The 207,878-nt window shown below is 61.2% G+C and carries 176 protein-coding genes, 22 pseudogenes and 1 other annotated feature; of the genes and pseudogenes, 110 read left to right on the forward strand and 88 right to left on the reverse strand.

What is annotated here, in order from left to right:
* A pseudogene (locus IPF36_RS14220) lies at window positions 1-404 on the reverse strand (polyhydroxyalkanoate depolymerase); the annotation flags it as partial.
* Window positions 405-925: 521 nt separating this feature from the next.
* Between IPF36_RS14220 and IPF36_RS14225 the strand changes: the two are divergent.
* The gene (locus IPF36_RS14225; protein WP_256376127.1) at window positions 926-1,213 is read left to right on the forward strand and encodes an ATP-binding protein; all 288 of its coding nucleotides are present in this window, start codon (window positions 926-928) and stop codon (window positions 1,211-1,213) included.
* A 109-nt stretch (window positions 1,214-1,322) separates the two neighbouring features.
* Here IPF36_RS14225 and IPF36_RS14230 read toward each other — a convergent pair whose 3' ends face one another.
* Together IPF36_RS14230 and IPF36_RS14235 are read right to left on the reverse strand one after the other, a co-directional pair.
* Window positions 1,323-1,724: a cupin domain-containing protein gene (locus tag IPF36_RS14230; protein ID WP_195428366.1), complete on the reverse strand. Its 402-nt coding sequence runs from the start codon at window positions 1,722-1,724 to the stop codon at window positions 1,323-1,325.
* 4 nt (window positions 1,725-1,728) lie between these two features.
* A complete protein-coding gene (locus IPF36_RS14235) occupies window positions 1,729-2,208 on the reverse strand; it encodes a carboxymuconolactone decarboxylase family protein (RefSeq protein ID WP_133093114.1) in 480 nt (159 codons plus the stop codon).
* A gap of 479 nt (window positions 2,209-2,687) precedes the next feature.
* Here IPF36_RS14235 and IPF36_RS14240 point away from each other — a divergent pair, with 479 nt between their 5' ends.
* Both IPF36_RS14240 and IPF36_RS14245 read left to right on the forward strand, forming a co-directional pair.
* The gene (locus tag IPF36_RS14240) at window positions 2,688-3,440 is read left to right on the forward strand and encodes an SDR family oxidoreductase (protein ID WP_133093115.1); all 753 of its coding nucleotides are present in this window, start codon (window positions 2,688-2,690) and stop codon (window positions 3,438-3,440) included.
* Window positions 3,441-3,478: 38 nt separating this feature from the next.
* Window positions 3,479-3,661: a hypothetical protein gene (locus tag IPF36_RS14245; protein WP_243736790.1), complete on the forward strand. Its 183-nt coding sequence runs from the start codon at window positions 3,479-3,481 to the stop codon at window positions 3,659-3,661.
* Between the two features lie 233 nt (window positions 3,662-3,894).
* Here IPF36_RS14245 and IPF36_RS14250 read toward each other — a convergent pair whose 3' ends face one another.
* From IPF36_RS14250 to IPF36_RS34630, 3 genes and pseudogenes are all read right to left on the reverse strand, one after another.
* Window positions 3,895-4,599 carry a dienelactone hydrolase family protein gene (locus tag IPF36_RS14250; RefSeq protein ID WP_195428368.1) on the reverse strand — a complete coding sequence of 235 codons (705 nt, stop codon included), beginning with the start codon at window positions 4,597-4,599 and terminating at the stop codon, window positions 3,895-3,897.
* Window positions 4,600-5,243: 644 nt separating this feature from the next.
* Window positions 5,244-5,471: pseudogene (locus IPF36_RS34625) on the reverse strand (hypothetical protein); the annotation flags it as partial.
* Window positions 5,464-5,655 (reverse strand): annotated as a pseudogene (locus IPF36_RS34630) (hypothetical protein); the annotation flags it as partial. The pseudogenes IPF36_RS34625 and IPF36_RS34630, both read right to left, overlap by 8 nt.
* Window positions 5,656-5,713: 58 nt before the next feature.
* Here IPF36_RS34630 and IPF36_RS14255 point away from each other — a divergent pair.
* The 9 genes from IPF36_RS14255 (at window position 5,714) to IPF36_RS14295 (ending at window position 12,989) form a co-directional block, all read left to right on the forward strand.
* Window positions 5,714-6,004, forward strand: a complete 291-nt coding sequence (locus IPF36_RS14255) for a response regulator transcription factor (protein ID WP_255519779.1) — start codon at window positions 5,714-5,716, stop codon at window positions 6,002-6,004.
* Window positions 5,988-6,185, forward strand: coding sequence for a response regulator transcription factor (locus tag IPF36_RS14260; protein WP_240746092.1), 198 nt, complete (start codon window positions 5,988-5,990; stop codon window positions 6,183-6,185). The genes IPF36_RS14255 and IPF36_RS14260 overlap by 17 nt, the downstream gene beginning before the upstream one ends.
* A 199-nt stretch (window positions 6,186-6,384) precedes the next feature.
* The gene (locus IPF36_RS14265; protein WP_255519767.1) at window positions 6,385-7,224 is read left to right on the forward strand and encodes a sensor histidine kinase; all 840 of its coding nucleotides are present in this window, start codon (window positions 6,385-6,387) and stop codon (window positions 7,222-7,224) included.
* 2 nt (window positions 7,225-7,226) lie between these two features.
* Window positions 7,227-7,871: a response regulator transcription factor gene (locus IPF36_RS14270; RefSeq protein ID WP_195428375.1), complete on the forward strand. Its 645-nt coding sequence runs from the start codon at window positions 7,227-7,229 to the stop codon at window positions 7,869-7,871.
* Window positions 7,872-8,097: 226 nt separating this feature from the next.
* The gene (locus tag IPF36_RS14275) at window positions 8,098-9,459 is read left to right on the forward strand and encodes a hypothetical protein (RefSeq protein ID WP_243736792.1); all 1,362 of its coding nucleotides are present in this window, start codon (window positions 8,098-8,100) and stop codon (window positions 9,457-9,459) included.
* A gap of 90 nt (window positions 9,460-9,549) precedes the next feature.
* Window positions 9,550-10,767, forward strand: coding sequence for a hypothetical protein (locus IPF36_RS14280; RefSeq protein WP_195428377.1), 1,218 nt, complete (start codon window positions 9,550-9,552; stop codon window positions 10,765-10,767).
* A 61-nt stretch (window positions 10,768-10,828) separates the two neighbouring features.
* The gene (locus IPF36_RS14285; RefSeq protein WP_092140914.1) at window positions 10,829-11,092 is read left to right on the forward strand and encodes a hypothetical protein; all 264 of its coding nucleotides are present in this window, start codon (window positions 10,829-10,831) and stop codon (window positions 11,090-11,092) included.
* A 41-nt stretch (window positions 11,093-11,133) separates the two neighbouring features.
* Complete coding sequence (locus IPF36_RS14290) at window positions 11,134-11,349, forward strand: hypothetical protein (RefSeq protein WP_133093121.1); 216 nt, start codon at window positions 11,134-11,136, stop codon at window positions 11,347-11,349.
* A gap of 509 nt (window positions 11,350-11,858) precedes the next feature.
* On the forward strand, window positions 11,859-12,989 hold the full coding sequence (locus tag IPF36_RS14295; protein ID WP_133093122.1) for an aromatic ring-hydroxylating dioxygenase subunit alpha: 1,131 nt from the start codon (window positions 11,859-11,861) through the stop codon (window positions 12,987-12,989).
* A 690-nt stretch (window positions 12,990-13,679) separates the two neighbouring features.
* Here IPF36_RS14295 and IPF36_RS14300 read toward each other — a convergent pair.
* From IPF36_RS14300 to IPF36_RS14320, 5 genes are all read right to left on the reverse strand, one after another.
* Window positions 13,680-14,063, reverse strand: coding sequence for a hypothetical protein (locus tag IPF36_RS14300; RefSeq protein WP_133093124.1), 384 nt, complete (start codon window positions 14,061-14,063; stop codon window positions 13,680-13,682).
* 104 nt (window positions 14,064-14,167) lie between these two features.
* Window positions 14,168-14,575, reverse strand: coding sequence for an Hsp20/alpha crystallin family protein (locus tag IPF36_RS14305; RefSeq protein ID WP_195428379.1), 408 nt, complete (start codon window positions 14,573-14,575; stop codon window positions 14,168-14,170).
* Between the two features lie 14 nt (window positions 14,576-14,589).
* Window positions 14,590-15,027, reverse strand: a complete 438-nt coding sequence (locus IPF36_RS14310; RefSeq protein ID WP_133093126.1) for an Hsp20/alpha crystallin family protein — start codon at window positions 15,025-15,027, stop codon at window positions 14,590-14,592.
* Between the two features lie 930 nt (window positions 15,028-15,957).
* Window positions 15,958-16,581, reverse strand: coding sequence for an NADPH-dependent F420 reductase (locus tag IPF36_RS14315; RefSeq protein ID WP_195428381.1), 624 nt, complete (start codon window positions 16,579-16,581; stop codon window positions 15,958-15,960).
* A gap of 14 nt (window positions 16,582-16,595) precedes the next feature.
* Window positions 16,596-17,348 (reverse strand): SDR family oxidoreductase, encoded by a 753-nt coding sequence (locus IPF36_RS14320; protein ID WP_195428384.1) that lies wholly within the window; start codon window positions 17,346-17,348, stop codon window positions 16,596-16,598.
* Window positions 17,349-17,465: 117 nt separating this feature from the next.
* Between IPF36_RS14320 and IPF36_RS14325 the strand changes: the two genes are divergently transcribed.
* The gene (locus IPF36_RS14325; RefSeq protein ID WP_135707095.1) at window positions 17,466-18,398 is read left to right on the forward strand and encodes a LysR family transcriptional regulator; all 933 of its coding nucleotides are present in this window, start codon (window positions 17,466-17,468) and stop codon (window positions 18,396-18,398) included.
* A 70-nt stretch (window positions 18,399-18,468) separates the two neighbouring features.
* Here the strand turns inward: IPF36_RS14325 and IPF36_RS14330 are convergent, their stop codons facing one another.
* On the reverse strand, window positions 18,469-18,975 hold the full coding sequence (locus IPF36_RS14330) for a phosphate-starvation-inducible PsiE family protein (RefSeq protein ID WP_133093130.1): 507 nt from the start codon (window positions 18,973-18,975) through the stop codon (window positions 18,469-18,471).
* Window positions 18,976-19,200: 225 nt separating this feature from the next.
* Here IPF36_RS14330 and IPF36_RS14335 point away from each other — a divergent pair.
* Window positions 19,201-19,527, forward strand: a pseudogene (locus IPF36_RS14335) (transposase); the annotation flags it as partial.
* A gap of 356 nt (window positions 19,528-19,883) precedes the next feature.
* On the opposite strand, the gene IPF36_RS14340 reads toward IPF36_RS14335, so the two are convergent.
* Complete coding sequence (locus tag IPF36_RS14340; RefSeq protein WP_346769569.1) at window positions 19,884-20,723, reverse strand: FadR/GntR family transcriptional regulator; 840 nt, start codon at window positions 20,721-20,723, stop codon at window positions 19,884-19,886.
* A gap of 178 nt (window positions 20,724-20,901) precedes the next feature.
* Here IPF36_RS14340 and IPF36_RS14345 point away from each other — a divergent pair, with 178 nt between their 5' ends.
* From IPF36_RS14345 to IPF36_RS14375, 7 genes are read left to right on the forward strand one after another with little or no spacing between them, the layout of a single operon-like run.
* Window positions 20,902-21,885: a D-glycerate dehydrogenase gene (locus IPF36_RS14345; RefSeq protein WP_133093131.1), complete on the forward strand. Its 984-nt coding sequence runs from the start codon at window positions 20,902-20,904 to the stop codon at window positions 21,883-21,885.
* Between the two features lie 38 nt (window positions 21,886-21,923).
* On the forward strand, window positions 21,924-23,384 hold the full coding sequence (locus IPF36_RS14350; RefSeq protein WP_133093132.1) for an NAD-dependent succinate-semialdehyde dehydrogenase: 1,461 nt from the start codon (window positions 21,924-21,926) through the stop codon (window positions 23,382-23,384).
* Between the two features lie 29 nt (window positions 23,385-23,413).
* On the forward strand, window positions 23,414-24,298 hold the full coding sequence (locus IPF36_RS14355) for an NAD(P)-dependent oxidoreductase (protein ID WP_195428386.1): 885 nt from the start codon (window positions 23,414-23,416) through the stop codon (window positions 24,296-24,298).
* A 21-nt stretch (window positions 24,299-24,319) separates the two neighbouring features.
* Window positions 24,320-25,396: a tartrate dehydrogenase gene (locus IPF36_RS14360; RefSeq protein ID WP_133093133.1), complete on the forward strand. Its 1,077-nt coding sequence runs from the start codon at window positions 24,320-24,322 to the stop codon at window positions 25,394-25,396.
* Window positions 25,393-26,406 (forward strand): hydroxyacid dehydrogenase, encoded by a 1,014-nt coding sequence (locus IPF36_RS14365; RefSeq protein ID WP_195428388.1) that lies wholly within the window; start codon window positions 25,393-25,395, stop codon window positions 26,404-26,406. Before IPF36_RS14360 ends, IPF36_RS14365 begins: the two co-directional genes overlap by 4 nt.
* The gene (locus IPF36_RS14370; RefSeq protein ID WP_133093135.1) at window positions 26,403-27,551 is read left to right on the forward strand and encodes a mandelate racemase/muconate lactonizing enzyme family protein; all 1,149 of its coding nucleotides are present in this window, start codon (window positions 26,403-26,405) and stop codon (window positions 27,549-27,551) included. Before IPF36_RS14365 ends, IPF36_RS14370 begins: the two co-directional genes overlap by 4 nt.
* Window positions 27,552-27,609: 58 nt before the next feature.
* On the forward strand, window positions 27,610-28,608 hold the full coding sequence (locus IPF36_RS14375; protein WP_243736793.1) for a tripartite tricarboxylate transporter substrate binding protein: 999 nt from the start codon (window positions 27,610-27,612) through the stop codon (window positions 28,606-28,608).
* Between the two features lie 389 nt (window positions 28,609-28,997).
* Here IPF36_RS14375 and IPF36_RS14380 read toward each other — a convergent pair whose 3' ends face one another.
* The 5 genes from IPF36_RS14380 to IPF36_RS14400 all read right to left on the reverse strand — a co-directional run bounded on the left by IPF36_RS14380 (window position 28,998) and on the right by IPF36_RS14400 (window position 35,565).
* Complete coding sequence (locus tag IPF36_RS14380; protein WP_133093137.1) at window positions 28,998-29,972, reverse strand: tripartite tricarboxylate transporter substrate binding protein; 975 nt, start codon at window positions 29,970-29,972, stop codon at window positions 28,998-29,000.
* 23 nt (window positions 29,973-29,995) lie between these two features.
* Window positions 29,996-31,681, reverse strand: a complete 1,686-nt coding sequence (locus IPF36_RS14385) for a dihydroxy-acid dehydratase (protein ID WP_195428390.1) — start codon at window positions 31,679-31,681, stop codon at window positions 29,996-29,998.
* Window positions 31,678-33,012 (reverse strand): FAD-dependent oxidoreductase, encoded by a 1,335-nt coding sequence (locus IPF36_RS14390; protein ID WP_195428392.1) that lies wholly within the window; start codon window positions 33,010-33,012, stop codon window positions 31,678-31,680. The genes IPF36_RS14385 and IPF36_RS14390 overlap by 4 nt, the downstream gene beginning before the upstream one ends.
* Before the next feature lie 104 nt (window positions 33,013-33,116).
* Complete coding sequence (locus IPF36_RS14395) at window positions 33,117-34,124, reverse strand: LacI family DNA-binding transcriptional regulator (RefSeq protein WP_133093140.1); 1,008 nt, start codon at window positions 34,122-34,124, stop codon at window positions 33,117-33,119.
* A 301-nt stretch (window positions 34,125-34,425) separates the two neighbouring features.
* Window positions 34,426-35,565 carry a hypothetical protein gene (locus tag IPF36_RS14400; protein WP_243736794.1) on the reverse strand — a complete coding sequence of 380 codons (1,140 nt, stop codon included), beginning with the start codon at window positions 35,563-35,565 and terminating at the stop codon, window positions 34,426-34,428.
* 916 nt (window positions 35,566-36,481) lie between these two features.
* Here IPF36_RS14400 and IPF36_RS14405 point away from each other — a divergent pair.
* From IPF36_RS14405 to IPF36_RS14420, 4 genes are all read left to right on the forward strand, one after another.
* Window positions 36,482-38,083 carry an FAD-binding oxidoreductase gene (locus IPF36_RS14405; RefSeq protein WP_133093142.1) on the forward strand — a complete coding sequence of 534 codons (1,602 nt, stop codon included), beginning with the start codon at window positions 36,482-36,484 and terminating at the stop codon, window positions 38,081-38,083.
* A gap of 28 nt (window positions 38,084-38,111) precedes the next feature.
* A complete protein-coding gene (locus IPF36_RS14410) occupies window positions 38,112-39,335 on the forward strand; it encodes a CaiB/BaiF CoA-transferase family protein (protein ID WP_133093143.1) in 1,224 nt (407 codons plus the stop codon).
* A gap of 62 nt (window positions 39,336-39,397) precedes the next feature.
* Window positions 39,398-40,381 carry a tripartite tricarboxylate transporter substrate binding protein gene (locus tag IPF36_RS14415; RefSeq protein WP_195428394.1) on the forward strand — a complete coding sequence of 328 codons (984 nt, stop codon included), beginning with the start codon at window positions 39,398-39,400 and terminating at the stop codon, window positions 40,379-40,381.
* Between the two features lie 175 nt (window positions 40,382-40,556).
* Window positions 40,557-41,579 (forward strand): substrate-binding domain-containing protein, encoded by a 1,023-nt coding sequence (locus IPF36_RS14420; RefSeq protein WP_135706582.1) that lies wholly within the window; start codon window positions 40,557-40,559, stop codon window positions 41,577-41,579.
* 507 nt (window positions 41,580-42,086) lie between these two features.
* Here IPF36_RS14420 and IPF36_RS14425 read toward each other — a convergent pair.
* From IPF36_RS14425 to IPF36_RS14440, 4 genes and pseudogenes are all read right to left on the reverse strand, one after another.
* On the reverse strand, window positions 42,087-42,377 hold the full coding sequence (locus IPF36_RS14425) for an excalibur calcium-binding domain-containing protein (protein WP_133093146.1): 291 nt from the start codon (window positions 42,375-42,377) through the stop codon (window positions 42,087-42,089).
* A gap of 119 nt (window positions 42,378-42,496) precedes the next feature.
* Window positions 42,497-42,897, reverse strand: a pseudogene (locus IPF36_RS14430) (IS110 family transposase); the annotation flags it as partial.
* A 71-nt stretch (window positions 42,898-42,968) separates the two neighbouring features.
* A complete protein-coding gene (locus tag IPF36_RS14435) occupies window positions 42,969-43,964 on the reverse strand; it encodes a 2-hydroxyacid dehydrogenase (RefSeq protein ID WP_133093147.1) in 996 nt (331 codons plus the stop codon).
* A 50-nt stretch (window positions 43,965-44,014) separates the two neighbouring features.
* Window positions 44,015-45,607 carry an aspartate:alanine exchanger family transporter gene (locus tag IPF36_RS14440; protein WP_133093148.1) on the reverse strand — a complete coding sequence of 531 codons (1,593 nt, stop codon included), beginning with the start codon at window positions 45,605-45,607 and terminating at the stop codon, window positions 44,015-44,017.
* Window positions 45,608-45,730: 123 nt separating this feature from the next.
* On the opposite strand from IPF36_RS14440, the gene IPF36_RS14445 reads away from it, so the two are divergent.
* On the forward strand, window positions 45,731-45,985 hold the full coding sequence (locus IPF36_RS14445) for a hypothetical protein (protein WP_195428396.1): 255 nt from the start codon (window positions 45,731-45,733) through the stop codon (window positions 45,983-45,985).
* On the opposite strand, the pseudogene IPF36_RS34635 reads toward IPF36_RS14445, so the two are convergent.
* A pseudogene (locus tag IPF36_RS34635) lies at window positions 45,945-46,151 on the reverse strand (H-NS histone family protein). The gene IPF36_RS14445 and the pseudogene IPF36_RS34635 overlap by 41 nt on opposite strands.
* 277 nt (window positions 46,152-46,428) lie before the next feature.
* Between IPF36_RS34635 and IPF36_RS14450 the strand changes: the two are divergent.
* The gene (locus IPF36_RS14450; protein ID WP_133093149.1) at window positions 46,429-47,757 is read left to right on the forward strand and encodes a TrkH family potassium uptake protein; all 1,329 of its coding nucleotides are present in this window, start codon (window positions 46,429-46,431) and stop codon (window positions 47,755-47,757) included.
* The gene (locus tag IPF36_RS14455) at window positions 47,747-48,445 is read left to right on the forward strand and encodes a TrkA family potassium uptake protein (protein WP_133093150.1); all 699 of its coding nucleotides are present in this window, start codon (window positions 47,747-47,749) and stop codon (window positions 48,443-48,445) included. The genes IPF36_RS14450 and IPF36_RS14455 overlap by 11 nt, the downstream gene beginning before the upstream one ends.
* A gap of 75 nt (window positions 48,446-48,520) precedes the next feature.
* Here IPF36_RS14455 and IPF36_RS14460 read toward each other — a convergent pair whose 3' ends face one another.
* Both IPF36_RS14460 and IPF36_RS14465 read right to left on the reverse strand, forming a co-directional pair.
* Window positions 48,521-51,265 (reverse strand): cation-transporting P-type ATPase, encoded by a 2,745-nt coding sequence (locus IPF36_RS14460; RefSeq protein WP_195428398.1) that lies wholly within the window; start codon window positions 51,263-51,265, stop codon window positions 48,521-48,523.
* A 322-nt stretch (window positions 51,266-51,587) separates the two neighbouring features.
* A complete protein-coding gene (locus tag IPF36_RS14465; protein ID WP_133093152.1) occupies window positions 51,588-52,028 on the reverse strand; it encodes a universal stress protein in 441 nt (146 codons plus the stop codon).
* Window positions 52,029-52,771: 743 nt separating this feature from the next.
* On the opposite strand from IPF36_RS14465, the gene IPF36_RS14470 reads away from it, so the two are divergent.
* Window positions 52,772-54,613, forward strand: a complete 1,842-nt coding sequence (locus IPF36_RS14470) for an alpha/beta hydrolase (protein ID WP_165971432.1) — start codon at window positions 52,772-52,774, stop codon at window positions 54,611-54,613.
* Window positions 54,614-54,735: 122 nt separating this feature from the next.
* Here the strand turns inward: IPF36_RS14470 and IPF36_RS14475 are convergent, their stop codons facing one another.
* A complete protein-coding gene (locus tag IPF36_RS14475; protein ID WP_133093153.1) occupies window positions 54,736-55,515 on the reverse strand; it encodes a slipin family protein in 780 nt (259 codons plus the stop codon).
* Window positions 55,516-55,999: 484 nt separating this feature from the next.
* Between IPF36_RS14475 and nhaA the strand changes: the two genes are divergently transcribed.
* Window positions 56,000-57,409, forward strand: coding sequence for a Na+/H+ antiporter NhaA (gene nhaA, locus IPF36_RS14480; RefSeq protein ID WP_133093154.1), 1,410 nt, complete (start codon window positions 56,000-56,002; stop codon window positions 57,407-57,409).
* Between the two features lie 306 nt (window positions 57,410-57,715).
* Here nhaA and IPF36_RS14485 read toward each other — a convergent pair whose 3' ends face one another.
* From IPF36_RS14485 to IPF36_RS14535, 11 genes are all read right to left on the reverse strand, one after another.
* Window positions 57,716-58,117, reverse strand: coding sequence for a hypothetical protein (locus tag IPF36_RS14485; RefSeq protein WP_133093155.1), 402 nt, complete (start codon window positions 58,115-58,117; stop codon window positions 57,716-57,718).
* Between the two features lie 96 nt (window positions 58,118-58,213).
* Window positions 58,214-59,386: a porin gene (locus tag IPF36_RS14490; RefSeq protein WP_133093156.1), complete on the reverse strand. Its 1,173-nt coding sequence runs from the start codon at window positions 59,384-59,386 to the stop codon at window positions 58,214-58,216.
* A gap of 187 nt (window positions 59,387-59,573) precedes the next feature.
* On the reverse strand, window positions 59,574-60,464 hold the full coding sequence (locus IPF36_RS14495; RefSeq protein WP_133093157.1) for a 4Fe-4S dicluster domain-containing protein: 891 nt from the start codon (window positions 60,462-60,464) through the stop codon (window positions 59,574-59,576).
* Window positions 60,457-63,456, reverse strand: coding sequence for a molybdopterin-dependent oxidoreductase (locus tag IPF36_RS14500; RefSeq protein WP_195428400.1), 3,000 nt, complete (start codon window positions 63,454-63,456; stop codon window positions 60,457-60,459). Before IPF36_RS14500 ends, IPF36_RS14495 begins: the two co-directional genes overlap by 8 nt.
* Before the next feature lie 19 nt (window positions 63,457-63,475).
* Entirely contained in the window at window positions 63,476-65,407 is a 1,932-nt protein-coding gene (locus IPF36_RS14505; protein WP_195428402.1) for an acyl-CoA synthetase, read from the reverse strand.
* 29 nt (window positions 65,408-65,436) lie between these two features.
* Window positions 65,437-66,477, reverse strand: a complete 1,041-nt coding sequence (locus tag IPF36_RS14510) for an alcohol dehydrogenase catalytic domain-containing protein (protein WP_195428404.1) — start codon at window positions 66,475-66,477, stop codon at window positions 65,437-65,439.
* Window positions 66,474-67,430 carry a fumarylacetoacetate hydrolase family protein gene (locus IPF36_RS14515; protein WP_133096736.1) on the reverse strand — a complete coding sequence of 319 codons (957 nt, stop codon included), beginning with the start codon at window positions 67,428-67,430 and terminating at the stop codon, window positions 66,474-66,476. Before IPF36_RS14515 ends, IPF36_RS14510 begins: the two co-directional genes overlap by 4 nt.
* 46 nt (window positions 67,431-67,476) lie before the next feature.
* The gene (locus IPF36_RS14520) at window positions 67,477-68,619 is read right to left on the reverse strand and encodes a VOC family protein (RefSeq protein WP_133096737.1); all 1,143 of its coding nucleotides are present in this window, start codon (window positions 68,617-68,619) and stop codon (window positions 67,477-67,479) included.
* Between the two features lie 81 nt (window positions 68,620-68,700).
* On the reverse strand, window positions 68,701-68,973 hold the full coding sequence (locus tag IPF36_RS14525; protein WP_195428406.1) for a hypothetical protein: 273 nt from the start codon (window positions 68,971-68,973) through the stop codon (window positions 68,701-68,703).
* A gap of 34 nt (window positions 68,974-69,007) precedes the next feature.
* On the reverse strand, window positions 69,008-69,823 hold the full coding sequence (locus tag IPF36_RS14530; RefSeq protein ID WP_218959587.1) for a helix-turn-helix domain-containing protein: 816 nt from the start codon (window positions 69,821-69,823) through the stop codon (window positions 69,008-69,010).
* Window positions 69,824-70,193: 370 nt separating this feature from the next.
* Entirely contained in the window at window positions 70,194-70,784 is a 591-nt protein-coding gene (locus IPF36_RS14535) for a TetR/AcrR family transcriptional regulator (protein WP_133096740.1), read from the reverse strand.
* Between the two features lie 713 nt (window positions 70,785-71,497).
* Here IPF36_RS14535 and IPF36_RS14540 point away from each other — a divergent pair.
* The 5 genes from IPF36_RS14540 (at window position 71,498) to purF (ending at window position 75,338) form a co-directional block, all read left to right on the forward strand.
* Complete coding sequence (locus IPF36_RS14540; RefSeq protein WP_133096741.1) at window positions 71,498-72,223, forward strand: cysteine hydrolase; 726 nt, start codon at window positions 71,498-71,500, stop codon at window positions 72,221-72,223.
* An 87-nt stretch (window positions 72,224-72,310) separates the two neighbouring features.
* A complete protein-coding gene (locus tag IPF36_RS14545) occupies window positions 72,311-72,541 on the forward strand; it encodes a DUF2798 domain-containing protein (RefSeq protein WP_133096742.1) in 231 nt (76 codons plus the stop codon).
* A 99-nt stretch (window positions 72,542-72,640) separates the two neighbouring features.
* Entirely contained in the window at window positions 72,641-73,111 is a 471-nt protein-coding gene (gene cynS, locus IPF36_RS14550; protein ID WP_133096743.1) for a cyanase, read from the forward strand.
* 282 nt (window positions 73,112-73,393) lie between these two features.
* Window positions 73,394-73,657 carry a hypothetical protein gene (locus IPF36_RS14555; protein WP_135706564.1) on the forward strand — a complete coding sequence of 88 codons (264 nt, stop codon included), beginning with the start codon at window positions 73,394-73,396 and terminating at the stop codon, window positions 73,655-73,657.
* A 223-nt stretch (window positions 73,658-73,880) separates the two neighbouring features.
* Window positions 73,881-75,338 (forward strand): amidophosphoribosyltransferase, encoded by a 1,458-nt coding sequence (gene purF / locus IPF36_RS14560; RefSeq protein ID WP_135707092.1) that lies wholly within the window; start codon window positions 73,881-73,883, stop codon window positions 75,336-75,338.
* 126 nt (window positions 75,339-75,464) lie between these two features.
* On the opposite strand, the pseudogene IPF36_RS14565 reads toward purF, so the two are convergent.
* Both IPF36_RS14565 and galU read right to left on the reverse strand, forming a co-directional pair.
* Window positions 75,465-75,662, reverse strand: a pseudogene (locus IPF36_RS14565) (hypothetical protein); the annotation flags it as partial.
* A gap of 51 nt (window positions 75,663-75,713) precedes the next feature.
* The gene (gene galU, locus IPF36_RS14570) at window positions 75,714-76,655 is read right to left on the reverse strand and encodes a UTP--glucose-1-phosphate uridylyltransferase GalU (RefSeq protein WP_195428408.1); all 942 of its coding nucleotides are present in this window, start codon (window positions 76,653-76,655) and stop codon (window positions 75,714-75,716) included.
* 215 nt (window positions 76,656-76,870) lie between these two features.
* Here galU and IPF36_RS14575 point away from each other — a divergent pair, with 215 nt between their 5' ends.
* The 7 genes from IPF36_RS14575 (at window position 76,871) to IPF36_RS14605 (ending at window position 85,617) form a co-directional block, all read left to right on the forward strand.
* Entirely contained in the window at window positions 76,871-77,008 is a 138-nt protein-coding gene (locus IPF36_RS14575; protein ID WP_195428410.1) for a hypothetical protein, read from the forward strand.
* A 58-nt stretch (window positions 77,009-77,066) separates the two neighbouring features.
* Window positions 77,067-78,863, forward strand: a complete 1,797-nt coding sequence (locus IPF36_RS14580; protein ID WP_195428413.1) for a right-handed parallel beta-helix repeat-containing protein — start codon at window positions 77,067-77,069, stop codon at window positions 78,861-78,863.
* A gap of 743 nt (window positions 78,864-79,606) precedes the next feature.
* Entirely contained in the window at window positions 79,607-80,602 is a 996-nt protein-coding gene (locus IPF36_RS14585; protein WP_133096747.1) for a GlxA family transcriptional regulator, read from the forward strand.
* Window positions 80,603-80,796: 194 nt separating this feature from the next.
* Window positions 80,797-82,176: an undecaprenyl-phosphate glucose phosphotransferase gene (locus tag IPF36_RS14590; protein ID WP_133096748.1), complete on the forward strand. Its 1,380-nt coding sequence runs from the start codon at window positions 80,797-80,799 to the stop codon at window positions 82,174-82,176.
* A gap of 39 nt (window positions 82,177-82,215) precedes the next feature.
* Entirely contained in the window at window positions 82,216-83,403 is a 1,188-nt protein-coding gene (locus IPF36_RS14595; protein WP_255519770.1) for a glycosyltransferase, read from the forward strand.
* Window positions 83,404-83,417: 14 nt separating this feature from the next.
* Window positions 83,418-84,455: an NAD(P)-dependent oxidoreductase gene (locus IPF36_RS14600; RefSeq protein ID WP_195428415.1), complete on the forward strand. Its 1,038-nt coding sequence runs from the start codon at window positions 83,418-83,420 to the stop codon at window positions 84,453-84,455.
* 220 nt (window positions 84,456-84,675) lie between these two features.
* Entirely contained in the window at window positions 84,676-85,617 is a 942-nt protein-coding gene (locus IPF36_RS14605) for a glycosyltransferase (protein ID WP_195428417.1), read from the forward strand.
* Window positions 85,618-85,623: 6 nt separating this feature from the next.
* On the opposite strand, the gene IPF36_RS14610 is transcribed toward IPF36_RS14605, so the two are convergent.
* From IPF36_RS14610 to IPF36_RS14625, 4 genes are all read right to left on the reverse strand, one after another.
* Complete coding sequence (locus IPF36_RS14610) at window positions 85,624-86,637, reverse strand: hypothetical protein (protein ID WP_195428420.1); 1,014 nt, start codon at window positions 86,635-86,637, stop codon at window positions 85,624-85,626.
* A 138-nt stretch (window positions 86,638-86,775) separates the two neighbouring features.
* A complete protein-coding gene (locus IPF36_RS14615; protein WP_195428421.1) occupies window positions 86,776-88,098 on the reverse strand; it encodes a lipopolysaccharide biosynthesis protein in 1,323 nt (440 codons plus the stop codon).
* Entirely contained in the window at window positions 88,040-90,280 is a 2,241-nt protein-coding gene (locus IPF36_RS14620) for a polysaccharide biosynthesis tyrosine autokinase (RefSeq protein ID WP_195428434.1), read from the reverse strand. Before IPF36_RS14620 ends, IPF36_RS14615 begins: the two co-directional genes overlap by 59 nt.
* Before the next feature lie 28 nt (window positions 90,281-90,308).
* Complete coding sequence (locus IPF36_RS14625; protein ID WP_133096754.1) at window positions 90,309-90,746, reverse strand: low molecular weight protein-tyrosine-phosphatase; 438 nt, start codon at window positions 90,744-90,746, stop codon at window positions 90,309-90,311.
* Between the two features lie 202 nt (window positions 90,747-90,948).
* Here IPF36_RS14625 and IPF36_RS34645 point away from each other — a divergent pair.
* From IPF36_RS34645 to IPF36_RS14635, 3 genes and pseudogenes are all read left to right on the forward strand, one after another.
* A pseudogene (locus tag IPF36_RS34645) lies at window positions 90,949-91,104 on the forward strand (group 1 glycosyl transferase); the annotation flags it as partial.
* Between the two features lie 144 nt (window positions 91,105-91,248).
* Window positions 91,249-93,147, forward strand: a complete 1,899-nt coding sequence (locus IPF36_RS14630) for an RICIN domain-containing protein (protein ID WP_195428550.1) — start codon at window positions 91,249-91,251, stop codon at window positions 93,145-93,147.
* Window positions 93,147-93,641, forward strand: a complete 495-nt coding sequence (locus IPF36_RS14635; RefSeq protein ID WP_167884637.1) for a hypothetical protein — start codon at window positions 93,147-93,149, stop codon at window positions 93,639-93,641. The genes IPF36_RS14630 and IPF36_RS14635 overlap by 1 nt, the downstream gene beginning before the upstream one ends.
* A 250-nt stretch (window positions 93,642-93,891) precedes the next feature.
* On the opposite strand, the gene IPF36_RS34650 is transcribed toward IPF36_RS14635, so the two are convergent.
* Together IPF36_RS34650 and IPF36_RS14645 are read right to left on the reverse strand one after the other, a co-directional pair.
* Window positions 93,892-94,326, reverse strand: coding sequence for a galactose oxidase early set domain-containing protein (locus IPF36_RS34650; RefSeq protein ID WP_368671152.1), 435 nt, complete (start codon window positions 94,324-94,326; stop codon window positions 93,892-93,894).
* A complete protein-coding gene (locus IPF36_RS14645; protein WP_133096758.1) occupies window positions 94,214-94,801 on the reverse strand; it encodes an SCO family protein in 588 nt (195 codons plus the stop codon). Before IPF36_RS14645 ends, IPF36_RS34650 begins: the two co-directional genes overlap by 113 nt.
* Before the next feature lie 210 nt (window positions 94,802-95,011).
* On the opposite strand from IPF36_RS14645, the pseudogene IPF36_RS14650 reads away from it, so the two are divergent.
* From IPF36_RS14650 to IPF36_RS14680, 7 genes and pseudogenes are all read left to right on the forward strand, one after another.
* Window positions 95,012-95,128 (forward strand): annotated as a pseudogene (locus IPF36_RS14650) (IS5/IS1182 family transposase); the annotation flags it as partial.
* A gap of 301 nt (window positions 95,129-95,429) precedes the next feature.
* Entirely contained in the window at window positions 95,430-96,230 is an 801-nt protein-coding gene (locus IPF36_RS14655) for a Crp/Fnr family transcriptional regulator (protein ID WP_195428446.1), read from the forward strand.
* A 280-nt stretch (window positions 96,231-96,510) separates the two neighbouring features.
* Complete coding sequence (locus IPF36_RS14660; RefSeq protein WP_195428449.1) at window positions 96,511-96,957, forward strand: hypothetical protein; 447 nt, start codon at window positions 96,511-96,513, stop codon at window positions 96,955-96,957.
* Window positions 96,950-97,969, forward strand: a complete 1,020-nt coding sequence (gene galE, locus IPF36_RS14665) for a UDP-glucose 4-epimerase GalE (protein WP_195428551.1) — start codon at window positions 96,950-96,952, stop codon at window positions 97,967-97,969. Before IPF36_RS14660 ends, galE begins: the two co-directional genes overlap by 8 nt.
* A gap of 212 nt (window positions 97,970-98,181) precedes the next feature.
* Complete coding sequence (locus IPF36_RS14670; protein ID WP_195428567.1) at window positions 98,182-98,328, forward strand: hypothetical protein; 147 nt, start codon at window positions 98,182-98,184, stop codon at window positions 98,326-98,328.
* A gap of 37 nt (window positions 98,329-98,365) precedes the next feature.
* Window positions 98,366-98,896: pseudogene (locus IPF36_RS35070) on the forward strand (DUF4158 domain-containing protein); the annotation flags it as partial.
* Between the two features lie 437 nt (window positions 98,897-99,333).
* Window positions 99,334-99,870, forward strand: coding sequence for a lecithin retinol acyltransferase family protein (locus IPF36_RS14680; protein WP_133096793.1), 537 nt, complete (start codon window positions 99,334-99,336; stop codon window positions 99,868-99,870).
* A 234-nt stretch (window positions 99,871-100,104) separates the two neighbouring features.
* Here IPF36_RS14680 and IPF36_RS34655 read toward each other — a convergent pair.
* From IPF36_RS34655 to IPF36_RS14695, 3 genes and pseudogenes are all read right to left on the reverse strand, one after another.
* Window positions 100,105-100,295 (reverse strand): annotated as a pseudogene (locus tag IPF36_RS34655) (ISKra4 family transposase); the annotation flags it as partial.
* Window positions 100,296-100,497: 202 nt separating this feature from the next.
* A complete protein-coding gene (locus IPF36_RS14690) occupies window positions 100,498-100,764 on the reverse strand; it encodes a DUF4148 domain-containing protein (protein ID WP_133096763.1) in 267 nt (88 codons plus the stop codon).
* A gap of 565 nt (window positions 100,765-101,329) precedes the next feature.
* Window positions 101,330-101,944, reverse strand: a complete 615-nt coding sequence (locus IPF36_RS14695; protein WP_368671148.1) for a sensor histidine kinase — start codon at window positions 101,942-101,944, stop codon at window positions 101,330-101,332.
* Window positions 101,945-102,381: 437 nt separating this feature from the next.
* Here IPF36_RS14695 and IPF36_RS14700 point away from each other — a divergent pair, with 437 nt between their 5' ends.
* The 12 genes from IPF36_RS14700 to IPF36_RS14755 all read left to right on the forward strand — a co-directional run bounded on the left by IPF36_RS14700 (window position 102,382) and on the right by IPF36_RS14755 (window position 111,123).
* On the forward strand, window positions 102,382-102,708 hold the full coding sequence (locus tag IPF36_RS14700) for a DUF2282 domain-containing protein (RefSeq protein ID WP_133096764.1): 327 nt from the start codon (window positions 102,382-102,384) through the stop codon (window positions 102,706-102,708).
* 96 nt (window positions 102,709-102,804) lie between these two features.
* Entirely contained in the window at window positions 102,805-103,314 is a 510-nt protein-coding gene (locus IPF36_RS14705; protein WP_218959589.1) for a DoxX family protein, read from the forward strand.
* A 43-nt stretch (window positions 103,315-103,357) separates the two neighbouring features.
* A complete protein-coding gene (locus IPF36_RS14710; protein WP_195428453.1) occupies window positions 103,358-104,785 on the forward strand; it encodes an NAD(P)/FAD-dependent oxidoreductase in 1,428 nt (475 codons plus the stop codon).
* Entirely contained in the window at window positions 104,778-105,560 is a 783-nt protein-coding gene (locus IPF36_RS14715) for a 3-hydroxybutyrate dehydrogenase (RefSeq protein ID WP_133096766.1), read from the forward strand. Before IPF36_RS14710 ends, IPF36_RS14715 begins: the two co-directional genes overlap by 8 nt.
* Window positions 105,561-105,569: 9 nt before the next feature.
* Window positions 105,570-106,631, forward strand: coding sequence for a patatin-like phospholipase family protein (locus IPF36_RS14720; protein ID WP_133096767.1), 1,062 nt, complete (start codon window positions 105,570-105,572; stop codon window positions 106,629-106,631).
* A 62-nt stretch (window positions 106,632-106,693) separates the two neighbouring features.
* Window positions 106,694-107,200, forward strand: a complete 507-nt coding sequence (locus IPF36_RS14725; protein WP_135706546.1) for a cupin domain-containing protein — start codon at window positions 106,694-106,696, stop codon at window positions 107,198-107,200.
* A gap of 47 nt (window positions 107,201-107,247) precedes the next feature.
* Window positions 107,248-108,273 (forward strand): YeeE/YedE thiosulfate transporter family protein, encoded by a 1,026-nt coding sequence (locus IPF36_RS14730; protein WP_255519771.1) that lies wholly within the window; start codon window positions 107,248-107,250, stop codon window positions 108,271-108,273.
* Between the two features lie 44 nt (window positions 108,274-108,317).
* Window positions 108,318-108,605 carry a DUF2282 domain-containing protein gene (locus IPF36_RS14735; protein ID WP_010812012.1) on the forward strand — a complete coding sequence of 96 codons (288 nt, stop codon included), beginning with the start codon at window positions 108,318-108,320 and terminating at the stop codon, window positions 108,603-108,605.
* A 22-nt stretch (window positions 108,606-108,627) separates the two neighbouring features.
* Entirely contained in the window at window positions 108,628-110,061 is a 1,434-nt protein-coding gene (locus IPF36_RS14740; protein ID WP_195428455.1) for an adenylate/guanylate cyclase domain-containing protein, read from the forward strand.
* Entirely contained in the window at window positions 110,058-110,363 is a 306-nt protein-coding gene (locus IPF36_RS14745) for a response regulator transcription factor (protein WP_368671149.1), read from the forward strand. The genes IPF36_RS14740 and IPF36_RS14745 overlap by 4 nt, the downstream gene beginning before the upstream one ends.
* Window positions 110,364-110,517: 154 nt before the next feature.
* Window positions 110,518-110,772, forward strand: coding sequence for a hypothetical protein (locus IPF36_RS14750; protein WP_195428457.1), 255 nt, complete (start codon window positions 110,518-110,520; stop codon window positions 110,770-110,772).
* Window positions 110,773-110,973: 201 nt separating this feature from the next.
* Window positions 110,974-111,123 (forward strand): hypothetical protein, encoded by a 150-nt coding sequence (locus IPF36_RS14755; RefSeq protein ID WP_165971540.1) that lies wholly within the window; start codon window positions 110,974-110,976, stop codon window positions 111,121-111,123.
* Window positions 111,124-111,238: 115 nt separating this feature from the next.
* Here the strand turns inward: IPF36_RS14755 and IPF36_RS14760 are convergent, their stop codons facing one another.
* Window positions 111,239-112,195 (reverse strand): AraC family transcriptional regulator ligand-binding domain-containing protein, encoded by a 957-nt coding sequence (locus IPF36_RS14760; protein ID WP_195428469.1) that lies wholly within the window; start codon window positions 112,193-112,195, stop codon window positions 111,239-111,241.
* 512 nt (window positions 112,196-112,707) lie between these two features.
* Here IPF36_RS14760 and IPF36_RS14765 point away from each other — a divergent pair.
* The 3 genes from IPF36_RS14765 (at window position 112,708) to IPF36_RS14775 (ending at window position 116,193) form a co-directional block, all read left to right on the forward strand.
* Entirely contained in the window at window positions 112,708-113,019 is a 312-nt protein-coding gene (locus IPF36_RS14765; protein WP_135706541.1) for a hypothetical protein, read from the forward strand.
* 9 nt (window positions 113,020-113,028) lie between these two features.
* Window positions 113,029-113,271, forward strand: a complete 243-nt coding sequence (locus tag IPF36_RS14770; protein ID WP_133096773.1) for a hypothetical protein — start codon at window positions 113,029-113,031, stop codon at window positions 113,269-113,271.
* 495 nt (window positions 113,272-113,766) lie between these two features.
* Window positions 113,767-116,193, forward strand: coding sequence for a lanthionine synthetase LanC family protein (locus IPF36_RS14775; protein WP_195428479.1), 2,427 nt, complete (start codon window positions 113,767-113,769; stop codon window positions 116,191-116,193).
* On the opposite strand, the gene IPF36_RS14780 is transcribed toward IPF36_RS14775, so the two are convergent.
* From IPF36_RS14780 to IPF36_RS14805, 6 genes are all read right to left on the reverse strand, one after another.
* Complete coding sequence (locus IPF36_RS14780; protein WP_165971541.1) at window positions 116,159-117,067, reverse strand: 2OG-Fe(II) oxygenase; 909 nt, start codon at window positions 117,065-117,067, stop codon at window positions 116,159-116,161. The two genes, IPF36_RS14775 and IPF36_RS14780, sit on opposite strands and share 35 nt — an antisense overlap.
* Window positions 117,064-118,248, reverse strand: a complete 1,185-nt coding sequence (locus tag IPF36_RS14785; protein WP_133096776.1) for a hypothetical protein — start codon at window positions 118,246-118,248, stop codon at window positions 117,064-117,066. Before IPF36_RS14785 ends, IPF36_RS14780 begins: the two co-directional genes overlap by 4 nt.
* 28 nt (window positions 118,249-118,276) lie before the next feature.
* Window positions 118,277-118,693: a hypothetical protein gene (locus IPF36_RS14790; RefSeq protein ID WP_133096777.1), complete on the reverse strand. Its 417-nt coding sequence runs from the start codon at window positions 118,691-118,693 to the stop codon at window positions 118,277-118,279.
* A 111-nt stretch (window positions 118,694-118,804) separates the two neighbouring features.
* Window positions 118,805-121,948, reverse strand: coding sequence for a lantibiotic dehydratase (locus IPF36_RS14795; protein ID WP_255519784.1), 3,144 nt, complete (start codon window positions 121,946-121,948; stop codon window positions 118,805-118,807).
* A gap of 5 nt (window positions 121,949-121,953) precedes the next feature.
* Entirely contained in the window at window positions 121,954-122,871 is a 918-nt protein-coding gene (locus tag IPF36_RS14800; protein ID WP_195428484.1) for a cupin-like domain-containing protein, read from the reverse strand.
* 87 nt (window positions 122,872-122,958) lie between these two features.
* A complete protein-coding gene (locus tag IPF36_RS14805) occupies window positions 122,959-123,288 on the reverse strand; it encodes a hypothetical protein (protein ID WP_133096780.1) in 330 nt (109 codons plus the stop codon).
* Between the two features lie 493 nt (window positions 123,289-123,781).
* Between IPF36_RS14805 and IPF36_RS14810 the strand changes: the two genes are divergently transcribed.
* From IPF36_RS14810 to IPF36_RS14840, 7 genes and pseudogenes are all read left to right on the forward strand, one after another.
* Window positions 123,782-124,090 (forward strand): hypothetical protein, encoded by a 309-nt coding sequence (locus IPF36_RS14810; protein WP_195428486.1) that lies wholly within the window; start codon window positions 123,782-123,784, stop codon window positions 124,088-124,090.
* A gap of 108 nt (window positions 124,091-124,198) precedes the next feature.
* Window positions 124,199-124,576: a hypothetical protein gene (locus IPF36_RS14815; protein WP_133096782.1), complete on the forward strand. Its 378-nt coding sequence runs from the start codon at window positions 124,199-124,201 to the stop codon at window positions 124,574-124,576.
* A gap of 12 nt (window positions 124,577-124,588) precedes the next feature.
* Window positions 124,589-125,077: a hypothetical protein gene (locus tag IPF36_RS14820; protein WP_195428488.1), complete on the forward strand. Its 489-nt coding sequence runs from the start codon at window positions 124,589-124,591 to the stop codon at window positions 125,075-125,077.
* Complete coding sequence (locus IPF36_RS14825) at window positions 125,074-125,997, forward strand: hypothetical protein (protein WP_195428490.1); 924 nt, start codon at window positions 125,074-125,076, stop codon at window positions 125,995-125,997. Before IPF36_RS14820 ends, IPF36_RS14825 begins: the two co-directional genes overlap by 4 nt.
* 161 nt (window positions 125,998-126,158) lie before the next feature.
* The gene (locus tag IPF36_RS14830; RefSeq protein ID WP_195428492.1) at window positions 126,159-129,140 is read left to right on the forward strand and encodes a hypothetical protein; all 2,982 of its coding nucleotides are present in this window, start codon (window positions 126,159-126,161) and stop codon (window positions 129,138-129,140) included.
* Between the two features lie 249 nt (window positions 129,141-129,389).
* Window positions 129,390-131,507, forward strand: coding sequence for a hypothetical protein (locus IPF36_RS14835; protein ID WP_195428494.1), 2,118 nt, complete (start codon window positions 129,390-129,392; stop codon window positions 131,505-131,507).
* 165 nt (window positions 131,508-131,672) lie between these two features.
* Window positions 131,673-131,981, forward strand: a pseudogene (locus IPF36_RS14840) (integrase core domain-containing protein); the annotation flags it as partial.
* On the opposite strand, the pseudogene IPF36_RS14845 reads toward IPF36_RS14840, so the two are convergent.
* A pseudogene (locus tag IPF36_RS14845) lies at window positions 131,899-132,455 on the reverse strand (transposase); the annotation flags it as partial. The pseudogenes IPF36_RS14840 and IPF36_RS14845 sit on opposite strands and share 83 nt — an antisense overlap.
* A 501-nt stretch (window positions 132,456-132,956) precedes the next feature.
* Between IPF36_RS14845 and IPF36_RS14850 the strand changes: the two are divergent.
* The 5 genes from IPF36_RS14850 (at window position 132,957) to IPF36_RS14870 (ending at window position 137,962) form a co-directional block, all read left to right on the forward strand.
* Entirely contained in the window at window positions 132,957-133,157 is a 201-nt protein-coding gene (locus IPF36_RS14850) for a DUF2188 domain-containing protein (protein ID WP_368671153.1), read from the forward strand.
* Window positions 133,158-133,737: 580 nt separating this feature from the next.
* Window positions 133,738-134,007, forward strand: coding sequence for a hypothetical protein (locus IPF36_RS14855; protein WP_133096788.1), 270 nt, complete (start codon window positions 133,738-133,740; stop codon window positions 134,005-134,007).
* A gap of 537 nt (window positions 134,008-134,544) precedes the next feature.
* Complete coding sequence (locus IPF36_RS14860; RefSeq protein WP_255519772.1) at window positions 134,545-135,822, forward strand: patatin-like phospholipase family protein; 1,278 nt, start codon at window positions 134,545-134,547, stop codon at window positions 135,820-135,822.
* A gap of 3 nt (window positions 135,823-135,825) precedes the next feature.
* The gene (locus IPF36_RS14865; RefSeq protein WP_165971482.1) at window positions 135,826-135,993 is read left to right on the forward strand and encodes a hypothetical protein; all 168 of its coding nucleotides are present in this window, start codon (window positions 135,826-135,828) and stop codon (window positions 135,991-135,993) included.
* A 547-nt stretch (window positions 135,994-136,540) separates the two neighbouring features.
* On the forward strand, window positions 136,541-137,962 hold the full coding sequence (locus IPF36_RS14870; protein WP_133094961.1) for a DUF2252 domain-containing protein: 1,422 nt from the start codon (window positions 136,541-136,543) through the stop codon (window positions 137,960-137,962).
* Between the two features lie 16 nt (window positions 137,963-137,978).
* On the opposite strand, the gene IPF36_RS14875 is transcribed toward IPF36_RS14870, so the two are convergent.
* The 10 genes and pseudogenes from IPF36_RS14875 to IPF36_RS14920 form a co-directional block, all read right to left on the reverse strand.
* Entirely contained in the window at window positions 137,979-138,923 is a 945-nt protein-coding gene (locus IPF36_RS14875) for a transporter (RefSeq protein WP_255519773.1), read from the reverse strand.
* A 267-nt stretch (window positions 138,924-139,190) separates the two neighbouring features.
* Window positions 139,191-139,517 (reverse strand): annotated as a pseudogene (tolA, locus tag IPF36_RS14880) (cell envelope integrity protein TolA); the annotation flags it as partial.
* Between the two features lie 188 nt (window positions 139,518-139,705).
* Window positions 139,706-139,849 (reverse strand): annotated as a pseudogene (locus IPF36_RS14885) (H-NS family nucleoid-associated regulatory protein); the annotation flags it as partial.
* 71 nt (window positions 139,850-139,920) lie between these two features.
* Entirely contained in the window at window positions 139,921-140,583 is a 663-nt protein-coding gene (locus IPF36_RS14890) for an RES family NAD+ phosphorylase (protein WP_195428497.1), read from the reverse strand.
* Window positions 140,580-141,137: an integrase gene (locus tag IPF36_RS14895; protein ID WP_133094959.1), complete on the reverse strand. Its 558-nt coding sequence runs from the start codon at window positions 141,135-141,137 to the stop codon at window positions 140,580-140,582. The genes IPF36_RS14890 and IPF36_RS14895 overlap by 4 nt, the downstream gene beginning before the upstream one ends.
* A 670-nt stretch (window positions 141,138-141,807) precedes the next feature.
* Window positions 141,808-141,922, reverse strand: a sequence feature (AL1L pseudoknot).
* Window positions 141,836-142,200 (reverse strand): annotated as a pseudogene (locus tag IPF36_RS14900) (transposase); the annotation flags it as partial. (Overlaps the previous feature by 87 nt.)
* A 478-nt stretch (window positions 142,201-142,678) precedes the next feature.
* The gene (locus IPF36_RS14905; protein ID WP_133094958.1) at window positions 142,679-143,482 is read right to left on the reverse strand and encodes a TauD/TfdA family dioxygenase; all 804 of its coding nucleotides are present in this window, start codon (window positions 143,480-143,482) and stop codon (window positions 142,679-142,681) included.
* Window positions 143,479-144,504, reverse strand: a complete 1,026-nt coding sequence (locus tag IPF36_RS14910; RefSeq protein ID WP_331251594.1) for a zinc-binding dehydrogenase — start codon at window positions 144,502-144,504, stop codon at window positions 143,479-143,481. Before IPF36_RS14910 ends, IPF36_RS14905 begins: the two co-directional genes overlap by 4 nt.
* A gap of 46 nt (window positions 144,505-144,550) precedes the next feature.
* A complete protein-coding gene (locus IPF36_RS14915; protein WP_133094957.1) occupies window positions 144,551-145,522 on the reverse strand; it encodes a tripartite tricarboxylate transporter substrate binding protein in 972 nt (323 codons plus the stop codon).
* 185 nt (window positions 145,523-145,707) lie between these two features.
* The gene (locus IPF36_RS14920; RefSeq protein WP_133094956.1) at window positions 145,708-146,769 is read right to left on the reverse strand and encodes a 3-keto-5-aminohexanoate cleavage protein; all 1,062 of its coding nucleotides are present in this window, start codon (window positions 146,767-146,769) and stop codon (window positions 145,708-145,710) included.
* Between the two features lie 325 nt (window positions 146,770-147,094).
* Between IPF36_RS14920 and IPF36_RS14925 the strand changes: the two are divergent.
* Together IPF36_RS14925 and IPF36_RS34660 are read left to right on the forward strand one after the other, a co-directional pair.
* A pseudogene (locus IPF36_RS14925) lies at window positions 147,095-148,183 on the forward strand (MFS transporter); the annotation flags it as partial.
* 191 nt (window positions 148,184-148,374) lie between these two features.
* A pseudogene (locus IPF36_RS34660) lies at window positions 148,375-148,770 on the forward strand (integrase); the annotation flags it as partial.
* Here IPF36_RS34660 and IPF36_RS14935 read toward each other — a convergent pair.
* The 6 genes from IPF36_RS14935 to IPF36_RS14960 all read right to left on the reverse strand — a co-directional run bounded on the left by IPF36_RS14935 (window position 148,765) and on the right by IPF36_RS14960 (window position 153,698).
* Window positions 148,765-148,926, reverse strand: a complete 162-nt coding sequence (locus IPF36_RS14935) for a hypothetical protein (RefSeq protein ID WP_165971479.1) — start codon at window positions 148,924-148,926, stop codon at window positions 148,765-148,767. The pseudogene IPF36_RS34660 and the gene IPF36_RS14935 overlap by 6 nt on opposite strands.
* Window positions 148,927-148,947: 21 nt before the next feature.
* Window positions 148,948-149,931: a tripartite tricarboxylate transporter substrate binding protein gene (locus tag IPF36_RS14940; RefSeq protein WP_133094964.1), complete on the reverse strand. Its 984-nt coding sequence runs from the start codon at window positions 149,929-149,931 to the stop codon at window positions 148,948-148,950.
* Between the two features lie 32 nt (window positions 149,932-149,963).
* Window positions 149,964-151,034 (reverse strand): cyclase family protein, encoded by a 1,071-nt coding sequence (locus IPF36_RS14945; RefSeq protein ID WP_018008385.1) that lies wholly within the window; start codon window positions 151,032-151,034, stop codon window positions 149,964-149,966.
* Between the two features lie 10 nt (window positions 151,035-151,044).
* Window positions 151,045-151,977 carry an NAD(P)-dependent oxidoreductase gene (locus IPF36_RS14950; protein WP_133094948.1) on the reverse strand — a complete coding sequence of 311 codons (933 nt, stop codon included), beginning with the start codon at window positions 151,975-151,977 and terminating at the stop codon, window positions 151,045-151,047.
* The gene (locus tag IPF36_RS14955) at window positions 151,974-152,672 is read right to left on the reverse strand and encodes an RraA family protein (RefSeq protein WP_135706523.1); all 699 of its coding nucleotides are present in this window, start codon (window positions 152,670-152,672) and stop codon (window positions 151,974-151,976) included. The genes IPF36_RS14950 and IPF36_RS14955 overlap by 4 nt, the downstream gene beginning before the upstream one ends.
* A gap of 117 nt (window positions 152,673-152,789) precedes the next feature.
* Complete coding sequence (locus IPF36_RS14960) at window positions 152,790-153,698, reverse strand: tripartite tricarboxylate transporter substrate binding protein (protein ID WP_243736877.1); 909 nt, start codon at window positions 153,696-153,698, stop codon at window positions 152,790-152,792.
* Window positions 153,699-153,853: 155 nt separating this feature from the next.
* On the opposite strand from IPF36_RS14960, the gene IPF36_RS14965 reads away from it, so the two are divergent.
* Entirely contained in the window at window positions 153,854-154,615 is a 762-nt protein-coding gene (locus IPF36_RS14965; protein WP_133094946.1) for an IclR family transcriptional regulator, read from the forward strand.
* Window positions 154,616-154,936: 321 nt separating this feature from the next.
* Here the strand turns inward: IPF36_RS14965 and IPF36_RS14970 are convergent, their stop codons facing one another.
* Window positions 154,937-155,683 (reverse strand): TetR/AcrR family transcriptional regulator, encoded by a 747-nt coding sequence (locus IPF36_RS14970; protein ID WP_133094945.1) that lies wholly within the window; start codon window positions 155,681-155,683, stop codon window positions 154,937-154,939.
* Between the two features lie 426 nt (window positions 155,684-156,109).
* Here IPF36_RS14970 and IPF36_RS14975 point away from each other — a divergent pair, with 426 nt between their 5' ends.
* The 7 genes from IPF36_RS14975 to IPF36_RS15005 all read left to right on the forward strand — a co-directional run bounded on the left by IPF36_RS14975 (window position 156,110) and on the right by IPF36_RS15005 (window position 164,174).
* The gene (locus tag IPF36_RS14975; protein WP_195428501.1) at window positions 156,110-157,510 is read left to right on the forward strand and encodes an aspartate aminotransferase family protein; all 1,401 of its coding nucleotides are present in this window, start codon (window positions 156,110-156,112) and stop codon (window positions 157,508-157,510) included.
* A 161-nt stretch (window positions 157,511-157,671) separates the two neighbouring features.
* Complete coding sequence (locus IPF36_RS14980) at window positions 157,672-158,691, forward strand: ABC transporter ATP-binding protein (protein WP_133094943.1); 1,020 nt, start codon at window positions 157,672-157,674, stop codon at window positions 158,689-158,691.
* 87 nt (window positions 158,692-158,778) lie between these two features.
* On the forward strand, window positions 158,779-159,801 hold the full coding sequence (locus IPF36_RS14985; protein ID WP_195428503.1) for an extracellular solute-binding protein: 1,023 nt from the start codon (window positions 158,779-158,781) through the stop codon (window positions 159,799-159,801).
* A gap of 54 nt (window positions 159,802-159,855) precedes the next feature.
* A complete protein-coding gene (locus IPF36_RS14990; protein ID WP_165971480.1) occupies window positions 159,856-160,677 on the forward strand; it encodes an ABC transporter permease in 822 nt (273 codons plus the stop codon).
* On the forward strand, window positions 160,674-161,459 hold the full coding sequence (locus IPF36_RS14995) for an ABC transporter permease (RefSeq protein WP_133094940.1): 786 nt from the start codon (window positions 160,674-160,676) through the stop codon (window positions 161,457-161,459). The genes IPF36_RS14990 and IPF36_RS14995 overlap by 4 nt, the downstream gene beginning before the upstream one ends.
* Window positions 161,460-161,813: 354 nt before the next feature.
* Window positions 161,814-162,953, forward strand: coding sequence for a porin (locus IPF36_RS15000; protein ID WP_133094939.1), 1,140 nt, complete (start codon window positions 161,814-161,816; stop codon window positions 162,951-162,953).
* Between the two features lie 531 nt (window positions 162,954-163,484).
* The gene (locus IPF36_RS15005; protein ID WP_368671150.1) at window positions 163,485-164,174 is read left to right on the forward strand and encodes a hypothetical protein; all 690 of its coding nucleotides are present in this window, start codon (window positions 163,485-163,487) and stop codon (window positions 164,172-164,174) included.
* A 519-nt stretch (window positions 164,175-164,693) separates the two neighbouring features.
* Here IPF36_RS15005 and IPF36_RS15010 read toward each other — a convergent pair.
* Complete coding sequence (locus tag IPF36_RS15010; protein ID WP_368671151.1) at window positions 164,694-166,151, reverse strand: hypothetical protein; 1,458 nt, start codon at window positions 166,149-166,151, stop codon at window positions 164,694-164,696.
* A gap of 203 nt (window positions 166,152-166,354) precedes the next feature.
* Between IPF36_RS15010 and IPF36_RS15015 the strand changes: the two genes are divergently transcribed.
* From IPF36_RS15015 to IPF36_RS15025, 3 genes are all read left to right on the forward strand, one after another.
* Window positions 166,355-166,984 (forward strand): Crp/Fnr family transcriptional regulator, encoded by a 630-nt coding sequence (locus IPF36_RS15015; RefSeq protein WP_255519774.1) that lies wholly within the window; start codon window positions 166,355-166,357, stop codon window positions 166,982-166,984.
* A gap of 456 nt (window positions 166,985-167,440) precedes the next feature.
* Complete coding sequence (locus IPF36_RS15020) at window positions 167,441-168,046, forward strand: YitT family protein (RefSeq protein ID WP_195428504.1); 606 nt, start codon at window positions 167,441-167,443, stop codon at window positions 168,044-168,046.
* Window positions 168,047-168,331: 285 nt separating this feature from the next.
* On the forward strand, window positions 168,332-168,958 hold the full coding sequence (locus tag IPF36_RS15025) for a tyrosine-type recombinase/integrase (RefSeq protein WP_133094936.1): 627 nt from the start codon (window positions 168,332-168,334) through the stop codon (window positions 168,956-168,958).
* A gap of 246 nt (window positions 168,959-169,204) precedes the next feature.
* Here IPF36_RS15025 and IPF36_RS15030 read toward each other — a convergent pair whose 3' ends face one another.
* Together IPF36_RS15030 and IPF36_RS15035 are read right to left on the reverse strand one after the other, a co-directional pair.
* Window positions 169,205-169,501: a hypothetical protein gene (locus tag IPF36_RS15030; protein WP_133098365.1), complete on the reverse strand. Its 297-nt coding sequence runs from the start codon at window positions 169,499-169,501 to the stop codon at window positions 169,205-169,207.
* Between the two features lie 655 nt (window positions 169,502-170,156).
* Window positions 170,157-171,347, reverse strand: a complete 1,191-nt coding sequence (locus IPF36_RS15035) for an MFS transporter (protein WP_133098366.1) — start codon at window positions 171,345-171,347, stop codon at window positions 170,157-170,159.
* A gap of 183 nt (window positions 171,348-171,530) precedes the next feature.
* On the opposite strand from IPF36_RS15035, the gene IPF36_RS15040 reads away from it, so the two are divergent.
* The 9 genes from IPF36_RS15040 (at window position 171,531) to IPF36_RS15080 (ending at window position 181,140) form a co-directional block, all read left to right on the forward strand.
* A complete protein-coding gene (locus IPF36_RS15040) occupies window positions 171,531-172,493 on the forward strand; it encodes a GlxA family transcriptional regulator (protein WP_133098397.1) in 963 nt (320 codons plus the stop codon).
* 129 nt (window positions 172,494-172,622) lie between these two features.
* Window positions 172,623-173,633 (forward strand): GlxA family transcriptional regulator, encoded by a 1,011-nt coding sequence (locus IPF36_RS15045; protein ID WP_133098367.1) that lies wholly within the window; start codon window positions 172,623-172,625, stop codon window positions 173,631-173,633.
* A gap of 365 nt (window positions 173,634-173,998) precedes the next feature.
* The gene (locus IPF36_RS15050) at window positions 173,999-174,160 is read left to right on the forward strand and encodes a hypothetical protein (protein ID WP_195428506.1); all 162 of its coding nucleotides are present in this window, start codon (window positions 173,999-174,001) and stop codon (window positions 174,158-174,160) included.
* Window positions 174,153-175,526, forward strand: coding sequence for an aromatic acid/H+ symport family MFS transporter (locus IPF36_RS15055; RefSeq protein ID WP_133098368.1), 1,374 nt, complete (start codon window positions 174,153-174,155; stop codon window positions 175,524-175,526). The genes IPF36_RS15050 and IPF36_RS15055 overlap by 8 nt, the downstream gene beginning before the upstream one ends.
* A 64-nt stretch (window positions 175,527-175,590) precedes the next feature.
* Complete coding sequence (locus tag IPF36_RS15060) at window positions 175,591-177,063, forward strand: amidase (RefSeq protein ID WP_255519775.1); 1,473 nt, start codon at window positions 175,591-175,593, stop codon at window positions 177,061-177,063.
* Between the two features lie 283 nt (window positions 177,064-177,346).
* Window positions 177,347-178,321, forward strand: coding sequence for a tripartite tricarboxylate transporter substrate binding protein (locus IPF36_RS15065; RefSeq protein WP_133098369.1), 975 nt, complete (start codon window positions 177,347-177,349; stop codon window positions 178,319-178,321).
* A 178-nt stretch (window positions 178,322-178,499) separates the two neighbouring features.
* The gene (leuC, locus tag IPF36_RS15070) at window positions 178,500-179,933 is read left to right on the forward strand and encodes a 3-isopropylmalate dehydratase large subunit (protein WP_195428508.1); all 1,434 of its coding nucleotides are present in this window, start codon (window positions 178,500-178,502) and stop codon (window positions 179,931-179,933) included.
* A complete protein-coding gene (leuD, locus tag IPF36_RS15075) occupies window positions 179,933-180,571 on the forward strand; it encodes a 3-isopropylmalate dehydratase small subunit (RefSeq protein ID WP_133098371.1) in 639 nt (212 codons plus the stop codon). Before leuC ends, leuD begins: the two co-directional genes overlap by 1 nt.
* A gap of 98 nt (window positions 180,572-180,669) precedes the next feature.
* Window positions 180,670-181,140, forward strand: coding sequence for an Lrp/AsnC family transcriptional regulator (locus tag IPF36_RS15080; protein ID WP_133098372.1), 471 nt, complete (start codon window positions 180,670-180,672; stop codon window positions 181,138-181,140).
* Between the two features lie 193 nt (window positions 181,141-181,333).
* On the opposite strand, the pseudogene IPF36_RS15085 reads toward IPF36_RS15080, so the two are convergent.
* From IPF36_RS15085 to IPF36_RS15130, 11 genes and pseudogenes are all read right to left on the reverse strand, one after another.
* Window positions 181,334-182,179: pseudogene (locus IPF36_RS15085) on the reverse strand (ISKra4 family transposase); the annotation flags it as partial.
* A gap of 266 nt (window positions 182,180-182,445) precedes the next feature.
* Complete coding sequence (locus tag IPF36_RS15090) at window positions 182,446-183,480, reverse strand: IS110 family transposase (protein WP_195428511.1); 1,035 nt, start codon at window positions 183,478-183,480, stop codon at window positions 182,446-182,448.
* A 102-nt stretch (window positions 183,481-183,582) separates the two neighbouring features.
* Window positions 183,583-183,657, reverse strand: a pseudogene (locus IPF36_RS34665) (H-NS histone family protein); the annotation flags it as partial.
* A gap of 85 nt (window positions 183,658-183,742) precedes the next feature.
* Window positions 183,743-184,621, reverse strand: a complete 879-nt coding sequence (locus IPF36_RS15095; protein WP_195428520.1) for a nucleotidyl transferase AbiEii/AbiGii toxin family protein — start codon at window positions 184,619-184,621, stop codon at window positions 183,743-183,745.
* Window positions 184,593-185,657, reverse strand: coding sequence for a type IV toxin-antitoxin system AbiEi family antitoxin (locus IPF36_RS15100; RefSeq protein WP_133098374.1), 1,065 nt, complete (start codon window positions 185,655-185,657; stop codon window positions 184,593-184,595). The genes IPF36_RS15095 and IPF36_RS15100 overlap by 29 nt, the downstream gene beginning before the upstream one ends.
* 213 nt (window positions 185,658-185,870) lie before the next feature.
* A pseudogene (locus IPF36_RS15105) lies at window positions 185,871-186,178 on the reverse strand (ISKra4 family transposase); the annotation flags it as partial.
* Window positions 186,179-186,352: 174 nt separating this feature from the next.
* Window positions 186,353-187,516, reverse strand: a complete 1,164-nt coding sequence (locus IPF36_RS15110; protein WP_195428524.1) for a Wadjet anti-phage system protein JetD domain-containing protein — start codon at window positions 187,514-187,516, stop codon at window positions 186,353-186,355.
* Window positions 187,513-191,184, reverse strand: coding sequence for an ATP-binding protein (locus IPF36_RS15115; protein WP_195428526.1), 3,672 nt, complete (start codon window positions 191,182-191,184; stop codon window positions 187,513-187,515). Before IPF36_RS15115 ends, IPF36_RS15110 begins: the two co-directional genes overlap by 4 nt.
* Window positions 191,174-191,860 (reverse strand): DUF4194 domain-containing protein, encoded by a 687-nt coding sequence (locus IPF36_RS15120; protein ID WP_133098378.1) that lies wholly within the window; start codon window positions 191,858-191,860, stop codon window positions 191,174-191,176. The genes IPF36_RS15115 and IPF36_RS15120 overlap by 11 nt, the downstream gene beginning before the upstream one ends.
* The gene (locus tag IPF36_RS15125) at window positions 191,853-193,283 is read right to left on the reverse strand and encodes a Wadjet anti-phage system protein JetA family protein (protein WP_133098379.1); all 1,431 of its coding nucleotides are present in this window, start codon (window positions 193,281-193,283) and stop codon (window positions 191,853-191,855) included. The genes IPF36_RS15120 and IPF36_RS15125 overlap by 8 nt, the downstream gene beginning before the upstream one ends.
* A gap of 334 nt (window positions 193,284-193,617) precedes the next feature.
* A complete protein-coding gene (locus tag IPF36_RS15130) occupies window positions 193,618-195,390 on the reverse strand; it encodes a hypothetical protein (RefSeq protein ID WP_255519776.1) in 1,773 nt (590 codons plus the stop codon).
* Between the two features lie 506 nt (window positions 195,391-195,896).
* Here IPF36_RS15130 and IPF36_RS15135 point away from each other — a divergent pair.
* Together IPF36_RS15135 and IPF36_RS34670 are read left to right on the forward strand one after the other, a co-directional pair.
* Window positions 195,897-196,124 carry a hypothetical protein gene (locus tag IPF36_RS15135; protein ID WP_022538141.1) on the forward strand — a complete coding sequence of 76 codons (228 nt, stop codon included), beginning with the start codon at window positions 195,897-195,899 and terminating at the stop codon, window positions 196,122-196,124.
* Window positions 196,125-196,502: 378 nt separating this feature from the next.
* Window positions 196,503-197,740, forward strand: a pseudogene (locus tag IPF36_RS34670) (NAD(P)/FAD-dependent oxidoreductase).
* Between the two features lie 150 nt (window positions 197,741-197,890).
* Here IPF36_RS34670 and IPF36_RS15150 read toward each other — a convergent pair.
* Window positions 197,891-198,649: a LysR substrate-binding domain-containing protein gene (locus tag IPF36_RS15150; RefSeq protein ID WP_195428535.1), complete on the reverse strand. Its 759-nt coding sequence runs from the start codon at window positions 198,647-198,649 to the stop codon at window positions 197,891-197,893.
* A 674-nt stretch (window positions 198,650-199,323) separates the two neighbouring features.
* Here IPF36_RS15150 and IPF36_RS15155 point away from each other — a divergent pair.
* From IPF36_RS15155 to IPF36_RS15185, 7 genes are all read left to right on the forward strand, one after another.
* Window positions 199,324-200,673 (forward strand): MmgE/PrpD family protein, encoded by a 1,350-nt coding sequence (locus tag IPF36_RS15155; protein ID WP_255519777.1) that lies wholly within the window; start codon window positions 199,324-199,326, stop codon window positions 200,671-200,673.
* Between the two features lie 101 nt (window positions 200,674-200,774).
* Entirely contained in the window at window positions 200,775-201,434 is a 660-nt protein-coding gene (locus IPF36_RS15160) for a GntR family transcriptional regulator (RefSeq protein WP_133098385.1), read from the forward strand.
* 580 nt (window positions 201,435-202,014) lie between these two features.
* Complete coding sequence (locus IPF36_RS15165) at window positions 202,015-203,271, forward strand: MFS transporter (RefSeq protein ID WP_133098386.1); 1,257 nt, start codon at window positions 202,015-202,017, stop codon at window positions 203,269-203,271.
* A 200-nt stretch (window positions 203,272-203,471) separates the two neighbouring features.
* Window positions 203,472-204,887, forward strand: a complete 1,416-nt coding sequence (locus tag IPF36_RS15170) for an amidase (protein ID WP_195428540.1) — start codon at window positions 203,472-203,474, stop codon at window positions 204,885-204,887.
* A gap of 21 nt (window positions 204,888-204,908) precedes the next feature.
* On the forward strand, window positions 204,909-206,105 hold the full coding sequence (locus tag IPF36_RS15175; protein ID WP_195428542.1) for a CaiB/BaiF CoA-transferase family protein: 1,197 nt from the start codon (window positions 204,909-204,911) through the stop codon (window positions 206,103-206,105).
* The gene (locus IPF36_RS15180; RefSeq protein ID WP_133098389.1) at window positions 206,105-206,896 is read left to right on the forward strand and encodes an enoyl-CoA hydratase; all 792 of its coding nucleotides are present in this window, start codon (window positions 206,105-206,107) and stop codon (window positions 206,894-206,896) included. The genes IPF36_RS15175 and IPF36_RS15180 overlap by 1 nt, the downstream gene beginning before the upstream one ends.
* A 57-nt stretch (window positions 206,897-206,953) precedes the next feature.
* Complete coding sequence (locus tag IPF36_RS15185; RefSeq protein ID WP_195428544.1) at window positions 206,954-207,832, forward strand: polysaccharide deacetylase family protein; 879 nt, start codon at window positions 206,954-206,956, stop codon at window positions 207,830-207,832.
* Window positions 207,833-207,878: the final 46 nt, after the last annotated feature.

Below are 207,878 nucleotides of genomic sequence, written 5' to 3' on the forward strand. Positions count from 1 at the left end.
TGCTCTGCCAATAAGGTTTCGACGACCTCGCGGAGCATGACGGCGTGATGCCCTGCCAGCGGCGCACAGACCAGCACAGCAGGTCTTGTATGGGAGGCGGCGGGGCCAAGAGCGACCGGATCCGGTGCGAAGCGCAATAGGCGGCAAAATGCCCGTTCCAGGACGACTTGCTCCACCACCGGGACGACGCAGCCGTTGCGCTCAATGGCTGCGATACCGAACCCCGGCTTGTCGTCGCTTTGTCCCAGACGGGACAGCATTTCGTAACCAGTGGCAAACATGTGAGCGCCCGGTATCTGCGACAGCGGGTTCTCATGATCGGAAAACGCGCTGGCCGCGTTCGCTGCCCACACAGCGAATGGCGCGAACATTGCGCGCTGATACTCCATGAACCGGTAGAGCATTGAAGCCTCCAAGGAAGTACACCGGCTGGAAAGCGGCACGACCAAGCTCGCACCGCGGAATCTCCACTGTGGAGGCCCCATACCTATGCGGGTGCCGGGCCTCTACCAGAGTTTCACTATAGGCGGCGGGGCAGATACTGCTGCAGTGCCAAAGATTGGTGAACCATCCAGGGCGGTAGATATCGGAGGTAGCAGCCCCATCATGGCGGTACCGCTTAGGTAGTCAAGGGCAGACTGGTCTCCGGAATTTCAAGGGTTCTGCCTCCTAGAACATCACCGGTACCTGCTAGGCGTTCCCGGGAGTACAAGATCGCGGCGAGCGCGTCGGCTATGCGTACGTTGCCACAACGGGGGCACGTAGGTCCCCTCTGGCGGTCATGCACGTGCATGCGATGTGCATTCCGGGCGGCATTAAAAATCGCCGTGGCGCGGGATGCAAAGTAAGTCTCCGTGTTCGTTCCCGGAACGAGCGATGCCCTGCCGATCGCGGCCAGCCATGACATGCGATTCGCACTAATCTGATCAACGCGCTCGAGGCAATGAACGGGGACAGCGATGATATCCGTGAACTGCGCATCAGCACCAGTCAGGCCGACGCTGGCTGTGTGGTTGTGACTGTTTGTGACCCGGGGCCGGGCTTTGCATCGCAAAACCCCGAGCAGGCGTTGGCACCGTTCTTCACGACCAAGCCGACGGGTCTCGGGATGAGGCTGTCGATCTGTCGTTCGATCATCGATGCGCACGGCGGCGAGCTGTCGATCGGCAATGGCGTGCCCCCATTGGATGATGATGCGGGACCTGCTCGCTGATCACGCTGTCGCAACAAGGAAACGCCGACGCTCGCGAGGACGAAGCGTCGGCACAGGAGGAAGAATCAGAATGCCTCAGGCGTGCACCGGCCCGGGAGAACGGCTGGCGCTACATCACCGGGGTGAAGATCGGCGCCCCCTGCTTTTTGATCAGCAGCACGACGAACTTCGCCGGCTTGGTGTTGCTGGCATTGCGCCCAACAGTGTGGAGATCGTCCGGGCCTTCATAGAAGGTTTCGCCCGCCTTGAGCGTGACTTCCTTGCCGCCCTTCACGCCCATCACAATGCTGCCTTCGAGCACGTAGACGAACGCGTGCGCATCATGACGATGCACAGGGTCGTAGGCGCCAGGCGGATACTCCACCGTGATCATTTCCACTTCCTTGCCCGGATAATCGGGCAATGCCGTCGTGGTCAGCGGTTTGACCACGACGTCCGGCGGCGCTGCGTGGGCCAGCTGCACCGACAGCGCCAGCAGCAGGCTTGCCGCCATCGCAATCATGCCTTTCATGGCATCACTCCAGATTGGCTTTGTCCAGTCCGAACGTCTTGTCAAAGGCGCCCGGCACCATGCGGAACGCTACGTTCAACCGGTTCCAGGTATTGATTGCGCCCACCAGGAAAGTCAGGTCGGACAGCTCCTTTTCGGAATACTGGGTGCGCACGCGCTCGTAGATATCGTCGGGCACACCTTCTGCGGACAGCCGGGTCAACGCTTCGGTCCATGCCAGCGCTGCGCGCTCGCGCGGCGAGAACAGCGTGGATTCGCGCCAGATCGCTACATGATGCAGCCGCAGTTCGCGCTCGCCGTGGATCTTCGCCGTCTTGATATGCATGTCGACGCAGAATGCACAACCGTTGAGCTGCGACGCGCGAATCTCGACGAGTCCGCGAACGTGTTCCTCGATCGTCGTCTTCGGGAACAGGCTGTTGAGCTCCATGAGCTTTTTTAACAGTTCCGGGGATTGCTGAAAGTAGTTGATGCGTTGAGCCATGATCACTCCTGCTAGGTTGGCGGGGATGCTCGCCGGACCTGCGCTGGATTGCTGCAGGCACCGCTTGGGAAGAATCGTAGCCTTCGGCCCGCGGCACCAGTAGTGCCGCCAAGGTACCCACTCTGTTGTCGCATCGACACCAATCGGAGCCAGCGTTGGCCAAAGCTGATCAGGGGCTCCTGCGGGTGGGTGCCAAGGCGGCGACGGATCCATCTATCCGATGAAATAGGAAGCAAGCGTCATGTCGTAATCGGCTTGAACAAGGTCTACCATTTAAGCCGAGCAAAGAACTTGTCATCGCAATCAGGCGTTCAACCATGCCACATGCAATCCGCGTTCGTCCAGAACCGGGCCCTTATCCATAGGGCATGATTGTTCCACAATGGCTTCATACGATGCGACGGTGACAGGCACGTTCAGTGATACCCCCCACACCAGGTGCGCAGCGCGTTCCTCTACCCTGATATGGAGAATCTGCCATGAAGATCGTTGTAATCGGTGGTTCTGGCCTGATCGGCTCACGTCTTGTCACGCTACTCAAAGAGGCGGGCCACACGGCAGTCGCCGCATCCCCGCGTACCGGTGTCAACACAGTGACCGGCGAAGGCCTAAGCCATGCACTGGTGAACGCGGATGTCGTCGTGGATGTGACGAATGCGCCGTCTTGGGAGCCGCAGGCGGTGCTCGACTTCTTCCGCACCTCGGCACGCAATCTCGGCAAGGCCGAGGTGGCTGCGGGGGTGCGCCATCACGTCGCGCTGTCGATCGTCGGCGCCGACCGCATGCCGGACAACGCGTATTTCACGGCCAAGGTTGCACAGGAAGCGGTGATCGACGCGGCCGGTGTGCCATACACGATCGTGCGCGCCACGCAGTTCATGGAATTCATCGGGGCCATCGCGGATTACGGTACGGATGGCGGCACTGTGCGCATTGGCGACGGGATGTTCCAGCCGATCGCTGCGGATGACGTCGCGGCGGCGCTTGCGCAGGTCGCGCTGGGGGCGCCGCTAAACGGCACCATCGACATCGCCGGACCGGACCGCGCGCCCTTCGCGCAGATCGTTTCGCGCTATCTGAAGTCGGTGGGCGACGCGCGCACCGTCGTGACGGATCCCGACGCGCGATACTACGGCGGCCAAGTCGAGGAACTGTCGCTCGTGCCGCTGGGCGATGCGCGGATAGGTCGCACCAGTCTCGATCAGTGGCTGGCGCGCGCTCATGTGAAGTGATCCATAAATTCGGCAGGTAGCTCGCGACGGAAGGCGCCGTGCTGAACCAACTCAACGGCGGACCACTTCGCACCTTCACGAAGGGGCAGAACTTCACCGATATGCCTGGCGACCGGCACGACGTCAGTGCCAACGCGAGCAAGACGGAGCCCGCCAAGCTGCTTGCGGTGTTCGTCGTGGACACGAATGAGACCGTGCTAACCACGCCATTGAAGCGTTAACAGAGCACAGCGCCTGATGTGTGCCGCGACTAACCCTTGCGAGGCGTACAGGTTTGTACGCCAAAGCCGAGGCCGGCGGGGAAAAGCAACCTGGATCATGGGCCAGATGGGACAGTTCCAGCACATCCAGTAAACGAAGCAATTGCCGGGGCGTATTTGCACCCAATGCAATCCACCCGTCAGTTGTTGCGCGTGCCGAGGCCGCGGACGGGATGCTTCCCGGCTGGCGATGATCAGCGCCAAAGGTGGCGCGCGAAGAACGTCAGCGTGCGGTCCCAGGCGACCTGCGCCCAAGCGGCGTCGTACTGGGTACCGGCGATGCGGCCGTCGCCGATGGCCTCCTCGTTGGCAAAGGCATGGTGCGCGAGGTAACGGTGGAACGTCGCGTCGACGCCGCCGGCGCGCAGCTTCTCCTCGAGCTTGTCGAAGTCCTCGGCCGCAAAAAACGCGTCCTGCGCGGCCGAGTGAACGAGCACCGGCACCTTGATATTGGCAGGATCGATCGCTTCCAGCGGCGGCATGCCGTAGAACGGCACACCTGCGTTCAGCTCGGGGATGGAGTTCAGCGACAGCAGTGTCAGCGCACCACCCATGCAGAAGCCGGTGATACCGATGCGGCTGCTCAGGGTGCCGAGGTACTGCACGGCGCCGCGGATGTCCTGCGCCACGGCGTCGCCGAAGTTCAGCTTGGACATCAGGTGGTGGGCCTCTTCCTGCTCGACCGTGCTGGCGCCGCGGTAGAGGTCAGGTACCAGCGCGTAGTAACCGGCACGCCCAAGGCGGTCGGCAACGCCGCGAATCTGGTTGTTCAGCCCCCACCACTCCTGGACAACGATGATGGCCGGGGCGCCGTCAGTGAGATCCGGCCTGGCAAGGTAGCCGTTGACCGACTGGCCGTCGGGACGGATGAACGAGACGGTCTGACCGATGTGTCGCATGATTGGCTGCTCCTGTCGTTTGCGGTGGACCAGATGGGCCGGATGATAGCGCAAGGGGGCGCTCCGGAATGCGCGGGCAGCGGCGCGCAGCGTGGCCAGCTCGCCGGTGGCGGCCTCGTTGGCCGCCTGCCAGATGGTCTGGACCGCCCCGGCCGCTGCTCGATCAGCGCTCAATGTCAGCTCGAGAGTGGCCGCCTACCACCCGAAGCACGTTACCTTCTGGCGTAACCTGCCGCGGAATGTCGTTGTATGTCAGCCTGCCGGGCCTTGCCCCTTGTGGCCGGCCGTAACGGTGAGATTTTCGCTACTCGAGGCGTCCGGCTGCTTGTTGCAGGAGGACCCACACGACTATTCTCCGGTTTGTGTGCCGATGGCTTCAGGTATTTCGTGGCGGAACTGCGCGCCTCCGGCGGGTTCCATACTTCTATGTAGCGCTCCCCGGCAAACGCCGATGTTGCAAGTACCATTGTTACCAGGCCGTACAGTAGATTCTTGGCCAATATCGTCTCCGCGTTGTGTTTTGGCGACCGCAGCAAGTCGGCTTCTGGTCGCACCGTATTCTCGCACGCCGGGCGCGAGCCAACTCGGGTGTTCGCCGGACGCGACAGCCTGTTCGTGCACGACCGGAGACGGTCCTTCAGCGCCGGAGGATTGTTCTTGACGATCTCCGCGTCGCGCGGCATCAAGAAATCGACCACGACGTCGATCGCTTCCCCGCCATCTCGCGTTGTGACCTGGCGAACCAGCTGGAAGCGCCGAAGCCCCTCGCGCTGCGCGTATCCATGGCATTAAAGAGCGCCGATCAAGGTCGCGTATTCGCCATCGCCGAGTGCTTCCGCATCTAGCCCTACGTCCACATCGAACTGCCCAATCCCGATCAATCAAGCCGTTGCGTACATTGCTGACGTGCCCCAGGCTGACTCCGGAGATTTCCGACAACTCGGTGACGCGCCAAGCACGGTCGGGCTCGCGCAGCATGGCGCGTAGAACCTGGGCCGACTTCGGCCTGAACAGCGACTTTAGTTCGCGTTGTTCGGCGGCGGGCTTGTCTGCCACCCACCCGGGGGGCTGCTATCTGCCAGAATTGCGGGCTTCATCCCGTCCCAGGCAACACATGCAGGCTCAAAGCATTCTCTCCGCCACGCTGACGCAGCGCGAACTTGAAGTCCTGGGGCTGATCGCATCCGGCATGAGTTGCCGCGCCGTTGCCGCTGCATTGCAGATCAGCGTGCTGACCGCCCGCAAGCATCGCAGCAACTTGCTGGCCAAGACGGGCTTGCGCAATGCGGCGCAGCTTGCCGCCTACGCGGTGGCGCACGGCTTTCGTCGATCTCGCGCGGCCCATCGAGGCGGCAATGGCGGCGCATCCGGCGGGCGTGCCACCGGCTGTGCTGACGCAGCGTGAGCGTGACATTGCGCAACGGGTAGCAGCGGGGCATACCAGCAAGCGGATTGCCAGGGAACTCGGCCTGAGCAACCTGACCGTGCGCAAGCATCGGGAGAACCTGTACCGGAAACTCGGCGTGGGCAATGCGGCCGGCGTGGCGATCTATTGCCTGCGCCATGGCCTCTGGCGCCATGAGTGAATCCCTGTGCTAACGGAGATACGGCATTGGCAGTATTGCAAGCCGCGTGCGCGCGGCGGGATGATGCTGCGCAAGGCTTGACCGCGAAGTCCGGAAAGCCAGAGCTGGCGCGGGATTCATGGAACTGTATGTCAATTGAATAATATTTAAAAGAGATTTTCGCGCGCTGGAGAGTTTGTTGGTTTCAATGGGGACAGGGATGTTGCAGAACAAGAATGCCGGGGCGGCGCCCGGGGACAGCGACGGGCTTGTCCCAGGAGGCGCGCCCGCGTACCAGGCCAATCGTCCAGTGCGCGGGCGGCGGCGCGAGCAACAGCAGGCCATCCTCGACGCCAGCCATGCGGCCCGGGAGTGTGAGCGGCAGCGCATCGCCTGCAGCCTGCACGACGAAGTGGGCCAGGCGCTTGCCCTCGCGCTATTGCGGCTGGGCCAGTTGGAGAAGCTGGCATGCCCGCCGCAGGCACGCGCGCTGATCGGCGAGGCGCGTACGCTGGTGGCGGAGGCTGCCGCCAGCGTACGCGCGGCGACGATCGATCTCGGCCTTGGCCTGCTGGCGCAGGGGCCGCTCGACGACGCGCTGCGTAGCCTGGTGCATTGCGCAGGGGACGGATCGAGCGGGGTTCCCCGCCTGCTGCTGGATCTGCGCGGCCCCCAGGCGCCGCTTGAGCAAGCTGCCACCGCGGTGTTGCTGCGCGTGGTGAAGGAGCTGCTTGCCAACGTTCGCAAGCATAGCGGCGCATCCCAGGTGTGGGTGCGTACGGCCTGTAAGCGCGGCCACGTCACGGTCAGCGTGGAGGACGACGGCCGTGGCTTCGATCCGGGCTCTGTTGCCGGCCAGGGCAGTGCTGGGGGCGGTTTTGGCCTTCCCAGCAGCGCGGCACAGCTTCGCGCGCTGGGGGCACGCCTCGAAGTGGGCTCCGCGCACGGCAGCGGCACGCACGTGCGCATCGTGATGCCCACGGGGCACTGGCGGGCGGCGGGCGTCGATACCGGCGGCTCGGCGCACCGCGACGGAATCCACACCATGCCGCGAGGTTGAGCATGCCGCAAACTCGTGTTTTGCTTGCCGACGATCACACGCTCTTCCGGGAGGGACTTGCCGCCTTGCTTGAGCGCGAAGCGGACATGACCGTCATCGGCCAGGCCGGCGACGGCATGGAAGCCTTGCGCATGGCGCAGGCCTTGCTCCCGGACGTGATCGCCCTCGATCTCGGCATGCCGGTACTCAACGGCATCGACGCGCTCTGCCGCATCGTGCCGGACGTGCCCTCGGCGCGCGTCCTGTGCCTCTCGGCGCATGGCGAGCAGCGCAGGATCGCCGCCGCGCTGGACGCCGGCGCGCTTGGCTACCTGCTCAAGGATTGCGCCTGCGACGAACTCGGCAAGGCCATCCGCACGGTGGCGGGAGGACGTTCCTATCTCAGTCCCGAGGTGGCCACCGCGATGGTCGCCAGCCTTCGCTGCGCGCGGCACCACGGCTCGATCGAGCCGAGCGCGCAGCTCAGCACGCGCGAGCGGCAGATCCTGCAGTTGCTGGTGGAGGGGCACTCCACCAAGGAGATCGCCGACCGGCTGCACATCAGCGGCAAGACGGTGGGTACCCATCGCGAGCACATCATGGCCAAGCTCCAGGTCAAGGGCATTGCCCAGCTGACGCGCTACGCGATTCGCGAAGACCTCTTCTAGGCGCTACGCCGCCGGCGGCCGCGATATCCGTGCTGCTGATGCGCGAATCAGCATTCCTGAAGGTGCGAATCAGGCCGCGGCACAGTTCGGCGGCGCCCGCGATAACCGACCATGAATGCCAGACGAACGGTGCATGCGCGATGGCGGCGGGGCACGGCGCGTCGGCGGAGGGTGGGGCCTGGATGCCGCCACCGTCCCTTCTCGGCAAACGATCTGGAGCAAAAAAATGGCAAACGTCGATACCGTGGGTCTGTGGAAGCAGTGGATGGGCGCCCTGCAGGCGACCGCCTTCCCCAATGGCATGTCCGCACAGCAGCAGTTCAGCGCCGGCTCAACCACCCTGAACGTGGACCTGGGCAACGCCGACCCGGACATCATCAATGCCTATGTGTACGGCATCGGCGATGTCGTGCCTGCCAACAGCCCGGCCTATGCGCCGGTGGGCGGCCTTCTGGCCACGTACGCGACCTTCCTCGACTGGATCGACCTTGGCGCCATGGTTAATCCGAACCTGGACAGCCAGGTCAACCAGGCCGCGGCGGCGCTCAATACCGCGCAGACCGCATTCAACAATGTCCAGGTAGCGGCCTATACGGCTTACGGGGCGTACAAGAACGTCAATCCCTCGCCGCCTCCCTTCCAGACTTGGGTGCAGCAGAGCTATCCGTCCTACCTGAGCGCCAACAATGCGCTGATCGGCGCCGCCAGCGCGTATGACGAGATCATGATCAAGGCCTATGGGGCCGGCTATAGCGTGGTGCAGCAGGCGCGGGCCAAGGTGGGCATCAACGGCGCGCAGAGCATGACGCTGCAGAACCCGTACAACATGCCGGTCAAGGTGGGCAGCGTCGCACCCGCAGGCAGCCAGCCGGTGGTGATCGGTGGCACCAATCCGGTGCCGGTGAACAACCTGATCTCGGCCTTCGCGCCGTCCTATTCCCTGCAGGCGTTTAGCGCCAAGTACGCCGAGTGGCAGCAGGCCAGCGTCGCCGGCAAGAACAACGCCGGCGCGTCGATCTCGGTGACTTCCGCTTCGAAGACTTACGACTTCGACGAGTTCGGCTGGAGCACCTCGGTAGACGCCAGCCTGTTCGGCGACTTCTTCTCCTTCTTCGGCAGCGGTTCGGCCAGCGGGCAAAAGACCAGCATCAATACCACCAGCAGTGACTTCAGCCTGACAGTGGACTTCACCGGCTTCGGCACCTTCCCGGTCGGCCCCGGGTTGTGGTGGGACAACGGCGGGCTGGTGTCGACCTACCATCAGCGGCTCAAATCCGGCGCGCCGGCCTTCTTCGCCGACAGCGGCTCGCTGGCGCGGATGGCGACGCAGATCGTGGTGGGCTTCCAGCCGACCGTGAAGTTGAAGATGGCGGCCAGCGACTACAGCAACGTCAAGAACACCTGGCAGGCGCAGGCGACCGCGTCGATCGGCATCGGCCCTTTCCGCATCGGCTCGGCCACGGTGTCGACCAACGGCACCAAGCAGGACATCAAGTGGGACGATGCATCTGCCACGGTCACGATCGGGCCGGTCAGCAGCACCCTGCCGATCCTGCTTGGGGTAGTAAGCCAGCAGCTGGGCACCTGAGGCCGTCGCGATCGCAGTCCCTCGCGCGCTCGGGCGAGGGGCTGCGCCGCCCAGCCGTTCATCCTGTCCATCCTGCCGGGAGGTCTCGCCGTGCTATCCGACCTTGCGCTCTGGCGCATGTATGCCGCGGCACTTGCCAGCCATGCGGGCGTGGCTGGCAACGACGTGTTCTCCGTCGCGGGGGCCGCCACCTTCAGCGGACTGGGCAACGCGGATGCGCAGGTGGGCAACTGGTGCACCTACCAGCTGGGCGACGGCATTCCCGCTGCCGCGGGTGTCTACGCGCCACACAGCGGCTTGTTTGCCGCCTACTGGCTTTGCCTGAGCTACCTGGTGGAAAGCGCCGCAGGGCAGCCCGCGCTGTTGCGGGCGGCTGCCGGGACGGGCAGCCTGCAGGCCGACCTCGCGCGCTACCGCCAGGCGGTGCGGGCGTGGCGGCCCGGGCCGCCCATGCCCGCGGGCGTCAACGCCGCGGCCAACGCCATGGCGCCTGCGCAAGCGCATCAAGCGCTGCTGGCGGCGTTGGGTGAACGCGTGCCGGCGCTCACGGCAGCCCTGAATCGCTGCTTGCTGGCATCGCAACAAGAGGCCTCGGACCTGAACATGGCCGCCAGCCTCTATGCGGCGGGCGTGGTATTCCGTTGCCCGCAATACGCGCTCGATGGCTGGCCTGCGGGGCTGGCCGCATGGCGCGCGGCGCCGGCCGGCGGCGCTACGGCCTGGTCGGTGTCCCTGCCGCCTCTGGCGCTGGCCGCTCTGGCCGGGGCCGCGCCTGCTGCTGCCTTGCCGGCGGCGGGAAGCTGGCCTTCCTTCCTGGGGCTGCAAGGCGCCGGCGGCGCGGCGGTCGCGGATGCAATCAACGCGGCGCCGCTAGCGGCCATGGTCGAAGGTGCGCCGAATGGCCTGCCTGACGGCGTCAACGGATTGGCTTTGTCGCTGGGTGGGTTCGGCGTCTTCGCGCTGACTCCTGGCAGTTGGTTCGACGCCGGCCTGCTGGATGGCGGCCAGGCCGCGCTGCCGGCGGGCGCGCCCGACTTCTTCGGGGCCGCCGGCGCGCTCGCGTTGCTGCCAACAGGCGCGGTCATCGGCTATCAGCCGCGCATCGCGCTGCGCGCGGGCAGTCCGCACCAGGCGCAGGCACTCGCTGCTTCGCTGACGCGGGTCGGCCCCTTTGCCGTTCAGGGCGCCGCCCAGGATGCCCCGGGCGCCGTGGCATGCCGGGGCTGCAACGGTACCGAAGTCTCGTTCGATGGCAGCGGCTCGGATGTCCCGGTCTTGCTGGGCGTGATCAGCAAGCCGGTTTCGTAGCGCTGGCGGGAATACGCCCACCGGCACGTCAATCGCAGTAGCGTTTTCAAGGAGAGCAACCATGATGGACGACTGGAAAGTCAGCGCGTATCGCGACCCCGCGAACGGCCAAGGCGTCTGGGTGTACTACGAGAATCCGAACTTCCCGGCTATCCATATGAGCCGTTGCGTTGACAATGCCACGCGCGACCATATGGCGACGAACGACCGCACCGCTTACTACTACGGCAATAACCAACCGCCCACGTTCAACAACGCCGCCGTGCCGATGCCTACCCGGATCACGCTGGAGGCCGCTTGGCGCGACTATTTCACCGTGATGTGAAGTCCACCGTTCCACACGTTGCATCCTTCAAGGAGCCAGCCATGGCCAAGTATTGCCAGGAAAAATTCACCGAAGCCAACAACGGAACAGAGGTCAAGGTCTGCTGGCGGCAGGACAAGCACGTCCACGACGCCACGCTCATCACCACCATCGAGCTCTGGCTCCAGGCCCAGCGGGGAGGGCAATGGGGTGTGCGCCCCGGCAGCTATGAGTCCAACCTGTCGTCCTGCGCCGTGAACGCGGTCAGCTTCGACTAGTGCGCGATCCAGGGCGGGGCCGGTGCTCCCGCCCGACAGGGCCCTGACGTTCTGCAGCCGTAGTCGCCTTCTCACCCAACGGCGGGGTTGGGCGCAAGGGCACGGCGGATGCCACGAAATGTACCGTTCTCGATAATAGTTATCAACTTTCAACGCAAAAAGTGGATAAGACGCACTTAAGTCAGGCTGCCAGTAAGCAATGTTATCGGGGGACTCAGCGGCAGCAAGCGGCCACTTTCGGCCGTTGCCCGGCGCTATAGCGTCGGCAGTTGAGCGTCGGCTCCGTACCAGGCACCGGACGCTCGCTACCCCGCCACCAGGATGTGTGGGGGTCGATTGGCCGAAGGTGGCCATGACCTTTAGCCTTCCACAATATCAACCACACTATGGAAAGAACGGGATTCCGGTGAGTTCGGTAGACTTCGCGTAAACTGCGCCGAATCCCCGTTCGCTAATTGGTCGGCGTGTGGCGACGGTCGAAGCTCCCGTTATACGAGGAGGCGTCACGCATGCATACAGTGCCTTTGCCGGATAGCCATGCCATCGACCCGCACGCTAATGCGCCCGTGCGCGACCTGCGCCGTGTGCCCATCCATCCCGATCACTGGTTCCCATTGGCCTGGTCAAATGAGGTCAAGCGGGGCAAAGCCCACGGGGTGCATTTTGCCGGCGATCCGATCGTACTGATTCGTACCGTGTCCGGTACGATATTCGCACTGGAGGATCGTTGCGCACACCGGCAGGTGCCGCTGCACGCGGGCGTGGTGGAAGGCGAGTCCATCCGCTGTGGCTATCACGGCTGGACTTATGACTGCACCGGCCGCTGCATCGATGTGCCATACCTCGGGCGTGAGCGCCTGCCCAACGGCGTGCGTGCCTATCCCTGCCGCGAGGTGCACGGCCTGATCTTTGTCTTTCCTGGCGATGGGGCGCTTGCCAAAGAGCGGCCGCTGCCCGCTCTGCCATCGGTGGCGGACAAGGCGTACAAGACGCGTCGCTTTGGCCGCGAGGTCAAGTGCCACTACTCCTTCATGCATGAGAACCTGATGGACATGAACCACCAGTTCCTACACCGGCGGCAGATGGGACAGATGCGCGCGCGCTCGCTGGGCCGCCGTCGCGGAGAGGACTGGGTGGAAGTGGACTACACGTTCGCGCGCATGGAAGGCAAGCAGCCTGTGGGCGAGGCGCTGGTGTTTGGCGCCAGCAAGAAGAACTGCGACCGGGACAACAAGGACGTGATGACGGTGCGCACCATATATCCGTACCAGACCCTCCAGATCCGCTCGGGCGACGGCACGTTGGTGATGGACCTGTGGATCGTCTACGTGCCGCTGGACGCGGCGCAGCGCACCAACCGGACGTTTGGCCTGCTTTCCATCCGCAAGCCCGGCATTCCGTTTGCACTGGACCTGGCATGGCCGCTGCTGGTCTGGTTCACAGAACGCATCTTCAGGGAGGACCGCTGGATCGTCGAGCGCGAGCAAGAGGCCCACGACAAGCAGGGGGGCGACTGGAATCACGAGGTATTTCCGGTAATCAACGAATTGCGAGACCTGCTGCGCAACTGCGGCGGCCGCGCCGTCATCCCGCTCCGCGAGGTGGTGACACGGCCTGACGGCGAGGCCAACGGGGACTAGGGTATCGAGATAGCAGTTGTACTTTGGACGCGGCCGTTCACCTCCCGGTACTCGCGATGGCTATGACGGGTCGGTGAGAGATTGTCGGAGCTTCGCACTTGTCATCCTGCGGAAGCTGGCGCGACTGCGGCGATTGGACGCGCTATCTTCCCCGAAATCCAGGCTTCATGTGAGGTGGCTTGGGGCACAGTAGCGCCGGGGGCGGAATTCAGCGGTTCGCCGACGTCAGGCGAATTGCTGGTAAGCGGACCGTCAATCGCTAACATTATCTCGGTTGGCTCTTATGGCTCGGCAATGCCCTGTTGGATGGGGCGTGGTGCCTTCACAGAACACGCGCATTGCGTTGTCAGAAAGGCGGCATGTCGCCCTGCCTTTTCGGACTAGAATCCTCTGAGGAGGTGCCAATCATGTCAGCGATCAAGTACATTAGTCCGGACCATCCTGCCTACCAGGCCGCGCTGCATAGGACAACCCGCTACCCTGCGGAGCACGTCACGTTGACTGCTAGCACCAGAAAGCGGCTGCGCCCCGGTGTACCGCATCGCAAGATCGGGCGCGGTAAGGTTGGCATCGGCGGCAGGGGCAGCGGAAAGTAGGCGCTTGAAGCGCCGATGACCAAGGCCGCAACAAACCAGACACCAACGGTTTCTGTGCCTGTATGCTGCGATGAAGGCATCCCGCTTTTCTCGCTTACTGAATACTCGGCACGATTCCAAGCTTCTCGGCCAGCATTCGTTCGTAGACGCCGAAGTGCAGATCGACCTCGGCCTGACTGACTACCACGACGTCGAAATTCACCTGATCGGATTTGAGCCCGAACATGGTCGCCAACGCCACGTCGAGGTGAGGCGCGACATCCCTATCTTTCGGAAAGGTTGTGCCGACGCTTATTGTGTACGTCTTTTCACTGTCCGCGGTTACCTCGACCAGGCGCGCCGCTGCACTGAGATTGTTTTCGATGGCAATCCTGGCCAACTCCGCCACACTTCGCGTCTTCTCCGTAGGGAAGCCGCGCACGCACCGGATGCGAACGCGGTGCTTGCCCAATGTCATCCAGTCGGAATCAAACTCCATGTCTTATATCCTTTTGCAATGCCTATCTGCAAACCGGAGAATGCGCCATGCCGGCGCCTGCGGCGCGGCATGGCGCGTTCATCCTGGCTTATCCCAGCCCGGACTCAGGAAACACTGACGTCGATGCGTCGCGGACGCGCGGCTTCACGACGTGGAATCGTCAACCTCAGTACGCCGTCCTGCAGGTTCGCCTCGATCTTCGTCGAATCGAGGTCGGGACTCAGCGAGAACGTCCTCGCGAAACGCGGCTGCCGGATTTCAGCGTGTTGTACCCGCAGGCCCGAGGGCATCGATACGTTAGCCTGCGCCTCGATGCGAAGGTTCCCGTCATGGACGCTGACTTCCAGCTGGTCGCGGGTCACACCAGGCAGGTCCGCCCACAACGTAACGCCCCCCGCATCCTCGACGATATCGACCGGCGGGAGCAACGTCACGGTAGGCATCGCCTTTTCATCCTGGGCTGGTGCGACAGCACCTTGAGGCTGTGCAACGACTTGATTCATCTCTGACATGGCAATCTCCCGGTTCACTGGACGGCAATCGCGCGTGCCTTGGAGGCTTCCCGCTTGCCCACGCTGATCGACAGGCAACCATTCGCGTAGCGAGCCTGAACCTTGTCAGGATCGGCGCTTTGCGGCAGCTCGATGACGCGCCTGAACGAGCCGACGAAGCGCTCACGCGCATAGCGCTTGCTATCTGGCGAGTCGTCCGCATAGGAAGGACCGCGCTCTCCACTGATCGTCAGTAGCCCCTTGTCGATAGAGACCTCCAGGTTTTCCCGTTTCAGCCCGGGCGCGAACGCAACGATCTCGATGGTGTCGTCCGTCGACCCGATATTCACCGGCGGGAAGGCGCCGGAGCGCCCGGAGCGGATACTGGAGGGGAAGCCGCCAAACACGTCCGCCATCTGCCTTTGCAGGCGGTCGAGTTCACTGAAGAGATCGGCTCCAAAAACTTGACTCATGATCTTATCTCCTTCAAACAGCAAGGAGGCGAAGGGGCTTGCGCGCTCCCGTTCGCCTGCCTTGGTGGCAGCAAACAAACAGAAACGCAGCGCGACGTCGCGACTGCTTGAGCCGGAAATAAAAGCAGTTAGTCAGATTTCAAGAGTACGTGGAGCAATTATTTTGGGGGTTGCATACAGCACCCTCCCTCGGCCCGCCACTTGTGGCGGCCGCATCTGGCGCTGGCTCGCCATCATCTTCGGCCTGAACGAACCGCTCAGCGGCGCCGTTGGGCAGTACTGACGACTCCTGTGCAACCGGAATACGATCGTGCCCGTCAGCCCCAAAAGCGCGTACAAACAGGTCGCGATTTTCCCTGAGTTGCCTTACTGAGTGACGTAGATACCTCAGAACACGATATGCGGTGTCCGGGCTGTCACCCTCTGCCTGAATATGCCGGATATGGGTGATCTGTATGCGGACGCGCTTGCGAGATTCTTCGATTGCCCGGTCTTGCCGCAAGCGTCGCGCGTCAACAGGGCTATATGCAACCTTTGACATGGTGCGCTCCCAGATTGCAAAGGCATCACGAATGGTCACTAAAGCACAGGTGCAGAACGTCCGAGCTGGGTGAGCCAGTATCGGACCAATCAACGCACACCGGGCGACTCGTCGCCCTGCAAAAAAATTTAGGAAAAGAAGGCTGTTGTGTCAACGAAGCGGGGGCAGCAGCTTTGCGAGCGTCACGATTGCCCGTTCTGTTCTGCGCGCTGCGGCGAGCCGCTACGGGTCAAGCTGGCGGAATCAAAATGGCGGTAGCCGGCCAGAAAGCGAAGGCCGGGCTCAGACTGAATGGCCGAAGCTCTGCCACAGCGGACACGTGCACTATATGGAGCATGCCGGGCCGTCGTTAGCGAGTTCCTCTTTCGGTTGCTTCCAATCCCATCTTTTCAAGTCGAGCGCATTGTCACCAAGTTAAGCGCCGCCAGTGGTCCTCCAGGAAATTGCTGCTGCCTTCCGCCCACATCGAGCGAACCGAGATCGATGCCGAAAAACCCAAGACGATCGATCAACGTGGCCACCTCGGCTTTGGCGTTCGCATCGTCACCGGATAAAAACAACACGCGGCGGCCACCTCCTGCTTGCGGATCGCCAGACACCAGCGCGGGTTGCAGGTGATTGAACGCCTTGACAACACGCGCGCCGGGCACGAGGTCTGCAAACACTGCGCTCGAAGAGCGGCCATGCAGGTCCGCGGGGCGAAACAGCGGGGCCTCAATTGGATTGTTTGCGTCGACGACAGTCCGCCCGCCAAATTCGGGCAGCCCGCTCAGTGCCAGTGGCAGCTTCGACCAGTTCACAGCCACCAGCACGATGTCCTGCGCTGCGGCTTCCTCGCGCGTGCCCGGGCGAATCGAAGGCCCGATTGCTTTCACGGCATCCCGAAGCGTTTCAGGCCCACGGCTGTTGGCCACCACCGCCTGGATGCCGTGCCGTGCCAGCGCCGTGGCGAACGCCATGCCTATCGCGCCCGCGCCGATGATGCCAATGGTCTTTCCGTAGCTTGCTTGCATGACGAACTCCTTGTTCAAGCGGTGAAGCCGCCATCGGCAACGATCTCGGCACCGGTCACGAAGGCTGCGTCCGGGCCGGCGAGGAATGCCACCACGCCGGCAATCTCATGTGGCTGCCCGTATCGGCCCAAGGCAATGCCGGGCCCTACGATCTCGCTAACCGGGCCGCCGGCTGGGTTCATATCGGTGTCGGTCGGGCCAGGGTGGACGGTGTTGACCGTGATGCGTTTCGGCCCCAGATCACGCACCAGACTGCGATTGAAGCCTGCAATTGCACCCTTGGTCAGCGTGTAGAGCGATGCCGTGGGAAACGCTGCGTAGCGCACCATCGACGAACCGATGTGGATTACGCGCCCGCCCGCCTTCATATGCCGCACCGCTTCCTGTGTGGCCACAAATACGCCGGTCACGTTCACTGCAATCATGCGCTCGTAGGTGTCGAACGGGATGTCCTCGATTGCGCCGCCCAGGCCCAGGCCAGCATTGTTGACGAGGATGTCGAGACCACCGAATGCGTCGACCGTCGCGGCCACGGCTAGGCGCGCCGCGGCGGGATCGCCGGCGTCCGCGGCGAGCGCGATGGCCCGGCCGCCGGCCGCTTCGATCTCGCGTACCACCGTGGCGGCCTTATCCGGTGAGGCACTGTAGGTCAGCGCCACGGCCGCCCCGTCGGCGGCCAGGCGGCGGGCAATCGCGGCGCCGATGGAGCGCGAACCGCCGGTAACAAGGGCGATCTTGCCGGCCAGGGAAAGCGTCTGTTGAGGCATTTTATTCTCCAGTTGGGGTGAATCACGAGGTGTGAACGAAGTATGGGCGTGCGATTCCACGATCATTAGCTACGAATGACTGGAATCATCTTCAAGCAATCGTGTAAGCTGAGTCGGATGGAAACCCTCGCCAACCTCGAATCCTTTGTGCGCAGCGCCGAAACCGGTAGCTTTTCGGCGGCGGGTCGCCGACTGGCCCTGACGCCCGCGGCCGTCAGCCGCAACGTGGCCATGCTCGAGCGCAATCTGGGCGTGCGACTGTTTCAGCGCTCGACACGCAAGCTGACGCTTACCGAGGCTGGCGAACGCTTCCTTGCATCCATCGGCGGCAACCTGGACGCTCTCCAAGCCGCCATCGCCGCCATGTCGAACCAACACGGCGAACCGGCTGGCGTGCTGAAAGTCAGCCTGGCCCCATCGTTCGGCATGGCTTACGTGCTGCCATTGCTTCCCGATTTCCTGAAGCGTTATCCGGCGATCCGCCCGGAATGGCATTTCGAGAATCGCGCGATCGATTTGATTGCCGAAGGGTTCGACGCGGCTATAGGCGGGGGCTTCGAGCTGACGCCGGGTCTCGTGTCGCGCGCACTGGCACCGGCGCATGTCGTCGCGGTGGCGTCGCCTGCGTATCTGCGGGAACGCACGCTGCCTGCCGATCCATCCATGCTGAACGTCATGGATGGCATCGTCATGCGCTCCGGACGCACAGGACGCACGCGCCAATGGACCATGCGCGATGCCGCCGGCAACGAGGTTGCCGCGACCATGCCCGAACGCATTGTGGTGAGCGACCCGGCCGCCATGCGTGAAGCCGCGCTACTGGGGCTCGGTGTGACACTGCTGGCTGTACCGGATGTGTTGCCTTGGATTGAACGTGGCGAACTGGTGCGCTTACTGCCACGCTGGTATGCCGATGCAGGCGCCATTTCGTTGTACTACCCTACGCGCACACTGATACCAACCAAGACGCGCGTATTCATCGAATACGTTGTGGAAGCATTTCGCCAAATGCAGATGGCCGAACGCCTGGCAGGCAGCCTCGGCATTTAGCGTTGCCTGCCGAGATATGCCGCTTCGGCGTCCGGTCTGGCCCGAATTTGAGTCGTTCGCCTACGCCCGCTCATTCGCTGCCAAGCTCTCCTCGATCGAGGCCAGCGACTCGATCATCGCGCTCGCGTAGTAGCCAATACACCACTCCGAGAACGAGTGTCGCCCCTGAAAGCGCAGCGATTGTGGCAGCGTCGGTTGCCTTCGTATCTAGAATGACGAACTTTCGACTCAGTGCAATCAGCGAAATGAGAATGACTGTCTTGACCTGAACGATGCTCTCCCGGCGCAGCGCAACCCGAATGATGGAGTGCTTGAACTCCAGTGCGATGAGCAGCGTCATCACCATGCCGAAGAGATTTTGGAACACTTCATGATCGAGCGGGCTCACCGTGCCGCTGAGCACATGTGGCAGCACACCAAGGGTCAATTGGACGAGAGCTATCGCGATCACTACGGCGACGATCAGGCTCAGCGCTACGGCGACGACTTGTTCGAAGCGTTCGTACAGGGACAAGAGGCGCCATTGCTCGCGCATCTCTGCCAGGAGCTTCTGCGAGGTGCGAGGCTTTGCTGCCATTTGTTCCTCCAATTTGGCTTCGTGCTTGCCGTCCGAGCGTAGGAGACCGACTATTAATTCGTGATGCTGGGCAGAGATTCGAACCACCGCGAAGCGGTTTAGGCAGTATGCCTCCAAGTCGGTGGCTGGCCCGCCGTGGGGAATCAAACGCGGGTTAGCCTGGCTGCCAGAGCCGCATGGTGTGGCCTTAGTCCACACCCGGCGATTTCCAGCACGGAGGCCAGCATGGGAAACGATAGCACGGCGTACGTCGGTCTCGACGTACACAAGGGATCGATCACTGCAGCTTATGCCATCGGCATGGGAGAGGTGGAATTGGTCGGCAAGATCGGTACCTGGAAGACGGACGTCGATCGCCTGTGCCAGCGCAGGCAGTCCAAGGCGCAGCACGTACGCATCGTCTATGAAGCAGGCCCTTGCGGCTATGGCCTCTACCGCTAACTGGTCCAGAGGGGATTCAACTGCATGGTGTGCGCGCCATCACTGATTCCACGAAAGCCTGGCGAGCGGGTCAAGGCCGACCGGCGCGACGCGCTCAAATTGGCGCGCTCGGGCTGCGACCAGGAGGCGCACTGGACCGTGCAGGTTCACAGAAACACCATCTCTCACGAGCGTGCCTCGGGTCATCCCGCGGACCTTCTCGCATAAGCAGCACAACATGACTTATTGATTCAATATATTGTCATACTCGCATCAATGCAGTACATAAATGGCTACGTAATCATTTTTATGGTCAGCGAAGATGGAAGGAAAACGTCAGTTGTTGTGCGAGGCACCAGCCAGCGAGAGTCGGGTGCTGGTTAGCAGGGGGAAAATTATAGGCAATCAGCCGAAAAGTTCTGCCCGAGGGCTTTCGGCTCTCCCCAAGTGGAATCGGTTCGTGAAGCGAAAGCCGCTTCTATTCGGCTTCACCTATTCCCTTCCGCAGCACGCCGTATCACTGTCGAAAGGTTGGCTCCGGCCAGTCTCTGCGCGGCAGTCCGGCTATCACCAGTCCAGAAGTCCCGTTCGGCAGCGAGAATCCGCTCCTCCGTATTGCGCATGTGCAGGAAGGCCGCCTGGCGGGCGCGTTGCGGATCCTGGGTTTCGATCGCAGCGCAGATCTCCGCATGCTCGGTGCGGACATGCGCAGCCAGATCACTTCGTCTGGCTTCATTGCCACGCGTGAGGCGAATGGCGTCTCTCAATGCCCGCGTCAACATGCCGAGTAGCTCGGTGTAGTGAGGATTGCCAGTGGCACGGGACACCGCAAGATGGAATGCCAGGTCTTCTTCAACGCCGTCGCCGCCCGCCCGCACTGCAGAGTCGATCTCGCGCAATGCGTTCCGGATGTCGTCCATTTGCCTTTCGCTACGGCGCTCCGCAGCCAATGCGGCCATTTCCGCCTCAATCCCACGACGCAGTTCCAGGATTCGCACGACCCCCAAGGCCGGGTCGGAACCGCCACGCCCAAGGCGGAATACCTCTGCGGTCGCCGGATTGAGCACAACCGTACCGCTCCCCTGCCGGCTTTCCACGAGGCCCTCGGACTTAAGGCGGGAAATGGCTTCACGAATCACGGTGCGGCTCACGCCGTACTGCTCGGTCATGAACTTTTCCGTCGGCAGACGAGCATTGACGGGGTACAGACCGCGTCGGATCTGCCCAGCGAGATGTTCGGTGACGCGGTCGGCCAATGTGGGCTCAAAACCGCCTTTCCCCGCTGGCTGCTGGTCTGCTTCCGTCAGATTTTCTGTTGTGCTCTGCAAGGTAATGCTCCACTTGTCGTTGCTTCGCCGCGCGTCAGCGCTGTGGCAGCCTAGTTCACATCATAGCATCCCGAACACATTTGCTTGACATCTTCATCATATGAATTTGTAATACAAATCACAAGAACACAACGACTTCGTGCGACGCTGTCGCGAACCCAACGAGGAGACTGCATCAATGCCGGCCCAGGATCACAATCAGTCGCTTGAAAATGCTTACGTATGCAGGCGCATGCCTGCGGAGATCGAAGCCGCGCTGAAAGAGCGCTTCGTCGTAAAGCTGAATGAAAGCGACGAACTGACGGATTCCGCCACAATCATCGAGCGCGCCAAGGGCGTGAGCGTTCTGCTGGTGACCGCGACAGAGCGCATTGACGGCAATGTGTTGCGCGCACTGTCGCCCACCCTCAAGACGGTGGCCACTCTCTCGGTAGGCTACGACCACATCGACTTGGCCACGGCTCGCGAGCTCGGCATCGAGGTTCTGCATACGCCTGACGTCCTGAGCGATGCTTGTGCCGAAGTCGCGCTAATGCTCCTGCTCAATGCCGCACGGCGCGGTTATGAAGCAGATCGCATGGTCCGCAGCGGCCAATGGCCAGGTTGGGCGCCCACTCAACTGCTGGGCAAAGGCCTGGTCGGCAAGCGGCTCGGCATATTCGGCATGGGGCGCATCGGCCGAGCCATCGCGACGCGTGCCCGCGCATTCGGCGTGCAAATCCACTACCACAACCGCTCCCGACTCGGGCCAGAGGTCGCCGAGGGCGCCATCTACCACACGACTCTCGAAAGCCTCTGCCGACACAGCGAGATGCTGCTGGTCGCGGCACCGGGTTCACCACAGCTCAAAGGAACGCTCGATCAAGCGCACATCCGAGCACTGCCCCCTGGCGCTGTCGTCGTCAATATTTCCCGCGGCGACATCGTCGATGACGATGCGCTGATCGAAGCGCTGAACGACGGCCACGTCTTTTCAGCTGGTCTTGATGTTTTCGCCAACGAGCCGAACGTCGATCCGCGCTATCGCGCTCTCGACAACGTCTTTCTCAGTCCGCATATCGGCAGCGCGACAGAGGAAACGCGCAACGCCATGGGATGGCTTCTGATCGACGGGATCGCGGCACTGCGCCGCGGCGAACGACCCGCCAACCTGCTTTCCTGATTCCCCCCTTCAAGTCAAAGCGACCGGAGTTCCTTTTCATGCAGATCCAGAATCCTTCTATCTTTCGCCAGCAGTGCCACGTGAATGGCCAATGGGTAGACGCTGCTGACGGCGAAGTGGTGCCCGTCACAAATCCTGCAACAGGGCAACAGCTCGGTACTGTGCCCCGCATGACGGCCGCCGACGTCCAGGCAGCCATCGCGGCCGCGGACCGAGCCCTTCCGGCATGGCGCGCAACCAGCTCGCGCGAACGCAGCCGCCTGCTGCGTCGATGGTTCGATCTCTGCATGGCCAACCAGGAGGACCTGGCAACGATCCTCACGCTTGAGCAAGGCAAACCGCTGAAAGAGTCCCGGGGTGAGATTGCCTACGGGTCTGGCTTTATTGAATGGTTCTCGGAAGAAGCACGTCGAATCTATGGCGATGTGATTCCTGCGCCGTCATCGGACCGGCGCATCATCGTCATCAAGCAGCCCATCGGCGTCGTCGCCGCCATCACCCCGTGGAATTTCCCGAATGCGATGATCACGCGCAAGGCTGGCGCCGCCTTGGCTGCAGGCTGCACGATCGTGATCAAGCCTGCCTCTGCCACGCCCTTCTCTGCGCTGGCACTCGCCGCTCTGGCCAAGGAAGCAGGAATCCCTGATGGGGTACTGAATGTGGTCACCGGTTCCGCCTCCGTTGTGGGGGGTGAGCTCACATCGAGCCCCGTCGTGCGCAAGCTGTCATTCACGGGCTCCACCGATGTCGGCAAGACTCTCCTCGAGCAATGCGCCGGTACGGTGAAGAAGGTTTCTATGGAACTGGGCGGCAACGCGCCATTCCTCATCTTCGACGACGCCGACCTCGACGCTGCCGTCGCCGGCGTCATGGCCTCGAAGTTTCGTAATGCCGGTCAGACCTGCGTCTGCGCGAACCGCATCTTCGTCCAGGACGGCGTCTACGACGCGTTCGCAGAGAAGCTCAGGATTGCAGTGGAAGCTCAAGTCGTCGGCGATGGCATGGCACCGGGCGTGGATCTCGGACCGCTGATTGACGACGCGGCGATTGAGAAGGTTCGCGAACACATCGACGACGCCGTCTCTCTGGGTGCTCAGGTATTCACCGGCGGCAAGGCCCACGCCCTCGGCGGCCGCTTCTTCAAGCCGACGATCCTCACGGACGTGTCGCCGAAGGCGAAGCTCATGAATGAGGAGACTTTCGGCCCGGTGGCCCCCCTCATCCGCTTCAAGACCGAGGAAGAAGCCGTCGCAATGGCAAATGACACGCCCTTCGGATTGGCTGCCTATTTCTATACCACTAACTACGCCCGCTCCTGGCGCGTGGCAGAAGCGCTCGAATGCGGCATCGTGGGCCTGAACGAGGGCCTGATCTCCACCGAGGTCGCACCGTTCGGCGGTGTGAAGGAGTCGGGTGTCGGCCGGGAGGGATCCAAGTACGGCATCGAGGACTACATCGAGGTCAAGTACATCTGCGCTGGCGGCCTGGCATTGCGCTGAGCCACGAGACAACAACAGGAGACAGAATCATGAAGAAAACAGTGGGCATGATTGGCATTGGCATGATGGGCCATGGCATCGCGACGAATGTGGCAAAGCATGGTTATCCCTTGGTGGTCCTCGAACATCCAGGTAATCAGCCACTCGACGCACTGCTGAAGGCGGGGGCGAAAACCGTACCGGCTATCTCGGAGCTCGCCGGCCAGGTCGACATCGTCATTCTCTGCGTTACCGGATCCCCCGAGGTCGAGGATGTGCTTTTCAGCGCCCAAGGCCTCCTCAGCGCCCTGCGGCCCGGTACCGTGGTCATCGATTGCTCGACGGCGATCCCCTCTTCGACCGAGCGCATCGCCGCCGCCGTGCAAAAAGCCGGTGGCAGGTTCATGGACGCGCCAATGACGCGTACGCCCAAAGAAGCGGCCGAGGGGCGCCTGAACCTGATCGTCGGCGGCGACGAGTCGCTCTGCCAAGAATGCCTGCCACTGCTGCAGAGCTTCGCCGAAAACATCACCTTCGCCGGGCCTGTCGGTTCCGGACACCGGCTCAAGCTGTTGCACAACTTCGTGTCTCTGGGTTTCTCCGCAGTCCTGGCGGAGGCTGCCGCCTGTGCAGCACGCGCTGATGTCAGTCCCGAGGTCCTTGTGGATGTGCTGGCCAAGGGCGGCGGTGCCGGTGTCATCCTGGAACGCCTGCGTCCCTTCATTGAGCGGGGCGACAGCTCCGGGTTCCGCTTCACCATCTCCAACGCGCTGAAGGACATGACCTACTACGACACCATGGCGAGCGAAGTGGGCGCCAGTCACGCGACTGCCTCAGCGATCCGCGAAACCTATGCCGGCGCCTATGACCAACGGTCCCATGGCACCGTGCCGGAGCTTGTCGCACTGCTGGCCGAGCCGGCATCCGTTCGCTGATCGTCCCCGGAAACCGACACCATGATCACAAACCAGCAATACAAGATTGCCGTCATTCCAGGCGATGGCATTGGCAACGAAGTGGTCCCCGAAGGCATCCGGGTCCTGGAAGCCGCCAGCGCTAAGTTCGGCTTCAAGCTCGCCTTCACGACCTATGACTGGAGCTGCGCCCGCTACCACGCCCAAGGAAGCATGATGCCGTCCGATGGAATCGAGCGGCTACGCGACTCTGACGCCATCTTTCTCGGCGCAGTCGGCTTCCCCGGCGTGCCGGACCACGTATCACTGTGGAACCTCCTCATCCCGATCCGCCGCGAATTCGACCAGTACGTGAACCTGCGACCGGTCAGGCTTCTGCCCGGTGTTCCCTGCCCGCTCGCCAACAAGGAGCCCGGCGACATCGACTTCTGGATCGTGCGCGAGAACACCGAAGGCGAATACTCGCAAGTTGGCGGACGCATGTTCGCCGGCACGGAACATGAGTTTGTCACGCAGGAGGCCATCTTCACTCGTCGCGGAACCGATCGAATCATGCGCTATGCGTTTGATCTCGCTAAGAAGCTAGGACGGAATCACGTGACATCGGCGACCAAGTCCAATGGCATCTTCCATTCCATGCCATTCTGGGACGAGCGGTTTGCCGCAGTGGGTGCCGACTATCCCGACATCCGCACCGACCAGTACCACATCGATATCCTGGCAGCGCGGTTTGCGATGTCCCCGGAGCGCTTCGACGTCGTGGTTGGATCGAACCTGTTCGGCGACATCCTCTCCGATCTCGGCCCCGGTATCACGGGAACGATTGCAGTGGCGCCGAGCGCAAACATCAACCCGGAGCGGAAATACCCGTCGATGTTTGAACCGGTGCATGGCTCAGCCCCGGACATCGCCGGACAAGGCATTGCGAATCCCATCGGTCAGATCTGGTCTGGGGCCATGATGCTGGAACACCTCGGACAGCCTGAGGCAGCGGCCGCGATCATGAAGGCCATCGAAGCTGTCCTTACGCATCCCGATCGCGTACTAACGCCTGACCTGGGTGGAAGGGCCAGTACACAGGAAATGGGCGCCGAAATCGCCAGGGCGGTTCTCGCATGACACAAGCCTCCAGGGTAGCGAGTCGCCCGCTTGTGCTGCTGACTGATGCCATCGTCCCGGAGGCGCATGCTCGACTGGCGGCTAACGCTGACGTCGAGTTATTGCCGCCAGGACTGATCGGCGCGGCTAGTGATAAAGCCCTTCGAGATCGCATTGCGCAGGTTGACGGTCTGATCGTACGGCGACAGCTCCCTGGCGATCTGTTCGAGCGCGAGCATCGTCTTCGCGCCGTCGTTCGTCATGGTGTTGGCGTGGATTTCATTCCGGTAGACCGCGCAACGGCTCACGGCATCCCAGTGGCCAATACGCCGGACACGAACTCGAACGCCGTTGCCGAATTTGCGGTGTCTGCCATGCTCGCAATGACCAGACGGCTGGCAACCTTCGACAATGCCGTGCGTGACGGCGACTGGAACCGCCGCATGCTCGCGGCAGAGCAATCCAGGGAACTTCGCGGCTCCACCCTGGGAATCATTGGCTTCGGTGCCATCGGGCGCCGGGTCGCGGAGATCGCAGGCGCGGGCTTCGGCATGAAGCTGCTTGCGCATACGTCGAAACCATCCAGGCTCCCGCCGCACGTCGCCCCGGCGGAACTCTCCGCTTTGTTCGCCCACAGCGATTACATCGTACTTGCGTGCCCTCTTACCGCAGCAACAAGAGGCATGGTGAACAAGACGCTTTTGGCGCATGCGCGTCCGACTACCGTGCTCGTCAATGTGGCACGGGGGCCAATCATCCAGCAGGCGGATCTGATCGACGCTTTGCGCAGCGGCACCATAGGCGGGGCCGTACTCGATGTATATGAACAACATCCGCTCCCGGACGACAGCCCGCTTCGAGATCTGCAGAACGTCCTTTTGACACCGCATATCGCTGGCCTCACCCAAGACGCCTCGATGGCCATGGGGCTGGCCGCCGCCGACACGATGCTCGCCCTGCTGCGAGGCGAACGACCACGCAACATCGTCAACCCCGAATTCAACGCCGTCAATCAGGAGACAATCCAATGAAGATCACCCGCATTACCGCAATTCCCCTGTCCTATCGTCTGCCCGAAGGCAAAACGGTCACCATGGGCGTGGGTAGTACGCTCAAGCGTGACGCGATCATCATCCGCGTTGAAACGTCCGAAGGCATCGTGGGCTATGGCGAGTCGCATCCCGGGCGCAGTCCTGGCGCCATCACCAGCCTTATTCACAACACGCTGTCGCCGCTGCTGGTTGGCATGGACGCCACGGACGTGGTCGGCACCTGGCAGCGCGTGCATCGCATGCAGTTTTCCAGCCACGGTCTTGGCGCCGGCGCCGCGCTGGCGCATTCTGGCATCGACATGGCACTCTGGGATATCCGCGGCAAGGCGGCGAACATGCCGCTCTACAAGCTGCTGGGCGGCTCGCGTCGACGCATTCCGGCCTATGCCGGCGGCATCGCGCTCGGATACCAGCCTGCGGCGTCGCTGGCCGAAGAGGCCCAGTCCTATATCGAACAGGGCTACAAGGCCGTCAAACTGCGAATCGGCGACTCGGTCAAGGCGGATATCGAGCGGGTACGCCATGTGCGCCGCGTGCTCGGCGATGACATCGACATCCTGACCGATGCGAATACGGCCTACACGATCGCCGACGTGCGCCGTGTTATGCCTGTGCTGGCGGAAATTCAAGCGGGCTGGCTCGAAGAGCCATTCGCCTGCAATGATTTCGCTTCGTATCGCGAGGCTGCCCGGATTTCCCCTGTCGTCCCGATCGCGGCTGGCGAGAATCACTTCATGCGATTCGAGTTTGCGCAACTGCTGGAAGCCGGGGCAGTCCAGGTCTGGCAGCCCGACCTGTCCAAGACGGGCGGCATTACGGAAGGCATGCGCATCGCCGCCATGGCCTCGGCCTTCCGCATCCCCATCCACGCCCACAGCTCCGCTACGGGCCTCAATCATGCCGCGACGCTGCATTTCCTCGCTGCAACCGAGAACGCCGGCTACTTCGAAGCCTGCGTTTCGCATTTCAATCCCTTCCGGGACATGTTCGGCAAGACCTTCGAAATCGGCAGTGATGGTTGCGTGGTCCCGCCGGAAGCACCGGGCCTGGGCGTCGAAGTCGACGAGGAAATCTTCAAGCAGTACCCGTTGATCGACGGCCCCGGTTACGTCGTCAAGTTCTGAGCAAGTACGCTCAGCAGACACCGATCCACCACATACAAAGATGGTGAAGGAGACAAAGATGCCTAGCAGAAGAACCGCGTGCAAATGGATTTTGTCATCTCTGGCGGGCGCCGCCGGCGCCACCGCCTTCGGTGGCGCCATGGGCGCTGCGAGCGATGCGTACCCGGACAAGCCCATTCGCATCGTCGTGCCATATACCCCCGGCGGCTTCAACGACACGCTCGCGCGCACCGTGGGCGAGAAGCTGACCAAGCTCTGGAAGCAGCCGGTGGTCGTTGACAATCGGCCAGGTGGCAACACATTGATCGGCAATTCGATGGTTGCGAAAGCCGCGCCCGATGGCTACACGTTGCTGATTACGCCCCTGCCGTTCGCCGCACTTCCCGCGTTGTACGGCACGAAGCTTCCCTACAACGCGACCAAGGATTTTTCTCCGGTCATCTGGGCTGCCAGCACCCAGAACGTGCTGGTGGCGCGAAACGACCTTGGACTTGCGACCGTCAAGGACATCGTCGATTTTGCCAAGAAGAATCCCGGCAAGCTGAACTACGGCTCCACTGGATCCGGCTCCTCCAATCATCTGTCGATGGAACTCTTCGAGAAGATGACCGGCACCAAGCTGACGCACGTCCCGTATAAGGGCAGTGGCCCGGCTGTTCTCGCCCTGCTCGGCGGTGAAATCGATGTGTTGTTCGACAACTTGCCCAATGTGATGAACCAGATCCGAGCCGGCAAGTTCAAGCCTGTGGCCGTCACCGGTCTGCAGCAATCCACGCTGCTGCCAAACGTGCCGACCGTCGCTGAATCGGGGGTGCCGGGCTACGAGGTAAACGTCTGGTTCGGCATTCAGGCACCCGCTGGCACGCCAAAGGAGGTCGTCCAGAAACTCAACCAGGAAATCGCGAAGGCATTGGCCGATCCGGAAATCATGAAGCGATTCCGCGAACAGGGTGTGGAGGTTGTGGGTAGCTCCCCGACCAAATTCGCCACACTCGTGGAAGCCGAGATCCAGAAATGGGGAAGCGTGGTCCGCGATGCGAACGTCCGATTGGAGTAACTGCTGCGTCGAGAAAGTGTCCGCACGGTAGCGGACACGCTCTGATCCGCGAGCATTCTTCAATATCCCGCCGTACGTCCGGCGGGCTTTTTGTTTATCCCCGATCTGTCGGCGGACGTTGGCAGCGAACCGTTGCAGTGCCGTGCAAGCTGTCGGACCAGATCACTTTCTGCGCAAGCCTGCCCGAAGCGGCGTCAGAGATCCCTTGACCGGCCAGGAATCAGTCGTGAACCAGAAAAAGGCCCTGCAGGTTATGTTTGCAGGGCCTTTTGCTTGCCGTTTCCTCTTTCCGCTCTGCTTGCCGAATTCCCGTACAGTGCGACCGGACAAACGCGATCGGCCCTTGAGACCAGACGAGGTCTCAAGGGCCGATCACAATCCGGGCTGGCTTATTCAGCGACCACGTTTGCCGACTTCGCGACAGCGCCCCACTTGTCGGCTTCGCTCTTGATATAGCGTGCAAACTCATCAGGCTTAGTTGCCACCACTTCGGCACCAAGCGTCGCCAACTGGCTCTTCACTTCCGGCATGGCAAGCACCTTCATCAGTGCAGCACTCAGTTGCTTGATGATTTCTGGCGAAGTTCCGGCGGGTGCAACAAGACCGCCCCAGGAAGAGGCGTCGAATCCCTTAAGCACGGATTCATCGATGGTTGGTGCATTGGGGAACGCCGGCACTTGCTTCTTACTTGCCACTGCGATGAGCTTGAGCTTGCCTCCGGTCACGAACGGACGCGCAGCGACGGCCGTAGTGAACATCATGGACACCTGCCCGGCCATCACATCGGTCATGGCTGGGCCATCGCCCTTATAGGGCACGTGCATCATGTCCAGCTTCAGCCCAGAGTTGAACATCTCGCCAACCAGGTGATTGGAGGAGCCATTGCCGGCCGAGGCAAATGTGTACTTCCCCGGATTGGCCTTGACTTCTGCCACCAGCCCCTTGATATCCGCCGCTTTGACCTTCGGTCCGGCCACCAGGACGATCGGCACCGTGGTGGTTTGCCCGATTGGGGCGAAGCTCTTGTTGACGTCGTAGCCGAGGTGCGGGTAGATCGACTGGCTGATGGCATTCGGGCCGACGTTCGCCATCAGAAGCGTATAGCCATCTGCCGGCGACTTGGCCACCATCTCAGCCGCGATGTTTCCGTTTGCGCCGGGCCGGTTCTCGACCACAAACGTGCCACCGGTGACTTCCTTCAGCTTTTCGCTCAGCACACGCGCGGTCGTATCGGATGCGCCACCCGGCGGGTATGGCACAACAATGCGCACAGGCTTATCCGGGTAGGCTGCCATGGCGATGCCTGACGCCAAGGCCGAAGCAGCGATGGCCGCACGCCACGCAGTTTTGATGAGTGCATTCATGATATGTCTCCTTCAATTCTAGTTTATCGAGGATGGATGGGAATCAGTACCGCGCCCCTGGCGAGCGGCTTCACCGTCTTGCTGTAGATGTTCAGCCAGCCTTGCTCCGTAGCACCCTGGATTGGTGCTGCGTCGACCCGACGCGAAGCCATCTCCTTCTCGTCAACAAGCAAGTTGATCTGCCGTCCGGGGATGTCGATCTCGATTTCGTCGCCATCCTTGACAAGAGCCAAGGGGCCACCGGCTGCGGCTTCAGGGCACACCTGACCGACCGCGACACCGCGGTTCAAGCCAGATAGCTGGCCATCCGTCACGACGGCGACCTTGCCGTTGAAGCCCGCGCCTTCGACGGCAGCAACGAATGACGACGCCAAGGCCACGCCTGGACCGCCAATCGGCCCCATACCACGCAGGCACGCTACGGTCCCCTCCGTGATACGTCCATCCGCCAACGCCGCGATAGCTTCCTCCTGAGAGTGAAACACCATCGCTTTGCCACGGAAGCTTTCCGCCTTCTCGCCGGCATTGCCGAGCTTGAGAATGCTACCCTCCGGTGCAAGCGATCCTTTCAGGATGACCAGCGACGGCTTCGTAGAGATGGGGTTGTCCAACGTGCGCAGGATCGACGGCGATGGCGCCTCGTATTCGTCGAGAATTGCCTTCCACGTCTTGCCGGAGACCGTCAAGCACTCCTGCTCGATCATGGACGCCAGACGTTTGATCGTCGCAAGGGTGCCACCCGCCGCTTCAAGCTCCTCCGTACGGTGCGGACCGTTGGGCTTGACGGTCGCAAGCAACGGCACCTCGCGGCCAAGCCGGTCAAAGAGATCGTAGAGATCCACATCCGTTCCGGCTTCCTCCGCAACACCTTGCAGGTGACGAAGCACGTTGATCGACGTCGACAGTGCCAATGCGACGCGCACGGCGTTTCGGAAGGCCGCCGGCGTCAGAATGCTGCGGGGCGTCAGACCTTCATTGACCATCTCGACAATGCGTGCGCCGGCTGCCCGGGCCTGGTCGACCATCGCAGGAGAGTTGGCCAGGACCGGACTGGCGCCTGGCAGCGTCAGACCCAATGCCTCGCAGACGATGTGCATGGAGTTCGCAGTCCCAAGACCAGCGCACACACCGGGGCTGCGCACGGCGCGCTTGCACATGCCGTCCAGGTCTTCGAAGGAGAGTTGACCAGTCACGTGCATGCCGACCTTCTCGAAGACATCTTCGATGTCCACATGCTCGCCCTTGTACTGACCACTGGCCTGATAGCCGCAAATCACCACCAGTGTCGGAATGTTTAGCCGCGCAGCGGCCATCATTTGTCCGGGCGTCGTCTTGTCGCAGGAAGCCAGGCAGACCATGCCATCGAGTTGTGCGCCCTCGACTTGCACCTCGATGTCGTTCACGATGAGGTCGCGGGACGGGAGGATGTAGCGGCCCTGCTTGCCTGCGCTGGTAATGAAGTCGCTCGGGGCGGCGGTGCGGACCTCGAAGGGTACGCCCCCCGCTGCGCGGATCGCCGCCTTCACGTGGGCGGATACGCCATCGAGGTGACTGAAGCAGCTCGACAGCTCCGACGAGGTGTTGACCACGGCAATCTTCGGCTTGTCCAGGTCGGCATCGCTCAGTCCCAGGGCTTGCCATTGGGCCTTGCGCAGAGCCCAACGGGTCGTACCCGGGGCGAAATTGCTACGGTATTTCGGGGAATTCATTGCAAGGCTCCAAGGAAGGCACCATTGTTTTCCAGTACCTGCTGGATATCGGACGCCGGAACATGGTGAACGCTAATGCCGCGTGCCGCTGCCGTTGCAGCGGTAAGCCCGGCCGCTTCGCCCATAGCGAAGCATTGCGCGGTTACTCTGATCGAGGCCTGCGCGCCATGAGTGGCCGATGCACAACGGCCAGCCACCATCAGGTTGTCGAAGCCTTCCAGCAGAAGCGAACGCAGGGGAATCTGGAAGTACGTGCCAGGCGGCAACCAAATCCATTTGGTCGCCCTACCTGCAGCGTGGTCCTCCATTGGCCATGCACAGCACCCGATGGCATCGTCGAAGCGCGCTCCTTCGAGAACATCCTTGTCAGTAAGGACGTAGCTTCCGACGGTACGCCGACTTTCACGGATGCCGATCACCGCGCCCGTATCCATGACGAAGGCCGACTCGAATCCCGGCACGTACTTTCGGAATGCCTTCAGGTATGTGCAGACTTGTTCCCGCCCCGCAATCTCTGCCCGTGACATGACACTGAGGTCGAACGGGTTGGGCGATTTACCGTCAACCGCCACTTTCGTGATGTTCAGATGCGCAAGCCCTGGCCGTTCGGCAAATACGCCGCCGGCGGTGCGAGGAAGGTCGTAGCCGTCGGCGACAGCCCGCTCAAGCCTTTCGCGAAGTGCCGGACGGCTCAAGCGGGCCAGCGAGTCGGTGTCTACGCCGCCGAACCGCACCATGGTGGTAGGAAACTGAAGATCGCCTTCCGAAATTTCGCAAGGCGCGCCAGCGAAGTTCACCAGGTCGGCATCGCCAGAGCAGTCCACGAACGACTTTGCCCGGATGGCGAGTCGCCCTTCCTTGGTCTCGATCAGCACGGCGTCCAGTTCGCGCTCTTTCATGGCGACACCAACCACCATTGCATGAAACAAGACCTCGACCTTTGCTTCCTGGACGAGTTGATCGAGAGCGACTTTCATGGCGAACAGATCATAAGGCAACGAAGCCGTCTCGAGCCATCGAGTCGTTTCACCGAGGCCGTCAAGGGACCGCAGTCGCTCGATGACTTCGTTGCAGAACCCGCCCACAATCTGCTGTACCTCTGTATCGGTGACCGCGTAGAGGCCGCAGATGCTGCCCAAGCTCACCGACGTCAGGGTGCCACCTAAAAAGCCTTCGCGCTCCAGAAGCAGTACCTTGGCACCCGTCCGCGACGCGGCAATGGCGGCGGCCACCCCAGCAGCGCCACCTCCAACGACGCAGACGTCTGCAGTGCGAAACACGGATGTAGACCGAGCTGGCTCGGGCACCGCCCCCAATGAATACGTAGTCATTTTGTCCCCGAAAAAATGCGTGATGCCGGGTCGCCGACCCGAATCACGCTTTCCACCGTTATGGTTACGTAGTCATTATAAACAGAATCGCAAAACTGCCAAGCTCAAGATGTTGTGCGTCGCAATACGAGGTCATTAGGAAGCACAAACGTGTGCGGGGCCAATTCCGGCGAAGTCATACGACGCTGGAGCCGGTCTACTACCTGCTCAACCATGGCTGGCAAGGGCTGCTGGACAGTGCTCAAGCTGATGCACTCCCACCGCGCCATGGGAATATCGTCATAGCCGACGATCCAAATGTCGTTCGGGACTTGCTTGCCACTGCGCCGGGCGGCATCCAGGACACCGATCGCAACAATGTCATTTGTGCAAAACACTGCATCGACATCAGGGCGTTCTGCGAGCAGTGTCTGCATCGCTCGAAAGCCATTGTCGTAGCTAAAGTCGGCGGCATCAGCCCGCACAAATGCGTTCCCCTGGCTCAATTCGCCAAGGCCTTCCATAAAGCCGCGCTCGCGTTCGCGAATCGTGCTTGCCTTGGAACTCTTGCTGGACGCGGCTGAGATCAATCCAATGCACTTTCTGCCCGCGGACACGAAATAGTTTGCAACCCGCCGGCCGCCGGCATAGTTGTCGCTCACGATCGTGTCGAACAAGTCTGTTTCGACAGAGCGATTGATCAGGATGATCGGCTTCTCGGCCGCGACTCGGGTCAGCATCTCCCTGGATTCATCCAGCGCGGCGGCAAAGATGACGCCATCGGTTGCGCTTTCGGCAAGCGCACGTACCGTTGCCTCGTCCATCTTTCCTTCAAGCTCCCAGACCGTTGTGCGGAAGCCCCGACTAGCGAGCCGCTCAACTAACAGTTGGAGCAGCATCGGGTACAACGGGTTAGACAGGCTCGCGATGACGACCGCAACCGTCCCGCTGCGACGCGTCTTCATCTGTCGAGCTGCCGCACTGGGCGAATACTCGTGGTCTTGTATGACCTTCAAGACCCGCGCCTTGGTCTCCGGCTTCACCGATGGCAAATCCTGAAGCACACGGGAGACGGTCGTTTGCGAAACCCCTGCCAAGTTGGCAATGTCGATGCTGGTAAGCCTCTTGCTCATGGTGAGGTAGGAACTGCACACATTTCTGTAAATGCCCCGGATTCTAAACGAACCCTTCGAGGCCGCCACGATATCGACAGTGCCGCTGGCCCACAGGCTACTTTGATAAACCGATCAGAATGGTCCTGCGCGGCGCGGCAAAGTGTATTGCGAGAGACGACCGTCGACTGTCCGCGGGGTCCCTCGTCACAATCCAATACTTTCGTGATTGAAATTATTCATTGGGCATCTGGAACGGAGCGCTTGCGCGTCGAGGAACTCCTTTACAAGATGGGCATTCACCGGAACTGGCCAGCCCCAGCTAGCGCCCCGTCCGTCCAGCCGCATCATCGGTGAAGTGGTAGAGGTGCGTGTTGTCCGGCGCCTCGCCGATCCTCTCGCCGCTCGGGCGGAACTCGACCTGGCGCCGGTAGTTTTCGCTGTCGGCCCTGGCGTCGCGGGTCGCGAGCTTCAGCGCCTCGGGATAGGGCATGGGGTCCTTCGATTTCTCGATTTCGAGTAGCATCGTCTGTTCGTTGACACGAACGCTGTACCTGCCGAGGTTGAAAAGGAGGTACATCGCCAGAAGGTTGTCATAGTCTTGGTAAGCCCCGGCGTCGCGGCGGAAGTCTAGCGACAGGACCGAGGGAAAGCGGTCGGGCAAGTCCTTGAAGGCCACTTTCTCTTCCTCTTGTGGGTCGACATAGGCCGAACCCCGGTACTTTTTATACAGCACCACGTCCATGCTGTACTTGCGCCGGCCCCACTCCTTGATGAGCTTCATCGCCATATCGGTAGGGACGTTGGCGGTGGCTGCCGCAACCACGCGCCGTCCTGAAAGAACTCTAGCGCTGGTCACCTCCAGGTCGCGGTAGCCAGCCCCAAACCTGAAGGCGGCGCCGATGGTCTTGGCGCAGTTTAGGCGCAGGTAGTCGTACTTTACTTGGCCTCGGTGATACTCGGTGTTACTACGCTGCTGGTGATAGTCTTCGTTGATGCGCCGGAAAAAAGCTGCCAGTGCCGCCCTTTCCGCCGCTGGCACGCCGTAGACACGCACACCGATGACTGAGCGCTTGTAGATTTCGCCGAAGTCCAGCCCAAACGATGCTGTCTCGGCGACCGTGGAGATTGTCTTGAACAGATATTCCTGCTTGGGTATGGCGATCATCAGATCGGCGTTGTAGTAGCCGCTCGCGTGCTTGATGTCTCGGTCCGCATAAAAGTTGGCCGAATACACCACCTCGTCGCCAGCCAGATCGTCACGGAGCGCCAGTGCGATATGGCCGGCCGATCCGCGTTTGGACGTGCCAAAGCTGATCAGCAACTCCAGATCATAGGGATCCTCGCGAAGCCTTGCTGCGATCTGCTCAATGTTGGCGGGCTCCGGCCCGCCCTTACTGCCGAATTCGGTGGCAAGGGCCAACCGTGGCGATAGAATCGCTACAGCGACGAACCAGAGCACCAGCCTCGTTCTCATTATTCCCCCAGCCCTCGGCCAGTGCGTGCCTTACGCAACCTGAACGTCGCGTGACGATTCATGGACGCCCAATGGCTAACCAATGCGAACACTCGAGTGCGCCCGCACCACGCCCCGCCGAGCCACGAGTGATTCGCGGCACGCGGGGCGCACGCACCCACATGCTGCCGTTGGGCTTTGAGTCGATATGGCGCAGTAATCCCGCTCGCGTCCAGCGCTAAGGTTAGCATCGCCTCGTTGCCGGCATGCAGGGTAAACGAGGGTGGATAATCAATGAGGTGGGTCAGTGCATGTGCTCGGGGATCGATTTCCAATGCTGCCTCCCTTCCCGCCAACGCTCACAGCATATGCGCCTTCAGAACCATTTGGAACGCCTTTTCCGAAGACATCCCCTCCATCACCAGCATTACAAGCTCATCCCGGTAGTTGACGTGTTCCGTGTATGGTGAGGGCAAGGTGTTCAGTACTTCTCGCACCAGGAATTTGACGTCGGCAGTTTTCGTTCGCTCCTCGCGTGAGGCCTATCGATCCGGCATTCATCAACTCGGCCAGCGCGCGGTGTCGCCTGGCGTCGGCCGGCACTCATTGTTGGAAATCCATGGGGCGCGCTAGCGTGCGGGGCCGATTCCGACGCCACAGTTTGTGGCACACAAACTAAGAGGGACGCCCTGGATTCGCAAATATGTGACGCCTCACATATTTGCGAAACCCGGCCACCCCTCATCGTCGTCCCGCCTCTGCTGAAAATCCCCCTTTCGTCCTTGACATTGTTCTCCCTTCACCTAGGATGATGTAATCGATTGCATTGCCAGTTTTGCCATCCACTCTGCGGCCTGGCAATATTTTTTTCACTGGAATGTAATCGATTACATTTAACGGAAACCACGAAGGAGACATCGACATGCAGGAACGCCGTCGGAAGTTTTATGGCTGGGGCTACGAAGGGGACACCGTTACGCCGGAGGAAATCTCGGAGTTCGAGGCCGCGTGGAGCCGCCTGCTAGGTGTCGAGCATTTCGAGGCCATGCCCTTTCCCACTGCGGACGAAATCGAGCTTCGCGCGCCGCGCGTTCAGCCGCCGGCAACGCTGCGCGAGATCTGCACGACCGACCACTACGACCGCCTTTATCACACCTATGGCGCCGGTACGGTGGACGTGGCGCGGGCCATTCGGAAGGAGTTCCCGAATCCGCCAGACGTCGTCGCGTATCCCAAGACCGAACAGGAGATCGTCGATCTCTTCGACTGGTGCGGCCGCCAACAGCTCGCCGTCGTTCCCTACGGCGGCGGCTCCAGCGTGGTCGGCGGGGTGAACCCCCCGGAGCACGACCGGTACCGTGGCGTCCTCACGCTCGACCTCAAACACTTCGACAAGGTGCTGGAAGTCGACCAGACCTCGCAAGCCGCGCGCATCCAGGCCGGGGTGCTCGGGCCGAGCCTGGAACGCCAGCTCAAGCCGACCGGGCTGACCATGCGCTTTTTCCTGCAGGCATGGGAGTTCTCGTCGCTGGGGGGCTGGATCGCGACCCGCGCTGCCGGGCATTTCGCCACTGCATACACGCAGATCGACGACCACATCGAAAGCCTAAAGGTCGTGACCCCCGCGGGCAATATCGAGTCGCGCCGCTTTCCAGTATCGGGCTCGGGCCCCAATCCCGACCGGCTGTTTCTGGGCTCGGAGGGCGCGCTTGGCATCATTACCGAGGCCTGGGTCAAGCTGCACCGCCGCCCAATCTTCCGCAAGCAGACCACGGTGCGCTTCCGCGATTATGCGAAGGCCGTGGAGGCGACGCGGCTGCTGTCCCAGTCGGGCCTGAACCCCGCGAACGCGCGGTTGGTCGAGCGGGAGGAGGCAGCCTACACCGGCTCAAGCGACGGCACCTATGACATCCTCGTGCTGGGCTTCGAGTCGGCGGATCACCCGGTCGATGCGTGGATGGCGCGCGCGCTGGAGATCTGCGCAGCATGCGCCGGCGAGTGGGATACCGCTGCGGCAACCAAGGAGGAAGGTGCCGATTCGGCCACGGCAAGCTGGCGCAACAAGTTTTTGCGCGGACCTTATCTGCGCGAGTACGCCATTGCACGCGGCGTCATGCGCGAGACCATGGAAACAGCCGTCACGTGGGACCGCTTCGCCGCACTTCACCAGCACGTCAAGGCCGAGACTCATCGCATCATCCACGAAGTGACGGGCCGCCCGGGCTCCGTGACCTGCCGCTTCACCCACCTGTATCCGGACGGCCCTGCGCCTTACTTCACCTGGTTTGCCTATGGGGACAAGGCCCGCATTCCCGAGCAGTACATGGCAATCAAGCGGGTGGCGGAACAGGCCATGGTGGACGCCGGCGGCACCGTCACCCACCACCACGCGCTCGGACGGGACCATCGTCCCTGGTATGACAAGGAGCGGCCCGAGCTGTTCTGCACCGCGCTGAAGGCGGCAAAGAAAGCGTTCGACCCGAAGCAGATCCTGAATCCCGGCGTGCTGTTCGACCCGAGCTGAAGCTCGGGCATTCACAGGAGGCAAGACCATGGCAGGACCTTTGGAAGGCATCCGGGTGCTCGACCTGAGCCGCATCCTTGCGGGACCGTGGAGCACCCAGTTGCTGTCGGACCTCGGTGCCGACGTGATCAAGGTGGAGCGGCCCGGCAGCGGGGACGATACGCGCGCCTGGGGGCCGCCCTTCCTTGCCCGGGAAGACGGCACCCTGACGGCTGAGTCGGCCTATTTTCTTTGCGCCAATCGTGGCAAGCGCTCGATCACCGTGGACGTCAGCAGCGAGGAGGGACAGGCCGTGCTTCGCGAACTGGCGAAGACGGCCGACGTCTTCGTCGAGAACTATAAATGCGGCGACATGCGGCGCTATGGCCTGGACTACGACACGCTGGCGGAGCTCAATCCACGCCTGGTGTACTGTTCGATCACCGGCTTCGGGCAGACCGGGCCCTACAGTCACCGGGCCGGCTACGACTTCGTTGTACAGGCCATGGGCGGGCTCATGAGCATCACCGGCGAGTGCGACGACCTCCCCGGCGGAGGGCCGCAGAAATGCGGCGTACCTATCTCGGACCTGATGACAGGGATGTACGCATCGGTGGCCATCGTCAGCGCCTTGTTCGAACGGGTCGAGAGCGCACGCGGCCAGTACATCGACATGAGCCTGCTCGACACGCAGGTCGCGTGGCTTGCGAACCAGGCTTCCAACTACCTGGTAGCGGGTTCCGAGCCACGACGTTGGGGTAACGCCCATCCGAACCTCGCGCCCTACCAATCGTTCGCGACCAGCGATGGCGCGCTGATCGTTGCCGTCGGCAACGACCGGCAGTTCGGCGCGCTGTGCGGCGCACTGGACCAGGGCGAACTGGCACGCGACGAACGCTACGCGACCAACGCCGCGCGCCTGAAGCACCGCGAGAGCCTGGTGTTCTTGCTGGCGGACCGATTCCGTGGCCGCGACACGGCAACCTGGCTGGTCGGACTGGAAGCCGCCGGCGTGCCGTGCGGACCAATCCATACGATTCCGCAGGCCTTGTCGGATCCGCAAGTGCGGTCGCGCGGCATGGTGTTCTCGCTTCCCCATGGAAGCGGAGCGATCGCGCCGCAGATCGCCAACCCAATCAAGTTCTCCCGCTCCACTGTCGAGTATCGGCGTGCCCCGCCAGTGCTCGGCGAGCATACGGACGACATCCTGAGCCGCGACCTCGGCTGGTCCGCGGACCGGATCTCGGGATTGCGCAAGGGAGGAACGATTTGAACCGCAGGTAGCACAAGCGCGGTCCCGAAGCAGGATCGCATCAGGAGACAGGAGACCCCATCATGCATCGATATCTACGACAAGCGTCCGCCGCCCTGCTTTGCCTGGCAGCGATCTCCGCGTGGCAGCACGCGGCGGCCAAGGACTGGCCCGTCCAGCCGGTCCGCGTGGTCCTGCCCTATCCGCCCGGCGGCGCTTCGGATGTCACCGCCAGGCTGCTGAGCACAAAGCTTAGCCAGGCCTGGGGAGAATCGGTCGTCATCGAGAATCGGCCGGGGGCCAACGGCATCATTGCCAACGAACTCGTGGCGAAATCGGCCGCGGACGGATATACGGTGCTGATGGCCAACCTTGGTCCGAATGCGATCAATCCTGCGGTCTATTCGAAATTGCCTTATGACTCGGTCAAGGATTTCGCGCCCGTGATCCTGGCGACTAGCGTTCCGCTGGTCATTGTCACGGCGGCGAACTCCCCCATCAAGGATCTGAGGCAACTGATCGCCATGGCCAAGGATAAGCCTGGCGAGATCACCTTCGGCTCGGCAGGCAACGGGGCGAGCAACCACCTCGCGGGCGAGCTGCTCAATACCATGGCGGGCGTCAAGATGGCGCATGTCCCTTACAAGGGCGACGCACCCTCCTTGACCGATGTGCTGGGCGGGCAGATCCATGTCGCGCTGCCGACGGCCCTGGCCGGCATGCCGCAGGTCAAAAGCGGCAAGCTACGCGCGCTTGCGGTCACCAGCAAGAAGCGCCTCCCGTCCTTGCCGGATGTTCCCACGGTAGACGAAGCACTGGGCATTAACGGCTATGAGGCCGTATCCTGGGGCGGCTTCATGGTGCCGACGGGCACCCCGGCGGCCATCATCACCAAGATGAATGCTGAGTTCAACAAGGCGCTGCAATATCAGGACATTCGGGAGAAGCTGCTGGCTCAGGGCGCCGAGATCGTCGGCGGCACGCCGGAGTCGTTTGACGCCTTCCTTCGCGCCGAACTCGCCAAATGGAAGAAGGTTGCGGACTCTGCGAAGGTGCGGCTCGACTAGCCGCGGCAAGCGCCGGTCGCATTGCCTCGACCGGCGCTTGCGTGGCGTTCCTCACCAGCGGACTTGCCGCCCGACGATACAATGCGGCGTCAGGCTGGGCCGCCAGGGCACCCTTGGATGGGCTCATCCTTCATTCCAACCTTACTCTTCCCTTCGCTTTCGAGGCATGCCGAATATGGTCAACGTGAAACAGGTCGCTCTCCTTGCCGGCGTGTCTTCTGCCACCGTATCGCGCGCGTTGTCGGCACCTGAACTGCTGCGGCCTGAGACTCTGAAGCGCGTGCAGGAAGCGATTGCCAGCCTCGACTACGTGCCTTTTGCCGCTGCCCGGATCCTGCGTTCGGGACGGACCATGTCCATCGGCATCATTGCGCCGACGCTGATGAACGAACTGTACGCAAGAGCCGTGGACACCCTGGAGAAGCAGCTCGAAGCGCTCGGCTATACCGTTCTTCTGACGTGCCATCGCGACAACAGCGAAATCGAGTTGCGCTGTGCGCGGGAAATGCTGGAGCGGCGCGTGGACGGCATCGCCATCATCGGCTCGCAGCATCACCCCGACGTCTTCTCCCTTATCCATAAGCACAATGTCCCCTATGTGCTGATGTGGGCAACGGATCGCGAAGGCAGCCATCCGACGGTTGGCTACGACAACCGGCTCGCGATGCGGCGGCTGACCGCCTATCTGGTAGGCCTTGGGCACCGCGAATTCGCCGTCCTCCCGGGGCCGCTGAACACCCAGCATCTGTCGGTCCAGCGGCTGGAAGGCGTCAAGGACGTGCTCAGCGAACATAGCATCGCACTGCGCGAGGAACTGGTCCTGCCCACGCCCTATGAGGTCGAGCCGGCCCGCGCCGCAGCGCGCGCCTGTCTGACCAGTCCACATCGGCCTACCGCACTGATCTGCATAAACGACTTCATCGCGGTCGCCGCCATCGCCGAGTGCCGCGCTCTGGGCCGGTCCATTCCGGACGATATCTCCGTGACCGGTTTCGGGGACTGGCAGGTCGCAGAACTTATCACGCCTACCCTGACAACCATGCGGTCGAATCCCGTGCGTATCGGCGAACTGACCGCGAGGAACATTATTGCGCAGATTGAAGGCGCGGCACGGCGGGAAGATCTGCAGGACGAATTCGAGCCGGAGCTGATCGTTCGGGAAAGTACTGCTGCGGTGAAAATCGTAGCGGCGCCTTAGTCCCGTGCGGGCGCGGAAAAACAGCGCTCCAAATTGTAGGGGGCGCACGCCGTGCGGACTTCCGCCAGCCGTGACCGCGAGAGCGCCCCTCCGCCGGCGTCACGGCGCAAGGCGTCTGGGCCTCCATTTGCCGCGCGGCAGGCATGCCGGAATCGTGGGCAGGCACGGCTTCCGCCCAGGTGGACCACCGCGGTCACCAAAGCCGAGCTCGCAAATCGTACGGTATCCCCGAAAATTCAACATCCGATCGGTCGGGCGGTGCTCCAGTTTGTGCACCTAGGCAAAACTGTGGCCGGCATCTTGATCCCGCATTGATTGAAAAGGAATGCCAGCCCTAGGATTGCTTTCACTTGTGACCCTCTTCTTCTTGTTTGAGGGCGATGCTAAGCGCTGGGGCAAGTTGCCAGCACCCCTGCATAGTGGGGCCGGATCGGGGCTGCGCAAACCGGCCCCTGCCCCCCCCGTCTTCGTAGAAAATGGCAGCGCACGAACTACCTCATTAGCATGTCAAAACGTGCACTGGAGAGGCGGCGTCTCACATGGAATACCGTCACTATCGCCGTCCATTTTTACCGCTGGGCAGTTCTTTAGGTAGAAGCGGGCTTCCGCGCAGGAAGACATCTGGCTACAGTGCTGTTTGCCCTCGCAGCGGAAGACTGGTTCCGGCGTTGGGGCAATAATCGAAACCGCGATCGACTGTGGCTCGGCGGCGACTCCCACATTGTCCAGCGGCGCGTGAGTTTTGTAGTAGATGAAAACGGCCGCGGCGGCCGCGACTAGCAGCAAGCTCTTGTACATGTTGACCCCAACCCTGCTTTTTTATCCAACTGCAAGCATGCCACAACAACATCGTAGTCGATCTGCCGCCCTACCCGGATAAGGTTCCAGGAGGAACTGATGTGCAATTGACAGCCCATAGCCTTAGTCGGCCCGACCCCACGCAGCTGCATCAGGCGCTTGCTGCGCTCGCCTTCACGCGCAATCTCGCTGATAGCTTGATCATATTCGTCCAGCTTCTCCTCCAGCCTGCCCGCATGGCTCAGCAGGTCCTGGATGCATCGATTCGCCCAGCCGGGCAAGGCTTCCAGATGGGGGCCGATCTCCTTGCGCAGTCGCTCCGGCTTCTGCGGCAATACCACACCGAATTTGGCCAGCAACCCCCGCAGGCGGTAGTAAGTAGCGGACGCTCTTCTACGAATCCCTGTCGGGTTCGATGCAAGCTCAGGGTTGCTTGCTGGTGCTCGTCCTTGACCGGCACAAAGCGCATGCTCGGCCGCGTCACCGCCTCGCAGATGGCCGCCGCGTCGGCGTGATCGTGGATTGGGCGGCGGGCTTTTCGGGGGCGGTTTAAGCCACTAGCGGGGCGCGACATGAGGCCGACAGCCGTGTTCAACTGGGGCCGACTTCGTTCGTGAGCGGCTTGCCGCTTTCGAACTCCGTCACGCTGCGCAAGGTTGTTTCGCAAATGGTCGTCACGGCCTCGCGCGTGAGGAAGGCTTGGTGCCCGGTCACGATCACGTTAGGAAACGTGATTAGCTGCTGCATGACGGCGTCGTCGACGATGGTGCCGGACAGGTCGCGGAAGAACAGCTCCGCCTCTTGCTCGTACACGTCGATCGCCAGCCCGCCGAGTTGCCCGCTCCTGAGCGCTTCGATGACTGCTTCCGTGTCGATCAGCCCGCCGCGGCTGGTGTTGATCAGCAGGGCGCCGCGCTTGGCGCGCGCCAGCGTTTCGGCGTTGATGATGTGATGGGTCTCGGGCGTGAGCGGGCAGTGCAGCGAGATGCAGTCCGCGCTGGCGCCGATTTCTCCCTCGTCCGCGTAGCGGCCGCCAAGGGCCTCGAACTCCGGCGATGGGTACTTGTCGTAGCCGATCACGTTGCAGCCGAAGCCGACCATGATTTTCGCAAACACGCGCCCGATCTTGCCGGTGCCGATCACGGCCACGGTCTTGCCGTACAGGTCGAAGCCCATCAGGCCTTCGAGCGAGAAATTGAAATCCCGCGTGCGGTTGTAGGCCCGGTGGATCTTGCGGTTGACCGCCAACAGCAGCGCCACCGCATGCTCGGCGACCGAATTTGGCGAGTAGTCGACCACGCGCACTACCTTGATGCCGAGCGCCTGCGCGGCTTTCAGGTCGACGTTGTTGAACCCGGTGCAGCGCAGCGCGACCAGCTTGGTGCCGCCGCGCGCGAGCGCTTCCAGCACAGTCGCATCGGCCCGGTCATTGACGAAGATGCAGACGGCGCCGTGGCCGGCGGCGAGGCCCACCGTTTCACTGTCCAGGGGGACTTCGAAGTATTTGAGCCGATGGCCTTGCGCCGCATTCGCGGCGTCGAGATGTTGACGATCGTAGGACTTTGCGCTGAAGACGGCGATTTCCATGATGTGTCTCCGCGGCGAATCGCATGGCGCGCTTCGCCCAGGTTGCGCCACTATCCGCCAGCCAGTGTGGCGGCGACCTGTACGAACAGGATTTTCACGATGGTCATAGACGGGAAGATCATCGAGTAGCCGAGGTCGGGCCGGTCGGTGGGCGCGACGCGGTTGGCAAAGGCAAGGATGGCGGGATTGCCGGTCGCACCGCAGATCACGCCCACCGCCAGGTCGAACGGCAGCCTGAAGACCCAGAGGCAGAAGATCGCAGTGATCAGCAGCAGGGCGAGCAGGATCACCACGCCATAGATCAGGAAGGAAACCCCGGTCACGCCGATGGTGGCGAAGAACTTCGGCCCGGATGCAATGCCCACCTGGGCGAGGAAGATGGTCAGCCCGAAGTTGCGCAGGACCAGGTTGGCCGACAGCGGCATGGTCCAGACGAACGGCCCGAAACGGCGCACCTGGCCGAGCACAAGGGCGACCAGCAGCAGCGCGGCGAGCCCCAGCGCCAGCGTGCCGACGCCGGGAATCGGCACCGGGATCAGCCCGACCAGCAGCCCGAGGGCAGCGCCGATGCCGATCGAGATAAAGCTCAGCTCGGCGGTGCCCTTGATGGAGTCGCCGAACAGCACGCGAATCGGCTTCATGTGGGCGCGATTGACCAGCAGGCCGACACGGTCACCGAACTCGAGGATGAGGTCGTCGCTGGGCATCAGGTCGGCATCGCCGCGCCGCACGTGGGCGATCGAGCAGACCATGCCTTCGGGAAAACGGATATCGCGCAGCCTGTGCCCGACCACGAGCCGGCTTGAGGCGAACACGCGCATATAGTCCAGGTCTTCGCGATGGCTCGTCATGCGGCCCGGCTGCAGTTCCCCGCACAGCGAGGTGGCTTCACGCAGCACGGCCGGGTCGGTGGCGGTCGCGAGCAGCACGTCGTTGGCCTGCAGGACCATGTCGTCGGCGGACGGCTGGTTATGGTGGGCGCGACGCACGGCGGCAATCGCCACCCCGTCCGGCAGGCAGGCTACGAGCTCCGACAGCCGCGCGCCGATAAACGCCGCGTTTGACAGCACAATCTCGGCGGTCTCGATCAGCTTTGGCGGCGGCCGCACGATATTTGGCTTGAGCAGCGCGGTGAGGGCATACAGAAACAGGATCGGCCCTGCCACGCCGACCGGGTATGCGACGCTGTAGCCCACCGCGGCGCCGTCGCTCTTCATTGCCGCCATCGCGGCCTGCAAGCTTGCCGTGCTGGTGCCCGCACCGGCGAACATGCCTAGCGACTCGTCTAGCTTCACGCCGACCAGCGGCACCAACGCAACCGCGACCAGTCCGGAGCCAACCACGCCAAGGACCGCAGCGGCGTTGGCCTTGATGCCATCGGGGCTGGTCAGACCCTTAAAAAACTGCTCCCCGTACTGGATCCCAATGCCATAGAGAAAGAGCAGCAGCCCTAGGGTGCCAAGGATGGCAGGCGGCGCAGACTTCGGCGCGAACCCGCCGATCGCCAGCCCCACGAACAGCACCGCGCCCGAACCGAGCGACACGCCCTTGATATTGATCTCGCCGAAGACATAGCCCAGTGCAACCGTGAGGAACAGCGTGAGCAGCGGTTGGGTTTCGAGCAATGTCCGGACTGCATCCATGGCAGCTCTTTTCTGATGGGCAGGAGCGGGCAGCGATAAGCATCCGCGCAGGGTCACGGGCGCACTGCGCGGACGGGGTTGACAGTCCTCGTTCCGGGCATGCGTTATCGAGTGGTGGCTTGTATGAATCCGATCATCGTGACAGGCACCGGCCGGCGCGGCAGCAACCACTGGAATGCCCCTCGAAAATATACGATGCGCCGCACGAATTCAAGAATTGAAGCGGCGCGGCAGCGGGGCTATCAAACTTGCTCGCGCGTCCCGCCGCAGGCTGACGGAGGGCCGATTGCAGGTTTGGCAGAGTTGGGGGCTATTGAAGCCCCGATAGCTGGCGGCGTTACCCAACCCGAAAAAATTCCTTACTCTGCCCCGCATTGACCGCGCGCCGCAGCCAGTCGGGCATGTCACCTGCCCGTCCCAACTCAGCCACGTGGCGTTGCGGTAGCAGACCACCGGCGGCGGCGCGGGTGGGTGGCGGAGGGGGCGGCGGATCGAAGCACCCCGCCGCTGCCAGCTCCTCCATGGTCAGCCCATAGTCAGCCATCTCCGCCTGGATCCGGCGGATCGCTGCCGCCCGCTCATTGAGTATTGGGGGCGTTCCGATCTGGCCTCGTCAGACATGATGTCGTTGGAAACTGCTTCAATCGGGATGTACACTCACGTTCGCGATCGGTGGGTCATCTTCTATGACCAGCCAATTTTGCTCAACGAGCGCCAGGCCGGTTGCTGGGGGCAGCTATCCGGGGAGTAGGCCCGCTCGGACGCGGGGCGGTCCGTTTGGAAACGTGGATTTGTGACACATTTCAGGCCACAATTCCGGAATGAGACCATCTCTGCATCCAACCCGGACCGTTGCCCTGGGTTTCCTGCTGGCCATCGTGGCAGGCAGCGTGCTCCTGATGTTGCCCTGGTCCCGAGTCGATGGCGGGAGCGCGCCCTGGCTGACCGCATTCTTCACCGCAGTCTCGGCCGTCTGCGTGACTGGCCTGGTGGTCGTGGATACAGGAACTTACTGGTCCGGCTTCGGCCAGGCGGTCATCATGGTGCTATTCCAGCTTGGCGGCTTTGGCATGATGACCGCGTCCACGCTGCTTGGCCTGATGGTCAATCGCTCGCTGCGATTGCGGACCAAGCTGATTGCCCAGGTCGAAACCCATGCGATCGGGCTGGGCGACATCGCCGGCGTGGCCAGGCTGGTGCTGGTGGTGACGTTGAGCTTCGAGATGGTCATCGCGATGTGGCTAGCCTCGAGGCTGCATCTCACGTACGCCCTTCCCTGGCCCGAGGCAGCATGGAATGGCTTGTTTCATTCGATCTCAGCCTTCAACAACGCTGGCTTCTCGACCCACGCAGACAGCCTGACGCGCTATGCGGCCGACCTGTGGATGCTGGGACCGGTGATGGCGGCGATCGTCGTAGGCGGCATCGGGTTTCCTGTGCTGCACGACTTGCGGAACAAGGCATCCGATCCGCGTCGATGGTCCCTGCATAGCAAGCTCACCTTGTCGGTTACGGCGGTGCTGCTGGCCACGGGCATTCTTGGCCTGCTATTGTTCGAATGGAATAACCCAAAAACGCTCGGCGCGATGCCGCCTGCCGGGAAGCTGCTGTCCGCAGCGTTTGCCTCTGTCTCCGCCCGTACTGCCGGATTCAACTCGATCGACATCGGCGCGCTGACTCATGAAAGCCTGGCGCTGCATTTCTTCCTGATGTTCGTCGGCGGAGGCAGTGCCAGTACTGCCGGCGGCGTCAAAGTCGGCACCGTCGCCATCCTGGCCTTGTTGGTGATTGCCGAGATCCGCGGGCGCGTCGACAGCGAGGCATTCGGGCGGCGCGTCAGCGGCTCGGCGCAGCGGCAGGCGATCACCGTGCTGGCGTTGGGAAGCGCCTTGATTACGCTGGGAACGCTGACCATCCTGTTCGTTACCGAGTTGCCGACCGATCAAGTCATCTTCGAAGTCATTTCAGCTTTCGGTACAGTTGGCTTGTCGACTGGTATCACGGCCGACCTTCCGGCTTCCGGCCAGCTTACGCTGATAGCGCTCATGTACGCCGGCCGGGTCGGCACCATTACGCTCGCGGTATCCCTGGCGCTGGGCGAACATCGCACACCATACCGCTACCCGGAGGAGCACCCAATTGTTGGCTAGATTGTTTACCGAGCAGTTCGCCTTCTCTGCGGGCGACAGCGTCGTCGTGATCGGGCTTGGCCGCTTTGGCAGCTCGGTGGCGCAATCGCTCATCCGCCTGGGCCACGATGTCATGGGCATAGACAAGGATGCCGAGCTTGTGCAGCGCTGGTCGAATGCGTTGACCTGCGCCGTCCAGGCCGACTCCACCGATGTGAACGTGATGCGCCAGCTCGGCGTGGCCGATTTCTCACACGCCATTGTCGGGATTGGCACAGACATGTCTTCCAGCCTGATGACCTTGATGACGCTGACCGAGCTTGAGATCAAGGATATCTGGGTCAAGGCGTTTACCGCTGAACATGGCCAGATCGCGCAACGCATCGGCGCGCACCACGTCGTCTATCCGGAAGCGGACATGGGGGCGCGAGTTGCGCATCTGATCACCGGCCGAATGATCGATTTCATCGAATTCGACGATGGCTTTGCCATCGCCAGGATCCATGCGCCGGCGTCAACCCACAACAAGACGCTGTTGGTGTCCAGGGTACGTGAGCATTTCGGCGTCACGGTGGTTGGCATCAAGCGTGCCAACGAAGAGTTTGAGCACGCGACAGCCACCACCCTGATCCAGCCGGGAGACTTGCTGGTCGTCTCGGGACCGACAAAAAAAATCGAACACTTCGCGGGCAGCGCAGAAAAGCGATAGCTGCGCATGGGTGCCAGACTACGGCTTCGACCGTAAGCGGGTAGAAGAAGGCCGAATTCGGAGACGGGTCATGGTTCAATCCACGCCCCTTGCCTGACCCGTCCCATGCAGGTTGACCGGCCGTAGGTGAAGTCGAATCTGTTTCTCTGTTTCCACTATAGCGAATAGTGCGATGCCTATGCCGATCACCAGCACGCCGTCCCAAAACGGCACAGATTCAGTGGCGAACACGTCTTGCAACGCAGGCATGTAGGTAATGGCAAATTGTGCCGCCGTGATGGCAGCAACCACGGCCCATACCACCTTTGTGCCGCGCACGGCTTTCCATGTTAAAGACGTGCTGTAGAAATTGCGGATGAAGAACAAGTGGAAAATCTCCATCACGACTAGCGTATTCACGGCCAGCGTACGTGCCAGTTCCAAGGAGTGGCCTTGGTCCAACGCGTATGAGAAAACACCGTAGACACCGCAAAGGAACAGCACAGAAACCAGCACGATATGCCATACCAGTACACCACTCAACAGAGGCTCCGCGCGCGATCGAGGCGCGCGGAGCATGGTAGCTTCTTCCGTCGGCTCAAAAGCCAATGCAATGCCCAGCGTGATGGCCGTGATCAGATTGATCCAGAGTATCTGGACGGGCGTGATGGGTAGCGTCAAGCCGAAAAGCAGCGCTACCACAATCGTCATGGCTTCACCGGCATTGGTAGGCAAGGTCCAACTAATAACCTTCTTGATGTTGTCGTATACGGTACGGCCTTCGCGTACAGCGGCGACGATGGAGGCAAAATTGTCGTCCGCCAATACCAATTCGGCAGATTCCTTGGCGACCTCCGAACCTTTCTTCCCCATGGCGATCCCCGCATCGGCTCGTTTCAAAGCGGGCGCATCGTTTACGCCATCGCCGGTCATGGCTACTGTCATGTCATGGGATTGCAGCGCCATCACCAGCCGCAACTTGTCCTCCGGACTGGTGCGGGCAAAGATGTCGCAACTCAACGCCACTTGCCGCAGCGCGGCATCGTCCATCGCGCCCAAATCAACCCCTGTCAGCACGGTATGCGGGTTTTGCAGCCCGATCTGCTTACCGATCGCGGCGGCGGTTTTGGCATGGTCTCCCGTGATCATCTTGACGCGGATACCTGCTGCATGGCATTCCGAGACCGCGGTAACGGCTTCGGCGCGCGGTGGATCCATCATTCCCACCATGCCGAGCATGGTCAGCTTGCCTTCTACATCGGCATGTTCCAGCACGGTTTGCGTCGGGGCTACTGACCGCAAAGCAAAGGCCAGTACGCGCTGCCCTTGCGTCGCAATGAGCTCTGCGTTTTCATTCCAGTAATCGGCGTCGAGTGGCTCGATTGTTCCGTCCGGTCCGCGCTGGTTCTGGCACATAGCCAGTATCCTCTCGGGCGCACCTTTGACAAATACGAAGGCGTGGCGATCGTGATCATGGTTGAGTGTTGCCATGAATCGGTGTTTTGCATCGAAGGGGATCGCGTCGGTTCGCGCCCACGCCCCTTGCTGGTTACGCGCATCTACGTCCATTTTTCCGGAAAAGGCCAGCAACGCCCCCTCCATCGGGTCGCCCTCCACACGCCAAATGCCATCTTTCTGATGGAGTGCCGCGTCGTTACACAGCACGGCAGCACGGGCGAGTTCCTCAAGCACCCGATGCTCAAGCGGGGACACCCGCACTTCTTCAAGCCTGAGTTCGCCTTCTGGGGAATAGCCATCGCCGTCCAGCGCAAAGCGATGTTGATGGGTCAGTACGGAAGCCACCATCATCTCATTCCGGGTCAACGTACCGGTCTTATCAGTGCATATGACAGATACTGAGCCAAGCGTCTCAATGGCAGGCAAGCGACGCACGATGGCATTGCACCGGGCCATCGCTTGCACCCCAACAGCGAGCGTGATGGTCAGCACTGCGGGTAGACCCTCCGGGATTGCAGCCACCGCCAATCCTACTACCGCCATGAACACTTCGCTGAATTCGTGATGACCTACGAAATAACCATATGTAATCAGCAATGCAGCAATCAGCAGAATGCAAATAGTCAGCCATTTTGCAAAGGCACCCATCTGCTTGACCAAGGGGGTGGTGAGGGTTTCAACCTCGGAAAGGAGGCTACTGATATGCCCGATTTCGGTTCGAGCTCCGGTCGCTACGACAACGCCTTTGCCCTGGCCGCTGACGATCAGGGTGCCGGAAAACGCCATGCAAGCGCGATCCCCAAGTGGCGCATCGGCCAGGACAGCCTCACTTCGCTTTACAACAGGCACGGATTCTCCGGTGAGAATCGCCTCCTGCGCTAACAGAACGTGCGCGGTGATAAGACGCAGATCGGCAGCGACTTTGTCGCCCGCTTCTATCAGCACGATGTCGCCGGGGACGAGGTTATCACCTTCAACGCTGACGCGCTCGCCTCCGCGAATCACATTCGCTCTCGGTGCCAGCATATGGCGAATAGCATCCATGGCTTTTTCCGCCTTGCCTTCCTGAATGAAGCCGATCGCGGCGTTCGCAATGACAACCGCCAAAATCACTCCGGTATCAATCCAGTGCCCCAAGAAAGCCGTTATCGCAGCAGAGCCAATCAGTACATAGATCAGGACATTATGAAATTGGAGCAGGAAGCGAGCAGATGCGCTGCGACGCGATGTTTCTGGCAAGCGGTTGACCCCGAAATCCTTCAGTCGCGCCTGCGCTTCGCTTTGACTTAAGCCTGTGGTGGATGTCTCCAGTTTGTTGAGGGCGGTCGCTATGGAAATGCTATGCCAGGAAACCTGAACCCCTTCCGCATTTGACTTTCTCATGACAGTCCTTTTTGCTTCTTTTTCGAGTGGCCACCTTCATCTACGAAAACGCGTTTAGCTCAAAGCATACAATCGACCTGGATGGCATCGAGTGCGACGCGCGTGTCGCTTGCCGCTAGTTTTCATGGCAGGCGCGGCGCCCCACGCATTGCCTCGAAGTGAAGTGGGATCATTTCATCGCTGGCTCCTGGCCGACCGTTTGAACGACATTTCGGTCCGCCCGACCACAATGGAGCGGCGGACGAGCGCCCGGCATCAAACTCTTGCCGTCATCCTTCGACACGAATGACTGCGGGGGTCTCGAAGACTCAAGTCGGCATTCTTAAGAGCTTTCGACTTTCTTCGGCACCAGCAAGATCGGAACCGTTGCTGTCGCCACTACGCGTGAGGCGACCGAGCCCAATACCGCTGCCAGGAATGCGCCTCGGCCATGGGTACCCATCACGATTGCATCTGCCCCACAGGCGCGGGCGAGTTCCACAATGACTTCGGCAGGTTCACCCGTGCGGCGATGCTCTGTCACGATGACATCTGCCGATTGGAGTAGCGGACGCATGGCAGCGAAGGCTTCCTCCGCTGCCTCGTCGGCCCATTGGTCGATCTGCTCCTTCGAGAAGTAAGCCTGCGGCCTTCCCACAATTTCCGGCGATGCGTGAACCATATGCACCGCCAGGGGCCGCTCGAAAAGGCCGGGGAGAAGCAGCCTCCGTGCCGCTGCAGCGCTGAAAGATGAACCATCGGTCGGGAGTACAACTACGGTCATCACACCCTCCTGTTCATCCGGAAACAACTTGCGTAAGAAATCGTGCCGGCAGCGGGCATGCACTGCGCCCGGGCCAAGGCTGATTTGGGGTGTTTACCAGCCAGTCGTGGACGGCCGGATAGACTCGCCGATCCGCGCCCCGGTACCCCGAGGGCACGATATGCGTCCCCAGTGCGTCGAGCCAGCTTGGAGGCAGGCTTCCAGCCATGCGGATCAGCGGGGGTCGGATTACAGCATGGATCAATGGGGCCGCCTAGCAACACCAATGAGCGCGGCTCAGGATAGCCTGCCCCAACCAGGCGCGCCGCCGCGGCAAGGGCTGGTACAGTCGCCTGGCAGACTGCAAGCACGTCCAGTTCCGCAGGCTTAAGCCCCACCATGAAATGCTGCAATGTCAGCACAACATCGTCCAGATGCAAATCTCCCGCTGTCCGTTGAATGTCCCTGGCATTCACCCAGTCGGAGACATAAACGTCGCCCGAACCCGTCGAGTGAATCCATCCGCTCCATAGGGCGGGCGGGGTGAACAGGGCTTGATGTGGGCGCTGCCTGCCTATATCCATGGATTCCCTCCGTCGGGCGAGGGTGCTGGCCGATCGTTTTTAACTACATTAGCTTACGTACCCGCATCGCCCTTGATCCCCAGCAAGAATGCTGGTGGGCGCTGGATTCGCGAAACAGTCCTTTCCAGACACCATGCGTTGTTCCTAAGCTGCACTCATACCTTTGTTGGGAGGTGCCCGATGAAGAATGCACAGGCAGTGGGGAGGACGGGCCCGGAACTCAGCCGCCCTCAGGGATCCGATTCGAGGCCGGCGGCTCTGAACTCGCTTGCCACGCATCTCGACGAGCCGGGTGGGTTCGAGCTGTTTCGCGCCATCGACCGGGTTGCTGCCGCCATGGCAGCGAATGCGACGGGCGGCATCTCACCAACTGCGTTGTGGCTTGCCTATTCCGATTGGCTGGTTCATCTTTCCCGTTCTCCGGGAAAACAAGCGGAGCTTGTCAACAAGGCGTGGAAGAAGTTGGGCCGATTGGCAGCATATGCCGTCCGCCGGGCACTGACTGAGAATAAGACATCCAACTGCATCGAGCCACTTCCGGGCGACACGCGGTTTCGTGCCGAAGCCTGGCAAGAACTGCCATTCGTGCTCTGGTATCAAGCATTTCTCCTTACGCAGCAATGGTGGCACACCGCCACACATGATGTGCCCGGGGTCTCGCCGCACCACGAGAATGTCGTCTCGTTCTCCACGCGGCAAGTGCTGGATGTCTTTTCCCCGTCGAATTGCATCTTTACCAATCCGGAAGTGATTAATCGGTCTCTGCAGACCGGGGGGCGGAGCTTCGTCGACGGAATCCAGTGTTTCATTGAGGACCTCAGTCGGAACCTGAACAGCGAGCCACCCGCCGGGACCGAGAACTTCCGTGTTGGCGAAGACGTCGCGATCACGCCGGGCAAGGTCGTCTACCGGAACCACCTGATCGAACTCATCCAGTACACGCCGTCGACCGAGAGTGTCTACGCGGAGCCACTACTGATCGTTCCGGCCTGGATCATGAAGTTCTACATTCTTGATCTGTCGCCGGAAAACTCGCTGATCCGCTACCTCGTTGGCAAAGGGTTCACGGTTTTCTGCATCTCCTGGCGCAACGTCACCGCCGTTGATCGCAATCTCGGCTTGGATGACTATCGCCGCCTCGGCGTCATGGCGGCACTCGGGGCCATTGGCCCCATCGTGCCGAAAAGCAAGATCCATGCAATCGGCTACTGCCTCGGGGGCACGCTGTTGTCGATTGCCGCGGCGGCCATGGCGCACGTGGAGGACGAGCGGCTCGCCTCTGTGACACTGCTCGCCGCCCAGACCGATTTCAGCGAGCCGGGAGAACTCGAACTTTTCATCGATCACAGCCAGGTCGAGTCACTGGAGGGCCTGATGTGGCAACGGGGATACCTTCCGGCCTTCCATATGGCGGGGGCCTTCCAGCTACTGCGCTCGAACGACCTCATCTGGTCGCGCATGCTTCGCCATTACCTAATGGGTGAGCCGCCCCCGATGAACGCCCTCATTGCCTGGAACGCGGACGCGACCCGCCTTCCCTACCGCATGCATTCGGAGTATCTGAGGTCGCTCTTCCTAAACGGCGACCTTGCCGCCGGCAGGTATGTGGTAGACGAACATCCGGTTGCAATCCAGAACATCCGGGCGCCGATTTTCGCGGTCGGCACAGAATGGGATCACATCGCGCCATGGCCGTCGGTCTACAAGATCCACTACTTGAGTGACACCGACGTCACGTTTGTGTTGACCAGCGGCGGTCACAACGCCGGTATCGTCAGCGAACCCGGGCATCCGGGACGGCGCTACTGGCTCGCGCACAAGAAGGCGGAAGACCCGTGCCTTCACGCAGACCGGTGGCTCGAGCGTGCCGAACTCCGCGAAGGCTCCTGGTGGCCGGCATGGGTCGAGTGGCTGGAAGCCCGGTCGTCGCGCCAGCGCGTCCCGCCACCGGCAATGGGGGCGCCTGGGCGCGGCTTACCGATTCTGGCTGATGCCCCTGGGACGTATGTTCATCAACGTTGAACTGCGCATCTCCGATTGTGAGCACAAGGAAAACGGCCCTCTGAGCGCAACAATTACTGCTGTAAGGGAGGAATGCCGTGAGTATGGTGATCTCCCGAACTGCGGGACTTGATCTTCAGATTCTATGTTCCCTTCCTGCTTGCGGCCTGCTCCACCCGCTCAGGTGACGGGCCGTTGAGAACGTCGATCGGAAGCGGGAAGACGATGGTGGACTCCCGGTCGCCCGCGATCTGCGTCAGGGTCTGCATGAGCCGCAGCTGCATCGCGGCCGGCTCCTTTGCTAGTATCTGCGATGCCGCCAGCAGCTTGAGCGAGGCTTGCATCTCGCCTTCCGCGTGAATGACCTTCGCTCGCCGCTCGCGCTCGGCTTCGGCTTGTCGGGCAATGGCACGCACCATGGATTCATCGAGATCAACGCGCTTGATCTCCACGCTTGAGATCTTGATACCCCAGGCATCGGTCTGGAGATCAAGTACAGCCTGAAGGTCGAGATTGAGCCTTTCTCGCTCGGCCAGCATCTCATCAAGCTCATGCTTGCCCAATATCGATCGGAGAGTGGTCTGCGCAAGCTGGCTTGTGGCTTCGCGGAAGTTCGCAACTTGGATGATGGCACGCTCGGGATCCACCACGCGAAAGTACACCACGGCATTAACCTTTACCGAGACGTTGTCATGCGAAATCAGATCCTGCGCCGGCACGTCCATCACCACCGTCCGAAGGTCGACCCGCACCATCTGCTGGATTGCCGGCAGAACCAGCACAAGACCCGGCCCCTTGGCCTTCCAGAAGCGCCCCAGCATAAATACGACACCGCGCTCGTACTCGCGCAAGACGCGGAAGGCGGAGATGATGACCACCGCGACCAGGAAAAAGACGCCGGCGGCCGCGATCTCGGACACCATGATCTGGGCTCCCTTGTTGACTGTTCCTATTACACGCTAATGGCAGGACCCACGCCAATGTGGCAACACTTTCAGTGTAGGCGATGCGACACCCAACGTCTGTTCGGCAGGGCAAAGTATGCACGTGGACGGTACTGCCGAAGTTGCACCTGAAGCAGGCGGCCCATGCCTTGGGAACGCAAGCCGGGGTTTTTTAGTTTTTCAGTGCCGCCGGCGCTCGTTGCACAAAGCTGTCGGCCGCAGGCGCGCGTTGGGGTCGCTTGGTCCCAGTGTCCGGCCAATGCCCGCAGGGCCGACCCCGTCATTCGGGAGTGGCTTTGCGGACGAGCTCTTCAGCCTTGGGGCGCTCGCTGACTAGGCAGTATAAGCGCTTGTATCCCACTTGAATCTCTCTGTACAATCGCCGCAGGGTGTCAGCACTGCGGCGTCGCAGTGAGACAGGTCGATGCGTTGGTCGGGCCGCCAACGCTGATTCGCTACGACCGTGGACCGACTCCCACCTCCACCTCCCCCACCACAGCAGCCGTTGCCTCGCGCGCAGGTCTTGGCTGAAAAGGCCTTCTCGGCGCTCGAGCACTTTCTCCATATCGAAGCCGTCAGCGGCATTGTCCTGCTGGCCGCTGCCGGGATCGCGCTGCTCTGGGCGAATTCATCAGCCGGCGATAGTTACCACGCTCTGTGGCACACGCCGATCTCGTTCGGCGTGGGCAGCCTCATCGTGTCGCAGCCCCTGCATTTCTGGATCAACGACGCACTCATGACGATCTTCTTCCTCGTCGTGGGAATGGAAATTCGGCGCGAGATCCATGAGGGGGCGCTGGCGAACGTGCGACTTTCGGCCCTGCCAATGGCAGCGGCGCTCGGTGGCGTGCTTGTTCCCGCGTTGATCTATCTCGCGATGAATGCAGAGATGCCCCAGCGCCAGGGTTGGGCGGTGCCGACTGCCACCGACATTGCCTTTGCCGTCGGCGTGCTCGCGATACTTGGCAAGTCCATTCCCGGCAACGTCCGGGTGTTCCTGCTCGCGCTTGCGATTATCGACGACATTGTCGCCGTCCTGATCATCGCGGTCGCCTTCTCGGGCGGGCTGGACTATGGTGGGCTTATCGTTGCTGGCGCAGGGATTCTGATGGTTCTGGGACTGCAATGGATTGGCGTCGGGACTGCCTACGCGTACGTTATACCTGGTGCCGTTCTGTGGCTGGGAATGCTGAAAACCGGCGCCCACCCGACGCTCGCTGGCGTGGTGCTCGGCATGATGACGCCGGTACTGCCCGGTCGCACCCGAGAGTGGCCGCTGGATATGGCCATGCGTGCGCTCAACGAGCTGCGCGCACGCGCGACCGCCCCAGCACCGCAGCCGGAACATGTCGCGGCACCGCTTAAGCAACTCCGTCAGGCACAGCGGGAGCTGCTGCCGCCCGTGACGCGCGTGCAGATAGCGCTTCACCCCTGGGTTGCCTACATTGTTATGCCGCTCTTTGCCCTGGCAAATGCGGGGGTGAGCGTTGATGGCGTCGATCTCACGAATGGCGGCTCACTAGGCGCGATGCTTGGCGTTGTTGTTGCTCTGGTCGCAGGCAAGCCTCTCGGCATCGTGTCGGTCAGCTGGCTGGCGGTGCGCTTGGGCTGGTGCCAATTGCCGCCCAACGTGACGTGGCGCGGTGTATGGTTGGTTGGCCTGCTGGCCGGCATTGGTTTCACGATGTCTATCTTCATCGCCACGCTTGCCTTTGAGGAGGCAAACCTCCTTGGCGCCGCCAAGCTTGGTGTGCTCCTGGCATCCGCGATGGCTGCCACCATTGGGCTGACTTGGGGTTTCTTCTACGCAAGACGCTTGAAATTGGTCCCCGAGGATAGCGCCGGTGCGTCTGCTGCCAGTTCCACAAACTGAAAAGAGCAAATGCTGATGAACTCGCGCGCGCCTCGACCAGCTGTGCCGAGATCGCGGCCACCTCCTCCCGCGCGCCCGCGGTCTCGGCCCGCGCCGCGTCGCGCTCGGCCGGTCGGCCTGCAGCGCGGCGTCAGTCAAATCCGAGGGTTGACCGCTATTCGTGAAGTATCCGCCACATCTCCGTCAACCCACTGATTTGTATAGGAAATCAGCCGTTCTCGCTGCGTAGGAACGGACGTTGAGGGTGCCGAGGCAGGCTACTGCGCAACAAGTGTTGGCCCCAACCGCGAGGTGGTAAAGGCGCCGCTAGAAAGGTATGAGATCGAAGTCCGGCACTCGCGGTTCGAGCTTGAAGGATTTCAGCCCGAGCTTCAGCTTCTTGATGTCTTTGAACGCAATCAGATCGTCCTGAAGGGCGCGGATGTTGTGTCGGAGATTGGTCATCTCTGCGGCAAGATTGCGTAGGACCGTGTTGGGGGATAGAGACTCGAACGGATCGATTCCATAGCTGTGCCGGAACGCGGTCTCGACATGCTGGATCTCCTGATCCAGTTCGCGAACTTGCTCCTTGAGGATCTTGTTGTAGTGCTTCAGCCGATCTTCGCTGATGCCGTTGATCGAATGCTGGTCGATGTGTTCCAGCTCCAGTTGTAGCTCCAACAGCTGCAGCAGGTTGTTCTTGTTGTAGGCCTCGTTGACGCGCTGCATCAGTTTGGTCTTCCGCTGCAGCAAAAGAATCGATTGAGACACGGATGGGCGTTGTAGTCGGTGGCCGGAATCGCCGGCCTCTACTGCTGAGCGGTATTAAAAGATATGGCGAACACCTGCGGCGACGCCGATCATGGACGTCTGCCCGTTCGCAGGCGCGTAAGTATTATTGAGTAAAAGGCTCGCGCCATAGCCAGACGCCGCCGATTCGAGCATCAATCCGGCGTTCCGCGTATAGGCAGTGGACACATACAAATCTGTCCTCTTACTCAGACTATATTTCGCCATGAAGAGCAGTTGCCAGGGGTTCGCCACCGTAGCGTTTCCGTACAGATTCCGGACATTCTGGTAATCATACTCAACCGTCAGCTCCACGGCTGGAGTCAATTGATAATTCGCCCCTAACCAGTAATAGTCATCGCGCAGGACTGTCAGGCTATTCTGATCCTTGTTTTGTCCCCAACGATACCCACCCATGACCTTGGCCTTGCCATCGAACGTATAGCTCGCGGCGACCGCTACCCGCCGATTGGTACCGCTGCCTTGTGCGATCGACGGGTTGTACTGATCGTAGTCGATGGTAAAGCCGAATGCGCCGGGCGTATAGATCAGTGCTGCACCATACCCGGTATCAGTTCTGGCCCGCCCCGGCACCTCGCCATTGCCTCCGACCATGACTTGCTGAGCGAATGGACTGGTAGGCGGCAAAGTAATGCCCACACCAAAGGACCAATGCGCAATGGCGGTTACCGGCCCGACTGCAGCGGCGTACTGGATGGTATTGTTCTCGCGGAAATTCGCACCGGCTATCACACCGATCGGCTCATACTGAACCGAGTAGGCCGCAGGCATGAAATTGGCCAGCCCAAGAAAGAGTGAGGTGTACTGCCGCCCGAACGTCAGTTGGCCAAACTTGTCGCTGCGCAAACCAACGAACGCCTGTCGGTCAAACAGTGTGTTGTTCAATTCCAAGGCCCCTGTATCGGCCTGAATGCCGCTTTCCAGTACGAATAGCGACTTCATGCCCGCACCAAGGTCCTCCTCTCCACGCAAGCCCCAGCGGGATCCCGCAACACCACCGCTATTCACTCGGGTGACGCTGTGCCCTGCCCCGGGATTATAGAGATTGGTGGGTAATGGAACGGATCCAACTCTATTGACGTATTCGAGATTAGTGTCAACGACTCCGTACAGCGTAACACTGGACTGTGCGTAGGCTGCGCCGGAAAAAAATCCGACGGCTGCACAGGTAAGAAGGCGCTCTTTCATGCTGCTATGTCTCCTCGTTGTCGTAGCGGTGGTAAGGAAGGCACGTGGAAAGAGAGCTGGCGAGGCCCGCCACAGCGGTCAGCCACATACCATCGAAACGCACGAAGGCGACTGCTGGGCGCGCTTCGTCGCTGTTGTGCCCAGGCATTCACCCACTCCCGCTGCTTCCGTGACGGGCGCGTCTATATCAGCCGTGGTGTCCGCTCTTCTGCGTGACGCATTCAGTGGGGGCGCGATGAGTAGGGACGAGCATGATTCCGCCGAGATAAACGCTTTCGAGGAGTTCGCAGTCCCTGTGCGCCTTTCCCGCGCTGTGATGGATTTCAACGCGATAGGCGCCGCTTTTTCCAGGCAGGCCGCCAAAACGGAAGTCGCCAAAATCGTCGCTTTCTGTAACGGCAATCTTCTTGTCTTCCTGATAAAGCGACACTTGGGCGCCCGCAACGCAATCGACCTTGCCAGATACCTCAACGCTGACGCTGCCGCCGATGAAGCACGCTTCCCAGCGCTCCAGCCCGCGGTAATAGACTCGCGGCCTTGCGCCCAGCTTAGGCAGCAGTACTTTCAATCCCTCAGTGAGGGCCTTCTGTGCCATGGCGTTGTCGTCAAGCTTCACCGCCTCGAAAACATCGGTTGGGCATGCTTGCTGGCAGCGCGGGCGCTGCCAGCCGCTGTCCAGCAGATGGGCATCGAAAATCCAGGTCTGAGGGACCTGGAGCTCCTCGTTCCAGACAATGGCCTTGTAAGGGCAGGAACGGGCAATGTCCTTGCGGCCCTTGGCTTTGATAGGGTCGATGATGACGATGCCGTCCTTGCGCTTCCTGATCGCGTCACCACCGACCTTCATGCATGGCGCGTTGTCGCAGTGGTTGCACATGACCGGCAGGTAGGTCGTTTCGACCATTGGTGCCTGTCCCTCGACGCGGCGCAGGATGCGGATTGTGCTTTCGCCGGACACTGACGCAGGTGCCGAATACCCGGGAAAGTCGTTTCCGACGTGCTCGTCCCTCTCGGCAATAACGCAGTTGTAGCAATTCTCGCAACGGCCGACGTTGATGATGAGATTCCACTTACTCATGAGCGATACCTTTCTCGGCGCGACTGCGCTTGAATTCCTCGGCACCATGCCATCTTTCAATCTGCACCAGACATGAATTGGGGCTCATGCTGCTGGTACCCCGCGTCTGAGGCCGGTCCGGCGTAAGAATGTTCATGCAGCCACCGATTTCGACGGTTTCGCCTCCGATTTCCACCATCTGGAATTCGGCACTGGCCTCATGCGACTTCACCACGCCGGGAACCATCAACGGCGAGATATCTGCCGCACAGATCACCGCGCCGCGGTCGTTATAGACCTTGACCAGGTCGCGGTGCGCGATCCCGCGTTCATTCGCATCGACGGGATTGATGCGCAGCAGCCAGAAGTCATGGCCTGCGATATCGGCACGGTGGTCTCGCACGTGGTTCACTGCGCTGTTCTTGCCATCGCTCGACGTGTGGAAGCTATAGCGCGAGTGCGTGGCGATCATTTGTATCGGATACTTGCCCACCAGCGTGGTGGTCCCAAGACCTTCCCACGAGCGGATGTAGCGATTGAGCGCGGGCCGATCGGGATTGTCTGCCGTGTGGCGCTTGAGGATTTCGGGAACGAACTCAATCTTGCCACTGGGCGTTTGCACGCCCTTGCCGAACTCCTCCGCAAATTGGCTTGGCAGCGGGTGCGGCTCGGGGACGTCCTTCTGGCGGCCCTCCGCGAACCACCGCATATCCACCGGCTGGCGGAAATCCGGCCGTTCAGGCGGGACAACGTAGTAACCCTTGCGGCAGAATTCTTTCCACGAAACGTGGTTCGCCAGATCGGAGCCATCGAAAACGCGCTTGACCCAGTCAAGTTCCGAGCCGCCCTCGGTAAACAAGGCGCCGAGACCCAGCCGCTCCAGAATTGCGGTGAATATGTCGTAGTCGGAACGCGACTCACCGAGTGGCTCAATGCACTTGTGCTGCAGCGTTACGACACGATGATTGACGCCGGCAATCCCATGATGCGCGTATCCCCCCGAATTCGACCATTCGCCAATGTCCCAGCGCTCCAGCGAGCTGCAGGCCGGAAGAATGATGTCCGCGAACTGGGCTTCGCCCTCCATCCAGATCGACTGATTGACGACAAACTCAATGCTGGGGTGACGATAGGCATCGATCCATCGTCCGGACTTGGTGACGGTGCTGAATGCCGAGCCTCCATACCGGTAGATCATGTGAATCGGCGAATAGCCCGGCATCGGATAGGTGAACGGCGCGAATTGCGCCTCCTGCGAAATGCCGTCCCAGAGATAGCCACTGGCGTGTCCGTTGATGATCGCGTCGGGAAGCTGTTGCCGCGAAACCATTTGCTTGACGGGGTTCATCGTCAGGATGTGCGGCATCCGCTGATAGTTGCTGACGGCATTGCCGGTCCACATCAGGTCACCGGAAATCCCGCCATCCGCGTATCCCGGGAAGTAGAAATGGAGGTCCACTGGCGTGCCGAGCTGAAGGCATCCGAAATTGACCCCCGGCTTGCCCCAGCCCTGCATCGCCATCATCATGATCATGCAGCGTGCCCACTGTTGGCCGGTCGCGCCGCGGCCTGCGCCGCCGAACCCCGTGCCCGTCATGCCGGCCGCCAGATAGACCTTCCTGTTGCCCCACTTTCGCGCGAGTGCGCGCACGTCCCGGGCGGGCACTCCCGTTTCGGCTTCTTGCCACTCCGGCGTCTTTGGGATGCCGTCGGTTTGCCCGAGTAGATAGGCCTTCCACTCTTCGAAGCCCGTCGTGCGGGCCGCGACGTAATCTTTGTCGTACAGGCCTTCGACTGCCCATACGTACATGATTGCAGTTGCCAGCGCGGCGTCGGTTTGCGGCCGAATCGGAATCCAACGGCCGCCGAGCAATTGAGCCGTCGGATTGTTGTGCGGGTCGATGTGTATGAACTCGATGCCGAGTTCCTTGGCCCACAGGCGCCGTTGCGTGCCTTCGAAACCGGCATAGGCACCATTGGTGCTTTCGGGATCGGAGGACCAGAACACAATCAAGTCTGCTTCCTTGAGGCAATCCTCGATTCCGCCATAGCCCGCCGGGACGCCGATCCGCATGGAATTGCCAAAATGATGCATCGCCCCCCAGTACCAGCCCTCCCAACTGTCGGGATTGGCGGCGACCCGGGTGAAACCGATCAGATTGGCGAAGCGCGTCAAGGCGCTGAGGTAATAGCCGACGTTGCCCCACTGATGGTGGGACGACATCGGAAACGTGATGGCACCGGGACCGTGGACGCGTTTCTGCCGGTTGATCTCTTTGGCCACAATGTCCAGGGCCTCATCCCAGGAGATGCGCACGTAATCCGATTTCCCTCGGTTCTGCGGATTGCGATCGCCATCGGGGTCGTAATCCACGCGCTTCATCGGATGAAGAATGCGCTTGTCCGAATAGACGACGGACTTCAGCGTCATGGCGTGAGGCGCCACCAGCGCGCGGCGCTGCGGTCGAAAGGTTCTCCCGCGCGCCTGGATCTCCCAGCCCTGCGCATCGTCGGCTTCGAACTCGATGGGTGTCACGCGTACGATGCGTCCCGCTTTTACGTAGACGAACAGCGGCCCGCCATTCGTGCAGGTGGCAAAGCGGCGCATGCCATCGGCCATTGGCGTACCCATCTCGACGCCCACCGTCTGGCTGAGGTTCAGCGTTTGCATGAACCAGACCACCACGGGGTCTGGCCCCTTCGTGATGACCTTGAAGTTTTTCGCGGCATGGATAATATCGCCGTGATCCGGGTTGGGCATCAGGAATTTCAGGGCCGTCGGCAAGTCCCTGAACAGCAGGCTGGCGTCGGCGTCGGCGCTCTTCGCATTCCGCGACCGCACCTTCCCACCCTTGATTTCGACGGTGATCCCAATGCTGCCGTCGAGCAGCCCAATGAAGGCGGTACAGTTCTTCTGTTTCAGGCGCCGGCGGAAGTCCGCGTGCTTCCACGCGGTCAGGTTCAGAACCCTTGGCAAGGCGAACAAGATGGTTCGAAGGACAATCCTTTTCATCGCTAGATCGAGCCTCGGGTCACGCCGGATGAGTGAAGTCGAGCGGGTACGGAAACCGACCTGCCAGGAGATCCCGCACCCGTGCTGCGTCGGCAGCGGCGCATTGAACGAATGCGACGGTACCCCGCCTGATATCCGGCCCGACACGTACGCTGGCGGGTACACCGGCCTGCTCCAGTTGTTCGCGGAAGACTTCCTCGACGGCGCGCATGCGCAACTCCGCGCGTGCCACTTTGCCAATGGGAGTCAGCGGCAGCGTTTGCAGAACTTCGATGCGTGCAGGTACAGCGGCGCGCTCCGGTACTAGCGTGCGTGCCGCGGCCAGCAATTCGTCGGCCGTGAGAAGGTGCCCCGGCTTGAGCGTGACATAGGCAACAGGCAATTCACCGGCGTGCACATCCGGCTGGCTGACGGCTGCAACCATCGCCACGGCCGGATGCTGAAGGAGCGCTTCTTCGATCATTGCCGGATCGATATTGTGGCCGCCTCGAATGATCAGTTCCTTGGCACGGCCCGTCAGGTGCAGGTAGCCATCCTTGTCCAGATAACCGAGGTCGCCAGTGTTGAGCCAGCCAGGCTTTAGCCAGATGTCGCGGTTATCGTGCTCCCGCAAGTAGCCGGGGAACACATTGGGGCCATGAATACCGATAACACCCGTTTCGCCCGGAGCGGCCGGCTCAGTGGCAAGGCCCGCGCGACCAGTCTTCCAGACTCCAATGGCCTGGTGAGGCAGGCGCAACCCAACGCTGCCAAGGCGGCGCTCGCCCAGAGGCGGATTCAGGGCCGAAACGCAGGCGCCTTCAGTCATCCCGTAACCCTCGTACAACGGGATGCCGGCGGCCGCTTCAAATCGCCTTGCCACTTCGGCCAGCAGCGGCGCCGCACCGCAGAATGCGAAACGAAGCGAGGAAATATCGGCACCATCGCGAGGCAGGTCGGCGAGTGCGCTATAGATTGTTGGCACACCACTGAAGCTGTTCGCCTTGAATCGTTCGACCAGCTTCCAGAAATTCGGCATCACGCCGTGACCGCGATAGCCGGCCGCGGTCAGCATGACGACCTCCCAGCCACTATGGAAGGCGGCCAGGCCGGTGACCATCGCGCCGTTCACATGGAACAGCGGGAGACCGCACAGGATTGTGTTGGGAGACGGGCTGAGAACGCCCAGCATGACGGCGACGAACGCCTCATTGAGATGCGCGTGCGTGGCGACCTTCGGCAGGCCGGTGGTGCCACCGGTGTGGAAGTACGAACAGATGTCGCCCGGCAAAATGCGTCGCTTGGATACCAGCATGTCTGAAGGCTCCGCAGCCAACGCGTCTTCGAAGCTGACCACCTTCACTTCCACGCGAGCCGGCCGCGACGCAAACTGGAAGGCCGCTTCCAGGCGTTTGCGCTCCTCGTCGCCAACGTAAGGCCTGGCGCTGACGACAAATAGGGTCTGCACCGCAAGGCAGCGGTCAACCACCGCGACCGCCTTATCCCATAGCGTGCTGTCTTCCATCGGTGCGCAGGCGACCAGCGCCCGGGCCCCGGTTTCCTCGACGATGGCTACAATATGATCCACCTCGAGCATGGGGTTGATGGGGCTGGCAATACCCGCGGCCTGCGCGCCAAGCAAGGCGAAATGCGTCTGCGGCAGGTTCGGAAGCAGCAGGCTCACGGCAGTGCCCGGGGCAATGCCACTACGGTGGAAGGCATTGGCCGCCTGCGTCACGCGCGCCTTGAGTGTGGCGTAGTCGACAGCAAACTCTTGCGCATCCGGCTCGCCGTTCATCACGAAACGAAGCGCTGTCCGTTCTGCATAGCGATCGCAGGCCCGGCACAGGAGTTCGTATGTGTTTTGCGCGGGAACCTTGTCTTCCCACGGTGTGCGCTCAAAGGCGTCGATATCGGCCTGGGTCCGGATTTCGCCGGACAAGGTCCCGCCGCCCACTGTCGTATCGGGCATGCTTGTCTCCTTGATTGATGGCTGTTTTGTCAGGATTGCTGTGGCAGCAGGACGGCGCGCCCGGGCTCGCGCCGGGTGACGTGCTGGTATGCCTGCTCAACGTGCGAAAGCGGGAAGGTCTTTACGCAAATCGGGCGAAGGGACGTTGCGCATGTGGCAAGCGATTTCAATACAGCCTTGTTCGAGCGGAAGGTCGTCCACCCATACCGTGCGCCATGCGGAACCAGGGCGCGTTTGGCCCGTTTGCCAGCCAGCGAAGCAACGCCGCCCGCGACGAGGCCCAGCCTGTCGAAGTTGCCAAGCAACGGATGGACCGTTGTTGCATGGCCCACCGCGTCAGACGAGAGCAGGTGCAGCAGCTCTGCTTCGTCGTCCCAGTTGGCGAAGTTCAGCGTGGCGGCAAAGTGCCGCGGCAAACTGGCGAGCGATTGCGCATGGCGGTCAACCACTTCGGTGGCACCAGCATCCAAACAGGCCTGGAGCCCGTTCTTTGAGCCGACCGCAGTGACATTGGCTCCCAGCAGGCGGAGCAACCTGACAGCAATTTGTCCGAGGCCGCCAGTCGCCCCATACACAAGTACGGCCCGTCCGTTCACGGTATCACGCGAAATGCCAGCATCCGCGAATGCTCTGGCCACGGTTTGGAAGTTGTAGGGCAACGTGGCAAGGGCGTCAGCGGGAATCGACGAAGGGCTGTGCGCAACGTGGTCAGGCCGGACGATTACGTGCGTGGCATGAGTCCCTTCGCTTGACGGCGGCTTGGCCCCGAACACAGCGTCGCCTTCACGCAGGCCTGTCACGCCAGCCCCCACGGCACAAACAGTCCCGGCGAAATCATTGCCGAGAACGAGGGGCAGGCGCGTTGCTCCCAATAACGAGAAGATTCTCCTGCCATAGCCGCTGCGTCGGCGCACATCGATAGGATTCACCGCCGCTGCCTCGACCTTCACCACGATCTCGCCTTTGCGCGGTTTCCGGTAAGGCATTGGACGAACCTGGAGCGCGAAGTCCTCGCCAAATCCGTCGATCGCGGCCACCGCGGCAGTTGGTTCGCCGTATGGGATGTTCATGCCGACACCACGCGATTGCGCTGCTCACCCAGCTCGATTGCCCCATCGTCAGTGCGTATCGAAGCGGTCATGATGTCGCCCGGCTGCAGATAGGCGGGGTTCGAGCGGCCCTTCTTGATGAAAAGTTGCCACTTCGTACGCTCGGACAGTACGTGGCGGAACATCCACATCGCGAGCTTTCCCGGCGCTCGGGCTGCGCAGCCTGCTGGCGTGCCGGTAGCGATGAGGTCGCCTGGCTGCAGATCATGCAGGGCGGACAACTCGGTCAGCGTCTGGTGCGGTTTGAAGATCATGTCGCCGCAGTACGTGTCCTGTCGTGGCTGCCCGTTCACATGGAGCCGCATGCGCAGTTCAGGCCAGCGTGCCCACTCTTCTGCGTTCAGCAGTACCAGGAAGGGACCCACGGGGCCAAAGCTGCGATAGCTTTTTCCTTTGTAGAACTGAGCCTGTGGCAACTGGACGTCACGTGCGGAAACGTCATTGACAATCGTGACACCTGCCAGAAACTCGTGAAGCTGGTCCGGCCCGACACGCAGTGCGTCCGTCAGGGGTTTGCGGACAACCAGACCAAGCTCGATCTCGTAGTCGAGCAGGTGCACATGCCCCGGCCGCACCACGTCGGCATCAGCCGCGGCAAGACAGGATGGAGCCTTGGTGAACAGCGTGTTGAAGCCAATCTTGTCGGGGTCCATGCCAGATTCGCGTACATGACTGGCGTAGTTAATGCCCTGGCACAGGAACTGGCGGTCTGGCGTGACTGGCGGCAGCAGCGTGACGCCATCAAGCGCAAGTGTTGCCTCGCCCGCGGTGCTGCGCCAGGCGGCTTCCAGGCCATTGGTAACGAAGTCCGCAGTACTGGCGCCATCGCAGCGCAATGGGGCGATAAGGCGGTCGTGGACCACACCCCAGTGTGACTCGCCGGCGTGGATATATCGGACGACCTTGACAGCCATTTGTTCTCCTTGATGTGTTGGTTCTGCAGCGCCTGCAATAGAGCATTCACAGCCAGGGTCTGGCAGGGCTCATGGCGCGGCCAAGCAACTTCAGGCGCTCCAGGGACAGCCGACCGGTCCGTAGCAATCCAGCCACACGGAGCACCGTGTCGAAATTGCGCTTGACGCCCATGCTTGCCGGCACGTCATCGCCCCAGGCCCAGATGCCGGCCATGTCGAGGGGGACGTAGTGCGTTTCATGGTCCGCGGTGAAAACATCGCCGTCGGTGTAGTGCTCGAACTCCATGCCGTCCGGATCGAACCAGTAATCGAAGAGTTGGCTTCCGAGGACGTGCCGTCCGATGCCCCACATATGCCGGTGGCCGTTCGCACGCAGCACGTTGTGGCCCTGTCCGAGCGCATCAAGGTCGAGCACCTCGTACGCACTGTGCTCATACTTTTCCTCAATGCCTCCCGCGAGCACGAAGGAGTGATGGTCCGCGGGCGTGCTTCCCAGATCCAGGCGGAAGAAGCAGAGGTTCGGAGACCCGTCCTCGAGATACTGAACATCGGTCGGGATCAGGCCGAGATGCCGCATGTACCAGCGGGCCATGCCAGCAAAGTCAACGGTCTGCAGAACGACGTGGCCGAGCTTCACCACGGCCGCAGGCTCCAGCGGCGGCCGCACCATAGCGTTCACCCTGCGGAGCTGGCCTGGATCATTGGTGAGAACGTGTGTCGGCGTGCGCAATGGGAGCCGATCGAGCGGCGCCTGCCCAGTGACAAGCCACAGCAGGTTGCCGGCCGGGTCGGTCAGTTCGACGCCGGTTCCGCCTCCGGGAACGGCGTCCGGCGGCAGTCGGCGGGCATTCGCCTCGGCTTCGAGGCGAACCAGGTCCGCCTCGCTGCGAACGGCAAACGCGGCGCCGACATAACGTGAGCGCTGACCCTTCCGTATCGACAGCAGGCATGGTTGCGGCCCCGCGCCGCGCATCAGCAACTGCTTGTCCGTGCGCGACACGCTACACATGCCGAAATCCGTCAGGAAGGTCTCTGCAGCACGCAAGTCATGTTTTTCAAAGATGAGAAAAGCAAGCGCCTGGGCTTTCACCAGGGCTTCTGGCCGCTGGAGTTTCTGGACCGAGGAAGGCAGTGCACTTTCTGGAAATGCTGGCGGCGTGCGCAGCACGCTGCGAGGCTGGCGGGTCATGTCGTCTCCTTGAAGTGGCCGGGCACGCTCTGCAGCGACGCCCGATCTTTTTATGACATTATGGTCATCCTGACCGATAAGTCAATATGAAAATACAGATCCAGATGTCGCAGCCGGTACCGTTTCACCGGTTGCGCGGGAGCCGGCGCCGAAAATCAGAGAATCCAGCACCTGGGGCGTCACGGGCACCCGGTCGCTACGGTCAATGCGCTCGGCGGTGTCCCGTTCTGAATTCACGCTGATCAGTACGATCTTGTGTACTGAGCCAGCCGGAAGATTTCCGAAACTCGCGTCGAGCGAGCCGCGCGCAGCAGTACGGTCCAGCAGGCCACGCACGCCGAGGTTGTCCACCAAGCCTCCGTCCACAAGATGCAGGTATGGCCTGTTCTCAGCATCGAGACAGCTTTGGGCATTGGCATGCAGCAATCCTTGCCTGCAGATTGCGGTCGCTGCGTACCGTATCCGCGAGTTGGGCCGCCCGGGGACAGGCACCGGCATAGTTGCGCAGCGTTACCGGACTGAGCGGAATCGGAACCGATGACGACGCGGCGACCGCGAATGACAGGGGCACGCTGCTCAGGTCTGAGCAGATCAGGGCAAACTGCTCGGGGGTGAACTCGAACGCCGCTCCGGTGGTAAGGTCGGTCGCGGTTACCAGCAGATGCAGCCCGCGGCTTCGGCCGCGCAGGTCGCCGAAGGTCTTGCCCCGGCAAAGCGCGTCAAGCTTTTCCTGCAGGACATTGGTGCGGCCGAACCATGGCGAGGTCATCCTGTACAGCGTGCCGGGCGAATATCCGACAAAGGTTCTCGTCAGGTGGGCCGCATCAGCGAATCCGGTATCGCTTGCAAGGTGGGTCAGCGTGGTCCGGTCTGAAAGCCGTGAAAATGCGAACCGGTAGCGCTGCCATAGCTGATATGTCCGCAGCGGAATGCCAATTTCATCGACGAACAAATGCGAGAGCCGGCTTTCCGACAAGCAAAGTCTGTCCGCCACTTGTGGCAATGGCACGCGATTCGGAAAATCAGCGTCAATGGCGGCCAATAGTTCGTTGCTACGGTTACGCAGTCCACGGGACAGTTCGACGGCAAGACCTGCGCTCTGGCAGAGAGCCACGAGCGCCTCAACCTCGGGCTCGTCCGGCACTTCTGCGTCGAAGCAGTGCCGCAGGGAATCCAGCACCTCATGCAAAGCAATCGTTCGCAACTCCCGTAGCCCGTTTGCCTGTCGCCGACGTTTTCCGACTCCGCATTCATTTTGCGAGACTTTCTTGACGGCAATCGCTCACATCGACAGGCGCGGGCATGCGAGGCGCAGGCATGCCGAGCGTGTCCTTCTTGTCCTGACAGGATCCTGCCAGCAACTCTAGCCGAGCTGCGCAATTGATCGGTGACGCTGCTGCTCGGCGGCGCGGCCGCAGCCAGCACGCTGGTGGCTTCCGGCGTGCCCGGACCTGCTGCGGCAGCAGCGTCGGCAGAAAGGGCGAATACCGCAAAGGCTAGCGGCAAGGCCTCGGGCAGCTACAGACATGGTGAGAATTATATGTGACCAGTCGGCTATTTAAAAAAGAAAAAAATTAGTACAGCAATCGCTTTAACGTGACTTGCTGGAACCGGCGGCAGGCGTCGCCATTGCACTCAACCTTGCTGCGCAGGACCGCCCCTTCCCAGGCCTCGATGATGACGGACGCGAGCTGCGCGGAATCACTGTCCGCCGGCAGTTCCTGGCGCGTCCTGGCCTCGTCAAGACAAGGCGTGATCATGCCTTCCCAGCGCGCCAGAATGCGCTCCAGGGCCTTTCGGACTCCATCGCTGGTATTAGACAATTCGAGGGAAAGGTTGCCTACAAGGCATCCGATCCTAAAATTTTGTGCTGCGTGGTCGGCCACCAGCAATTCGAATAATTTTTCGATCCTAGCCAACGGCGGGATGCGCGCGTCATACATCACTTTGCCGTGGCGTTGTTCAATGGACTCCCAATAGGCTTCGAGCACTTCAGCGGCAAAGGCTTCCTTGCTGTCGAAATAGCTGTAGAAGGAGCCCTTGGGGACATCGGCGGCAGCGACGATGTCCTGCACGCCGGACCCGTTGAAACCGGCGCTGTGAATCACACGACCACCGTCGATAAGCAGCCGGCTACGGATCTCGGGGTTAGCGGGTCTTGGCATGTTCGCGATGGTTGGTGAGCAGTGGAGGGAACAATAGACGACTGGTTGGCTATTTGTCAAGCGTACGATGACGATCGTCTATGCTTGTCCATCTGCGAAGCACACGGCGGTCGACTGTGGGCGAGCGCGAACGTGCCCGGCACGATCTATCAATTCACGGTGTCAGCCCATCCATACGCTTCATCGTGATTGCACAGCGCGACGACATCGGTTGTCCCCGACTTGCGCGTGCCAGTTCAGTGAGACCGCGCGATGAAGATTTGACAATAGCCAACCAGTCGTCTATTATTTATTCACTGCTCACGATTCACCGAGGCGTGCCAAGACCCGCCAACTCAAGCCGTTGGCCAGAATTGAAAAGTTGTTCGAGTTGCTGCTGGCGGACCGCAGGGCAAGAGTTCGGGTGCCTCGCGGTGGCGACTTTTCGCTCGAATTGTCCAATGTCAGCGGCGAAGCGTTGCGCTCGATCTTGCTGCGCAGGACCGCCCCAGATTCCCGGCGCGCCAGAGTGCGCTCCAGAGCCGTTCGGATGGCGAGGTTTGCCGACGATTTTGCAAAGTGACGCTCAAGCGGTTGTTGTACTGAAATTTTTTTATGGTTTTAAATAGACGACTGGTCGCGTATAAAATAACGACAGGCTCAACGCGGATCTGTTGACATTCATCCTTAGTTGAAACGACGCCCACGGGGCTCACCATTAAGAGGTACTTTGCATGTCCAATTTCCCCACCCAGTATGCAGATCCCGTTGATCCGGCTCTGCCGAAGTCCACCATTACGCTGGACCTGCCACGCACCGCGCTCGTCGTGATTGACCCGCAGATCGACTTCATGAGCCCCGCAGGCCGCAGCTGGGGCGTGGTCGGAGAAAGCGTGACGGAGCAGAACCTCGTGCCCAACCTGGTCCGTCTGTTCGAGGCCGCAAAACAGGCCGGTATCACGGTCGCCATCTCTCCCCACTATTACTTTCCCCATGATCACACATGGAAAGTGCAGGGCCCCGCCGAAATGTTCCAGCATGCCATCGGCATGTTCGATCGTCCGGGCGCGCTGAACCTGGACGGATTCCGTGAGTCGGGCGCGGACTTCATGCCGGAGCTCAAGCCGTATATTGAGGATGGCAAGACCATCATCTGCTCCACGCACAAGCTGTACGGCCCGCAGGCCAACGACCTTGTCCTGCAGTTGCGCAAGCAGCGCGTCGATCAGGTGATCCTTGCGGGCATGGCCGCCAATCTGTGCGTCGAATCCCATCTGCGCGATCTGCTGGAGCAAGGTTTCGAAGTTGCTGTCGTGCGCGACGCTGTAGCAGGGCCGAAGCTACCCGAAGGGGACGGGTATCACGCGGCACTGGTCAACTTCCGCTTTATCGCAAACGCGCTGTGGGATACCAACGAAACCGTGCAGCGGTTGGCAGGAAAGGCTGGAGCCGCCGCGTAGCGCCTGTCATGCGCCAGGGGCGACAGCCCCTGGCGCGGCAATGGCAGGGTGCATGAACGGTTCAAAGAATGCATAGGGGCGACTCACATGCCTAAGATTCCTTCGCGCTACAGCTATTTCGCATATGGCGTTATCCAAGCCGGACTGACCTGCTCCATCGCTGCTGCCATCGCAAGCATTCCATTTGCAGACGAAGGCCAGTTCTTTCAGCACTGGCTAAGGTCCTGGAGCGTTTCCTGGCTGACCATGCTGCCCGTTGTCGTGTCGGCCACGCCCATCATTCGCCGCCTGGTCGATCGCATGACAAACCACCCTTAGGTCATAGCAAATTCAAAGCACCCGCAAACCCACGCAGGCGGGAGTCGATCGGCGCGCCTGAATGCCTCACCCCACGTTCCATCCTCTCAAGGAGTCAGCATGACCCAATCCCAATTCAGCCAATCCTCCCGTCAAGCCCTGAGCGATGACATCATCGACGCCAAGATCCGCAAGGGGCTCACATTCGAGCAGATCAACGAAGGCACCGGACTGAGCCTGGCATTTGTCACGGCCGCCCTGCTCGGCCAGCATCCGCTACCCTCCCCCGCGGCAAAGATCGTCGCCGACAAGCTGGACCTGGGCGAAGATGCCGTGCGCCAGTTGCAGACCATTCCTGTGCGCGGCAGCATTCCTGGCGGCGTGCCGACTGACCCGACCATCTACCGCTTCTACGAGATCGTGCAGATCTACGGCTCGACGCTCAAGGCCCTGGTTCACGAGCAGTTCGGCGACGGCATCATCAGCGCCATCAACTTCAAGCTCGACATCAAGAAGGTGGACGACCCCGAGGGCGGCCACCGCGCGGTGATCACCCTCGATGGCAAGTACCTGCCGACCAAGCCGTTCTAATGTCTTAATGTGACGCGACCCCTTGTCGGATGACGCGCGCAGCCTGGCGGCGGCAGCCGCAGACGAAACCACCGGACAGCGAGTGACCAGTGCTTCCAGCTGTTGATTTGCAGCGAATCTGGACCCAGGATTTGCATCGAAAACTGACCGTAAACCGTCATTGCGCGTGCACTTCGGCATCTATGGCAATGCAGCCAGCGCTACTCGAGGCATGCGCTCAAGACGCCTATGGATCAAGCCGTCCAGTTGCCTCGGATTTCTTACTATCACGAGTTTCCCGACATGGCTATCAAGCTGCTGCATCCCCTGGCCGGCCCACGCCACGGCAACAAGGTGGTACAGCGACTGACTTGCGCTGGCGACGACGACCGATGCGTTTTTGTGCTTGAGTGTCGCTACTTCACGTCAGTGATGACACCTAGAGGCCTGCGCGTCTATCCAGGCGCAAAAAATTGGCGCCTGTCCAGCGGAGAACTTGTCGAGTTGATCGACAGAGATCTGTTTCTCGTCCCTCACACCGGGGAAATGCTCACGAAAGTTGGATGATTCGAAAACGGTCGGATGACTCGCCAGGCCGCGGTCAAGCACAACATGTAAGCTCGCTTGACGTCTTCTTCATAGGCTCCATTCTCACTGAAGAGTGGGAGCCTCCGGAAAAACCGGCACGGTTCACATTGAGCAGTGTGCGGTGGAATCACAGCGCCGCTAGCGTTCGGGGCGGGTGCTAGGAATAGTTTGTTCGACCAAGCCGCAAGAGCGCGGAGGCATGATGTGCGGAATTGTAGGAATCGTCGGGGCAGGACCAGTCAATCAGTTGTTGTATGACACACTCCTGTTACTACAACATCGTGGGCAAGATGCCGCTGGCATTGCGACTTCGCGGGGAAGTCAGTTTTATTTGCACAAAGCGAAGGGACTTGTACGCGATGTGTTTCGTACCCGCGACATGCGCTCACTCTACGGGCACAGCGGAATAGGCCATACACGATATCCAACGGCAGGTTCAGCTGCGAGCGACGAAGAGTCCCAGCCGTTTTATGTAAACGCCCCTTTCGGCATTACGCTATCGCACAACGGCAACCTAACCAATACGACGCAGTTGCGCGCCGAACTTCAGTCGCTCAATCACCGACACGTCAATACCCGGTCTGACTCAGAGGTCCTGTTGAACGTCCTCGCGAGCGAGTTACAGGATGTGACCTGTGGCACAGGTATTGATAGCGACGCCGTATTCCGCGCAGTCTCCGGCGTCCATCGTCGCGTGCGTGGAGCGTACGCCGTAGTTGCGAGTATCGCCGATCAGGGGTTGCTCGCATTTCGCGACCCTAACGGTATCCGTCCCCTGTGCATTGGTTACCGTGAATTCGGGCCGACGAGGGAATGGATGGTCGCTTCAGAATCCGCAGCCCTGGAAGCGAGCGGGTTCACCTTGATGCGCGACGTAGCGCCTGGCGAAGGTATATTCATTGACCACGCAGGGAAATTGTCTTACAAGCAATGTGCATCAAGTGCGCGCAATCTTCCATGTGTATTCGAATATGTCTATTTCGCTCGGCCGGACTCGGTGATTGAGGGAGTGTCAGTGTATGCCGCACGGATGCGGATGGGCGAATACCTTGCCAGATCGGTCGCGTCGAATTTCCGCTCGGCCGACATTGATGTGGTAATGCCAGTTCCCGATTCGTCCCGTCCCGCAGCCATGCAGCTTGCAGCCAGCCTAAACCTTCCTTATCGCGAGGGGCTGGTAAAGAGCAGTTACATAGGTCGCACTTTTATCATGCCTGGCCAACAAATGCGCCAAAAATCCGTACGCCAAAAGCTTAACGCCATGGGCGTAGAGTTCAAGGGGAAGAACGTTCTCATCGTTGATGATTCAATCGTTCGTGGGACTACCAGCCGTGAAATCGTCAACATGGCACGCGCTGCGGGCGCCAATCGAGTCTACCTTGCCTCTGCGGCAGCCCCAATCCGTCACCCAAACGTTTACGGAATCGATATGCCCTTGCGAAAGGAACTGATTGCAAGCGGCCGCGATATCGACCAGGTTAGCACCATCCTCGGCGTGGATGGTTTGGTGTATCAGGACATCATGGACATGCAAAGATCGGTAACCGATCTTAATCCGGCCCTCAGAGGGCTCGAGACGTCATGTTTTGATGGCCGATACGTAACGGGCGACGTTACGCCCCAATACCTGGAGAAGCTAGGTGAGCTGCGGCGATGCTAGCTCTCTCTCCAGCGCCGGATGCTGGTCCAGCGCCACCATCGCAGTCATCAGCTTTGTCAGCGAGGCAACTGGCGCGAGGGGCTTGTCCTGTAGTTCCCCAAGCAGTGCTTCAAACTCTGCAAGTCAGGTTTCCGCCGGGCGCGTATTGTCACGAACGAGCGCTTTGATCGCAACCAGTTGTTGTCGGTATTCAACTGCAGAGCGACCCTGTTTCGTTGTGGTCTTGTTGTAAGCGTGCCGAACCAGATCGGAAACGCGACGTCCGATTTGATAGAGCAGCGAATCGGTCAACTCGAGCAGCGTCACGCGTAGGAAAAACACCATGCCGCTTGACGTGCGGCGGACCGCGACACGTGTCGCACTTGAACACCATCCCTAAGCAACCATGGGGAGGCGCTCGCTGTCCTCCGGCGCCGCGCTTTCCGCGCGCGACGGCATGCCACCAAACGCCGCGTACTCGGCGCGCAGGTATTGCTCGAACGGCGCGCCGACCTCGGCGTGGCGCAGCGCTAACTCGACCGTGGCCATCAGGTAGCCGAGCTTGCTGCCGCAGTCGAAGCGGCGCCCGTGGTAGCGGTAGGCGAGCGCCTGCTCGTCGGTCAGCAGCGCCTGGATCGCGTCGGTGAGCTGCAGCTCGCCGCCAACGCCCGGCTTGAGCGCATGCAGGTAGTCGAAGATGCGCGGCATCAGCACATAGCGCCCCACCACGCCGAGGTTGGACGGCGCCGCTTCCGGCGCCGGCTTCTCGACGATACCGGACATCTTGAAAACCCTGCTGTCCCAGGGCTTGCCGTCGACCACGCCATAAGAGTGCGAGTTCTCCGGCGCGATCTCCTCCACGCCGATCACCGAGCTGTGGTAGTGGTCGAACACCTGGATCATCTGCTTGAGCACCGGCGTGGGCGCGTCAAGCAGGTCGTCGGCCAGGATCACGGCGAATGGTTCGTCGCCCACCAGCTTGCTCGCGCAGCGCACCGCATGGCCGAGCCCGAGGGGCTCGGACTGCCGCACGTAGAAGCAGTCGACATGGCTGGGCTTGATGCTGCGGACCAGATCGAGCAGTTGCTGCTTGCCGCGCGCCGCCAGTTCGGCCTCGACCTCGTAGGACTTGTCGAAGTGATCCTCGATCGCGCGCTTGCTGCGGCCGGTCACGAAGATCAGTTCGGTGATGCCGGCGGCAACCGCCTCCTCCACCGCATACTGGATCAAAGGCTTGTCCACCACCGGCAGCATTTCCTTCGGGCTGGCCTTGGTGGCCGGCAGGAAACGCGTGCCGAGACCCGCTACCGGAAATACTGCTTTCTTGACCTTGAGCATGGCCTACCCCGACGTATGTTGGTTATTGGTGAATGCAGCGTATTCCCTGGGCCGGTTTCCGGCCTGCCAACAGTTCGCCATATTCCGACATGGCTGTGCATTGCCGTGCGCGGCCACGGTGAAGCCCACCGTCGGCATGGCGCTGGTTTTTGGCGGATTGTGCCGGCATCGGGCGGTTAAGCTTGCGGTACCGGCACCGGGCGGCTCCGGTGCAAATGACGGTCGCGAGCGAAAAACGGCTTCCCACGCGCTACGACCGCGATGCGTTCTGCCAGGTCTTGGCCACCGGCATCGACGACACGGGCGTGGTGCTGTTCAGGGCGATGCCGCGGCACACCCTGTCGGACCCATGAACCGTGAATCGCCGCAGCGGCGAAGCGCAGGGGCGAGCATCGCCCGCGGAGCAAGGACATGAGCAGGCTGAGACGGAATCTGCTGGCCGGACTGGCCACCACCGCAGGCGCCGCGCTGGCGAACCCATTCTCCCCCCCGGTCCTGGCGGCAAGCGTGCCGGATGGCCGCAAGCCCGAATCTCCGAGCGTGCTCGATTTCATGTCCCCCGCGATGCGGCAGGACGCCCTGTCCGGCGCCCCAATGCTCGATCACACCCGCGCCATCCAGGCCGCGCTCGACAGCGGCGCCGCGGAGCTGGCCGTTCCCGGGGGGTGCACCTTCAACCTGACCGGGCCGCTGACCGTAGGCAGGAAAACCCGCATCTGCGGCGCGGGCGAACTGCGATTTTCGGCCGGCATTGCCACCATGGCCGCCATTACCGTCAAGGCGGATGGCTGCGAATTCGACGGCATCGTGCTCACCAATCCAAACCGGCTCCAGGCGCCGGCAGGTGGCCGCAATACCGGCATTCTGTTCCGCGCCGACCTGGGCACGGTCACGCGCTCGACCATCCGCGGTTTCCAGAATGGCATCACGGTCGAGTCGGAGGGCGAATACCACGACTTCATCATCGCCAACAACCGCATTCTCGATTGCATTGGCGCGGGGGGCGGCCCGGGCGATTCCACCTCCGGAACCGGCGAGGACCGGGGCGACGGCATCACGATCTGGGGCTGTGCGGCGACCATCACCGGCAACCTTGTCACGGCCATGGCGGGCCAGGATTGCCGGATCGGCATTCATGTGGAAGGGCTGGCTCACTATCACAACGGCGCGTCGCCGAGGCAGGACAATCTCTGCACCATTGTCGGCAACATCGTGCTGGGGCCCTTCCGGCGCAGTATCGTGACGGAGAACCTGAACAACGCATCCATCGCCGGCAACACCTGCGAAGGCGCCACATGGTGGGGCATCGCGGTGGCACGCTCGCTTGCCTGCTCCATCACCGCCAACACCGTGAAACTGGATCGCGCCAGCACCGACAAGAGCGGCGCCAGCTGGAGCCCCATCCATGCGGGCATCGCAGTGTACGGTGGCGCCGTGCAGTGCGTGATTTCCGGCAATACCGTGGACCTGACCCAGGGGCATGCCGCAGCGGCAATTTTGCTGCAGGGGCTGCAGACCGACACGGTGGTGGTGGGCAAGCAGGCGTGCATCGCCGATGGCACCAGGCGCGTACGGCTCGCCGCGCCGAATCCCACGATTCAGGTCGGCCAGCTCTTGACCGGAGGCGGGGTGCCGGCGCAAACCTATGTCGCGAACATCGATGGCACCACGCTGCTGGCAAGCAAGCCCATCGCGGCGGGTTCGCCAATGTTGACGGTCACATGGCACGACCGCGGCCAGGGCATTGCCGTCACCGACAACAGCATCCTGTGCAATGCGGCGATTGAGACGATCGGCATCTGGGCGCAATACCAGGACCACCCGACCATCAGCGGGAACAACATCCGCTATATGGGCAAGGTCGGCATCAGCTGCCATGACGTGGCCGACCCGGTCATCAACGGCAACACCGTGCTTGGCCTGAATGGCACCAAGAGCGGCATCGACCTGGCCTGGAGCAGGACCGCCGCCGTCGTCGTGAACAATGTCGTAGCCGGATTCGACGCACCGGGCGCATACGGCATCAATGTGGTCAACCGGACTGGCGGGGTCGTCTCGGGCAACTTCGTGCGCGACTGCGCCACGAACATCCACCTGTACGGCTGCACCGGCATGTCGGTGACGGGAAACAGTTCGGTCAGTTGCGCCAGCCACTACGCGGCCGGCAACGGCTCGGGCATGATGCTGGCCAATAACGCCAGCCTCTGACGCCCGCGGCTGGCCGTGCCGCTGCGGCGAGGCGTCCTGTTCAGCTCCCTTCCGATCCGAGCGCTTGACGAACTACGGCGTGAAGCGTTGGACCCAGCGCATGATCGTCGTATGCGCAGGTACCAAGATGAGTTCGCGGTCGCAGTGCCGCCCGTTGAACGACCAGTCGATATCTCTGAGCGTACTCATTGCAGGCTCGCGCTCGTCAAAAATCCGAGCTTACCCACCGGCCCCTACGATTTGCACCAGAGCCTCCCCTGCTACCCGGGCTGCAGTTGCTCGACACCAGCGACGCACCTGCGCAGCGCGAAACAAATTGAAGGGGAATTATTCTCATAAAAATATGCGTGTCCTGTTTCATTCCTGAAACAGCGGCAAAAAAATGACTTCTATTGGTGAACAAATCTTTGAATAAATATTCGGCATGCACCGAATCGGTTAGTTATGTGGATTTCCAAACATTCATTTTGGTGCGTGGCATGCTGCGTTGCAGCGCAGCCTCTATAGTGCCCAATAAGGAGTTCTTCCCAATGCTTGCACCAAGGTGATCACCAATTCTCTTAAGGCATATTTTCTTTGGTTACAGGCACTTGTATCGCATTTTTAGAATTTTTTGCATTCCTTCCGCCAAGATCTCGTCAGTATCAGACAGGGCGCACTCCGACGATTGCAGAGTGGCTACGCTGCAATGCAGCACGACAAAGTCCGCTGCGGAAGCGATCAGTAATAATGGGGTAATCAAAATGACGGACGCGCAATTAGCACCAGCCTCCATAAACTGGTTCTCCACCTCCACCGATCGTTTCAAATGCAGCGCCAGGCGCGTCGGTATTCTGTTATTCGACGGTTTTTCCCTATTGGGCGCCGGCCTGGTGGCCGAGCTCTTCCACACGGCCAACAAGGTCTCGTCTCCCGCCAGCGGCAAGAAGCTGGCCTACGATGTCTGCTTCATCTCCGTCGATGGCGGCAGCATCGCCTGCTCGGCCTCGGTGCGGGTCTGGACCGACGGCCTCGATGCGCGCCAGCAGCCAGGCTTCGATCTCCTGTTTATCGCCGGCGGCGATGGCGCGCGCACCGCGGCCGCCGACGAGCGGCTGCTGCGCTGGCTGCGCGCGGTCCATCCGAAGACCGCCGCGGTCAAGCCGATCGCAGAGGGGCGCGCCGTGCTGATCGCGGCCGGCATCCTCAAGCCGATGGAGCCGCCGCACGGCGCCACCGTCCATCCGCTGCGAGCCGCCGAGGCCGCCGAGGCCGCCAGCGACCAGTACGAGCCGATGAAAGGCGCGTTGACGGTGATCAAGCGCGATCTCGGCCTGGACGTGGCGCGCGCCGTGGCCGCGCGGGTCATGCCGACCTGGAGTGCCAAGCTGATGCCGCCGCTGGCGGATGTGGGCATGACCAGTGCGGCTGACAAGATTCTCGCCGCCGCGCGCTGGCTGCAGAACCACTGCGAGCAGTCGATCTCCATCGCCGATGCGGCCCAGGTCGCCGCCATGAGCGAGCGCAATTTCCTGCGCCGCTTCAAGGTGGAAATGGGCGTGACGCCGTCCGACTACCTACTGCAGGCGCGGCTCGACTCCGCCTGTGGCCTGCTGGCCGAAACCGACCTGCCGGTCGACAAGGTGGCGCGCCGCTGCGGCATGGGCAACGGCGATCGCCTTGCCAAGATCTTCCGCAAACGCATGTCGATCTCTCCCACCGTGTTCCGCCAGCGCAGCAAGAGCCAGGCCGACGGCTGACGGCCGACGGCTGACGGCTGACGGCATGGGCGGCACGCGGCGCGCCAGCGCCGCTGCCTCGCGCACGGGGCAAGCCGGGGACGGCATTGAAGACGACCTCGTGCGCGTGGACCGATACCTACGGGGCTGCGCCTGAGCGGTGGGATGGCAGGGGTCGGTGGCGGTACGGCTTTGGGAAAGACGGGAGAGGCGAAATGCTCAAGCTCGAGGGGTTGCTGGCGCGCGTGCTCGACGTCGCGCTGGTCTTTGCCGGGGCCGCGCTGGCCTCGCAGATACGCTTCGACGAAGCGACGCAGGGCGGCTTCTACGAAGTGGTCATCGCGCTGGCGGCCGCGTTCACGCTGGCGCTGTTTCCCGCCTTCGGCATCTATGCGTCCTGGCGCGACCGCTCCATGCTCGGGCTGGCCGGGCAAGTCGCGCTGGCCTGGCTGCTGGTGCAGTTGTGCGGCGTGATGGTGATGTTCTCGCTGCACCGCGCCGACCTGATCTCGCGCCTGTGGTTTACTTACTGGACCGCCACTACCGGCGGCCTGCTGATCCTGTCGCGGCTCGCCACCCACCTCGTGCTCGGCCATGTGCGCAGCGCGGGCATGAACCTGCACCATGTGGCGGTAGTCGGCAGCGGCGCGCATTGCGACGCCGTGATCCGGCGTGTCGCCTCGTCGCGGGCCTCGGGCTTCCGCGTGGCGGCCGCCTTCAATGTGGCGCCCGGCGTTGGCGGCCTCAACGCAAAGGTGCCCACTTTCGAGGACCGCGCCGCCTTTCACCGATATCTGCGCACCCAGCAGATCCACGAGCTGTGGCTGGCGCTGCCGCTGTCGCAGGAACCCGCCATCCTCGATTTCGTGCGGGAATACCGCGATGAGCTGATCAATATCCGCTTCATGCCCGACCTGCGCAGCGTGGCGCTGTTCGACGCCGGCATGATCGACCTGATCGGCATGCACGCGATCAACCTGGTGGCCTCACCGATCTCGCCGAATGCGCTGATGCAGAAGGACATCTTCGACCGCCTGTTCGCCGCGGCGGTGCTGCTCGGCCTGGCGCCGCTGCTGCTGGCCATAGCCGTGGCGGTCAAGCTGTCGTCGCGCGGGCCGGTGCTGTTCAAGCAGAAGCGCAAGGGCGCCGACGGCCGGGTCTTCACCATCTACAAGTTCCGTTCCATGCGCGCGCACACCGAGCCGACCGGCGTGCTCACGCAGGCCACCCGCAACGACCCGCGCATCACGCGGGTGGGCGCCTTCCTGCGGCGCACCAGCCTGGACGAGCTGCCGCAGTTCTTCAATGTGCTGCGCGGCGACATGTCGGTGGTGGGGCCGCGCCCGCACGCCATCGAGCACGACGACCAGTACCAGAAGATCGTGGCCGGCTATATCCACCGCTACCGCATCAAGCCCGGCATTACCGGCTGGGCGCAGGTGAACGGCTACCGCGGCGAGACCGACCGCATTGAAAAAATGGAAGGCCGCATTGCCTACGACCTCTACTACCTCAGTAACTGGTCCTTTGCGCTGGACCTGCGCATCATCGCCGCGACCATCTTCAAAGGGTTGAGGCAAAGCAACGCGTACTGAAACCGAAGCTTGCGTTTCTCGAACGGGAAGGTTCACGCCATGCTTACAAAACTCGATACCCAATGCGCCGAGGCCGCCACGGCGCAATCGCCGGTCACGTTCTGCGCAGCTGCTCTTGATCAGTCCTTCCCCATGAAGATCACGCACTTGATTGAGTCAACAGCGACAGGAACGCTGGCGATGGTTTGTCTCGCCGCCAACCACTTTGCGGCCCGCGGGCACAAGATAAGCGTTGTTTATTCCCAGCGGCCTGAAACTCCATCCAACCTCGCCGGCCTGTTTCATCGCGATGTGGCACTCCATGCGTTACCGATGGGCCCCAAAGACCTGCCTGTCAGCCTGATTGAAGTTCGCCGCAAGCTGAAGGAACTCAACCCGGATGTGCTTCACATGCATTCTTCGTTTGCTGGATTCGTCGGTCGCATGGCCACACTAGGTTGGCGGTCTGACCTGAGAGCGCTGTATAGCCCGCATTGCATCTCCTTCATGAGAACCGACATCTCGCGCACCCGGAGGCGAATCTTCACCTTGCTCGAAGCCGTTGCGGCACGGGGTCGGGCTAGCTATGTGGCTTGCTCCCGCAGTGAGGCACAGGCCATCGAACGCTCACTGGGACGACCCGCCATCCTGCTCGAGAACGCCGTCGACGTGGACTTCTTCGCCCCGTCCCAGTGGGAGGCTTCAACCAGCGCTATGAGGTCCGGCGCACGATTCACAGTTGTGACTGCCGGCGGCATCCGGCGGCAGAAGGGCTTCGAACTGTTCGCCGAGATCGCGCGGCGGCTGTCAGGCCAGGGATTCGACTTTCTGTGGATCGGTGACGGTGACACAGCCAACAAGGCCGTGCTCATCGATGCCGGCGTTCGCGTGTCAGGATGGCGTACTCGCCAGGACGTACGTGACATCCTCCACGCCGCGCACACTTATCTCTCTACCGCCGCCTGGGAGGGGATGCCCATATCTGTGATCGAAGCCATGGCTGCCGGCCTCCCCGTCCTGGCCAGTCGCTGTGCCGGCAACGTAGATGTCATTGACGATGGCATCAATGGCCTTCTGTTTTCGGTGGCTGACGAGGCCGTGAGCTGTCTTGAGCGCTTACGCGGAGATTCTTCCCTGCACACCGATCTTGCGAGCGGGGGGCAGCAGGCGGCCCGGCAGCGCTTTGCGCAGGGCAGGTTTCTGGATGAGCTTGAGCAGATATATATCGGACCTTCCAAGCCCCACTAGTGTGGGAGTTCACTATGGACGAAATCTCGAATGGCAATTGCGCTGTCATCTTCGGCGGCAACGGCTTTATCGGTGCATTCCTGGCAGAAAGTCTCGGACGGAGCGGCCGATATCGCAAAATCTATCTGTTCGATCACGAGGCTATTGAGACCAAGCATAACCGCTTCCGACTCGATATGGTCCGGTCCACCCCAGGCGCGACCGAGGTGCTGGGTGACGTGCGTCAGCCGATCAAGTGGATGCCGCAAGAGAAAGTTGATTTTGTCGCCAATCTCGCCGCAGTACATCGCGAACCGGGTCATCTGATCCACGAGTACTACGAGACGAATATCCTTGGCGCAGAGCACGTCTGCGAATGGGCGAGTCGCGCAAATGCGAGGAGCATTGCCTTCACTAGCTCGATCGCGCCATACGGGCTAAGCGATGAGAAGCGCGACGAGAACTCATTGCCGGTTCCCACCTCGGCCTACGGCGGCTCCAAGCTGGTAGCCGAGAAGATCCATCTCGCTTGGCTCAATGAAGATCGAGCACGGCGGGTACTGACGATCGCGCGTCCTGGCGTCGTATTTGGCCCAGGAGAAGGCGGCAATGTGTCCCGACTGATTCAAGCCGTTATGCGCCGATACTTCTTCTACATGGGCAACAAGAATACGCGCAAGGCCGGAGTCTATGTCAAGGAACTGGTCGATGCGCTTCTCTGGGTGCACCAGCAGCAGATCGAGAAGCAGGATCCTTATGTCTTGTTCAACATGTCCATGGAGCCGGCACCGTCTATTCGCGACTACGTCGACGCAGTTTGCGATACGGCCGGCATCAAGCGCCACGTTCCGGAGGTTCCCTTCTCACTTCTGCTGTTCGCATCCCATAGTATCAGTCTGGTTGCTCGTCTGGTCGGGATGAGACAACTGTTCAGCCCGGTACGGGTACGCAAACTGGTGCAGCCCAACTATATCGTTCCCAGCTATCTCCTGTCGTCGGACTACTCCTTCAAATACAACCTGACCAGCGCATTCCGCGATTGGCAGGCCCTGTGTCCGGACGACTGGAAATGACTACTGCCGACACCAAAATGCAAATTGACATTGCATTGCTTCAACCGGCAGCCGCTTGTGGTGATCGGCGGCTTGAACGTCAGGGAGGATTCAGAGCAGGTGCTATTGCTCAGATCTTCCCTCATGAACACCGCCACTCTCGACCTGATTCCCTTCACCACTGCTGCTCCTCAGGCGCGGAGCGGCAATTGCACATTGGCTGTACTCCTTCCTCTCGACCATGAAGAAATCAGTTTTCATCTTGCACCCGGGAAAGGCCCACTATCCCGAGGTTCCCGCCTATTCCAGCCACCTTGCAGACTGGGGCTTCCACGTCGGTTCAGGCACCCTGGATGACCTGGCGCACCTTCCGGACCGACTGAACACAATCCTCTGGGCCCTCATGGGCTTCTACCACCAGGCCATACCAGCAGCCTGTGCTATCCATGACTATCGCTCCCTTTCGGTCGGCAGACTCGCCCAGCTCAAGGATCTTGCCAAGCGCTACCTCAACACCAAACCGGACCTGCGCATATTCCAGAACGATCGGCAACGAGAGTTAATGCGCTTCAATGACGGAATTCCTTCAATCCTCCTGCCGATGGGAGTTCCGAACTGGATTTTCGGGGCCGAATTCTCGGCACCGCAGGCCGGGGACCTCGTGGCGGATTTTTGCTATGTAGGGGACATGAGCCGGGAGCGTCATTTCGACATGGTGCTTAAGGCGTTCGAACGACGCTTCGCCAAGAGTGGGCGCAAGCTGCTGTTAATAGGCCAGCCGGAGCCACAGCTCCATGCGCAGTTCCGCTCCGTACCTGGCATCCACTTTGCCGGCAGACTTCCTCAGCCGGATGCCCTGAAGCTCGTCGCCAGGTCACGCGCGGCGATCTGCTACTTCCCGTATCACCGTCCACACTGCTACCAGACACCAACCAAACTATTGGAGTATGCAGCACTCGGAAAACCGGTCATCTGCAACGACGCCCCCGCCAATCTTGAATGCTGCAAACAACTGAGCATAGAAAGCATTGTCACCGGCGCGGATATCTTCGGCTCGCTTACCGGCGAGCAGATAGATCACGCCAAACCAAATGACCGGGAGCGCTTCAAGGAACTGACGTGGCAGACGGTCATCAATCAATCAGGCGTCGGTGCCTTTCTTCATCCACACGCTATATACTGATCCTCATTAGCTTCCATCTCGGGATGCCAGGCAGCAAAACAAGATCAACGGAGAAATCGCTGATAGATGGCGAAGGAAGGAACCGTAGTCCGGCTCGAAGATTGCCTGCACACAAAGAAAACTAATAACGAATGACAACATTTGCCTGTGTTCGACCGAGCAATTTGGTGGCATCTTGAGAATTCGACGCCAGGACGCGGAAAGCATGTGGAAAGTCAACAAAAGTCCCACGCCACCAACAACTTGCGACGCACTACCCGACAACAGCAGCGGAACCGGCACGATGAACGTAGCCAGAATAATGACAACGTTCACAATATCAAAAATAAACCCGCGGAACGGAAGTGGCGACTCAATTAACGACGCCACTTCAGTCGCCGATCTCCACTCGTTTCCCACTTCCCGCCCTAACGGCAGCCCGCCGCCGAGATATTTCTGAAATACCACGGAAAGCACCGCATACCAAAGCAGGATCAGCAATATCAATCTGAGCGGTCGCAACGCTTTCACCCCCAGCACGTACAGTGACAACCACCCAGCAATAATAATTGCCCAATACCCCCTAAAATAAAGCGCAAAGGAAACGGCCAACACCAAAAACATCAGAACGCGCGCCATCTTACCCTTGCAGCACAGCGCAATTCCAACAATAGCCAGCACTACAATTTCTTTGGATGGCAACCCCGCATACACGACCGCAGTAACCATCCAGAACACCAGCACCAGCCACTCCACAACCTTCAGTTCGCGAACCCCAGCTGCTCGAATGGAAAGAATGAAAGCAGATAACGAGACCAAACAGCCAAGAACAGAGAGCGAAAAGGTATCCAAGCCAGCCGTTCTGTAGAGCCAGGCAAAATTATCAAAGGAATCACCAAACACGACTGGCGACTGGTGTTGCGCCATGCGTTCAAGCAGCACATCCTTATCAAGCATGAAGCGCGCAGGCAATAGTGATTCATGCCAGATCGCGGCACCGAGAAGCAATCCGGAAATCAGAAGCCACAGACTCAGGGACATGCCCGCACTTAATCTTCTGCGACTGCCAATTTTAAATTTCGCTACTCGCATCGAATGTTCACCATAGGCAACGCCATCGACCGTACGAACGGGCTTTCCCCGGATCCACTCGCCAGGAGCTCAGAAGGCACATCGCCATCAGCTTGCGATCCCGCTCCTCGCCAGCCGGAGCGCAGCCAGCACGCCCAGAACAGCAAACACCGTAGTTGACAAACTCAATAGGGATGCGGTCATCTTTGGTTGAAAATTTCCTTGCCACGCGCTGGCGAATATAAGCAGTACTGCCACCGCAGATGCAAGCTGCAACAGAAATTCATGGCGTTGATTCCGGAATACGATAAATACCTGTGAGATCGGTCCAAAGACAGCGGCGGCGACGAAGGATGGAGCGAGTATCGTAAAAAATTGAATTACTTCGTTCCATTTTCCTCCCAACGCTTGTCTCACCAGCATATCGATGCCTATATAGATTGCCCCGATGGAAAGCAACGCAACCAAGCTCATTATCCCCAGGTACTCGCTTACCTTCTTGAACGCCGGCTTCGAGTAGTTGTTGTCAAGCAGATCTCGACGCAAGACTGCCCCTATACTTTGCGTGAAGAGTGCTACCGGGAACATCCCGACCCGATACCCCAATGCGAATATTCCAGCAATCTCCTTGCCATAGATCACGGGAATACAAATCGGCATCGCATAGATGATGCATGAGTTCAACAAAATTGCCGGAAATCCGTACTTCGCGAACCCATAATTTTCCCTGAAAAATCTGATCCCCATGCCGGTACGGGGGATATTCTTAAACGCCACAAACCAGGGAATCGATGTAACCGTAATCAATGCAGCCATCAGTGCGTGTAATTCAAAAACATGCGGCTCGATTCTTTCATTAAAACCAATGCCGCAGGAAATAATCAAGAATACCAAAAATACAAGATTTGGCATCAATCGTACGAGAGCCATGCCAAGGTATCTCTCACCGGTGTTGAGTACAAAACCCAGCGCGTTTTGCAAGAATACGGAAAACGCCATTGCAATCACTGCAAGCGCCACCCCACCATAGATGGGGGCGGCAATGGAAATTAACAGAACCGATAGCAAAGCCGCCAAGGCGCAGGCATGAATGAATGCGCTCATGGCAGATTCCGACTGGCGCGAGACGCAGGCCAGCTCATAACGGAGGCCAATGCCGGAACCGATAAACAGTGCTATCGCCACCAGAAAACTGTATCGCCCCAGATTAGCGGGGCCAAAATTCTTGCCAATCAAGAACATCACCCCGAAATTTGCGAGCTGACCGCCAATCACGCCCGCCATGGCGATCAGAGAATTACGGATTCTCGGGCTTTTCTTTTCGGGTTCCATTGCCGTGGCTGTACCCGTTTGAAGTTCTGCCGTGGTCATGCTATTTCGACCTTCCGTCAATTGCCCCATCGGCGAAGTATGCATGTCGATAGCGCTCATATTTATTGCCATAGCCATATCGGAACGCCATCGGATCCAGCGCGTTAAATATTACGCCTTTCACCTCTGCATTCGCATGCCGAAATTGATTCCCGGATTCGGCTAAGTCTTCTATTGTTGTTTTCCCGAACCGGGAAACCAGGAACACAGTGCCGCATTGCGCAGCGAGGATGACCGCATCTGTCACCGCCAGCACCGGCGGCGTATCGACCAGCACAAGGTCATAGCGACCGCTGACCGCATCCAGCAGCTGCAGGATGCGCTCGCTCAACAAGAGGTCGGCAGGATTTGGCGGGACGGTTCCGGCGGAAATCAGATCTACCCCTTCCACCACCTCCCGATGGATGACTTGTTCTATCCCTGCAGAACCGGCCAGCACATCCGATAGGCCAGGCTCCCGAGCCTTGCCGAAATGCCGGTTCAGGCAGCCCTTGCGCATATCTGCGTCCATCAACAGTACGCGTTTGCCGCCCCCCGCGATGACCGCCGCCAGATTGGCAGACACAAACGACTTTCCCACACCCGGGGTCGGGCCGCCAACAAGAACGCGGTTGTTGCCAGCATCGAGCATGGCAAACTGCAGAGCGGTACGCAGGCTGCGCAAGCTTTCGATAGCGGGATCGTTGGGACAGCGACTGGCCAAGAGGCGGTTGCCGCGCTTGCTGGAATGGAACTCTTCGGCAATTGCCTTCTGCGCTTGCGATAGCACCACGGTGGCGTAGACATTCAGCCCCGTATGCCGCTCGATGTCCTTTGGATCCTTGATGCCACCATGAAGTGCATTGCGGACGAAGGCCGCCACCACGCCTAAGGTCACGCCGAGTACTGCAGCCAGTGCGAGAACTATCACCCTTCTCGGCTTGACGGATTCTTCCGGCACGCGCGCTGTATCGACAAGGCGCACATTGCCCACCTTGCCAGCCTTCACCAATCTAAGTTGCTGCATACTATTGAGCAACCCCACATACAACTCGTTGTTGACTTTCACATCACGCATCAGGCGCAGAGTGTCCTGCTCCATGTTAGGCAGGGCTTTAATACGGTTGGTCACGCTGCCAACCTTGGCGCTGAGCGAAGCAATCTGCTGGTCGATGACGACTATCGCCGGGTGGCTCGGCGTGAAGCGGTTCACCAGTTCGGTTCGCTTTTGCTTGAGCTCCTGCAACCGCGCTTCGACGGCCGCACTCTCCTGCAGATAGGCCTTGCCTTCTTCGCTCAGGTCGAAAGTGCCCCGCTTGTTGCGCATGGCGTTGTAGCTTGCTTCGGTGCGTTCCAGCTCACTCTTGAGTTGCGGGAGCAAGTCGCTCAGGAACACGAGCGATTTCTCTGCCTCGGCGGCCTTGCGCTTGACGTTCTGCGCTACGTATTCTTCACCGATCTCGTTAAGGATGCGGGCAGTCAGCTTGGGATCGGAGCCCTCCAGCGATGCGCCGATGACGCCACTTTGCTTGCCACGCTCCGCGATAACGAGATGGCGCTGCAACTCCTGCAGCGTCTTGAGTCTGGACTTGCGCACGAGAATGAATTCAGCGCCGGGGTTGGCTTTAAGCTCCGTTACCTCCAACTCGATGACACCGGCCGATTGTTCCACCTTCAACGCTTCGCCAACGCGGCCTTCGATCGGCTTGTCGAGATCACCCTGCTCGATGCGGAAGCTTTCATTGCCAAGCGCCAGCAGGGTGAAGGCCTTTCCTTCCAGTTCGGCAGGTACGTCGAAAATGGCTACCTGGATCGCCTCACTACCCCACACGTATCCACCGAACCCTCGCAGACCGGGCGCGGAAAGACGTTTATTCCTGCTTGCCAGCCAGTTTCCGATCAGGGGGAAGTATTTTGGATGCGCCTCGATATAGAGGTGCAAGCTTTCCACCGCCTTGTCCACCACCATGCGCGAGTGCAGGATTTCAATCTCGGCAGCAGCCTCAGCCTTCACATCGAACAGGTTTGAGACATCGCCCAGCAAGTTCTTCGCATTGTTGGGACTGTCTTCGACTTGTATCAGGATGTCGGCTTGATAGACTGGGCGAGCCAAAAAGGCATAGGCGGCACCGAGCGCAAGCACCATCGCAGCGATCGCGAGGATCAACCAGCGGTTTGCGGTCAGGACGTCCAGGTATCGGACGAGATTGATTTCGTCGTCCTGCGGCGCCGCTACGGAGAAATAAGGAGGGCGTTGGGTCATTGCGATACCTTGATGCAAGCAACACGGTTTAGCCGAGCGCCTGGATGCGACGCACCCAGGCGCCAATGCCCTGCTGGATCAGCTGGAACGCCTGCTCAAATACCTGGCGCGGTTCGCGATAGGGGTCTGGAATATCCACGTTGCTTTCCTCGCCCAGGCGGAAGACCTTGCCAGATATTTGCGGATAGAGGCACTGGACATCGCCCTTCTGGTCGTTGTTCATTACCAGGATGAGATCAGCCTGAACCGCGAGCAAACGGGTGAGTTGCTGGGCTCGATGCGTGGAGATATTGACACCTCGTTCCGCGAGCAAGCCCACGGCAATGGGGTCCGGCGGCTCGCCAACCAAGGCGCCGAGACCAGCCGACTGCGCGGACAACCCGGGCAAGGCCTCGCGCAGCAGCCCTTCTGCCATGGGACTGCGGCAGATATTGCCGTTGCAGACGACCAATACCGAGCGAATCATCTCAGGAACCCCGCATGGTGGTTCGTCGTGAGCCACAACTTACCGTACGCGCATCGCCGGCAATCGCCATCGCCTAGCTGCTTTCGGCCAGCCGCCGGCCGGTGGCTCGCGGCATCGTGCGGCAGCGCACACGATCCGTTGATATCCGCCATGGCCGGCACGCAGATTGGCGTTTGGCGCGCAACGGACAATGCTAGTGTTTATGCATCCAGCAGTCTTGCAGACCCCGGGAAGCGCCACGTCTGAGCCAACCGTGCTTATTGTCGAGCCTGACTTCACCGGCCACCGCCAGCGCTATGTCGAGTGGGCGGTGCAGGCGCTTACCGAAGCCGGCCGGCGCTGCCTGGTGGCCACCGACGGTAGAGCGCTGGGCCGGGCTTGACCAGGCCCGTGCCGCCGCCCTGGCAAGGAACCACCACCACTCATTGCCATGAACCCCTCTCCCCGACGATTTGCCGGATTCAAGACGGCACGGCTGCCTGGCTGCATCGGCCCCGTTTGCATGGTCTTGGCGCTGTCCGGGCCAGCGGTGGCGCAATCGCCCGGTGCCGCGCTCAGCTCGCTGCGCCTCAGTGGAACCACCTTGTGTGCCGATGTCACAGGAATTTCGCAGGAAGACGCAGCGGCAGTGATTGTCTGGGCGTGCAATGGCCAGGCAAACCAGATTTGGGCGCTCAGGCTGGACGGCACCCAGTATGAGTCCGTCGCCCAGCACAGCGGAAAATGCCTGGACATCTTCGGCATCAGCACTGCCCCGGGCGCTCCGGCGATTCAATGGGCCTGCCACTCGGGCGCGAACCAGCGCTTCACGCTGCGTGAGCAGAGCACGGGCTACGCGATCGTAGCCGCGCATAGCGGCAAATGTCTCGTCGCAGAGGGGGGCGGGAATCCGCAGGCAGGCCAGGCAGTCGTGCAGATGCCGTGCGACGGCACCACCAGCCAAGCCTGGACAATCGATGGCCTGGGCAGCCAGCCCCCGCAGGCCAACACCCTGCCGTCAAAGTGGACGGCGCCACAGACGCTTCCGATGGTACCGGTCGCGGCGGCCAACCTTCCCAGCGGCAAGGTACTCGTGTGGTCCTCCTATGACCGCTTCAATTTCGGCGGCGACGGTGGCCAGACCTATACCGCCATTTTTGACCCTGCCACCGGAAGTTCCACCGAAACGCTTGTCAGCAACACTGGCCACGACATGTTCTGTCCGGGCATTGCGAATCTTCCCGATGGGCGGATCTTGGTCAATGGCGGTTCCAGCGAAACAAAGACTAGCATCTTCGACCCCGCCACGTCCTCGTGGTCCGCGGGCCCGCTGATGACACGTGGCCGCGGATACAACAGCAGCGTCACGCTAACCAATGGCGGCGTATTTACCCTGGGTGGGTCGTGGAGTACCACCACGGGTAACAAGGATGCCGAAACCTGGCTCCCAGGTGCTGGCTGGCAGTTCAACGCTGCAGTGTTGGACGACTACTTCCTCACCGGTGATATTGCCGGCCCTTATCGTGCGGATAACCATGCCTGGCTGTTCGCCGTGTCCAATGGCCGTGTATTTCACGCAGGCCCGAGCCGGCGCATGAACTGGGTCGAGACTGCCGGCAACGGCAGTGTTACCTGGGCCGGCGAGCGCGGCGGGGACGCCGATGCCATGAACGGCAACGCAGTCATGTACGACATCGGCAAGATCCTCACCATAGGAGGCGCGCCGAATTACGATTATGTTTGGGCAAGCGCGAACGCCAATCTCATCGATATCAACGGTGGCATCGCCACGGTGCGCCAGATCGCCTCAATGGCGTATGCACGGGCTTTCCATAACAGCGTGGTACTTCCAAACGGCCAGGTTGTCGTGCTCGGCGGCCAGACCTACCCGATGCCGTTCTCCGATGACCGTGCCGTGCTCACCCCTGAGCTTTGGGATCCCGCCACCGAGAAGTTCCGGCCGCTGGCGCCGATGGCCACGCCGCGCACTTACCACAGCGTGGCCCTGCTGTTGCCCGACGGGCGGGTATTGAGCGGCGGCGGCGGCCTTTGCGGCGGCTGCTCGACCAACCATCCGAACGTCGAGATCCTGACGCCGCCCTACCTGCTGAATGCGGACGGCTCGGAAGCATCGCGGCCCGCCATTGTCTCGGCACCGTCGGAGGCCAGCCTCGGTACTTCTATCGCTGTCACCACCAGTAGCGCCGTGAGCAAGTTCTCGCTGGTTCGCCTGGCATCGGCAACGCACTCGGTGAACAACGAGCAGCGCCGGGTCCCGGTGAGCTTCACCGTCGGTACGGCGGGCGAATACCTGATCAATGTCCCGTCCGATCCCGGCATCGCCCTCCCCGGCTATTACATGCTTTTTGCCTTGAATGCGAATGGAGTGCCGAGCATCGCCAGGACGCTGCGCATTCGCTGATGGACCGCGCAATATGCAAACGAGGCTGGTTCGCCGCCTTCAGTCTGGCGCTGGCCGCCGAATGGAGACGCGCGGCCTTCCACGGCGAGTCCGCGCTCACCGCGGATTTGCGGGGTGGCACCCGCCCGCTGCGATTTGAGCGCGGGTTGCTGCCGGATTGGCCGGGAGCCAGGCAGAAACGCGTCGTTCGCTCAGGCCCGCGTGCGACACCCACGCTCACGCGTGGGCTGATGGCTGATTTCAGCCCGATTGCCAACGCGGGCGCTTGCTTTGACGAACACCGCCTGCGCGTCACTCGGCGCAAGCCCGATTACTGGGTCAGGAGAAAGGTCCACAACGCCGTGCACTCGTCATCCGACAACACGTACTGCGGCATCGACTTCGCCAGCATCACTGTCGCCGGATCGATACTGGTGGCGAGTACCCTGCAGAACGCGTCCCGGTCATACCGCGTGGCTGGCCCTCCTCGACGGGGAATCGCACCAAGCAAATAGCCAGCCGTCAACTGCGGGGCAAATGCGGGTGCCCCGCTCGATGGCGTGTGGCAGCTGGCGCACCGCTTTGCGATTGCTGGCAGCGGGCGGGCATCACCCCGCAAATGCGCAACAACGTCCAAATTCCCTTGAAAGATGGCTTGCCCCAGCTCGGCGACCGGGCTGGCATCCGCAGCCGCCGTCGCGCTGGCGGCGACCAACGCCAGGCCTAAGGCCGCATACAAACGACGTACGCACATCGCCGAAATCATCAGTGAACGCGCAACGTCTTTGCGACGCTCAGCACGCCCTGCTTGTTGAGAGCAAACAGCAGGTAATAGCCGGGGACGACGATGCCGGGATTGGACGGGACATTGATCAGGTATTCGCCCGCCGTACCGACGGTGCGGCTCACTGGAACCCGGCGTAGCTCGTTGTTCAACGAATGCGTTACCGATGAAAGCCGAATGAGAGAAAACGCAGTGACGGAGCTATTCATGGTCACAGCGAAGGAAATACCCGGCGTTGGGAAGCAGGAGTCATGACAGTTGGTGGTTGTGGTTTGGTGCTGTCTTGCCTGGGGACCACAGCAGTCAAGCTTGGGCCAGATGCGCCAGAACGCGCAGGACTTCTTCCGCCCGTGGCAAGGGGGTGCTGCGCCAGCACAGTTGCGCAGCCTCGTTGAAGAAATAAACTTGCGTGGAATGGCTCTCCATGCCCGGGCGCGATGCGCCGCCGGCGAGCGCCGCCCTGATCTGCTCTACCTCGCCAACGGGCGACGTCACGGCATGCCAGGCTGGGCCGGCGTCGAATCGCTTGAGCCATGCGCGCAACGCGGCCGGGGAATCGGAAAGCGGATCGATGCTGAGCGACAACAACTGAACTGGATAGCGTGAACGCAGTTGAGCTATCCCCTCCTGGGCCGCGCCAAATATCGCGCCCTGTAGCGGGCAAACCGAACTGCAGCCTGTGAAGATTGTCTGCACCGCGGAAACGCCGCCAGACAGGACCTTTTGCAGCCGCCGCCTTCGGCCGGCCTCGTCGATGACCCAGATGTCGGGAATAGGCAGTGGTGGCTTGACCGGACCGATGCCGACGTGCGCGTATATGTCGCGAGACGCGACAGCGAAGGTGCTTGCGAAAATGCCCCGAAGCCACGCACGCCGGGTCCATGACGTCATGCTATTACGCCTCCAAGCACAAGTTTTTCATCGGCTCGCTGGTATAGGACACTAGCGCTGCTAGACAGGAACCAGGCCAAGCCTTTCCCCGGCAGGGGAATTGCGATTCCCAGAGCGCGATGTCGAAGTCAATTAATCATAAAAGAAGGCTGCGACTTTTCAAGCGACGCCATCTGTGCGGAGTCGCTCACAGAATGCCGATCTGTCTGGACCAAAGCTCATGCACTGCTGCATGGCGAGGAAAGCGATGTGTTCAGTGATGCCGGATACCAAGGCGTTGAAAGGCGCAGTGAGGCGCAAGACATCGCGCTCAACTGGCATGTTGCGAGGCGCAGCCTGGCTGCCGTTGGCGGCATATTGGCGCACACAGGCGAAAGCCACATAGGAAGATGCAGGACAAGGCATTCGCCCCCAAAACCGGCAACTAGGGAGAAGGGATGCTTATTGATACCAGAAGGGTTGAGCAGGATAGCGTGCTGCACACGACGGTCTGCATCATCGGCGCGGGGTTGGCGGGCATCACGCTGGCCCTGGAGATGCAGCAGCCGGGCATCGACGCCGGTGTGCCGGAGAGCGGTAGCTGTACTGGCCCGGCACGTTCGCACGGCGCCGCACGGAGGATGCAAAAATGGAAGATCGGGGTTCGGGTGTGCCGGGTTCGCACGTCAATCACCTGCTGGGCGCCTTGCCGGGCAAGGAGTGGCAGGCCATATCGCCTCACCTTGAGCTGATACGGATGCTTCCCGGGCAGTTGGTAAGCGACGTGGGGCAATGCATCCATCATATTTATTTCCCGACCACGGCCGTGGTCTCGATGCTGGTCCAACTGGAAGACGGCGCGAGCATGGAAGTCGCCATGATCGGCCATGAAGGCCTGATCGGGATCCCGGTACTGACCGGCGGCGGCTCCATGCCATACCGGGTGGAAGTCCGCAGCGCGGGTCTTGGCTACCAGCTGCCAGCCGACACGTTCAGGCAGGCGTTCATTCAGTCGGCTGCGATCCGGCGCGTCTCCTTGCTCTATCTGCACGCCGTGCTTACGCACGTCGCACAGACCGCTTTTTGCATTCGCCACCACTCTGTCACCGAGCAACTGTGCCGCTGGCTATTGCTCGCCACCGACCGGCGGCGGGCGAACGCGCTTGCGATCACCCAGCAGTCGATCGCCGAACGGCTCGGCGTGCGGCGCGAAGGGGTGACGGCGGCGGTGGGAAGGCTGGCAGAGCTAGGCTTGATCCAGCATAGCCGTGGCCGCATCGCGGTGCTTGACCGCGGCGGCCTGGAACTGTGTGCCTGCGGCTGCTACCGGCTGGTGCGTCACGAGTACGAGCGGCTGTTCCCGGCCGCTACGCCGGAGCCCGCGCGCGCCGAGGAGAGCGAGGCGCGCTCCCGCCCTGCCGCATCCCTTCATCCGGGGGGCTGCCTGTGAATACCTTTGTCCGATCCGATCAGCCGGCCGCGCACAGGCTGCTTGCGCTGGACAAGGTGGCGGAGGCGCTCAGGCGGCTCGGCCAGGCCCGCGCCAATGTGGTGGGGGGCGTGCCCAATGGCGTGCAACTGCGCCGAAGCAAACCGGGAGTGCCGCGCGGACACGAGCGAGTACTTGCGCGTGCAGGCCGGCTCCAGCTGGTCGCTGCCGGCGCAAACCACGCGGTAATCGGGCCGCGGTACACGGCAAGCCAGATCTTGAATCGGGCCGGAGGGTTCTCATGACACGTCGCATGGCCTGGGGCATGCCATTCCTGTTCGCGCTCGCCTTGCTGGTGGGCACCCAGATCCCGGGGGCCTGGCGCGACAGCATCGAGCGCAACCTGCATGCGCCGTTTCCGCTATCGTCGCTGGCGCACCTGGTGCTGTTCGCCGCGATGGCCTGGCAGCTTGCCGCGCGGCCGTTTGCCTGGCGGGCGTCGCGCATTGTGCTGGCCCTGCTGGGACTGGCCTTGCTGAGCGAGGGGCTGCAGGTATTCGCGATCAGCCGGCACCCACGCTGGCTCGATATCGGCATCGACCTGGCAGGCGTGCTGCTTGGCCTGGGCTTGTCCGCGGGGTTGTCCGCGGGGTTGTCTGGATATCGCGCCCACCGCGCAAATGGCCGGCTCAATCGGTTTAACCAGGGCTCCAACCATGGCTCCAACCAGCCCCCCCACCATCTCTGAAGCCCTGCTGCTGACCGGCGCCACCGGTTACATCGCCTCGCATACCTGGGTAGCGCTGCTCGAAGCGGGCTACCAGGTGATCGGGCTCGACAATCTGTGCAACAGCAACGGCGTGGTGGTCGAGCGGATTGCGGCCATTACCGGCAAAACCCCGCATTTCGTCGAGGGCGATGTGCGCGACCGCGCCTTGCTGGAGCAGGTGTTCGCCAGCCACCGGATTGCCGGCGCGATTCATTTCGCCGCGCTCAAGGCGGTGGGCGTTTCGGTGGCACAGCCGCTGGCCTATTACGACAACAACCTGAACGGCCTGCTGACGCTGTGCTCGGCCATGCAGGCGGCAGGGGTCATGCAACTGGTGTTCAGTTCCTCGGCCACCGTCTATGGCAACCCGCACAGCGTGCCGATCCTGGAGGATTTCCCGCTCTCGGCCACCAATCCCTATGGCCAGACCAAGCTGATGGGCGAGCAGATCCTGCGCGACCTGGAGCGCTCCGACCCGTCCTGGCGCATTGCCTACCTGCGTTACTTCAACCCGGTCGGCGCGCACGAAAGCGGCCTGATCGGCGAGGACCCGGGCGGCGTGCCGAACAACCTGATGCCCTATGTGGCGCAGGTGGCGGCCGGCCGGCGCGCACAGCTGATGGTGTTTGGCGGCGACTATCACACCATCGACGGCACCGGGGTGCGCGACTATATCCATGTGTGTGACCTGGCCGACGGCCACCTGGCGGCGCTGGTCTACCTGCGCGAGCGTGGTCAGGGCCTGACGGTCAATCTCGGCACCGGCCGGGGCTATAGCGTGCTGGAGGTGGTGGCAGCCTACGAGCGCGCCAGCGGGCGAGCGGTGCCCTACCAGATCGTGGCGCGCCGGCCCGGCGACATCGCCGCCTGCTATGCCGATCCGGGCCTGGCGCAGCAACTGATCGGCTGGCGCGCGCGCCACGATCTTGACCGCATGTGCGTGGATTCGTGGCGCTGGCAGTCGATGAACCCGGATGGCCTCGCGTCCTGAGGGCGCTCTATCCTCCATCCCCATCCCTGTTTGCAGGGGACGCGCGCCACAGTGCTGGCCTACCGGTCGGCGACCTTGATTCGAAGTTGTGCTTACTTGAAGGTCGGCCGGAATTCATGAATATGTGACGCCTCACATATGGCAGAGGATTTTTTCCCGGCGCCTCCCTTCGGGGGACACTGTCGGCCTAACCTGACACGTGGAGGTTCATCATGGAAATCGACATCCTCGGCATCGATCTCGCCAAACATGTGTTCCAGCTCCATGGCGCCGACCGCGGCGGACGGCCTGTGCATCGAGCGATGGTCTCGCGTGGCTCGCTCCTGGAGGTTGTGCGCACACTAAAGCCGGGGATGTAAGGACAGGATGCGCGGATCTCATCAAGGCTGCGGGCATGCTTCGGCAAGAGCCCACCAGGCAAGCCGCTCCCGGCATCAGAAGTTGCTACGCGGGTATCTCCACATTCGACCGGTCGAAGCCAACACGCTGAAATGGCGAAGCGCTCGCAACCGAGGCGTCGCACACCAAGGTCGAATTGCCCGACATTATCAACGTGCTGATCGAAGAGCTGATCCGGCTACGGTGCGAGCTGCCGCCATTAGCCAGCTTCACCGAATGGCCACCGAGGCCCGCAGCCGGTGCAATGAAGCCATCTATCGTGCCATTGCTGACGCGCTCGACGACTCGCAGATCGCTCGGATTGACGCGTTGTTTGACGGTCAGGGCGAGCAATCCGGTTGGGACCAGCTCAAGCGCGAGCCTAAGCGCCCCGCCGCACGCGAAATCGCAAGCTTCCTCAAACACATCCAGACCCTGCGAAGCCTGGCCGACGGTCTCCCGCAGGCACCAGCATTGCTTTCCGTGTCCAAACGCACGCAACTGGTGACGGAGGCCCGGGCGCTTGACATTGCTGAGCTCAAGTCGCTAGGGCCATTCTACCGAAGGCTTACTGCAACACAGCCACGCAAGGGGCAAGGCCACCTCTCGCGAGGAAGCTGCTCGTCGGCAGCGGAACGGTTCACGCTCGCCGTCTGATCCCCGCGCATTGGCTGGATGGAAAGCGTTGCCCTTGCCGCCCGCAAGTACCGCTGCGCCGAAACCGCTAGAGTCGCCCACGCCGCGGTTGCCGCCGTCCGTGGGCGTCGTGAAGAAAATTTGAGGTTTGTGCGACGCAAGCGTGAGCCCTGTTTCTCATACTGCAGCACAGAGACAGCTACCCCTCCTGTCCATCCAAATCTGATGTCGGGGCATGAATCATGAAGAGAGAACAGATCAGCCGCAGTGCCAATGCAACCATGCTCGCGCTGTGCATCGCCGACGCTGCCACGCAGGTACTTGCCGCGCTAGGCGACGGCGAGCAAGCAATGAAGGGTAGCGAGGCAGGCTGGCAGGCGCCGGTCGCGCAGTGCGAAGCGGCAGGCGAGCCGCCGCTTGGCGCACACTTGGTCACGCAGCGTCGCGGCTACAGCCACCACGGCATATATGTGGGCAACGGCCGCGTGCTGCACTATGCGGGCCTTTGCCGTGGGCTGCACACGGGGCCTGTGGAAGAGCTGAGCCTAGAACACTTCGGCGCCGGCCACGGCATCGAGGTAAGAACCGAGTCGCTGCCGCGTTTTACCAGCGACCAAGTGGTCAGGCGGGCACGCTCGCGCTTGGGCGAGAACCGCTATCGCCTGCTGAGCAACAACTGCGAACATTTCTGTACCTGGTGCCTGTATGGCGAAGCCCGCAGCGAGCAGGTCCGCCAATGCGCCATCCACCCCATGCGCATACTCCGCGTGCTGAACTCCCTGCTCTCAGTTTGGTGGAACAGCCGGCCAGCCCATGCGCTGCTTGCAGCCGGCTTCAATGATCGCTCCTCCCTAGAGCATGACCTTTCCGGTGGCCTATTCGACTAAGCCGTTGATTAATAAAAATGTAGGGCCGTTGCGATACGCTGCCCCAATGTCGCCGACCCGCCGGTCGTTCATGGCGTCGTCGCGACCGACGCCCCGGGCCCATTCAGGCCTTGTTGCCGAAGCTAAGATCGGCGTCCAAGTCGCAGGCGGTTCGGCGCTGCGCCTGCTCGGCGACCACGAGCCGATCGGCGATCGCCACCGCCTCGGCTTGAGACCGCGCCAAACCGGGGCTGATTAAGCGGCAAAGCGGTGGTCGTTTTCATCGGCGATGGAGGGATACCACCGTTCAGAATGATCGGGGCTGGTCATTGAGCACGGCCGTATGGATCTGTAGCAGTGCGCTGCAGTTGCCAGGCCATCTGTTGCCGTTTGACGAATCGCTTGCTGATCACCTGGTTGACGGCCGATTCGACGAAACCCGATGCGGTTACGGTTCCGTTCAATATGATTTGCGCACTGCAGCTTAAGCAGTTGAGTAGACGATTCGGGATGACATTCCCGCGCAGGCGGGAATCCAGCGTCTTTTTAAAGTCACTGGGTTTTTGCCTTCGCGGGAACGCAGTGGTTATCTGAACGGCATCGCCCCGGGTGGCGCAGTTGCCGTGGGCACTCGTCATTCTTGCCGGATCAGCGTGCGGCGGCCTCTCTCTGGGCCGCCCGCAGGCTTTCATAGACGGCAAATCGCCGTTGATATTCCGCGCTGTTGACATCGGGGCCGCTATCGCCGTGCCAGTACTCGGCCAGGCCTGCGCGTGTCCAGGCTTCAAGGTCGGCACGCACTTCGGCGCGCGTCAGGGGAAGGGCCGCACCGCTGGCGTCGGCGGCATGTGCCGCGACAGCGAGCGTCGAGAAGAGCAGGGCAGCGGCGAGGGAAGAGATCGTGATGGGTTTCATGTTGGTCCAGATCCTGTTTCCTAGGCATTAAGAGGGGTTGAGCCGGGCCGGCGCAAGCGCACTTCGACATTTTCATGACGGTCCACGACGGGTTTAGACTCGGACAGACTGATTGTCTGTCCTTGGTATGTAGTGTGCGCAACAGAACTCACGCCTTTATCCGTTAAAGATCAAATTTCCGTCACGGCGCACCATTGAGCGCCTATTTTTCCCCCGCTATCGGCTATCCATGCAGAAGCGATGAAGCTAGCCGCGTCACGCTCTGATGGTTAAAGCCGACACCCCATCGAGCAACTGGTCAAGCAGCAAACCGGTTACGCTGTCATGCGACGTAAGAGCGGGACGGTGGCAAGAACAGATTCGTGATTCCTTATGTGGGCATCGCCATGCTCGATCGCGTGCGGATGGAAACGCTGCATCGGGGGGATGTCTGATCTGCTGGCGCCGCGCATCGGACCATGACGCGTCAGGCGGCGACACATGGCGTGGCCCACAAGCGGCGTTCCCGCGCCGCCCGTCGCTGCGCTACCCGGCACCGGGCGCTGCCTGCGCCCGGGTCAGGTGTTCAAGGACGGCTTTGCGCTCGATCTCGGCGGCGGCACTCCGTACGCTCCACTCGGTAGTAACGGTCGAACACACCCTGCACCTGGCTCGTGTCTATGCCCTGGCCGGTATCGCGCACGGTCAGTTCGACGCGCTCCCCGGCGGCCTGGACGTCGACGCTGATTTCTCCGCCGGCAGGCGTATAGCGCATGGCGTTCTCGATCAGGTTCTCCAGCACCCGCTCGATCATGCCGATATCGGCGCTCACCGGCGGACAACCGGGACCTGACATGGCCAGCAGGGCCAGCCCGCGCTTGTTCGCCGCCAGGGCGAACTTCTGGACCACGTCCTGCGCCAGTTCCGACAACGGGAAGCTCTCCAGCCGCGGCTGGACCTCCCGCGCTTCGAGCTTGGTCAGGTCAAACAGGTCCTGCACCAGCTTGCTGAGCCGTTCGCAATGCCTGGTCGCCACCTGCAGGTAGCGATTGCGGTCCTCGGGCGTCATCTCTTCGGCTTTCAACAGCAGCATTTCCAGGTAACCCTGCATCGATGCGAGCGGCGTACGCAGGTCGTTGCTGGCAAAGTAGAGAAGCAGCTGGAATTCCTTGGCAGTGAGGAAGATAGGCGCGCCGCGCACGGTTACTTCTCACTTGTCGATATCGATGTGCAAGGCCTTGACCTGCACCGTCCTGGGGCCATCGGATGGCGGGTTGGCCAGGGTGTCGCCAGCCGGAAGGTCGCCTTGACCCGCGCGGTCAGCTCAAGGACGCTGAACGGCTTGTCCTGGCGCGACATGGCTTTACCTCATCTTGAAACATGTGGGATGTCGGCAAGACCGTCCTTGCATGCCCGATTTGCGGCCGGGGAGCCACTGAACCATTCTAGAACGCATTTCATGGATGGCAATCCATTCGCCGGTTTCGCTGATGCCCCGGCCCGTCGACACCTGCGCACTCGTGATGGAAATTTGAAATTTGAGCGAAACAAGCGTGAGCTCGCCTTTCCATACTGCCATCCAGAGACAGGTATCCCTCCCCTCCTGTCCTGAACCCAACCGAAGACGGAGTGTGCATCATGAACAGCGATCAAATCATCCGCGGCGCCGTTGCAGGCATGCTGGCGCTTGGCATTGCCGGCGCCACCTCGCAGGCCATGGCAGCGGCAGGCAACAACGAAAAATGCGCGGGCATTGCCAAGGCCGGCAAGAACGACTGCGGCACCAGCAAGAGCTCCTGCGCCGCCACAGCGAAGGTCGATCGTGACGCGGAGGCCTGGATCCTGGTGCCCAAGGGCACTTGCGAAAAAATCGCGGGCGGCCGGCTGCAGATGTCCGAGTTCGCCAAGCCAGGTGGCAAGAGCGGCGAACTCAGCCCGGCCGCCAAGGCGGCCCACCCGGCCTGAGCGGGACCCGAGCCTGCAGCGGAATGCCGTGCCACGAACCGCGTCACGGCTGACCAGCGCGCCCCAAGTCCTTGACCGCTTCGCGAGGTAGCCCAAATGAAATGCACCACCCCTCTGTCGTCCGCGCCGCTGGATGTGGCCGGCGCAAAGCCTTCGCACATCATCGCCGCTGGGCAGGCGGCGATCCGCCTGCTGGAAATGCTGGCTCCTGTGCTCGATCTCGGCATTCGCGTACTGATCGGCCTGGTGTTCTTCCAGTCCGGGCTGACCAAGCTCGCCAGCTGGTCCAGCACGCTTGTGCTCTTCGAAAGCGAATACGCCGTGCCGCTTTTGAACCCGACCCTGGCCGCCTATCTTGGTACCGCAGCGGAGCTGTGCCTGCCGGTGCTGCTCATGCTCGGGCTCGGTACGCGGGCCGCCGCGCTGGCCTTGTTCGTCTTCAACATCGTCGCGGTGATCTCGTATCCGGGATTGGGCGAAGTCGGCCTGAAGGACCACCAGTACTGGGGGCTCCTGCTGCTGGTCACGATGCTGCACGGCCCCGGCCGGCTGTCGCTGGACCACCTGATCGACCGCTTCCTGCTGCGCGGCAAGGGCAGCCACTAGCTCGAAAGCCCAGGGCGCCATGCCAGGGGCAAAAGGAACCGTCATGCTTGCAGAGAACAACATCGTCATCATCGGTGGTGGATTCGCCGGCACCACGCTGGCCCAGGCGCTGGAGAAGCTGCTGCCGACGACTCACCGGCTGATGCTCGTCAGCAACGAAAGCTACACCACCTTCAACCCGATGCTCGCCGAGGTGGTGGGTGCCTCGGTCTTCCCTGAACACGTGATTGTGCCGATCCGCCAGATGCTCAGGCGGACCCAGTTCATCATGGGCACCGTGCAGGACGTCAACTACGCCCAGGGCAAGCTGTCCTGCACGACCCTGGCGGGCCTGCGCGAGATTCCCTTCGACCATCTGGTGTTTGCCTTCGGCACCCGTGCGAATCTCGACCTGGTGCCCGGCATGGCCGAGCACGCCCTGCCCCTGAAGCTTGTGGGTGACGCCCTGTTTATCCGCAACCGCGTGTTGCGCCAACTGGCCCGCATGGAACTGGAGTCGGACCCGGTCCTGCGCCGCCGGCTGGGCCATTTCATCGTGGTGGGCGGGGGCTTTTCGGGCGTGGAGGTTGCCGGGGAACTCGCCGATTATCTTTGCAGCATCCGGCGCTTCTACCCGCGCGTGCAGCGCGAAGAGCTGGCGGTGACGCTGCTCCATGACACCGGGCAACTGCTTCCCGAGTTGCCCGCCTCGCTTGGCATGGCCGCGGCACGCCATATGGCCGCGCGCGGCATCCGGCTCAGGCTCGGTACCCGGGCCGTCCGCTTCGAAGCCGACACGGTGGTGCTGGCTGACGGCGAAATGATCGAAGGTGCAACGGTGGTCTGCACCGTCGGCACCAAGCCGAATCCGCTGGTCGCCACCCTGGAGCGCAATCTCGCATTAGCCACCCGGCGCGGACGCATCGAGACCAACCCGGATATGTCGGTGCGCGGCATGCCCGGACTGTGGGCCATCGGCGATTGCGCACGGGTCGCCAACGCCGCCACCGACGAGGATTCGCTGCCAACCGCGCAGTTCGCCGTGGCTCAGGCGCGCCAGCTTGCCCATAACCTCGCCGGCCACCTGGAACAGCGTGAAAGCAAACCGTTTTCGTACCAGAGCAAGGGCGCAATGGCCAGCATCGGGCATATGAAGGGCGTTGCCCAGGTGTATGGCTTCAGCTTCTCGGGCTTGCCGGCCTGGCTGGCCTGGCGTGCGCTGTACCTGATGCGCATGCCGACGCTCGGGCGCAAGCTGCGCCTCTGGGCGGAATGGACGTTGTCCATGTTCTTCCCGACTGACATCACCCACCTGCGCTTTACACGCACCAGCGAGGCAGACGAATCGCCACCCGATGGGCTGCCACCCCACCGCCCACAAGCGCCGGGTCCATCGGCAACCCGCATTGCAACGCATGACCTTTCCGGGATACCGCGGGCGCCCTACGCCACCCCCGCCGCCCCCACGCTAACAGGAGATCAACATGCTTGAAGGAAAATCAGCCATCGTTACCGGCTCCAGCAGCGGTATCGGGCTTGGCATTGCGCGCGCCTTTGCCGCCCATGGCGCCGATGTACTGCTGAACGGCTTCGGCGATGCCGAGCAAATTGAAGCCACGCGTGCAGGGCTGGAGGGCGAGTATGGCGTGCGCGTGCGCTATTCGCCGGCGGACATGAGCCAACCTTGCCAGGTTCGCGAAATGGCCGAATTTGCTGCATCCGAGTTCGGCAAGGTTGACGTCATCGTGAATAACGCGGGCATCCAGCATGTTGCCCCGACCGAAGAGATGCCGGACGACAAGTGGGACGCCATCGTTGCCATCAACCTGTCCTCGGCGTTCCACTTGATCAAGGCCGTCCTGCCCGGCATGAAGGCCAGGCGCTGGGGCCGCATCATCAATATCGCCTCCGCCCATGGCCTGGTGGCTTCGCCGTTCAAGGCGCCCTATGTCGCCGCCAAGCACGGGCTGATCGGCCTGTCCAAGGCTGTGGCGCTGGAGACGGCCGAGTTTGGCATTACCAGCAATACGATCTGCCCCGGCTATGTCAAGACGCCGTTGGTGGAACAGCAGATCGCCGACCAGGCGCGCGCGCACCGGATCTCGCCCGCCGACGTCGTGCGCGATGTCTTGCTGGTGCACCAGGCGCGCAAGGAGTTCGTGCGGATTGACGAACTTGCTGCCCTGGCCCTGTTCTTGGCCTCGGACAATTCAGCCTCGATGACCGCCACTGCGCTCGCAATGGATGGTGGCTGGACCCAGCACTGAGGGCGAGCCATGTCGACCAATCCTGGAATGCGAGATGCCGGAGAAACCGGCCAAGCCGTGAAGCCGATCACGCTGGCGTTGCAAGGCGGGGGTGCCCATGGTGCCTTTGCCTGGGGCGTGCTGGACCGCCTGCTCGAAGACGGCCGGCTTGCAATCGAGGGCGTCAGCGCCACCAGCGCCGGCGCGATGAATGCCGCGGTGCTCGCGTACGGCCTGCTCCAGGGCGGGCCGCCACGCGCCCGCACCGCCCTGCACGACTTCTGGCGCGACGTTGCCAACGCCGCGCGCGCCAGCAACCCGTTCCGCAAGCTGCCATGGGAGACCTTGCTGCACAACGGCTACGGGCTCGATTACTCGCCGATGTACCTGCTGACGGACATGATGCTGCGTGTGCTGTCGCCCTACCAGTTCAACCCACTCAACTTCAACCCGCTGCGCGACGTGCTGGCCCGCCATGTCGACTTTGACGCGCTTAACCAGCACTGCCCGATCCACCTTTACCTGTGTGCGACCAATGTCGAGACCGGCAAGGTACGCGTGTTCTCGCGCGACGACATCAGCCTGAAGGCTGTGCTGGCTTCTGCCTGCCTGCCGTTCCTGTTCCAGGCGGTGGAAATTGGCGGCGAACACTACTGGGACGGCGGCTATGTCGGCAACCCCGCCATTTTCCCGTTGATCTACAACTGTGGCGCGCGGGATGTGGTGATCGTCCATATCAATCCCATCGTGCGCAAGGGTGTGCCGAAGACTGCCGCGGAGATCCTCAATCGCATCAACGAGGTCAGCTTCAACTCCTCGTTGATCCGCGAACTGCGCGCCATCAGCTTCGTCACCAGGCTCATCCAGGATGGCAAGGTCAACCGCGGGGAAATGAAGGAGATGCTGATCCACTCGATCCGCTCGGACCAGACCATGATGGCGCTCGGCGTCTCCAGCAAGCTCAATGCCGACTGGGACTTCCTTTGCTATCTGCGCGATCAGGGCCGGGACGAGGCCGGGCGCTGGTTGCAGCAGAACTACAGCGCAATCGGTGAACGGTGCAGCGTCGACTTGCACCAGGAATTTCTTTGATCCACCACGTAGCGCCACCGAAGCGGTCGGCGCGGATTCCTCAACCCACGGAGTTTAGGACCATGACTACCACCAAGCAAGCCGTACCCGTCTGGCATCGCGTGATGCGCGGCGCGATCGTCACCGTCACCCTGTCCCTCGTCTCAGTGATGGCCTACGCCGGCCAGTGCCCCGCCGACAAGCGCGTCGCGGATGGCCAGGGGCAGCGGCCTGGCGCGACAGAACCCAAGGGCGTCACCGATACAGTGCGCGCCTCGACCGACCTTTCGAAGGAGCCGGCAGCCGTAGCGGGACGCCTGCTGCGGCTGCGCCAGCTCGACGTGCAGCCCGGTGGCATCGTGCCATGGCACAGCCACAACAACCGCCCGGCAATCATCTATATCGTCTCCGGCGAGATCGTGGAGTATGCGAGCAACTGCGCGGTTCCGATCGTACACCGCGCCGGCGACGTGACCGCGGAGAGGAACGGGACTTCCCACTGGTGGAAGAATGAAGGCGGCAGCCCCGCAGTCTTGCTGTCGTCCGATCTCTTCCCGGTCGAAATGAAGATGGACCCGCATACTATGTGAACAGGTGCGGGGACGGCTACCTGCGCATGCCCGAGGATGATGCGCCCATGAAACTCATGCTGCTGAGTCTGTCCTTTGCGGGCGCCCTGCTTTGCGCCGCCGTGATGGGATTCGCCATCCAGCGCGGCGCAACCTGTGCGGTCGCCGCGGTCAGCGAGATCACGTCATCGCGCAGTTGCTCGCGCCTCCGTGCCATGGCAGGAGCGTCGCTGTACGTGTGTGGCGGACTGCTGATCGCGCAGCGGTTGCATCTGCTTCCGGCCATGCCGTCCGGCTATCCGGTCGATGGCCTGACCGTCCTGGGAGGTGCCCTGCTCGGGCTGGGCGCCTTCATCAATGGCGCATGCGTATTCGGCGCCATCGCCCGGCTGGGCAGCGGGCAATGGGCGTATGCTGCCACACCCCTCGGATATTACGCAGGCTGCGTGGGGCTGCTTGCGCTGTGGCCGCAAGCCGAGCGCCCGGCGCTCGCAGCCACCTCGCCGGTATGGGGTGCTGCGCCGCTGCTGACAGTGCTTTTCCTTCTGTTCGTCGGATGGCGCCTGCTCCGTCTGTGGCAGCGGGCGCGACGCCATGGCGCTCCTGCACCCTTGGAGCAAACGTGGCATGCACGCGTTGGCGCCCGGATCTGGTCACCGCACCATGCCACCACGGTGATCGGTGTCACCTTCTTGCTGCTCCTGTTGCTGGCAGGCGCGTGGTCATACACCGAGGTGCTGGCCGAACTGGCACGTGGCAGCGCTGCCATGCTGCCGGCACGGGCATTGCTGTCGCTGGGGCTGCTCGCTGGTGCCATCCTCGGCGGGATGAGCGCTGGCCGCCGCGAAGGTCCCGCGACTTCCAGTGCGCAGTGTCTCCGGTGCTTCGCAGGCGGTGCCTTCATGGGCTGGGGTGGCATGCTGATTCCGGGCGGCAACGATGGACTGCTGCTGGTCGGCATGCCCCTGCTGTGGCCGTATGCATGGGTCGCATTCGGCACGATGTGCGTCACCATCGCGCTCGCGCAATGGCTTCAGCGTCGGCTTGGCCAGCCGCTGCGACCCCGGGCGCCCCGCAATCCTAGGCAAGACTAGCACGACCAGTCGTGTTGCACTGCTGACAATCTGAAGGAGTAAGCATGAGCCACCGTATCGGGAACGCGCTGGTGATCGCGACCGCGCTCGCTGCCGTCGGGCTTGCGATCAAGCAGAACACGCATCTGCTGGCCAGTTCCCCGGCACACTTTGCCCTGGACCGTGAACGGTGCTTCGGCGTAGCCAGGGCAGGCAGGAACGACTGCGGCACCGCGTTGCACGCTTGCGCGGGCCGCGCCCGCCACGACGCCGCCGGCGATGAATGGCTGATGCTGCCCGCCGGCACCTGCGCCCGGATCGCGGGTGGCAGCCTCAGGTCTGCCGCACCCTGAACGGTGGCTGCGGGACAGCGCGATGAAACAGGAAGAACAGACACTGACGGCACCGCACCGGCAGAAGTCGGAACGTATTGCGGCAAGCATGGCACGGAAAATTGCTGCGGGGCTAGCAGCGAAGCTCGCTGCGTTGGGCCAGGGCATGCAGTTGCCGCCACGAGTACGGCGGGAGCTGGAGCGTGAACAGTATCTGAGCGAGTTGCTGGTGACCTCACTGCAACTGCTGGTGCTGCTCCTGTTCGCGGTCCTTTATCTCGGAACGCCCCCGGGCATTTCACCCGACGCGCCCGTACGCGCGGTACCGCTCGGCGTCTCGCTGTTCGCGGTGCTGGCGTTGGTCCGGCTCTACCTTGCCATGACCCGGCAACTGGCCAACTGGATGGTGGGACTGAGCGTGGTGGCCGAAATGGCAGTCCTGATCTTCGTCATCTGGGCCTACCACCTGCAGTACGAGCAGCCAGCCCAGATGTACCTGAAAACCACCGAATTCGCCTATATCTTCGCCTTAATCGCCTTGCGTGCCTTGCGCTTCGAGCCGCTCTGGGTGGCGCTGTCGGGCCTAACAGCGACCTTGGGCTGGCTGCTGTTGCTGCACTACGCGCTGACACACGCGAGCGGCAACCCTGTCACCTGGGACTATGTCACCGCATTGCGCTCGACCCAGATCCACTACGGAGCGGAGTTCGACAAGCTGCTTTCCATCCTGATCGTCAGCGCCACGCTGGCATTGGCCCTGGCCAGGGCGCGCGGCTTTGTGGTCAAGGCCGTCAAGGGCCAACTGGCGGTCGCGGACCTGTCGCTATTCTTTGACGATTCCGTGGCCCATCGCATCACCGACTCCGAAGCAAGCGTCATGGTCGGCCACGCCGAGCTGCGCGAAGCGTCGGTCGTGTTCCTCGACATGCGCGGCTTCACTCAGGCGTCTGCCATGCTGCAGCCCTCCGCACTGATCCAATTACTGGGCGAATACCAAAGCCTGGTTGTGCCGATTGTCAAAGCGCATGGCGGCAGCATAGACAAATTCATGGGCGACGGCATCCTTGCCAGCTTTGGCGCCGTCACTGCCGACGATTGCCATGCAGCAAATGCCTTGCGTGCCATCGATACCATCCTGGAAGCGGTTGACCAATGGCGGATTCGGAGGCAGTCCAGCGGTCAGCCTGCACCTGACGTTGGCGCCGGGATGGCAAGCGGGCCGGTGCTGTTCGGCATACTCGGGCATGACAGCCGTCTTGAGTACACGGTGATTGGCGACACGGTCAATCTTGCGGCCAAGCTTGAGAAGCAGAACAAGATCCAGGGGACGCGAGGCCTCACCACGCGAGCCAGCTATCAGCGGGCTCGCGTGCAGGGCTATCTTGGCGAGAAGCACGTCCTTCCCCAGCAGTCTGTAGGCGGCGTAAGCGGCACGATGCAGCTGGTGGCCCTGGCGAGGCCACAGAGCATGTTGTGAGTGCTATCCGCGAGGTGCTGGCAGGCAATATCTACCTGAGTGCCCCAATGCATGAAAAGCTGGCGCGGACTCTGACGGCTTCCAGGAAGATGCCGACGGGTCTGATTTCGCGGCTGTCGGAGCGGGAATTCGAAGTCCTGCACCTGATCGGACTCGGCTTCAGCACCCGGGAAATCGCCGAGAAACTGAATCGGAGCATCAAGACCATCGACGCACACCGGGCCAACATCAAAGAGAAGCTGGATATCCCGAACGGCCAGGAGCTGATGCGCTTCGCCATTCAGTGGATCGAGAGCCAATAGGGCGGAGCCCGCCCACCGAATAAGGCAATCCCCTAGCCTCTTTTTGGGGCGATACCTTATCCATACGCTCACGGTCATTGCGTACAGTGCATTCGTACCTGCCGGCGTGCCGCGATTCGTGGACGGGGTGGGCAAGCCCAACCCGGACAGCTCCATGAGGATCGCCGCCATGAATGCCAGTATCCAGCATACCGTCTTAGTCCTGATCACCGCACTCATTGCCGGAACGGCCATTGCGGGCCCGGATTTTACCGTTATTGAGGGTGCCCGCCAGGCCGCAAGAGCGGCACACCTCGCCGCGCAGACCGCAGCTCCTCCCGCACCCCGGAACTACGGCCCTCGCCCTCAGCACGTCGGGCAGCCCGCGAAGCCGAACCCCGCCCTGCTTGAAGCGCAGCGCACGCGCTAAGCGGTTGCGGCAGCCCAGCGAACAGAACGCCATTCACCAGCAGCGCCTTCACAGACGTGGGCTCGACCATCGCATCGCGCTATCGATGATGCGCGCATTGCAGGTACCTCATTGGCCTCTCAGTAGCGGTCCGGACGTCAGCCCCCGTTTTGGCGCGCTCTCCTGTCCGACGCCTTGTCTCTGCCCACCGCGATGGCGGTCATGCCCGCTTTCTCACTGCTGGCGGCGCTGGGCTTTCTGATCGCAGCGCGCAGCTATGAACAGGACATATGGCGCATCCAGGAGCAAATGGCTGCTGAAAGCGCTGCAGCGGACTCCATCCCGGGTGTTGACATTCTCAAAAGCTCTTGAGTTCAGCGATCAGCGCGTGCGCGCTTCCATCTGCGCGGGTTTGTTGGCGTAGCGGAGCGGTGCAGGCTATGTACCCGGACCAGCCCCGGCAATGCTGTAACTTTCCGCTCGACAATTACCCAAAATCGGCATCGTTCTGCATCCAGCCCGCAACAGGCACCCCGAACCCGTCGCGGAACCAGCGCGTGAAAGACTGGGGAGCGCTGAAGCCCAGCAGCATTGCCAGTTCGTTGCGCGAGCGCGGCGGGCCAGCCAGGTAGCGCTGAGCGAGTTCGCGCCGGACTTCGCGCATCAGGGTATTGAACGAAGTGGCCTCGCTATCCAGGTGCCGGCGGATGGTTCTCACATTGATGCCTAACTGCGCGGCAATGAGGCTCTGGGAACAATGGCCAGTTCCCACCGCCGTCAGGATCAGGCGGCGCACTTGGGCCGTGGTTGATAACGGAATGTCCGCGCTCAATGATTGCACGTAGTCATGGGCATAGCGCTCGAGGTGGGAACTGGTTGACAGAGGAAGTTCCAGATCCGCACGCTTGAGGACTATGCCGTTGTTCGCATCCTTGAAGCTTGTCTTGGTCGTGAACACGCGCCGGATAGCCCACAGATCCCGAGGAGCCTCATGCATGAAGCACACGCGAATAGGCACCCAACTTTCGGGCAGCGCTTGTTTGAGAAAACGATACCCCATGGTGATCGACTGATCCAGCGCTTGGCGCGCAGGCGATCTGCGCCCCAGGTACTCAAAACACAAGCACGCCTGCAGTGCGTCCTCTTCCAGCCAGAGCTGAAGGGCTTCGCTGTGCAAATGGATGTAGTTGGAGAGCACCTGCAACGACGCACGCACGTTGCGCTGTTCCCGCACCAGAAAAGCCAGCGGCCCCAGCACGAGAAACGGCCTGGATTCGGCCAGCCGTATGCCGAAATCCTCCCAGCCCGATCGCTGGGCCGAGTGCTCCAGCAGCAGGCAGACGGCCTCGGAAGATGCCTTGACGTCCGGATTCTTGAGGAGGGCCGGATCGATTCCGACTTCGCGCAGCATCGCCTCGGGGTCGAGTCCGGCGGCTTGTGCCAATGCAGCGTAATTGGAAAGGAAGCACTGCCGTGCATGGATCCATGCACGACTGCTGCAAATTCAGTGCAGGTCAGTATTAAGTTTCATGCAATTGCTCATTGAAGGCGATCTTCTACGATCCATGCATTGCCGGACAGTCCGCGGTCGGCCTTCCGCGCAACAAAATGAGGCAATGCGAGGGGGCGCCTGCGATGACGTCATGCATATCTACAGGTCAGGTCTTAGGCCAGCCCAGGAGACGGCATCTACCGCGCTTGCGGTATTGCGTACCGTCCCCGGAGGTAAGTCGAGCTCTACGACTGGGACGCAATTCACGCCAAAGCGCCCAACCGCTCACGTCTATTGCATCCACATGCCCCTGGCGCCTGCCCCCCGGGCCGCCAAGCCAGAATTGGTTCCGTCTGGAAAGGGCCTCATCAACCGTTGGTTGGTACCTCTATTGAAGCTCGGCAGGCGCTACCCTTCGCTGTGAGTCGATGGTCATTCACGTTGAAAGAAGGAGAAATCCAAATATGGCGACGATCAACCATTTCGGACCCTACTACGTTACGCCTGCCGGAGGCTTGGCTCCCGGCGCCGCGTATAACGTGGTCTGGGGCCCCAGCGATGTATTCAAGGGTTCCACGATTAATGTGACGGCTCACCCTGGTGGCAACCGCAGAGCTAGGTATGCGGCTTGGATCAGCGACATGTCGATCGAGAACGTCATTAGCGGCACAGGGGACATCAGCTTTGTGGAAACAAACGCGTATGCCACGTTCGCCAACGACGGACAGGAGACCATTGACTATGTTTCTTTGTATCTGACCGTGACAACGGCTTAGGGGATTTCCATGCGATTGACGGTTATTCATGACAGCAGCGGGAACATCGTTTCCATGGTTGCTTATCCCGAAGGTTCGCCTCCGATGTACCCCGAGACAAAGCCCGGGCAGCATATGACTGAGATGGAAGCGCCAGCACATATCAGGCTTGATCTGGATGCCAGACAGTTACATGAGCGCCTGTCCGAAGTAATGCAGAATTACCGGGTGGACATGGGATCGATGAAGTGCAGCCTGACGAGAAAGTCCTGAGCTTCAGCGCCTGGGTTAGCGGGGGCGGGCATACGCTGTAGCGGGACGAACTGCCGCTAAACCCAGGCTCGTTGATCGAAACACAGTTCTCGCTTCAGCCTCTCCTGCGCGAAGGTTCGTGCTGGCCATGCGAGCCATGAAACTATTCATTGGGGATTCGGAGCTGAACACCTGTGCGTCGACTGCCGACGGCAGGCGGTACCGCCGATGTCGGCCTTCCTGAGCCACCGGCTAGGCTTCTTCCGCCGTACCAAGTCAATTCAATTATTTCGAATCGGCAACTTACCGCTACCGCAAACTTCGAAGCGATCTGGTGCCGCGGCCGGCTGACCAGGCGGCCGTCGGACGGGGTGGTGATGGAATGGCAGCGAGCGGGATGGCTGCTTCTACAGAAGAATCGGAGCTGCCTTTGATGGCAGTCTAATATACGTGGATGCTGCGAACCAAGTCTCTCTGCGGGCGCGGACCACATGCGGAAAGCTCGGAGGCCAGGCAATGAACGCGACCACCAGACTCCTTCTCCCCGAAGATGTAGCGTTAGCTCCAGTCGCTAATCTTCCCTCAGAGTTGGGGCGTCGTGTTTCCAATGATTCTGGCGACTTCTATGTGACGCGCGCGCGTACCCGCTCGGGATCAATCATCGTCGATGCACAGACTGCTGCGCTATTGACGCACTTCCGTTCGCCGTCGACGGTCGTGGATGCAATCCTGGCCTATTGTCATGCAAACGAACTGGATCCGATGCGCACGCTTGTCGCCGCGTTCGCTATGCTGAGCGAGTTGGTCGCCGCAAGGGTGCTAGTACCGGCCGAGTCGATTCTGGCTCAGCCTATTGCATCGTCATTGTCCGTCGGTGAATTTGTAGGAGACGTCGAGATTCTCGAGGCCATCCATCTTCTTGATGACACCGAGGTCTACCGTGGACGTTCCGCTGACGGAACTGCTGTTGCGCTCAAGATCGTGGGAGCCAACATCAGGCGGACTACCACCGCCACCATTCATAATGAAGCCAATGTCCTGTCATGCCTGGATGGGAAGGTTAGCCCTCGCCTGCTGGCGGCCGGCCGACTTGATGGGCGCTCGTTCATCGTGACGACATGGCATTCTGGGGTAGATTTGTACCGTGCTGTGGCGGAGGCCCATGCATTACCTGAACCGGAACGCAGCGACACACTACTGAAGCTTGCCGAGCACGTCCTTCGATCGTATGCGCAACTTCATTCACAAGGCGTATTGCATGGCGACGTTCACCCTCGCAATATCGTTGTTGACGAAAGCGACAAGATTACTGTCCTCGATTTTGGCCTTGCGGTCATGCCGGCCGCCGGCACAATGGGCTTGCACGGTGGTATCGATCTATTCCTTGCACCTGAAATCGCCCGCGCGAATCTTGCATCGGTAGAGGTTCCGCTTGCCTCCCTCGCCTCGGAGCAATACTCGATTGGAGCATTGCTTTACTTTCTTTTTACCGGCGCCCACACGCATTCATTTTCGCTGCAGCAAGATGCCATGCTAAGCCAGGTGGTCAACGAGCCACCACAGCCTTTCTCTCATCGCCGCGCCGACAGGTTCTTCTGCCTGGAAGGCTGCCTGAACCGTGCGTTGGAAAAAGACCCGGCCGACCGTTTCTCGTCCTTAGACGAAATGCTGCAATCGTTCCTGCAGGCTTCGCCGCGAAGACAGCTCGTAGGGGCGACATATTCCGTCAGCCACAGCACGGACGTGCAGTCTCAGCTAGTGCTGGACAATGTGCTAAGCCGTCTCCGCGTACCAGAGCGCTTGTACCGCGACGGGTTGGAAGCGCCCACGGGATCGATCACTTATGGCGCCGCTGGGATCGCCTATTTCTTGCTCAGAATCGCGCGTAGCAGGGACGACGAGACCTTACTCGCCGCCGCCGACCAGTGGCTGACCCGCGCGGCGTCCGCAATCTCGAGCGACGCTACCTTTTGGAATGCCGAACGTGGCATTGTCCCGGAAGTCCTCGGGCAGAGCTCCTTGTTCCATCACGCCTGCGGCATTCATTGCGTGCAGGCCCTCATTGCTCATGCGCGCGGCGATGATGTCGCACAGCAGCACGCGCTGGAAGCTTACGCCGCCGCTTGCGCACTATGCGATCAGCTCGACGTTGCGTTTGGTCGGTCGGGATTGTTGATTGGTTGTGCGATGCTTTTGGACATAGCGCCCCAACATTTCGAGTGCGATGCTTTACTCGCATTGGGGCAGAGACTGCTGCATGGCATCTGGGTACAACTGGATGCTTACCCTCCGTTGGAGCGAGTGTCGCAGGCGACGTTGGGCGCGGCTCATGGATGGTGTGGGTACCTTTTTGCCACCATGCGATGGTGTGAGGCGTCCGGCGCAGCCGTGCCGCCGCGCCTGGTCGAACGACTGCAGCAACTTGCGGCGCTCGGACAACCTTCAGGCCGCAGCATGCTGTGGCCACGAAAGATCCAACATACGGCCACTACTGGAGTACTCTCAGCCAGTTGGTGTAATGGTGCCGCAGGGTACGTCCATCTTTGGACGACGGCGTATGAACTGCTCGGCTCCGACTTCCAATTTGAGCGTCTTGCCCGCATGGCTGCCTGGCATTCCTACGATGGATCGTCCGATGCCCCAGGCGATTTGTGCTGTGGATTGGCCGGACGAGCCTATGCGTTGTTGCGGCTCCATGGGTCTACTGGGGAATCGGTGTGGCTGGCTCGCGCCAGGGTAATGGCGGAACGTGCCGCCGCGAGTCCCGGCTTGACATCGAATCGGCTGAATAGTCTCTTCCATGGCGACCTCGGCATTGCGCTGCTCGTTGCGGATCTAGCCGCACCGGAGCTCGCCTGTATGCCATTCTTTGACAGCGAGCATTGGTCGAAGCGGGCGCCATCGTTGGCTACCGGAGAGGCCCCGGGCCAGTCAGCCAGATAACGAGCGTCCAGCGAACACCGCTGGTAATCATCGCTGCTCGATGCATGACGAATGACGGAAACACGACGACATCTCCTATGTCGGCATGCAACTGGTTGTCGATCGCATCACCGTAAAATATCTCGGTGCCACCGCCCTTCATGTCTTTGTTTGCACTAAGTTGCAGAACCATCGAGATCTTGCGAACGCTCGCATCCTTGGCGCCGAGATCCATATGCCAGTTGTACTGCTGCCCTGGTGTATAACGAGTGAGCTGCGCCATCCCCATTTCTGGCAGTAGCTCGAATTGATATGCCTCGTTGAAGCGCTGTGCTGCCGCCCATAGCCGAGAAAAAATCCATTCAGTGCTTGCGCTTCTCGGGATCCAAAACAGGTGGCAGTCTCTGACGGGATCACCCGACTGATAATTTATTCTGCTTGCCACCATGCTGTATTCATTGTGCAGGGAAACGATCGATTGGCAGTCCTCCTCGCTGAACAGTCTTCTGTAGATTTCGTAGTAACGATAGGTCTGCCATTCGATGTGAATGCGCCGAATGGGCAGCGCTAAATGCGCTTCAGCGGGGACGAGCATCATTGCGGCAACCAGGTCCGCTAGCACGGCGAACGCATCTTCCAGCGTGCGCATCGGATCCAATTCGTTCCTTGCACAGAAGTTGGCGATGGCATCCACCACAGTCGTCGGAGAACGGAAGTGCGCTAATAGCGCTGCGGTGTCTTCATCGACAACAAAGGATTCAGCCCCGGCGGCGGCTCGCGTCACAATGAAGTCGTCGGGCTCATGTGCAACGCCACGTCGAAGATATGAAGGAAGGTTGGCGACCGGCGCCACAATCACATCCTCTGGGAGAAGAAGCGTTGTGGTCGCGTTCATGCCCTTTCCAACGCCGCCGGCCACATCCCGTCGGACGGAATCCATGTGTCGGTATCGATCTCCGCCAAGCTCAGACGTTCGAGCGCATATTGCCAAGGCTCCATCGTGTTCAGCGCGGCGGTCCTGGCTGAGACAAGATATTCGGCAAGGCGCCAAGTCACCCACATTCGCCAGCTTGTCGTTCGCTCGCCTTTGACGGCGCCACGCGGCGGATCGGCTCCCCAGGAGAGGAGACCGTTCTCCGAAGCCGCGGCGCTAAATGGAACACCGTGCGGCGCGCAGCCGGCAAGTCTCGTCCGAAGAAGGTCGGCAAATTGATAGAGATCATCTAAATGAGTGAAATAGACTAAGGTCTTGTCCGGCCGGGAAATCCCCCAAAGTCCGACGCCAACCTTGAATCCCGTGACCCCATGTGCATGAGCCAGTGCGCCGATGAGAGTCTCCAACGCTTCAGGCATGTCATTTACAACAGGACTCAAATAGAGCTTGAAGCTGGCCCTCTGTGCGGTCCCGCGCGGCGGCTCGGATGTGGAAAGCCACTGCCACCAGAATTCCCGAGCACCTTGCGATACCGGCACATGCGTCCAATGACGATGGAGCGAGCGAACCAGGATACCGTCCTCAGCGATTCCGAGGAAGCGGGCTACCGCCGCAGGACCAGTGAGACGCCGTTGAAGTTTGGGAGACACCGGCTTCCGGCCATAGGAGTACAAGCGATGCGCAAGTTCGGTTTCGGGAAGGCAGTTCAACTCCTGGCCATACCGAAGCGCGGACACGGAAAGATCGAAGTTGCAACCGCGGCTCGACCAACCAGGCAGCGATCCGGAAAGTCCCGCCACCTGCGGACCACTGATGAAATCATCGTTGAGCAATATCTGCAGGACTCCATCCAGCAGAAGCCTCTTTATGGTGGACTCAAGGTCGTGACCGAGGCGACGCAGCACATAGCGTGGTAGCGGACCGGCTTCGACAAGCGCCACGAAGAGCAGAGCAGTTTCACAAGATACTGCGCGCCAGCCTTGCGCGCTGCCACCTTGCGGCACGAGAGCGCCATACAGGTCTTCCGAGCAATCGGCTTCCTGAAGTTGGCGTCGCTCTTGCTCGCTGAGCCGATCGACCAGCACCAACCGGTAGTCCGGATTCGATCGAAATATGGAAGTTTCAAGCAGGCGACCGTCCATATCTCTCTGCTTTCGCCGATCCGCACCGTTAGTTGTTCTTGCCCTTCTTTTTCAGTTCCTTTTCGACGCGCTCAACGTCTGCCAATTTTGATTGGACTCGTTTCTTCGCCAAAGTGGTGGCGTCATCCGCAAGCTCCAGCAACTTCATCTTTAATTCAAGCTCTTCCTTGAACAAGGGAAGATCTTCGGGCGACAGAAGCGCCTGCTCGGTCGGGTTGATGACCTCATCCCATGGATTGAGTCCGAAGAAATTGCTCGGCATCCCACAGGGCGGAGCGCCTTGCGGACGAATCGGGGGAGGCGGCGGGCAGACAGCAGATTGCGGTGAGTCGCTGCACCCTGCATCACAGCCCGCGGCGATATCAAGCGGGTCGCCGGGGTTTAGAATCGAGCCGGAGATTCCACAAGGAATTTGGATCCTTACGCGCTTCGCTCTAAAAGCCATGTGTGACACTCCGCTTGGTTGACTAGCAAAGTGCGATTTGCCGCCGTTAAAAGCTTATCAGATGAGCCTGTTTTTTCAAGGCGATTCAGTTCCACCGCTACACGTGACGCGTCAGTTGTCGCCAGCCTGGCGCCGTGCCATCTCGCCCGCATAGTGTCGCGCGAGCAGGTCGTACAGGGCCAGCTCATAGGTGTTCGCACAATCCCGAAAAATTCGGTTTGCCCACATGTGCAGATAGCTCTGGACAAGCGCTACGCGGCTACATCCAAGCAGCCCATCAGCATCCAGGGCAACTAGTTTGTTGATTGTGGGTGCGATGCTCGCGGAGCGGGTCCGGATGGCGAGATCGGCTTCGCCGCAGTCATGCGTTTGCGTGGAGAGCAAGCTTCCCACGACACTCTTCACTTCGCGGTATTTGGCTGCCAGAGCCACCAATGTCTCTTGGTGCGCGCGGCCTTCCAGAAGGAGACTTCGGCAGGCGGTCATGACCCGTCGGCGCTCATCCATGCCCAGACAAAAATCATCGAGCAAGGTGTGCATGCCGAGCAAGGCGGCACGCCATCTCGCTTCATTGTCTGCGCGATACCGGGCAATAATCGAAATTGCAGCCACGCTGTCGCTTTCGAAGATTGCATGCGCAAGCTCCATCGCTTGAAAGCCGCCGTAGCGCTCCATCTCGGGCGCGTATGTGTCTATGGCGTGCTTGTAAAGGCTGTTGCGCCACGGCGCCAATGCAGAGAATACCCGGGGCACCACGTGCCGCCATAGGATCGATGCGTCGCCATGCATGCGCCATCGTAAATGCCATTCCGGATCCGCGTAGCGTATGAAGAACCAGGTATCGATGACCCCTTCTGCCCGCAGCGCTGCGGCCAAGGGGCCCACGCACTCGGTCAACAAGCGGTCTAGCGTGGACGGGCCGGCGTACAGACGAAAATAGAGCCAGTCTTCTCCCGGCCTGCTGTCTTGGCCGGACGGCATGGCGCGGGCTGGCCGCAATGTTTCACGGACGCGGCGAGCGCGAACCAATGGCACGACCAGTTCATGATGAAAGCTGCCTTCCTCGCCGTTCGCCAACAGCTGATCGGGCAACGGGAAGACTTCGGTTACGGCGACCGAGATGCGTCGCCTGGCCGTGGCCAGGAAGCTGTCGACTGACAGCGCATTGTCGAAGTCGACTAACAGCGTCTTGTCGTTTTCCGGAAGCCACACGAATCGAGGCAGCCGATGCTTCTCCCTTAGCGCCTCGATCGCTGTCATCCGATCGTGCTCGGAAAGCAAGTGGATCGCCGCCAGTTCTTTGCCACTGAGCTGCCAGCGCGCAAGCGACAATACGAACCGACCGGACACCAGCCGCGGAAGAAAGGGGGCGCTGGACAATGTCCCCCAAGAGAATCTGGACTCGGCGGCATGCCCGCCGGCGGCCAGGCTGGCGAGGAAGCGATACAGTATGGGACCTCCGCGCTGGTGGGCGTGTGCGCATCCCAAATGTGGCACGACGCGGCGCTCCATTGCGGCGGAGCGTAGAACCACCTTGCCCTCGCACAGGGACACAAGCAGGTCACTGACGGCGATTTGTTGCGAAGGCGGAGCCCCGGATGACGCGCATAGCGAAATTTCGTAGGCGCGCAGTATTGGCCGACAGACCACATTGGCAGCCTTGCCCGGCGGCAAATAGGCGATTTCCGCATGAATCGCATCCGGGTCGCTGGCCTCCTCCTGCCGAAGGGCGCCACGCACCAGCGCAGTGAGTTCCGGTGACGCATGGCAAAAGCGGCCCAGCAGGGTGGCGCTTGAGCCGCCAATCACCTTCTGAAGGTAGATCTGGTAGTCGCCCCGGGCCATCGCTGGCGCATCTGCCGCGGCTATCGAGACAATTGCCGTGCTGCCATGGGGAGCAGTCCACGGTGTATCTTCGACAAGCGCCTCAATATCAACGTGGTCAAGCTCAACCTGTGCCGATTGATGCATGAGCGCTTGCGCAAGACGCTGCAGCAGACGTTGATCGCCGCCATGCCATACGCGCTTGGTAGGCTCGCGAGTGGATGGCAAACCGTCCAGCAAGGATGAGGGACTTGCGCCAATGTATGAATTCGCTTCGAAGCCGATGCCGTCTTCTTCGTCCAACGCTTGCAATAGGGGCACTTCACGCTGGCCGAAGCGGCTCTCAAAGCGCCGCGCGAATTCGTCCAGCACGTCTGGCTCGCGCTGCGCTGCCAGCTTGCACAGTAGCTCTGCCCCGCGGGCTATCTCGTTGGCCATGTGCTGGCTCAAGGAGAGCGACGCCGCGGGCTTCTCCAGATCGACATAGAACTTGTGTCCAGCGCAATCGCTTTCGGCAAGTGCTTGCAGCAGGGCCGTCGACTCCGGTTCGGGGTACTCCCCAGGGCACGCTATCTGGTCCGTCGCAGCGAATATTGTGCTGAGGACAGAGGGGGGCGAATGACTGGTAGCCACATTGCGCAGCCATGCCACAGTCGCCCTGCCCGGCTCGGGGCCTGTCGCAAAAGGAGGCAACACGGGGCGAAGCAGACCTACGTCGATCAGTTCCTCTAGAAATGCGAGCCCGTCGGCTTCCTCAAGATCCGGCAATGGCACCGTCAACTGCTCGGCGATCGCGCTCAAAGTGGCGCCATCCTCCCCTGCAGCTGCCGCCAGCACCCATCGTAAGTAGTGACTGTCCTTTACTTCCACCAAGTGATAGGTCGGCTGCGGAGTGCAGAGGCGCATCTCGTGGTAGCGTAACCGGTCGCCGGCCTGGTATAGGGTCTGCTCTGCGCGATAGTGCAGGTGGCGCCGGACGCAAGCGTCTTTTGCCAATGATCGTGACACTTCTTGCAGGTAACCGGCATCTAGACGGATGTGGCGACGATGATCAGCCCGGGGTGCGACCGTGAGACGGGTGACGTCACCGATCGGACCCGAGGCCCAGCCGGCGAATAGGCCGAACGGCGTCGCGCGGCTGGCCAAACGCTGCAGGTAGCGCACAGCTACCCGCTCGATTGCGAGAGCATCCTTGTTCTCGCACCCGTTCAACCAGGGGGCCATGCGTCGAGAGAATCCAGGGGAAGCCAGCTCGATTGCCTCACGCACTTGTGGGCGCTCGACAATTTCGCGTAAGCGCGCTCGCAACAGCGCTGCCCCAGCCGGCCGGGCCAGATCTGCACACCAGTTCAGCAGCACCTCCCACGGCAGCGCAGGCGTGCGCATCAGGAAGAATCCCGTGTCCGCCAACTCATCCTTTATTAGTGCCATCGCCACTACTCTTTGTCCTTGCCCGTTAAAGCAGGCTGTTGCTCTTTAGGAGCCAGGCGACGCAGGTCGGCGTAAGCCCGCCACAGGCTACCCCAGCCCCGTTGCACCAGTTGGCCCCACAGCTGCGGAGTTGCCAGCCCTTGGGGGAACGGTCGTGGCCAGAAGAAATTGACATTGATGGCCCACGGCGAGGCCACCGTCACCTGGTGATACCAGCCAACTGGGATATAGAGAGATTCCCCGGCGTGCAGAGTGCATTGCCAACCAACCGCCCGGCGCGCCAGGGGAAACCGCTCGAAATCTGGCACGTTGGGATCGAAGCGGCAATGGGTCATGCGCGGCACGGGGTATAGCCAACGTGCTTGCGACGGCGCAAACATAGTGAAGGTCTTGTTGCCAAATACCTGCACATTGCAGTTCGGCTTGATATCTGCGTGCAGGCCGGAGGAGGTTCCCAGTATGCCGCACCAGAAGATGGTGTCCACCGGGGGCAGAGCAAACCACGGCGGTACGGCGGTGTCGGCAAGCAGCAGTGGCGACAACGCGCCTAGGCTCACGTCAAGATAATAGGTGCTTTCGAACCCGCAAGCCCCGATGGCCCGGGTTAGCTGCGCCGTGTCCGCGCCGGCGGCCGCGATGGCGCGGATATCCTCCGCGCCGGCGATCTCGACAACCCAGTCAAGATAGTCGGAAAACAGGACCTTGCCCCCAGCCAGCATGTTCTGGTAGACGTTTCGGGGCGCCCCGCTTATCTCGCGCACAGCCACCTTGCGCGCCCCAACGGCGGTCTTCAGGTATGCGGGCTGCCACCGCTGCAATGCCGGCCAGGCGTCCACGTTGCCGGTCACGACACAAGGCGCACGCGCCAGGCGCGCAGGCCTGAAGCTGCAAGCGGCAATGCGAGGAACAGGATTGAGTTCCATGGCCCTGATCGCCGGTCACGCCGCTAAACCACGATGATATCGTTTCCGTGCGCTCAGATGCCCAGACAGCGGAGCAGGCTCCTCCAACTATGATTTGGCGGGATTGATGACGTCAGCGCCCGGATCCGGCAGTCCGGGGCAAGTCCACAGACTCTCGCTTCGAGGGGCCAGCAGCCGTTCCCAGACATTGAGATTGCGAATGGTTTCGCGCTCTAGCGTCAACTTCCTTTTTTTGGCTTGGTCAGGTTGACTGCCGGCGGGATCCGGCACCGTCTGCGTGCTCAGGGACTTCTCCGCCAGTGACAGGATTCCCAACAGAACCGTCGCTTCCTTTTCGTCGAGCTTCGCGCCTAATTCGTTAAGTTTTTCCGCGAGGGCGTTCACATCGACCTGGGTTACCTCTACATAATCAGACATGCTGCCTCCCGCAGTCGGAGATCGAAACTTCAGGTTACCATCGCTTTCTGCGTAGACCAGCAAAAGGGCGCATGGCACGGTTATGCCTTAAAGATCGCATACCAGATGTGAATCCACGATTTTGGCGTCGGGATTGAAAATAAAAATAGACGGCCAGCGATCAGAGAGGTAGGAGTATCTTGACGCTAGCCTTCAAATCTTTTTAAATCTGTATTTAGTCAATTTTAATATGTAACAAATTTGAATCAATTCGCGCAGCGAATGTGCTCGCATGGCTCCATGCCGATCTTCGGCTTACAGAGAAGCGGCTCTTGATCCTTCAATCGAAATTGGCTCTGCGTGCGCATTTCCGCCACTATCGCCTTTAATCCGCGACCGTCCGCACTGCGCTATTTTTTCAATCTCATCTGCACAAATATTAATGTCAGACAGACTCTCTTCACCTAACCTAAATCCACAATCAAAGAATCAAGAGTCATTCAGGGGGAGCCTTATGGACACGCACCACAGTGCCGACCTCCGGCGACAAGTGGCAACAGTCCTTCGAGTGGACCCGCTGTCCAGCACCACGTCGACCGACAATCTGCAGCGCCTACAGTTCATCAGCAACGCGGCCCAGACCGTGTTCGACCTAACGGATCCGTTCACCCGCGAACCCTTCACACGAAGCGGCATGTCAACTTGTACGCCCGTCGCGGTATCCATTGAAGAAATGTTGGGCTTCGCCCGCGCCTACTTAAGGGTTACTCTCGAGGCACTGACCCGCTACGTGATCCGACTGGAGAAGAAAGGCGGGCTGTAGCCTGGCAGGCTCGGATTGATGTTCGGCCGAATATGGGCGCACGGCAGCGCGTGGCCGTAAGCAAGTCGACTCTGATCGCATCACCAGCACTTTGGAAAGGAGCTTTCCATGGATGCCAATACCCTCACTTCCCACCTGCAGACCCGCACCACGCATGTAGTAACGCTAGGCGGCGCTGGATCCGCCATGCTGACCTTCGACCTGGCATCGGTCAGCATGACGCCCGAGCAGGAAGTGGTCGTTCGCAAGCTGTTCAGCCAGCGCCCCGCTCTAGTGGCAACCGAAGGACCGCACTCCGCCCGTGACGAAACCAACAAGCCTGGCCCGGCAAGCCAATACCTCACCCCAGCGGAGTTTGAGAGTATCCGGAAACTTGGCGTAAGACTGGGCACTCAGGGCGTACTGGCAGCAACCGCCTGCGACTTTTGTCTGCACTGCGTCAAGCTGGAGGCATTGCCGTCAGCTGGACCGCTACAAAACGGATGAAACGGGATGCAAATGCCACGTTCCGACGAGGCTGTCGACGTTGCTACTCAGGCCGCAGCTGATAGCCTGATTCTTGGTGGCGCCAACACGCATGAGACCAAGGCCTTCCTCGCTGGCTTGCCGGCGGGGCGAAGCACCGATGCCATTGCAGCGGTGCTTCGCCCCTGCTGCGAAGCACCGCGCCGCTTCCTCGCGGACTCGTCGCTGATACTCGGCAGCTGGCTTTTGGCTCGCCTATCAGCCCGAGGTTACACGCCCGCTGCCGAACCATGCGCGGCCATGTATGCGCTGGCAGATGCAGCCAGGATGCTGTCCCTGGTGGAATTGCTGCGCTGGCAGACCGTGGTGGCGGCTTTGCCCGCGCCGCCTCATCTCGAAACCGTGCGTGACAGGCTCCTTTCCCAAAGCCGCACAATGTTGCGAACGCTCGCTCGCCTTTCGGACACCGACGACCTGCGGCATGAACACCGTGTGCTGAAATGTCTGAGGGACAAGCCTTGACACCGCGGCTGAGCCCAAGAACCGCCGGGATCGCCCGGCGCGGCCTGTTGTTGGGGATGGCCTGGCTCAATGAGAACCTGCAGCATTTCGCGGTGTGCACAGTCACCAGCCAGCGGTTTGACAAACACCACGTGGCACAATTGAAGCCACTCACCGAACTTGCGCTGACAGTCTGGATGCTGAAGCGATGCGGTCTTGAACTGCCCCTCCTCGATGCGACGGCCAGCTGGATTTGGCAACAATGCGAACATGGCCGCAAACTGGTGGCACTTCTGCTGGCGCGGCATGATTTCCTGCCTTGTTGTGCACTCTATGCTTCGTTGCGCCAGCTCGGTTTCCGAGACCCAGCGCTAGACCGCGTACTACGCTTACTTGCGCGCGCGGACATCGAGGCAGCGCTTCCCCTGCAACCTTGGTCACGCTTGGCGATGCGCTATAACTTGTGGCAACTTGGCCTGACGAAGTGGCCAGGCCAAGAGGGTGGGCTCTATATAGCAACACGGCCCGAACCATGGGTGGTCTCCGGGGAGGTGGCCTACGCGATTACGCACGAGGTGTTCTACCTAACTGACTTTGGGGCACGCGAGCTGGAAGATGTTTGTGTGACAGATTACCTGCGCGCTTGGCTCCCATACTGGACACGTGCTTTTGTTGACGCCAACGATAATGACCTTGCGGCGGAACTGGCCATGGTTGCTGCCTGTTTACAAGCCAGCCATGATCCCGCGAGTACTCAGGGACTGCATAGCGCGCTTGCTGTCCAGCGCGAGGATGGAGCCGTGCCGGGACCCGACGGCGCAGGTAGCTTCCTTTTCGCTGAAGGCGACACAGCCGCACACCGGGACTTCCTCGGCTGCTACCACACTACCCTTGTTACCCTGATGGCGGCAGCAATGACATTGCGGAATTCCACAATCTGAGCGCTTGGATCGGGAGTCGGTTGACGAAGCATCTGCAGCCACAAGCAGCTCATGTTGACATAAGTGAAGCTTGTCAAAGACCGTGGAGGGCGCCAAGTGTGTCCATTTCTGCTGAGGAAGCGGAGGACAGGCGGCACCTCATACACCTGCGGAGGCATCACATGGACTATCAGGGGACCGCGCTACTCTCGCTGACCACCAAAAGGCCGCCCGATGCCGAACGTGGGGTCGGGCTCGTTCATGTGACTGTCACGCTTCCGGAGAATATCGCCAAGGAAATCAAACTCTCCGAAGATGGCAGCCGCCCTGCGCTCGATCCGAAGGAGGCGGCTAACCTGCTGTGGAACACGCCGGTCGCAGCCTATCTCAACGGCCGGTCGGATGCGTGGCTCAGTGTGCCGGGCGTCCGATTGCTGCTGCCCGGGCTCGAAGCGCTCGCCAAGGCGGACTCGGGCCAGTGGCCGCATGACCAGGCGAATCTGAAGAGCTTCCTTGCCGCGGCGGCGCCGGGCGGACCGACTGTGGCTGCTTGGTCGGCGGAACTGGAGCGCGGGGGCACGACCGCGTTGCTCAATGACCTCCTCCTCATCTTCAAGTATGCAGCCCTGCATCGTACGAGGCCTCTGGACATCGTTGCAGGTCTCTACCGCCTCGCAGTCGCCGCCACCACACAGTCGAACGCACCGGCCAACCGCGAGCAGTTAGTCACGTGGTTGACGGCGCCATTCGTCGTGCCGCGCGTGTTCGTCGCGCGTCCGACCGAGGCGCCGAGAAAGCCACCGGCCCCGGGCGGTGGAGGATCGGGCGGAGGCCGGCCTGGCCCGCGTTTCCCGGCTGTATCGTTTGAGACGGCCAGCGGGCGAGAGATACTGCGTCGCTTGGAAGACGAGATCGCAAACCTGGAACGCGGGGCGCGCGCATCGGCGCTGACCGAAGCGCTGCGGGCCGAAGGCATCCGTGATTCGGCCGTACTTGCACGACTTACGCGTGTCCTGGACAGCGCGGCTATGGGACCGCGGCCGGCGGGTACCGAGCGATCCTGGCATCCGCCGCGACGCGCGGGCATCACCCGGACGTACATCGGCGGGTATCCGGTGCTTGTCGACCTCTCCGAGTTCGAACGGCGCACGACGATTTATCGGCGGGCGCTTGCAGAACACCTGACGGCGGCACTACCGGCCAACCTGCGCGACCGGTTGACACGTTTGGGCACATCGATCGATATGCTAGTGGAATTGCCGATGGTGATGGCCAACGCGGCGCAGTTGCCAAGCTATCTGGAGCCGGCCGGGCGTAGCGACCTACTGGTCGTGCGGCAGACAACCACCGGCTACAGGCAATCGGAAATCGCATATCTTGAGAATATCCTGGTGGGCGAGACCCGCTTGCGCGAGCATACCCAGCGCCTGATGACGCGGCGCGAGCTGTTCGAGCAGGTGATCAAGGAGGAAGAGGAAACTCACGACCTGCAAGTCACCGATCGGGCTGAACTCAGCCGTGAGATCAGCGACGTGATCAAGGAAGACCTACGGGCCGAGGGTAGCATCCAGGTCACCAGCCGTGGGCCGACAAAGGTTGTCGCCTCCGCCAGCGCTTCGTACAGCCGCTCCACGGAGGAAGCCGCCAAGATCGCCGAAGAATATTCGCGTGAGACCGTGGAGCGTGCCGTCAAGCGCACCATGGAGCGTGTAACGCGAGAGGTCCGCTCGGTGATCGAAGAGGAAATAACTGAGCTGAACCGCCATGGGTTCACCCGCGATACCACTGCGCCGGACCACATATCTGGCATATATCAATATCTTGAGCGCGTCAGCCGGGCCAAAATTTTCTGCTACGGCGAGCGTGAACTCTATGACCTGCTAATTCCGGAGCCTGCCGCCCTCATCTGGCAGATGGCGGTGTCGCGCGTTGAAATGCACAATCCCCTCCAACGGCCAGACGCCGAGTTGTTCGAGTCGTTGACGCTCGCCAACATCGCGGACAAGCGGGCAGAGGTGATTCGGGCTTATCAGGTCAGCGACCTGCCGGACTTTCCCGAGGAGCATAAGCAAGTCTCAATGGCAATATCCAACACCGGTAGCGGAGGCAGCGCGAAGCATGCGCAGAACAAGGACCTGCAGATACCGGAAGGATATGTCGCCGTCGACGGCTCTTTCGTCCTTTCAGTGGAAGTTGAGGATTCAAATAGCAAACCTAATGGCGGCTGGATTGCGGGAAATCTGGTCAACACCTGGATCATCAATAATCTGACCGACAACAAGGGAAAGGCGGCCGAGGATTTCACGTTCGTCACTCCGCAGCCCGGACCTTCCATTGCGGCCGCCTTCAACGCAGACAATTTCACCAGTATCGTAGGTGCCATTACCCTCAATCTCGAACTGACCGAGGACGCGCGACGCGATTGGGCGATCGAAGCCTACGCGAGAGTGTCGGCGCGCTACGAGCAACTGCGCCTCGAATACGAGCAGACGATCATCCAGCTTACGTCCACCCAGCAAGCGGAGAGCACAAAATTGCCAGAAGGGTCGCGGTTGGAACTCCAGCGAATGGTTCGGTTTGAGCTGCAACGATCCGCGATTGACATCATGCGCAATGCCCCCGTCGATTTCGCTTTGATGGGCGAGTACGATTTCAGCCAAGCCGACGGCTCTCTTAGCAGCCATCCGACGGTGGACACAGACGCAGTGCGGACGTCGGAGCCGGAGATTCGCTTCCTGCAGCAAGCGTTCGAGTGGGAGCATATGGTCTGGGTTCTGTATCCCTATTTTTGGGGCCGCCGCCAGCAATGGGATCGCACGGTCGTACAGACCCATCCCGATCCTGATTTCGCAGCCTTCTTGAATGCGGGCGCGGCGCGCGTGCAGATCTCAGTGCGCCCCGGATTCGAGAATGCCGTGAAGCATTACATGGAGACCGGCGAGGTCTATGGCGGGCTCGGGCTCCCGAAGATGGGCGATCCGAACTACGTCTCATTCATCGATGAGCAGATGACTTCGCTGGGCGGACCGGGCGATGAGATTGCCTGGCCACCCGACTCTCCGAAGGAATGGACGGTTTTGGCGCCGACGCCGTTGGTGCTGGCGCGTAGCGTCACCAAGCCGCAACTGCCGACCTGGGATCCACAGACCGGCGAAGAGGTGTAGGCGGGGGAGTCGCTCTGCTGTTATTACCTGGTCAGAGACGATGGATCTATCCCCTATCCCATGCACCTGCACTGCGGTCGACGTCTCACCAATGCCGTCACGACCCGTTGGAGGTCCGAGTGCCAACGTCGCTGATCCTCCTCTACAACTCCGATCTCCCGCGGTGGGAGCGAATCGGCCCCGACAATGGGCGTGACAACCATTGGCCGTCCGGACGACTCGTAATCACCAAGAGCTAGGGCAGTCGCTATGGTCTACCTGTTTGCATTGCCGCCAAAAGTCGAGGTCGTGGAGGATCCCTCGACAGGCAGTGCCACAATTACTTGGTACGAGTCCTCGCTTCAATGGCGGACCAGCAACCGTACCATTCTGGCGCTGAATAGCCCGCCGTGGCACCAGATTGGGGTGCGGCCCTTCGCTTGGGACTACTTCGAGCTTGAGTGGGCGCACCTCCGACTCGCTGTGGCGCGCGGGGTGACAGTGACGCAGCGGACGGGACCGCCCGGCCGTGAGCAAAACGTCCCCATCGGATGGAACGCATTGGATCCGAAGCGCTATCCGCAGGTCCATCTGCACCGGTGCCAGGACGAAGGGCTGCTAGGCGATCCCGACGAAACACTGGACTGGTACAGCATCATCGGCCAGCCTCAGAGAATCGAACAGGAGAAATTCCTCTTATCACTTACTTCCAATGATGACGCGATTGAAGACTGGAAAAAGCAGCAGAAAGCTGTGCAGGTCACGCCCGGCGAAAACGCCGTCACGTTCCAGCAGATCGATGGCTTCGCCAAGGTGGACGTGACGCTTTCGAACCCGGGCAACCCGTCGGCGTACTGCTACGACGTCCGTCCGGAAGAGTGGATGGAAGAGCTCAAGGAACACGAGTTCATCGACGTGGACCCATCGAGCACAGTTATCAGAATTGTGCATACGCGCGACGTCAAGATACGCCTTCGCGCGCACGAGGATCAAAAAGACGCGCTGATCGTAGAGGCATGCGAGGTCTCGAGGTTGAGCGACGTGCCACCTCAGGGCGCTGCGCTCGGGAAAGCGGACTTCCCTCACCTGCGCTTCCGTCGCCACGCCATCGACGAGCTCATCCCCAGCAACCGCCAACCTTGGGTGATCGCCTTATTCGAGCTTGCCATCAATTTCATCCCTGTCGTCGGCGTCGTCTACGACCTTGGTCAGCTCGCCTATGCCGCGGCCACCGGTAAGACTTTTTTCGGCTACAACGTCAGCGAAGAAGAGCTCTTGCTGATGGGCATCACGACGGCAATTGGGCTCGGAGTCTCGGCTGCAGGTGTTCGCTCGCTGCGCAAGATCGTCCAAGGAACAAGGCTGGAGGCGGCGACCGAGGACGCAACCTTGAGCCAGATCAGGCGAATTGCCGACGCCGGCTACGTAGAGGCAGTCGGCCACCTCCCACCTCGCCAGTGGGACGACCTGCTCAGTGCGTTCGACCGACACCTTCGCGACCCGATTGCGTTCCCGCTGCCGAAGCTGGTCGACAAGTTCACCGACGTCGTAAACGACGCTTACCTCGTCGCCGTCGAGCGGCGACTAATGAGGAAAGTGTTCAAACCGGACTTCACCGGATTCCGCGACGCGGACCTAGCCGCCGCGTACAACCGGTATCTGCAGCCGAAGTTGCGCAAGAAGTTACCTGCACTCGATCCCGCATCTTGGGCCAAAAAGGCTAATCGCGGACTTCCGAAACAGTTGCTGAGGCGCGCGCTCGGGGACGAATTCGTGGAAGTCATCAATCGTGCCGAGAGGGCTGATGTGCTGCCGCGGCGACTGACCAAGAAACACATCGACGCCTACGACTTCCTCGTGGCTCGGGGTGTCGAGGACTACGGGACACTACGAAACCTGCGGAACAACCTGAAGAACAAGGTGCCAGATGTTGGCAAAATTTTCGAGATCGATCACCTGCTTGAGCAGCGGTTTTGGCGCAACAACCCAAATCTGACGACGGCTTTCGACGAGAAAGGCCTTGGCATGGCTTTCGTGGTGCCAAAGAACCCAGCCGTATCGCGGGAGATGTTCATCATGGCCGGTGGCCAGCGAATCCGGTACGTGCACAACGTCAAGACGAACATGCTGAAGGAACTGATTCCGAACGGGGCAGAGACATTGGTGACGGTGCAGGAAATGTGGGATGCGCATGTGCATGTGTTGCGGTCACTCGGCACCCACGAATCCCTTATAAAGGGCCGCCTCGTCAAGGACTTCAGGCTGATGGCCAAGCAACTCGGCCAGAGTTTGGACACCCGGTTTCCGCGCCCCGGGGCCATGCGGCATACCGGCGGTTGGCCGAGATTCGTGGAGGACCCCACTACGGGTGCATGGAGAAGGTTGTGAGTCCCCGACTGCTGCTCACCTCTCATCTTGAGACCCTACCGTCAGTTTTCCTGTGCGGCGTCATAGCCTGTCGAGGCTGATTGACCTTACCCCTGTTTCACGAACCCCATAGCCGAGCCATCAGGCCGCTTGCCCTTGCTGAGCGGCAGCCCAATTCTTCTCGTCTTCCAGGACTCGCTCAAGGCGTACGGCATGCGTTCGTCTATGAGCCGGCGCGGCGATTGCTGGGATAATGCGCCTACCGAAAGCCTGTGGGGTTCGCTGAAGGTCGCACGAATGCACGGTCGGCACTTTGCGACGCGGCGTGCCGCGATGGATGAAATCGTCGACTGGCTCGGCTTCTACAATGCCCGCCGACTGCATTCGACATTGAACTACGTCAGCCCCATGACTTGCGCACACGCTCCTTTCCCACGCGTACGCCGCGCGCAACCAGCTCTTTCCACATGCGAGGCCAACCATATTCGCCCTTGACCTCCGCGTGAATCGCCTTGATGTGGGCCAGCAGCGCGTCGTCGCTTACGCGGCGGCGCTTGGGCTTGTCCTGAGCGGCGCGTTGCCGCCGCTGATGAAAGCCGCTGGGGCTGACTTCCAGCACCTCGCATAGCACCGAAATCGGCCAGTGGCGACGATTGCGTTCGATAAAGGCGTACTTCACGTCGAGTCCTTCGCGAAGTACGCGCACGCCTTTTTTAGGATGTCACGCTCCATCTTCAGGCGCGCCACTTCGGCACGAAGTCTCGACAATTCCATCTGCTCCGGACTTACCGGTTTTGTACCGGCCCCGCCGAGCTTGTCTTCCTGCTCAGCCTTGACCCAGTTGGAAATCGACTGCGCTGGCACGCCCATCGTCGCGGCCGCCGCCGCAACGCTCTGGCCGGCCTTGACCAGTCGAACTGCTTCCAACTTGAATTCGAGCGTGTAGCGCGCCCGCTTCGTCTTGCTCATCTTCTTGACTCTCCTTGCTTGAGTTTAAACGCTCAGCAAGGGATTCGTTTTTCGGGGGCAAGCTCAAAATAATACGCCGACGCGAGAAATCCTCTATTAAATCAACAACATACATACAACGACTATTCCACAAAAAGCTCGTTGCACAACTCGTTGATACAGAACGGCTATCTTGTTGAGACCGTGTCAATCAGCACCGAAAGCACCATCACCCCTAATTGGGACAGCCGAGCCACAGAGGCTATGCCATGTAATGCTTTCGCGCGACACCACACAAACTTGCGCTGACATGTTGAATAGTTTGGATTAGTCTGCGAATCACAGTATGAAATGTCACCGTGACCGACAACGATTGGCAATCAGTTCTCTTAGCCAACATACTCGGGGCGAGGGCACAACTTTTGCCGGTGGACGGCTGATATCGACGTGGTGCCCCTGCGCAGGACACCCTAGCTCCACCAATTCCCGGAGACGTCCGTGCCTTGCAAGAACATCCACGTAGTGCCTACCGATGATGGCTGGGCTGTTGAATCGGAAGATGGCTCCAGCAGCCAACACCGATTCACTTCCTTGGACCATGCGATCGCCGCCGGTACAGAGAAGGCTAAGCGCGCAAAGGTGGACTTGCTGATCCACGGCCGTGACCGTCAAGTGCTAGAGCGGAGCTCCTTTAGGAACGAGCCGCGCGATGTCCAGACGTAGCTAGGCGTGTCCAGGCCCAACGTCCTTAAAGATCCGCACGCGTCCATTCCCAGACGGCCTGAGCGGACCATGACGAAGTCTTCCAGGCGCCCACCCCGTCAAGATTGCCAACTCCTCCTGCATCCCCTTCGCGTGACATTGGCGCGATAAGCAGAACGTTATCGAACCTTATTGCCGCGCCCGGGCAACGCTGGCGTCATGTGAATCCTGGCCAGGCGCGCAGTCTCTCCCTTTGCCTACGCGCCTGGAGGGAACGCAGCGGCAGTAGCCAGCCATCAAGCGACATCTTCGCAGAAGACCGCGCGGATGCTCAAACGCAGGTATGGCCAAACAGACGCTTGACGCGCGCCGCAACTGACTTGAACTCGTCGGCCACTCGCGAACCATTGCCATCCTTTGAGGAATGGCTCGCGTATGGGAATCTGTTCTAGGCGACACTCATTCGTGTCATCATCGGCTGCGGGCGGGGATGCTTTCGTTTGTCGGAGGAGGCTTCTTCAGTCTGGTTGTCTACGAGCATTCAAAGGCGGCGTTGTGCGACAACGGATCGCCGTGTCCGCCCATCACGGAGGAGGTGAAAATGGTCGAATCAAGAAATGGACTTTGGCGGCGGACGTGCGCAATGCTGGCCGCAGCCGGACTTCTGATGCCATCGGCGGCCGCCCTGGCCACCAACCAGTCGCAACAGCGCCAACAAGGCAGGGACGCAAACCAGGCTGCCAAGCAGGAAGCGCGCGGGGGCAAGGTCGACTGCCGGGCTGCAAACCAGAAGAGTAACGCCCAGTGCCGGCAAGACAAGCGCGACACGAAGCAGGAGGGCCGCCAGGAAAAACGGGACATCAAGTACTAGCGCGGCAGATACTGGCCGACGAAAACGATGCTATGTATTTGCGCGGTCGGATTCTGGCGCGCCCCTGTACATGCGCAACCGGCCAACTACGGCCACTCGGCACCGCTTGCAGAATCCGACATTCGGATGTCGGCTTCTGCAAGCGCTGCTTGAAAGCCGCCATTGCGATTGCCCGGGTCTGAACGGCAGCAGGGGTCAGGGACGATCGCAGGTTCCCAGCGTGCATCCGAAGGGGGCCGGCCATCTCCAGCCGTTCGCCCTCAACGTCACCACGACACTCAAGGGGGCGGCCCCGGCTAGACAATGGCCCTTCGTAGATCACACTCGTCGCGTCATTCGCTGTTTCAGCCGATTCGTACGCATTCATACCGTCATGCTTGTGCCCTCTGTGGATTGAACCTGCCAAGAGTAAACTCTCCCAGAACGTGCTCTGCGTTAGCCGAATAGAAAGATACGCGTCGATGTGGACGCCAATCCAAGGGACCGAGGCAATGGCCTTGCAGGTGGAAGGCCACCCAATGCAAGGAGGGCGAAATCATGAGCCGGTTATTTGCTGCGATGGGGTCACTTGCGGGCGTCACCGACGCCCAACTTAACCTCAAGTCCACCGTCCTCAGCCTAATTGCGGCTTTCATGCTTGTCTTGCAAGGGTGCGCGACCGCGCCGGCACGCCTGCCGGCAGTTCCCCCCGACCTAACAACAAAGGCTGAAATACCCGGCATGCCCGGGGTACGCTACGTCGCAGGGATCGATTCTCCACAACTCACCGAAGCAGCTTTTGAGTCACTTAGGCGGGAACAGGCTTACCGCGCCCGGGAGGGGCACAAAGGGCCTATGCCTGCGGCGGTGTACGCCGCGATTTCGGGTGGCGGTGACAACGGTGCGTTTGCTGCCGGCCTTCTGAATGCATGGACGGAGACTGGGACACGACCGGTGTTCAAACTCGTCACCGGCATAAGCACTGGTGCGCTGATCGCGCCCTTCGCTTTTCTTGGGCCGAAGTACGATGCGACGCTGAAGGAGGTCTATACGACCCTTTCCCCAAAAGACGTTATGAAACCGCGCAGCTTTCTTGGGGGCGTGTTAAGCGACGGGATGGCCGACAACGCGCCACTGCTAAGGCTGACGCGAAAATCGGTGACCGAGGATCTGCTCAAGGAGATTGCCACGGAGTACGCTAAAGGCCGCATGCTTTTGGTGGCCACTGCTGACCTCGATGCGCGCCGCGGAATTATCTGGGACATGGGCAAGATCGCAAGCTATGGCGGGCCCAACGCATTGGACCTGTTTGTGAAAGTTATGGTCGCCTCCGCCTCGATTCCAGGTGGCTTTCCGCCGATGATGATTGACGTGGAAGTCGACGGCAAGCACTACCAGGAGATGCACGTCGACGGCGGTATCGTCGCGCAGGTATTTGCCTACCCGGCGGTGATCCGCGTCAAGGAGGACGCGGCTTCTGTTGGCGTTAGCCGCGAGCGCAAGCTCTATGTGATTCGCAACGCCCGACTCGACACGGAATGGGCGCAAGTCGAGCGCTCCACGATGAGCATTGCCGCTCGTGCGGTCACCTCGCTGATCCAAAGCCAGGGCATTGGGGACCTTTATCGTATCTATGCCACGGCGCAGCGCGATGGCGTTGATTTCAACCTTGGCTTCATCCCAGCGAGTTTCAACGCACCACACAAGGAGGAGTTCGACAACGAATACATGCGTGCCCTCTATGACACCGGTTATCAAATGGCGCTGAAGGGCTACCCGTGGGTTAAGGCACCCCCTGGATTTACATTGCCGAGCGCCGTGGCAGCGGAAAAATAGCGCGTGCAGCAAGCGCTGAACTTTCTTCTTGTCATCCTGAAAGACCTAACCGATGAGACATCCACCCCGCCTGAAGCTGCTTTGAATGGCGGACAGGAGGCGGCAAGCATCACGCGCCTTGCCGTGGAAGACAGCCGAGGCGACACGAATGTCCGTGAATCGGTGCCGTAAGGGTCCCTTGCCGCGATCCTACCGAATGGCAGAAACGGCTACAGCCTTCCAAGCGAGGACGGCGATCGTCGCTTCCTTGTCTACGGGGTCAGACACCCCGGCAATGTATCGCGCGCTCAGTCGCGCGCTTGGCGCTGGGCTGGGGTCACATGACGTGGGTCAATCCGAACGCCCATAGGGCAGCTAGTTTTATATCTATTGATTGGCCAATCGCCTTTACTTGATTCAGAAGGAAGGTGGGATGACCTCGGAAGGGCGCGCGGCCTGGGACAGGTCGCGTGGCACGCAAGGGCATCGCGGAAGGAGAGGCGCCGTGGGCAGAAACGTTTCTAAGGCCAACGTCTCCGACATGGAACGCCACCCGGACAACCAGCCGGTTGCGGGCGCGCGATGTTTGCGACCCTCGTCGACGAGCTGGGGGCCGCCGGCATCGCGCCGCGCCTTGGCGGCCGACCTACCGTGGCCGATGCAGTTGACGAATTCCAGCACGGGCCCGGCATTGCCGCCAGCCCGATGCCGGCAAAACGGCAATAAGGAAGGATGCACCATGGCCAAGGCAGACAAGACCCTTCGCAACGGCGAAAGCGCCCCCGCATCCGCCTACCTGACCGCCGACGAGCGTGCCGCCCGGGGCCGGGCCCTGCGCGACACGGTGCCGCGCTCTTCTCAATCTGGCTGGACGCCAGCCCCAGACCGTCGCGACCCGGTGACGATGCTGGAAGAGTCGAACGCCGGCCGGATGATGGAGCTGGTCCCCATCCGCTTCGGCCGCATGTCGGCCTCGCCTTTCGCCTTCTATCGGGGCGCGGCCGCAATTATGGCGGCCGACCTGGCAACCGCCCCGACCAGCGGCATCCGCGTACAGAGTTGCGGCGATGCGCACCTGATGAACTTCGGCGGCTTCGCCACGCCGGAGCGTAATGTCATCTTCGATATTAACGACCTCGATGAAACCCTTCCAGCTCCCTTCGAGTGGGACCTGAAGCGACTGGCGGCCAGCATCGTCATCGCGGCCGACCATTTGGCGCTACCCAGGAGCGATGCGGCACGCGTGGCGACTGACTCCGTACGCGAGTACCGGGAGCGGATGTATAACTACGCGGAGATGCGCGCACTTGATGTCTGGTACGACCGGATCGACCTGCAAAAGTACGAGGACCGTTCTGGCGATCCCAAAGTCGTCGAGGCGGCGCGCAAGCGGCTGGCTGAACGCATCGCGGCGGAACGGCGCAAGTCGACGCCCGACCATCTCTATCCCAAATTCGTCGCAGAGGAAGGCTTGCATCCGAGGATCAAAGACGAGCCGCCGCTGATCTTCCATCCCTCTGAAGAGCAGGCGCCCGGTCTGTCATCGGGCTACGAGGAGGCTATCGCACGGTACCGCGAGAGCCTGGCCGACCATACCCGGGTGCTGTTCGACCGCTTCCACTTTTTCGACATGGCCATCAAGGTGGTCGGTGTCGGCAGTGTCGGCACGATGTGCGCCGTGTGCCTTTTCATGGCAGCGGACAACGACCCCTTGTTCGTGCAGGTGAAGGAGGCCCGGGCGTCGGTGCTAGAGCCCTATGCTGGCAAGAGCGTGTACGACAATCACGGCCAGCGCATCATCGTCGGCCAGCGGCTGATGCAGTCCGCCAGCGATGTATTCCTGGGCTGGACCCGCGGCAAGAACGGGCGCGACTTCTACATCCGTCAGATGCGCGACATGAAGTTGTCTGCCCTCATCGAGGACTGGGATGCCGGCCTGCTGAGGCAGTACGGCCGGATGTGCGCCCACGCGCTGGCCCGTGCGCATGCAAGGGCGGGCGATGCCGCGATGATGGCGGGGTATATGGGCTCCGGCCAGACCTTTGACGACGCAATCTGCGAGTTCGCCACCGAATACGCGTCCCAGAACCGGAGCGATTTCCGGGCCTTCCTCGCGGCAATTCGGGAAGGACGTATCGAGGTGAAAATCGAGGAGAGCTAGGCGTCCGGCGGCGGCTTCAACGGTCCAGCCACTGGTACTGAAGCGCCAGCGTGATTGCCTTGTAGTCGCCCCCTGCGCGAGTTATCAGTCCCCTCGACGCCCCCAGCTTGGCAGACCAGCCATGGACGATCGGTACCGATAGCGTGATGCCGTAACGTGAGTTTTCCTGCCGATCGGCATTAGTCACGCCGTTCACCGAGGTATTGCCGCCGGTATAGAAGCCAGCGTCGGCGGCAAGCCAAAAGCCAGGCCGGATCTGGTAGCCGCCATGCAACTGTAGTACGCCGAGGGGAGATTGTGCTCGCCGGTTGCTGCCCAGGAAAGCCGTGTTGTCTCCGAACACCCACACACCCGCGGAGACTTCTGCAAACCAATTGCCAATGGGCCGCGACAGCCCGATTTCCGATTTCACAGCCCAGCGATGGGCACCAATATTGATCAAGCGGTTTGCATTGTATTGGCCCGTTGGGACAATGACGGTAACACTCCCGCCAAGCATGCCAGTCGGTGCCCGCTTTGCGAAATCGGCGGGACTCAGTGCTGGACCGCCGACGAAATTGACGGCCAGCCGCATTCGGACATCGCCAATTCCCGCGCGGTGAACGGAGTGCGGTGCGTCGAACACGTTTCCACTGACATCGCCAGTCGCGAAAGGTATGGCTACGCCGATCGTAGCCGTTCGCCCGGCAAGGTCGAATGCGCGCACATAGCCGACCCCATAGATGTTTATCCTGGCGTACACATCCGTGATGGGCAGTGATGGGTCGGTCAGGACGTCGCCGGTCAGCAACGTATAGGTAGCAGCGAGAAAGTTCGCGCCGACCGGTAAGGCGGAATAAGCACGAGGTTCCAGTTCCTGTGCGTGGGCAACCGTCAGGCCCGAGAGAGCGAGCCATACCCACCAGGTGACAATGGCCCGGCCAAATGCTGGCATGACGACGCCTTCGATCAATTTGCCCATGTAAGCGCATTATGGACGACGGTGGGCGGGGTAGTTCCCTGACGTACCAGAACTCAGAAGGGAAAATTTCGTCGGCTGGGCTGTTTCCATTCTGAAGCCCGGCGCGGTTCAGCCTTCCGCATCAAATGAGCAAGAATGGCACCCCCCACGTGGTGCGTCGCATGTGAGCAATTCGGAAGGTCGTACAATACTCAGGCTTGACGGGTTCTCCGCGAACAGGGAGCCGACTCGCATGACCCACTCACCGGGATGATGGCTTTAAGTCGTTTAGTCCTTGGGACGGAATGTGATCGTGATATTGGATGGAGCCTTGCCGCTCTCGTCGCGCGGCAGCGGATTAGATCGCTCGACCGCGCGCAGCACAGCGTTATCCCAGCCCGCGTCGCCACTGGACTTGGAGACGCGTGCCGACAGCAGCGAGCCGTCCGATGCCATCTGCACCGTCACCACGGCGGACGGGTTGCCTTCCACATCGGCGGCAAAAACGATGTTCGGTTGCACGCGGCGACGCACGCGGTCAGCGTAGCCAGCCGACGCTTTGCCGCCGTGTGCACCACCAGTCAGCGCCTGCAGGCGGGCGAGTTCGGAGCGACGATGCGTGCTGGTGGCGTCCGACCGCGTGCAGATGGTTTGCGCGATTTCCTCGCCAACTGTACAGGCTTGAACGCAATGAGGCTGCCTGAAGGCAGACTCTGGAGGCGTGCCAAGATATGGGAAGTCCGCTATCACAGGGGAAGACGGCCACATGGCGATCCGCGGTGGGAGCACGGATCTGTAGCGCGCTACCCAACCCGGTAAAACTCTTTACTCTGCCCCGCGTTGACCGCCCGCCGCAGCCAGTCGGGCATGTCGCCCTGCCCGTCCCAACTCTGCCCCGCGGCATTGCGGTAGCAGACCACCGGTGGTGGCGATGGTGCGGGCAGCGGTGACAAAAACCGCTAGGAGCCAGTCAGACCGCCCCCCGGCTCAAATGTCGCAGGTGTCGCGCCTGGCCGCGCTAGGCGTTCGACGTCCAATCGTCGTCGGTCGGCGCTAGGGCAATTTGATTGGCCGTCAGATAGGGGCCCAATTCGGGAAAGTCGAACAGCGGAGTTGGGGTACTTGCTGGCACCAGTTGTGCACGGTCATCGAAGATCGCGACGCTGGGCTCGCCCGCCAGGCGCGACTGAAAATACAAGCCATCGATCCGAGGAAATGCCGCATGCAAAGCCGAACTCCACAGGTTCGGGCCAAGGTAGTCGGTGACCGAAAACACTCGAGCGTCCATGCCAAGGGCGGTCAGCGCACCGGTAAGATCCGCGAGCACGAGAGGCCGAGGATCGCCCACGGTGAGCCTGCAAACACATCTCCTGCTCAGTTCATGCTCATCGAGCATTAACGGCAGACGTTGTCCCTGGAAGCGCTCCCGAATGACTGCTTCGGCCATGCACGCGGTAAAGCTCGGAGCCGCATAGAGCACGCCGAACTCGCCGCCTGCCGCATCGAACCGGTAGTGGGTTACGCCCGGCGAGCGGCGATTGTAGTAAATAGGGTGCAGATGCGCGCGATGGATCCGCCAGAGCGCTATCTTCTCGAGATCGAGTGTTTTTGTAGCAAGCCGTCGCTCAGCCGGGTCGGCCGGCGGCAGCGGGCAACCAAATTCTTCTGCGCTAAAGGTCATGCGGCGCCCTGCTCGTCGCGGTACCGCGCCTCGACGAGCCGCACAACGACGTCTATCGGGACCACTGCGTCGGCGATCCAATCCGCCGGTGTGCGCCCCTCTAGGCTTTCTTGCGGGCGATGCAGAAAGTTATGGATGACCCAACTGCTCGCTCCCGCCGCCACGAACGGTGCAAGCACAGCGGCCAGCCGCTCGGAATCGACGTGGAACTGCCACGACGGATAGCGAAACCCTCGCTCGCGCCCCGGCAGCACGAGTGCGTAGAGCCGCCCCCCCTGGCGATCCTGATTGATAGCGCGGTCCGAACGTCCCGCATAAAGCGCGGCGTCCTTAAGGGACAGGTTCTCCGGCTGCTCCCACTCATGTGCGGCTGCCAGTCGACCACGTTCACGCGCCGCCTGCAGCGGATCGGAATGTGCCGCCTCCCCCGCATGTGCCACAGGCTCTCCGGCAGCAATAGAACGACGGTCGCGGAAAGGACGATTCGGCTTCGCAAAGATCCGAACAATCCTGCCCAGTGCGGCATCCAATTCATGCTGGACCTCGACGGACAATGCGACTTCACGCGACGCGTCGTTGACGAGAGCTACAGCGGTCTCAACTAGCTCACGGGGCGTGGCGTGTTGCGACTCGCGTGCTGCCGCGGAGGATGTCGCCCGCCGAGCGCGGGCCCGGCTAATCGGAACCTGGGCAGATTCGAATCTGACAGGGGCGGCGGCGAAACGCGCGCGAAGTGAAATACGGCGGGGTATGGTCATGAACCTATTTTAGTTCATGAAGTTCATGACGACAACCTCTCTGGAGCCGGAGTGTGAGTCGGCTACCTAAAGTCGTGTCTAATGGCGCACAAATGTCGTTCACCCGGCGCACGCCCAGCGCGATGACCTTCCCTGTCGGCTTGGAGGGGGCTTGCCGCAGATCAGGCGTGGGACAGTGAGTCCTGCGCGAGGCTGCGCTCGTAGGCGACGATGATCTGGCGAGGCGGCAGCCTCGGCAACGTCGCGCATGCACTCAAGCGTGGTCGGCGATCAGGGTCAGGCCATCATCGCCGAGGCTCCTCTGAATCTCGGGGAACAGCAATCCGTCGCGGGACGCTTTGGTGAGTATGTCGGTCTCCTAGGCCGAATGCACCCCTTCACCGCCGGTTGGCCGGCGGCTTGTTGCCCCGCTTGTCCTTGTGGCTGAACAGGCGCGGTATGTCCGGCTGCTCGTCCTTAATGGAACCGGACATCACCGAGCCGTGCAATGGTTGCTCGACCCCGAAGGCGTCGCGATGCAGATCGACAAAGGCCTTCAGGACTTCAAACGGCGGTCGAGCTCCGCCTGGGCGAAAAACGCGCTTGCCAACTTCAGGATCTCGTTGGCGCGGCGCAGCTCCTTTACCTCGCGCTCCAGCGCCTTGAGGCGTTCACGCTCCGACGTGGTCACGCCATCGCGATCGCCGCTCTCCACCTGCTCTTGTTTGACCCACCCCAACAGTGTCTGGCTCGTGCAACCGATCATCGGTGCGATGGATTCGACTGCCGCCCACAGCGATGGATGCTCGCTGCGCTGCTCTCGAACCAGACGTACAGCTCGCTCTCGGACCTCGGGGGAAAACTTGGTCTGCTTGCTCATGGGCTCCATTCTCTCAAGAATTGGAGCCTCCACTAAACCCGGGGCGGTTCACTTAGCCCCGCTGCTCTCAGGCAGCGACGACGATGGCATCGTCCAGATGAAGGTCTTGACTCAGGCGCGGACCAAGAATCCGGCCTTGCCAAAGAGCTAAACAGCTCGTGCGATTCGAGACAAGGACTCAGATCGCATCCTGTTGACGGTCATTGACGGACCGTCGACGCTTCAAGCCCACCGATATCCTTCCGTCCTACCGCCGCCGTTGGGAAATCAAAACGAGCTCTGCGCCTGATACAGGGTGAACTGATCTGGGCAGCCGGCATGGCCCCAGGCAAGCTGCCGGCAGCGCATGCGCGCCAAATTTCAGTTGGCGATCGTACAAAAACGACGGGGGCGTATTTGCCCCCGTGTGGTCAAAGCCCTGCCTAAGCTCTACACCGTCCGGTACCTCAGAAAGGACTTAACTGAACGGCATTACTTTTCAAGCGGGCACTTCGCCCTTTAGGGTGACCCGGTTCAAAAGGCGCTCGTGGTTGCCGTAGTCGTGGACCGCATAGTGCATGGTGCACCGGTTATCCCACATCAGCGCATCGCCGACGCGCCACATGTGGCGGTAGATGTTGTCCGGCTGCGTGCTGTGCTCATATAGGAAGTTCAGCAAGGGCCGGGCTTCGGCCTCCGTCATGCCCTCAATGCCCAGCACATTGTCCGGATGCCCGATGTAGAGCGCCTTGCGGCCGGTCTCCGGATGCGTGCGCACCATCGGATGCACGGCGGAGGGCACATCCGACTCGCACACGCCTTGGGAGCGGGCCAGCCGCACTGCGCGGAAATGGACGCGCAAGCCTTGCAGCATGCGTTGCATGACGGGAGTCAGCCTATCGTAGGCGAGATATTGGTTGCACCACATCGTGTCGCCACCCACCGGCACCACCTGCGCGCTGAGCATGGTGATCTTGGGCGGCACGGGCGTGTGCGGCGCATCGTAGTGCCAGGCCTCGGTCGAAATCAGCTCCTTCGGCGCCGTTCGGATCTGGACCACTTCGGGATACTCATCGAGCCGCAGCTTGGACAGCAAGGCCGGAACGACCGGCTCGCCCCAGTGACGGATGAAATCCAGCTGAGCCGCGGGCTTGAGCGGCTGCTCGCGGAACACCAGCACGCAGTGCTGCAGGAATGCCTTGCTCAGTTGCTCGAACCGTTCGTCGGTCAAGGGCTCCGAGAGCGAAACGCCTTCGACCGAGGCACCGATCGAGCCGGTGAGTGGTGTGATCCTTATGGTCATGCAAGCTCCTTCGTCGCAGTCTGCGACATGGTGATTGGCGCGGCGGCCGCCATCACACTCTTGTGGACGGCCAGGACGATTTTTCCGAAGTGCTGGTTGGTTGCCATGTAGGCGTGGGCCTGTGCGATGTCGTCGAGTGCGAACAGGCGGTCGACCGGCATCTTGAGGCGATTCTCGCGCAGCAGCGGCAGCACATCACGCGCGCACGCTTCGATCAAGGCGAGCCGTTCTTCCTCGGTACGGGTGCGGAAGGTGGTCCCGACAAGCTTCAGCCGATTGACCCACATATGCTTGATGTCGACCTGGGCGGTATCGACGCCGCTCATCCGCGCGATGATGACTAGCCGGCCGCGCACGGCCAGGCATTTCAGGTTGGTGTCGAACACCGCGCCGCCCAGCGAGTCGATGATCACGTCCACGCCGCGGCCGTCGGTGGCGTCCTTCACGGCCTGCACGGTGTCCGACTGCGAGGCATCGATGGTGTGGGTCGCGCCGTATTCACGCAGCCGCGCCAGCTTGGCCGCCGAACGCGAGGTGGCGATGACCTGGCTGGCGCCGAGTTGGGCGGCGAGTTGGACGGCGGCCAGTCCCATGCCGCCGGTGGCGGCATTTACCAGCACGGATTGGCCGGAATGGAACTCGCCGTTGGTGACGAGCGCGTCGTGCGCGCTGATGAACACGTTGGGGAATGCGGCCGCCTCGACCCAGGACAGCGTGGCCGGGATCGGGATCAGCGCGCGCGCCTCGGCCAGCACATACTCGGACTGGCCGCCCCAGCCGTGGCCGGTGACGCGGTCGCCTTCACGCACGCTGTGCACATCGGGTCCGACCTCGCTGACCATGCCGGCGAACTCGATGCCGGCCAGTATCGGGCCGCCGTTCTTCGCTTCCCCTACCCGGATCAGTTCGCCCCGGTTCAGGCCCGAGGCCATCACCTGCACCACCACTTGGCCGGGACCCGGCGTCGGGCGGGGAATCTCGCGGATTTCCAGGTGGCCGCCTTGCGGGCCCGGAATAATCATGGCTGCTTTCATCGCTGGATCATTTCCATCAAGGTTTTGTCAGGTCTTACTGCTTCAGGGTCAACTTGCGGTTCAGCGCGTCGAAGTGGTCGTAGTCCGACTGCAGGCGCTGCGCGAATTGCTGCGGCGATTCGGGCATGATTGGCTCGAATCTCAGCTTGGCGACCTGGTCGCGGAACGGCGCCAGACCCGCGATGCGGCGCGTGACGGCGTAGAGCTTTTCGACAACGGCTGTTGGCACCTTGGGAGATACCGCGATGCCCTGCCAGCTGCTGAAATCATTGAACTCCTGAAAACCCTGTTCAGCGAAGGTCGGAACCTGCGGCATGCCGGGATAGCGGGTGGTGCCCGCGATGGCCAGCGCTTTGATTTTGCCGCTCTGCAGATGCGGTCCCGAGGTCACGACGCTGTCCAGAGCCATCGTGACCTGATTGGACATCACCGCGAGCAGCGCGGGCGGAGTACCCGAATATGGCACGTGCTGCATGTTCACGCCGAGTTTGAGATTGAGCATCTCACCACCGCGCTGCGCGATCGTGCCGGGACTCGGGGAAGCAAAGCTGCTCTTGTCCGGCGCAGCCTTGAGTTGCCGCGCCATGCCGGCCAGGTCATTTGCGGGGTAGTCCTGCGCAACGACCAGCACGTAACGGTACTGGGTGAGCGCCGCCACCGGCCGCACGTCCCTCATCGGGTCATAGGGGGGCTTCATGACGTGCGGTATTTCGGTGAGCACGTTCGAGCTGGTGTACAGGATGACATGGCCGTCGGCAGGCGCGTTCAGCATCGCCTGCACGCCGATTGAGCCTCCGGCGCCCGCCTTGTTTTCAACGATGACAGGTTGGCCAACTTCCTTGGACAAATAGCTGGCAAAGAGGCGAGCCGGTGCGTCCATGTTTCCGCCGGCAGGCGCGGGGACGATGATCTTGATGGCCCGCTCGGGCCAGGCCTGGGCCAGCGATGAGCAGGCCAGCAACAACGCGCCGAGCGCGAAACGACAAGACGCAAGGCTAGCATTCATGGATATCTCCTCGGTTTTTTTCACACGACGCGGTGAACTGCGGACGATCTAACTCCAGGCATCGACGCGTGCAGCGCCAGCTCGCCGACCAGTGCGTTCGCTGCAGGCTGGCCAGTGGCCCGGTGCCTCGTGGCGCAGACCGGGAACCGGCAGCAGTGTCGGCGCTGCGGACCGTCGTGCGTCGCTTATCGCGCCACCTTGCGTTCGGCCAGCGCCGGCCTGACCGGACGGCGAGCGGTGGGATAACGCAACTCGGCGAGCGTCTGCTCGGTCGTCTGGTACTGCGTGCCGATCTTGAAGATGGCGCGCGCCTCCTGGGCCGACGCCACGCCCCGTCCCAGTTCGTGCGAGATGCGCACCAGTTGCTCGATCTGCTTCACGCTGGACATCGGCTCGCCGGTGGGGCCCCAGATCGTGTCCTCGATGCCGCAGCGCACGTGCAGGCCCATGGCGATCGCCATGGTGTTGACCGGCAGGGTGGCGCGCATCAGCGATTCCAGTGTGAGCGTCGACCCATCGGGGAGAAGGCGAATGAACTCCATCATGCTGTAGGGGTCCGGGTTGTCGAAGCCGCCGCTAAGGGCGACCCAGTTCACATTGAGCGGCCCCTTGTAGAGGCCACGCCGGATCAGGCGCTCGAGGGTGACCAGGCCCGACTTCATGGTGATCTGGAAGTGCGGCTGGATGCCGTTGGCCGCCAGTTGGGCGAGGTGTTCGCGCAACCAGGCCGGCCCGGCCGGAACGATCATCTCTTCGTAGGCGTCATAGACCGCCTTGCGCTCGAACGAGGTGCCCGCGCAGTCCTCAGCGGTCATGATCTCAACCGTGTTCATCTGGCCGGTGTTGACTGCCACCGTGACCTGCTCGGGCGTCGGCTTCAGGCGCGCCAGCATGTGACGCGTCTCGTCACTCAGCCACTCGGCGGGCGCGCCCTCCTCGACCGGTGCGAACGAGATCGAGCCGCCGACCTGGATGATCATGTCGGGCACCGCCTGCTTCAGGCGCGACAGCAACTCGTTGAAGCGGTCGAGGTTCTTGCAGCCAGAACCATCGTCCTCGCGGGCATGGAAATGGAGCACGGTGGCGCCGGCGTTGTAGCAGTCCACCGCCTTCTGCACCTGTTCCTCGATCGTGACCGGGATGTCGGAGGGAAAGTCGCCCGGCTCCCATTGCGGGCCATAAGGCGCGGCGGTGATGACAAGTTTTTCCTGATTTTCGGGCAGCAGGGCCCCGTCGAGGAAGTGCATGGTGTTCTCCTTGGTAGGCTCCGGTGTCTGCGAAGGCAGGCCGTGCGCGCTGGTAGCTATGATGCGGGTCGCCGCCTCGACAGAATTGATCCGTTGTCGCGTAGAATTGATTAGATGTAACGGGTCAAAAAACTTTGGAAAATGTCCACCGACCAGCCCCACCTCATTCGGAGTGCCAGCCTGACGGGCTTCGCCGATCTGGCGCAGTCGGCTGGACTCGACCCCTTGGCGATGATGCGCAAGGCGGGCCTGCCACGCCGGTGTCTCGACGATAGCGAGACCCTGATCGTGGCGAGCATGACAGCGGCGTCGTTGAGGAGAAGAATTCCACATCGAGTCCACGACGCTCATTACCTCCTTCATCATCAGCTTCGGGGTGATCAAGGCCCTCGCCAACCTTGTTTCGGGACAGCTCGCGGACACGTGGGGCCGCAAGCGTGTGTTAGTCGTCGGATGGCTGCTTGCGCTGCCAGTGCCTTTCATGATCATTGGCGCACCGCACTGGGAATGGGTGATCGCTGCCAATGTCCTGCTTGGCGCCAGCCAGGGCTTTGCATGGTCCATGACCGTGATCATGAAGGTAGACCTGATCGGCCCGAAAGGGCGAGGTCTGGCGGTGGGTCTTAACGAGTTTGCTGGCTATTTCGCGGTGGGCCTAACCGCGTTTCTCACTGGCTATCTGGCGAGCCGGTACGGTCTTCGGCCGATTCCAATCTACCTCGGCATCTTTTATGCGGCAGCCGGGCTAATTCTGTCGATCCTCGTGGTGCGTGATACACGCGAGTTTGTTCGTCTGGAAGCTGCTGGCAGATCTACGGAAGCATCATCTCTCTCTTTCCGCGATGTGTTTCTGCTGACCTCCATCAAGGACCGCAACCTGTTCGCAGCGTCGCAGGCCGGGCTGATCAATAACCTCAACGATGGCATGAGCTGGGGTATTTTCCCGCTGTTTTTCACGGGACTCGGACTCAGTGTCGAACGGATAGGGATTCTCAAGGCCGTTTATCCGATCGTATGGGGAGTTTGTCAGGTAGTCACCGGCCCATTGAGCGATAGGTGGGGTCGCAAGGGCCTCATCGTCCTCGGCATGTGGGTCCAGGCAGCCGGCCTCTTTCTGACAGCGTTCACCGCACAGTTTGAATGGTGGTTGTTTGCGAGCGTCCTGCTCGGAATAGGCACTGCAATGGTCTACCCAACCCTGATTGCGTCAGTATCGGACGCTTCGGAGCCGAGCTGGCGGGCTCGATCCCTGAGCGTGTATCGGTTCTGGCGAGACCTCGGTTACGCAATTGGCGCACTCTCGGCGGGCCTCATTGCTGATCGCTTTGGCTTTGCCTATGCCATTCTGGCAATCGCCGTCGTCACGTTCATTTCGGGGGGCATCGTCGCGATCGCCATGCGAGAACATCGTTGAAATACTCCGCGGCTCGTACACGCAGATGCCGCGTGAGGGCAGAAATAAGTATTCTCGACGGGAGCGGCTGATGACCGTTCCAGGTAGCATTTCAGTCATTCAAATAAGCCGATCCAGTGGCTCAGAAGGGTCGATCAGCGACCACTGGCGGAAGCGCAGACTGGTTTCCCTTCATTTGAAAGGAGACCGTCGTGGAAAACACCCCTCTCGACCAAACGCGTCACGTCCCATGGAACAAAGGGAGGCTGACGGGCCAGAAGCCTCCACTGAAGTTGAATGAGATATGGGCGATACGAACTCGGCTTCAGCTTACGACGAATGTTCGCGAATTGGCGATGTTCAACCTTGCCATCGACAGCAAGCTCCGAGCGTGCGACCTGACCCGTCTGCGCGTGCAGGACATCTGCATTGGCAGCCAGGTTGGCGCCCGGGCAACAGTCATGCAGCAGAAAACTCAGTGGCCAGTGCAGTTCGAGATCACGGAACAAACTCGCCAAAGCGTTCAGTGTTGGATTCATGCTCGTGGACTCAAGCTGGGCGACTATCTCTTTCCGAGTCGTTTACACGCCTCACCGCACCTGTCAACGCACACCAAGAATGTCGGCGGCGTCCTGCAACACGATGCCGCCTGATCGGATGTGCCAGGCACCTTCCTTCACAATCTCCGCCTTGATTGCCACTTCGGATAGATCCATGAAATCAAGCTGCGCATAAGTGCTGCTCGTATTGCCGATAGACATCATGGGCCTTGGTGCTGAGTATCGTTATTCGGCCCGGATGCTGCCTTGCTTGATGACCTTGGCCCATTTCGCGGTCTCGCCCTCGACGAACTTGCGGAAGTCCTCGGGCCGCGAGCCGGCCGGTTCGGCGCCGATGGCGGCGAGCCGCTTAGAAACCTCTGGAGAGTTGAGCACTTCGCGCGTCAGCGCGCTGAGCCGGTCGACAATCGCCTGTGGCGTACCGGCCGGGGCAAAGAGCCCGTTCCATTCGTAGACCTGATAGCCCGGCAAGCCGGATTCGGCAATCGTGGGCGTGTCCGGCAACGCGGCAGACCGCTTCGTTCCCGTCGTGGCCAGCACCTTGAGCTTCTTGCCCGCGACTAACGGGTATGACGCCGCCATATTGCTGAACATCATGTCGACCTGGCCACCCATCAGGTCGCTTAGCGCAGGCGCGCCGCCCTTATAGGGAACGTGCAGCAGATTCAGTCCCGACTGCTGCCGGAACAACTCCGCTGCCAGGTGCTGTGCCGTGCCCGGCCCCGCTGAAGCATAGGTCAGCTTGCCCGGCTTCGCCTTAGCGGCATTAACAATGTCCTTCGGCGACGTGAATGGAGAATTGGGCGGCACCACTAGCAGGTTCGGCACCAGCACCACCAGCGAGATGGGGGCGAAGTCCTTAACGGTGTCGTATGGCAAGCGCGCCTGCAAGCTTGGATTGACCGAATGCGCGGTGGCATCGAGCAGCAGCGTGTAACCATCGGGCGCGGCCTTTGCCACCGCGCCCGCGCCAATCACGCCGCTTGCACCGGGACGGTTGTCGACCACGATGGTCTGGCCTAGCTTGGCGCCAAGCGGCGCGGCAAGAGTGCGCGCAACCGTGTCGGCGGCACCGCCCGCGGGATAGGGCACAACCAGCCGGATGGGCCGGTCCGGATAGGCTGCAGGTGCGGCGTGGGAGGCGTTCGGCGAAATGCCGAGGCCAAGCAATGCGAGCGAAAGCAGCCGGGCAGTGATGGGCTTGAACATGTCTCTACTCCAGATTCTTATGTGATGAAAAATCAAACGGTAGCGATGGGAGTTGCCGGGGATCCGACCGCGCCGGGCAAGCGCAGGGGCGGTGCGGTCAACAGGAAGCGGCTGCGCCGATGTGCCCGCAGCCACCGCGCCAACGGCGTCAGGTGCCACAGTTCGCCCAGATGAATGCCATTCTTGAACAGGCAATGCTCGTGCAGCGGCAGCCGGGGCCCACGGATCGGCGATGGCGTCAACGGCTTGGGCACGACAAGCTCTACGGCCGGGTTGTCTGCCAGCAGGCAGGCGAGCCGCACGTCGGTGATCCAGTTGAGCAGCTTCTTGTCGTGTCCGTCCAGCCCGGTCCCGGTTTCATGCAGCACGCGCAGGTCGGGCATCTTGTTCATCGACAGCAGCGTGTCCGCGAAGCCGGTATGCAGGCACACCATGTCGCCTGGTTCGACCGCTATCTTGTCGGCCTCGAGTATGCGCATCAGCGCGTCATAACCGACGGCGTTGCGCTTGCGGCCGATGTGGTGCTCGAGGTCAATCATGACGCCTCGCCCTTGCGCCCCATGCTCGGCCAGCACCGCAATGCTCAGCGCGCGAGCTTCGGGATTCTCGTAGCGCGCCCACGGTTCAGTGGCCTGCATTTCAGTGCCCGCGATGACATCCTCGCCGCCCCGGTAGCCGTTATAGAACACCGGCTCTTCCTTGCCATCGCCATCCGCGTCGAAATGGCTGCCGACATGCGCAAGACTGTCCCATTGCGTCGAGTACTGCAGGCTCATCAACACCACGTCGTCGTTGACGACATCGGTCAGGTCGGGGTCTTCCGACTGATATGACCAGCAGAAGCCTTGCTGCCCGGCGCTCTTGCCGTCGCGCAGCACGGCAAAGCGGCGCGGTGGCTGACGGCGAACGTTCATCGTTTGCCCGCCCGGATAGTCGAGCGGCAGCGACAGGCAGAACGTGACGCCCTCGCGAACTTCCGCCACACCCTGAAGCACCTTAGCGCGGTCGACCAGGTTCATCCGGCCGCGTTGGTCATCCGGGCCGAATTCGCCCCAATGACTGCCTTCGGGCTGCCGCTTCCAGCGAAGTTGAGTTGACGCCATGCCCCGCTCCTTAGTGTTGCCCGCCGAGCACCGCCAGCGCGTTCGTCGCGGCCGCTACGCCCATGTTGACGTAGGCGTCGCTGGTCACGCCGCCGATATGGGGGCTCAGCACGAACTTCTGATGACGGAAGAACGGATGGTCCGGAGCAGGAGGCTCCTGTGCCAGCGAATCCAGGCCGGCTGCTGCAACCTTGCCGCTCTCCACCGCCGCAAGCAGTGCCGCCTCGTCGATCAGGCCGCCACGCGCGGTATTAACCACGATGACACCGTCCTTGCAAGCCGACAATGCGTCTGCACCCAGCAAGCCCTTGTTGTCGGCGGTAAGCGGGCAATGGAACGACACGACATCGGACTCGCGCCAGATCGTATCCAGGCTGACCGCACGGATATCGTCGGGTACCTCTGTAGCGAAGGGGTCATAACCCAGCACGTTCATGTCCATGGCGGTTGCCATGCGGGCAAAGCGGCGGCCGATCGCACCCAGGCCGATGAGGCCAAGCGTACGCCCCTTCAATTCGAGGCTCTGGTGCGTCGCCTTGTCCCAATGCCCCGTGCGCGTGCGCTGGTCCAGGTGCACCACGGATTTCGCACAGGCAAGCAGCAGCGCCATGGCTTGCTCGGCCACGGCCGCAGCATTGGCACCGGCGGCCGCCACCACCTTCACGCCACGCGCCTGCGCGGCTTTTTGGTCGATGTTGTCGATGCCGCTGCCGTGCTTGGACAACACGCGGATGGACGGCGCCGCGTCGAGCGCCATGGCACCCACCTTGCTGGTGCGCACGATGATCGCCACCGGTGCATGGCGGCGACACAGGTCGGCCGTTTCCTCTTCGCTGGCGGCCTTGCCGGCATAGATCAGTTCGTAATCGGATAGCAAGGCGACGGCTTGCGGGGCGAGATTTGCCGCAGTCACCACAATGACAGGCTTGCTGGCGGCGCTCACAGTGCCTCTCCCGCCTTCAGCACGCCCGCTGCGCGCAGCGCGTCATCCAGCCAGGCCGGACGCAATGCCTTGCCCGATTTGATTCCGTCGATGCGCTTGCGCTCGCCGGCTACTTTCTCGGCCGCGGCGGCGATCAGCGAAGCCGCCTTATCGCGTTCGATGACCACGACCCCGTCGGCGTCCCCGATCACCAGGTCGCCCGGGCATACGCTGACGCCACCGCATTGGATCGGGTGGTTGACCCGGCCCGGCACGAACTTGGTCGGGCCATTGGGGTTGGTGCCAACGGAATACATCGGGAAGCCCGCATCCCGGATTTCATCGGCGTCCCGCGACGCGGCATCGAGCACGACGGCGGTCACGCCCAGCGCGATGCACTGCTGGACCATGATGATGCCCATCAGCGCGCTGTTCCGGTCGCCTTTGCCATCGACCACGATGACGTCGCCCGGGCGGGCCAGCGCCATGGCCGCATGGATCATCAGGTTGTCACCCGGTCGCACTTCCACCGTCAGCGCAGTGCCACAGAAGCGGCTGGTGGGGCTGAGCGGCGCAATGCGGCCGTGCATGCCGCCGCGGCGTCCGGCCACGTCAGCAAAAATGGATGAAGCGAACTCCGAAGCCTGCCGGACGATCTCGGCCGGTACTCGTTCAAAATCACGGATGACATCAGGGAGGGTCGGTTGCGCGGACATGGTTGCTCCTGAAAAAGTGCGAATGCATCCCACCGCCCGCCTGGTTACCCACGGCGGGAGGTTCTGCAGTGATGCGAAATAGTTGGGAAGTGCTTGGTGACGGAAGCGCGTCGGCGCTCAGTCGATGGTGGCGCCGGAGTCCTTGACCACCACGCGCCAGCGGGCCAGGTCTTTCTGCATCAACGATGCGAATTCCGTGCTGCTGCCGCCGAGGACACGACCGCCTTCGGCTTCGATCTTGTTTTTGACGTCAGGCGTCTTCAGGGCCCGGTTCAGTTCGGCATTGAGCTTCTCCAGGATCGGCGCAGGCGTGCCGGCGGGCGCGAGCAGGCCGAACCAGGTATCGGCTTCAAACTGCTTCACACCGGCCTCCGTGACGGTAGGCGTCGACGGAAGCTGGGCGGAGCGGTGGGTCGAGGTCACCGCCAGGCCGCGCAGCTTGCCGTTCTTGATCTGCCCCATGACGGTCGGCACGGAACCGATATAGATGGCAACCTGCCCGCTCAGCACGTCAGTCAGCGCCTGCGACGCGCCCTTGTAAGGGATATGCTGCAGCTTTACGCCGGCCTGCTTTTGCAACAGTTCCATGGCGAGATGAGCCACGGTGCCGTTGCCTGGCGTGCCAAAGGTGACGGTGCCCGGTTTTGCCCTGGCTGCTGCCAGCACTTCGCCGAGGTTGCGGTATGGGGAGTTGTCCGCCACCACGAGCGCCAGTGGCGCGGAGGCGATCAGCCCGATCGGAGCCAGGTCCTTGCCCGGGTCGTACGGGAGTTTCTTGTACAGCGAGGGATTGATGGCCAGGTTGCTGGTCTGGCCGAACACCAGCGTATAACCGTCTGGCGCCGCCTTCGCAGCGGCTTCAATGCCCAGATTGCCCCCGGCGCCGGGCTTGTTTTCGATGACTACCGTCCACTTAAGGTCGCGGCTCATCTGATTGCCGATGGCGCGCGAGAAAGCATCCGGCGCTCCGCCCGGCGGGAACGGCACAATCAGGCGAATAGGCTTGGTGGGATAGGTCTCGGCCACTGCGGACAGCGGCAGTAGGCCGAAAATGGCGCAGGCGGCCAGAATGCGGGTAGTCCGTTTCAAGGTTGTCTCCAGGTTTAGCCTTGTTCTATGCGCTAACTATAGGGAGTCGTTGCGAGGTGTACAATCGCGTTGTCTACTACGGAACGCATGCCATGGACCGGAACACTTCGCCCGCTTTGGAAGATGCCAAAGAAAGTGTCGATAAAGACACCATCATCGCAGTAACGCGGGCATTACAGATCCTGGAAGCGTTTTCGGCCGACGACACTGCGCTAACGCTCGCTGAACTCAGCCGTCGCGTCGGCATGGGCAAATCAACCGTCTTGCGCACCGCGAGGACGCTCGCTCAGTCCGAATATCTGGTGCAAAGGGACGATGGCCAATGGCGACTCGGCGCTGCGGCGGGATGGCTCGGCGCACGCTATCAGGCCGCCTTTCGCGTTAGCGAAACGGTCGAACCCGTGTTGCGACGCATCTCGTACGAGACTCGGGAGAGTGCCGCGTTTTACGTCAGGGAGGGCGACACGCGGGCCTGCCTGGTGCGTGTGGAAGGGCCCGGCGCGGTGCGACACCACGTGCGCGTAGGTGAAAGGCTGCCGTTGATTGGCGCCCCCGGCCGTGTTTTGCGGGCCTTTGCCGGTGAAATGGGCGAGCCCTACGAAACGATCCGCAAAGACGGCTATTTCATCTCTATGGGGGAACGCGAGCCAGAAGTTTCCAGCATTGCAGTTCCCGTGTTTGGCATTAACTGGACGCTAGCAGGCTCGCTTTGCATCTCTGGCCCGATCAGCCGCCTGACCCGCGACAAGCTGAGCGAATACGCCGAACTGATGCTGGCTGCGGGCCGCGAAATGTCGTATCTGATCTCCGGCTCCCGCGGGCAGACCGCGAAGCCATCCACTTGGCATCCTTGAGACAATTGTTCGGGAAAACTTCACTGATTTGCACAGTCGAGTGGGAATCGTCTTCATTGAAACCCATGTCGGCCATCGCAAAGCTGCCACTGGAACTAAACCCGCCTCAGTGGCAGAGACGGGTCGGTAGGCGCCCTTGATTCTCTCAACAACTTGGCGCTAGCCGCCGTATCCCCAACTTGGAACGGTTGAAGTAGACATTAAGGCCGCGCCCCGGGCCCTCACCTCTACTCGGCCCGCTGCGCGCTCTTGGGCATCTGCAGTCCAGGTCAGTCGGCGCTTGGTACTCCGCGGCATCGCTAAGACCAACGTTTCAATCGGCTAGGTGACCTTCTTCTTTGGGCGGCGCGTGCGAACTGCCGGCTTCATAGGATCTGTTTTCCCAGGGGGCGGTCCAGGCGGGCTTATCACTGTGATGACGGCGTCCAGAAGAGCATCGATGCGGCTCGGCGTGAATCGTTCCGGCTCAATGGGAAGCATCATCATCCAGCCGTCGCCCATCGCGCTAAGTTGATCGGCGAGCAGTTCTGCAGGGACATCGCTGCGGACTAGACCTTCTTCCTGCCCTTTCTCCAGTAGCGCCACACGCTTACTACGGTACTGGGAATTGCGCCGCTGAAAGACGGCAGCGAGCGCCGGATCGCATTTCGCCTGGGCTAGTAGTTGAAATTGCACGAGCCACCACTGTCCCGGATCCTCGGCGTTGGTCCAGGTCACGAAGCGCTTGAACGTCGCCTTAATATCGGTCGGGTCATGGACAGGCGCCATGAAGGATTCGAACTTGTCAAAGTGGCTTTCAACAAGAGCCTTGATCATCGCTTCCTTATTCTCGAAATAGTGGAGCAAGGAACCTGTGGTGCAGCCCGCCTCCTCCGCCACCTTTCGCAAGGAAGCTCCGGCATAGCCCTCGCGCGCGACCACAGCGGTTGCGGCTGCAAGAAAGCTCGCGCGCCTGGCTTCATGATCCCCGACCTTTGGCCCGGGTCGCCGCCTCCGCGTATTGGTCTCGGCTTTGGCGGTCGCGGAATCACGACTATCTGGCGTCTCCAAGTTATTGGCTGGTGTCATGGAAGAGAGCTAGCAATTTAAGAGAACTACCAATTTCCGAACGACGCGATCGGCTCGGGAATATGGCGCAAAAAGTGAAGACGTCATCTTGTGGCACGGTCAGGGGTCGAGCATTGGCCGAACTTTCACCTAGCAATCCCATCCTGCGGTTCCAGGGAGTCAATTGTGCACTCCCAACCTGAAGACGCTGCGCAGCAACGACTAATGTAACCGGTCATGCACCTAACCGGGAAGGCGTTACCGCGTCCCCAGCGACACCCGTTCCCATACGCGTAATCCCTGACGTCGCGACAATTGTAATTGTATAACGCTCGTTATAGCATTCCTCCGTCAGCAGACAACAACAGCAACGTTGTGCGTGCCGCCCCAATGAGGCGGCATGACTTCACGCCCTGCGACCGCACCCTATTCCCAGAAGGAGACCGCATGCTTTCCCATTCACCTGCCAGCCCTCTTGACCATGATCTGCCCGGCATGCTGGCCCCCGAGGGGGCGTGGCGTCATTGCTTTTCGCATCACCCGTTCGATGTGGAACTCGCCTACGCAGAACGCGTGTATTTGTACGACACCGAGGGCAAGCGATACATCGATGCGTCTGGCGGCCCGATGTCCGTCAACATTGGCCACGGCGACCCACGGATGAAGGCGGCGCTGAGTGAACAGTTCGATCGTTATGCGTATGTCCACCCCACGTTTGCCAACCGCAGACGCGCAGAGCTCTGCGAGGCTCTGGCGGCCATCGCCTCGCCATCACTGAACGCGGTGTATCTCTGCAGCGGCGGCAGCGAAGCGGTCGATTCCGCGCTAAAGCTTGCCAGGCAGTATCACGTACTGACCGGGGCCACCGGAAAATACAAGGTGGTGAGCTACTTCGAGTCCTATCACGGCATGACGCTGGCAACCATGTCGCTGGCAGGCAATCCTGGATACAGAAAGACCTTCGATCCAGTCATGTCACCGTGGCTTCACATGGCCCAATACAGCGAAGTTCACATGCCACCGGGCATGGGTCGCGACGCCTGGGGCGTGCAGTGTGCGCAGGAGTTGGAGCGAGTGCTGTACTTCAATAATCCTGATACTGTGGCCGCCTTCATTGCCACGCCGCATGGCGTTGGCGCGGACTACGGTCTTGTTCCCCCCGCAAGCTATTGGCGAGAAATCCGCCGCATCTGCGACGAGCACAACGTACTCCTCATCGCGGATGAAGTGGTAACAGGGTTCGGCCGGACGGGCCGGTGGTTCGCAATGGAACACTTCGATGTCGAGCCGGATTTGATGACACTGGCCAAAGGCATCTCGGGTTCAAATCTGCCGCTCGCCGCTGTGCTGGTGAGCGATAAGGTGAATGAGCCTTTCCGCAAGGACGGCGCATATTTCCTGCACGGCTTCACGTACCAAGGCCATCCCATGGCCTGTGCGGCAGGATTGGCAACACTGCAGATCCTGAAGGAAGACAAGCTGGTCGAGCAAACCACTGCAATGAGCCCTCACTTGTTCGAGCACACCAAGAGGCTGAAGGAACATCCCACGGTGGCTGACGTCCGCGGCTGGGGGCTGTTCATGGCGATCGAACTGGTTGAGTCGAAAGAGCGACGGGAATACTTCGACGCCGACAAAGGGGCGGAGCGACTCTTCCAGGCCTATGCTCTCAAAAACGGCCTGGCGATCTATGGGGCCTTGTATGGCCCCCGTCGCAGCGCGGCGCTACGCCGCGGTTTGCCAATTATGATCTCTCCCCCCTTGTGCATTCAGCCCGACGAGATCGACGACATGATGGATCGGCTCGACACCTCTCTCAGCGAGTGGGAACAGCGCCTGCTTGGCTGAATTAGACCGCGCACTCCCCAGCAGTTGAACAATCCTGGCGGACTTTGCCGCCTGGGTCTCGGCCCGGGCGCGGCCCGCCTATGCAGACTCATTGCCACGAAAGGTTGAACTCGATGGAAACCACGAGGGACCGAATCATCCGTGCAAACTCGAAGCCGAACATGCTTCCCCTGAAGGTAGATTCCAGTGGGGCGGCATCACCGCGCTCAAACTCGATCACCCTGGAAGGCCTGGGCAAATCCTATGGCAGCACGACGGTGCTGCACGAGATCAACCTGCACGTTAAGCCGGGTGAGCTCTTCACCATCCTGGGTCCCAGCGGATCTGGAAAAACGACGTTGCTATCCCTGATAGCGGGGATGGCGGCACCCAGTCGCGGCCGGCTCTTGATTGGCGACCGTGACGTCACTACCCTTGAGCCGGCGCAGCGAGGCATTGGCGTGGTGTTTCAGAACTACGCGCTCTTTCCCAATCTCTCGGTTTTCGACAACGTAGCCTTTCCGCTCTCGATCAGGCGCCGCCCACGACACGAGATCGCCGAGAAGGTCAACGAGATGCTGGAAAGAGTTCAGCTCACGGCAGTCCGGGACCGGCGGCCTTCGCAACTTTCAGGCGGGCAGCAGCAGCGGGTCGCGCTTGCGCGTGCACTGGTATTTCGACCATCGATCGTGCTGCTGGACGAGCCCCTGGGCGCGCTGGACCGGCAATTGCGCGAACGCCTGCAAGTTGAATTGAAGGAGCTGCAGCGTTCTCTGGGCGTAACCATGATTCTGGTCACACACGACCAGGAGGAAGCGCTGTCTCTTTCCGACCGCCTCGCGATCATCGATAAAGGGCGACTGCAACAAGTAGCGCCTCCGAACGAGGCCTATCTGAGGCCAGCCAATCCATTCGTCGCGACCTTTCTCGGCATGGCGAATTTCGTCGAAACACCCGATGGCGGGCAAGCCGTCGTGCGCCCTGAGCGGCTCAGGATTAACCGGGAACAAGACGGCTTCGGTGTGTCGGGCCAAGTGCGTCACACCGTCTATCTGGGGCCATCCATACGCCAGCACATCACTTTAGACGGCGGTGGCGAGATGGTGGCCAATATCCCGGCCACCGCCCCTGCCTCGAGCATTTCCCCCGGGGAGCGCGTCCACGCTTCCTGGCGTGCCGAAGACGCCTGGCCTTGCACCTGAATCGGCGATATCACGAAGCGTCCGCCGCATCGGGCTCCTCCCGCTTCCAACGGCCTCGACACACATCCCAACCCTGGAGAACGTTCCATGAACCGTCGCGACTTCTTGCTGTCCGCACCCGCAGCCTCCCTGATGGTAGCCTGTCCCAAGGTATTTGCGGCAGCACCCACGAGCATTCGCCTGATCGACTCTGGCGGGACCACTGGTGAATCCATCGCCGCCGCCTACATTCCACCCTTTACCGAGAAGTACGGAGTGCGGGTGGTTCGCGAGGCGCCCTCGTCCCTGGGCAAGCTGCGTGCGATGGTGGAAAGCGGCCGTATCAATGCGGCGCTGTTCGAGCTTGGCTCGTCAACCCTGGCGCAAGCACGCGAACTCAACTTGCTGGAGAAGCTGGACTGGACGGCAATTCATCCCGACCCGATGTTCCCTGAGGCCCGCGATGACTACGGCATGGGCTATCAGTATTTCTCCACAGTCATGGCGTGGCGCGATGGCAACCCAGCGCCAAAGACATGGGCGAATTTCTTCGATGTCCAACACTTTCCGGGCAAGCGATGTATGTCTGCCTATCCGCATTACACACTGCCATTTGCCTTGCTGGCAGACGGAGTGGACCCGGCGAGCCTGTTCCCTCTTGATGTCGATCGTGCCATGCGAAAGCTCGAACGCATCAAGAGCCATGTCTCGGTCTGGTGGAAAACGGGAGCACAACCTCTGCAACTGCTCAAGGACAACGAAGTCCAGTATGCAGTGACCTGGTCGGCCGGTATCGAAAGGGAGCCGGGAATTCGCTCAACCTTCAATCAAGGCATGTACGACATTGCCTGGCTTGTCGTACCGCGCGGACAGCCTGCCGCCACCAAAGACCTGGCCATGAAGTTTCTACATGAGGTGACCGTTGCCAAAAATCAGATGGTCGCGGCAAGGGTGTTGCCTCTGAGTGGCAACAGCCCGCAACTGGAAGGCCTCCTGGGCGCCAAGGCGTTCCAGTCCTTCCCCACCGCAAAGGCCAATCTGCAGGCCCAGTTCAAACAGAACGCCCAATGGTGGCAGAAGAACGGGACGGAAGTGAACAAGGTCTGGTCAAACTTCCTCCTGAACACCTGAACGCCCCAAGGTCGCACCATGACTACTATGTACTCCTCGCGTTGGCATCGAATCATGCCCGACGCAAACGGCTGGCGCGCTCTGCCGCTGCTGGCCCTCTTCCTGATCGTCTTTGATTACTCATTGGGCGGCCTGCTGGCGAAGTCGGTGCACGGTGGTACTGGTCTCACCCTCCATTACTTCAAAGAAGCGTGGACGACGAAGGCATATCTTCGTGTTTTCGTGGACACCTTGCGCGTGAGCCTGATCGCTACCGTCGTGTGCGTTCTTCTTGGATATCCACTGGCGTACTGGATGCGCGGGCTCGACGAGCGCCGCCGCGCTGTGGTCATGACTCTGGTGTTGATGACATTCTGGGTGAGCATCCTGGTGCGCACCTATGCGTGGATTGTTGTCCTGGGAAACGCGGGCCTGGTGAATCGGGCCCTATTGGCCACGGGCTTGATCCGTGAGCCGTTGACGCTTTTGTACTCAGAAGTCGGCGTCACGATTGGCATGGCCAATGTACTGCTGCCTTTTCTGGTGTTGCCTCTCCTTACTGCCATGTTGCGGATCGATGATCGACTGCTGCAGGCGGCGGCATCACTAGGCGCATCCAGGCGGCAGATCTTCTGGCGCGTCTTCTTCCCCTTGTCATTGCCCGCGCTGGGTGTGTGCGTCCTATTGTTGTTTATGTTGAGCCTTGGCTTCTATATCACCCCGGCCATTCTCGGAGGGGGCAAGGTGCCACTTCTGGGCAACCTTCTTGACACGCTGATCAATGAGACGTCGGAGTGGGCGCTCGCGGCCGCAATATCAACGGCGTTGCTCGCGTTTGCACTCGGCGTCTTTGCGGTCTTCCTTCGCCTGAATCGAATGACGGAGACAAAATCATGAACGCGCCACACACAATGTCTGCGCTTTGGCTCCGCGCCTGGGCCTTGTTGACCCTCGCCTTCCTGTTGATTCCGGTGGCCATCGTGCTACCCATGTCATTTTCTTCAGCAAACGCCCTCACCTTTCCCCCACCGGGATGGTCCCTTCGATGGTTTCAGGTTCTATTGTCGGATGCTGACTGGATTGATGCTTTTTCCAACAGCGCATTGATCGCGACGCTGACCGCCAGCGCGGCGGTCATACTCGGTAGCCTGGCGAGCTATGGCCTGGGTCGCGGGCAACCAAGATGGCGCGCGATGGCCGAAGCCAATCTGATGCTGCCACTGATCGTGCCGGGCGTCATTATCGCGATCGCGCTGTATTTTTTCTACGCGCGCTGGAATCTGCTCGGCACGATCGCGGGCCTGGTTCTCGCGCACACCCTGCTCGCTATTCCGTTCGTGGTCATGGTGCTCAACACGTCGATCCGAGGCTTCGATATCCGCATGGAACAGGTGGCATGGAGCCTGGGGGCGAGCTGGTCGCAGACCATGCGAAGGGTGGTGTTGCCGACGCTGGCGCCCAATCTGGCAGCGGCCTGGATCTTTGCCTTCGTCATCAGCTTTGACGAGGTCATCGTGAGCGTTTTTCTCGCGGGCACGATTAACACCGTACCGAAGAAGATGTACAACGACCTGATGCTGGAGATCACACCGACCATCACCGCAGTGGCGACCGTTCTGATTACGGCGACGGCGCTAGTCCTGCTTCTTGTACGTTGGCTGACGCAACGGAAGTCATGACAACTCAACGGGCATCGGCAGGCCTCGGCTGACTCCAGCCATTCGCCGCGGAAGCATCGCCCGGTCACCCATGGCCGGCTGGGTCTGCTCGCCCTCGTAGCGCGTGAGGTCACTCAGGCTGATCGCTGACAGCACGCTGTTGTGGTGCGTCGGCAGGCACTCACCGCCGCGGTGATACCGCTTGCACGGACCTTCCGGCGTAGTGCATCGACCGCGGGCCCGTGCGGCTCTTGCCCTCTTAGTAGTAGTTCCGTCAAGGCCGCCCCTTTTTGACACGAAAAGGGACGAATGGATCAACGCGTCCATAGGGGCGCCCCTCATGCCAGAAGGTTTGACCACGAAAGGGAGACAAAAATGAAATCGACGTATGGGATCAAATGCCGCAGTGCCGCGCTGACGCTGGGTGCGTGGCTTGCCTGTGGCGCAGCGCAGGCTCAATCCGGTGTGTTGCTGTATGGAGGGGTCGACGCAAACCTCGAGTATGTCAATCACTTCTCGACCGTGACGCCGTCCGCTGAAAACGGATTCAGCACGGGTCCTGGTACGAGCGTCTACCGCCTGAACTCGGGTGGCTTGTCGGGCTCGCGCTTTGGCATGCGGGGAACCGAAGAGCTTGGTGGCGGCCTGAACGCAATCTTTGTGCTGGAAGGCGGCTTCGGCCTGGACAATGGCATGATGCAGCAAGGGGGGCGCCTGTTTGGCCGCCAGGCATTTGTCGGCTTCGATGACAAGGGGATTGGTACCTTCACCTTTGGTCGCCAGTACATAAGCTGGTTCGACGCGCTGGCGAACTTCTCGCCGACAGCCTTCTCAACGCAGTATGAACCGATCGTGGCACAGATTGGCATGGACTTCCGCTCTGACAACACATTGAAGTACACCGGGGTATTCGGTCCCCTGACTGCAAGCGCCAACTGGTCGTTTGGCAACGGGGTCCTCGGCAATGGTGAAGTCCCGGGCCAGTTTCGTCGCGACACCGGCTATGGCGCCGCATTGACGTACGATTCTGGCCCCTTTTCCGCAACCGTGGGATACAACCAGTACAACCCTACGCTGACCACGGCGGGCGACACTGGTAGCTTTAAGAAAGCCGCCTTCGCTGCGAGCTACAGCTTCGATGGGCGCGCCAAGCTGATGGCTGGCTACCGTTGGGGTCAGAGCAGGGGTGCCGATGGCTCAACGGTTTTGCGTGATGACTTCTACTGGGCGGGTGCCAACTACAACCTCACTCAGGGAATTGAGTTGACCCTGGGCTACTACTACGACGACATCAAGAAGTTTGGCGATAGAAGTATGAAGAACCCATGGCAGCTCTCATTCATTGCCGACTACCGTCTTTCCAAGCGGACTGACGTCTATCTGACGACAGCATATTCGAAGAATGCAGGCCTGAACTTCGACACGTCCGCAATCAGCTTTATCAACGGATACTTCCTCGGCACGGGACAGAGTTCGATGTTCGGCGCCGCTGTCGGCATCCGCCATAATTTCTGAGTGCGCCGGGAGACCGGCAAGGAGTAGGTGGTGAAAGTCCACTACGATGAAGGAATAGCGAACCACATCGGCCCCGAGCCGTGCGCAGGCTACCGTGAGGTGGTCGGCGAAGCGTCGGTAGGGGAACGTACGGGCCAGCCATTGAGCCGCGATAGTTGTGTAATTCCGGGTGCCGACGCGGTTCAGAACGCGGAAGGCAACATGGAGGGGTGCGCGAGCGCGAGCGCCCCGACGGCCCGGCGTGGTCGAAGAACCTGGCACGTACGGACGCTCTTTGCGCGGGAACCGGGAGATCTCTCGTCTGGCCAGTCGCAGCATGGGCTGGTCCGCATCGGGAAGGCGAGGAGCCGTAGCCGATGATGAACGGACGGGAGAAGTCAGACTCCGCCGTAATAGCGAAGAAGCCTGCGAACAACGCCGGGAGACCGGCTGCGGAGTGGGTGGAGCGAAGCGCGGGGACCAAGGGGAACACGGGTCAGTCCAACACGTGCCGGGCACAGAACCGGGTAAGCGTGCCACAGGGATTGGAACGTGTACGTCAAGCTGCAAGGCAGCGGAAGAGTGTATCTGCACTACGTGTTTGATCTCTGGGCCAACCAGTGGCGACGGCGAGAAGCTAAAGGCAACGTCATTATCCTGCGGTACGCGGATGATGTTGTTGGTTTCGAGCACGAAGCTGACGCGCGGCGCTTCTGGGACGCGATGCGAAAAAGGCTGGAGGAGTTCTCGCTGGTGCTTCACCCGGACAAGACGAGCCTACTGGAATTTGGTCGCAACGCCGCGGCTAAGCGCCAGAGCCGGGGTCTTGGCCGGCCGGAGACCTTCGCCTTCCTGGGCTTCATCTTTATCTGCGGACGATCGCGTCGTGGTGCCTTCCAGTTGCAGAGGAAGACCCGAGGTGATCGCATGCGGGCGAAGCTCAGGCAGATCAAAGCGGACCTGCGGCGGCGCATGCACGAACCGATACCCGCGCAAGGAAACTGGCTCAGGCAGGTGGTGCGCGGATACTTCGCGTACCACGCAGTACCGACGAACTGGCGAGCGCTCGGCGCTTTCCGCTACCACGTTGTCGACCTCTGGCGGCGTGCGCTCCGGCGCCGCAGCCAAAAGGATCACATGACGTGGACGCGGGTCGAGCGGATAGCGGATGCCTGGCTCCCACAGCCTCGAATCCTTCATCCATGGCCCGACCGGCGCTTTGACGTCAAACACCCAAGGTAGGAGCCGTATGCCCGAATTGGGCTCGTACGGATCTGTGCGGGGGGTGCTCAGTAATGGGCATTCCTACCGCGATTAGAGATGCTCTTTTGTCCCCGCTGTCTCCGAGCGGCGGGGACGTTTTTTGTCATGTTGCGTCTGCGGCAGCGAGCCGCGCTCTTTACCGACCGGCTCTTGTCGGCCAGTCTGAGTCATTCAAGGACGCACCGTCGGATGACTGAGGAGGCCGATTTGCTGCCGTTCGACCGAGGGAAGGCGTTGGCCGTAGTCGGGCCAGGAGCGGCCCTTCATGCATTTTCCATTGTGACCACTCGGGCGGCCGCCGTTGCAGGCCTATTCGAGGCAACCAGTTGGCGCGGAGCGAGCGAACTGCGAAAAGCTGGGGCAGCTCGCTCCGCGCCTGCTGGCCCAGCCTTCGATGGGGGGAGGTCCCGACCCGTCGGGTACCAAAGTGGAGCGGTGGCTCTGCGATGTCGCCAGCGGCCGACCGCTCCGAGAGAAGTTCGCCGGCGCTGCGGCGAATCAATGCCTGCCCTGCATGCATGGCACCGCGGTCTCGAAGGCTGACGTCGACATGTAGCGGCCTGCCGGGTAATAGTCGCCCATCACCTGGCGCTCATCGCCCGGCTTTGAGATGGCCTGTACCGCATGGGGAAAGTCCGTCGTCCCAAGCATGTGCCGCAGTTGCACCACCGAGACATCGGCGTCGCCAGCGCCATCCCCGTCATCTGCCATTGGCAGCCAGGCAATGCCGCATTGTGCGATTGCATTGCTCGGACGGTCTTCCTTGCGGCTCACTACGATAGTGTAGAAGCCATCCGGACCAACCGGCACCTGCTCATCATAGACGCAGCCATTTACCCGTGTATTGGCAAAGCCCTGGTTCGAGCACATGGACCAGTACCTGAGTTCGCCCGTGCCCATCACCGCATCCCCGTTGGCGGTGCGCGGCGTGGTTGGCGCCTTGCCGCGAATGACGAACACCTTGCCCAGCTTGCGGTTGACGATGGTGCGGATGTACTGGTTGTCGAGGTTCGGATAGAAGCCGCCAGTACTCTTCTTTGGGCTGGCCAGCGGTTTCCCGGTGTACAGGCTGTAGAGATACTCTCGGTCGTACTGGATATACCAGGTGGGCGGGTTGGTTGCCGGATACGCAGGCTGATTCTTCTCCCTGCCTACCTCCCGGGCGATGGCAACAAGTTCGCGGTATTTCTCCCTCGGGACCGCGAGCGCTGCCGGATCGATCTGCATCGGCTGCTGGGCGCGCAAGACAGGACACGCCGCATCACCCCTCAGCACCCGGCCGTCCGCGAGTGTCAGCACGGGAATGGGCAGTCCGACGCCTCCAGTCTCGTCCATTTGCTTGTCTCGCGCATAGATGCGATAGAGGAGGTGCTGTTGACCGGATCCGTACTTCGGGGCGTGCAATGTTGTGCGCTGCTGCCCGAGCAGGTTCATGCCCACAGGCTGGTCGGCCGGAGGCGCTGCGTCAACTACCGTCAGCGAATAGCCTCGTGCTTCAGCATTGCGATTTGCCCCGGGCAGGAAGGGATTCACCGCACCCGCTGCGGGCCTGATCAGATAGTCGGCAACCGATTCGACAGGAACGCCGGCGCCGTCATAGCTGATCAGCGACATATACCGCGAGTGCGGAAAGTTGCCTTCAATGGAAAGCCTGGCGCCCTCGGGAATTGAGAACGTCGCGCTCCAGTAAAACGTGGCGGCATCAGGGTATGCGATATTAATGTACGGATCGGCACTGACCGGGCCACGCGACCAGAAGCAACTGCGCGGGCCGGGAGCCACATTTTTGGCAACATCCGCGACCGCAGCCCCGTCAGACCTCGACGGCCGCGATTGCGCGGCTACCGTGCCAACTGCGCCGCAGGCAGCGGCAAACGCCAGTGCCATGGCGATTCGGCGGCGGACTTGATGGCATGCGGCCGAATTGACCGATCTCGAACCAGAATGCTGTTTCACGACTCGTCTCCTTGCTGTTGTCAAGCGTTCCGGCCAGCATGGCCAGACTGGAGGGCATGCTACATTTGAAGGGCCCTGCCACTTGTCGCCCAGGCGACAACTCATCTCGTTTCTTGTCCATGCCCGCCCCTGGTGACTTCACTGATCAAGAACTCCGACGCATCCTTGTAAGCAATGCGTGGTTTGCGAATTTGCCCACAGCCTTGCAGGACAAGCTCATTTCCCGCGGGACAGTGCGCACCTTCACCAAGAGGGCGGTGATTTCCGCGCAGGGAAGTACGCCTAAGGCGATGGGCGCTGTGCTGGAGGGCCACGTCCGCGTTACGCGCGTGCTGGTTGGCGGCGAGGAGAACCTCTATCACGTAGGGGATCCCGGCTTCTGGTTTGGCCCATTGGCACTGATTACCGATGCGAAGACCACCGTGGCAGTGATAGCTGACACGGACGTCCGGATATTCTTGCTTTCCAAGGCGCAATTCGAGCGAATCGCAATGGAAGATCCGATCTTCTACCGCTACCTCGCGCTGTTCATTGCGCAGCGCTATGCCAGCATGCTGCGCCACATCTCGGATTCAAAGCTGATTTCACCGGAAGAGCGTGTTTGTTCAAAGCTGGCGGAATTGCTGCAGCTACAGAGCCCGGGCAATGGACAACTTGGTCCTGTCACTGTCAAGGTGTCCCAAGTGGACCTGGCTGCAATAGTCGGCGTGTCGCGCCAAACGTTGAACGAGCTTTTGAAGAAACTAGAGAGGCGCGGGTTGATCGAGATTGCGTTTCGAAGCATCCGGGTGGTGAATCCGGTGCTGTTGCGGGGCAACGATGACTACTGGTAATCATACCGTCCACATTCCGGATTGCGCCTTGCCGCCGCGGTCGAAGCTGACCGCCTCATTGGGATGCACAGAGACGCTGACGGGCCCCAAACCGGTCGGTGAAGCAGCCTACTCGACTGTCGCAAAATCGGCCGACTCGGACGTTCCACCTGACATTGTCCAACGGCGGAGGTGGGTCGGGTACGGCCAACGACCTTTCCGAATCGGATGACGTTAATCGGCCATCACTGCCCTCCATACCTGCCAGTCAATGGCCCAAGCGGGTCGAGATATCCCGCTTTCATATCAAAGAGACGAGATAGGCCGGACTGACGAGTGCCTATTCGGCCGCCTCAGCAGGCAGGGATACTTGACCGTGATCATGCGAGATCTCGTTCGGCATCGCTACACTTCACCTGTCGTAGTCCGCCACGCAATCCGACTCACCTGCCCAGGCAGATCCCCAGGGCCCCCACCATGACGCCTGCAAGCCCCCGCCACACCGCCCTCGAGAACTTGCAGGCATTGTTGATAGGCACATTGCTAGTTGCGCTGGCGCTAGCAATGTTCAAGCAGTCCGGATTGCTGTCCGGCGGCACGGCTGGTCTCGCATTGCTTGCCCACTATATCGGTGGCCTGCCGTTCAGCCTGGCTTTTTTCGTCCTCAACCTGCCCTTCTACTGGCTGGCATGGAAGTATATGGGCAGGACGTTCACGTTCCGGACGTTTGTTGCCGTGTTTCTGGTTTCCGTCGAAAGCGATCTGCTACCACGCTGGCTTAGTTTCGCCACCCTCGATCCGCGGCTCGCTGCAGTACTTGGAGGTGCACTGCTGGGAAACGGATTCCTGATTCTGTTCCGGCACAGAGCAAGCCTCGGCGGTGTGGGCATCCTTGCGCTAGTGCTTCAGGAGCGTCTCAACTGGCGTGCCGGTCATGTACAGATGGCAGTGGATGCGGCGATCGTCGCAGCCGCGCTGGTGACCGTTCCATGGCCGCGAGTCGCGCTATCCATTCTCAGTGCAGTCGTGCTCAATTTCGTACTGGCGACCAACCACCGCCCGGGACGCTACGTGGTTCAGTGACCACCGACAGTGGATTTGCCCAGTCACCCGCATGTGGGGGAAAACTTCCCCCGCATACGCGTTGTCTTCACGCTGATTCTTTCCGCAAAGCTATCGACGAGATCATTTCTGCGGAGGCCGACCTGCTTTCATTCGACTGAAAGAGTGCGATGGCCGTGCCAGGCCAATAGCGGCCGCCCGTGGCAGCGTCCTCGGGCTTTTATGGTCGAACGTCCGAGTTCAGTCGATCAGCGACCACTGGCAGAGGCGCAGACTGGTTTCCCCTTCATCTGAAAGGAGACCATCATGGAAGACACCTCTCTCGACCACACGCGTCACGTTCCATGGAACAAAGGGAGGCTGACGGGCCAGAAGCCTCCACTGAAGTTGAACGAAATATGGGCAATCCGAACTCGGCTTCAGCTTACGATGAATGTTCGCGAACTGGCGATGTTCAACCTTGCCATTGACAGCAAGCTCCGAGCGTGCGACCTGACCCGCCTGCGCGTGCAGGACATCCGCATTGGCAGCCAGGTTGGCGCCCGGGCAACGGTTATGCAGCAGAAGACTCAGCGGCCAGTGCAGTTCGAGATCACCGAGCAAACTCACCAAAGCGTTCAGTGTTGGATTCATGCTCGTGGACTCAAGTTGGGCGACTATCTCTTTCCGAGTCGTTTGCACGCATCACCGCACCTGTCAACGCGACAGTATGCGAGGATCGTTCATCGCTGGGTCGCCTCCATTGGTCTTGACGATTCAGCTTACGGAACACATTCCATCCGGCGCACCAAAGCAGCTCTGATCTACCGGCGTACGAGGAATCTGCGAGCTGTTCAACTGCTTCTTGGACATACCAAGCTGGAAAGCACAGTACGCTACCTTGGCATCGAAGTGGACGACGCGCTCGAGATGGCTGAGCAGACCGAAGTGTAGTTACGAGACTTGGCCGGCCTGCGGTCGCTTGCCGGCCATGAAGGGACACTTGTCCGATGCGTCATCGAGCCATTCACGTGGCAGCTCTACTCTGCAAGCGGTCGTTCGATCGCCGAGAGACGGCGTCGCGTGCTGAATCAGGGCAAGGAACTGATACGGAGCGTTGCCGCAGTCTGAGAAGTCTGGGGACAGATACGACCGATTTCCCCCCTCCGCCATGGCATTTGCGGCGGAGGACGCCCCTAACTACTTGCTGGTCTTCTGCTCTTTCTCCTTTGGTGAAGAATTCGGCGTTTTGGGTTCGGCAACAAGAGAAGTCTGGGTCACCGTACCAGCCGTTGCGCGTGTCTTGTCGGTGGCCTGGGTCTGGGTTGCTTGACCATTCTCGTAGCCGGTCGCAACAGATTCCAGATAACCGGTCGGAAACTTCTGTTCGGGTGTTACGGCGGGTTCCGCCCAGACTGTATTGCCGGCACAAAGTGCGACGGCCCCAATGGCAATAACGTGCTGCCATGTTGGGGGCACAAGGAGTTCGTGATTCATTATCGCCTCCATATCCAACCCGGGTAATAACATAGCCTAGCGAGAGTCATGCCACGCCCATGAAAGGACTCCGATTACGGGCATAAAGTAGGTCTGATAGAATCGATTCAGTTGCTGGAAGCTGATAAGGTTTCATGCCTGAAATAGCAAAGGCATCACTAAAGTTCGAGCCCCGAACCAGTAGCGTTTTCTGAAAGTAGCACCCCAGATTAAAAGGGTATGCATCCGTGTCGAACTACTGCCATTGGTTCGCATTCCGACGTCCGGAGCGAATGCGGAATGGGCGACTGCTTGGATGAACCCTGCCACGCGTTGTGTTTCATCCTTGATTCGTGTTATGGCGAAAGAAGGCAGGAAATTCCTCACACGGATGAAGGGGCAAAGGATGCCGGACCTACCAGCCGATGCGCGAAAAATCGCTGGTGCCTGCGAAGCGGGAGCGCCGTCCGCCCCTTGGATTTTCGCAGCGGGCTAAGAAACGTCTCGCGCGCAGCGGCCGTCGCTTACCTTTGCACCATCCTCCGCAGATAACTGCGCGTTATCGACTCTTGTCGCCGCGCGCAGCAGCAGCTTGCCAGTGCTAATGCTAATTCAGAATCGCGTCCCGGCACTCCCGATCTCGTTGCAGAATCATTTGGGACTGCCATTAAGAAAGTCAGGCTGACTCTGTCTCTCGGGATACTGTCATGCGGTGACGCGCACCATGCCGCTCCAGGCAACGATGCGCGGCTGCGGAGAAAGCCAACGCCATCGCAATCAATGCGGCAGCGACAAGGCTCAGATACTCTCCGCCTGTGAGTGGAAGCACAACACCGCCAAGCACGCCTGAGCAGGCAAGTCCAATGTACGTCGCTGTATTGTTAAGCGCCAGCAGCAGTGGCGCCACATACGGCGACAGTTGTACGAGCCGGTGCTGTTGCGGAACGATGAGTCCCCATCCGCATATACCCCAGATGATCAGCGCGACAGCGGCACTCACTGGATTAGAGGAGGTCAACGGCAGCGCGCAGAAATTGATGATGGCGACCCAGAGCATCGCATTGAGAAGATTGCGGCTGTCGAACCGGTCCACGAGGCGGCCGGACAGCAGGTTCCCCAGCGTCGCGGCCACGCCCCACAACAGGAACATCCCCGCGAGAACCCGCTCGTCGCCGTGGGTTACAGGCTCCAGTACGACACCGGCATACGTGTAGACCATCAGGAAGCCGCCGAACGCGAATAACGAGGTAAGCAATGTCAGCGCGATCCGTTTGTCGCGCACCGGCGCGAGCCGCTCTCGCAGCTTGATGGCTGCGGGCCGCGGAACAGATGGCAGCATGGCCCAGACGCCGATCATGGCGGCAACCCCGAGCGCCGTGACGAACCACAGCGTCGATCTCCACCCTCCAAAACCCCCGATAAACGTACCGATCGGCGATCCAAGTGCAGTGGCGGCGGTGAGGCCGGTCGTTACCGTGGCCAGCGCGCGGCCGCGTTTCTCCGGTGCAGCAAGTGCCGAGGCCACACCCAATGCAGTTGGAGAAAACAGCGCCGCGCCGAATCCCGCCAGCACCCTGCTCGCCAGAACCCAGTGCAAGTCGGTGGCTAGCGCGCTGATGGCGTTGCCGACAACGAAAATGCCAAGGGCTGCAACGAGCAGAAGCTTACGTGGCAAGCCCCCCGCAAGAGCAGCCATGACCGGGGCAGCCACTGCATAGGTCAGCGCGTAGAAGGTAACCATAAGGCCCGCCATGCTGACCGATGTCTGCAACGATGTCGCGATTCCGGGAAGGATGCCGGCGACAACAAAGTTGTCGGTGCCCATCGCGAACATACCCAGCGCGAGTATCACTAGTCGACGATCCATACAAAAAATGCCTGGCTAAAGTTCAGGGGTTGTCTCCGCCCCTTGCAGGAGCGGCTGCCTAGTCACGCTGCCGCCCGCCGCGGCGCTTGACCACGAGGCAATCATATTCGTCGTTGACCGTGTCTCAAATGTCATATATACCATCAAATCAGGACATGGCTCATGACAGGATTCAAAGTACCCATGCATACAATTGGTTTTGTTGTCTTCCCTAACTTCTATTTGATGGGCCTGGCCGCGGTCACTGCATTCGAACTTGCAAACGTCGTTCTCGAAGAACGGGCGTATGAAGTCACGGTGCTGTCGGAGGAAGGCGGCCTGGTCCTGTCGTCCGCAGGAATCCGCGTCGAGTCACAGCCGTTTGGTGACACCGCATTCGACACGGTCATGTTCGGCTCTGGTGTCGAGATTGACATCGTTTCCGCGGCGCTGACGGCATTCGTCAGACGCTCTCTGAAGACGTCGAGGCGAATCGCGGCGCCCTGCACTGGCGCCTTTATCCTGGCACACGCAGGCGTCCTCGACGGGCGGCGCGCGACGACCCACTGGCGGTTCGCACACGACCTGCAGCGGCACTTCCCGAAAATCGCTGTCGAGGAGGATCAGATTTTCATCGTGGACGGACCCATCTGGACGTCCGCGGGCATGACTGCAACCATTGACATGGCGCTCGCCATGATCGAAAAGGACCACGGCCAGGAAGTGTCGCGCGCCGTGGCGCGCAAGCTTGTCATCTACCATCGGCGCGCGGGTGGCCAGTCGCAGTTTTCCACCCTGCTTGACCTCGACCCGAAGTCCGACAGAATCCAGAAGGCGATCGACTACGCCAATGCCAATCTGCGTAACGCGTTGACCGTCGACGAACTCGCAGACGTCGCCGGCCTAAGCGCGCGCCAGTTCAGTCGGGCATTCAGCGCGGAGACCGGTCAGTCGCCCGCCAAGGCCATCGAGCATTTGCGCGTGGAGGCGGCGAGGCTACTGCTGGAGAAAGGACGTCTTTCGCTGGACGTGATCGCGCAGGAGGTCGGATTTTCTGATCGCGAGAGAATGAGGCGCGCCTTTTTGCGCACAATCGGGCAGCCGCCTCAGGCTGTCCGCCGCATGGGCCGCGACGTGCGTGGGCCTGTTCTGCGCGCCGATCCATGAAGTCCAATAGCCATCCACTCGTGCGCGTACCCGGGAACGCGCCGCAGGCTCGAAAGAAGCACTGCGCCAGTGCCTGCACGGGGACGCTGCAAACTGAGCAAGCTCGCGAGCGAGAATCCTTCTTGTAATATGACGAAGATCACCGTCGGCATACTGCTATTCCCCGGCTTTCAACTTCTGGACGTGGCAGGTCCACGTGATGCGTTTTCTGAGGCCGAAGCGTTGAGTCGCCGCGTGCACCAGTACAGCATCATGACGATTGGATCGACGCGGGGTAGCATTACTTCTTCGAGCGGCATGACAGTCGTGCCTGACCGCACGATTTTCGATCCTTGCCCAGAGTTCGACACTGTTCTTGTCCCGGGCGGCGTGGGCATCTTCGATGCAATGCAAGACATAAGTCTTTGCGAATGGGTTGCAGCCCGTAGCCGAACCTGTCGCCGGCTTGCCGCGATATGCAATGGTGCATTCCTGCTTGGAGCGGCAGGATTGCTCAACGGCAGAACGGCAACTACCCACTGGATCGATGCCATCAACCTTGCCCGTCAGTTTCCGCAGGCCATTATCGAGGCGGATCGCATCTACGTTAAGGACAAGAGCATCTACACGACTGCGGGGGTGACTGCAGGCATCGATCTAAGCCTGGCATTGATCGAGGAGGATTACGGCAGGGGACTCGCACTCGATGTCGCTAAGTACCTCGTCGTCTATCTGCGGCGTGCGGGTGGTCAGTCCCAGTTCAGCCCCTTACTGGATGCCCAGGGAACGGCAAACTCGGAAGTCGAGCGGATACAGCATTATCTGCAGGAAAACCTGCGTCAGCAACATACCCTCGATTCCATTGCAAAAAAGGCGCACATGAGCGCCCGCAACCTTTCACGGCTGTTCGCCCGCGATTGCGGCATCAGCCCCATGGCGTTCCTCAACGACGCGCGAATCGATGCTGCCAGGCGCTTTCTGGAAGAGACCGATTTCTCGATGAAGGAAATCGCCACGAAGTGTGGGTTCGATAGCCAGACCGGGCTGCGCCGCGCATTCCAACGGAGGCTTCAGCTAACGCCGCTGGAGTACAAACAGCGCTTCCGCTCCATGCAGCCGGAAAAGCGGAAGGCTAGCACAGCATCCCCGAAGATCAAATGATCAACCGGGCCTGACGAGCCGGCAGGATGCTCAAAGTGTCGCAAAGTGAGCATCCACGACGCCCGCCCTATCAGTTCCCTTTCGATCCCCCCTCCAGAAGCGTCCCGCACAGAGTTGTCCGGATCGGTACACACAGACAGTTCCAGCCACGCTGGCGAACCGCTTTTGCCAATCTGATTACTGCGGCGGACACCATGCAACTCGTGAATTAAAACACCAAAATCCGCTCCTACAATCCAATCACGATATGACACGTGCACGGGCCACAGAATATGGCAGAGAGCATGGGTCGGCTCGTTCGCATCTTCGCTGGCCAATGAAATTTCCTTCGCCAGGCAAGGAGCAAGCAACATCAGGAGAAATCAGTGGATATCTTGATTCCTATCGCCATGGCGATTGGTACGGTGGCCGCCGGTGTATCAGTGACGATGCTCATCGGCACCTTTGTCCCGGAGAAAATTTTCGTTAGCGCAGAGAAGCACGGTCGATATTCATTAATAGACAGGCTGGAGGAAGACAATGCGTAATATCGACATACTCAAGCTCGCGGAAAGTTCGCGTTTTTCATCGCTGCACGGCGTGGTGCTCGCGTGGTGTGCGCTGGTCATTATCTTCGATGGGTATGACCTCGCCGTCGCGGGTCTGGCCTTGCCCTACATCATGAAGGATCTCAATGTGGGAGCCACGCATGCGGGCATGATGGTGAGCGCGGCACTATTTGGTGCGATGTGCGGTGCGGTATTCCTGGGGACCCTGGCCGATAGAATCGGCCGTCGCCGCGCCATCGCGCTCTGCGTCGCACTGTTCAGTGTGTTTACTGCCGCGGCGGGACTGACGCGCGACCCCGTGACATTCGGTGTGTTCCGCTTTGTGGCCGGTCTGGGTATTGGTGGTGTGATGCCGGCCGTGGTAGCGCAAATGACTGAGTTTTCGCCACGCAAGATGCGCGGCACGCTGGTTACCTTGATGTTTAGCGGCTATTCCGTGGGCGGCATGATTGCGGCGCTTCTTGGAAAAGGCCTGATCGAACACTATGGCTGGCAGGCGGTGTTCTTCGCCGCGGCCGCGCCACTCGTGATCGTTCCGTTCCTGCTCCGGTCGATGCCCGAGTCGATACCCTACTTGATCCGTGCGCGCCGGAACGTGGAGCTCGCCGCCATTGCCGTTCGACTGAGCGCCGACTACACGCCGCGCCCAGACGACCAATTCGTGATTCCCACCGAGCCGACTACCGTGTCCACGCCTATCCGGAGCCTGTTCGCAAACGGCCGTAGCGTGAGTACGTGCATGTTCTGGGTAACGTTCTTCATGTGCCTGTTTATGGTCTACGCGCTGAGCTCCTGGCTGACGAAGATCATGGCCAATGCAGGCTACAGCCTCGGATCTGCGCTGACCTTCGTACTGATCCTCAATCTGGGCGGCATGATTGGCGCAATCGGCGGCGGCATGCTGGCCGACCGGTATAGCATCAAGCGCGTGCTGCTTTGCATGTTCGCACTGGCTGGCATCTCGATTACCCTGCTCGGCTACAAGCCACCTTCTGAGGCGCTGTATGTCCTGCTGTGGCTGGCCGGAGCGTCAACCATCGGCACGCAGATCGTGGTCTACGCTTACGCCGGCCAGTACTATCCTCTGTCGATCCGCACCACGGGCATCGGTTGGGCGTCCGGCGTTGGCCGCCTGGGAGCGATCTCGGCACCAGTGATTCTTGGCTTCGTTGTAGCCATGACCCTGCCGCTGCGACTGAATTTCCTCCTGATGGCTGTTCCCGCTGTCATCGCATTCATCGCGGTTCTGCTGATCGATCGACAACCGCGCCCCCGCGACACCTGGGCGTCCCATGGCAACTTGCCGCACGGGCCGGCCACGGCAACCGCCGTCAATAAGCGCTAGGCGCGACACCGTGGCCCACCCATACCGGACACCGTACCGGGCCCGCAACAGCAGAAAGAATTCCATGACGCATTCAGGACAAATCTTCAGCCCAAGCGACCGTGCAATGAGCACGTGCCATCTTCCCACCTCCAGCGAACCATGGCGCTGGCACGCCACGGAAATCAGCGCAGCGATACATGCTGGCCATGTGTCCAGCGCGGAGGTCGTGGAAAGCGTCTATGCGCGGATCGAAAGTGTGAATCCGTCCCTCAATGCCATTGTCCACATGGACCGCGACCGTGCCCTCGCCAGCGCGGCCATCATAGACCGGCAACGCAGCCAGGGCCGTGCGATGGGGCCGCTCTCGGGCGTGCCCGTCTCCATCAAGCTGAATGTCGATGTACAAGGCGAGGCCACCACCAATGGCACTCCCCTCTGGAAAGCGCGGATTGCGCCAGACGATAGCGCCGTGGTGACCAATCTGCGCCGCGCAGGCGCCATAGTCATCGGGCGCACCAATACACCGCCCCACTCGTTCCGCTGGTTTACCGAGAACACGCTCCATGGCCGCACGACCAATCCATGGATGTCGTCGGTGACCTCCGGCGGGTCAAGCGGCGGCGCTGGCGTCTGCGTTGCTGCGGGCATGGGCCCGATTGCCCACGGCACGGACATTGCCGGCTCCATTCGCTATCCCGCGTACGTCAACGGCGTGGTTGGCCTGCGTGCGACGCCCGGCCGGATTCCTGCCCATCACCCCACGACGCCCCAACGATTCTTCGGTTTGCAGGCGATGTCTGCCCAAGGACCGTTGGCGCGCAGTATCGCGGACGCGCGGCTGGCGTTGGAGGCCATGGCCGCTGGCGGTGGCGTGGATCCGTTGTGGGTGGACTCGCGGATGCACTACGGCGACGATCGCGCACCAGTGCGTGTAGCGTTAGTTGACGAGATTCGCGGTGTCGAGCTGGATCCGCCGGTGCTCGACGCCCTGCGCAAGGCCGCCGCCGCCCTGACCGCTGCCGGCTACCAGGTGGAACGCGTCAGCATGCCTGACTTGGACCGCGGCGTTGACATCTGGCAGCGCATCGTCATGACAGAGTGCAAGTTCGGGATGATCGCCGCTGCGGATGCCATTGGCGATCCAAACATCAGCATTTCGGTGCATAACATGGCGCGGTGCGCGCCCGAGGTCGACTTGGCGGGCTATGCACAGGCGATCGCCGATCGGGACAATTTCCGCCGCGAATGGTGCGAACGATTCGCACAGTACCCGCTCGCGCTGTTGCCGACCTCATGTCACGCCCCACTGCCATGGGGCAGCGACCTCGGCTCCGTAGCCGAAATGAAGGCCCTGCTTAGGGTGCAAAGTCCGCTCATCGCAGTGGCGGCAAGCGGCTTGCCGGGGCTTCATGTGCCGACCGGTGTGGCCGATGGCCTGCCAGTGGGCGTGCAATTGGTCGCCGGCAGTTTCCGCGAAATGCGCCTGCTTAACGCGGGAGAAATCATTGAGACCGAATGCGGACATCTCAACGAGGTGCGTTGGACACAGGAATGACAGAGTGTTGCCGCCACCACTAAGTTGATCGCCCTGGGATCGGCCGCTTCCCCTCCTCTGTCGGCACACAGAGCCGGTCACTGACGGTGGACGGCATTACATGCTGAAGCATTGCTTGGTGGTCCATTGGATCGGCATCACATTCTGCCGGCTCGCAGGTAGAGTCTTCCCTCACGAACGGCGCCACAACCCCAGGCTGGAGTGCATCTTCGCCACGACCCTCGCGTTGTGGGGGCGCTCCCTTGCTTCAATCCACGTGCGCCAGAAAACAACGGAGACAAAGATGAAACTACGACGAAATTTGCTCGTCCTTGCACCGGCAGCCCTGGCTTGCGCCATGGCAACTGCACAGCCGGCACCCGTTTATCCAAATAAGCCGATCAAGATTGTTGTCCCATTCGCGCCCGGTGGCACGACGGACGTGCTGGCTCGCCTCCTGGCTCACCGCATGACAGTGGCTTGGGGCCAGCCTGTGATAGTGGAGAACAAGCCCGGTGTGGGTGGAACAATCGGTGCGAGTATGGTCGCCAAGTCGCCGGCCGACGGTTACACGCTGCTGCTAGGAACGGTTCATCATACGATCGCCCAAGCGGTGTACAAGACCCTGCCCTATAGCTTCGAGCGCGACTTCGCACCGGTCGGCGTGATCGCAATGGTGCCCAACGTGGTGGTCGTGAACACTGCCGTGTCCGCAAGGACAATCGGGGACTTCATTTCGCTTGCCAGGTCGCAACCGGGAAAGCTCAACTACGGAACTGCTGGCGCGGGAACGGCGCACCACCTTATCGGCGAGATGTTCAAGAAGCGAGCGGCCGTTGACTTTGTGCACGTGCCATACAAGGGCAGTGGCCCAGCCGTCACCGATCTGCTTGGGGGTCAGGTGCAGGTGATGTTCGACACCGTTGCCTCTGCTCTGCCGCATGTCAAGGCAGGCAAGACGCGGGCCCTGGCCGTGACTACGGCAAGGCGCTCCTCCGCTTTGCCCGATGTTCCCACGCTGTCGGAAACCGTGCTGCCCGGCTTTGATGTCGGAACCTGGTTTGGCATCGTTGCTCCCAGGGGGACGCCCACGCCGGTCGTGCAGAAAATCTATGGCGAGATAGACCGCATGGCAAAGGCTCCTGACATTCGTCGGCAACTGCTCGAGCTAGGGGCTGAGCCCATCGGCAGCACACCCTCGCAGATGAGCGCACAAATCAAGGCGGAGTTGAGCGCCTACGAGGTGCTAGCCAGGCAGGTCCACGTGGTTATCGAGTGACCAGGCACGGTTGAACCCGGATTACCGGTTCACGACGACCTGCAATCCGGCTTCCGGTCTCTCCAGCGTTCATTGCTTGCCGAAACGTTGATGACATGGAGAGGCGATACACGGCCACGCAGCGAAGGCATCGGAAGATTCAGTTGCCAACTTATAAATCATGACAACAGGCTTTTGCATGCAAACTGCTTTTGCGGCACGTACCCTTTATGACAAACTCTGGCAGAGCCATCTCGTCGACATGAATGAAGACGGTGAGGCACTGCTTTACGTTGATCGACATCTGCTCTACGAGGTGACCAGTCCTCAGGCCTTCGAAGGACTTCGCCTGGCGAACCGCAAACCGTGGCGGCCAGAAACCGTACTTGCCACCGTGGATCACAACGTTCCGACGACTAGGGCTGAGCGGACAAGCATAGACAGCATCCCGGATCCGCTGTCACGACAGCAGATTCGGCAGCTCAATACGAACTGCCGCGAGTTCGGCATCACGCAATTCGACATAAACAGTTCCCGGCAAGGAGTCATCCACGTGGTGGGGCCCGAACAGGGGGCAACGTTGCCCGGGATGACCGTTGTCGCGGGCGATTCGCACACGAGCACGCACGGGGCATTCGCAACAATGGCCTTTGGTGTCGGTACATCCGAAGTCGAGCATGTTCTTGCCACGCAATGCCTGGCCATGCGTCCTATGCGAACCATGCTCGTTCAGGTGGAGGGGGCACTTCCTCAAGGCGTGACCGCAAAGGACTTAATCCTCGCCATCATCGGTCGCATCGGCACGGCCGCCGGCACCGGCTTCGCCATCGAGTTTGCCGGCAGCACAATCAGGTCGCTGTCGATGGAAGGTCGCATGACGTTGTGCAATATGGCCATCGAAGCGGGTGCTCGCGTTGGCCTGATCGGTGTCGACGAGACGACTATCGAGTATTTGCGCGATCGGCCCTATGCTCCTCGCCCGGATCAATGGGACGCAGCAATTGCCTACTGGCGCACGCTGGTGAGCGACAACGGGGCCGTGTTCGATCGCACGGTCGAGATCGATGCAAGTGAACTGCGGCCGATGATCAGCTGGGGAACGTCGCCGGAAATGGTTGTCACGGCGGATGAGCGAATTCCCGATCCCGCCCAGGAAGCTGACGCAGTCAAGCGAGCTGGCATGGAGCGCGCCCTCGCCTACATGGGGTTGAAGCCCGGCACTGCCATGCGAGATATTCGTATCGACAAGGCATTCATCGGTTCCTGCACCAATTCCCGGATCGAAGACCTGCGTGCGGCCGCCGCCATCGTGGCAGGACGACGGATTGCTTCGTCCGTTCAACTCGCACTCGTCGTTCCGGGGTCGGGACTGGTCAAGGCGCAAGCCGAGTCCGAGGGCCTGGACCGCGTGTTCATGGCTGCCGGTTTTGAGTGGCGCGAGCCCGGTTGTTCGATGTGCCTCGCCATGAACGACGACCGTCTCAACCCCGGAGAGCGTTGCGCGTCGACTTCGAACCGTAACTTCGAGGGCAGGCAAGGCGCAGGCGGGCGAACGCATCTTGTCAGTCCCGTCATGGCGGCCGCGGCAGCGATTGCCGGGCACTTTGTCGATATCTCGCGGGAGGAAATCTAATGCAACCGTTCACATGTCTTGAAGCCGTCGTGGTGCCGCTGGATCAGCCTAACGTCGACACGGATGCCATCATTCCGAAGCAGTTCATGAAGGCCCTCTCCCGCACCGGATTTGGAGATAACCTCTTTGATGAATGGCGCTATCTTGACCGTGGCATGCTAGGACAGGATGCCTCGAAACGCCCTAAGAATCCGGATTTTCCGCTCAACCGACCTTGCTATGCCGAAGCCCAAATCATACTTGCCAGAGACAATTTCGGCTGTGGATCGAGCCGCGAGCATGCTACGTGGGCGCTGCATGATTACGGCATCCGGGCTCTGATCGCGCCGAGCTTTGCGGATATCTTCTATGCCAACTGCTTCAAGAATGGGATTTTGCCCATCGTTCTGCCTGCGGATGTGATAGATGCGCTTTTCACGCTGGTTGGGGAGAGCCCCGGCACCAAGTTCCATGTTGACCTGCAGGCCCAGATTGTCACGCCGCATCGCGGCAAGGCGATCTCGTTCGAGCTGGGTGCCAGCCGCAAACAGCGACTCCTCCATGGATTGGATGACATTGCCCTGACGCTCCAGAGCGCGGAAAGCATCCGATCGTACGAGGCGAGACGCAGATCGAATGAGCCCTGGCTCTTCAACTGAGGTGGCAGTACGGATGGTGAAACACCGTTCACGTGCCGTCAGGCGAGTGGCTCCTTGCGAGAAACCATGGATTGAAGCGTTGTGAACGTCTTGACGCCATGAAACTGGACGCCATTGATCTCCGTATCCTGGACGAGCTTCAGAAGGACGGCGCGCTTTCCAATGTCGAGTTGGCGCGCCGGGTCCACCTATCCCCGTCGCCTTGCCTGACGCGTGTCAAGGCCCTGGAGACCGCCGGCGTGATCGAGCGCTATGTAGCGCTGGTCAAAGCACAGGCGCTGCACCTGGGCCTCAATGTGTTCATCTCCATCAGCCTGACCACCCAGTCCAAGAAGTCGCTTTCCGAGTTCGAGCGGTGTATCGCCGAGCACGACGAAGTCATGGAGTGCTATCTGATGTCGGGGGACAGCGACTACCTGATACGAGTCGCCGTGAGCGACATTCCCGCGCTGGAGAAATTCATTCTCGAGCAACTGACGCCGATATCGGGCATTGAGAAGATCCGTTCCAGCTTTGCGCTCAAGCAGGTCCGGTACAAGACTGCGCTGCCGCTTCCATTACGTAAATGAGGGCTCAGCGGCGCAGATCATCGTTCACCTTCCCCACCATCCCTTGGGGTGCGCGGCATGCCCGGGGCCTGCCGTTGCGACATTGGGCGCGACTGATTCAGGACCAGCGCATGACGCCGGCGCGGGCCGTTGCGGCGGGGAACTTTCCGCAAATCGAAGTGGAACTAGGAGACCGCGCCAAACCGGGGGCTGACTAAGCGGCAAGGCGGTGGCCCCCTTCTCCGGCGACGGACGGATACCATCGTTCAACGTAAGACCGGAGCTGGTCATTGAGCACAGCAGTCCGGATTTGTAGCAGGTTGTGCGCGTGCCGAGGCCGCCAGGCCATCTGCTGCCGTTTGACGAATCGCTTGCTGACCACCTGGTTGACAGCTGACTCGACAAAACCTGATGCAATGGGCTCCCCATGCCGATAGCGGTCACCGTAGTTCACGATGAAGTGCCGATTGTTGTCGAGGTAGACAATGAACTCCTCGAGCTTGCCGAGGAGTTTGGCCTCTTCGGGGCTGGCCTCGGCGTCCAGATCCCAGCCCAGGCTTTCCAGTCGGCGCAACGCCGGATAGGGGCAGCCGTGCCACAGGTGCCACTTTGCGCCATGCAGCGCCTTGATCAATGCCGCGTTGGTCGGGCCGTCGCAGTATGCCGGCCGGCCCTTGATCATCTGTTCGAGGTTCTGTACCCGCATGGCGATGTGGAACCAATCGAGAACGTACTCACCGCGGTCACCAAAACCGAGCTGCGCAAACCGTACGGTATCCCCGCCGTCCGACAGAAAGGTCACCGGCTGACTGGGTTGCACACCCTCACGAAGAAGGAAATTCCACATACGATCGGCCGGTCGGCGCTCCAGTTTATGCACGTAGGCAAAACTATGCCCGCCATCCTGATTCCGCAGGGATTTCCCAACAATCACTTCAAACCAGCCGTCCTGGCGGCGCCGGTGTCCGGCCCGCCGAAGGAAGCCGTCAATGCCAACCGCGCGGACCGGACATCGGAAGCCATGCGCGCATTTTAGGTGCCTCATTGGCCTCTCGGTAGCGGTCCGGCCGTCAGCCCCCGTACATGGACGCCCCCAGTTTGCCAAGCGCTCGTTCAATGATGACCGGAAGGTGGATTGCAACCGTACATTCGGACTTTCGCTGCGGCATCGCCGCTGTCCCTGATGGGTTTCGCTGGCCAGATCCCTCTCGCTTTGCCGCACTCAGAAGTGCTTGGGGGCTGTTGCCATCATTTCATGATTGCCTGAGCAATCTGTGGTCTGCTTCTCCTACTGATACCGCTTCACGCCTTAAATGAGAGAACTGCCTACGCTGCTGCAGCCGCAGGAGTGTAGGCAGGTCGGTACTGCCTGTCATGCCTCCATAATGCCCACACAGTTCGAGCGATCTTGTTGGCCAGCGCGACAGCGGCTATGTTGCTATTGCGCCGACGCGCCACGTCGTGGACCCAACCTTGCTCCATACCCTTGCGTCGTGACGCGAAGATTGCTGAGCGCGCACAGTGAATCAACAACGTCCGCAAGTAGGAGTCGCCACGCTTGCTGATTCCAAGCAGATTTTGCTTTCCACCGCTTGAGTGTTGCCTTGGCACCAGGCCTAGCCAAGCGGCCAACTCTCGGCCGTTCTTGAAGTGCTTCGCGTCCCCTATAGTTGCCACCAGCGCAGTGGCTGTCACGGGGCCGACACCTGGTATCTTCTCGAGCTTGCAGGATAGGTCGCTCTGCCTGTGCCACGCCCTGATCTCTGCATCGATTTCTGATACCTGTTGGTGAAGCGCTTTGAGATGTGCCATCAAGCGCTGTATGAGCTGCCGGAACGTCCCCGGTAGCTCGTTCGAGCCGTCCTCAATGATGTCGGGGACCTTTTCCGCAATGCAGGCGATTCCTTGAGGTAGGACGAATCCATACTCGCTGAGCAGGCCACGGATCTGATTGGCCTGCGCGGTGCGAGCGCTCACAAATCTCTGGCGAGCCCGATGCAAGGCCAACATCGCCTGCTGCTCGACATTCTTGATCGGTACAAAGCGCATGTTGGGACGGGTTACCGCTTCACAAATCGCCTCTGCGTCGGCGGCATCGTGCTTGTTGGTCTTGACATAGGGCTTGACGAACTGCGGTGCCATTAGGCGGACCGTGTGCCCCATGCCTTGTAGCCTCCTGGCCCAGTAATGTGCACTGCCGCACGCTTCCATGCCAACAAGGGCGGGCGCAAGGTTCGCGAAGAATATTGCCACCTGATGGCGTTTGAGTTGTCTTCTCAAGACGATCTTGCCGTTCTCAGAAACACCATGAACCTGGAAGACGTTCTTCGCCAGATCGATGCCGATGGTAGTAGCCTTCATGATGGATGCTCCCTTCCGTGAAGTGGTGATATGCAACTCCACTGTGGCACATCGATGCCGTTTGGTTGGGGGCGTCCATCCCATTGTTTTGGCGCACTCTCCTTATCCGACGCAGTAGACGCTCTGCCCCGCATTGACCGCCCGCCGCAGCCAATCGGGCATCTCGCCCTGCCCGTCCCCTCTACTCCGATTTGGCGCGGTCTCCACTATTGCGCTCCTGCCGGTTGTCGCACATCTTCAGATTCGATCAGTCTTGCTTCGTCTACATAGGTGGGATGAACATTTCTCGGAAAGTATTCAATCGTGCTTGAACCCGCATAGGGTCCGATTCGCCATCACGCAAAGCGAATCGATCACCGAAGGCCATATGCTCCAAGAGCAATTGGTATTTGACCTCGTCGTCAAAGACCTCACAGATCTGCGTACGCGCCTCTGCCGACGCAATCGCGCTACTGTCCTTCGCCAGCAGCGCAGCAGCGGCGAGATCGATATCGAAGCCATACTGCTCCATGAGCCCGCTTTCCTGGCCGTAGAGTCGATCCTCATTGCCAGCACCGGCGTAGCTGCTCAGAAGAATCAGGAGATCTGTTGCATCACGCTTGCTCTCATGATGACGATCTCTCCAAGCGAGCAACTTGAGAATCGCCATTGCGGGAAGCGACGCAAATGGAACAAGTAGATCAGCGTCGACCTGGACGGGAACAGCAGCCTGAGAGGCTTCGCGAAAGCCCGCGACATTCATGACCGTATCCATATCCGGTGGCCACGCTATGCTGGCCGCAGGATTTTCGACGTTACCAAAAGGGATGATATCAAGCTGCATTGCCTCCGCAGGGGCAGAACGATAGATCAGCTTATGTGGGTTCTTAGGAATTGTATGAAAGCGTCCAGTTGCCGTCAGACTCTGCTTAAATGCGTTATGCAAGGCCCAATCAGCAACACAGATGCCAATATCCACGTCTAGGGTTGCGCGGCCAGGCGGAGCACCAAAGATGTGCTCGAGGATGACAATCCTCGCCATGGCCCCGCCCACAAAATACTCAATTCCCATGGCCCTCGCGATCTGGTCCACTTCGCGGAGTAAAGATATTGTGGTGGCATCAATTGGCCGATCAAGTCGGAGTGTATGGGCGATGGCCAAGATAGTCCTCTTTGATTTTTCGGGCTAGGTCCACGTTGCGAGATTCGCGGGAATCAAGTAGATCCGCATAAACGAGAATAGGGTGTGCCACGTCCGCTGGCACGCCCATCGGCTGCGGAGAAAGCGTGGGCCAGAATGCCTGGACGATCTCGATTTCACCTTGTGGATCAGCGCGCAGACGTGCCTCGAGGATCAACTGCTTGGGCGACGTTGAGGCAGCGTACAGCATGACACGCTGAGGTCGCAAATGATGGGTCAACTTTGCCGCTGCGACTTCGGCACTGAAAACTGCACCGTGCTTTGAGATATCGCTGGATTGCCACCAGTCTGATCTATCCGCGGAATAGCGCCGGCAAGCCAGTTTTGGCCTTAGTTTGATGGGATAGAGAGACACCCACTCTTCTACCACGCGATCCCAATCTCCAAACTGGCGCTTGCCGTTTGCGCCCACGATGAGTAGTTGGCGTTCAAGGAAGTCGTCAATCGCTACGTTGACAGTGCTGATTGCCACCTGGGCAACTGAGGCAATAGCTCGATACGGCGCACTCACGAGTGTGGGATTCGTGATGAGTGCGTATAGCACCTCAAGCTGTTTGGGGCTGCCGGTGCGCCTAGGCAAGGCAGTTTTTTTACGCTCGCGATTGCGACGGCCGGCGATGTAGAGCAAAGCCTCCGGCCGGTTCAGCGAGACATTTCCTGCAGTGTCGAGGAATGAAAGCTGGTTGTCTCGCAAGCTTTCGGCCATCTCGGGCGAAAGATAGTCCGTGACCAACAGCAGTTGCTCTCCGAGTTCCTCCTGAGCTTCCTTGAGCCTAGCAACGGTAGCAAACCTATCAATGCGGGCTTTCACTTCGACCGGCATCGTGAATGTACGGCCGTGCCCGAGATCAAAGTGCATCAGTCCGCCCAACAGCGAGCGTGGGCCCGAGGAAACTGGTCCCTCGGACACGGCCCGCATGCCGGTGGTCTGCTCAAACGCCAGAGCGGCGTCTTCCAGAAGAAGTCTCTCCAATTCGCTGTGATAAGGGTTCTGCATACGCTTGCTGTACGATTTCCATGCAGTGTACGCGTTACGTGGACAAGCGGCAAATATCGCATGTTAAGTGCTTCAAGCTGCACATAATGTACGCGTTCCGCGTACATCTGCAAGTTTCGTACAATCAGCTATCCTCTTCCTCTGAGACCGAGCCGATCGGCACCGAATCAGATCAGGAGACCGCGCCAAAACGAGGGCTGACTAAGCGGCATGTTGGCGTTTGACGAACCACTTGCTGACTACCTGGTTGACGGCCGACTCGACGCACCCCGATGCAGTGGGCTCCCCATGCCTATGGCGGTTACCGTTATTCACGATGAAGTGCCGGTTGTTGTCCAGGTAGACGATGAACTCCTCCAGTTTGCCGAGGAGTTTGGCTTCTTCGGGGCTGGCCTCAGCGTCAGATCCCACCTCAGGCTTTCCAATCGATGCAACGCCGGATAGGGGCAGCCGTGTCAGAAGTGCCACTTGGCGCTATGCAGTGCCCTGATCAATGCCGCAAGCGTGGCCGTCCTCCTCTCGTGAACAATCTGCGACGACCAGTCTACGCCCGGATCTGTCGCAACCAATCATTGACAGTTTGGCTGACGACTCGATAAGCACAACGTTATCGGGCCGTATCGACGTGCGCGGCAGAGCCAGCGTTTCAAGGCAGGCTTTCACGTAGGTGTCTGGCGTGGGGATTAGTCAAGATGCTACAGACTTTCCTGGTCGACAAATCGGCCCAGCCTACGTAGCGCTGGGAGCAGCACTTCATCCGCATAACGGCAACCGGTGAGGCCAGGATCGGTCTGCCCCGACTTCCTTGCTTCATCCGGCGCGTGGGACTCCTCGGCGAGCAGGCGTGCGAGCAGCGCCTCGTAGCCAGCCTTCCACGCTTGCGCGCCTGGGAATACCACACGCAACTCCTTGAGAATAGCCATCCCAGCAAAATCCAGGTCGCCCCAGAAATGAACAGGGCGCGTGACGTCGGTCCCATGCAGCCATGCAAGAACGCTAAGCCCCAATGCCGCATTCCGCTCAAACACGCCCGGGGCAAAATAAACCGAGCTGCCACCCTGCTGGCGCAGCCGCCTCGCGCTCGCCTTGTATCCGGATGCGTATATCAGGACAAAGCCTTCGGCGGCACTCAGCCTCCCTGCCGCCATCGCTTCAAATGTTGCAGCGTTTTCCACAAACAGAATCGGGGCGGCAGGATCGGCTGTACGGGCGGCTACCAGAAGTTGTACCGGCTTGTCCGAAAAGGGGCAGACATCCGTGTCAAGCAACAGAGCAATGGCTTCCTGCTGGCCGTTGAGAATTTTAGACAAGCCCCAGAACTGCCGACTTGCCACCTCATGGAGCATGAGGCTCTCGCCCACAAGCGCCGGAATGCCCGCGAGACGCTCCAGTACCTGCTCAGGTGAACGTGGCAGGATGAGGATCGGACGAGACAGCAGCCGCTCGCACAACGCCGCGTTGCTGAAGCGCGCCGGCACAGCCTGCCGCCACTGAGCCATCCAGGCGACCAAGGCACTGGGCTGGCGCCCCGTCTCATCGCGAAGAAACGCTTCCGCTTGCGCAGCAATGACGAGCTTCGGTGAACGCTCCCAGATATCAAGATCCCGCTGGCCGCGACGCTGGTCTAGCACCAGCGCCAACCCGGGCTGCGTCTGCAGCGCTTCGAGGGCGCGCCACACGAACATACGTTCCCCGTGCAGGGCGATCGCGAAAAAGTCCGGCCACGTCCCGGCACTCAACGGGAAGCTGATATCGCGGCGCCTCTCGGCAAACGGCTTCGCCTCGATGCGGTCCACCAGTGCATTCAGCAACGCGGTGAGGGCAGCCGGCCGGCTCCCCGGAATGCCGTCGACGCTCATGTCCCCATGTCCGAGAGCAACTGCTTGCGTGCCTCCTGCAAGTCGAACTGCCATGCCGCTTCACGCCGCACAGCCTCCCGGCGTTCAGTCCAGAGGGCATGCAGCCGGTCGGCCTTCAACAGGGAGCTGTCCACCTCTGTAATTTTATCAAGTTCCCCTGCCAGACCCTCAACCTTCATCAGGGAAAAACGATGCTCGAAACTGAATAACTCGAGCAGGGGGCCTGATGCGCGGGACGGCATGGCAACCACCAGTTGCAGGCCAAGGTTCTCATTGAGATAGCGCATCACGGCAGCGGTGCGGCCCTCGTCCATCTTGTCGAAGGCTTCGTCAATCATCATGAGCTTCAGGCTCGGCGTCTTCTCGAACTGGCGAAATGCCTGGGCCAGCACCGCGGCCCGTACGAGATAGGCCGGCGTCATTAGCTCGCCGCCCGAGAACGTCGCCATTCTCGCCAAGGACGCCTCGCGTCCATCTTCCGAATACTTGCGGATGTCATACTGCCGATAGTTGCGGTAGTCCGCTATGTCCTTCAGTCGTCGCAACGCGTGGTCGCGGTTGGTGTCGAGCAATAGCAGCTTGATGTCGTCCAGCGCCACGACGCTGTCGGCAGACAGCACGCCTTCGGCCGCCGAGAACAGATCCACCGGCGTTTGCGTCTCGGCCAGCCGGTTCAGTTCCTGGAACAGGTCGAAGTACTTCTTGTACTCCTTGACCATCTGCCCATATTCGATCTCGAAACGGTCTTCGCCGAATGCCAGGCGTTTGAGTTTTTCATTGAGCCGCTTGAGCGGATCGATGCCCTGCTCCACCGCGGTGCGTACGGCCAGCGCAAAATGCGTACTGAAGGTATTGTTGAAGTTCTTCTCGGCGCCGCGAAGCTCGCTGGTGTTATTGAGAATGCGCACTTGGTCGAGCCGTTCGAGCATGGCCGAGATCTGCCGCCGGGCGGCGGGCACGCCGCCATAGGCATGCCACTCGTACTCCTCCTGGGTCGACTGGCAAGGCTGAAAGTCGACCCGCTCATCGAACGAGGAAGACAATAGGTTGTGTGCCTCCAGCTTCCGCTCGAATGCCTCGCGCTCCTGGCGGTAGAGGCCGGCCTGCTGGCGCCGCCGTCCATCGAAGGACGCGGAAGTCTGCTCCCTGGCTGCATCCCGGGCGCGCTGATCCAGCCGGATGGGGTCAAAATGCGGATTGAGCCGGATCAGTTCAGCCACGCGAGCGTTGACCTGTCTCACGCCGTCCTGGCACCCAGCAAGCTTAGCCTCGGCGTCAGCGATGTTCGCCTCAAAGCCACGCGCTTGCCCCTCCGCTTCGCCCGCTAAGCGCGATGCGGTATTGGATAAGCGGTGGTGGCCGCCCAATAGCTGCTCTGCACGCGCCACGCGGCGTTCCAGCACGATAAGATCGGCGTCATCCAGGCTGGCGAGCTGCGCCGCGAGACTGCTCAATTCACGCTGCGTCTCACCCAGCTTGTCCAGCATTGGTGCGACAGGCACAAGCTTCAGGCCGAGCAGACGGGCACCCCATGCAGCCAACTCCGTGGCGCTTGCGCGATGTGCGTCCCTTTCCCGCGTCTTTTCGTCGATCTCACGGGAAAGCCTCACCACGCGCTTGCGCCGAGCCTCTGCACCGAAGGCAAGTTCGCCGTCCTCCACCCATGACGAAAACATCTTGAACCCGCCGCTGGCCATGCCGTCCACGGTCAGTGCCTGTGGCGCGCCGCGCAGCGCCTGCGCATCCGCTACCTTGACATAACGCCCGTAGCTTGCAATCAGATAAGCGCGCGCAGTCTCATCAGCGATCACCAGCTCCTGCAGCACGGCATCGGGCGACAGCGCCTGATTTTCCGCCCGCCGCTTGGCCAGTTCGCCCTGTACCACGGAAGCCTCTCGCCCTTGCCTAGTCGCTGGCATCTCATGCCGCAGCGCCCGGATGGCGCTCCCCTCGTACTGCGCGTCCACCAGGATCACGAAGCGGTTGCCGCCCAAAAGCCCTTCGATGGCGTTTTGCCAACGTGAGCCCTCCCGCGGCTGGACGAGGTTGCAAAGCACCCTGGGACGGGCGCCCGGCATCTGGGCTTCGAGATATCGGACCGCGGCCTCCACATGCGCCGGCAAGTCAAAGTGGCCATCTTCCAGCCCTTGCCGACGCCGCTTCAGGTCATCGATTTCCCCTTGCAGGGCGGCCGCGCGATCTGACTCTCGCGTCTGCTCCTGTACTACTGCCCCATACAGGCCGTCGGCACCGTGCAGCTGCTGCGCAACAGGGGCCAGGGCGGCATCCAGCCTGGCAAACCGGTCGCGCCGCAGGCTCGCCGGGTCGATCTGCGCGCCTGTCAGCATCGCCGCCAGTTCACGCGCGGCGGCGTGGCCGTCGGCGGCATCGATCGCCGCGGCCTCGACAACCAGCCGTTCTACATGGGCTGCGTAGGCGCAGGCCGGCCCTGCAGGCAGTTTAGCCAGGGCAGCCAGTTCGTCCAGCACGCCGCGCAAGCCCGTCAGGGCGGCCAGGACGTCCAGCGCGATTCGGGATCGATCATCGGTGGCGGCGGCCATCTCGCGGCTGAGCCGCTCACGATCCTGCGCCACCGGATTGCCATTGAGCCGCCCCTTGGCAGTGCCGTGCAACTCCGTGGCGCGCTTTAGCGCCTGTGCATGCCGGTCGGCAAGCGCCTGCTGCTTTTCGACATCGGCCAAGGCGCGGCGCCGGCAGGCCTCCAGTCTTTGGATTTCCTCCTCGACATCCTGCTGCCGGCGCAGCGCTTCGCCCAGTTCGGCCTCCATGGCCTCTTCGAACGCAGCAAGGAACGCATCCGCGTGTGCCTTCAGCACGCCCAGCCGCTCCCGGCATGCCAGTAATTCGGTGGCGATCTTGCGCAGACGCTGCACGTTTTGCATGAGCGAAGCGATATGCCCGATCTGATCGGAGAAATCAGGCTCGGCCAGCACTTGCTCCCGAATCAGCTCGTCCACCGAGCCGACGGTCTTGCGGGCAATGGACTGGACGAAAGCACGTGCCGCTGCTTCGGCCTCACGCGGCCCGACCAGCGTCTTGCCGCCACCGCGAAACTCGGCATAGAGCTTGCACAGATAGTCTTCGATGCTGTTCTCGAACGGCAGGACGCGCGGATAGCGCTGGCGCAGCCGATGGTAGATATCCTCGACCTTTACCGCCGTAATCGAATTGCCCTTGCGCGACTCGATGAAATCCGCCTCCATCGCGCGGCTGCCGGGCAGCACAAAGTAGAGCTTGCGCGCCACGTCGACGCTTCGACCTTGTTCGCGCGTACCGGACACGGCGGCTTCCACGGCCACCACGGCGGTGAATGGCTCGGCGGACTCCCCGTCATCGGGCGCAAAGACTGCGACGACATAGGTATGTGACCCATACGGCCGGACGCAGAGATTGTCGCGCATGCCTACCGCATACGACGCCAGCGTCCGCCTCACCTTGCCGCCGGCGCGCGAGGCGCCGCTCTCGTCCTGCGCGGAGTTGAAAACGTTGATGTGCTGCTTGCCTCCGGTCATGACCAGCTGGATCGCGTCCTGGAAAGAGGACTTCCCAACGCCGGTCGAACCCGACAGCAAGGTGGTGTGACCAAAGGGGTATTCCCGGGACACCACGAAACCCCAGTTGACCAGGATGAGCTTCTCAAGCTTCATCGTCAGGCTCCGGCGACGTGACGGCCGACACGGGCGTCCGTGTTTCGACCAGCAGGGCATCGATGGCGGAATCCGTCACGAACTGCAGGATCGTTCCACGAATGGCCACCAGAGCGTCGGCATCTTCCACCTCGGAATCGGCCCGGTAGTCGATCAGGCGGGCACGCTTCAGGTCGGCGAAGAGCTTCTCCCGTGCAGTCTTGGCCGGCAGTGAGCGGCGCGCCTGCGCGGTCAGCGTGGCATTCAGGTATTCCACGGTGACGAGCGCCTCGTTGCGCTCGTTGATCGAGCCTTGCCGCAGGCTTTCGTTGTACAGCAAGCGCAGCACCAGGCAGCATGCCACGAAATCGGCGGAGAGCTTCGCCCGCACGGCGTCCACCGCGATAGCATCGTCCTCGGCGGGCAGTCCAGGCACGCGCGCCCCCGGCGGGTAAAGCCGAAAATAACTCTGATGCCGCTCGTGCAGCAGCCGGAACCCGCCCACGTCGAAGTACGCATTGAGCAGGCCCTCGATACGCACAGCGTCGTCGTAGAGCTGACGCTCGATGGCGCTGTCCTCCCGATGCAGGATGGACAGCCCGAACAGGCGGCCGAGAATCTGCCGGAACGCCTCCGGCCTGACGCCCGCCGCCTTCAGTTCCGCTTCCACCAGTTGGCCAATCGTAATTTCATCCATGGCCGATGTGTCGCCTCCTGATTGCATAGTCGGTGCCCGACATGATGGCATTGTCCAGCGGCTCGGCGTCTAGCCGCTCCACGTCCAGTCCCTCATGGTCCCGTGCCGCCTCGACGGCCCGCAACAACGACAACGCCTGGATGGCATCGTCGACCGGCAACTCGGACAGGCGCAGCGCACCCGTGCCACGCATGGAACCGAGCAGGTAATCCACGACGTCGTGATGCGACAGGGAGAAGGCCCGCTCTTCCGCTTGCCGTACGAACTGACGCAAACGCTCTTCCTGCGTGATCTCCGGAACAATGCTCACGGCCTGTGCCCGGTTACGCTCGCCGGCCTTTCTCGGCTGTACCGCGGCGGGATCGTATAGTGCCACGCTTACCGGTGCGAGCGCGGCCCCCTGCCGCTCCAGCCACGCGCCCTGCTCCCGCTCTGGCATCTCCCCCAGCCGGCGGATCAGGGCGGACAATGCCGCCCCGCTGCCCGATGCCCCCATGAACAGGCTCTGCGACAACAAGACCACATGGCGGCGGACATAGCTTTCCATGGCCCGGAACAATTCCGGCTGCTTCGTCCGACAGGCCGCAGTCACCATCTCGTCGATCCGATCAAGCATCCATCTCAAGATAGCCCCGTCCGGCGCGGACTGCGCGGCCCACGCCGCGTGGTTGGCCAGGTCATCGTCAATGGCCTGCATCTCGGCCGCGCTCAACTCGTTAAGACGTTCGATCAGTGCCCCGATGTCCAGCCGGTGGCGCTCGGCATTGTCATAGACCAGCCGGGGCGAGAACTCATCACGAAAACGTCGCTCTACGAACTCAATGAACCCATCCCAATTTCCCTGCACATGCGCATCGAGCAATATCTTGCGGGCCAGGTCATAGAAGAGTTCGATGTCCTCGGAGAGGTCGGCGATGACCCGATCAGCATACTCGTAGGCGTCGAGCAGGTCTTCCACGTCGCGGCGCTCGATGAAGGCGCTCAGTGCATTCTTGCAGGAGCGCATGTTGCGCTGACGGGTCCGTTCGCGTGGGCGGTCGGCCAGCGTCAGCGCCTGAGCGAAGATCTTGCCGGCGCGGGTGAAGCGATAGGCGGTAACCAGTCTGACGCGATCCTCGGCGGTTTCGAGCCAGCCATCCGCGACTAGAAGGCGCACGATGGCGCTTGCCAGCTTCTGGTCGTCGGCAAGGTCACCGGCGGTGAATCCATCTTCGCCATCTTCCCCGGCAGGGTCGGCCGGCAGCGTGGCAGACTGCATGGTCTGAACAAACAGGTCACGCAAGTCCTCGCGCCCGAGGATGGAACGGTAGTCGGCATGGGAACCATAAAGCCGCGCATAGAATGCGCGGATGCAAGCCGCGATCAGCCGGCGCCTCTTCAGCGTCAGCGGACGAAAGAACTGCGGATAAGCCGAATCCACCATGGCGGCTGATGTCCCCTCTCAATACTCTGTCGTTGCACCTGCGTACCACCGACGCAGCGACCAAACGCGTACGATACCACCCCCTCGCTGCGCTGCCATGCGCGACCCGCTTCAGGGATTCACCATTACCGTCTGCTACCGGCGCGCCCCCGGTTGCGCCTTGTTGTTGTGCCTGCCGAGCACCGCATTATGTTAAATATAAGTCATGCAGGTGTGCCCGCGGTCGATAGTCGGTGACCCGGTATGTTCCGGGGAATGACGAAACTTGAACTATTCCATTAGCCCTCACCGCCGGCGGCCACCCCTGGCATGGCACAGCCGACCTGTGCAAACCTCAGGCCATCATCCCATAGCCCAACGCGCGAATATGTGTCCGAAATTTCTCTTCATCCTCGAGCCGCACGACCACATGCCTATCACCGGCGCGCAGGCACAGACGGGCGGTCTCCTTGCGAGTGGCCAGCATGGCTGCCATTTGCGCGTCATGGCAATCAATCAGCAGCGTGGTCCCCGCGACTTTCAGCGCCTTGCCCTGCTTGCCGGTGCTCTTGATGAAGGATTCCACCGTATCTGGCAGCGGCTGGTCGTCCCGGGCCTGCAGGAATTCGCGAAGTTCAGCGATGTCATGCCCCCTCTCGACCGCTACGATGGCCTTCTGAAGGTCAAGCCGCCAGAGCATGTCCACCTCTTCTGTCGCCCACATGTCCAGAACCAGGGATTCTTCCGCCGAAAGACCGTCCCCGATGACCTTGATCTGCATGCCGGGCATGATAGACAGCCTAACGCTGGACCGAACCGGCGCCGGCGTGTAATGGGCGCTGGCGCCAAGGCAATAGGCGCCCAACGAGGTCACGCGAAAATAGGCCAGCCCATCGTAGCGGCTGAGGAACTGGAGTTCATCCGTTCCCCACATGTCGCGAAAATTAGGCCGAGCCCCCGCCGGTTCGGTGTATGCGACGTCGATGATGCCAAGTGGCGCCGCATACTCGAGCAGGAAGCAGAGTATGTAGCGCAACTGCAGGATGTCCCAGTCATGGTAGCCACTGTGTCCCAGGCTGCCGTAATCCGGCTCGCAGATGTAAAGACTCCAAGGGTCGCGGGCCACGTCGAAAGTACGCCCGGTTGCCACCATGAAGCGGGAAAACGCGTCGATGCTGACCCACTCGCCGGGCGGGCAACGCTGCAGCAATTCGGTGATCGCCGCGCGGCGCGGCGCCACGGCAGCCATCGCACCGCCCTTGGCCTTTTGCCCCTTGATGACATCGATGCGGCTGAATTCATCCAGCAGCGTCGCCTTCAGCCATTTTCGCCAGATTGTGCCAAGCACGTCAGCCGTGGGCGCCGTCAGGGCTTTCAGTCCTGCCTTGCTCAGCGCCAGCTTGCTGGCGTTGCATTGTACAAGTCCGGCTGCCTGAAGCAGTATCGGCCAAGAGAATGCCTTGATCGGACCAATCTCCTGATCGGTGGGATTCGGCGCGTGGTAGGCGTAGTAGTCGCTACCGGACAGTTGCCCGCACAACAAACGCAGCGTCGCCGTGCCCGGCAGCGATGTCTTCTCGCTGACCTGAATCTTTCCCTGATCCACCAGGCGCAGCAGCACCGGTAGATCCGCCAGGGCATCGCGCTCGCACAGCCGCACCGTCAACGGGCTTTCACCGTGCATGTCGGGAAGCGTAGCGGTCGTGTCCAGCCGGACAGGCTCGGGCGCCGGCACGAATGCCATGAGCCGCTCCTTCAGATCGGCAGGCACGCAGCGCCATCCGTTCTGATAGTACAGAAACAGGCACAACGCCGTGGGCGGCCCAGAGTGTTGGTGTCGGCGCTGCTCGTCGCGGACAAAAAAGTTCGGCAAACGCCCATACTTCGCTCGGAACCGCATGGCGTTAAAGCAGCCATCCTCGGCATACGTGGCCTCTGCCACCGCCAGACGTTGGGTCTCGTCCAGGCCTTCCCACAGCGCGCACAGCCTGTCGCCGGCAAGGTTCCGCAGGACCTCTTCAACCAGCACACCCTTCTTTCCGATGCGTGACGCCTCCGGAAGCCAGCGCATCAGCGATTTCAGATCGTCTACGGTCAAATTGTTCAGCGCTTCAGGGAGGGAACTCATGAGCATACGTAATGATGGCAATTTTTCAGGCCGTGTCCGGCCTCGGGGCAAAGGCGGCCAGGGACCAGCAAACGTGATGATAGTCCGGACAGTCAGGAGTCGAGCGTCTGCAGCGGATATTTGCTCGCATTCATCCCAATTCGCACCGCCGCATCCAGGTCCACGCTCGGCGCTCGCCACGAGCTGTGTCAGGTGGATGTGATATCTGCCAGCCCTGCTCCCGAAAGATAAAGATGCGGCCCTGACCTCGCAACACCCGGGCCCTATCCTCCTGCTCTCGCCCCGGAAAACTACACGTTCTGCCCCGCATTGACCGCCCGCCGCAGCCAGACAGATCTCGCCTTGTCCGTCCCAACTCAGCCCCCTCGCCGTTGCGGTAGCAGACTGCAGGAGGTGTTGGCGGCGAATCGACGCAGCCCGCCGGTCCGCCATCTGGGCCTGAATTCAGCGGATCGCTCCGACCACCTCGTCGGCTAAACTGGCGCACGAAGCCACATGGAGCCACGATGGACCCAGATGACGTGATACGAGATTTCGAGCGCCTCGCCCTGGATGACGCGACGGAATTGGAGGTCGACGACGCAATTGCCGGCTTGGCGGTGCTGTTGGCCGATCCAGCGATCGCGGGGAAAGAGCGGGCCTTGTTGATCCAAGTGGGCGCGACACTCTACCGGTTAGGCCTGAACGAAAGGGTGGTGGCGGCATTCAAGAAGCGAGGCGACACAGCTCAGTGACCGTGCCCCCCGCCCCGCCGCCGCCGTGATGTCCCCGGAGTTGGAGGACAGTGGTGGAATGCGGGAGCACCGGAACCCGCATTCCAGACAGTTCGGCCGCTGCGGGACCCGGTCATTGGCCAGCTTGGACGCATTGTCCGCAGCGCAACGCGGCACATCTCCATCGTGCCGTTCCAGGGAGGCCCGGCGATGGTGACCAACTTGGTCGGCAATCAAATCGGTTCGGCCGTCGATGGGCTCGGCGTGTTTGTAGAGCAGCATCGATTGGATACGAGCCCCTGGCCGGTTCGACACCGGCGGAGGTCACTCAGCAACAGAAGCGGTTGGTGGTCGTTTCCCTCGCAGTCTCAGTCGCCTTTGAAGCCCACGGATTGGACGATGGGAGCCCAGTATTCCCTTGCAGCCTGCGCGCCGCAGCCACAGCCCGGTACAGAGACCGATGAGGATTACAAGAGGACCGCTGGGATTATCGGCTCCCGAACGCCTCGTGAATTCGAATGCCATCTACGATACGCTCGCCCCCGGGGGCGGTGCGTCATTCGGCAATGCCGGGTTAAGCGAACAGGGATACGAGCCGCGCCATGGCTGTTTGCATGGCTGCGCGCCAGCAACCATGTTCTGAATTCGACTTTTGACATCCGGCATGGCCAGGACCCATCCACCGCACCTGGCAAACGCGTGATTCAGGCGTCACGCGCACTACGTGCTCTGCACGCGCCGGCCTTAGAGGCCTATCGCGAGTTACTAGGTAAGAACGGCTGTGACGAACTGATCAGGCCCGGCGGGCAACTGCATCTGTGGTCTGCCAGCAAGGGCCGATCTCGGGCCGACCGGCTTGTGGATGAATTGCGCCGGCAGCAGGACGTTAAGTACGAAAGTCTAAGCGAGGCACGGTTCCGGGAGATGATGCCGAGCCTGGCTGGCCACGTGCGCGGCGGCATATGCTTCCCCAAGCACGCGCACACCGTAGATCCGCAGCGCCTGACTGGCGCGCTGGCCGCCCAGTTCGAGCGAGAGGGGGGCGCATCCTGCAGCGGCGTATTGTGAAGCTGCAAGCGGATGGCACCGGATTCCGGCTGTGGAGTAATCTTGGTGACGACCGTGCGGAGCGCGTGGTCGTGGCCGCCGGCGCCTTTTCCGGAGAGCTGTTGCGACCGCTCGGTATCCGCCTGCCTCTCGAAGCGGAGCGCGGCTACCATGTGCAACTCCCCGATCCCGGCGTCACGGTTCCCTGTCCCTTCATTTACAAGGACAAGGCCGTTGCTGTGACCCCGATGGACGGCGGCCTGCGTTTTGCAGGCACCGTAGAAATCGCAGGCCTGAGGCATCCGCCCGACGAAAGGCGGGCGGATGCGATCCTCGCTACTGCTCAGAGTCTATTCCCAGGCATTGCTACCAGCGGCGCCAGCACATGGTTTGGGCTTCGTCCCTCTTCGCCAGACAGCGTGCCAATCATCGACGAGGCACCCAATCACCCGGGACTTTACATTGCGAGCGGTCACGGTCATACCGGATTGACAGGAGCGCCCATGACCGGGCGGCTAATCACACACCTCATTACCGGCGGCCCCGCCCCATTAGACCCTGCCCCCTATGGACTGGCGCGCTTCCGCTAGAAGTCCTTGGCCGCCATCTCTGCCATGATGTCGCGCGCCAGCGTGACCAGCGGCTGGGGATCGAAATCCGCTGTTTTGGATTTTGGCCAGTATGCCCGGTACGTCAACCGGCGCGACGCCGCGAACCGCCTCACGCTCAGGCGAGCGGGATCATAGATTTGTGCGGGGCAGACAATCAAACAGGGTAAATCCAATCCCTCCCGCCACCATGCCGCAGGCCGCGATGGCAGCCGGGCATTCCGCCACCGACACCGGAGTAGCCCCGCAGTCTCCAAACGCGGCCCCCACCAGTTCCTCGATACCCTCGATACTCGATAGGGAAATCATCGGCTCGCCGAGCAATTGCTCCGGGGTAACTTCATCCTGTCGTGCAAGCGGGTGGCCGGGCGGCAGGTAGCAAAGTATCGGTAATTCGGCGATCACCGCGCTCTCCACGCCAGGCACCGGCGGCACCTCAAGTGCGAAGCCAATGTCGGCCTTTCGGGAACTAATCAAGGCGGCGACATGATGCGCGTCCCTAGAATGGACTGACAGGAATACATCCGCGGAGCGGTGCATATAAGCGGCTGCCAGCCTCGGGAATACGGCGGCAGCAAAGGCTGGGGTGCAGGCAACCGACAGATGCCTTAGCTGGTTGCGTTGAATGCGTTCGCAGCACGCATTAATTGAGTCCAGCCCGATAAAGGAACGCTCGATTTCCTCAAACAACTGATCTGCGCTGGGTGTCGGTAACAAACGTCCGCCGCGCCTCTCAAATAGCACAAAGCCAAGGCGCTCTTCGGCGTCCCGCAAGATGTTGCTGATCGCCGGCTGTGTGAGATGCAGGCGCGCTGCCGCCCCTGTCACCGACCCCGTCAGCACGATCGCGTGGACCGTCTCGATATGGCGAAATCCTAGTTTCCGTTTCATGGAGCCGCATGCCTTCAAAGAGGGAATTCTGCCCTTTTATACTCATTTGAACCATAAGAAAGCCCAAGCCCCGGCAGTTTGGGTACCGGAGGCGGCTGAAAAGCTGTTCGCGGGCCGGCCCTACCGCGAAGCTATGGAGGCTTGCCAAATATGAGCGTAGCCCCCTGTACTTGCCAATGGGCCAACTTCCTGGCAGCGCTACCCGACTTGGACAACTCCGTTCTATGCCGCGCATTGACCCCCCGCCGCAGCCAGTCGTGCATGCCGCCCTGCCGGTCCCAACTCTGCCCCGTAGCGTTCCGGTAGCACACCGGCGCTGGCGCGGGTGCCGGAGGGGGCTGCGGATCGAGGCACCCTGCTGCTGTCAGCTCCTCCATGCGCAGCCCAAGTCGGCCATCGCCGCTTGGATCCAGCGGATCGCCGCCGCCCGCTCAGTTTTTTCGCTCTCATCGTGGGGTTTCAGCCTACGACCACGGAAACGCGTGTCGGCTCCTCTGGGATTGCCGATTAATTTGTGTCTCATTATTCACTTCAGAAAAAATATTTATGAATAATGAAAGTATTTTTATACTACACTACTTGTAGCATCAGAGCGGCTGAGAGCGGACGGTCATCAAGGGGACTGGACTATGGAGCGAGGCAGGGCGAGGAAAAGCACAAGCGCAATCGACGCGTTGATCGAGCATGTCTTCTCCGTCGGGTATGAGGACTTGCCAGCCGAAGCCGTGGCCGCCGCGAAGACTTTCATTCTGGATAGTGTTGCCGTTGGCATTTCCGGCGCGCGCCACCCATGCAACGCGATGGTCAAGGGCGTGGCGTTGGGATGGGGAGGGGAGCGGCATGCCCGCGTGCTGGGGACGGGCGAGTGGCTGCCCGCACCATCGGCGGTGATGGTCAATGCCTACCAGGTCCACAACCAGGAGTTCGATTGCGTGCACGATCGTGCCGTCGTGCATACGCTGGCGAGTATCCTGCCGGCCTTGCTCGCGCTTGCCGAACGCAAAGGGGGCGCAACGGGGCGAGACTTGATTGCTGCGTTGGCCGTAGGTGTTGATGTCGCCGCCTTCGTTGGCATGGCGCAAGGTGCACCCATGCGATTCTTCCGGCCGGCCATGTGCGGGGCACTTGGTGCCACCGCCGCACTAGGCAAGCTGGCCGGGCTCGATCGGACAACGCTGCACAATGCGCTGGGCATCATGTACAGCCATCTGTCCGGCACCATGCAGGCGCATATCGAGGGCACCCCCACTGTGGCTCTGCAAGTTGGGCTGAATGCCCGAGCTGCCATGACGGCATTCGAACTGGCCGCCGCAGGCTTTGTCGGTCCAAAGGACATATTGGAAGGTCCATATGGCTACTTTGCCTTGTTTGACGGGCAAGCAAACTGGCACGCGGAAAGCCGGAACCTGGGCGAAGTCTTCCAGATTGCGCGCATGAGTCACAAGCCGTTCCCGACAGGGCGAGCCTGTCACGGCGGCATCGAGGGCGTACTGTTGCTGAGGGAGGAGCAAGGCTTTGGCGCCAGGGATGTCGAGCGCGTCCACGTGCGTGTACCTCCGCTGGTGCAGCGTCTCGTTGGCCGGCCCGCGCTCGCCGGCATGGACGTTGGCTATGCCAAGCTCTGCCTGCCCTACACCGTTGCCGCCGCGCTCCAGACCGGTGCGGTAAGCCTAAGCGATTTCGATCCGCCGGCCCTGGAAAGCCCAGACCGCCTTGCGCTCGCGCAGCGCGTAGAGGTCCTGGTCGATGACAACGCCGGCGAGAATGCCCTCGGCCCACAATCGGTAGAGGTCATGCTGACGGACGGCCGCACCTTGTCCATCGCTCTTCCCACCCTGCTCGGTCATCCCGACAGACCATTTTCGCTAGCCGGCCAGGTTGCCAAGTTTCACGCCTGCCTTGACTCCGCGCCGGTGCAATTCGCACCCGGCCGGCGCGATGACCTCTTAGATACGTTGACGAACCTAGAAGGTCTGGCGGATGTTCGAAGCCTAGTCGATCTGGCGATCGGCGAGCTGCGTTGATGGACTTCGATAAGTCCTTTGTGCACCTCGGCAGAGGGCTTTGATATATTTTGCCGACTGAAGAATATTTTCCAGACGATAGCACGAGTGAGGACAACGACTTGAAGGTTGCGGAACGCATAAGGCAAGCCATTGAAGATAGCATCCGTACGGGTGCACAGCTGCCGGGTACTCCGATTGATGAGGCGGAGCTGATGCGCCGATACAAGGTCTCGCGCACTCCGCTGCGAGAAGCCATGCTGCAACTGCAGGCGCAAGGGCTACTGACCAGTCATCCGCGGGGCGGCATGTCCGTGACAAAGATGAGCCTGCAGCAACTGCTGGCGCTGTGGGAATTGCTTGCCGAAATGGAAGGATTGTGCGCGCGCCTTGCATGCGAGCGCATGACCGAGAAGGAGCGCCAGGAACTCATGGCCGTGCACGAGGCCGCCACCGAGGTGGTGCACGGTAACGATCGCGAAGGCTGGCGCCAGGCCAACCTGGCCTTTCATGAAATCCTCTATGCGGGATCCCGCAACCCATTCCTGCGCGAGGAAATTCTGCGCATACGCGCTCGCACCGGCGCCTATCGACAGCATGCTTTTGCCGCCGTGGGCCAACTGCCTGCCTCATGGGCCCAGCACGGCGACATCGTCAGCGCGGTATGCGCACGGGATGCCGCTGCCGCCTACGCTGCTATGGTTAGGCACCTTAGTCCTGGTCTCGGCATGCAAGGCTTCGCTTCGTTTGTGGCGGCACTTCCGCAGGAGTTGCTAGCCTAGCGCGCACCGCCCCGACATCTAGCGCCCCATCTCACAAAAGACCAGTCCTTGCGGCTGGTCTTTTTCGTTCATTGCCGACTACAACTGGCCTCTCTCCCACGAGCGGGAGGCATGGTTGACGCATTCTCGGTGCCAGGGTCTCCAGTGCGCGGCTGCAGCCCCGCACAATCAACTGGCCATTCGGCGCAGGCACCTCGGCATTGCCCCTTGCTCGCGGTGGCCAATCTTTGCCCGTGCATCGCGAGCATTAACTTGCACTTCCCTTCGACTCCGCCAACCGTTCGCCCGGCTCTCCGAGGTCACCCTAAGGGCTGATCATACCCACCCGCTACGTGCCTAATCAGCCACTGTGGTGGTGGTCTGCCTTGCTCCACGTCGAGCGGCCTAGGCCGGAACCTGATTGCAAATTGTTTTCTTATGATCTATAAATATATTTATGAGGCAGTAGATTGTAATTATGACGTTTGGATCTTCATGCTGCCTGGCACGCGGTTGATTAAAAAACAACTTTGGAGACAACATGACTTCGGCAGCTTTCCCGCATCCCGCTCCTCCGGTAGCCGTCCATCCGGAAATATCCATGGAAGCCACATACCGGAAGATCGCTCTGCGGTTGATTCCCTTTCTGGCCCTTCTGTTCTTGCTCGCGTGGCTGGACAGGGTCAATGTCGGCTTTGCCAAGCTGCAGATGCTGGACGACTTGAGGTTCAGCGAGGCGGTCTACGGCTTGGGCGCCGGCATCTTCTTCCTGGGCTACTTCCTGTTCGAAGTGCCCAGTAACTTGTTGCTGGAGCGCATCGGCGCCAGGCGTACGCTGGCTCGCATTGCCATTCTGTGGGGCCTCGCTTCGATGGCAATGGTCTATGTCCAGACGCCAACACAGTTCTATGCGCTGCGCTTCTTCCTTGGCGCCTTCGAGGCTGGCTTCTTCCCCGGTGTCATCCTCTACCTGACCTACTGGTTCCCAGCCGCGCGGCGCGCTTCGATCAACGGCCTGTTCATGACCTCGTTCGCCCTCGCGGGCGTGATCGGCGGGCCGCTGGCAGGGTTGATCATGAGCGGCATGGAGGGCGTCGGAAAGTTCGCAAGCTGGCAGTGGCTCTTTCTCATTGAGGGAGCTCCCTCTGTGCTGGCGGGCATTGCCACGCTGTTCTACCTGCCGGAAAAGCCCGTGAATGCAAAATGGCTGACGCCGGCGGAGCAGAACGCAGTAACCGCAGCGTTGGAAGCCGAAAACCGCGACGGACACAAGCATACGTCGCTGAAGGCCGCGTTCACGAATGCGAGGGTCTGGCTATGCGCGGCGATCTACTTCTGCATCGTCAGCGGCAATGCCACCATTGCCTTCTGGTCGCCGTCGGTCATCAAGGAACTCGGCATTGCGGACAAGCTGCATATCGGCCTGCTTTCATCGCTGCCCTTTATCGTCGGCACGGTTGCAATGGTCTGGAGCGGCATGCACTCGGACAAGACCGGCGAGCGCCGAATGCACTGCGCATTGGCTACCCTCACTGCGGGCGTTGGTCTGTCTCTGACCGGAATGCTGCTGGGCAATGCCATTGCCGCGCTGTGCGCGCTGTCACTGGCCGCGATCGGCATCCTCGCCGCGTTTCCGGTGTTTTGGTCGCTGCCCGCGGCGTTCCTCGCCGGAACGGCGGCTGCGGGCGGCATTGCACTGGTTAACTCGATCGGCAATCTCGCCGGTTTCGTGGCGCCATACCTGATCGGCACACTCAAAGCGTCCACAGGGTCTTTGGCGTCCGGCCTTTACTTTGTTGCAGCGCTGGAGGTAGTCGCCACACTGCTGGTACTGACCTTTGTGCGCGGAGGCAAGTAAATGGCTGCCCCAACGTTGAGCGAGCCGCACGGCGCCGCAGTGGCCGCCCTCCTGGCCTTGCAGTGTGTACAGGCATCCGGCGCGGAGCTAGCCATGACAGGCAAGACGTTGAAGCGGCTGGCCGACACCTTTCCCGTCACGCCGACGCCTGCCCAAGCAGGTGGCAAGGCCGCGCCAACCGTACCAACGAAGGAGGCAGCATGACCGGCCTTCCAGCCACGATCGGTGGCCTGCGACGCGCGATGGCGCGCGCGGCGATCAGCGTCGACGAAGCGCTGGCGACGCAAGCGGCCGCAATGCGCGCCTACGGGGTGCAATATCGCTGCGTTGCCACATTGCACGACCTGTCGACACCGGCAAATCTTCGTGGCAAATCGAGCAAACGCGTCGCAGCTCCATCCGACCCGGATCAGTTTCTGGCCGGCGTCGGGCTCGCCCACAAAGACATCTTTTACCGGGAAGGCGTTGCGCCAGGCTGCGGCCGGCCCGTGCCGGTCATTACGCCAGAGATTTCCAAATCGGGCACGGCGCCGGTTCTGATGCGACTGAAGGCCGCCGGTGCCGCCGACCTCGCGGCGCTGCAGATGGCCGAATTCGCTTGCGGGGCCACCGGCGAGAACGCGTGGGCTGAAACACCGGTCAATCCCTTGGGGACAGGCATTGCAGTGGGCGGATCATCCAGCGGCTCGGCGGTCGCGGTAGCCGCAGGGCTGTGCTATGCGTCGCTCGGCACCGATACCGCCGGATCGGTGCGCATTCCCGCTGCCACGTGCGGCGTGCTGGGCCTCAAGCCGACGCAAGGCCTGCTGGCGACCACGGGCGTGTTCCCGCTCGCCCCTTCGCTAGATACGGTCGGCATTCTGGCGCGCTCGGCCGCGGACATCGCGGGCACCCTAGCCGGGGTGGCAAGCCGGCAGTGCCCCGCCCTACGCGCGGCCGCTGGCGACGCCGGCGGCATCGAAGCGTTTCTCCTGTCGCGCCCGACGGCTCGCATCCGGCACGGCCTGGAAGAAGTGCCGTTGCGCGACGATGTGCATGCGGTGATTGATACTTTCCTTGCGCGGTTGCCAGGCATCCAGCCAGCTGCCTTGCCGGGACTGAGCGACATGCATCGGTGCGCCGAAGTAGTCTTGCATACCGAAGCTGCGCAAGTCCATGCAGCGCGCTTGCGCAGCGACGAGGTACTGGGGCGCTTTGTGCGCGCCGTCGCCTTGCCGGGCATGGCGCTGCCCGCCGTCTGGTACCGCGAGGCGATCCGCCGCCGCGCCCGCTATCTGGCGCAGGTCATGGCAACGGGCTTCGGAGATGCCGACATCCTGCTGCTGCCAGCACTCCCCCAAGGCGTGCCGGATTGGGCCGAGGTGCACTCCGGCTCTGCGGCGTTTGACGGCCGGGCACTGACTGCACTCTATGCCTTGATGCCCTTCATCAACTATCTGGGTTTGCCGGCACTTGTGTTTCCGCTTGGCAGCGACCAGCAAGGGCGGCCAGTGTCGGTACAGGCAGTTGGGCGCCCCGGCGCCGAGATCACCCTGCTTGCATTCGCCTATCGCGTGGAACGCGAGCGCTTTGGCAACGAAGGCGTTCCTGTCGCTGCAGAACCCCTCAAGCCTTAATCCTGACCAAAAGGAGACACCATGCCAAGAATCATGGCCTCACACGCCCTGTCCCGCTTCCGCGTACTCGACCTTTCGCGTGTGCGCGCCGGTCCCACCTGTGTGCGGATGCTGGCCGATTTTGGTGCCGACGTAATCCGGGTGGAGCCGCCACCCGGAGTCGACCCTAACGAAGCCATGTTTGCCGCCGACCGCCTGGGCGGCGACTTCCAGAACCTTAATCGCAACAAGCGCTCACTGACGCTCAACCTGAAAAAGCCGGAGGGGTTGGCGGTCTTCAAGCGGCTGGTGAAGGACGCCGACGTGGTGGTCGAGAACTGGCGTCCGGATGTGAAGCAGCGGCTCGGTCTCGATTATGAATCCCTGAGTGCGATCAACCCTCGCATTATCCTGGCCAGCATCTCCGGCTTCGGGCAGAGCGGACCCTACGCATGGCGGCCTGGCTTTGACCAGATTGTGCAGGGCATGGGCGGACTGATGTCCGTGACTGGCTTCCCCGAACAGGGGCCGGTACGCGCCGGGCTGGCGGTAGCCGATTCTAGCGCGGGCCTGTATGCGGCGCTCGGCATCTTTATCGCGCTGCTAGAGCGGGAAGTCTCTGGCAAAGGCCAGTGGGTCCATACCTCGCTTATTCACACCATGGTCGCCATGATGGATTTCCAGGCAGCGCGATACCTCAACGAGGGCGACGTACCGCAGCAAGCCGGCAATGACCATCCCACCAGTTCCCCCATGGGCCTGTTCGAGGCGGCTGACGGCCGGTTCAATCTTGGTGCATCGGGCGAAGGCAACTGGCGGCGCTTTTGCGTCGCCGTAGGGCAAGAGGCTTGGCTGGACGATCCGGAATTTGCCAACGAGAAGCTACGCGTCAAAAATCGCACCAGGCTCAATGCACAGATCCAGACGCTGTTCCGCAGTCAGCCGGTTGCCCACTGGGTCGAAATCCTGAACCGGGCGGGCGTGCCAGCCGGCCCGGTGTACTCGGTGCCCGAGATGTTCGACGATCCCCAGGTACGCCACCTAGGCGTAGTCAAGGCGGTAGGCGGTGCGCAACAGGCGCTGCGCCATGTGCTGACCCAACCGGTGCGGCTGGAGCGCACCGCGGGCGAGGTCGTCGCGCCGGCGCCCGGCTGGGGCGAGCACACTGAGGAGATTCTTGGCGAGATTGGCTATTCCGGCGAGCAAGTCCGCGCCCTGCGCGAACAGGAGGTGGTCTGATGAGCAGCGGAGCGGTTCGGCTGGACCTTCTGGATACAGTTGCCTATCTCACTATCGCGAACGAGGCCAGGCTGAACGCGATGTCCATGGAGATGTGGAAGGCGCTTGCCGCGCACGTTGAGGCGCTGGATGCCAGGGACGATATTCGCGCGGTCGTGCTGCGGGGCGAGGGGCGCCGCGCCTTTGTGTCGGGCGCGGACATCTCCGAGTTCACCGCCTTGCGATCCGGCGCGGATGCCGTGCGCGCCTATGACGCATTGGTCGAGCGGGCACAGGCGGCGCTCGAGCAGTGTCGGCATCCGGTGATCGCGGCCATCCAGGGTTTTTGCCTGGGCGGTGGCATCGGGCTCGCCTTGTCCTGCGACCTACGCTACGCCGCTCGAGGAAGCCGCTTTCGCATGCCGGCAGCGCGGCTTGGCCTAGGCTACGGCTTTCGCGGCATGCACCGCGCCGTCGCGTTGCTAGGGAGTGCCAACGCCACGGAGATGTTCTTCACCGCCCGCGACTATGACGGTACCGAGGCCGCGCGGATTGGTCTGGTGCACGAGTGCTTCAATGACGAGGATTTCGAGCGTGCAATCGAAACACTGGTCGCACGCGTGGCGTCGAACGCGCCGCTGACCTTGCGCGCCGCAAAGCTGGCAATTCGGCAGGCCACGGCGTTACAGCCTTCCTCTGAAGTACTTGCCGAAATGGCCCACAGCGTGCAAACCTGCTTTGCCAGCCGCGACTATGCGGAGGGACAGCGCGCCTTTGCCGCAAAGCGGTCGCCGGTATTCCACGGGGCCTGATCCGGGTGCGGGCTGCGCCCGCATCTTCACAGAATCTGATGAGAGAATGAGCCAACCATGGCGAACCCTAGAATCCCATACCTGATGGCGAGCGAACGGCCACAGTTGGCGCCGCCCTCGGCGGGTAGCATCCTCGTGCACCTTGTCGTCAATGTGGAGCACTGGCGCTTCGAGCAGCCCATGCCCAGGACCATCATCACTCCGCCGCACGGCGTGGCGACGCTGCCGGATGTTCCGAATTTCAGCTGGGTGGACTATGGCATGCGGTGCGGACTGCCGCGTTTGATCGAGGCCATCCAATGCCGGGGCATCGCAGCATCCACCAGCTTCAATGCCAGCGTGATCGAGGCCTATCCCGGCGCAGCGCAGGCCATGCTGGAAGCAGGCTGGGAATTCATCGGTCATGGCGTCCACCAGAAAAGCATTCAACAGTCAGCCGACGAGAGCGCCCTTATCCACGAGGCATTGGACCGCATTGAAGCATTCACCGGCACGCGGCCGCGAGGCTGGCTGAGCCCCGGACTACGCGAAAGCGAACACACGCCGGAGTTGCTGCGCGAGGCTGGGGTGGACCATGTATTCGACTGGGTGGTCGATGATCTGCCGAACTGGATGCGTACCCGTCACGGACCTTTGCTCTCCGTACCCTATAACCTGGAACTGAACGACTCCATCATCTACGCCATCGAAAAGCACACTTCGAGCGAATTCCTGCATCGCTTGCAACGTACGTTAGCCGTATTTAAGCGCGAGTCAACGCGGCAGCCGCGCGTGTTGGCCCTCGGACTGCATCCGCACCTGATGGGGGTGCCCCATCGCTTTTCCTACTTTGAGGAGATGCTGGAGCTGCTTATGGGCACGCCCGGCGTTTGCTTCATGACTGGCAGCCAGATCGCTGACTGGTATGCGGGGCAGATGCCCCCTGAGGTAGCCTGATCGAGGCGGACACGCTTGGTCCTTAGATTAAGATCGTGGATCAGGA

The organism is Cupriavidus sp. IK-TO18, from assembly GCF_015549295.1.
GTDB lineage: Bacteria > Pseudomonadota > Gammaproteobacteria > Burkholderiales > Burkholderiaceae > Cupriavidus > Cupriavidus oxalaticus_A.

Bases quoted from the DNA above. Each gene is read 5' to 3' on its own strand.
- IPF36_RS14230 (WP_195428366.1), bottom strand. From the start codon at position 1,724: ATGAAAGGCATGATTGCGATGGCGGCAAGCCTGCTGCTGGCGCTGTCG.
- IPF36_RS14235 (WP_133093114.1), bottom strand. From the start codon at position 2,208: ATGGCTCAACGCATCAACTACTTTCAGCAATCCCCGGAACTGTTAAAA.
- IPF36_RS14240 (WP_133093115.1), top strand. From the start codon at position 2,688: ATGAAGATCGTTGTAATCGGTGGTTCTGGCCTGATCGGCTCACGTCTT.
- IPF36_RS14250 (WP_195428368.1), bottom strand. From the start codon at position 4,599: ATGCGACACATCGGTCAGACCGTCTCGTTCATCCGTCCCGACGGCCAG.
- IPF36_RS14255 (WP_255519779.1), top strand. From the start codon at position 5,714: ATGCAGGCTCAAAGCATTCTCTCCGCCACGCTGACGCAGCGCGAACTT.
- IPF36_RS14265 (WP_255519767.1), top strand. From the start codon at position 6,385: ATGTTGCAGAACAAGAATGCCGGGGCGGCGCCCGGGGACAGCGACGGG.
- IPF36_RS14270 (WP_195428375.1), top strand. From the start codon at position 7,227: ATGCCGCAAACTCGTGTTTTGCTTGCCGACGATCACACGCTCTTCCGG.
- IPF36_RS14275 (WP_243736792.1), top strand. From the start codon at position 8,098: ATGGCAAACGTCGATACCGTGGGTCTGTGGAAGCAGTGGATGGGCGCC.
- IPF36_RS14285 (WP_092140914.1), top strand. From the start codon at position 10,829: ATGATGGACGACTGGAAAGTCAGCGCGTATCGCGACCCCGCGAACGGC.
- IPF36_RS14290 (WP_133093121.1), top strand. From the start codon at position 11,134: ATGGCCAAGTATTGCCAGGAAAAATTCACCGAAGCCAACAACGGAACA.
- IPF36_RS14295 (WP_133093122.1), top strand. From the start codon at position 11,859: ATGCATACAGTGCCTTTGCCGGATAGCCATGCCATCGACCCGCACGCT.
- IPF36_RS14300 (WP_133093124.1), bottom strand. From the start codon at position 14,063: ATGGAGTTTGATTCCGACTGGATGACATTGGGCAAGCACCGCGTTCGC.
- IPF36_RS14305 (WP_195428379.1), bottom strand. From the start codon at position 14,575: ATGTCAGAGATGAATCAAGTCGTTGCACAGCCTCAAGGTGCTGTCGCA.
- IPF36_RS14310 (WP_133093126.1), bottom strand. From the start codon at position 15,027: ATGAGTCAAGTTTTTGGAGCCGATCTCTTCAGTGAACTCGACCGCCTG.
- IPF36_RS14315 (WP_195428381.1), bottom strand. From the start codon at position 16,581: ATGCAAGCAAGCTACGGAAAGACCATTGGCATCATCGGCGCGGGCGCG.
- IPF36_RS14320 (WP_195428384.1), bottom strand. From the start codon at position 17,348: ATGCCTCAACAGACGCTTTCCCTGGCCGGCAAGATCGCCCTTGTTACC.
- IPF36_RS14325 (WP_135707095.1), top strand. From the start codon at position 17,466: ATGGAAACCCTCGCCAACCTCGAATCCTTTGTGCGCAGCGCCGAAACC.
- IPF36_RS14330 (WP_133093130.1), bottom strand. From the start codon at position 18,975: ATGGCAGCAAAGCCTCGCACCTCGCAGAAGCTCCTGGCAGAGATGCGC.
- IPF36_RS14345 (WP_133093131.1), top strand. From the start codon at position 20,902: ATGCCGGCCCAGGATCACAATCAGTCGCTTGAAAATGCTTACGTATGC.
- IPF36_RS14350 (WP_133093132.1), top strand. From the start codon at position 21,924: ATGCAGATCCAGAATCCTTCTATCTTTCGCCAGCAGTGCCACGTGAAT.
- IPF36_RS14355 (WP_195428386.1), top strand. From the start codon at position 23,414: ATGAAGAAAACAGTGGGCATGATTGGCATTGGCATGATGGGCCATGGC.
- IPF36_RS14360 (WP_133093133.1), top strand. From the start codon at position 24,320: ATGATCACAAACCAGCAATACAAGATTGCCGTCATTCCAGGCGATGGC.
- IPF36_RS14365 (WP_195428388.1), top strand. From the start codon at position 25,393: ATGACACAAGCCTCCAGGGTAGCGAGTCGCCCGCTTGTGCTGCTGACT.
- IPF36_RS14370 (WP_133093135.1), top strand. From the start codon at position 26,403: ATGAAGATCACCCGCATTACCGCAATTCCCCTGTCCTATCGTCTGCCC.
- IPF36_RS14375 (WP_243736793.1), top strand. From the start codon at position 27,610: ATGCCTAGCAGAAGAACCGCGTGCAAATGGATTTTGTCATCTCTGGCG.
- IPF36_RS14380 (WP_133093137.1), bottom strand. From the start codon at position 29,972: ATGAATGCACTCATCAAAACTGCGTGGCGTGCGGCCATCGCTGCTTCG.
- IPF36_RS14385 (WP_195428390.1), bottom strand. From the start codon at position 31,681: ATGAATTCCCCGAAATACCGTAGCAATTTCGCCCCGGGTACGACCCGT.
- IPF36_RS14390 (WP_195428392.1), bottom strand. From the start codon at position 33,012: ATGACTACGTATTCATTGGGGGCGGTGCCCGAGCCAGCTCGGTCTACA.
- IPF36_RS14395 (WP_133093140.1), bottom strand. From the start codon at position 34,124: ATGAGCAAGAGGCTTACCAGCATCGACATTGCCAACTTGGCAGGGGTT.
- IPF36_RS14405 (WP_133093142.1), top strand. From the start codon at position 36,482: ATGCAGGAACGCCGTCGGAAGTTTTATGGCTGGGGCTACGAAGGGGAC.
- IPF36_RS14410 (WP_133093143.1), top strand. From the start codon at position 38,112: ATGGCAGGACCTTTGGAAGGCATCCGGGTGCTCGACCTGAGCCGCATC.
- IPF36_RS14415 (WP_195428394.1), top strand. From the start codon at position 39,398: ATGCATCGATATCTACGACAAGCGTCCGCCGCCCTGCTTTGCCTGGCA.
- IPF36_RS14420 (WP_135706582.1), top strand. From the start codon at position 40,557: ATGGTCAACGTGAAACAGGTCGCTCTCCTTGCCGGCGTGTCTTCTGCC.
- IPF36_RS14425 (WP_133093146.1), bottom strand. From the start codon at position 42,377: ATGTACAAGAGCTTGCTGCTAGTCGCGGCCGCCGCGGCCGTTTTCATC.
- IPF36_RS14435 (WP_133093147.1), bottom strand. From the start codon at position 43,964: ATGGAAATCGCCGTCTTCAGCGCAAAGTCCTACGATCGTCAACATCTC.
- IPF36_RS14440 (WP_133093148.1), bottom strand. From the start codon at position 45,607: ATGGATGCAGTCCGGACATTGCTCGAAACCCAACCGCTGCTCACGCTG.
- IPF36_RS14445 (WP_195428396.1), top strand. From the start codon at position 45,731: ATGAATCCGATCATCGTGACAGGCACCGGCCGGCGCGGCAGCAACCAC.
- IPF36_RS14450 (WP_133093149.1), top strand. From the start codon at position 46,429: ATGAGACCATCTCTGCATCCAACCCGGACCGTTGCCCTGGGTTTCCTG.
- IPF36_RS14460 (WP_195428398.1), bottom strand. From the start codon at position 51,265: ATGAGAAAGTCAAATGCGGAAGGGGTTCAGGTTTCCTGGCATAGCATT.
- IPF36_RS14465 (WP_133093152.1), bottom strand. From the start codon at position 52,028: ATGACCGTAGTTGTACTCCCGACCGATGGTTCATCTTTCAGCGCTGCA.
- IPF36_RS14470 (WP_165971432.1), top strand. From the start codon at position 52,772: ATGAAGAATGCACAGGCAGTGGGGAGGACGGGCCCGGAACTCAGCCGC.
- IPF36_RS14475 (WP_133093153.1), bottom strand. From the start codon at position 55,515: ATGGTGTCCGAGATCGCGGCCGCCGGCGTCTTTTTCCTGGTCGCGGTG.
- IPF36_RS14485 (WP_133093155.1), bottom strand. From the start codon at position 58,117: ATGCAGCGCGTCAACGAGGCCTACAACAAGAACAACCTGCTGCAGCTG.
- IPF36_RS14490 (WP_133093156.1), bottom strand. From the start codon at position 59,386: ATGAAAGAGCGCCTTCTTACCTGTGCAGCCGTCGGATTTTTTTCCGGC.
- IPF36_RS14495 (WP_133093157.1), bottom strand. From the start codon at position 60,464: ATGAGTAAGTGGAATCTCATCATCAACGTCGGCCGTTGCGAGAATTGC.
- IPF36_RS14500 (WP_195428400.1), bottom strand. From the start codon at position 63,456: ATGAAAAGGATTGTCCTTCGAACCATCTTGTTCGCCTTGCCAAGGGTT.
- IPF36_RS14505 (WP_195428402.1), bottom strand. From the start codon at position 65,407: ATGCCCGATACGACAGTGGGCGGCGGGACCTTGTCCGGCGAAATCCGG.
- IPF36_RS14510 (WP_195428404.1), bottom strand. From the start codon at position 66,477: ATGAACATCCCATACGGCGAACCAACTGCCGCGGTGGCCGCGATCGAC.
- IPF36_RS14515 (WP_133096736.1), bottom strand. From the start codon at position 67,430: ATGGCTGTCAAGGTCGTCCGATATATCCACGCCGGCGAGTCACACTGG.
- IPF36_RS14520 (WP_133096737.1), bottom strand. From the start codon at position 68,619: ATGACCCGCCAGCCTCGCAGCGTGCTGCGCACGCCGCCAGCATTTCCA.
- IPF36_RS14535 (WP_133096740.1), bottom strand. From the start codon at position 70,784: ATGCCAAGACCCGCTAACCCCGAGATCCGTAGCCGGCTGCTTATCGAC.
- IPF36_RS14540 (WP_133096741.1), top strand. From the start codon at position 71,498: ATGTCCAATTTCCCCACCCAGTATGCAGATCCCGTTGATCCGGCTCTG.
- IPF36_RS14545 (WP_133096742.1), top strand. From the start codon at position 72,311: ATGCCTAAGATTCCTTCGCGCTACAGCTATTTCGCATATGGCGTTATC.
- cynS (WP_133096743.1), top strand. From the start codon at position 72,641: ATGACCCAATCCCAATTCAGCCAATCCTCCCGTCAAGCCCTGAGCGAT.
- IPF36_RS14555 (WP_135706564.1), top strand. From the start codon at position 73,394: ATGGCTATCAAGCTGCTGCATCCCCTGGCCGGCCCACGCCACGGCAAC.
- purF (WP_135707092.1), top strand. From the start codon at position 73,881: ATGTGCGGAATTGTAGGAATCGTCGGGGCAGGACCAGTCAATCAGTTG.
- galU (WP_195428408.1), bottom strand. From the start codon at position 76,655: ATGCTCAAGGTCAAGAAAGCAGTATTTCCGGTAGCGGGTCTCGGCACG.
- IPF36_RS14575 (WP_195428410.1), top strand. From the start codon at position 76,871: ATGACGGTCGCGAGCGAAAAACGGCTTCCCACGCGCTACGACCGCGAT.
- IPF36_RS14580 (WP_195428413.1), top strand. From the start codon at position 77,067: ATGAGCAGGCTGAGACGGAATCTGCTGGCCGGACTGGCCACCACCGCA.
- IPF36_RS14585 (WP_133096747.1), top strand. From the start codon at position 79,607: ATGACGGACGCGCAATTAGCACCAGCCTCCATAAACTGGTTCTCCACC.
- IPF36_RS14590 (WP_133096748.1), top strand. From the start codon at position 80,797: ATGCTCAAGCTCGAGGGGTTGCTGGCGCGCGTGCTCGACGTCGCGCTG.
- IPF36_RS14595 (WP_255519770.1), top strand. From the start codon at position 82,216: ATGCTTACAAAACTCGATACCCAATGCGCCGAGGCCGCCACGGCGCAA.
- IPF36_RS14600 (WP_195428415.1), top strand. From the start codon at position 83,418: ATGGACGAAATCTCGAATGGCAATTGCGCTGTCATCTTCGGCGGCAAC.
- IPF36_RS14605 (WP_195428417.1), top strand. From the start codon at position 84,676: ATGAAGAAATCAGTTTTCATCTTGCACCCGGGAAAGGCCCACTATCCC.
- IPF36_RS14610 (WP_195428420.1), bottom strand. From the start codon at position 86,637: ATGTCCCTGAGTCTGTGGCTTCTGATTTCCGGATTGCTTCTCGGTGCC.
- IPF36_RS14615 (WP_195428421.1), bottom strand. From the start codon at position 88,098: ATGAGCGCTATCGACATGCATACTTCGCCGATGGGGCAATTGACGGAA.
- IPF36_RS14620 (WP_195428434.1), bottom strand. From the start codon at position 90,280: ATGACCCAACGCCCTCCTTATTTCTCCGTAGCGGCGCCGCAGGACGAC.
- IPF36_RS14625 (WP_133096754.1), bottom strand. From the start codon at position 90,746: ATGATTCGCTCGGTATTGGTCGTCTGCAACGGCAATATCTGCCGCAGT.
- IPF36_RS14630 (WP_195428550.1), top strand. From the start codon at position 91,249: ATGGTCTTGGCGCTGTCCGGGCCAGCGGTGGCGCAATCGCCCGGTGCC.
- IPF36_RS14635 (WP_167884637.1), top strand. From the start codon at position 93,147: ATGGACCGCGCAATATGCAAACGAGGCTGGTTCGCCGCCTTCAGTCTG.
- IPF36_RS14645 (WP_133096758.1), bottom strand. From the start codon at position 94,801: ATGACGTCATGGACCCGGCGTGCGTGGCTTCGGGGCATTTTCGCAAGC.
- IPF36_RS14655 (WP_195428446.1), top strand. From the start codon at position 95,430: ATGGAAGATCGGGGTTCGGGTGTGCCGGGTTCGCACGTCAATCACCTG.
- IPF36_RS14660 (WP_195428449.1), top strand. From the start codon at position 96,511: ATGACACGTCGCATGGCCTGGGGCATGCCATTCCTGTTCGCGCTCGCC.
- IPF36_RS14670 (WP_195428567.1), top strand. From the start codon at position 98,182: ATGGAAATCGACATCCTCGGCATCGATCTCGCCAAACATGTGTTCCAG.
- IPF36_RS14680 (WP_133096793.1), top strand. From the start codon at position 99,334: ATGAAGGGTAGCGAGGCAGGCTGGCAGGCGCCGGTCGCGCAGTGCGAA.
- IPF36_RS14690 (WP_133096763.1), bottom strand. From the start codon at position 100,764: ATGAAACCCATCACGATCTCTTCCCTCGCCGCTGCCCTGCTCTTCTCG.
- IPF36_RS14700 (WP_133096764.1), top strand. From the start codon at position 102,382: ATGAACAGCGATCAAATCATCCGCGGCGCCGTTGCAGGCATGCTGGCG.
- IPF36_RS14705 (WP_218959589.1), top strand. From the start codon at position 102,805: ATGAAATGCACCACCCCTCTGTCGTCCGCGCCGCTGGATGTGGCCGGC.
- IPF36_RS14710 (WP_195428453.1), top strand. From the start codon at position 103,358: ATGCTTGCAGAGAACAACATCGTCATCATCGGTGGTGGATTCGCCGGC.
- IPF36_RS14715 (WP_133096766.1), top strand. From the start codon at position 104,778: ATGCTTGAAGGAAAATCAGCCATCGTTACCGGCTCCAGCAGCGGTATC.
- IPF36_RS14720 (WP_133096767.1), top strand. From the start codon at position 105,570: ATGTCGACCAATCCTGGAATGCGAGATGCCGGAGAAACCGGCCAAGCC.
- IPF36_RS14725 (WP_135706546.1), top strand. From the start codon at position 106,694: ATGACTACCACCAAGCAAGCCGTACCCGTCTGGCATCGCGTGATGCGC.
- IPF36_RS14730 (WP_255519771.1), top strand. From the start codon at position 107,248: ATGAAACTCATGCTGCTGAGTCTGTCCTTTGCGGGCGCCCTGCTTTGC.
- IPF36_RS14735 (WP_010812012.1), top strand. From the start codon at position 108,318: ATGAGCCACCGTATCGGGAACGCGCTGGTGATCGCGACCGCGCTCGCT.
- IPF36_RS14740 (WP_195428455.1), top strand. From the start codon at position 108,628: ATGAAACAGGAAGAACAGACACTGACGGCACCGCACCGGCAGAAGTCG.
- IPF36_RS14750 (WP_195428457.1), top strand. From the start codon at position 110,518: ATGAGGATCGCCGCCATGAATGCCAGTATCCAGCATACCGTCTTAGTC.
- IPF36_RS14755 (WP_165971540.1), top strand. From the start codon at position 110,974: ATGCCCGCTTTCTCACTGCTGGCGGCGCTGGGCTTTCTGATCGCAGCG.
- IPF36_RS14765 (WP_135706541.1), top strand. From the start codon at position 112,708: ATGGCGACGATCAACCATTTCGGACCCTACTACGTTACGCCTGCCGGA.
- IPF36_RS14770 (WP_133096773.1), top strand. From the start codon at position 113,029: ATGCGATTGACGGTTATTCATGACAGCAGCGGGAACATCGTTTCCATG.
- IPF36_RS14775 (WP_195428479.1), top strand. From the start codon at position 113,767: ATGAACGCGACCACCAGACTCCTTCTCCCCGAAGATGTAGCGTTAGCT.
- IPF36_RS14780 (WP_165971541.1), bottom strand. From the start codon at position 117,067: ATGAACGCGACCACAACGCTTCTTCTCCCAGAGGATGTGATTGTGGCG.
- IPF36_RS14785 (WP_133096776.1), bottom strand. From the start codon at position 118,248: ATGGACGGTCGCCTGCTTGAAACTTCCATATTTCGATCGAATCCGGAC.
- IPF36_RS14790 (WP_133096777.1), bottom strand. From the start codon at position 118,693: ATGGCTTTTAGAGCGAAGCGCGTAAGGATCCAAATTCCTTGTGGAATC.
- IPF36_RS14795 (WP_255519784.1), bottom strand. From the start codon at position 121,948: ATGGCACTAATAAAGGATGAGTTGGCGGACACGGGATTCTTCCTGATG.
- IPF36_RS14800 (WP_195428484.1), bottom strand. From the start codon at position 122,871: ATGGAACTCAATCCTGTTCCTCGCATTGCCGCTTGCAGCTTCAGGCCT.
- IPF36_RS14805 (WP_133096780.1), bottom strand. From the start codon at position 123,288: ATGTCTGATTATGTAGAGGTAACCCAGGTCGATGTGAACGCCCTCGCG.
- IPF36_RS14810 (WP_195428486.1), top strand. From the start codon at position 123,782: ATGGACACGCACCACAGTGCCGACCTCCGGCGACAAGTGGCAACAGTC.
- IPF36_RS14815 (WP_133096782.1), top strand. From the start codon at position 124,199: ATGGATGCCAATACCCTCACTTCCCACCTGCAGACCCGCACCACGCAT.
- IPF36_RS14820 (WP_195428488.1), top strand. From the start codon at position 124,589: ATGCCACGTTCCGACGAGGCTGTCGACGTTGCTACTCAGGCCGCAGCT.
- IPF36_RS14830 (WP_195428492.1), top strand. From the start codon at position 126,159: ATGGACTATCAGGGGACCGCGCTACTCTCGCTGACCACCAAAAGGCCG.
- IPF36_RS14835 (WP_195428494.1), top strand. From the start codon at position 129,390: ATGGTCTACCTGTTTGCATTGCCGCCAAAAGTCGAGGTCGTGGAGGAT.
- IPF36_RS14855 (WP_133096788.1), top strand. From the start codon at position 133,738: ATGGTCGAATCAAGAAATGGACTTTGGCGGCGGACGTGCGCAATGCTG.
- IPF36_RS14860 (WP_255519772.1), top strand. From the start codon at position 134,545: ATGAGCCGGTTATTTGCTGCGATGGGGTCACTTGCGGGCGTCACCGAC.
- IPF36_RS14870 (WP_133094961.1), top strand. From the start codon at position 136,541: ATGGCCAAGGCAGACAAGACCCTTCGCAACGGCGAAAGCGCCCCCGCA.
- IPF36_RS14875 (WP_255519773.1), bottom strand. From the start codon at position 138,923: ATGGGCAAATTGATCGAAGGCGTCGTCATGCCAGCATTTGGCCGGGCC.
- IPF36_RS14890 (WP_195428497.1), bottom strand. From the start codon at position 140,583: ATGACCTTTAGCGCAGAAGAATTTGGTTGCCCGCTGCCGCCGGCCGAC.
- IPF36_RS14905 (WP_133094958.1), bottom strand. From the start codon at position 143,482: ATGACCATAAGGATCACACCACTCACCGGCTCGATCGGTGCCTCGGTC.
- IPF36_RS14910 (WP_331251594.1), bottom strand. From the start codon at position 144,504: ATGATTATTCCGGGCCCGCAAGGCGGCCACCTGGAAATCCGCGAGATT.
- IPF36_RS14915 (WP_133094957.1), bottom strand. From the start codon at position 145,522: ATGAATGCTAGCCTTGCGTCTTGTCGTTTCGCGCTCGGCGCGTTGTTG.
- IPF36_RS14920 (WP_133094956.1), bottom strand. From the start codon at position 146,769: ATGCACTTCCTCGACGGGGCCCTGCTGCCCGAAAATCAGGAAAAACTT.
- IPF36_RS14935 (WP_165971479.1), bottom strand. From the start codon at position 148,926: ATGATGTCTATCGGCAATACGAGCAGCACTTATGCGCAGCTTGATTTC.
- IPF36_RS14940 (WP_133094964.1), bottom strand. From the start codon at position 149,931: ATGTTCAAGCCCATCACTGCCCGGCTGCTTTCGCTCGCATTGCTTGGC.
- IPF36_RS14945 (WP_018008385.1), bottom strand. From the start codon at position 151,034: ATGGCGTCAACTCAACTTCGCTGGAAGCGGCAGCCCGAAGGCAGTCAT.
- IPF36_RS14955 (WP_135706523.1), bottom strand. From the start codon at position 152,672: ATGTCCGCGCAACCGACCCTCCCTGATGTCATCCGTGATTTTGAACGA.
- IPF36_RS14965 (WP_133094946.1), top strand. From the start codon at position 153,854: ATGGACCGGAACACTTCGCCCGCTTTGGAAGATGCCAAAGAAAGTGTC.
- IPF36_RS14970 (WP_133094945.1), bottom strand. From the start codon at position 155,683: ATGACACCAGCCAATAACTTGGAGACGCCAGATAGTCGTGATTCCGCG.
- IPF36_RS14975 (WP_195428501.1), top strand. From the start codon at position 156,110: ATGCTTTCCCATTCACCTGCCAGCCCTCTTGACCATGATCTGCCCGGC.
- IPF36_RS14980 (WP_133094943.1), top strand. From the start codon at position 157,672: ATGCTTCCCCTGAAGGTAGATTCCAGTGGGGCGGCATCACCGCGCTCA.
- IPF36_RS14985 (WP_195428503.1), top strand. From the start codon at position 158,779: ATGAACCGTCGCGACTTCTTGCTGTCCGCACCCGCAGCCTCCCTGATG.
- IPF36_RS14990 (WP_165971480.1), top strand. From the start codon at position 159,856: ATGCCCGACGCAAACGGCTGGCGCGCTCTGCCGCTGCTGGCCCTCTTC.
- IPF36_RS14995 (WP_133094940.1), top strand. From the start codon at position 160,674: ATGAACGCGCCACACACAATGTCTGCGCTTTGGCTCCGCGCCTGGGCC.
- IPF36_RS15000 (WP_133094939.1), top strand. From the start codon at position 161,814: ATGAAATCGACGTATGGGATCAAATGCCGCAGTGCCGCGCTGACGCTG.
- IPF36_RS15020 (WP_195428504.1), top strand. From the start codon at position 167,441: ATGACGCCTGCAAGCCCCCGCCACACCGCCCTCGAGAACTTGCAGGCA.
- IPF36_RS15025 (WP_133094936.1), top strand. From the start codon at position 168,332: ATGGAAGACACCTCTCTCGACCACACGCGTCACGTTCCATGGAACAAA.
- IPF36_RS15030 (WP_133098365.1), bottom strand. From the start codon at position 169,501: ATGAATCACGAACTCCTTGTGCCCCCAACATGGCAGCACGTTATTGCC.
- IPF36_RS15035 (WP_133098366.1), bottom strand. From the start codon at position 171,347: ATGGATCGTCGACTAGTGATACTCGCGCTGGGTATGTTCGCGATGGGC.
- IPF36_RS15040 (WP_133098397.1), top strand. From the start codon at position 171,531: ATGCATACAATTGGTTTTGTTGTCTTCCCTAACTTCTATTTGATGGGC.
- IPF36_RS15045 (WP_133098367.1), top strand. From the start codon at position 172,623: ATGACGAAGATCACCGTCGGCATACTGCTATTCCCCGGCTTTCAACTT.
- IPF36_RS15055 (WP_133098368.1), top strand. From the start codon at position 174,153: ATGCGTAATATCGACATACTCAAGCTCGCGGAAAGTTCGCGTTTTTCA.
- IPF36_RS15060 (WP_255519775.1), top strand. From the start codon at position 175,591: ATGACGCATTCAGGACAAATCTTCAGCCCAAGCGACCGTGCAATGAGC.
- IPF36_RS15065 (WP_133098369.1), top strand. From the start codon at position 177,347: ATGAAACTACGACGAAATTTGCTCGTCCTTGCACCGGCAGCCCTGGCT.
- leuC (WP_195428508.1), top strand. From the start codon at position 178,500: ATGCAAACTGCTTTTGCGGCACGTACCCTTTATGACAAACTCTGGCAG.
- leuD (WP_133098371.1), top strand. From the start codon at position 179,933: ATGCAACCGTTCACATGTCTTGAAGCCGTCGTGGTGCCGCTGGATCAG.
- IPF36_RS15080 (WP_133098372.1), top strand. From the start codon at position 180,670: ATGAAACTGGACGCCATTGATCTCCGTATCCTGGACGAGCTTCAGAAG.
- IPF36_RS15090 (WP_195428511.1), bottom strand. From the start codon at position 183,480: ATGAAGGCTACTACCATCGGCATCGATCTGGCGAAGAACGTCTTCCAG.
- IPF36_RS15100 (WP_133098374.1), bottom strand. From the start codon at position 185,657: ATGCAGAACCCTTATCACAGCGAATTGGAGAGACTTCTTCTGGAAGAC.
- IPF36_RS15110 (WP_195428524.1), bottom strand. From the start codon at position 187,516: ATGAGCGTCGACGGCATTCCGGGGAGCCGGCCGGCTGCCCTCACCGCG.
- IPF36_RS15115 (WP_195428526.1), bottom strand. From the start codon at position 191,184: ATGAAGCTTGAGAAGCTCATCCTGGTCAACTGGGGTTTCGTGGTGTCC.
- IPF36_RS15120 (WP_133098378.1), bottom strand. From the start codon at position 191,860: ATGGATGAAATTACGATTGGCCAACTGGTGGAAGCGGAACTGAAGGCG.
- IPF36_RS15125 (WP_133098379.1), bottom strand. From the start codon at position 193,283: ATGGTGGATTCGGCTTATCCGCAGTTCTTTCGTCCGCTGACGCTGAAG.
- IPF36_RS15130 (WP_255519776.1), bottom strand. From the start codon at position 195,390: ATGAGTTCCCTCCCTGAAGCGCTGAACAATTTGACCGTAGACGATCTG.
- IPF36_RS15135 (WP_022538141.1), top strand. From the start codon at position 195,897: ATGGACCCAGATGACGTGATACGAGATTTCGAGCGCCTCGCCCTGGAT.
- IPF36_RS15150 (WP_195428535.1), bottom strand. From the start codon at position 198,649: ATGAAACGGAAACTAGGATTTCGCCATATCGAGACGGTCCACGCGATC.
- IPF36_RS15165 (WP_133098386.1), top strand. From the start codon at position 202,015: ATGGAAGCCACATACCGGAAGATCGCTCTGCGGTTGATTCCCTTTCTG.
- IPF36_RS15170 (WP_195428540.1), top strand. From the start codon at position 203,472: ATGACCGGCCTTCCAGCCACGATCGGTGGCCTGCGACGCGCGATGGCG.
- IPF36_RS15175 (WP_195428542.1), top strand. From the start codon at position 204,909: ATGCCAAGAATCATGGCCTCACACGCCCTGTCCCGCTTCCGCGTACTC.
- IPF36_RS15180 (WP_133098389.1), top strand. From the start codon at position 206,105: ATGAGCAGCGGAGCGGTTCGGCTGGACCTTCTGGATACAGTTGCCTAT.
- IPF36_RS15185 (WP_195428544.1), top strand. From the start codon at position 206,954: ATGGCGAACCCTAGAATCCCATACCTGATGGCGAGCGAACGGCCACAG.